The following is a 162,404-nucleotide window of genomic DNA, read 5'->3' as shown; positions in this document are numbered from 1 at the left end:
TTGCTGAGCAACGTTATACTTTTTGTGAACATTTGATAATTTAAGCATTCAGCAACCGCTTACGCAGCTGCTGGCACCTCATCAAACGCCCACACTTATCGACTGTTGATTGTTAAAGATCGTATTCGGTACTGCCTTGCTGCATTCTGCGAATCGTTGTGTTCGTCAGCAGCAGAGAAGTGAGATTATGCAGTGTTTCGCTTAACTCGTCAACTTCCTTTTTTGTGTCGTATCGTTCAGACACAGCCCGATGAAACTGCCGTAACTTCCTGAATCGGCAATCGTTTTCAACGAGGGAGCGAATGATATCAAAGCTGCCAGCACCCCGCAAGGCCTGCACGCGCAAATGAAACCCAACGCGTACAATGCACCCTTTGCCGTTCAGCCTATCCGTCCGCCATGACCATCCTGCTCTCCACCCTCAACGCCCGCTATGCCCACGCTTCGCTCGGCCTGCGCTACCTGCTGGCCAATATGGGCGAGCTGCAGGAACAGACGGCGCTGATGGAGTTCGTCATCGGCGCCAAGACGACCGAGGTCGTGGAACGCCTGCTGGCAAAACAACCGCGCATCGTCGGTTTCGGCGTCTATATATGGAACGTCGAGGAAACGACCCGGGTCGTCGCCATGCTCAAGCGCGTCGCGCCCGAGGTGACGGTCGTGCTGGGCGGGCCGGAAGTCTCGTACGAGACCGACAAACAGGAGATCGTCCGCCTGGCCGACTACACCGTCACCGGCTGGGGCGACGTTTCTTTCCCCAAGCTGTGCGGCGAAATCCTGCACGGTCCCAAGCCGCTGATGAAGGTCCACGCCGGCGTCCAGCCGCCCATGGCCGACATCGCCCTGCCCTACTCTCTATATAGTGACGAGGACATCGCCCACCGCACGCTCTACGTGGAAGCCTCGCGCGGCTGCCCCTTCAAGTGCGAGTTCTGCCTGTCCTCGCTGGATAAAACTGCCTGGCCCTTCAATCTCGATACCTTCCTGGCGGAGATGGAAGGCCTGTACCGGCGCGGCGCCCGCCTGTTCAAGTTCGTCGACCGCACCTTCAACCTGAACGTCAAGACCAGCCAGCGCATCATGCAGTTCTTCCTCGATAAGCTGGCGGCGAATCCCGACGATCCGGTCTACGCCCACTTCGAACTGGTCCCCGACCACCTGCCGGAAGGGCTGAAGGCCACCATCGCCCAGTTCCCGCCGGGCGCGCTGCAGTTCGAGATCGGCATTCAGAGCTTCAATCCCGAGGTGCAGACCCTGGTGAGCCGGCGCCAGGACAATGCCAAGGCGGCGGACAACATCCGCTGGCTGCACGAGTACTCGCACGCCCACCTGCACGTCGACCTGATCGCCGGTCTGCCGGGCGAGGACGTCGCCAGCTTCGCGCGCGGCTTCGACCAGCTTGTATCCCTCGGGCCGCACGAGATCCAGTTCGGCATCCTGAAACGCCTGCGGGGCACGCCCATCATCCGCCACACCGAGCCTTTCGGCATGGTGTTCGATCCCTACCCGCCTTATACCGTGCTGGCCACCGACCGCATCGACTTCGCCACCATGCAGCGCCTGGTGCGCTTTGCCCGCTACTGGGACCTGGTCGCCAACTCGGGCCGTTTCGCGCACACCGTCAATACGCTGCTGGGCGACGCGCCGTTCGCGAACTTCATGGCCTTCAGCGACTGGATGTACACCCGCACCGACGCTACCCACCGCATCGCCCTCGACCGCTTGGCCAAGCTGGTACAGGAATGGCTGCAGCTGCGGGGCATGAGCGAGGAAGGGGCAAAGGCGCTGCTGGCCAGCGACTATGCCGGCAACGTCGACAAGCCGGCCAGCAAAGCCAGAAGCGAACAAAAGCAGGCCGCTCCCGAGCGCCAGGTCCGCCACCTGGCAGCATAAAAGGGCGCGCAAGCGGCACGCCACCGCCGCGCGTGTGGCAGCCGCTGCGAATCTCTTTTACACTGCCGTAATGCGGATTGAAAATGCGCCAACATTAACTATCGAACATCCCAACGCCGGTGCAGAGTCGGTGGTGGCGCGCGGCGTATGGCAGGTGCATGCACTGGGCAAGCGCGGGGCGCTCAAGAGCATCAACAAGACCCTGGCCGGTCTGGCCGACAAAGCTTCCCTGTCCTGGGACCTGTCGGCGGTGGAAAGCCTGGACCACATCGGCGCCCAGATATTCTGGAGCGCCTGGGGAAAAAAGCGTCCCGGCCAGCTGACCCTCGATCCGAAGCAGGAAGAACTCTTCGCGCGCCTCGAACAGGCCAGCGACATCGAACTGCCGCGCGTGCGCACCAGCCCCTTCAACTGGATCATCAGGCTCGGCGCGGGCGTGCTGTCCTTCTTCGAGCACATGAAAGCGGTGGTGATCCTGATCGGCCAGGTGGTGCAGGACGTCGGCCGCTTCATCCGCCATCCGATGGCGGGTCCGTGGCGCGAGATCTCCGCCAACATCTACCATTCCGGCTTCCAGGCGCTGGGCATCACGGCCCTGGTGGGCTTCCTGATCGGGATCGTGCTCTCCTACCTGTCGGCGCAGCAGCTGCGCATGTTCGGCGGCGACATCTACCTGGTCAACATCCTTGGCATGGCCATCATCCGCGAACTCGGGCCGCTGCTGGCGGCGATCCTGGTGGCCGGCCGCTCCGGCTCCTCGATCACCGCGCAGCTGGGGGTGATGCGGGTGACCGAGGAACTCGATGCGATGCTGGTGATGGGCATCTCGCACGGCTTCCGCCTGATCATGCCGAAGGTGATCGCGCTGGCGATCGCGATGCCGTTGCTGGTGATCTGGACCGACGCCATGGCCCTGCTGGGCGGGATGATCGCGGCCAAGGTCGAACTGCATCTGGCGATGCGCTACTTCATCCAGAAGCTGCCGTCGGCGGTGCCGATCGTGAACTACATGATCGGCCTCGGTAAAGGCGTGGTGTTCGGCATGCTGATCGCCATGACCGCCTGCCACTTCGGCCTGCGCATCAAGCCCAACACCGAAAGCCTGGGCCGCCTGACCACGACCTCGGTGGTCAGCGCGATCACCGTCGTCATCATGGCCAACGCCGTGTTTGCGATCGTCTTTTCCAGCGTGGGGTTCGACTGATGGCCAACACGATCACCCAGCCCCTGAACCTCAAGCCGGACGAAAAAGTCGGACCGCCGGTGGTCCAGATCCGCAATTTGTGGACCCGCTTCGGCCGCACCGTGGTGCACCAGGACCTGAACCTCGACATCTACGCCGGCGAGATCCTGTCCATCGTCGGCGGTTCCGGCACCGGCAAGACCGTGCTGCTGCGCCAGATGCTGGGCCTCGAGCACCCGGCCAGCGGCTCGGTGACGGTGTTCGGCGAAGACATCAGCAGCGCCAGCCCCGAACAGCTGCAGCGCATGCGCAACCACTGGGGCATGCTGTTCCAGCAGGGCGCCCTGTATTCCGCGCTGACGGTGTTCGACAACATCGCCCTGCCGCTGCGCGAGCTGCGCGCCCTGCCCGAGGACGTGATCCGCGACGCCGTGCTGCTGAAGATGAACATGGTGGGCCTGGGCCCGGGCGACGCCAACAAGATGCCGTCCGACCTGTCGGGCGGGATGATCAAGCGCGCCGCGCTGGCGCGCGCCCTTGCGCTCGAACCCCAGCTATTGTTCCTGGACGAGCCCACCGCCGGCCTGGACCCCGATTTGTCGGACACCTTCGTGGAGCTGATCCAGACCCTGCACAACGAGCTGCACCTGACCGTGGTAATGGTCACGCACGACCTCGACACGCTGTTCGCGCTGTCCTCGCGCATCGCGGTGCTGGCCGAGAAGCATGTGCTGGCGGTCGGTCCCGCGTGCGACGTGCTGCGCGTGGAGCATCCATTCATCAAACAATTTTTCCTCGGCCCGCGCGGCCAGCGCGCGCTGGAAGTGCTGGAAGAACGCTACGCAGGAAAGGAAGCGGAAGACTGACATGGAAAACAGATCGTATGCCCTGATGACGGGTTTCTTCACGGTCGCGCTGCTGGTGGCGGCCGTCCTGATCGGCCTCTGGCTGAACCGCGACAGCACCAAGATGCGACCGTACGAGATCGTCACCACCCAGACCATCCCCGGCCTGAACCCGCAAGCCGCGGTGCGCTACCGCGGCCTGGAAGTCGGGCGCGTCGACGACATCGTGTTCGATCCGCGCGTGACCGGCCAGATCCTGATCAAGCTGTCGATCGCGGAAGGCGCCCCGGTCACCACCACCACCTTCGCTTCGCTCGGCTACCAGGGCGTGACCGGCATCGCCTTCATCCAGCTCGATGACGACCGCACCGGCTCGCCGCTGCTGGCCAGCGACAAGGGCCACGTGGCGCGCATCCCGCTGCGTCCCGGCCTGCTGGACCAGCTGGAAAAGCGCGGCCTGGCCATCCTCGAGAAGACCGAGCAGATCACGAACAGCCTGAATACGATCTTGAGCAAGGAGAACGCCGACAAGATCACCGGCGCGGTCGACAACATCAGCAAGGCGGCCCAGTCCTTCGGCGAGATCCCGAAACAGCTGGAGCCGACCCTGGCGCGCATGCCGGCGCTGACCGACAAGCTGGATCGCACCATGAGCTCCGTGAACGAGCTGTCGACCAGCGCCACCAGCGCGGTGCGTAATTACGACCGCCTGGCCACCAACCTGCAGGCGCCGGGCGGGCCGATCGACCGCGCCGCCGGCGCCATCGCCTCGCTCGAAGGCGTCACCTCCGACCTCGAGATGCGCACCCTGCCGCACCTGACCGAGATGACCGACGAGGCCCGCATTTCGCTGCGCGCCGTGCGCCGCACCGTGACCAATATCGGCGACCGCCCGCAGAGCATCCTGTTCGGCGCGGCCAAGACCCAACCCGGCCCCGGCGAGCCCGGCTTCGTCCCTCCGACCAAATGAATGAGGAAACCGTGACCCTGCTCAGTGCAAACCTACTCAGGTACCGTTCCATCGCCGTGCTGGCCGCCGCCGGCCTGCTGCTGGCAGGCTGCGCCTCGCAGAAGGGCGAGCCCACCACCCAGTTCGACTTCGGCCCGGCCATGCCGGCGGCCAGCGCCCAGGCACCGCAAGCTATGCCACCGGCGATCGGCGCGATCGTCGTCACCGACGTCACCGGCTCGAGCGCCCTCGAGAACGAGCGCATGTTCTACCGCCTGAGCTATGCCGACGCCCTGCAGGCGCGCAGCTATGCCAACAGCCGCTGGACTGCGAACCCGCTGCAGATGATGACCCAGCGCCTCAAAACCCGGATCTCCCAGTCCGGCACCAAGGTGCTGTCGGACACCGACGCCTCGAACGGCATTCCGATCCTGCGCGTCGACGTCGACGAATTCGTCCACAACTTCAGCGGCGTGGCGCAGAGCGAAGGCCAGGTGGCGCTGCGTGCCTCGGTGTTCCAGGGCCACGTGCTGATCGACCAGCGCAGCTTTGCCCGCACCACCGCGGCCAGCAGCGCCGACGCGGCCGGCGGCGCCCGCGCGCTGGCGGCCAGCACCGACGCCATCGCCGCCGACATCGTGGCCTGGCTGGGCACCCTGAACGTCAATCGCCGATGACCCTGACGGAAGACGAGGCGAGGCCGCGCGCATCTCCGGTTGCGCGCGCCGCCCTGCTGGCCTACCTGCTGCTGATCGTGTATGCGAGCTGGTTCCCGTTTTCGGGCTGGCGCAGCAGCGGGCTGTCGCCCTTCGCCTTCCTGAACCTGCAGCCGCAGCGCTACTGGACCGGCTTCGACGTGATGGTCAACATCGTCGGCTACATGCCGCTCGGCGTGCTGTTCGTGCTGGCCCTGCACCCGCTGGTGCGCGGCGTGTGGGCGGTGCTGGTGGCCGCGGTGTGCGGCGTGCTGGTGTCGGGCATCATGGAAGTGGTGCAGAACTACCTGCCCAGCCGCGTGCCTTCGAACCTCGACCTGCTGACGAATGCCGGCGGCTGCCTGGCCGGTGCGGTGCTCGGGCTGCTCTTCGCCCCGCTGCTGCTCAACCAGAGCCGCCTGCAGCGCCTGCGCCAGCGCTGGTTTGCGGCGCATGCCAGCCAGGGCCTGGTGCTGGTGGCGCTTTGGCCGCTGGCCCAGGTCTATCCGCAGGGTTACCTGTTCGGCAATGGCCAGATCCTGCCGCTGCTGTCGGAATGGCTGTCCGAATGGCTGGACACCGATATCGACCTCGTCACCCTGATCCGCGGCAGCGCCGGCATGACGGTCGAACAGTACTGGCTGTCCGAGATCGTGATCACGGCCTGCGGCATGACCGGCGCTGCCCTGACCTTGCTGTGCCTGGCCCGCCGCACCGCGCCGCGCCTGGGGCTGATGCTGTCCCTGGTGTTTACGGGCGTGCTGGTGAAGACCCTCGCCAGCTCGCTGTTCTTCTCCCCGGATAACGCCCTCACCTGGATCACGCCGGGCGCCCAGGGCGGCTTCCTGATCGGCCTGATCATGCTGGCCGGCCTGGCCTTCGCGCCCCAGGTCGCGCAGCGCCGCCTGGCCGTGGTGACCCTGGTGCTGGCCCTGATCGTCGTGAACACGATTCCGGCGAATCCCTATTTCGTCGCCACCCTGCAGTCCTGGCAGCAGGGTAAATTCCTGAACTTCAATGGCGCGGCCCAGTTCATCGGCATGGCCTGGCCCTTCTTTGCCCTCTGGTTCCTGCTGCTGCCCTCGCACCGCCTGAACCGCCAGTGATAAGGGCGTATCATAGCGGGCAGGTGACTACACTATCGAGATCGACATGAGCGACAAACCCTTTTACGAACACCACGTGTTCTTCTGCATGAACGTGCGCGAAGGCGAAGGCTGCCGCCCCAGCTGCGGCAAGCACGGCGCCGAGACCGCCCAGAAGCACGCCAAGAAGCGCATCAAGGAACTCGGCCTGAACGGCGAGGGCAAGGTGCGCATCAACCAGTCCGGCTGCCTGGACCGCTGCGAGGAGGGCCCGGTGGTCGTGGTCTACCCGCAGGGCACCTGGTACACCTATGTGGACACCTCGGACATCGACGAGATCATCGACCGTCACCTGCTCAAGGGCGAAGTGGTCGAGCGTTTGAAAATCTGAACGACGCTGTAATCAATGAACAAGCAATCGAAAAAGTTTTACCTGACCGGCCATGCCGGCAAGATGGAGTGCATGCTGGACGAGCCGGAAGACGGTGCACCGCGCGGCATCGCCCTGGTCGCCCACCCGCACCCGCTGTACGGCGGCACCATGGAGAACAAGGTCGCGCAGACGCTGGCGCGCGCCTTCGTCGGCCTGGGCTACGTGACGGCCCGCTTCAACTTCCGCGGCGTCGGCGAGTCCGAGGGCACCTATGATGACGGCCATGGCGAAGTCGACGACATGCAGGTGATGTATGACCATATGGTCGAACAGTATCCCGGCCTGCCGGTCGCGCTGACCGGCTTCTCCTTCGGCACCTTCGTACAAGCCCAGCTGCAGCAGCGCCTCGAAGCGCAAGGCCGCCCGGCCGAGCGGCTGGTGCTGGTCGGGACCGCCGCCGGCAAATGGCCGATGCCGACCGTGCCGGCCGACACCATCCTCATCCACGGCGAGCTTGACGATACGATCACGCTGCAACAGGTGTTCGACTGGGCGCGCCCGCTCGACATCCCTGTGACGGTGATCCCGGGCGCCGACCATTTCTTCCACCGCAAGCTCGTCCACATTAAAAATCTTGTCGCGCAAATGTGGCGGCGTGACATTTGAGGCGATCACTGGCCTATAATGGTCCGTCTTTGTTTTAGGCAATGCTAACCGGCATTGTCTATGCGTCATCGTCCCTCTGATTTCCTCTTGCCTCCCATGAAAAAGTTAATCGCCGCCCTGGCCGCCAGCGCCCTCCTGATGTCGGCTGCCCAAGCGCAACAAGTGCCGCCCCCGCAAATCGCCGCCCGTTCGTGGACCCTGCTGGATGCCACCAGCGGCCAGATCATCGCGTCCCAGGATGCGGACACCCGCATCGAGCCGGCCTCGCTCACCAAGGTCATGACCGCCTACGTGGTGTTCGGCGCGCTGCGCGACAAGAAGATCTCGCTGGACCAGAAGGTCAACGTGTCTGTGCGCGCCTGGAAGGTCGACGGCAGCAGTTCGAAGATGTTCATCGACCCGGCCACCCCGGTCTCGATCAACGACCTGCTGTACGGCCTGATGGTCCAGTCGGGCAATGACGCCGCAGTGGCGCTGGCCGAAGCGGTCGCCGGCGACGAAGGCACCTTCGCTCACCTGATGAACGAACAGGCCCAGCGCATGGGCATGAAGAACACCAAGTTCGCCAATCCGCACGGCCTGCCCAGCCCGGACAATTATTCGACCGCGCGCGACCTGTCGATCCTGGCCTCGCACGTGATCAAGGACTTCCCCGAGTTCTACAAGATCGACTCGGTCAAGGAATTCACCTATAACAAGATCAAGCAGCAGAACCGCAACCGCCTGCTGTGGCTCGACCCGACCGTCGACGGCATGAAGACCGGCCACACCGAAAGCTCGGGCTACTCGATGATCGCCTCGGCCCACCGCCCGAACGGCACGGCCGGCGAACGCCGCCTGATCTCGGTGCTGTCCGGCGCGAATTCGGACGGCACCCGCACCGCCGAAAGCCAGAAGCTGCTGAACTGGGGCTTCCAGAACTTCGACACCGTCAAGCTGTACTCGAAGGGCCAGGCGATCGCCACCCCGGAAGTGTGGAAGGGCTCGAAGTCGACCGTGAAGATCGGCTTCCCGAACGACGTGCTGGTGACCGTGCCGAAGGGCGTGGCGCAGAAGATGAAGCCTGTCCTCGAGCGCAAGGACCCGCTGGTCGCGCCGCTGGCCCTGAACGGCCGCGTCGGCACCCTGAAGATGATGGTCGACGGGAAGCCGCTGCTGGCGCTGCCGGTGGTGTCGCTGGAAGAAGTGTCGGAAGCGTCGATCGTCGGCCGCGCCTGGGACTCGATGCGTTTGTGGATGAAGTAATCTAAAGGACCGTCATGACCCACGCACTCCCCCGCGACCTGCACTGCCCCCGCATCGCCACCCGCGCGAACGGCCCCGAACTGTCCCGCATCGTCGCCGGCATGTGGCGCATGGTCGAGTGGAACATGACGGTCGCGCAGCGCGTCGCCCTGATCGAGCAGTGCATCGCGATGGGCGTGACGTCCTTCGACCATGCCGACATCTACGGCAACTACGGCGTCGAAGGCCAGTTCGGCGAAGCCCTGCGCGCCCAGCCTTCGCTGCGCGACCGGATCCAGTTGATCAGCAAGTGCGGCATCAAGCTGCTGTCCAACAAGCGCCCCGAGAACACGATCCAGCACTACGACACCACGGCGGCGCACATCGTCGCCTCGGCCGAGGAGTCGCTGCGCCAGCTGCATACCGACCGCCTCGACCTGCTGCTGATCCACCGTCCCGATCCGCTGATGGACTTCGACGAGATCGCCGACGCCTTCACGCGCCTGAAACAGGCCGGCAAGGTGCTGCACGTGGGCGTGTCGAACTTCAGCCGCCATCAGTTCGAGGCGCTAAACCGCCGCGTCGAGCTGGCGACGAATCAGGTCGAGTTCTCGCCGCTGCACGTGGCGCCGATGTTCGACGAGACCTTCGACGGCCTGCAGGATCTGAAGGTGGCGCCGATGATCTGGTCGCCGCTGGCCGGCGGCCGCCTGTTCACCTCGAACGACGCCAACGCCGAGAACCTGCGCCTGGTGGTCAAGGAAATCGCCGACCGCCTGCACCAGCCCTTCGCGAGCGTGATCTTCGCCTGGATCATGCAGCTGCCATCGAACCCGATCCCGCTGACCGGCAGCGGCCGCGTCGAAGCCATCGCGGTGGCGGTGGCCGGCACCGGCTTCAAGCTGTCGCGCACCGACTGGTTCGCGATCCTGCGCGCGGCGCGCGGTCACGAAGTCGCGTAAGCGCAGGCGTCTCCATGGCCGAGCCGCTGAAGATCGTCGAAGGCCGCGCCCTCAGTGCGCAGCAGAAGAAAGACTTGCTGAACCGCCTGGCGCGGGTCGAGGGCCAGCTGCGCGGCGTCCAGAAGCTGATTGCGCTGGCCGATGCGCCGGCCGACTGCGACGCCGTGGCCCAGCAGATGGCGGCGGCGCGCAAGGCGCTGGACCGCTCCTTCGTGCAGCTGCTGACGGCCAGCATTGTCAACCTGACCGACAATGCGGCCAGCATCGACGAAGCAAAACAAAGCGCCGCGCACTTGGCGGCCTTATTCGATAAATTCGCGTAGAACGCGTGGGCTCGGGGAGCCCACCCTACCGGCTGCTCACGTAGGGTGGGCTCCCCGAGCCCACGCGAGCATCAATCTTCATAGACCTTCGGCGGCGCCACGCCCCGCCACCCGCTCTGCCACGCGATATTCAGCAGCAGCGTCGCACTGATATACAGCACGAAGAACAGCACAAAGAAGCGCGTCTGCAGCAGCACCAGCAGCAGCACGCACACGCCCAGCGCCACGAAGACCGCTTTCGACTTCGGCTGCTTCGAGCTGGGGAAGCGGATCGTCGACACCATCAGCGCGCCCACCGCCACCATCAGCAGCATCACCAGGAAAGCACGGGCCATGTCGGTGGCGGCCACCGGGTCGGGCCAGGCCACCACCACCGAGGCCACGCAGGCCGCACCGGCGGTGATCGGCATGCCGACGAAGTAGCGCGGGTCGGTCCGGCCCACCATCACGTTGAAGCGCGCCAGGCGGAGCGCGCCGCAGGCCACGAACACGAAGCAGGCAAGGCCGCCCATGCGCACCAGGGTCGGGTGATCGGCGCCCATCTGCGCGAAGCCGTAGCAGTACAGCAGCAGGCCGGGGGCGCAGCCGAAATTCATGACGTCGGCGATCGAGTCGAGCTGCACGCCGAAGTCCGACTGGGTGTTGGTGGCGCGCGCCACAAAACCGTCGAGCGCGTCGAAGACGCCGGCCAGCACCAGCAGGATGGCCGCCAGGCGGTAATCGTCCGGGTTGCCCACCGGGGCGTTGTCGACCGAGATGACGATGCTGCCGAAGCCGCAGGCGATCGACAGCAGGGTCACGAAACTGGGCAGGGCGAACTTGGCGCGCGCGAGGCGCTGCTGGCGGCTAGGCTTCAAATTGACGGCTCGACAAAAGGAAAGAATGGCTTATTTTACATGGACTTACGTGTGAAACGGATTTATCGCGCGGCATGGTCATGATTCGGCGAATTAGCCTAGAATGGGAGCTCTTTGACCGCGGTATTGACGCAAGTTGGGAGTATTACATGATGAGCAAAACGCATCCTGCGAAGAGCATCGTCGCTGCCTTCATCGCCGCCCTGGCGCTGGCGGCCTGCGGCGGCGGCTCGAACAACGGCAGCGCGAGCGGCGCTAACGGCGCCACCGGCTCGACCGGCTCGACCGGGTTCTCGGGGCAGGACGCCTCGGCGCCGGTCCTGACCAACAACGTCGCCACCGACGGTTTCAACTGGATCAACTACCGCCGCGGCCAGGTCGGCGCCGGTGCGCTGACGCGCAACAGCCAGCTCGACCGCGCTGCGCAGGCGCACTCCGATTATCAGCGCCTGAACGGCTATGTGACACACGTCGAGAAATCGTCCGAATCCGGCTTCACGGGAGCCACGTCCAAGGACCGTATCCAGGCAGCCGGCTATACCCTGGTGCCCGGCTATGCGGAAGGCGAGATCATTGCCGCGACCACCAACAACAACGGCTTCTACATGGCCGAACAGCTGGTGTCGGCGATCTACCACCGCTTCGTGATGTTCGAGCCCCTGTTCAGGGACATGGGCACCGGCTCGGCCGCGACCCCGGCCAACTACATCTATTTCACCACCAATCTCGCGACCACGCGAGGCTACAGCCCGGGCCTGCCCAGCCATGCCATCATCACCTGGCCCTTCAATGGCCAGACCGGGGTGGAGCCGAACTTCTTCAGCGACTACGAGGAACCGGATCCCGTGCCGGACAAGGGTGTCAACGAAGTCGGCTACCCGATCAGCGTCCACGCCAACCTGACCGAGCCCGTCACCGTACAGAGCTTCACGGTACGGTCGCGCGGCGGCAGCGCCGACCTGAAAACACGCCTGCTGGTACAAGGCCAGGACGTCAACACGACCATGGCCTCGGTGGCCGCGATCGTCCCGCTGGCGCCGCTGGCGGCCAGGACGACCTACGACGTGAGCTTCAACGGCACCGTGGGAGGTGCGGCGGTCACCAAGACCTGGTCGTTCACGACCAAATGAGCCTCTCCGCCGACCAGCAAGCGCAGTCCGCCCACGATTCTTCCGCTCCCGCCATCAACCGCGCGGACGGCGTCGCCCGCCTGATGGGCGACGCCGTCCTGTTCGCGCGCGTGCTGGCGCGCTTCCGCAAGGATTACCGGCAGGCGGCCGTGCGCATCCGCGAGGCGCTGGCCGCCGGCGACACCGAACTGGCGCAGCGCCAGGCGCATACGCTCAAGGGCGCGGCCGGGATGATCGAGGCGGTGCCGCTGCGCGAAGCGGCGCAGGCGCTGGAACAGGCGCTGCGCCGCCGCGACGGCCATCTGGCGCCGCGCCTCGCGCGCCTGGAGCACGCGCTCGAGCGGGTGCTGCTCGAACTGGATGCGGCGGACGACATCCCGCCGGCTGCGGCGCCCGTGCAGCAGATCGACGGCCGCGGCGTGGTCACGGCGCAGCTGCGCGCCCTGCTCGAGGACGGCAACGGCGACGCGGTCGACCTGGTGCAGGAAGCCGCGGCTAGCTTGACGAGGGAATTGGGAGAAGAACGCTACCGCAGGATCGCGGCAGCGATCGAGGTCTTCGACTTCGAAGGCGCGCTGGTCAGACTCAGCGCGTGAATTCGGCTTCTTCGTCGAAGGCGTCGGAACAGGATTTGCCGCAGAACCGGCGCACGCTGTCCAAAGGTTTGTCGCAGTACCAGCACGCGCCTTTTGGCGGCAGGCTGAGACGCGATGGCACCGGCGTGGCGCCGGTATTGATCGTCGCGGCGACGAGCGGCTCGACGGCCAGGCCCTTCTCCGGAAAACTTTCCTGTATCGTTTCCAAGATCACCCCCTTACCGGCAGCACTTCAGTAACGCAAAGATTACTTTAGTGGAACACCGTGTGCATGAGAAAGCGCAAGCGCGGCTTGTCCATTGCATGCTGATGCGCACCGAAGTCGACTCAAGTTTGCGCCGTTTGCGTTACCTCCGCAATGGCGAGCTCACGACAGTCTTGGTGACGCAACAGTTACGGCGCTCTACGATTCATCGAAGCGAACGGTGCCGGACTTCTAGCTGCGAGAAATAATAGCAGTATTGGCAACAGCCGCTCGGGGCCGTTCAATCGTGCGCGCGCTGCGTGTCCGATTTGCGACTGAATGTGAAAAGGATGCCGTCAGCGCTGGGGTTCCACCGTCACGACCAGCGCGCCGGGAACGGTATCGAGGCGGGTGGGCACGAACTGCGTGCCGGCGTAGTGCAGGTCTTCCGAACGGAAGCTGTAGATGGGGACGTCGCGCACCAGCTGGTTCATGAGGACGTCCGCCGCGCGTCCGAGGTCCCTGGCGCGGGCGCCGTCCATGCCCTGGATGTCGAAGCGGTCGACATGGGCGTCGGCCATGAATACGCCGCTGCGTGCGGCGTCCACATACAGGTGGCCGGACAGGGTCAAGGTGCCGGCCCAGGACTGGCGCAGGAAAGGCGGCAACACCGACACGTCCATCGTCAGCGCCACGCGGTCGCTGTCCGGCAGGATCGCCAGCTGCGGGCGGGTGAGCTGGACGTCGAACAGTTCGAGCAGGCGGTTCCGCAGCGGGAAGCGGCGCTCCAGGCCCGCCTGCAATTTGGCCTGCGAGATCTCGACGCGGCGTGGGCCGGTCAGGCTCGCGCAGGAAGCCAGCATGGCGCCAGTGGCCAGAGCTACCGCCGTCAAACCGAAACGCCGCCGCGTGATCCCCTTTTCCATGCCCGCCTCGCCCGTGAACTGTTCAGATGGGCGAAGCGTAGCATATCTGCTTATAAACCCATTCCACCGGAGGCTTCGATGCGCTGCCCGGTGATCCATCCGCTGCCTTCGGCCAGCAGGCTGGCGGCGGCGCCGCCGATATCGTCCGGCAAGCCGGCCCGTCCCAGCGCCGTCTGCGAGGCGACCCAGCCGTTCAGCGCATCGTCGTCGCGCACGCGGCCGCCGTTGAAATCGGTGGCGATGGCGCCCGGCGCCAGCGTGTTCACCGAGATCCGGCGCGCCGCCAGTTCGCGCGCCAGGTAGCGCGTCAGCACCTCGACGCCGCCCTTGGCCGCGGCATAGGCGCCGGCGCCGGCCACCGTGAAGCGGGTCAGGCCGCTGGAGATGTTCAGGATGCGGCCGCCGTCATTCAGGCGCGGCGCCAGCGCCTGGGTCAGGAACAGGGCGGATTTCAGGTGGATCGCGATCATGCCGTCGAACTGCTCTTCGGTCAGTTCCATCAGCGGCACGTGCAGGCCGCTGCCGGCATTGTTCACGAGGATGTCGAAGCGCTCGCGGCCCCAGTCGGCCAGGGTGGCATCGACCTGCCCTGCGAAGCCGGCGAAGGCGCCGCTATCGGCCACGTCCAGCCGGAAAGCGGCGGCCCTGCGGCCCAGCGCCTGGATCGCCGCCACGGTTTCGTGCGCCGCCGCTTCGTTCTGCTGGTAAGTCAGGATGATGTCGGCGCCGTCGCGCGCCAGGTGCAGGGCCATGCTGCGGCCCAGGCCGCGGCTGCCGCCGGTGATGATGGCAATGCGCGAGTTCGTGTTCGAGGTGTTCATGTCGGACTCCTTTCGTAAGAGGATTCCAGTGTATTCTTCGATTCTGCTGCAATAAACCCGCCGAATTCGAATTGACTTTGCAGGAATTACGAAGAATCATGGTGGCATGAACGAACTCGATACGATCCAGGTCTTCCTGAAAGTAGCGGAACTCGAGAGCTTCAGCGGCGCCGCCCGCCAGCTCGGCCTGCCGAATGCGACGGTGTCCGCCGCCGTGCGCCAGCTCGAGCAGCAGCTCGGCACGCGCCTGCTGCAGCGGACCACGCGCCGGGTGCAGATGACGCAGGAGGGCGAAGCCTTCCACGCGCGCAGCCGCGAGGTGCTGGACGAAGTGGAGGCGCTGCGCGGCATGTTCCGCGCCGGGCAGGATGTGCTGACCGGGCGGCTGCGTGTGGACATGTCGGTGGCGCTAGCCAGTGAGCTGGTGCTGCCGCGCCTGGGCGAATTCATGGCGCAGCACCCGCAACTGGCGATCGACCTCGGCACCGCCGACCGCCGCGTCGATCTGATCCGCGAGGGTTATGACTGCGTGCTGCGCGCCGGCGTGCTGCTTGACTCGTCCCTGGTCGCGCGGCCGCTGGGCAGCTACCGCTTGGTCAACTGCGCCAGCCCGGCCTACCTGCAGCAGTACGGCACGCCTTTGACGCTCGAGGATCTCGCACATCACCGCCTGATTCACTACGACGCCCAGCTGGGCGGCAGCGCCGCAGCCTGGGAATGGTTCGATGGCGAGCAGACCCGCTACGCGCCGGTGGGCAGCATGCTGACGGTGAACGGCACCGCGTCCTATAAAGCCGCCTGCCTGGCCGGCCTCGGCATCATCCAGGTGCCGGGGGCCGGCTTGCGCGAGCTGATCGAGGCCGGCAAGTTGGTCGAGGTGCTGCCGGATTACCGGCCGGCGCCGATGCCGGTGGCTTTCGTTTATCCCACGCGGCGCCATGTGCCGGCGCGCGCGGTGGCGTTCATGGACTGGGTGGCGGGGTTGCTGAAGCCCTATTTGGGTGAATAGAAATAAGGCGTTTGCGCCGCCCAGTCCGAGTCCGGATAGCGCTTGTGGAGCAGGGTAAAGGCCTTCTTCGACAGGCTTGCGGCGTCCGGATCGAGGCAGCCGCCGCGCGTGGATTGCACCACCACGTACAGCAGCCAGGGGAGCTCGGTATCCTTCGGATGGCTGCTCATCCATTGCAGGACGTCGTCGCCGACCACACCGGTAGCGGTCTTCATCGTCGCCAGGCGCGCCAGTTCTGCGCGGGCGTCGGCATCGCCGGTGGCGGGCATGGTAGGGAAGCGCCAGGCAAAGCGCTCGTCCGCGGCCTGCTGAAATTCCTTGCCGTCGAATTTGCACCAGCCGGAAGCCGTGACCTCATCGTCGCCGCGGCGTGCCACCGGTTGCGGTGACATATCCAGTTGCGCGGACAAACCGAAGCGCAGCGCCGCCACCAGCGCGATGTGGCGGCGTTCCGCGCCCGTCCCGGCGCGGCGGTAGCGCTGCGCCGGCTCCGCCAGTTCCGGCGCCAATTGCGCCAGCACCCCGGCGGCCGCGTTTCCCTGCTCCGGCATGTCGAGCAGGGACGCACGGATCCACGCGGCGCCGGCGGCACGGGTACGGAGCGGCTTGGGCAGCGCCTCGACGCGCGCCAGCTCGATCATGCCGGCCACCGGCAGGCCGACCTTGAACCACAGCAGGCCGTCGTCGTTGATCATGTCTTCCTTCTGTTCCGGGTCGTTCTTCGCGAAGTCGACATTGGTGCGCAGCAGCCAGGCCGCGGCATCCTTCACCGACGACGCCACCGCGAAGCGCTCCTCGCGGAACAGGTTGCGCGTGCCCGGCGACAGCTTGCGCTTCAAGGCCGCCTCGCCGATGGCGCGCGCTTCCTCCTGCCGGCCTGCCAGGCGGTACAGGCGCGCCAGGTGGAAGTGGACGGTGGTCCACGCCGGATCGTCGGCGCCGACCGCCAGCGCCGCACGCTCCAGTTCCGGCGGCATGGATTGTGCCAGCATCATCGCCGCGGTCAGCCAGGTGCGCGTTCTGGTCTTTTGCCAGCGTTCGAGCGCATGCACGGCCTGGGCGGCGCAGGTCGGGTTGTCGCGCAGGTCGCAGGCACGGAGGGTGTCGATCCAGTCAATGAAATCGTACTGCTTGCCCGCCTGCAGTCTGGCGTCATCGATCACGATAGCCCAATCGCCCAGCCGGTCCTGTGCGAACGGGTCGGCGGTGGGATTGTCCAGGTAGCGGCTCAGCTCTTCCAGGCGGATTTCGGGCGTCAGGTTCGCACGCATCGAGCGCAGCAGCGCCCGGGTCGGCTCGTGCATGGGCGCCAGCGCAGCGTCGGCCAGGATGGCGGCGCCGCGCTGCTCGAGCCAGCGGGCCTCCTTGTCGCGCGCGGCGAGCCCGGTCTCCTTCACGGCCAGCGCACGCCGGATGTCCGAGCGCAGCGCCAGGTAGTGGCCCAGGCCCTGCATCGGGTGTCCCTGGGTGGCGCCGATGCGCTCGAACTGCGCCGTACTCTCCGCATAATGCTGCAGGTAGAAGTGCCAGGCGGCGCGCTGGTAATCGCGCAGCTGGCGCCAGAACAGCGGCTCCGAATCGGGCAGTGGCGCGGGTTGAGCGAGCTGCGGCGCCTTCTCCTTCTCGCCCCCGTAGCGGTAGCGCGCGGCTTCCGCTTCCGCGCAGGCCAGGCCGACCTGGTATTGGGCGCGCACCCAGGCGGCCGTGCGCTCCTTGCCGGCGTCGCGCCGTGCTGCCAGCATGCGCCAGGTGCGTCCCGCCTGCTCGTTGGCGGCTTCGGGGCAGGCGTAATAGGCGTTGAGGGCCGGGTCGTCCTCGCGCAGCTGCAGCAGCGCCGCGATATTCAGCCGTTGCGGCGCCGCCTGGTCCGGCGGCGTGACGGCAGCCTGCTGCCAGCCGTTGCCGAAGGCCGAACCGTCGGCGCGCGCCAGCCCGCCCGCGGTCCCCGGCATGGCCGCCACCCTGGGTCCGAGCGAAATCGCGCGCCAGGCCGTGTACAGATAGACGCGCCGCATGCCCGGCTGCAGGATGCCGAGCTCGCCGGCCTGGAAGCGATCGAGCGGGATGTCCGGCGCGCGGTAGGCCTTGAACATGGTGTAGCTGGGACCATAGTCGCCACTGGCGCCGGCGTCCATCGCCACCGAAACCGCGGCGGCAAGCATGGCAACTGCGAGAATGCGCTTCATTCGGGGTTTCTCCATCCTTTTTCATCGAACCAGTAGGTGTTCCGGTAGCGCGCCGCCACCTCGGGCGCGAACGGCTCCTGCCGCGAAAAGCCGGCGCTGCCGGCGCGGCACAGGGGATGCAGCAGCTGCGGCCGGGACGCGACGATATCGCGCAGCGCCGCATTGTCGCGGCCCATCCGGAAGAACATCGGCACCACCTCGTCGGCGGCCAGTCCATCCAGCCAGCTCGGTGAGCGGCACCACCAGCCGAGCGCCGTGACGCTCAGGCGTATGTCGCGCGGCAGCGCGGCGCGGATGTCCCGCACCAGGGCGCGGTAGTCGGCGCGCTGCGAAGGCCGCGCTTCCAGGTCCAGCTGGACCCAGCCGGAGGTGGTCGCATGCGCCGCCTTGCCCATGGCCTCGAGCACGGTGGCGTGCGCCGGCTGCAGGCTCCCGGGCGGGCGCAGCGCATCGATTTCCACGTGCACGACCGGAATGACGCGGGTGGCGGCCGGCAGCCGGCGCGGACGGGCGCCGGGACGCACCAGTATCTTGTCGCCAGCCAGCCAGATGTGGCGATCGACCACCGCCACCGCCGGCTGCGACCAGGCCGGCACGGGCGCATCGCGCCACAGCCAGGCCACGGCATTCGTACCGGGTGCGGGCGGCAGGTCGGCGGGCATCGGCTTATTCCGCGCTCACTTACCGATACAGAAGCGGCTGAAAATCACCCCCAGCAAATCATCCGGCGTGAACTGCCCGGTAATGCTGGACAGCTGATCCTGCGCCAGCCGCAGCTCTTCCGCGAACAGGTCGAGCGACTGATCGTCCTGCGCCGCATGCAGCCCCGCCATATCCAGATGCTCGCGCGCCGCACGCAGGGCGATCAGGTGGCGTTCGCGCGCCAAGTACAGCGACTCGCCGGTCTGCTGCCAGCCGGCGATGCGCAGCAGTTCCGCGCGCAGCAGCTCCATGCCGATCTTCTCGTGCGCCGACAGGTAGATGTGGGTCACGTCCGCGCTCATGTCCACCGAGGGTTTGTGGCCCGACAGGTCGATCTTGTTCCAGATGCGGACCACCGGCACGCCGGCCGGGAAGGCGGCGACGATGTCCTCGTCGGCCCTGGCCGGGCCCAGGTTCGCGTCCAGCAGGTGCAGGATCACGTCGGCCTTGCCGACCTCGCCCCAGGTGCGCTCGATGCCGATGCGCTCGACCACGTCGACGCCCTCGTCCAGCGCGCGGATGCCGGCGGTGTCGATGATGTTCAGCGGGATGCCCTCGACCTGGATGGTCTCGCTGACCTTGTCGCGCGTGGTGCCGGCGATCGGGGTGACGATGGCGACCTCCGATCCGGCCAGCGCGTTCAGCAGCGAGGATTTGCCGACGTTCGGCTGGCCGACCAGCACCACGTTCAGGCCCTCGCGCAGCAGCGCGCCTTGCGCCGCCTGGCGGAACACGTGGTCCAGCGCCTCGACGATGCCAGCCAGCTGGCCGCGCGCATTCGATTTTTCGAGGAAGTCGATCTCCTCTTCCGGGAAGTCGAGCGTGGCCTCGACCAGCATGCGCAGGTTGATGGTCTTGTCGACCAGCTCATGCACCACCTTAGAGAAGGCGCCAGACAGCGAAGCTGATGCCGACTTGGCGGCGGCTTCGGTCGAGGCGTCGATCAGGTCGGCCACGGCCTCGGCCTGGGCCAGGTCCAGCTTGTCGTTCAGGAAGGCGCGGCGGGTGAATTCGCCCGGCTCGGCCAGGCGCAGGCCGAGGCCGGCGCCCGCTTCCAGCACGCGCGCCAGCAGCATGCGCAGCACCACCGGGCCGCCGTGGCCCTGCAGTTCCAGCACGTCTTCGCCGGTGTAGGAGTGAGGCCCCTTGAAGTACAGGGCCAGGCCTTCGTCGATGACAGTGCCGGCGGCATCCTTGAACGGGATGTAGGTGGCGTGGCGCGGGGCCAGCTTCTGGCCGGGGAACAGGGCGTCGATCAGCGGCGCCAGCGCTTTGCCGGACGCGCGCACGACGCCGATGCCGCCGCGGCCGGGGGCGGTGGCGATGGCGGCGATGGGAGAGGTATCTAGTTTCATAAGGTAGATTCTACCAACGTCGTCCCCGCGAAGGCGGGGAGCCAAGTTTGTTGCGCAGTCGAGATGCAGGCAGAACTTGGATCCCCGCCTTCGCGGGGACGACGGTTTTGGGGCTATCTAAAATAAAAAAAAGCCCGCGCAACGCACGGGCTTTCCGATCAAACCATCGCAGGCTTACTTCGCCGGCGCGTACTTCTTGGTGATCACATACTGCTGCGCCATCGAGATCAGGTTGTTCACCACCCAGTACAGCACCAGGCCGGACGGGAAGAACACGAAGATGACCGAGAATGCCAGCGGCATGAACATCATCATCTTGGCCTGCATCGGATCGGCCGGCTGCGGGTTCAGGCGGGTGGTCACGAACATCGAGATCGCGTAGATGATCGGCAGGACGAAGTACGGGTCCGGCGCGGTCAGGTCGTGAATCCACAGGATCCACGGCGCGCCGCGCATCTCGACCGCGGCCTGCAGGGTCCAGTACAGCGCCAGGAACACCGGCATCTGGATCAGGATCGGCAGGCAGCCGCCCAGCGGATTGATCTTCTCGCTCTTGTACAGCTCCATGGTGGCCTGCTGCATCTTGACCGGATCGGCCTTGTAGCGCTCGCGGATCGCCTGCATCTTCGGCGTCACGGTCTTCATCTTGGCCATGCTGCGGTAGCCGGCTGCGGACAGCGGGAAGAACAGCAGCTTGATCAGGATGGTGAAGGCGACGATGGTCCAGCCCCAGTTACCGATCATCTGGTGCAGCTGGTCCATGGTCCAGAAAATCGGCTTGGCGATGATGGTCGCCCAGCCATAGTCGCGCACCAGTTCCAGGCCAGGGGTGACCTTCTCCAGCATCTTCTCTTCCTGCGGACCCGAATACAGGCGGGTCTCGTTCGACACGGTGGCGCCCGGCGCCACGGTCCCCAGCGGCATCACGGTGCCGATGGCGAACAGGTTGTTGCCCAGGCTCTTGGTGTAGATGTCGCGCTGCTGCTTCTCCGGCGGGATGAAGGCCGAGACGAAGAAGTGCTGCGAGATCGCGATCCAGCCGTCGGTGGCCTTGGTCGTGTGCTCGGCGCTGCCCTTGGCGATCTTCTCGAAGGTCAGCTTCTGGTACTTGTCCTGCGAGGTGTACAGGGTCGGACCGGTGTAGCTGCTGTTGAAGTAGGTGTCGCCTTCCGGCTTGCTGCCGTCGTGCTGCAGCTGCAGGTACAGCGACGGCGCTACCGGCACGGTGCCGATGTTGGTCACGTCGTGACGCACGCCGATCACGTAGTCGCCCTGGTGGAAGGTGAAGGTCTTGGTCAGGCGCACGCCGCCCTGCTCCGCTTCGAGCACGAGCTGGGTCTGGTTACCGTTGGTGACCAAGGGCTTCGCCACGAACGGGGTGTTGTGGTTCGGCAGGGCGCCGGTCGCGGCCGGGGTCAGGCCGGTCTGCGCCAGGTAGAGGCGGCCCTTGGCGGCATCGGTGTGGAACAGCAGCTGGTTCTTGGTGTTGTCGACCTTGTCGCGGTACTTCAGCAGCTCCAGGCGGCGGATCACGCCGCCGGCGGTGTCGATGTCGGCCTTGTAGACGTCGGTCGTGATGGTGATGATCTTGGTCTGGATCGGCGCCGGCGCTGCGGCAGCGCCATCGGCCGGGGCGGCGCCGGGCACGGATGCCGGGGTCGCGGCGGGGGCCGGCAGGTCGTTCACCTTCGGCTGGGCCGGGGTCTGCGCGGTGGCGACCTTGCTAGGTGCCTGCGGCGAGAACATCGACTGCCTGCCATTCGCCATGTTCCAATCGTTCCACAGGACGACCAGCGAGACGGCGAACACGATCCACAGGATGGTACGTTTATTGATTTCCATTGGGTCTTATTCAGGAATGGTTGCAACCGCAAGCGGTTGTTGGGGGTGGCACAGGGTCGTTGCCGCCGGCGTTCCACGGATGGCAGCGGCAGATGCGGCGCAGGGCCAGCCAGCCGCCGCGCGCGCCGCCATGCAGGCGCACCGCTTCGATCGCGTAGTTGGAACAGCTCGGATAGAAACGGCAGCTCGGCCCGAACATCGGGGACACCAGCAACTGGTAAGCGCGCAGCAGCCAGACGAGCAGCCTGTTCATGATGGCTGCTGTCCTGGACTGTCCGGCACAGCGGGCGCCGGCTCTGCGGCCGGAGGCGCCGGCTTGCGCGGCCTTGGCGCCTGCGACGCGAACAGGCGCGCCAGCTCGGCATGCAGCAGCGTCTTCAGGGCCCTGTTCGTGGCCGGACCGCTCTTGGTATTGACCGGCCGCGCAAGGCGCACGATGCAGTCGATGCCGGGGAGCGGCGTGGTGCGGAACAGTTCGCGCGTGACGCGCTTGATGGTATTGCGCGTGACCGCGCGCGGTGCGAACCGTTTGGCCGCAACGACGCCCAGCCGCGCATGCGGCAGGGTATTCGGTCGGGTATAGAGCACGAAATGCGCGCTTTTTTGTGCAGGGCGCAAACGAAAAACGGATGAAAACTCATCCGTTTTTACGATGCGCCGAACGCGCGCGAAGTCGTGCGAACCTTCGCCTGACATTGCTTAGGCGCGGTCGACAGGAGCCTGTCTGGGCTTAGACAGCCAGACGCTTGCGGCCCTTGGCGCGGCGTGCGTTCAGGACTTGACGGCCACCACGGGTAGCCATACGTGCGCGGAAGCCGTGCGTGCGCTTGCGACGGACGACGGAAGGTTGGTAAGTACGTTTCATGGTGGTCTCGCTTAAAGCAAAAAGAATGCAAAAAATTGGAGCCGGCGCCTCGTGAGCCGGCCATACGCCAATGACATTTCGCAGTTGTTAAGCCAGCGTCACGCCTCAGCAAAGCTTGTTCGCCCATGTGCTGAGTGCCTGAGTTGGCAATGCGTGTGGGCGGGGAACCCTGAATTAGACAGCATTTTCGGTCGAGCTGTCAAGAAAGCTGTTGCGCTGCAGCGCCGCCGCGGTAGCAAGTCGCCATGGTTGCCCTTGTGCATCACGCTGTTGAGGTTCGGTGGAAAAAACCCGCTTCGCCTGTGGATAACTTCCGAGAAGACAGTTAAAATAGAGTGTTACGCTTTAACTTGGTCGATGTATGGAAAACTTTTGGCAAGCCTGTTCCACGCAGCTGGAACTCGAGCTGACGCCGCAGCAATATACCGCGTGGATCAAACCACTGGTCGCCCTCGACTATGAGGACGGTAAGCTGCGCATCGCGGCGCCCAACCGCTTCAAGCTCGACTGGGTAAAGTCGCAGTTCGCGAATCGCATCACCGCCCTCGCCTCCGATTTCTGGGAGCGCCCGGTGGAAGTGCAGTTCGTGCTCGACTCGAGGAACCTGCCGAAGAAACCGGACGCGGTAAGCAATCGCCAGCCGACCACCTCGACCGCCGAGATGGCTGCAGGCGCCATGGGCATCAATGCCGCCGCCGACAATACCGTTCCGGCCACGCCTGTCGTCACCCCGGACAACGTGATCGCGAACAACCCGCGCCGCGAACAGAGCCGCGTGAATTCCGAACTCACCTTCGAGAACTTCGTGACCGGTAAGGCCAACCAGCTGGCGCGCGCCGCCGCAATCCAGGTGGCCAACAACCCGGGCGTCTCGTACAACCCGCTGTTCTTCTACGGCGGCGTCGGCCTCGGTAAGACCCACTTGATCCACGCCATCGGCAACCAGGTAATGAAGGACCAGCCGGGCGCGCGCATCCGCTACATCCACGCCGAACAGTACGTGCGCGACGTGGTGACTGCGTATCAGCGCAAGGGTTTCGACGACTTCAAGCATTACTACCACTCGCTGGACATGCTGCTGATCGACGATATTCAATTCTTCGGCGGCAAGAGCCGCACGCAGGAAGAGTTCTTCTATGCCTTCGAAGCCCTGATCGCTGCGAAGAAACAGATCATCATTACCTCGGATACCTATCCGAAAGAGATCACCGGCATGGACGACCGCCTGATCTCGCGCTTCGACTCCGGCCTGACGGTGGCGATCGAGCCACCGGAGCTGGAAATGCGCGTGGCGATCCTGATGAAGAAAGCGGAATCGGAAGGCGTGGTGCTGAACGACGACGTCGCCTTCTTCGTGGCCAAGCACCTGCGCTCCAACGTGCGCGAGCTGGAAGGCGCGCTGCGCAAGATCCTGGCCTATTCCCGCTTCCATGGCAAAGAAATCACCATCGATGTGGTGAAGGAAGCGCTGAAGGATCTGCTGTCGGTGCAGAATCGCCAGATCTCGGTGGAAAACATCCAGAAGACGGTGGCCGACTTCTTCAACATCAAGGTCGCGGACATGTATTCGAAGCGCCGCCCGGCCAACATCGCACGTCCGCGCCAGATCGCGATGTACCTGGCGAAAGAGCTGACGCAGAAGAGTCTGCCGGAAATCGGCGAACTGTTCGGCGGCCGCGACCACACGACGGTGCTGCACGCCGTGCGCAAGATCGCACAGGACCGCCAGAAGAACGCCGAGTGCAATCACGAGCTGCACGTTTTAGAGCAAACGTTGAAAGGCTAAGTTCGCTTAGTGATTTCTGGCAAAATATTGCGCAGACAACATTTTTCACCTTATAAAAAACCTGAGGGATATTTATGCAACTGGTCAAAACCACCCGAGACACGCTTCTCCGGCCACTGCAGATCGTGAGTGGTATTGTCGAGCGTCGGCACACCATGCCGATTCTGGCCAATATCCTCATCCGCAAGAATGGCGAGAGCGTCTCTTTCCTGTCGACCGACACCGAGGTGCAGATCACGACCCTGGCCAATATCGGTTCGGGTCCTGAAGAAACCGGCACCACCGTGGCGGCGCGCAAGCTGCTCGACATCCTGCGCGCCCTGCCGGAATCGGGCGACGTCACCATGACCCTGCTGAACAAGCGCCTGACCGTCCAAAGCGGCAAGTCGCGCTTCGCCCTGCAGACCCTGGCGGCCGAGGAATTCCCGACCGTCTCGGTGGCCGACAGCTACAACGCCTCCGTCACCCTGCCGCAAAAGACGCTGAAGCACCTGTTCAACATGGTGCACTTCGCGATGGCCCAGCAGGACATCCGTTATTACCTGAACGGCCTGCTGCTGGTGCTGGACGGTAACAACGTGATCGCGGTCGCCACCGACGGCCACCGTCTGGCCTTCGCCCAGGTGGAAGCCGAGCAGTCCTTCGAGCGCCAGGAAGTCATCATTCCGCGCAAGACCATCATCGAACTGCAGCGCCTGCTGGAAGAAAGCGACGAGACCGTCCGCCTGGACATCGCCGCCTCGCAGGTGAAACTGACCTTCGCCGACATCGAACTGGTGTCGAAGCTGGTCGAGGGCAAGTTCCCGGATTACACCCGCGTGATTCCGAAGGGCTATAAGAACGACTTCACGATCGGCCGCGACGAACTGCTGCGCTCGCTGCAGCGCGCTGCGATCATGACCAGCGACAAGTTCAAGGGCGTGCGCTGCCTGATCGCCCCGGGTTCGATGAAAATCAGCTCGACCAACGCCGATCAGGAAGAGGCGGTGGAAGAACTCGAAATCGACTACGGCGGCGATGCAATCGACATCGGTTTCAACGTCACCTACCTGCTGGACGTACTGAATAACCTGAAGTGCGACCAGGTGAACATCTCGCTGGGCGATTCGAATTCGTCGGCGCTGATTTCGATTCCGGAAAATGGCGACTTCAAGTACGTCGTCATGCCGATGCGTATTTAAAAAGCGCTGAATCGCCCATATATGGTCTTGTTGGGCGACACCGCGGATCACAAAGTCCGCGGTCTGATTTACCCGTTATTTGAGAAAGCAGTCATGTCCGAGAACACTCAAGAAGTTTTGGAATCCGCGCCGAACAAGGCCGATGAGTACGGCGCCTCGTCGATTCAGATCCTCGAAGGCCTGGAAGCCGTGCGCAAGCGTCCGGGCATGTATATCGGCGACACGTCGGACGGTACCGGCCTGCACCACCTGGTGTTCGAGGTGCTCGACAACTCGATCGACGAAGCCCTGGCCGGCTACTGCACCGAGATCCACGTCACGATCCACTCCGACAACTCGATCTCGATCACCGACAACGGCCGCGGCATCCCGACCGGCGTCAAGATGGACGACAAGCACGAGCCGAAGCGCTCGGCGACCGAGATCGCCCTGACGGAACTGCACGCCGGCGGCAAGTTCAACCAGAACTCGTACAAGGTTTCCGGCGGCCTGCACGGCGTGGGCGTGTCCTGCGTGAATGCACTGTCGAAGCTGCTGCGCGTGACCGTGCGCCAAAAAGGCAAGATTCACCAGCTGGAATTCTCGCGCGGCGTGCCGATGGACCGCATCATCGAAGTCGTTGACGGCGTCGAAGTCTCCCCGATGAAGATCATTGGCGACACCGACAAGCGCGGCACCGAAGTGCACTTCTGGGCCGACGAAGAAATCTTTACGCACGTCGAGTTCCACTACGAGATCCTGAGCAAGCGTATCCGCGAACTCTCCTTCCTGAACAACGGCGTCAACATCAAGCTGAGCGACCAGCGCAACGGCAAGGAAGAAGTGTTCGCCTTCGAAGGCGGCACCCGTGGCTTCGTGGAGTACATCAACAAGGCCAAGGCCGTCCTGCACCCGACCGTGTTCCAGGCAACCGGCGACCGCCAGTCCGACCAGGGCACGAATATCTCGGTGGACGTGTCGATGCAGTGGAACGACTCGTACAACGAGCAGGTGCTGTGCTTCACCAATAACATCCCGCAGCGCGACGGCGGCACCCACCTGACCGGCCTGCGTGCGGCGATGACGCGAGTGATCAACAAGTACATCGACGAGAACGAATTCGCCAAGAAGGCCAAGGTCGAAATCTCGGGCGACGACATGCGCGAAGGCCTGACCTGCGTGCTGTCCGTCAAGGTGCCTGAGCCGAAGTTCTCGTCGCAGACCAAGGACAAGCTCGTGTCGTCGGAAGTGCGCGGCCCGGTCGAAGAGATCGTGGCAAAAACGCTCACCGACTTCCTGAACGAAAAGCCGAACGACGCCAAGATCATCTGCGGCAAGATCGTCGAAGCAGCGCGCGCCCGTGAAGCGGCACGCAAAGCCCGCGACCTGACCCGCCGCAAGGGCGTGATGGACGGCCTGGGCCTGTCCTCGAAGCTGGCCGACTGCCAGGAACGCGACCCGGCGCTGGCCGAGCTGTACATCGTCGAGGGTGACTCCGCAGGCGGTTCCGCCAAGCAGGGCCGCGACCGTAAGTTCCAGGCCATCCTGCCGCTGCGCGGCAAGGTGCTGAACGTGGAAAAGGCGCGCTTCGAGAAGATGCTGTCGTCGGAGCAGATCACCACCCTGATCGCGACCCTCGGCACCTCGATCGGCCCGGACGAGTTCAACGTCGACAAGCTGCGCTACCACCGCATCATCATCATGACCGACGCGGACGTCGACGGCGCCCACATCCGTACCCTGCTGCTGACGCTGTTCTACCGCCAGATGCCGCAGCTGGTCGAGCGCGGCCACATCTACATCGCCCAGCCGCCGCTGTACAAGGTGAAAGCCGGCCGCGACGAGCGCTACCTGAAGGACGACGTCGAGGAAGCCAGCTACATGATGCGCGTGGCCCTGAACACCGCCGCCCTGATCCCGCAGGACGGCGCCGCGCCGATCACTGACGGCGACCTGGGCGACCTGGTCGAGAAGTACAACAAGGCCAACGCCATCATGATGCGCCTGACGCGCGTGATCGATCGCGCAGCCCTGTCCGCCATCATGACCGGCGTGACGCTGGACCTGACGAGCCAGGAAGCCGCCGAGAAATCGGCCCAGGCCCTGGCCGACGCGATCCACGATCCGAGCGTGAAAGTGGGCGTGCGCTCCGACGAACTGTCGGAAAAGCACGCACTGCGCATCGAGCGCATCCACCACGGCAACGTGCAGGTGACCTCGATCGACGCCGACTTCGTGGCCGGCGCCGACTACGCGACCCTGGCCAACTCGGCCGCTACCTTTAAGGGCCTGATGGGCGCCGGCGCCATCATCCGCCGCGGTGAAGGCGACAAGATGAAGGAATTCGCCGTGCGCGACTTCCAGCAGGCCATGGAATGGCTGCGCGAGGAAGCGGAGCGTGGCGTGTCCAAGCAGCGTTATAAGGGTCTGGGTGAGATGAATCCCGAGCAGCTTTGGGAAACCACGATGGATCCGACCGTTCGTCGTTTGCTGAAGGTGCAGATCGAGGATGCGATTGCTGCGGACCAGATCTTTACCACCTTGATGGGTGATGAGGTTGAGCCGCGTAGGAACTTCATTGAGACTAATGCGCTGCAGGCCGGGAATATTGACGTTTAACGTGAAATTTTTATCCGTTAGTCAAAATAAAGCCGGCGTTCAACCGGCTTTATTTTTATTTTTATTCTTCGCTAAGATCTTTCTGCGTAACGCTGCAGCTCATCCGCCGTAATATCAGAAGCACCAACAAGCTGATAATGCTTCTCATCAACAACTTTAACGCATTCATCTTCTACGGCGAGCTCAAACATAGCAATTCGGTTATTGCTCATAAACTGAGCGGACACGGCACGACATATCAACTTTGGAAATTTTTCACTACAACAGACGATGTCTTGTTGAGTTTGAACAACCCCATGCTTATCGTTTCCACCCTTTGCTTGAACAGGCACGACGAATTGAGACCCATGACGATTTATACCTACGTAAATCTCATCAATTTCAATTTGACCAACATCTTTCACTGTTGTTCGAAGATGGTTTTGCAACGAAAAGGCCGTAACGCCTAAAAATATATCTATAAGACGATTGTATCGAACCTTCGCTAACAAAGCCTGCTCATCGGTTAAAGCATAAGCGCCAATAATTTCCGGCGTCGAGTCAGGTATTTTTATAGAAAGCAGATCTTCTCTAGGAATAATTCGACTCAACCGGACTTGCTTAAATCTATATTTAGCCCTTCCGGTCCCCTCAATGATCCACTCCCTCCCGTCATCAGCCGTGGTTAATATACTTTTTGGCAGCTCATTCCGATATCGAAACGAGTAAATTACATCCCCAATATTTTTTGGAAGCGAAATTTTAAGTGACGAAGCGATATCAACAAACTCATCTCGAGTGAATTCAAATTCCGTAATACCGTCGGTATAATGATCAAAAAAAACATGAGATATAATCGCTTGGTAACGATTCGGTTTTTTATTTTCTTCAGCCATAGACGTCAAAAATCATAGAAATTCCTGCTATCAATCGTTGCTTATATTATAAAATTATCCCTATTTTCCAGACTCTAGCGAAAACGACAACAAATCATTTCCCCCTCCCCCCTCCTTTTCTTTTGAAGAGTAGCTGCTGGATCTCCGGGCACGTTGAGCAATAACTGTCCGCGGAACGGAAAAATAAGAAGCTGCTTGTCCCATATTCATCGCTAGCAGAGATTCATCGCCAAGCTCTAATATATCTTTCGGCTTTACAGGCTGCAACCCCAGACCTTCAATTACAGATGAACCAACTGCACGAGCCAGTAAAGGTGGAACACTATTACCAATTTGCCTAAATCCGTGCCATTTTGTAGCATGAAGTCGGAACCAATCGGGATACGAATGTAATCTCGCAGCTTCGCGCACAGTTAACACTCGGGCATAGCTGGGATGTATAGGTCGTGGCGACGTATGGGCACCTCTCGCACTATCTGTACCTGCTCGCAAAGTGTTGCAAACCCCGTTTGGATCCAATTTCAGAAATCGGCTGATCGATTCTGTTTTCCCAGGCAAAGTAGCACGGAATCGCTCCTTCGAAACGTCAGTATGTTGCGTGGTCAAGCTACTACTAAGCACTTGGGGGTCAAATTTTCTCGTGTAGCTGAAATTACCGAGGTCTTCCAGCATTCCCCTCAAACGCAACGCATAAGAAGAATGAGTCTCCCATACTGCCTTTACGGCATCATATTTCTCTAGCTCACTAAACTTATCAGCGTCAGGTAAATCTGAAATTGCATCTCCAACAGTTACACGTACTTCATTTTCCTTAGGATAGACAGGCAGTTTTTGATCATCACGTGCAGCCATTAAAAACAAACGTTCACGCGACTGCGGAACTCCAAAATCAACAGCGTTCAATACCTTGTAGGGCAGCTGGACCTTATATCCGCTTTTCTCGAGTTCTTCTATTAATTCCTTAAGAAATTGCGAATGCTTTCCAAGTGTAAGACCTTTGACATTCTCAAAAACGCAATATTTAGGCTTTAACTCCCTAACCAATCTCACATAGTGAAACACGAGTTGGTTACGACTGTCATCTAACGCGCGTTTACCAATCATTGAAAAACCTTGGCAAGGCGCGCCTCCGAAAACTACATCAATATCACGTTCACCGATATTTGCAATCCCACGAATCGCATTTCCTGAGAGATCTACAACACTCGCGCAAATCGTTTTACAATTAGGGAAATTGTATTCATGAGTTGCGCAATGAATTGGATCAATTTCGACCGCTGCGACCACATCAAAACCGGCCTGCTCGAAACCTAAAGACATCCCGCCCGCCCCTGCGAAAAGATCAATACCTATCGGACGTGCCATCAAAAGCTCCTATAAAAAAGCAAAAACTAACCTAGTATTTTATCGCGTTAGCAAAGAAAAGGTGTTGTCATACAATATATTTCAATTAAATCAATGAAATATATACAATATTTATATTTCCTCGGCGCGCTTAAATGGTGTCAATATGGAAACTATGCTGTACAAACATACAGTATAAGAGCTCTGAAGGGAGGTTGGAAGGGAAACTTGCGTTGTCGCGAACAACGTCAATGGTTGTGCTTTCGCGACAGTATCTTGGTCGGACACGACTCTAGCAGCTCTTGAAGTCGTTGTGACAACATCTCAGGATTCGAAAGCTCGCATTGCCATACTACGGCCGCATCCCACCCTACAGACCGTAGAGCCGCTACGTTACGCTGATCGCGGCTTCTGTTTGCGGATAGTTTAGGCTCCCAGTAGTCAAGACGAGATTTCGGCAGACGTCCTTTGTTACAGCCATGCATGTGCCAGAAGCATCCATGAACAAATAATGCGAGGCGTCGACTGGGAAAGACGATATCTGGTGTTCCTGGCAAGTCTTTGCGATGAAGTCGAAATCGGTACCCGAGTTTATGTAAGAGAGAACGTACAGCTATCTCTGGCCCAGTATCTTTAGTTCCGACCTTTTGCATCAACCGGCTGCGGCGTTCCTTATCAAGACGATCTATCATGTTATGAGCCAAACAGTTAGATATGCCTCAAATTCCTGCATACTTAACCGCAGTTTAGAGGATTGGTCCTCTCTGGCGCACACGTTTGATTGGTCTTGCATTAAGTCAATACAAAATGCGTGCCTGTGCTGGTTACAGCTCGACTCTGCTTAGACGAAAATGAATTGTTATCAAAAGAAAAGTCGATGCAATAGTCTTCTTAAGCTTATGCACAGTATGTTTTTTGGAATATTTTCCAACTAATAAACGGTCTTTTCCTCTGCCACTGGCACCTCTGCGGTTTATCTAATTGCTTCGAATTGATTCAGGATCTGCAGAATCGTCGAGTTTAGCGCGTACCTCTGCTTCAGCTGCACAACCTCCTTGTCTGTACCCATGCAAAGCTTGAGCAGCTTTTCTTTGGCATCAGGAAATGTCGTGCGCATTTGACCGCAGTCCTCCCGACGCGTCAGGAGCCTTTGCACATGCGTGGCAGGTAGTCCTGGGGCAGCACGGAGAACGGCAACAGCAGTAATGCGACGCAGATGAGGAATTGTTTCACGGTGCATGCTCCGTTTAGCTGGCGAAGCAATTATTGAAAGACGAGATGGACCTGACGATATTGAATTGATCGGAGAAACAGTACAAAAAACCACGTCTTCTTTGTTTTATATCAACAGCCGCTCCCTGCTGTGATAGTCTATTTTCATGTTTCCGACAGCCAGCAGCGGCCGCCTTCACGGCCTTTTCATACAAAGCGATCAACGGCGGATGAGCACGGCCTTGCTGGTCGCCGTGCTGCTTCACGCCTTATTGCTCAGCGTTACATTGGGGGGCCAGAGCTTCGGCTTACCCGGCTTCAAACTGCCGTGGAAACAAAGGCGGCTCGGTGCCGATGAGCTCCAGATCATGCTCCGCTCTTTGCCGACGCCGCCGGCCAAGGAAGCCAATCCCGTGCTCGCCCCGGAGGACGTCTCCACGATTGGCAGCATGGCATCGTCCGTGTCGATTTCCCCCGTTGCGACGCCATCGCCCATGCCCAAGCCGGCAGCGGCCACGGCGCCGGCATCTGCCGTCGAGCCAGTCGTGACCGCGGTTAAGCAAGCCGTCGCATCGCTACCGATCGCCCCTGTGGCGCAACGCTCACCGACCCACCTCAACGACACGCCCAGCCAAAGCACGACCCGCGATGTCGACCAGCCCGTGCTCAACCAGGCGACCCATGACCGCGCGACACTGGACCAGGCGGGCGTCGAACGCGAAACGCAGCTCGCAGAAAATCTGAAGCGGGTCGAGTTGATGGCCGCCGCACAACGTGAAGCAACGCGCCAGGAGCTGCTCCGCGCGGAGACCGCCCGAGCCGAGCAAGCCGCAAGGGACGAGGCTGCCCGACTGGCCGCCGCCCGGCAGGAACAGGAAAAAGCCGAGGCCCTTCGGCAGGAAGCTGCACGCAACGAGGCCATCCAGCGAGAACAGGCCAGGCAGGCGCAGTTGGAACTGCAGCGCCAGGAACGCGTCCGCCAGGAGGCAGTGCGGGAAGAACAGGCAAAACAGGCGCAGCTGGAAGCGCAGCGCCAGGAAGCAGTGCGTCAAGAGCAGGCCAGGCAGGCCGACAAGGCACGTCAGGCTGCGGAAAAGCAGGAACAGGAACGCGCCGCCGACGCCGCACGGCAGGAAGCAGCAAAGCAGGAGCAGGCAAAGCGCGAGCTGGCCCTGCGCGAGAAGGCCAGGTATGAGGCCGAACGCGAGGAGCGCCTCAAAGCGATCGGCAGACAGCTGAATCAGGAAGCGGCCCAGCGCGATGCGGCAGCCCGCGCTCCGCTACCCTCGGCAAGCGCCCTGCGCCGCGGCTGGCTCTTCGGCCGCGCCGATCAAAATGCCGATCTGGTTTTGTATGCGGAGACGATCAGCCGGAAGATCGAAAAGAACATGACCTTCGAGATGATCCGCGATGTCATCAAGCAGCCGCACAATCGCCCGACGGTGACGATCGCCGTGCGGTCGGACGGCACCGTTGAAAAAGTGAGCTTCGTGACCTCGAGCGGCGTCGCCGCCATCGATGATGCGATACGAAAAATCATCGCCAGCCAGGCGCCCTATGGCGCATTCCCGCCTGCCTTGGCGCGTCAGTACGATGTGATCGAAATCCGCCGCACCTGGATATTCGACGTCGCCGTCCGCCTGGAATAAAGCATCCGCAAGGATTATCGATATGCCCGCAGCTTGGCGATTGCCCGGCTTTGCATGTGCGCTTGGCCGACCATGAATGGACGAGGCGTCGAAGGGCGCTTCGCACCCGCCAGCGTCCGGCCCAGCGGCGCTTCCACCCAGCGATAAAAAGCGGCGCCGGCAGCCAGGCTGGCAAGCCACGCAACCAGCATCCCGAATGCCTGCTCGTGCGGCTGGTCCGATACGAAGCGGGTAAAGCCGGCATTCACCACCAGGCACACCGGGAAGTGCACGAGAAAGACCGAAAACGACATCGTCGCCATCCGGTTCACCAACGCCCAGCCCTGGCTGCGGACATCGGCCAGCTTGACGCGGCCGAACAGGAACAGCAGGCAGGCGACCACCAGCGCCACCGCGATCCGGCTGCGGAATTCGAGATTCAGCGCCACCAGGGTCGGCAGCACCGTCATCGCCAGCAGCAGCGCCACCTCGCCCGGTTTGCGCGCCGGATCGCCGGCCCACCAGGCCAGCATGCCAAGTCCGTAGCTGCCGAAGAAATACGGCGCCCACACGTCCCAGCCGGCATCGCGATTAAAGTACAACAGGGAGATGCTGACGCCCAGCGCGACCACCGCCGGCACGATCCAGGCGCGGGCGCGCGCCCCAGCGATCCGGCCCACGCCCCACAGCAGCAGGGTCACCAGCGCATACAGCTGGAAATCGATCGCCACATACCAGGCGCCGGCCGACAGGGCTTCATAACCCAGCACGTCATGCATCAGCAGCAGGTGTGCGCTCAGCTGCGACAGCGTGGGCGGCGCCGAGATCGAATCGTGATCCATCCAGTGGCTCGCTACGGCGGAAGCGCCGATCGCCAGCAGCATCGCGGCCATGAAGGGCAGCGCCAGCCGGATATAGCGGCGCCAGATCGTGGCGCCGGGATGGGCGATATCTGGACGCGCTTGCGGAGAAAGAGACTTTGCGGCCAGGAAGCCGCCGACGACGAGGAATACCTGCACCGCGATGCGCCCGTATTCGTCGAGCCAGGCTATCAGCGCCGGCATCAGCGGCCGCGCCTGGTCTGCCATCGGTCCATAGAAGGCCAGATGATGCAGGACGATCAGCTGCGCGGCGCCCGCCTTGAGCAGATTAATCAGGCCAAATTGTGTGCTTCCCTTATTTACCGACATCAGCAATATCCTCAACAATGCATTGCCCGACTCTCATCGAGCAACGCACTGCCGTCGATATTGCCGAACGCGCGCATCATAACGGACGCTCAGCCTTTATGCCCACCCGTTACATTCAGTAACTTCCATCAATACACATCCATTGCCTGGCAATTTCGGCGTTTTGCGATATCCCGCTCAGGAACAGGTGCCGTAGGCGTAATACCCCGCCGAGGTACGCCGCACATCCGTATAAGCCGTGGTCAGGTAATAGCCGAGATACTGGTTCGAATTCACGGCATACACCTGGCCGTCCGAACCGATATAGGCGCGGCCATTGGCGACGTGCGAATAATTGCTGGCATACCAGCTGGTACAGGTGAAAGGCGCGGCCGTATTACCGCTGACGATCTTGTCGATCATGGTCTTGATGGCGACCATCTGCCCGCCGCTCTTGGCCGGGAAATTCACGTCCTCGTAACCCCACCAGTCCCAGCATCCACCCGGATTGTTCGAGGTGACGATGGTCTGCGGGTACAGCACGATCATATTGTTGGTATCGGCCCAGCGGTTATAGCCGGCATTCTGGTAATAGGCCGTGCCGACCACGGAGGCGCTCTGCAGGCAGCCGTGGAAAGCCACGTGCAGCTTGCAAGCCTGGCCCGAAGAACAGGCCGCCGGCACATAGGCATAGCCGCTGCTGGCCATGCTGTAGAAATTCGGATTGTGATTGCCCCAGAACGCGGCCTGGTCGAAATTGATGAAGCTGCCCGTCAGGGTGCCGGCGTTCTTCGCGTTCAGCGGGCCATACAGCTGTTTCAGGATTTCGCCGGCGGTATCGAAATTGCAGTTGTTGACGTAGGGGCTGCCATTGATGGCGCAGCCATTGCCGAAGAAATCGGTCGGCATCGAGTGTTCGGCCGCCAGATTATTCTTGTAGACGATATTCGCGGCCGGCAGGTAATTCGCGTACATCGTCTTCAGGTCATCCATGACCGGCTGGCGCACGGTGGAATCGATGGTCCCGGAAAACAGGTAGACCTTGGACGCGGCCATATTGCTGGTCGGGTCGATATAGCCGTTGCCCGACCAGGTATTCACCACCGACATCAGGTAAGGCAGATTGCGTGAGCCGGTATTCGCCATGCACGGCCCCACCGATATAGCGGCATTCCCCTGCGAGCAGTACATCGGGCCGCCGGCAACGATGCCCGCGCCCTTTTTCACCGTCTTCGAATAGGCGAAATGCATCTGCACCGCCATGTGGGCGCCGGACGAGAATCCGGAGACGGATACGTCGTTCACGCTGACGTTGTATTTGGGGAGGGCGATGACCGCCCCGAAGGCGCTTGCGCTGAGCAAGCCTATGCAGGCCGCGGCGAATGCTTTCGCCATGGCTCCGGTTCGAGCTTTCATATATTCAGTCTCCGATCGTTGTTTTATGTTCGCGTCAATCTCTGCGGACTGACCGGATCAGAATAGTTGAGCTTGCTAGGTATTCAAGTGGAAAGGGGTGTGCGTGCGTGATGAACAGACTGTGCAAAAAGGAGCAGCCAGGAATCCTGGCTGCCGCTTCAACAAATACCGCCGGCGATGCTTTTACCAGTTTTTAAATCGAAGCCGAAATAACACGTGTACCCTGCCCCGGGGTTGAACGTACACCAGACGTTTTCCTTGCTGCGGCTGCGTGCGCCCTTCTCTCCGCTGCAAGTCTGCTTGTCGTCGGGCGGCATCGCATTGAAGATGTCTTTTGCGGCTTGTCCCTCGATGATGAAGGAAAGCTTGCGGTCGTTTCCGGTAGGTGCCTGCTGATCGTCCAGATCGCCAGAATATATGGTGTAGTCGCCCTTGAACTGCCGATATGGTGCTGGCCGCCGAACCTGTTCCGATGCGTATGCCGATAGCATTACAGTTGCGCCGATGATTGCCAGAGTCTTCTTCATGTCACGCTCGCTCGGATTGCTACGTGAAAGTGATTATCGTGGTCCTTCAAAGCTTGCACTCCGGGAATGCTCAGATCATTGAAATACACTTTCGTGACTGCCGGATGAGCACGGAAAAGACCAATAAGCCGCGCCGTGGCTTCCTTGTCATAGCCCGCCTGAAAATAATCGACCCGAACATGTGCGCCGTCCTTCCGCAACGGACGCACATCGACCTGAAGACCATTCTTGTGAGTATCGTGAGGCTTGAACTTCCCGCCTCCTGACAGACTAATATTCCCTATACCAAACTTCCGCCGGTCAATCGCCTGCCACTCGCGCTCTACGAAAAAAATAACCGTCATGAGTGCAGGGTGGACGTATTGTCCAGCTCCCTGCTCTGGCGTTCCGTACACGTAGTAGCCGGCATCTTCGGGTGCTTGCGGCAGCATGAAGTAGCCGCGGGAATCCTTCGGTTGAACTTCGAGCATGACCGGCCCCCTGTTCACGCAATGCGGTTGGTCGCCAGGTCCCAGCCACCGGTCGTATTTCCGCCAGCGCCGCCACCAATCTTCTGTTGGGTGTATTTCCATTTGACCTTCGAGAACTTAAGAGAAACGGAGTCCTGAAGAATGCTCCCGTCATGCACAGCCTGGTGAATCCCGCCGATCAGCACGTTTTCAAGTTCGACCTCGTAATACTTGATCGGTTTGCCGTCGGCGTCGGCACGCATTAACTCGAGCTTGGCCTTCGGAATCGTTTTACCAGACGAACAAAGCTGCATCAAAAGTGGCGAGGACAGGTCTGCCAGCTTGGATATCGAAATGCTGCGGTGTTCGCAGCGCTCGGCAGTATGGCCGCCAGCGGTCGACGCTGTTGCCGATTTGGGCTGCAGCACGCCCCACTCTGCCGAAATCAGTTCAATCCAGCCTTGGTGAGCCGAGTCCTGTGATTCGCCTTTGATACCGTCGATTTGCAGGTAAGCGTCGATTGCCATGAACGTGTCTCCGAAACGAGGGAAAGCTGAAGTATTCCCCCGAACGCATCAGGCAAGTCATGCGCTTCATCAATGGCTATGTTCGCTTCAAGGACAGCGTCATCCCCTGCTTGCTCAACAACTGCACCACCAGCGCCGCCCCAGCCGCAACGCAGAACGCCAGCGCAATCGGCTGCCCGCGCAGCATCAGCGACAGCACCACGCAAAAAGTCGCGAACGCGTAATACCCACGCGCCATGCCGAGCAGGATGTTCACCGCATATTCGCGTCCCGATGCCGCGTGCGAGAAGCCGACCAGGATCGTGCCCATCACCGGGAACATCGCGAAGAAGCCGCTCAGGCGCGGGCCGATGCCGGCGGCGGCCCAGGTCACCGTAAAACTCAGAAGCGCGCCGGCCAGCATCCGCAGCGGCAGGTCATTGGCTTGCGCCGCGCTGCGCGCTCCCGAACCGGACATGCGCGGGAACAGCCGCGGCGCCAGCGCCAGCACAGCGAGCACCAGTGCGAAGCCAGGCAGCAGCGGCAGCTCGATCAGCTGCAGGCCGGCCACCGCCGCGGCATACGCAAGCAGCGATGCGCACAGAGATCCAGCCACGCCACAGCGTCCCGACGCCCACGCATACGCAATGCAGAACACCAGCACCGCGATCACGGCAATCAGGGTATGCGCGGCGGCCGTCGCCACGAAGCTGGTGCCCTGTTCGATCGCCATCGTCAGCAGGATCGGCCCGGCGACGATGGGCAGCGCGGAAAACCAGCCGGCCGCATTCGGGCCCCAGCGGCGGCCGATCAGGGTCACGAGGTAGATCAGGGAAGGAACGAGGCACAGCTTCAACAGGAGGACGGTGGTCACGGCGGGCTTTGCGATGGGACGAGAGCCGCCATGGTAATCGAATCGTCATGTAATGGTAATCAGGCAGTCATGTTGAAAAGCTAATCTGCGGACCATTTTGAACCTTCCGGACCTTAGCCCAACGATGAACCCGACCACCGTATTGCGTCCCACCCTGATCGCTCTTGCCGTCGCCGCGATCTGCACCTCGCTCGCCCACGCCGCCCCGGCCGAAGACACGCCAGCCGCCGCTACCGCAGCCGATGCGCCGGCCGCTCCCGTCATCCAGGACACCACGCCGGCCGGCGTCGTCCCCACCGTGCAGATTTCGACCCGCAAGACCCGCTCCTCGGTAGCGATGTCGGGCATCGAGATCCAGAAGGTCCTGCCGGGCATGAACCCGCTGAAGGCGCTGCAGGCGCTGCCGGGCGTGAGCTTCCAGACCGCGGACCCGTGGGGGAACAACGAGCAGAATCTGTCGCTGTTCGTCCATGGCTTCAACGCCCAGCAGATGGGCTTCACGATGGATGGCGTGCCGCTCGGCGACCAGAGCTACGGCAACTACAACGGCCTGGCGCCGCAGCGCGCGCTCACCAGCGAGAACGTCAGAAGCGTGGTGCTGGCCACCGGCGCGGGCGACCTCGGCACGCCGTCGACGAATAACCTGGGCGGCACCATCGAGACCTATTCGAGCGATCCGCTCGCTCAGCGCAACATCAACCTGCAAGAGACCCTGGGCAGCTACAAGGCTACCCGAACCTTCCTGCGCTTCGACACCGGCGATATCGGCGGCGGCAACAGCTTCTACATCTCCGGCCTGCACCACGAAGCCAAGGCCTGGGACTTCAACGGCCGCCAGTCCAACGACCAGGTCAACGCCAAGTTCGTCCATCAAGGCGATGCCGGCAAGCTGACCCTGTTTGCCGACTGGTCCGACAAGACCGAGCCGAACGAAGACTCGAGCCTGCACCAGGCCGGCCTGAATTCGCCCTACACGCGGCCTTTCCTGTACCCGGACTTCGCCGCGGCCCTGGCCTACCTGGACAAGAATGGTGCGCCGCCCGCGTCCGTGGGTGCGAACTTCCGCAACTACTACAGCGACGCCCAGCGCACCGACAAGCTGGCCTACGCCAAGTACGAGGCCTACCTCACCGACAGCCTTACCTGGACTAACCAGTACTACTTCCACCACAACGACGGCGTCGGCGTGGTGGCCGGCCCGATCAACCAGGCCGGCCTGCCCAACCTGTTCAAGGTCTACTTCCCGAACCAGGACCTGAAGGCGGTGTTCGGCGGCTCGGGCTATGCGACCCGCACCACCGAATACAAGATCAACCGCCAGGGCTGGCTGTCGAACCTGCGCTGGGAGCTGGACGGACACCGCATCCAGGCCGGCCTCTGGTTCGAGCACAACAACTCGGGCGCCTACCGCCGCTGGTACGCGCTGGACGTGAACAACCCGAGCAGCCCCTACACGCGCCCCAGCAATCCGCTGATCACGCAGTACGGCAGCGACATCGACAACAAGGTCGTGCAGCTGCATTTGCAGGACGAATGGCAGCTCATGCCCAGCTTCGTGCTGCAGGGCGGCTTCAAGTCCAGCCTGCAGTTTGCCAAGGGCCGCTTCCCGGTGAATACCCTGCCGGCCGCGATCAGCGCCACCGCTACCGGCGGCCTGCCGCAAGGCGATATCGATACCAAAAAATGGTTCCTGCCGCAGCTGGGCGCGCGCTGGGACGTCAGCAAGTCCGACCAGGTGTTCGCCAACATCCAGAAGAACCTGCGCCAGTTCATGACCTACGGCGGCGGCGGCAATTCGCCGTGGAGCCTGTCCTCGCAGGCGGCCTTCGACTACTTCAAGGCCACCGCCAAGCCCGAGACCTCGGTCACCTATGAGCTGGGCCTGCGCGATTCGCGCAACCTGGACCTGGGTCCGCTCACCGCCTTCGACGGCCAGGTCGCGCTGTACCACGTGACCTTCCGCGACCGCCAGCTGGCGATCAGCTCGAACCCCATCATCACTTCCTTCGCCGGCGGCACCACCATCCTGTCGAACGTCGGCAGCGTCAAAACCGACGGTGTCGACCTGGCGGGCACCTTCCACTTCGGCCGCGCATTCTCGTTCTACGATGCGCTGTCGTACAACCGCTCCAAATACCAGGACAGCTATTTTTCGGGCACGACCCTGATCCCGACCGCCGGCAAGATCGTGCCGAACACACCGGAGTGGATGAACAAGTTCGTCGCGACCCTGAAACCGGGCGGCGATCTCGAAGTGCAGCTGAGCGGCGATTACGTCGGCAAGCGCTTCGCGACCTATACCAATGACCTCGGCATCCCGGTCTACTTCCTGCTCGGCCTGAACGTCTCGGGTAAAGTACCGCTGTCGACCGGCTTCCTCAAGAACGTGCGCTGGACCGTCAGCGCCACCAACCTGCTGAACCGCGAAGGCCCGCTGCAGCCGGTGGTCGGCCAGCCGAGCGGCAGCTACGCCACTTACCCGATCCCGCCGCGCATGGGCTTCGTCACCTTGAAGGCAGATATATGATGCGTCGCCAGTTCTTGAAAGGCAGCGCCGCGGCGCTGGCACTGGCCGGCCTGCCCAGCCTCGCGCTGGCGCAAACGCAGCGCCTCGATCCCAAGGCCAGGGCGACGCTGTACGCCCACCGCGGCGCCAGCGCCCTGCGCCCCGAGCACACGCTGGCCTCCTATGCGAAGGCGATCCAGGACGGCGCCGACTTCGTCGAGCCGGACCTGGTGGCTACACGCGACGGCATCCTGATCGCGCGCCACGAGAACGCGATCACGGACACCACCGACATCGCTACCCGCGCAGAGTTCGCGTCCCGCAAGACCCGCAAGGTGATCGACGGCGAAGCGCACGAGGGCTGGTTCGTCTCCGACTTCACGCTGGCCGAGCTGAAGACCCTGCGTGCGGTCGAGCGCCTGCCGAAGATGCGCGGCACCAGCCACGACGGCCAGTTCCAGGTGGTCAGCTTCGAAGAGATCATCGACTTCGTCGCGGCGGAATCGGCGGCGCGCGGCCGTATCATCGGCCTGATCCCGGAACTGAAGCACTCGACCTGGTTCCGCGCCGCCGGCCTGCCGCTGGAAGAGCGTTTCGTGGCGACCCTGCAGGCGCACGCGTACACGCGGCGCGCGCCGGTGACCGTGCAATCCTTCGAGACCGCCAACCTGAAGCAGCTGCGCAAAACGCTGGGCAAGCCGGCCAATGTGCAGCTGGCGCAGCTGGTGGTCGCGGGCGGCAAGTACGATGCGGTGCGCCCGGCCGACGTGGCCATCGCCGGCGGCTCGCTCACCTATGGCGAGATGGTGTCGAAGCGCGGCCTGCGCGAGATGGCGCAGTATGCCGACGTGGTGGCGCCTATCACGCGCGCCGTGATCCCGCTCGGCGCGGACGAGCGCCTGCTGAAGCCGACCGACCTGGTGGCGGACGCCCACGCTGCCGGGCTGCAGGTGGTGGTCTGGACCTTCCGGCCCGAGAATGCCTTCCTGGCCGCCGACTTCCGCAACGCCGACGGCCCGAACGCGCGCAACGAGGAAGGATCGATCGCCGAGATGTGGCGCTATCTGGAGACCGGCATCGACGGGCTGTTTTCCGACGATCCGGCGCTGGCGCGGGCTGCGATCAACGCCTGAGGGCGCGTACTGTGCGAAGATGGCGCCCATGCGCTACCGACTCGCCATCTTCGACTTCGACGGCACCCTGGCCGACTCCTTCCCCTTCTTCCTCAGCGTCTTCAATACCATCGCCGACCGCCATGGTTTCAGGCGCATCGACACGGCCAGGGCCGGCGAGCTGCGCCACTACGGCGTGCGGCAGATGATGGAGCACGTCGGCATGCCGGCCTGGAAGCTGCCGGCGGCGTCCCATACCTTCATGGCGATGATGAAGGAGAATGCCGGCGCCATCGCGCTCTTCGACGGCATCGCCGAGGCCTTGCGCTTCCTGCATGCGCAGGGCGTGCTGCTCACGGTGGTGTCCTCGAACTCCGAGCACAACGTGCGCACGGTGCTGGGGCCGGAGCTCGCGGCGCTGGTGGCGCAGTTCGACTGCGGCATGTCGGTCTTCGGCAAGGCCAGCCGCATCCGGGCGGTGCTGAAGCGCTGCGGCGTCGCAGCGGGCGATGCCATCTACATCGGCGACCAGGGGACGGATGCGGACGCCTCGCGCAAGGCAGGCGTCGCATTCGGCGCCGTGCACTGGGGCTATGCCACCATCGAAGCGCTGCGCAAGCACGGCTGCGCCGACGAATTCACCACTCCGCAGGATCTGCACCGAATAGCGTAGGGTGGGCACCACGTGCCCACGTGTGTATCCGCGTGGGCTCGGAGAGCCCACCCTACTTGCCGCAAAATACTTCGCATGCTAAACTTTAGCATTCAAAAGGTATTTACGCGAACTAAAACATGCGCCTATCGGACCAGACCCTGAGCAGTCTCACCGCCGCCCTCACCCTCTCTTCGCGCGTCTACCGTGCCGCCGCCGACAAGGTCGCGGCCGATTACGGCCTGTCGCAGGCAACCGGCCTGCCGGTGCTGGTCATCAGCCGCTTCGGCGAAAACGGCGTGCGCCCGGGCGTGCTGGCCGAGACGCTCAGCATGGAACCCTCGTCGCTGGTGCGCGTGGTCGACCATCTGCTCGAATCCGGCCTGCTGGAGCGCCACGAAGACCCGAACGACCGCCGCGCCAAGATCCTGCGCCTGACCGAGGAGGGCCAGAAAACCGCCGACCTGATGGACTCGGCGCTGCGCCCCTTCCGCCGCAAATTGTTCGGCGCCTTCGACCCAAGCGACGTCGAAGCCTGCTTGCGCGTGCTGGCCGGCCTGCCCGACGTGATCGCGAGCATGGCCAACGAATGAAGTTGGCCAGCAAGGCGGAGATCCTGTTCTCCGTGAAGTCTTTCGCGGCAGCGATGCTTGCGGTGTACATCTCGATGCGCATCGGACTGCTGCGACCTTTCTGGGCGATGATGACCGCCTATATCGTCAGCGCGCCCTTCGCCGGTCCGACCCGCTCCAAGGGTTTCTACCGCGCGGGCGGCACGCTGCTGGGCGCCATCGCCGTCACCTTCGTGGTGCCGCGGCTGGCCAATTCGCCCGAGCTGCTGTCGCTCGCGCTGGCGCTGTGGATCGGCGGCTGCCTGTACTTCTCGCTGCTCGACCGCACCCCGCGCTCCTACCTGCTGATGCTGGCCGGGTACACGGCCGGCCTGATCGCCTTTCCTGCGGTCGGCGAGCCCGGCGCCATCTTCGACATCGCCCTCGCGCGCGTCGAGGAGATCACGCTCGGCATGACCTGCGCCACCGTGATCCACAGCCTGGTGCTGCCGCAGCCTTTCGGCCCGGTGCTGCTGGCGCGCCTCGACGGTGCAGTGCAGGACGCCCAGCACTGGATCCGCGACGCCTTGAATCCGGCCGGCGATACCCGCTCGGCGCTTGAGCGCCGCAAGCTGGCCGGCGACATCACCGAGCTGCGCGTGATGAGCACCCACCTGCCCTTCGACACCTCGCACCTGCGCTGGACCGAGAAGGCCGTCAACGCCCTGCAGGAACGCCTGGCGCAGTTCGTGCCGGTGGTCTCGGGCATCGAAGACCGCCTGACGGCACTGCGCGAGATGGGCGCGACCGAATCCTCGAGCCGCTGGAGCGTCCTGCTGCATGACGTCACCGCGCTGGTCGATACGCCGAAGGACACCGCGCTGGATGCGTCCGGCCGCGCACTGCATGCGCGTATCGACGAGCTGGCGCCCGTGGCCAGCCGCGCACTGGGCTGGAGCGGCCTGATCGAACTGAACCTGGCGGCGCGCCTGCACCGGCTGGTCGAGCTCTGCGTCGAGACCCGCACGCTGCGCCAGCACATCGACGCCGGCGTGCACGGCAAGCTGCCGGAGGCGGTGCGCCGCCTGCCGGGCGTGCCGCCCAGCGCGCTGCACCAGGACCGCGGCATGGCGCTGCTGTCGGCGTTCGCCGCCGTCGTCGCCACGCTGGCCTGCTGCGCGTTCTGGATCCTGACCGGCTGGCCGTCCGGCGCCGCGGCGCCGATGATGGCGGCGGTGCTGTGCTGCTTCTTCTCGACCCAGGACGACCCGGTCCCCTTCATCAAGGGCTTCCTGGTGTATACGGTTTATTCGATTCCGGTCTCGGCCCTGTATATCCTCGGCATCCTGCCGGCCATCCACAGCTTCGAGATGCTGGCGCTGGTGTGCGCGCCGACCTTCCTGCTGGTGGGCGTCTGGATCGCGCGGCCGTCCACCTTCGGGCGCGCCATGCCCTGGCTGTTCGGCCTGTGCGGCACCCTGGCCCTGCTCGACACCAACAACGGCGACATCGTGTCCTTCACCAACGGCACGCTGGCCCAGGTGCTTGGGCTGGTCGCCGCGGCCGTGACCACCGGCGTGCTGCGCCGCGTGGGCGCCGGCTGGACTGCGCGCCGCCTGCTGAAGGCCGGCTGGAGCGAGCTGGCGCGCCTGGGCAGCGGCGAACGCGTGACCTCGCTGGCCGAATTCTCGGCGCGCATGGTCGACCGCGTCGGCTTGCTGACGCCGCGCCTGGCCTTGGCCGGCGCGAAGCAGGACCTGCAGGCGGTCGACGCATTGCGCGACCTGCGCATCGGCCTGAACATGACCATCCTGCAGGACGTGCGCAGCCAGTTGGGCCGCGGCGAGGCGGCGGTCAAGCCTCTGATGGCGCAGCTGTCGCGCCATTTCGCGCTGCGCCCGGGCGTCGACCAGGATTGCGAATCGCGCCTGCTCGGCACCCTCGACAACGCCCTGCGCGCGATTTGCGCCGGCGCCCGCGACGCATCGCAAACCGAGGCGCTGGCCGCGCTCACCGGCATGCGCCGCGACCTGTTCCCGCAGGCCGCCCCCTTTACTATGGAGATCCGATGATCGGCGAAGTCAGCATCTACGGCCTCTACGTTCCTCCGCTCCTGCTGCTCACGCTGGCGGCGCTGGTGGTATCGAAGCTGCTCAACCTGGTCCTGGCACGGACCAGTTTCTACCGCCTGGTGTGGCACCCGGCGCTGTTCGATTTTTCCCTGTTCGTCATCGTGCTCGGCGCGCTGACTTATTTCACACGCAACTGGTCCTGAGATGGCTATGAAAATTTCGTTACCGGCGATTGGCCGGATGGGTATCACCCTGGCGTTCGCCGCCGGCGCAGTCTATGCGGGCTGGCAGATGTGGCGCCACTACGAGGTCGAGCCCTGGACCCGCGACGGCCGCGTGAAGGCCTACGTGGTGCAGGTGGCGCCGGACGTCACCGGCCAGGTCACCAAGGTCTATGTGCACGACAACCAGCACGTGGCCGCCGGCGCGCCGCTGTTCGAGATCGACCGCGCGCGCTTCGAACTTGCCCTGCGCCAGGCCGAAGCGCAGGTGATCGCCGCCCAGGCCGCACTGGCCCAGGCGCAGCGCGAGAACAAGCGTAACACCCAGCTCGACGACCTGGTCTCGCAAGAGACCCGCGAGCAGGGCCAGACCCGCACCGACCAGGCGCGCGCCGCCCTGGCCCAGGCCGAAGTCAACCGCGACACCGCGAAGCTGAACCTGGAACGCTCGCACGTGGTGTCGGCGGTGGACGGCATCGTCACCAACCTCGACCTGCGCGAAGGCGCCTACGCGACCGCGGCCCACCCGGTGATGGCCCTGGTCGACCGCAACACCTTCTATGTCGAAGGCTATTTCGAAGAGACCAAGCTGCCCGGCATCCAGGTCGGCGACAAGGTCGAAGTGACCCTGATGGGCACGCGCCAGGCGCTCGCCGGCCGCGTCGAGAGTTTTGCGGAAGGCATCGCCGACCGCGACCGCAGTACCGGCGCCAACATGCTGCCGAACGTGAACCCGACCTTCAACTGGGTCCGCCTGGCGCAGCGCATCCCGGTGCGCATCGCCCTCGACCCGCTGCCGGCCAGCGTGCGCCTGGTGGCCGGCCAGACCGCGACCGTGAAAGTCCTGCCTGCGGCGGCGCAGCCTGCTCCCGCCGCTCCTGCTGCCGCTCCTGCCGCTCCTGCCGCCCCCGTCGCTCCTGCCGCCAAGGCGGTCGCCGGCGTGCCGGCAAACGGAAAACGATCATGAAGCCTGCCTATAAAACCCTGACGCTGACGGTGCTGGCAAGCGCGCTGGCCGCCTGCACGACCGTCGGTCCCGACTACCACGTGCCGAAAGAGGCCGTGGTCAAGCGCGAGGCCGCCAACGCTCCCTTCATGGGCGCGGCCGAGCAGCCTTACAAATCGGAGCCGCTGCCCGCCGACTGGTGGCGCCTGTACCAGGACCCGGTGCTCGACAAACTGGTGACGAAAGCCTTTGCCGCCAACGCCGACCTGCGAATCGCCGCCGCCAACCTGGAGCGCACGCACGCGGTACTGGAAGAAGTCGAAGAGAAGAAGCGTCCGGAAGTCGAGATGGCCGCCGCGCCACTATACGGCCGCATCGCCGGCGCCTCGATCGGCCTGCCCGAGCAGCTGCCGCGCACCGGCATCTACGACGGCGACATCAAGGTGGCCTACCAGCTCGACATGTTCGGCCGCATCCGCCGCGCCATCGAAGCCGCCGAGGCCGACCAGGAAGCCGCACAGGCGGCGGCCGACCTGGCCCACGTGATGGTCGCCGCCGACACCACCCGCGCCTATGCGGAAGCCTGCTCGGCCGGCTACCAGCTGAAGGTCGCGCAGCAGTCGGTGGACCTGCAGCAGAAGTTCGTCAAATTGACTGCGGAGCGCATGCAGCGCGGCCGCGGCATCGCCATCGACAACAGCCGCGCCAACGCTCAGCTCGACCAGCTGCGCGCCAACCTGCCGCCGCTGATGGCGCGCCAGCGCACCGCCCTGTACCACCTGGCGGTGCTGACCGGCGAGGTCCCGAGCGCCTTCCCGGCCGAGGTGGCAAAGTGCACGACCCCGCCGCGCATCGCCAGCGCGATTCCGGTCGGCGACGGCGCCGCGCTGCTGCGCCGCCGCCCGGACGTGCGCCAGGCCGAGCGTCTGCTGGCCGGCGCCACCGCGCGCATCGGCGTTGCCACCGCCGAGCTGTACCCGAACATCACGCTGGGCGCGTCCTTCGGCGGCGTCGGCTTCACGGACCACTTTGGCGAGGCGAACACCTGGAAGTTCACGCTCGGCCCGCTGATCTCCTGGAACCTGCCGTCGACCAGCTCGGCGCGCGTGCACATCGCCCAGGCCAATGCTTCCACTTCCGGTGCCCTGGCACGCTTCGACTCGGTGGTGCTGAATGCGCTGCGCGAGACGGAATCGGCACTGACGGTATATGCGCGTGAACTCGACCGCAACGCGATGCTGCGCGCGGCGCGCGACCAGAGCGCGCTGGCGGCCCGGCAGACCGGCAAGCTGTACCAGTTCGGGCGTACCGACTTCCTGGCCGCGCTGGATGCGGATCGTACGCTGGCGACGGCGGAGAATCTGCTGGCGGCCTCGGATGCGCAGCTGGCGGCGGATCAGGTGCAGCTGTTCCTGGCGCTAGGCGGGGGTTGGGAGAATACCCACGCCAGGCATGGCGAGGGGGCGCAGAAAGCCGTTGCGCACCAGGCGGCCACCACTCACCACTAACGCTCGCCCGTCGTTCCCGCCAAAGCGGGAACCCATGCTGAATATGAGCAGTGGAAGCATGGCGCCGCAGGCCTGCTAACTCAGCATGGATTCCCGCCTGCGCGGGAATGACGTTTTGGAGATGCGGGCCTACATCACTTTATCCAGGGTCACCGGCAAATCCCGCACCCGCTTGCCCGTGGCGTGAAACACGGCATTCGCGATCGCCGCCCCCACGCCGGTGATCCCGATCTCGCCTATCCCCTTCGCTCCCAGCGGGTTCACATGCGGATCGTCCTCATCGACGATCTGCACGTCGATCCCCTGGATATCCGCATTCACCGGCACGTGGTACTCGGCCAGGTTGCCGTTCACCGCGCGGCCGTTGCGCTTGTCGATGACGGTTTCCTCGAACATCGCCAGACCGATGCCCCAGACGATGCCGCCCATCAGCTGGCTGTAGCCGGTCTTCGCGTTCATCAGCTTGCCGACGCCGTAGACGCCGACCACGCGCGGCACGCGGATCTCGCCCAGGTCTTCGTCGACGCTCACCTCGACGAACACGGCGCCGAAGGCATGCATCGAGTATTTTTTCTTTTCATCGCCCGGTTCGGCCTTGGCCTTCACCTCGACCGGCGCACCGTGGCGCGCGACGATCGCCGCCATGGTTTCGCGCCGCGCCGGCTGGTCCAGCAGATACAACTCGCCGTTCTCGACGCCGACCTGCTCCGCCGTGGCGCCGAACAGGGGCGAGCCCTCGGCGGCTGCGGCAATCCCGATCAGCTTCAGGCGCAGCGCATGGCCGGCCGCCTCCACCGCCGGGCCGACGCTGGCCACCGTGGTCGAGCCGCCGGACACCGGCGCTTCCGGCATCGTCGAATCGCCCAGCTCGAAGCGCACCTGCTCGACCTTCAGGCCGATCGCATGCGCGGCAATCTGCGTCATCACGGTATAGGTGCCGGTGCCGAGGTCCTGGGTGGCGGAGCGGAACAGCGCCGTCCCGTCCGGGTTCAGGCTGGCCGAGCACTCGCTCGCCGAGCGGTTGGTCGGGTAGGCGGCGGTGGCCATGCCCCAGCCAATCAGCTTGTCCCCCTGCTTCATGGAGCGCGGCTGCAGCTTGCGGTCCTTCCATCCAAAACGCTCGGCGCCGATCTCGTAGCACTGGCGCAGCGACTTGCTCGACCACGGCAGGTCCTTGCCCGGATCCTTCTCGGTGTAGTTCTTCAGGCGCAGCGCCAGCGGGTCCATGTTCAATTCATACGCCAGTTCGTCCATCGCCGATTCGAGCGCGAAGGAGCCGCTGGCTTCGCCGGGCGCGCGCATGAAGGTCGGCGTGCCCAGGTTCATGCTCGCCAGCCGGTGCGTGGTCTCCTGGTTCGGGCTCTCGTACATCATGCGCGAGATGATGCCGCAGGGTTCGATCCAGTCCTCGATGGTCGAGGTGTAGGCGATGGTGTCGTGGCTGGACGCCAGCAGGCGACCGTCATCCATCGCGCCCAGGCGGTAGCGCTGCTCGGTGTTGGGGCGCTGGCCCACCGGGCCGAACATCTGGTTGCGGTCCAGTGACAGCTTGACCGGCCGACCCAGCATCTTCGCCGCCATCGCCGTCAGCGGGCCGTGCGACCAGATCGAACCCTTCGAGCCGAAGCCGCCGCCGGTGTAGGGGCAGATCGCGGTCACGTTCTCGGGCGGGATGCCGAAGATGGCGGCGACAATGCGCTGCACACCCTTCATGTACTGGGTCGATTCGTGGAGGGTCAGCCTGTCGCCATCCCACTCTGCAATCGTCGCGTGGGTCTCGAGCGGGTTGTGGTTCTCGATCGGCGTGGTGTAGGTTTCGTCGATGCGCACGCTGGAAGACAGCAGGCCGTCTGCCAGGTCGCCGCGTTTCGTGTCCGTCTCTTCGGCCAGCACCTTTTCGGGCGCATGCAGCTTTTGCTTGGCCTGCTCGAAGTCGAGCACCGCGTCCTTGCGCTCGTACTCGATGTGCAAACGGGCCGCGGCCTCGCGCGCGTGCTCGTAGGTGTCGGCCACGACCACCGCGATCGGCTGGTTGTTGTAGTAGACCTCATCTTCCTGCAGCAGCGTGAGGCGGCGGCCGATGGGCGGCTGCAGCTTGCCGTCCTTGTTCTCCTTCGGCAGGCGCATGGCGTTTTGCGGGGTCATCACCAGCAGCAGGCCGGGGACCTCGCGCGCCACGCTGTCGTCGATGCGGACCACGCGGCCGCTGGGGATGGTGCTGGTGACCAGCACGGCATGGGTCAAGCCCTCGATCTGGTGCTCGGCCGTGTAGTGGGCCGCGCCGCTGACCTTGGCCCAGGCGTCGGTTCGGTTGATGGATGCGCCGATGCCGTTCATACCTGGCCTCCCGATTTGCGAATCACCGTTTGCAGCGCACGCACGACCGCACGCTGCGCCAGTTGGACCTTGAAGGCATTTCCCGGGTAAGGCCGGGCGCCGCTCACCACCGCCGTACCGGCCAGCGCCAGCAGCTCGGCGCTGGGCGTCTGGCCGCGCAGCAGCGCTTCCGCCTCCGGTGCGCGCCAGGGTTTGTGGGCCACGCCGCCCAGCGCAATGCGCACGTCGCGGATGCTGCCGCCGTCCAGGTCGACGGCCACCGCCACCGATACCAGCGCGAACGCATAGCTCGCGCGGTCGCGCACTTTCAAATAGTGCGAGTTGCGAGCGAAGGCCATAGCCGGGAGCTCCACCGCGGTGATCAGCTCGCCGGGCCGGATCACGCTGTCGATTTGCGGATGGTCGTCCGGCAGGCGGTGGAAATCGACGAGCGGCACCTGGCGCTCGCCGTCCGGCCCCTGCAGGTGCACGACCGCGTCGAGCGCCGCCAGCGCCACCGCCATGTCCGACGGGTGGGTGGCGATGCAATGCGGGCTGGCGCCGAGGATGGCGTGGATGCGCTGGTGGCCTTCAAGGGCGTCGCAGCCGGAGCCCGGATCGCGCTTGTTACAGTGGCTGAAAGCGGGGTCGGTGAAGTAATAGCAGCGGGTGCGCTGCAGCAGGTTGCCGCCCACGGTCGCCATGTTGCGCAGCTGAGTGGTCGCGCCATTCAACAAGGCTTCGGACAGCGCGCGGTAGCGCTGGCGCACCAGCGGGTCGGTGCCGACCGCGGTATTGGTCGCCATCGCGCCGATGCGCAGGCCGCCATTCGGCAGCTCGTCGATGTCAGCGAGGGAAAGGCGGCTGACGTCGACCAGGCGTACCGGCTTCTCGATACCGCTTTTATACAGGTCGAGCAGATTGGTGCCGCCGCCGATGAATTTTGCACCGGGTTCGCGCGCCAGCTCGATCGCATGGCTCACGTCGCGGGCACGGTCGTAGAAGATCGATTGCATAGGCTTCTTCCCTTTGTTGTCAGGCCTGGCGCAGCACGACGCTGTGGATCGCCTTGACGATGTTCGGATAGGCGCCGCAGCGGCACAGGTTGCCGCTCATGCGCTCGCGGATCTCGTCTTCGCTCAGGGAGGCAGGCTCCAGCTGCTCGCCCTCGGTGACGGCGCTGGCCTGGCGCTGCTTGATCTCGTCGAGCAGCGCCACCGCCGAACACACCTGGCCCGGCGTGCAGTAGCCGCACTGGAAGCCGTCGCAGTCCATGAAGGCCTGCTGCATCGGGTGCGGCTGGTCCTGCCGGCCGAGGCCTTCCACGGTCGTGATCTCGCGGCCGTCGTGCATCACCGCCAGGGTCAGGCAGGAATTGATGCGCTGGCCGTCCACCAGCACCGTGCAGGCGCCGCACTGGCCGCGGTCGCAGCCCTTCTTGGTGCCGGTCAGGTGCAGCACTTCGCGCAGGGCGTCGAGCAGGGTGACGCGCGGCTCGATATGCAGCTGGTGCTCGGCGCCGTTGATGCGCAAGGTGAGCGCCTGCGGCGGCGCATACGATGAAGGGGCCGCGGCATGCGCGCCCTGCTCCACCAGTCTGTGTTCGTCTTGTGGCATGGTTTCGCTCGCTTTCTGAAAAATTCGTTCTCAGCCTTTCACGCAGACCACCTGCTTGAGCGTGTGCACGACCTCCACCAGGTCGCTCTGCGCCCGCATGACGGCATCGATATCCTTGTAGGCCATCGGGATCTCGTCGATCACGCCTTCGTCCTTGCGGCACTCGACGCCGACGGTGGCTTCGCGCGCGTCCTGCACCGTGAAGCGGCGCTTGGCCTCGGTGCGGCTCATGGTGCGGCCGGCGCCGTGACTGCAGCTGTTGAAGCTGTCGGGATTGCCCTTGCCGCGCACGATGAAGCTGCGCGCGCCCATCGATCCTGGAATGATGCCCAGCTCGCCCTCGCGCGCCGACACCGCGCCCTTGCGCGTGACCAGCACGTCCTTGCCGAAGTGGCGCTCCTGCTGCACGTAGTTGTGGTGGCAGTTGACGGCTTCGACGTGGGTCTCGAAGGGTTTCGGAATCACGCTGCGCACGGCGCGCACCAGGTTCTGCATCATGACTTCGCGGTTCACGCGCGCGAACTTCTGGGCCCAGCCGACCGCTTCCACGTAGTCGTCGTAGTGCTGGGTGCCTTCTTCCAGATAGGCCAGGTCCTGGTCGGGCAGGTTGACCATGTGCTTGCGCATGTCCTGTTTGGCCAGTTCGATGAAGTGGGTGCCGATCGCATTGCCGACCCCACGCGAACCGGAATGCAGCATCAGCCACACGAAGCCCTCTTCGTCCAGGCAGATCTCGACGAAGTGGTTGCCGCTGCCGAGGGTGCCGAGGTGCTTGTAGTTGTTGGTGTTGCGCAGCTTCGGCCACTTGCGGCACAGCTGCTCGAATTCGTCCCTGAGTGTCGCCCAGCCGGCTTCGACGGGCGGGGGCGGGTTGTTCCAGGAACCGGTGTCGCGTCCCTTGTGCCCGCGGGTCTTGGGCGACATCCCGTGCGGGATCGCCTCCTCGATGGCGCTGCGCAGCTTGCTCAAATTGTCCGGCAGGTCGTTGGCGCGCAGGGTGGTCTTGGCAGCCATCATGCCGCAGCCGATATCGACGCCGACCGCCGCCGGAATGACGGCGCCGAGTGTGGGAATGACGCTGCCGATGGTCGAGCCCTTGCCGAGGTGGACGTCGGGCATCACCGCCACGTGGCGATAAATGAAGGGCATGCGCGCCAGCCTGGCCAGCTGCTCCTTCGCTTCCGGCTCGACGGGCACGCCCCTGGTCCACATCTTGACCGGGTGGCCGCCCGGCGGATTCATCTGCTCGTAGTCTCGGTTTTCCATTGGCTGCATGATGGCCGAAATCGGAAAATCACGGAGCGCGAGACGATATTATTCCGTCAAGAAATCAATCACTTAGGAACTATCTGTTTTATACTTCGGGACATGACCCCACGCGCCCTTTCGCTCCTGCTTCCGCTGCTGCTGGCCGGCTGCGTCAACGAAACCGCCAGCTATGCCATTGACGGCAGCGATCACGCCCTGACCGTGATCGTCACGCAGGATTATTTCTGGAGCAAGCAGGCCGGCCTGCGCCTGATCGCCTCGCGGCTGCCGGATTGCCAGCGCCAGTTCGACCTCGGCAAGACCCCGATGGCCGACCTGAACGTGGAGCTGTTTTCGACCGGCGACAACAGCTTCCTGCTGCGCTCCGGCGACGACATGTGGCAGGTCGAGACCCAGAACTGCACCAAGCTGCCCTCGGTGTCCGAGAACGTGCAGGCCCAGCCGATCGGCGTGTTCCACCTGGACGGCTCGAAGAAGCTGGTGTTCGAACGTGCGGAAGGCGCGGTCGCGGCCTCGCAATAGCGTTTTACGCGCGGCTTGGGGCTTAGGGCCGCAGCCAGCCCCACGCGATCGGCCGCGCCAGCAGGCGCCGGTACAGCGTACCCAGCGATACGGTGAGCACCGCGCACAGCGCATCCAGCAGGCGCGCATGGAACAGCCACGTGACGCCCAGCGCCACGGCCAGCGCACCCAGCATGTCCATCGGCCAATGCACCCCAAGGAAGACGCGCGCCCAGGCCACCACGAAGGCCAGCGGCAGCAACGAGCGGCCGAAACGCTTGGCCGCCGGCACATTCGACACCGCCAGGACTAGCGCCACGGTGAACATGATGGTCCCGTGATCGCTCGGGAAGGAACTGTCCGCTGCGTGGTGCAGGAAGTTGTGGCCGACGCCGGCGGCGAAGGGCCGCGCGTGATACCACAGCAGGCCGATGACGGCATTGATGCCCAGCGCGCAGCCGGTCGCGGCCAGGGCTTTCACGCCCGCCTCGCGCTGCGCAGCGTCCCCGCTCATCCACAGGCCCAGCAAGCCGACCGGCACCAGGACAATCAGCCATTCGGCGCAGAACAGGGCCAGTTCCAGGCGCCAGCCATGCAGGCCGGCGTCGGAATTGACCATGGAAAACCACAGCAAATTGATGTTCTCTAGCATGATAAAGTGACAAGTTGATGACTTGCCTCGACTCTATCAGCTCAGCAGTAGGAACTTAAACACTTCTTCTCAACTTAAGGCTCGGTTAACCCATCTCGCTGTCGAGGTGGGCCATCTGCGCCGGGTTGTAGCGCTGGCCGGCCGCCGCATCCGGCGGCACAATGGCTTCCAGGCGCGCCAGGTCTTCCGGCCTGAGCTGCAGCTCGAGCGCCCCCAGCGCTTCCTGCAAACGGTCGCGGCGGCGCGCACCGACCAGCGGCACGATGTCGGCGCCCTGCGCGGCCACCCAGGCGATCGCCAGCTGGGCCACGCTCGCACCGCGCTCCTGTGCCAGCGCGCGCAGGCGTTCGACCAGGGCCAGGTTGGCGTCCAGGTTCTCGCCCTGGAAGCGCGGACTGGCCATGCCCCGGAAATCCTTTTCGCCCTGCCGGTCCTTCGACCAATGTCCGCTGATCAGGCCGCGCGACAGCACGCCATAAGCCGTGATGCCGATGCCGAGCTCGCGCGCCACCGGCAGGATCGCGCGTTCGATGCCGCGCGAGATCATCGAGTACTCGACCTGCAGGTCGCTGATCGGGTGCACGCTGCTGGCGCGGCGCAGGGTGTCGGCGCCGACTTCGGACAGGCCGATGTGGCGCACGTAGCCGGCCTTGACCAGGTCGGCGATGGCGCCCACCGTGTCTTCGATCGGCACGGCCGGGTCCAGGCGCGCGGGGCGGTAGATGTCGATGTAGTCGGTGCCCAGGCGTTTCAGGCTGTAGGCGACGAAATTGCGCACCGCCTGCGGCCGGCAGTCGTAGCCGCTCCAGGAACCGTCCGGGCCGCGCAGGGCGCCGAACTTGACGCTGATCTGCACGCTTTCGCGCGGCCGGCCATTCAAGGCTTCGCGGATCAGCATCTCGTTGTGGCCCATGCCGTAGAAGTCGCCGGTATCCAGCAAGGTGATGCCGGCGTCCAGGGCCGCGTGGATGGTGGCGATGGATTCAAGACGGTCGGCCGGTCCGTACAGGTCCGACATGCCCATGCAGCCGAGGCCGACGCGCGAGGTCCTCGGGCCGGCCCGGCCTAGTTGCGTACTTTCCATATGGTTCTTTCAGCGTTGTCCGGTCAGCTGGCGCAGCCGCGCGATCTCGGCGCTGCGGCCGAGGCGTTCGAGAGCGCTCTCGAGCAGGGTGCGGTCGCCATCGCGCAGCATAGTCCACTGGGTGAAATATTCGTGCACGGTACGCCAGGGAGGGAACTCGGGCGGCATGCTGCGCCATGCGCTGCCGGAATGGAGGAAGTACAGGACCGCACAGAAGACATCGTACAGGTCGTGCTTGCGCGGTCTCGTCTTGCGGCGCGCCGCTTCCAGCATCTCGCGGACGGAATCGAACTGCTCGCGCGTTACATCGCTCGGGAAAGTTGGCCTGTTCATGTCGTTCGCCTCAAAGTCAATTGGAGACGCGTGATCCGGAACGGTTCCCGACCAGGACATGATGGCTTCGTGGTTCCGACCTTTTTTTGGCCGGGTAGAGAGCTCCGTAAATACAGTGTAGCAGTGATTCAGAACACTGCTCGGTTTTTACACGCTCAGCAAGAATGGAGCGTCTAACAAAGCCCTCAGGGCAAGGGATGCGGCCCACCGACGCATCGTCGAAGACAGTACGCTAGTACGGCGAGACGATGCAACGCCGCCATGAGGGCTTTTGTTAGATGCGATCAGTCGCGGGCCAGGGACAGGAACTCAGTACGCAGCCCCAGGTTCGGCTGCAGTTCGCCCAGCATGGCCGAGGTGATGGTTTCCTCGCCGGGCGTGCGGATGCCGCGGCTTTCCATGCACATGTGGCGGCACTTGATGACCACGCCGACCGCCTTCGGTTCCAGCACTTCCATCAGCGTGTTGGCGATCTGGACCGTCAGACGCTCCTGCACCTGCAGGCGCTTGGCAAACACGTCGACCAGGCGGGTCAGCTTCGACAGGCCGACAATTTTGCCATTTGGCAAATATCCAACGGTGGCCTTGCCGAAGAACGGCGCCAGATGGTGTTCGCAATGGCTGTAGACCGGGATGCCGCGCACCACGATCAGCTCGTTGTACTCCTCGGCGCCATCCTCGAAGGCCTTGAGGATCTCGACCGGGTCCTGCTCGTAGCCAGAAGTCCAGTGCTTCCAGGCTTTGGCGACGCGCGCCGGGGTCTCGTGCAGGCCGGGACGGTTGGGATCTTCGCCGAGGCTGGCCAGCAGGCGGCGCCAGTCGTTTTCGGTGAAGACTTCTTTGTCAGACATGGTTAACCCTAAAATTGAAGACTGCCGAGAGTATATAGAAAATGCTGAAGATCTACAGGTCGCAGGCTATTTCTTTGCGCGAAATGGAGGCAGCCGTGGCGCCGATGCGCTAGCGTGGTCGAGGTCCTTTTCACTGCTAGGAGAACCGCCATGCTCGGCAGCACTGTCCTGGAAGTCGCCATCGGCCTGACCTTTTGCTACGGCACGGTGGCCCTGATCGTCACTACCCTGCAGGAAGCGCTGGCGTCGCTGTTCCGCCTGCGCGCCAATACCCTGCTGGCCGGCATCAAGAGCATGCTCAACGACCCGCGCTTCGACGGCCTGGCGCGCGCCGTGTATGCCCATCCGCTGGTCAATCCGCACACCGACGGCACCGCGATGGACGAGCGCACGCTTGCTTCCCGACCATCCTACATCGAACCGGCGCATTTTGCGATTGCCCTGGTGGACAGCCTGTGGAAGGTGCCGGGCGACCTCATCCAGTTGCGCAGCGCCATCGAGGCGATTCCCGACCCGCAGGTGCGGGCGGCGATGCTGAGCATGCTCAGCCGCGCGCGCGACCTGCAGCAGTTCCAGGACATGCTGGCGGGTTGGTTCGACAATGCGATGGCGCGCATGTCCGGCGCCTATAAACGCAATCAGCTGCTGATCTCGCTGCTGATCGCGCTGCTGCTGGCGATCCTGTTCAATATCGACAGCATCCACCTGTTCCGCACCCTGTGGCAGCAGCCGGCCCTGGCCGCCCATATCAAAGAGGTGCCGGCCGCGCTCGACCCGGCCGTGATCGACGCCATGATGGCCCTGCCCATCGGCTGGAGCAAGTTCCCGCCGGTCCTGAACGCCGACTTCGCGCTGCAGGTGGCGGGCTGGTTCATCACCGCCATCACGGCACTGTTCGGCGCGCCGTTCTGGTTCGACCTGATGCAGCGGGTGGTGCGCATGCGCGCGACCGGCGCCAAGCCGGAAGAGGTGCCGGTTGCGGTGCGGATCGAGGGCAAGGTTGCGGCGACGCCGGTGCCGCTGCCCTGATTACTCAGCGCCCGGCCGGCCGGTGCGCGTCTACCAGCACACTTGAGACAGAGATGTGCGGGACGCGCTCCGGCCATTCGTCATCCGGGCCGAACCAGCGCGCCTCGAGGATTTCGTTGGGATCGGTACGGATCTCGCCTTCCAGATAATCCGCCGTGAAGGCGATCATCAGCGAGTGCGGGAAGGGCCAGGACTGGCTGCCGAAATAGCGCAGGTTGTGCACGCGCAGGCCGACTTCCTCGAACACCTCGCGGTGCACCGCTTCCTCGATCGACTCGCCCGCCTCCAGGAATCCCGCCAGCGGCACGAAGCGCTTCACGGCGCCCAGCGTATGCATGGCCAGCAGCACGGAATCCCCCTTGCGGATCAACACCATCATCGCCGGCGAGATGCGCGGATAGGCCATATGGCCGCAATTCGTGCACTTGAAGCAGCGTTCCCCGCTCATGCGCGCAGTGCCGCTGCCGCAGGCGCCGCAGAAGCGGTGCGTGCGCGCCCATTCGGCCACCTGGGCCGCGCGCGCGGCCACGCCCATCACCGCCTCGTCGAACTCCGCGAACAGCGAACGCAGGCCGCGCCAGGCATAACCCGCAGGCAGCCGCGCTTCATCCTCGACCCAGCCGGCCTGGCAATAGCGGCCATCCAGCAGGCCGACCGGCTGCAGCGCCTGCGGATCGAGTTCGAGGCCGGCCAGCGCCGCATGGTCGGGCAGGGCCAGGTCGGCTTCGCGCACCATCAGGCGGCCGCCATGGAAGATGAAGGACAGTGCGTCATTTGCTTGCTGCGGGTCCTGCGGGGGCGCCATCAGGGGCGTGAACGAGGCGGGCGTCTGGAGCATGGCGGTATCCGTGAACGAGATATCACGATGATACCGCGACACGCACAGCTGCGATGACCGCACCCTGATTTCCCTCGCCCGCAGGCGCAGAACTAATCGCAAGCCATCGTGCTCCAAGCCTTCGCTGGACCGTTCATCGAACCCGCAAAGGCAATATTGACTGGCCTTACCCTCGGCTGGGGCGTCCCGCCGCCGTTTGTCCCGGCGCTTATGCCAGCGTCTGCTAGAGGAGAAAATCATGATCCGCCGTCCACTCCTGCAACGCCTCGACGTCTCCTCGATCGTGGTCTTTCGCGCGCTCCAGCTGGGCGACATGCTGTGCGCCGTGCCGGCCTTGCGGGCGCTGCGGTCCGCCGCGCCGCGCGCCCACATCGCCCTGGTCGGCCTGCCCTGGGCGCAGCAGTTTGCCAACCGTTTCAACGCTTACATCGACGAATTCATTCCCTTCCCCGGCCATCCCCTGCTGCCCGAGCAGGCGGTGCAGAAGGAAGGGCTGGCGCGCTTCTACAACAGCCTGAGCGCACGCGAGTTCGGGCTGGCGATCCAGATGCATGGCAGCGGCGATGTCAGCAACGACATCGTCAGCGGCTTCGGCGCCAAGGCGATGGCGGGCTACTGCCGCGGCGAGCCGGTCACGCGCGACCGCATCGTCCTGCTTCCCTATCCGGAAACGGGGGCCGAGCCGGAGCGCCTGCTGCGCCTGGTGGAGACGCTGGGCGCCGAGCCGGCCGGGGTCCACCTGGAATTTCCCCTGTCGCCGGAAGACGAGCAGGAACTCGACGCCAGCGGCCTCGCCGGCGATCTGAAGGATGCGGCCTATTTCTGCATTCATCCCGGGGCGCGCCAACGCGACAAATGCTGGCCGCCGCAGAAGTTCGCCGAGGTCGGCGACCGCCTGGCGGCGGAATTCGGCTTGAAACCCGTGCTCACCGGCTCGGCGAACGAAGCCGACCTCACGGCCGAGGTGGCCGCCCACATGCACCACAAGCCGATCGACGCCGCCGCCCCGATCTCGATCGGCGCCATGGCCGCACTGATGCGCAAGGCCAGGCTGCTGCTGTGCAACGACACCGGGGTTTCCCATATCGCCGCCGGCCTGCAACTCAAAAGCGTGGTGGTGTTCAGCAAGGCGGACATTGCACGCTGGGCGCCGCTCGACCGCCACAGCCACCGCTGCATCTGGGACCCGGACGCCCAGCGCGCCGCAGTGGTGCTGCAGCATGCGCGCGCGCTGCTGACTGACACGGCGCCGAGCAGGCAGCGTAGCGTCGGCATGTGGCCCTATTGGTAGCGCGCTCCCGCGGCTAACGCAGCAGAGATAAGGCCAGGTGTTCGACCTGTTCCATGCTCACGTCGGCCACGAAGCTCTCGTCGTGCGGGCAGCGCGTGGCGATGTTGTCCTGCCCGCACACCGGGCAGCGCGTCTGCAGCGACAACGCCACCCGCAATCCGGACTGGCGCAGCGGCATGCCTTCGACCAGGTTCGTGAGCCAAAAGATGCCGACACTGGGCACGCCCAGCGCCAGCGCCAGGTGCAGCGGACCGGTGTCGTTCGACACCACCAGGGACGCGCGCTCCAGCAGCCCGCACAAGCCGCCCAGACCCAGCGCACCAGCCAAGGCGATGGCGGGATGGCGCATGTGTCCCACCACGGCGTCGATCAGCGCCGCTTCGCCGGCAGAGCCGTTGACGGCGACCCGCATTCCCATCTCCGCCAGCCGGTCGCCCAACGCCGCGAAGCGTGGTGCCGGCCAGCAGCGGCGCGGATCGGTGGAGCCGGGCTGCAGCACGGCCAGGCGTTCGCCGGCAATGCAGGGCACGGCGCCGGCGGCTTCAAGGCGGTCCGCATCCGTCACCGCGAGTTCGGGCGATGGCAAGGGCCCAGGCCAGGCCCCCACCAGACCCGCGATTTCCAGCAGCCCCAGCCTGCGGTTATTCGGTTCGCAAAACGGCGCCCAGCGGTCCAGCATCGGGGCGCCCTCCGCGCAGGCGCCGGCCGTCAGGCGCGCGCCCAGGCGCAGCAGGAAGGGATTCGAATAATGTCCCGCGCCGAACATCTGCAAGGCGATGTCGAAGCGCTCCGCGCGCATGGCGTCGACGAAGCCTTCGATCGCGCGGCCGTCACAGGCCGCAAGGACGGGGGCACCCACACCCGGCACCGGCGGCAGCACGGCCACGCGGTCTACCGGCCCGGGCCGGCCGCGGAGAAAAGCGGCGTGCCACTCCCTGCCCAGCAGGACGATCTCGGCATCCGGATAGCGGTGCTTCAGCGCATGCAGTGCCGGCAGGGCGAACACGAAGTCGCCGACGGCGTTAGGCCGCAGCACCGCGATCTTGCGCACCTCGTTGCGCACTTCACTTGATGGGCAGGACATAGGGCGCATCGATGGCACGCGCCGTGACGGTGGTCGGCAGCTCCATGTGGTAAGCGCCCGAAGGCAGGATGGCGCAGCCGCCGTAGCGGGCCATCACGCGCTGCTGGGCCAGCACGTCCTCCCCGCAATGCTGTTCGGGCAGCTCGCGCCAGAAATCGTAGCCGCCGGCGGCGCGCAGGCAGGCCGTGTCGAACAGCACGCAGCCGCCGACCCAGGCGACTTTGTAGGTGCGCGTATCCTCCGCGCCCACGCCAAGCCGCGACTGCACGTGGAACAGGTTGGCGGCGCTGTGCAGGTGATGCCGCGCCCAGGACCTGGCGCCGGGACGCACGGTTTCGGGCGTCACCGGCCCATCCCAGAACTCGATGCTTTCCTGGGCCGGCCGCTCCTGCCCCAGGTAACTGAGGCCGTGCAGGGCGCTGCCGACAAAGCCGCAGCCTTCGGCCTCGATCACGGCATGCAGGCGCGTTATCAGGTCGGGTTCGAGGATGACGTCGTCGTCGACGAACAGGCAATAGTGCGCCTGAACCTGTTCGAGCAGGAAGGCGCGCTGCTGGGCCATGCCGCGGCGCGGCAGGTTGCGCCAGGTCTCCACCTGCCGCCCGGTCGCGCGCAGGTAGCGCAGCACGGCCTGCACCTCGCCACGCGCATAGGCGCCTTCGCCGTCCGACTGGTCGGCAATGACGATGCGCAGCAAGGGCCAGCTCTGGAAGCCCAGCGCTGCCAGCGTCACCGCCAGCGCCGCCGGCCGGTTACGGGTGGGAACCAGTACGTCGATACACTGATGCGCGGCTTCGCTCACGGCGCTGCCTCCCCCTGCCCATGACCTGGCAACTGGGCCTGCGCTTGCCCGTACAGCCAGGGATTCAGGCTGGGATCGTTGTACATCTTGAACTGGCGGTAGACCTTGAAGTAGGCCAGTCCGGCGCGTGCTTCGGCCAGCAGCTTGTCGAGGCAGGACGTCAGGTCCTGGCGCTGGGCCACCAGGCGCTCGAGCTTGCAGGCGCAGGCGTGCATGTGGTCGGCGCCCGCTTCGTGGCGCTGGGCTTGCGCGCGCATGTGGTGGATCTTCAGCGCCAGGATCGACAGGCGGTCGATCATCGCGCCCGCGGTTTCGCTCGACAGGCGCGCGCCGGGCTGGGGGCTCACGCGGCCGAGTTCGCCCAGCAGGCGCTCGTCGAGGGCTTCGACGGCGTCGTTGCGCTTCTGGTTGTAGCGGTCGATCAGGCGCTTGCTGGCCGCAATTTCCGTCGGCGGCACGTCGAGGCGGCGCGCGCGGTCTTCCTCGCGCCACAGCAGGCCGTTGTAGCGATGGTTGGCGGCGACCCAGGTCCAGGTGCCGGACTGCGGCTCGTCGAAGATCGGCCAGTCCGGATTGCGCACCGCCCGGTCGTGAAAGGCCACGACCGCTGCCGCGTCGATTTTGCTGTGCATGAAAACTCCAGCGATGTGGTGACAGCGTTTGGAGTGCTCAGGCGTAGGGGAGTTCGTGCGCTTGCAGCCGGCCTTGGCGCGGCGCAAAAAAAAGGGGCGGCGCCTTGCGGCAACCACCCCCGACAAAGGAAAGCGTAAAACGGGGATTACTTCAGCATGCGTGCGCGGCTGGCCACGAAGGCGATCAGCGCAGCCAGGCCGCCGACGTAGGCGATGGCGATCTGCATGCCGCAACCCTGGGCGATGGCGCCGATCACCGGCGGACCCATCAGGCTGCCGCTGTAGGCCATGCTGGCCACGCCGGCCAATGCTGCCGGGCCCTGGCCGCCGGCGGCGCTGAACACGAAAGGAAACACCAACGACATGCCGAGGCCGGCGACGGCAAAGCCGAACAGGGCGAAGTAGGCGTCCGGCGACAGCACCGCGAAGAACAGGCCGGCGGCGCCCAGCATCGAACCGCTGGTGACCAGGGGACGGGCGCCGTAGCGTGCCTTCAGCTTGTCGCCGACCAGGCGTGACAGCAGCATCATGACCGAGAAGCAGGACAGGGCCAGCGGCGCCAGGCCGTCCGACGCACCGAAGTGCTCTTTCAGGAACACGCCGCTCCAGTCGGCAATGCTGCCTTCGGCCATCGAGCCCAGGAAGCCCAGGGCGCCCAGCACCAGCAGCTGGCCGCGCGGCAGCGTGAACTTCTTCTTCTCGACGGTGGCGGCGGTATCGCCGGCATCGAGCATGGTGTAGGCGTAGTACAGGACGAAGGCCAGCGGACCGGCCAGCATCAGGAAATGGGTGACCGGCATGATGTGCAGGCTGGCCATCAGGCTGCCCAGGGTCGCGCCCGCCAGGCCGCCGGCGCAGCCGAGGCCGTGCAGCTTCGACAGTTCCGACTTGCCGGTCGCCTTTTCACGGGCGGTCGCGGCCGAATTGATGGCGACGTCGAAGGTGCTGGCAGTGATGCCCAGGCTCAGCACGGCCATCATCAGCAGCGGCACGGTCGGGGCGGCGCCGATGGCGACCAGCACGCACAGCAGGGCCATGCCCGAGAACAGCAGGGTCTTGCGCGCACCGAGATTAGCCATCATGCGCGAGGAGATCGGGTAGGACAGGACGGCGCCCAGGCCGCCCATCAGCAGCACCATCGACAGCGCCGAGTGCGACACGTGCACGCGTTCGGCCATCGCCGGGATGCGGCCCGCCCACGAACCCATGATCACGCCGAACAGCGCGAACAGGACAGGCAATGCGTATTGCTGTGCCTGCGCGATCGACAGGGTGCGTGCAATGGTGCGGGCAGTGCTGGTGGTACGAGAAGGAGTTGGCATGTGCGGTTTGTATTCTTGGGATTCAAAGCAAAACGCCAACCATAAGTAGTTGGCGTGCGGAAACTGATGGAATCGAATTCTACGCGGATCGCCGCCACTTCGCTTTGCCGTCCGGAAAAAAATATCTTTCAGTTTGTAAGCGTCTATCGAAGCGTTGCGCAATATAGACAGAATGAAGAAATTGATAAGCTAAATTTCTTCTATTTCGGAGAAATAATGTGTTTTTAACGTAGAGATACGTGAAAAAGATGCGTGATGACGCCTATATCCGAAACTCATAACTGAGCAAATTTTGAATAAAACGGAAGGTTTGTGACTGCCGAGCACAAATGCCGACCACTGTTCCAGACGAAACAATGCTTCAAAAGCCATCGGCACTACGCTGTGCGCAGTGACTCGGGCGAAAGCAAAGGTTTGTAACCGATTGAGACTTGCCAAGTCGCGCCGTGTCACAAAAGGCAGTCCTTCGCAGTCTCAGGTATGCCTTACAGGCGAGCCGCAGCCTGGCGCAGCAGGCTGTCGACGCTGTCGAAGTCGGCAGGCTTGGTCAGATGGGCGTCGAACCCGGCGTTATTCGAACGCTGCCGGTCCTGTTCCGCTCCCCAGCCAGTCAGGGCAACCAGCATTGCAGCTCCCATCCCGGCGATTTTGCGCATGGCTAGCGCGACCTCGAAGCCACTCAGATCAGGCAGGCCGATGTCGAGGAATACCACTTGCGGCAGGAATAGGCCGGCTTGGGCCAGCGCCGCAGCACCGTTGTGCGCCAGCACAACCTCATGGCCGCACATACCGAGCAAGGCGCCCATGGTTTCGGCCGCATCGATATTGTCGTCGACGACCAGTACGCGCAGCCTGTCCGTCTGTCCTGCACCGGCAGTGCCGTTCCGGGCCATTGGACCGGCATCGGTCACGGACTCGTCTGGCGCTTGACGCGGCAGGCGCACGGTAAAGCGGCTGCCCTGCCCGGCGCCGGCACTTTCTGCCGCTACCGCACCACCATGCAGCTCGACCAGACGTTTAACGAGATTCAAACCGACACCCAGTCCGCCCTGCCCCATGCCCTCGCCCTCGTGCACTTGGGTGTACATGTCGAAAATACTGGACAGCTTGCATAGATCGATGCCGATGCCATTGTCGGTCACGGAAATCACGGCATCATGGCGGTCAAGCCGGAGTTCGACGGCAATCCGTCCGCCCCGTGGCGTGTACTTGGCCGCATTGTTGAGCAGATTGCTTAGTACCTGGGCGATGCGGTGGCGGTCGATGAGCATGAGGACACCGGCGTCCAACATGTGCATCTCGAGATGGTGGTCACCGGCGCGGATCAGCGGCATGCTCATTTCTACGGCATCCTGCACCACTGCATCCAGCATTACTTGGACGGGTTTCAGCTCGACTTTTCCTTCTGACAAACGTGCCATGTCGAGCAAGTCGTCGACGAGGTGCACCATATGATCGACTTGGCGCTGCATCATGCCCTGCACCTTGGTAGCGTTCTCCGCCGTAGGACTGACGCGTATGAGTTCCAGGCCCGTACGGATCGGAGCCAGGGGATTGCGCAGTTCGTGCGCCAGGGTGAACAGGAACTCGCTCTGCATGCGGTTCCTTTCCGTCATTTCCTGCTGCAGCATGGTGCGGTCATGCACGTCGATCACGGTGCCGACGTAGCCATCGTAGTTGCCGTCCGCATCGATGCGCGGGGTACCGGCGTCGATACACCAGCGATAAGCACCATCGTCGCGGCGCAGGCGGTAATCGATCGCGAATGGCTTGCGCTCTCGACTCGCACTCATAAAGATGTCCGTGGTGCGAGGCAGGTCGTCCGGATGGACACTGTCCAGCCAGCCCAGGCCGAGGTCCCGTTCCGGTGTGCCGCCGGTGTAGTCGTACCATTGCTGGCTCAGGTAGGTGCAACTGTCGCTCTCGTCGGTGGTCCACAGCATGACCGGCGCACGGTCGATCAAAGAACGGAAATACGACTCGCGCAGCGCCATTTCCTGCTGGCGGTGGCGACGTTCGCGCGCCTGCGCGACTTGGCGTTGTATGCGCGCCAGCAATTCGTTGGCGGCGAAAGGCTTGACCAGATAGTCATCGGCACCCGCCTGCAAGCCTTCGATCTTGGCTTCTTCGCCGGCACGCGCCGAGAGCAGGATTACCGCCAGGTGACGCAAGGATTCGGTGGCGCGAATCCTTGCTATCAGACCGAAACCGTCCAACTTTGGCATCATCACGTCGCTCAGCAGCAAGTCGGGCGTGTCGCGCAGCAGTATCTCGAAGGCCGCCTCGCCGTCTGCGCATACGCTGACTTCGGCATATGGCTCTAGCAGCGACTTCAAGTAGGTGCGCATGTCGTTGTTGTCATCGGCAATCAGGATGCGCGGCTGCTGCGTTCGCGGCTGCGCCATGCCGGCATCCGGCTCCCGGCGCGCTGCAGGCGCCTCTTCGTCGGGCAGCCAGCGCAGGGCTTCTTCCACGAAGGCCGCGCCCATGCGCCGGACATCATCGCCCTGCATGGCAGCATCCGGCGCGGCGACCCTGTCCTCAGGCAGGTGGGCCCGACCGAAAGGAAGGTCGACGTCGAAGCGAGTGCCCTCACCCTGCACGCTGTATACACTGATTACACCGCCGTGCAGGCGCACCAGCTCCTGGATCAGCGCCAGGCCGATACCTGTGCCTTCGTAGGTACGGCCCGGCGTCCCCTCAATGCGGTGGAAGCGTTCGAACACGCGCGGCAACTCGTGCGCCGGGATGCCGCTACCGGTGTCAAGTACCGATAGCCGCGCCACGTCGCCGTGCCGCTTCAGGCTTACGGTGATGCCGCCTTGCAGTGTGAACTTGAAAGCGTTCGACAACAGATTGAAGACGATCTTTTCCCACATGTCGCGGTCGACATAGACCGGCTCGCCGAGGTCCTGCACATCGAGCGTGTACCTCAAGCCGCCTTTCGCCATGGCCGATTCAAATACGCTGGCCAGGTCGGCGGTCAGCTGTGGCAAATCGAGCGGCACATAATGGGCTTGCACGCGTCCCGCTTCGATGCGCGAGAAATCCAGCAGTGAGTTCACCAGCTTCAGCAAACGCAAGGCGTTGCCATGGGTCAGGCCAATGCGCTTGCGCTGTGCCGGACTCAGCGGCTCGGACTGGTCGGCCAGGGCATCGTCCAGCGGCCCGAGAATCAGGGTCAGCGGCGTGCGGAATTCATGCGAGACATTGGAAAAGAAGGCGGTTTTGGCGCGATCGATCTGGGATAGTTCCTCGGATCGACGCTGTTCTTTTTCGTACGCGACCACGTTGCCGACCGCAGTGCTTACAGCTGCACCCAGCCTTTCATAGAAATTCAGATAGGCCGCATCGAGCGCCCGCGCGGCACTGACGCCGGCCACCACGAAGCCGAATAGTTCCTGCTGGCCCGGCAACGTGATCGGCAACACCAGCGCCGAATCCGGCGCGGCCTCATAAGGGCCGCAAGGCGTGCTGCCAAAGCGGGCGCGCAAGCCGTCTACGCGTCGCACTTCACGCGCCTGCGCAGTACTCGCAAACGGCCAGAAGGTATCGCCGAGTTCCGTGACGACTGGTGCCAGCTCCGAATGACTGTCCAGGCCGGCGCCGCCGCGCAGCAGCAGACTATTGCTATCAGTATCGATCTGATAGACCAGCACAAAGGGCAAATCCAAGGAGAATTGTGGGTATTGCGCCGCGATGTCATACGCGATGTCACCGATCGTGCGGGCGTCGCCAATCGCCGCACTAAGGTCGCGAAGTATTTGCGTGCGACGCGCGTTCAGCACGGTTTCAGTCGCTTCCGTAATCGGGTGGAAGATGCCGCCGACCTCGCCCGATTCATCGCGGATCGGCGAAAACGAGAAGGTCATGAAAGCTTCTTCCAGATAGCCATGGCGATCGAGGAACATGCGCTGATCACGGATATAGGCGCCTTCCCCCTTGTGAGCGCGGTCGAAGGCGTTGCCGACTACGGGCAGGGCACTGGCCCAGATTTCCTTGAACGGCCCACCCATTGAACGCGGATGCAAGCCGCCGCAGATAGGGCGATAAGCATCGTTATAGATCTGAATATCGTGCGGCCCCCAGGCCACCAGGATCGGAAAGGTCGAGGACAGGCACAGGCTCACGGACGTGCGCAGGCTCTGCGGCCAGAGCTCCAGCGGACCGAGCGGAGAGGCCGACCAGTCCATGCTACGGATCAAGGCGCCCATCTCGCCGCCGCCTTTTAGCCAACTTAGGTCGTCATTTTTGACAGAATCATCGCTGTCCGCGGGCGATACGTTAGAGATTTGCATGGGAGACAGCATTTGATGACGAATATCATCACATTTTACTGAGTAAAGTAATTAAGCGTGTCGTAAATCTACCGTTCCTACCATCTGCAAGCGAAGTCGTCCGGAAATCCAGCATCAACGTGTTGAGCTGCCTGGCGCGGGGCTCGGCAAAACCGAGCGGTACGACCTGGTCGGCATCGCCATGCGCGACCATGGTTGGAACATCGAATTTTTTGAGGTCGGCGCGGAAGTAATACTGATCAGGCGCACAAGGCGACCGGCAACAAGCCCTGAGCTTTGTTAGCAGTAAATAGAAAAGCCCGCCGGCTTTTGCAGGTGGCGGGTTTTCATCCATGTGCTGCCGTTCCGATATAGTGGCGGTTACCGGACAGGAGCACCATCATGATCACGCCAACCCGCCTTTTCCTTCATTACCTCGGCAGATTGAAAGAGCTTCTGAACAGGATCGAAGCTTTTGACAGCGGCATTGCGGGTGAACATCTGCACCCGGATATGTCTCCGTTACTGCAGCAGGCAAAGACGGCGATCGGCTTTACCCTGCGCACCAGCTGCCCGCTGGCTGGGCGGGACATCGTCTCGTTCGGCAACGACGAGACCACCTTGCAGGGCGTATTGCTGGAGCTCGATTCGACGGCGGCGTATCTGGCGACGATTCCCGATGCGGACTTCCGCGACATCGATAGCCTGCGAGTGAACACGGCCGCAGGCTTTGCCAACCTGAGCATGCCGGCCTGGGACTACTACCTGATGTATGCCGTTCCTAACTTCTTTTTTCACTACACCATGGTGTACGCGATTGCCCGCCAAGCCGGTGTTCCTATCGGAAAAGCGGATTTCGACGGCTACCACCAATACCCGCCAGGATTCAGCTTTCAGAAATAAAAAAGCGGAGCTAGACCAGTAGCTCCGCCTTACTTACATCTTCCTGCTTACACGAACTTAGAACGGGATGTCGTCATCCATGTCCGAGAAGTTCGGGGCCGGTTTCGGCTGCGGACGGGCGGCCGGTGCCGGCGGGGCCTGGCGCGGAGCCGGGCGGCTCGGCGGGGCGTCGTAGCTGTCGCCGCCGCCACCGTAGCTGTCACCGCCGCTATAGCCGCCGGCGTCGCCGCCCATACCCTGGCGGCCGCCCAGCATCTGCATGTTCTCGGCGATGATGTCGGTTGCGTAACGCTCGATGCCGTCCTTGTCGGTGTACTTGCGGGTCTGCAGGCGGCCTTCGACGTAGACCGACGAGCCCTTCTTCAGGTACTGGCCGACGATTTCGGCGAGGCGGCCGAAGAACGAGATGCGGTGCCACTCGGTCAGCTCTTTCTGTTCGCCGCTGTTGCGGTCCTTCGACTTGTACGAGGTCGCCACCGCGATGTTGGCGATAGCGTCGCCGCTCGGCATGTAGCGGATTTCCGGATCGCGGCCGAGGTTGCCGACGATGATGACCTTGTTAACTGATGCCATGGTAAAGCTCCTTCAGATGTTGTGAGCCCTGACTCTGCACAAAGACTAAGCGTCAGGGAAATTAAGGTACTGCGTCCATTATTATGCCTGCTTGCACAGCTTTTCAGGCAACTTTTTGAGCGCCGCCGAGACCGTCGGACACTGAAGCGCCCGACCTGTTCTCAGACAGCGAAGATGGGGCCGAAGTGCCTGATTTGGAAGAGATTTCCATCAATATTTGTCGAGCCCACCTGACGTAGTAAAGCCTCCCGCGCCAAAAAAATTTTCGCTTTCTGGTGAGTCTGCCATTGAATTCCCCCGGCCCTCGACCAAATACGGAACTTAGCGTCGTATCGGCCCACCATGCCAGCTAGATAACGCAGCCACAGTTAATTCACGGTGCGTATACTACTGTGAATAAAAACAGGTAAACTAGTGAGTTCTCCTCGTCCGGCCCACAACCTTCGAAAGCCAGCAAAAACCTGATGGAAGAAATCCGAATCCGCGGCGCCCGCACGCACAACCTCAAGAACATCAATCTCGACCTGCCGCGCAACAAGCTGATCGTGATCACCGGCCTGTCGGGCTCCGGCAAGTCCTCGCTCGCCTTCGATACCCTGTATGCCGAGGGCCAGCGCCGCTACGTCGAATCGCTGTCGGCCTACGCGCGCCAGTTCCTGCAGCTGATGGAAAAGCCGGACGTCGACCTGATCGAGGGCCTGTCGCCGGCCATCTCGATCGAGCAGAAAGCGACCTCGCACAATCCGCGTTCGACCGTCGGCACCGTCACCGAGATCCACGATTACCTGCGCCTGCTGTACGCGCGCGTCGGCACGCCCTACTGCCCGGACCACTCGCACGAGCCGCTGACCGCGCAGACCGTCTCGCAGATGGTCGATGCCGTGCTGGCCATGCCGGAAGGGACCAAGCTGATGATCCTGGCGCCCGTGGTCGCGAACCGCAAGGGCGAGCACGGCGACCTGTTCGCCTCGATGCAGGCCCAGGGCTTCGTGCGCTTCCGCGTCCAGAGCGGCACCGGCGATGCCAGGATCTATGACGTCGACGACCTGCCGAAGCTGAAGAAGACGGAAAAGCACACGATCGACGTCGTGATCGACCGTATCAAGGTCACGCCCGAGATCAAGCAGCGCCTGGCCGAGAGCTTCGAGACCGCGCTGCGCATCGCCGATGGCCGCGCCGTGGCCTACGAGATGGACACCGCGAAGGAGCACATCTACTCGAACAAGTTCGCCTGCAACGTCTGCGGCTATTCGCTGCAGGAGCTGGAGCCGCGCCTGTTCTCCTTCAATAACCCGATGGGCGCCTGCCAGGAATGCGATGGCCTGGGCCACATCGAGTTCTTCGATCCGAAGCGCATCGTCGCCTTCCCGAACCTGTCGCTGGCCTCCGGCGCCGTGAAGGGCTGGGACCGCCGCAACCAGTTCTACTTCCAGATGCTGACCAGCCTGGCGCAGCACTACGAGTTCGACCTCGACAAGCCCTTCGAGCAGCTGCCGAAGACCGCCCAGGACGCCGTCCTGTTCGGCTCCGGCAAGAACACCGTGCCCTTCGCCTACGTGAACGAGCGTGGCCGCACCGTGATCCGCGAGCACACCTTCGAAGGTGTGGTGAACAACCTGCAGCGCCGCTACCGCGAGACCGATTCGATGGCGGTGAAGGAGGAGCTGGCCAAGTTCATCAACGAGAAGGAATGCCCGACCTGCGGCGGCGCGCGCCTGCGCACCGAAGCGCGCTACGTCAAGATCGGCAATGGCGAGCAGCAGCGCGCCATCTACGAGGTCGCCAGGACCCCGCTGCGCGACTGCCTGAGCTACTTCGACAGCCTGCAGCTGACCGGCGCCAAGAAGGACATCGCCGAGCGCGTGATCAAGGAAATCGTCGCGCGCCTGAAATTCCTGAACGACGTCGGCCTCGACTACCTGTCGCTGGACCGCAGCGCCGATACCCTGTCGGGCGGCGAAGCGCAGCGCATCCGCCTGGCCTCGCAGATCGGTTCCGGCCTGACCGGCGTGATGTACGTGCTGGACGAGCCCTCGATCGGCCTGCACCAGCGCGACAACGACCGCCTGATCGCGACCCTGAAGCACCTGCGCGACATCGGCAACAGCGTGCTGGTGGTCGAGCACGACGAGGATGCGATCCGCACCGCCGATTACATCGTCGACATGGGTCCGGGCGCCGGCGTGCATGGCGGCGCCGTGATCGCCGAGGGGTCGATCAAGGACATCATGAAGAACAAGGAGTCCTTGACCGCCGCTTACCTGAGCGGCCGGAAGAAGATCGAGGTGCCGAAGAAGCGCACCAAGGCCGATCCCGAGCGCATGCTGCATATCAGCGGCGCGACCGGCAACAACCTCAAGAACGTCACGCTGGAACTGCCGGTGGGCCTGCTGACCTGCGTGACCGGCGTGTCCGGCTCCGGTAAATCGACGCTGGTGAACGACACCCTGTTCCCGGCCCTGTCGCGCCACCTGTACGGCTCGCAGACCGAACCTGCGCCGCACACCGCGATCCACGGCTTGGAGCACTTCGACAAGGTGATCTCGGTCGACCAGGCGCCGATCGGCCGTACCCCGCGTTCGAACCCGGCCACCTATACCGGCGTGTTCACCCCGATCCGCGACCTGTTCGCGACGGTGCCGACCGCGAAGGAACGCGGCTATAGCGCCGGCCGTTTCTCGTTCAACGTCAAGGGCGGCCGCTGCGAAGCCTGCCAGGGCGACGGCGTGATCAAGGTCGAGATGCACTTCCTGCCGGACGTCTACGTGCCTTGCGACGTCTGCCACGGCAAGCGCTACAACCGCGAGACGCTGGAAGTCCAGTACAAGGGCAAGAACATCACCGAAGTGCTGGACATGACGGTCGAGGACGCGCACGAGTTCTTCAAGCCGGTGCCGGTGATCGCCCGCAAGCTGCACACGCTGCTGGACGTCGGCCTCGGCTACATCAAACTGGGCCAGAGCGCGACCACGCTGTCGGGCGGCGAGGCGCAGCGTGTGAAACTGTCGCTGGAGCTGTCCAAGCGCGACACGGGCCGCACGCTGTACATCCTCGACGAGCCGACCACCGGCCTGCACTTCGCCGACATCGACCTGCTGCTGAAGGTGATCCACCGTCTGCGCGACCAGGGCAACACGCTGGTGATCATCGAGCACAACCTGGACGTGGTCAAGACGGCGGACTGGATCGTCGACCTCGGTCCGGAAGGCGGCGCCGGCGGCGGCACCATCGTCGCCACCGGTACGCCGGAAGACGTGGCGAAGAACAAGGCCAGCGTGACCGGCAAGTACCTGAAGCCGCTGCTGAAGCAATAAGGTATAAGCGGTAACAGGAAGGAGCGCTGCGGCGCTCCTTTTTTTATTCTCCCGTCGCTAGCTGAAAACCCTCGTCCAGCCAGCCTGTCACCCCGCCGATCATCAACTTGACCGGCCGCCCCAGCCTGGCCAGCTGCAAGGCGCCGCGGTGCGCGCCATTGCAGTGCGGTCCGGCGCAGTACACCACGAACAGGGTCTCCATCGGGTACTCCTTCAATTTCGCCTCGACGATCTTCCCATGCGGCAGATTCAGGGCGCCCGGCACGTGGCCCTTTCCGTACAAAGCCGGCCCGCGCACGTCGAGCAGCACGAAGTCCTGCTGGCCGCTGGTCATCGCCTCGTGCACGTCGGCGCAGTCGGTCTCGTATTCGAAGGCCGCGCCGAAGTGAAGCGCCGCCTTGTCGCTGGGCGCCGCCGGTATGCTTGAAACTCCTGAAGCCATCGCAATCTCCTTTATATAAAGAGCTTGCAGTGTGCCTGTGAGGTGCAAAACCCGGCAGTGGCCGCGGCGACAGAAGCTGGTAACATCCGGACATCATGTCCCACCATGTCGCCATCCTCGCCTACGACAGGCTGTGCACCTTCGAATTCGGCTGCGCGGTCGAGCTGTTCGCGCTCGAGCGTCCCGAGCTGGGCGTGGCCTGGTACAGCTACGCGGTGTGCGCCGCCGAAGCGGGGCCCTTGCGCGCCGCCGGCGGCCTGGCGCTGCAGGTGCCGCACGGACTGGAGGCGCTCGACGCCGCCGACACCATCGTCATCCCCGGCTGGCGCGATGCGAACGAGCCGCCGCCTCCGCAACTGATCGATGCCCTGCGCCGCGCCCATGCGCGCGGTGCGCGCCTGTGCTCGATCTGCTCGGGCGCCTTCGTGCTGGCGCACGCCGGCCTGCTCGACGGCCGCAGGGCGACCACGCACTGGCGCTATTTCGACCAGCTAGCGGCCAGCTTCCCCGCCATCGACATCGAGCCCGGCGCCCTGTACGTCGAGGATGCGAACATCGTCACCTCGGCCGGCTCGGCCGCCGGCCTGGACATGCTGCTGCACCTGGTGCGCAGCGACTTCGGCGCCGACATCGCGAACAAGGTCGCCCAGCGCCTGGTCATTCCCGCGCACCGCGACGGCGACCAGGCCCAGTTGGTGGCGCGTCCGCTGCCGCAATCGAACGCCGACCCGATCGCCCGCACCATGGACTGGGCACGCGAAAACCTGCGCGCCGCGCACACGCTGGCCTCGATGGCGGAGCAGGCGAAGATGGGCGTGCGCACCTTCCAGCGCCGCTTCAAGGACCGCACCGGCGCCAGCCCGCTGGACTGGCTGGTGCGCGAGCGCGTCATGCTGGCCGCGCAGCTGCTGGAGACCCGCCCAAGCCTCGGCATCGAGGCGGTCGCCGACCTGGCGGGACTCGGTTCGCCCGAATCCCTGCGGCGCCACTTCCGCAGCCACGGCCTGCCCTCGCCGGCGCGCTACCGCAAGCATCGTCAACTCAGCCAACAAGCCATGCCATGAGCGATTTCCTGCTAGCCGCAGTCCACCACCTGATCGTGTTCGGCATCGCCTCGGTACTGGCGGCGGAAATCGCACTGATGCGGCCCGCGGCCATGTCGCCGCATACGGTACGATTATTGGGACGCTTCGATGCCGTCTACGGCGGCCTGGCGATGGCGATCCTGGTCGTGGGTTTCGCGCGCGTGTGGTTCGGCGCCAAGGGACCGGATTTCTACCTGCACAATCCGGTGTTCTGGGCCAAGATAGTCGCCTTCCTGGTGGTCGGGCTGGTGTCGATCCGCCCCACCCTGCGCATGCTGGCGTGGCAAAAGCTGTTGAAGGCGGATGCCGGATTCATGCCGCCGGCGCAGGAGATCGCCTCGCTGCGCCGCCAGCTGCTGCTCGAGATCCACGTGTTCGCGCTGATCCCGGTGCTGGCGGCCGCGATGGCGCGCGGTATAGGCTACTAAGCGCGGCTACCAGGTTAATCGTCCGAATACAAGGGCTGGTGCATCTTCACCGGCCGCACGTCCATCCTGATCCGGTAGATCGAATAGGCATCCTCGCGGTTGGTGGCGTACTCCTTCGTATCGGGCACTTTGGTGAAGGTGAATTCGAAGCCGCGTTCCGGCGTCTTGCTGCCGGGTCCTTCGAAGGCGATGCCGACCGCACGCTGCTGGTCGCTGTCCACCAGCTTTTCCAGCAGGTTGACCACCGAGGTATTCCCCAGGATGTCGGTGGTGAAAACCGATTCGCGGTGCTCGCGGTCGATGTTCTTCAGCGGCTCCTTGTCCGGGCCCGGCGAATAGGCGCGGTTGACGAGGTTGAAACGGTCGCCGCTGTCCAGGTAGCTGATGCGCGCGTTCGACAGGTTGAAGTTCGGCCGCGTCTTGTCCGTGGTGGCGCCGGCCAGGTCGAGCACCAGCGCGCCGCGATAGCCGATGATGGTCACGTCGCGCGAGGGCCCCACCACGGCGGCCGTGTTCTCGTCGATGCCCAGTCCCAGCGTGTAGCCCTTGGCCAGCATCACCGGCAGCATGCGCGCGAAGCGGCCGCGGATCAGGAAGTGCTGGTCGATGAAGACGTCCTCGCCGACGAAGCCGAGTCCGGGCGCGACGTCCTTGCCGTCCGTGATGCCGTGCTTCAGCATCGGCAGCACTTCCAGCGGCGGATCGTAGAACATGGTGCTGCTCATGATGGCGGCGCCGGCGCTGGTGCCGGCGACGACGCCGCCTCGCCGGTACATCGCCCACAGCGCGTCCAGCACCGCCGTGTTGCTGCCGTCAGCACGGCGCAGCGAACCGGTGATGCGGGCCTGGTCGCCGCCGGTGAAGAAGGCGCCGCCGGCTTCGCGCACTGCTCTTGCTGTCGCCGGATCGTCGGCGGCCTTGCGCGCATCGGTATTGGCCAGGCGCGGCGCGACCGGCACCACGAAGGGCTGGGCGCCGTAGCGTTTCAGCGCCTCCACGGTAAGCTTCCCTTCGCGGTCCGGCGTGCCAGCGGCGGTCGGGAACACGGCAATGCGCGCGCCCTTGCCACCGGCCAGATCGACGATCTTCTGGTACACCTCGGCATTGTTGGCGCGCAGGCCGCCGCCGATGATGACCAGCGAACCCTTGGGAGCCTCCGCCGCGCCGGCGCTGGAAACCACCAGCGCCAGCACAAAACACCATCTCTTCAGCATACGACACCCATCACTTGAACGAGTAGTTCGCACTCACGAAAGCGTTGCGGCCGCGTGGGTCCGTGTAGCTCGGATCATACCCGGCCAGGAAGAACCAGGCCTGGTTCGAGAACGGCGGATCCTTGTCGAGCAGGTTCAGGATGCCGGCGCGCAGCTTCAGGTTCTTGCCGATCGCCCAGCTGCCGGTCAGGTCCCACAGCGAATAATGCTTCACGTGGTTCGGCGCCAGCAGGGCGTCGGTGAACGGGTCGTAGGTCGTGTTCTGGTCGGTGTAGCTGGACGAGAACTGGTTCGCCAGCGTCAGCGAGACCGGGCCGTTTTCCCATTCGAAGTTGACGCGGTGGCGCCACTTCTGGATCACCTGATCGTTCAGGAACACGCCGAGGTTGCTGCGATAGGGCTCGTTCGGACCGAACTGGCGGTCGTACTTCAGGATCCAGGTGCCGGACAGGTTGATGCCGAATCGTCCCCAAGCCCCGCGATCGCTGCGCCAGTCGGCGCCAATGTCGATGCCCGAGGTCTTCAGGCGGCCCTGGTTTTCCTTCACCAGGAGGATGTTCTCGATGAAGCCGTCCTCGTCGCGCGTGATGTACTTGCCGTTATAGGCGGCCGGGTTCTCGATGATGACCTGTTCGCCCAGGGTGCTGATGACGTCCTTCTTCTCGATGTTCCAGTAATCGACCGAGAGGCTGGTCCGCTTGACCGGCTCGAACACCACGCCCAGCGTGAACTGGCGCGACTTCTCCGGCTTCAGGTTCGGGTTCGAGCGGCGCTCCACGCCCCACTGGTCGGTACAGGTGTCGATGCTGCCTTCCTGCTTCACGCACTGCGGATCGGTCAGGATGCCGGCGGTGGTGCCGAAGATGGTCGGGCGGTTCAGATCCGACAGCGAAGGCGCGCGGAAGCCGGTGCCGACCGAAGTGCGCAGCAGCAGCGCCGGGGACGGCTGCCAGCGCAGGCCGATCTTCGGATTGGTGGTGTTGCCGACTTCGCTGTAGTGGTCGAAGCGCACCGCAAACTGCATCTCCAGCTCTTTGGTGAAGGGCGCCACCACTTCGGCGAATACCGAGGCCACCTTGCGGGTGTCGTCGGCGGTTTCGACGTCGAGCAGCTGGCCGGCCGGGATGGTGCTGTCACGGTCGCCGGCGATGTTGTTCGAATTGAGCAGGTCCGAAGGCGTGAACAGCTGGTGCTCGTGGCGCAGTTCGCCGCCGATGGCGACGGCGAGATCGCCGCCGGCCAGCGCAGTCAGGGCGCGCGACATCTTGCCGTCCAGCGAAGTGGACACGCCCTTGGCCTTGCGCGCCTCGTCGCTGATCTTGATGCTGTTGATCAGGTCGATGCCGGCCTTGGTCGAGGGCGCGAAGGGATTCACGGTGCCGTTGCGCACCGCGGCGTCGAACTGGTCGAACAGGACGTAGCCGTTCACGTACTTGTCGACCGCGCGGTTCTCGGCACGCGACAGGGCCGCATCGTAGTCCCAGCCGGCCACGGTGCCGGTGGCGCCCAGCACCAGGCGCTGGCCGGTACTCTTCACTTCGTTGCTGCGGTTGCCGGCTTCGCTCATGCGGTAGCGGATGCCGCCGAAGGTCGTCGGCAGGTCGGCGCCGGAAAGCGCGTTGCGGTAGGCCGTCGGCAGGATGCTGACCGGCAGGTTGCGGATGCGGATCGGGTTCGGCGACAGCACATACTTGGTGTTCGTCTCGGTCTGCACCAGTTCCGCGAACAGCTGGTTCTCCGGGTTCAGCTGGAAGGTCGCGCGGCCGATGAAGCCGACCTTGCGCGAGTCCGGATAGATCTCGGTGTCTTCCATGTAGTCGTAGCTGCAGCCGGCCACGCCGCCCGGGCCCTTGGCCGCGTACACGGTGGCGGGCGGATTGCAGCCCGGCGCGCTCGGGTTGACGCGGCTGACCCGGCTGCCGGCCGGCAGCAGGCCGGCGGCGATCAGGGCGGCGCGCTGCGCTGCCGAGATGTCGACGTTGGCCGGGAAGGTGTTGCTGGACATCTGGGCCGGCAGGGTGGTCGCCAGCTCGCGCTCCTTGATGAAGCTGCGCTGGCCCGAGCGCAGGCGGTCCAGCTGCTGCACGTCCAGCACGCCGAACACGTTGAAGCGGTCGGACTCCAGGTTGCCGAAACCGGCGCTGATGCTGGCGGTCTTCTTGCCGGCGCCGCCGTGCTGGGTGCCGGCCAGCGAGCCGGCCAGGTCGATGCCGGTATAGTCCTTGCGGGTGATGAAGTTGATCACGCCGCCGATCGCGTCGGTGCCGTAGATGGCCGAGGCGCCGTCCTTCAGCACCTCGACGCGCTGGATGGCGCCGGCAGGGATGTTGTTCAGGTCGACGCTGGCGTTGTCGCCGGGCGAAGCGAAGTTGGCCAGGCGCCGGCCGTTCAGCAGCACCAGGGTCGACGAGGCGCCGATGCCGCGCAGGTTGGCCGCGTTCAGGCCGCGCTGGCCCGAGGTGCCGTCCGTGATGCTGGGGCCGTCCGTGATCGGCGCCGTGTTGGCGCTGATGTTCTTGACCAGTTCCGCGGCGGTGGTGGCGCCCATCTTCTCGATGTCCTCGCGGGTGATCGTCTGCACCGGCAGGGCCGTCTCGCTGTCGATGCGCTTGATCGAGGAACCGGTGATCTCCACGCGCTGCATCTTCGGCTCCTGTACCGCCTGCGCGTGCGCCTGCTGTGCAATCAGGCCGAGTGCCGCGGCCACGCTCGACGCCAACATCCTTTTTTTCATGCTTTGCTCCCTCTCGGTATCTGGGTGATGACTCAGGACTTCTTCACACTGCTGCGCCTGCGGGCGCCTTCCTTTTTCTGCGTGCTGCCGGTACGAACCTGGTGTTCGCCGTAGAGGTAGGCGGCAATGGCCTCGGTATGGCGGGCCGCCTTGGCCACATTGGCCTTGTTGGAGGTCATCAGCGACACCGCCAGCGCTTCGATCACGGCCAGCGTGCTGCTGCCGCTGCTGGGCAGCACCGGGTGCGCACTGTGCGCATACAGCACGTGATGCCCCAGTTCGGCGAGCGGGGACGCGGGCGAATCGGTGATGGAGACGACGGTTGCGCCGCTGTCGCGTGCAAACCGGGTGAGCGGCACCACGGCCAGCGTATAGCGCGGGAGGGAGATCACGACCAGCACGTCCTTGCTGGTGATATTGGCCAGGTGGCTGGCCGCGACTTCGGTGCCGCCGCTGGCGGCCACTTCGACCACGTGCTGGCAGAAGGGCTGCAGATGCATGGCGAGTGTGCCGGCCAGGAAGGTCGATAACCCAAAGCCCATCACGTACACGGTGCGGGCCTTGGTGAACACGGCGCCGATGCGGTCGAGCTGGGCGCCGTCCAGCGCGCGGCTGGTGGCAGTGATGCCCGCCTCGGCGTAGCTCAGGCTTTCGAGTGCCGGCGATGCTGCCGCGGCCTTGCGGGCGATGGTGCTGCGCAGCTTTTCGACCGGCTGCAGCACCGATTGCAGGGTCTCCGCCACCGCGCCGCGCATCGCCGCATAGTTCTTGAAGCCGAGGTCACGGGCGAAGCGGCTGATGGTGGCGGTCGAGACTTCGCAGGCCTCGGCCAGTTCTTCGATGCCGAGCGCCGTCACGCGCACCTGGTTGCGCAGCAGGTAGTCGGCGATCGCGCGGTTCGAAGCCGATCCTTCCGCCAGTACCCGCAACAGGCTCCGGCCGAGCGAAGACTCGGCAAAACCGATGTCGGGCGAAGCGCTGGACGGAGCGGCAGGAGTCATCGTGAGCTGATATCAACGAATTAATATTTCCAAATTTAAACCACATGTCTTGACGAACTCAACATATTTTTGAAAAAAATCCATCATAGATTTACCTTGTGTAAAAATTCATACATAATCGGCCGGCACGCCGGAACCGGCCAGGAGACCCGTATATGCATGCATACGAACACGCACTCGCGACCGAGCCAGGCGTCGCTTCCTACCAGCTGACCTCCTTCCACTACGGCAGTCCCGGCAGCGGCAAGAAGGCGTATATTCAGGCTGCATTGCACGCGGACGAGGTACCGGCGATGCTGGTGGCGCACTTCCTGCGCCGCGAACTCGAACGGCTCGACCTTGAAGGCCGCGTGCACGGCGAGATCGTGCTGGTCCCGGCCGCGAATCCCATCGGCCTGTCGCAGGTCATGCAGGGCACGCCCTTCGGCCGCTTCGACTTCGGCACCGGCCTGAATTTCAACCGCGCCTTCCGCCACGTGGCCGAGGAACTGAAGGAGACGCTGGCCGGGCACCTGGGTGACGATGCGGCGGCCAACGTCGCCGCGATCCGCCGCGAGGCACGCGCCGCCATCGACCGCTGGGAACCGCTCGACCCGACCGCCCTGCTGAAAAAGACCCTGCTGGGCATGGCGATCGACGCCGACATCGTGCTCGACCTGCACTGCGATAACGAAGCCAAGCTGCACCTGTACACCGGCACGGCGCTGGCGGACCAGGTCAAGCCACTGGCGGCGCTGCTCGGCGCGCACGCCCTGCTGCTGTCGGATGCTTCCGGCGGGGAACCCTTCGACGAAGCCTGCAGCCGCCTGTGGTGGGAGCTCGCCGCCCACTTCGGCCCGCACACGCCGATTCCGCCGGCCTGCGCCGCGATCACGGTGGAACTGCGCGGCGAGATGGACGTGCGCTACGACTATGCTGAGCAGGATGCACAGGCGCTGCTGCAGTACCTGGCGCGCGAAGGCCTGCTCGACATCCCGCTTGCCGCCCTGCCGGCGCCGCTGTGCGAAGCCACGCCCCTGGAAGGCGTCGAGCCCCTGCATGCGCCGCAGTCGGGCGTATTGGTGTTTTTGAAGAAGCTTGGCGAGCAGGTTGCGGCCGGCGAGGCCGTCGCCGACATCGTCAATCCTGTTACCGGCGTCACGGCCACCGTGCGCGCCAGCCGCGGCGGGCTGCTGTTCGCCAGCACCGCGCATCGCCATCTGCTGCGCGGCATGCACATCTGTAAAATCGCGGGTGCCACGCCCTTCCGTTCCGGTTCCCTCTTGAGTCAATAAAGGAAGCAAAGAGCATGCGCCTGCGAATGCCCAATACCTTCGTGCTGTTGTTCTCGATCCTCGCGCTGATCGCGCTGGCGACCTGGTTCGTCCCCGGCGGGAAGTACGAGACCCACCTCGTGAACGGCAAGCAGCTGGTCGACCCGAACACCTTCCATTACGTGGCCAGTGCGCCGCAGGGACTGATCGCGCTGATGAAGGCGCCCATCAAGGGCTTCGTCGAGGCGGCACAGATCATCGCCTTCGTGCTGATCGTCGGCGGCGCCTTTTCAGTCGTGCAGAAGACCGAGGCGATCGATACCGCGATCCGATCGATCGCGCGGGCGCACGAGCACTCGGCGCTGGTGCGCGCAACCCTCATCCCGATCTTCGTGACCTTGTTTTCGCTGGGCGGCGCCACCTTCGGCATGAACGAGGAAGCGATTCCCTTCGTCCTGATCTTCGTGCCGCTGGCGCTGGCGCTCGGCTACGACACGATCACCGGCGTGGCCATCCCCTTCCTCGGCTCGCAGGCCGGTTTCGGCGCGGCCTTCCTGAATCCCTTCAACGTCGGCATCGCCCAGGGCATTGCCGGCGTGCCGGTGTTTTCGGGGATGGGTTACCGATTGATCGTGTGGGCCGCGGCGACCCTGGTCACGGTCCTCTTCCTGATGTGGTACGCGGCGCGCGTAAAGCGCAACCCGGCGCTGAGCCCGACCTTCGTGCTGGACCAGGCCCGGCGCCAGGAACATCCGGCGGCCATGTCCTCCACCGACCGCATGACGGGCCGCCACGCGGCGGTGCTGGCGATCTTCGCGCTCGCACTCGTCACGATGGTGATCGGCGTGGTGAAGTACGACTGGTTCATCGACGAAATCGCGGCCCTGTTCCTGACGATGGCGATCGTGGTCGGCATGGTCGGCCGCCTCGGCCCCGACAACTGGGTGGCCTCCTTCATGCAGGGCGCAAAAGACCTGGCGCCGACGGCGCTGGTGATTGCGATCGCGCGCGCGACCATGATCATCGCCCGCGACGCCCACATCATCGACACCATCCTGCACGGCCTGATGCCGCTGGTGCAGTCCAGCCACCCGGTGTTCGCGGCGCAGAAGATGTATCTGATCCAGTCGGTGATCAACTTCTTCATGCACTCGGGCACCGGCCAGGCCGCACTGACGATGCCGATCATGGCGCCGCTGGCCGACCTGGTGGGCGTGACGCGCCAGACCGCGATCCTGGCCTTCCAGCTGGGTGAACTCTCCACGCCGATGATCCCGACCTCGGGCATCACGGTGGGCGTGCTGGCGCTGGCGCGTGTGCCCTGGCTGACCTGGGCCAAGTGGATGATTCCGCTGCAGCTGATCTACCTGGTGCTGGCCTTGCTGCTGCTGGTGCCGCCCTGCCTCATGCAGTGGAGCTGAGCGGCCCGCGTATACGCCAGCGCCACCAGCCCAGGGTCAGCACGCCTGCCGCCAGCATGCCGAAGGGCGCAGGCTCGGGCACCGCACTCACGACCTGCAGGGAAAAGCTGTCGGCCTTGCCGTCCATGACCCAGTAACCGGGCGCATCCGGATTGCTCGGGCTGACGCCGATGTGGATGCTGCCCGAGAGTCCAGGCGCGCTCTCCAGATCGACAGGCGCCAGCGGCGTGGCACCGAAGCTGCCAGCCGGCCCGGTGATCGAGGCCGTGAAGGAGATATTGGCCGACGGCCCGAAATACACGTCCATCTGGTAGACGTCGATGCCGCTCGTGTCGTGATACAGGGTGGCGGAAGCGCCGCCCTGCGTGGTGGGGTGATAGGTCATGCCGCCGAGCTCGAAGTTCAGGTCGAAGTCGGTAAGCGGGTCCCACGCGCGGACGCTGCCGGGGCTGTAGGTTTCGCTGCCCGACTCGAATACCGCAGACATGGTCAGCGTGAAGGGCATCTGGTCCATGGCCTGGGCGTCGGGCCAGAAATCGTCGATGACCAGCGGGTTGGCATCGATGCGCCCGCTCGTCGACATGGTGACCGTGACCGGATCGGCCATCGCGGCGCATGGCAGGGCCAGCAGGAGCAGGCAAGGAAGTGAGCGCAGGCTGGGCATGGTGACCTCCGTATCCTCATGCGCCAAGTATAGGAACGGACGGGCGCAGTGGCGCACGTTAGGCCGGCGGAAATAAAAAGGGACAGGCGTATGAAGCCTGTCCCTTTCCGTATTGTGCGGCCGGTTTGCGTGAACCTGGCCGTCGTCTCCCCGCTTAAGCTCTCTTGGGCACGGGAGTGCCCACCCTACACTTACGCGCCCAGGCGCTGTTCCAGCTGCTGCTTGGTCGCCACCAGTTCCTGCGGCAGGCGATAAGCCAGCTTGTCGAACAGTTCGCTGTGCAGTTTCAGTTCTTCGCGCCAGGCGTCCTTGTCGATCGAGGTGATCTGCTGGAACTGGGCTTCGGTGAAGTCGATGCCGGTCCAGTTCAGGTCGCCATACGAAGGCGAGGTGCCGAACATGTGCTCGACGCCACCCTGGCTACCCTCGGTGCGGTCGAGGATCCACTTCAGGACGCGCATATTGTCGCCGTAGCCCGGCCACACGAAGTTGCCTTTCTCGTCGGTGCGGAACCAGTTGACGCAGAAGATCTTCGGCTGCGCAGCGACTTTCTTGCCCAGGTCCAGCCAGTGCTGGAAGTAGTCGCTCATGTTGTAGCCGATGAAGGGCAGCATCGCGTACGGGTCGCGGCGCACGATGCCCATCTGGCCGGCGGCGGCGGCGGTGGTTTCCGAACCCATGGTGGCGGCCATGTAGACGCCTTCGGTCCAGTTGCGGGCTTCGGTCACCAGCGGCACCGTGGTCGAGCGGCGGCCGCCGAAGATGAAGGCCGAGATCGGCACGCCGGCCGGATCGTCCCAGGCCGGGTCGATGACCGGGTTCTGGGTCGCGGCGACGGTGAAGCGCGCGTTCGGGTGCGCGGCCTTGGTGCCCGAGGCCGGGGTCCAGTCTTTACCTTGCCAGTCGATCAGGTGCGCCGGCGCTTCCTTGGTCATGCCTTCCCACCAGACGTCGCCGTCATCGGTCAGCGCGACGTTGGTGAAGATGACGTTCTCGCGCAGCGAGGCCATGCAGTTGGGGTTGGTCTTGTCGTTGGTGCCCGGGGCCACGCCGAAGTAGCCGGCTTCCGGGTTGATGGCGACCAGCTTGCCGTCCGCGCCCGGCTTGATCCAGGCGATGTCGTCGCCGATGGTGGTGACCTTCCAGCCTTCGAAGCCGCTAGGGGGGATCAGCATCGCGAAGTTGGTCTTGCCGCAGGCCGAGGGGAAGGCGGCGGCCACGTATTTCTTTTCACCTTGCGGCGATTCCACGCCCAGGATCAGCATGTGCTCGGCCAGCCAGCCGGTGCCGCCCTGCTGGGCTTCCTGGTAGCCCATGTTGGAAGCGATACGCAGCGCGAAGCATTTCTTGCCCAGCAGCGCGTTGCCGCCGTAGCCCGAGCCGAAGGACCAGATCTCGCGGGTTTCGGGATAGTGGACGATGTACTTGGTGGCGTTGCACGGCCAGCGCACGTCCTGCTGGCCTGCCTGCAGCGGCATGCCGACGCTGTGCACGCAGGGCACGAACTCGCCGGTCTCGCCCAGCACGTCGTACACGGCCTTGCCCATGCGGGTCATGATGCGCATGTTGACGGCCACGTAGGGCGAGTCGGACAGCTCGACGCCGATGTGGGCGATCGGCGAACCCAGCGGACCCATCGAGAACGGCACCACATACATGGTGCGGCCGGCCATGCAGCCGTCGAACAGGCCGTTCAGGGTCTGGCGCATCTCGTTCGGGTCGGTCCAGTTGTTGGTCGGACCGGCCTGTTCTTTCGTTGCCGAGCAGATGAAGGTGCGGTCTTCCACACGGGCCACGTCGCTCGGGTCCGAGCAGGCCAGATAGGAATTCGGGCGCTTCTCGGGATTCAGGCGCTTCATCGTGCCAGCCTCGACCATCAGGGCGCACAGGCGGTCATACTCTTCCTGGGAACCGTCGCACCAGTAGATGGCGTCGGGCTTGGTCAGGGCCGCGATATCGGCCACCCAATTGATGAGTTTGTTGTGCTTGATGTAAGCTGGGACGTTCAAAGCGGCGACGCCGCCCATGACGGGCTGGTTCATGAGTACCTCCAATGCCAATTAAGAATTCTTTGGGCCTCGAAAAGCCGGCTTCGCGTCACAGAGCCGCGGCTGGCAACGGTTTATCGAGGTTCCGTCTTGGTATTTCCCGCTCGGCAGATCGTCATCGTCATGGTCCCGGTACCGGGCCCGCGCTCAAGAATCCATTTGGCAATGGTTCGGCGCCGGGTAACGTGATGCGGCGGTCGTGTCGGCTGCTGGCCTCGATCAATGTCGCAAAAGTTAACAATGAGACATCGTCGGCCTTTATTTCTGGTCGATTCTACACCTGAAAAAATGCGTTTCAAATGCTTTCACAACAAAAATGTAGGAATTTTGGTTGACTAATCTAGTAGGTTATTCATCATCTTTTGAATCCGCGTTATTTCATTACTTACCCGTACGAAATTTACGAAAACTCTTATGAAAATAGCCATCCTTGACGATTACCAGGACGCCGTGCGCCAGCTGGATTGCTTTCAATTGTTGGACGGTCACGACGTTAAAGTGTTCACCAATTCGAGCCGCGGACTGGGCCAGCTGGCGATCCGCCTGGCCCCGTTCGACGCCCTGGTCCTGATCCGCGAGCGCACCGCCTTCCCGCGCGCCTTGCTGGCCAAGCTGCCGAACCTGAAACTGATCTCGCAGACCGGCAAGCTGGCCGGCCACGTCGACGTCGCAGCGGCCACCGAGCAAGGCGTCGCGATCGCGGAAGGCATCGGCTCGCCGGTCGCACCCGCCGAGCTGACCTGGGCGCTGATCATGGCCGCCAGCCGCAAGATCGTCCCCTACGCCAACAACCTGAAACAGGGCTTGTGGCAGACGGCGTCGATCAATCCGGAACTGAACGGCCTGGGCCGGACGCTGAAGGGACGTATTTTGGCGATCTGGGGCTACGGCAAGATCGGCCGCATGGTGGCCGGCTACGGCAAGGCCTTCGGCATGCAGGTCCTGGTGTGGGGCAGGGAGACCAGCCGCGCGGCGGCGGTGGCCGACGGCTACCAGGCGGCGCCAACGCGCGAGGCCTTTTTCGAACAGGCCGACGTGCTGAGCCTGCACCTGCGCCTGAACGATGCGACGCGCGGCATCGTCACGGCCGAGGACCTGTCGCGCATGAAGCGTGACGCGCTGTTCGTGAATACCAGCCGGGCCGAGCTGGTGGCGGAGAATGCGCTGGAGGAAGCCCTGCAGCGCGGGCGGCCGGGCTACGCGGCGCTGGACGTGTTCACCAGCGAGCCGCTGCCGGCGGAATCGCCGCTATTGAAGATTCCGACCGTGCTGGCGACGCCGCACCTGGGCTATGTGGAGAAGAACAGCTACGAGCTGTATTTCCGCGTCGCGTTCGAGAACGTGCTCAATTTCGCCAAGGGCCAGCCGACGAATATTTTGAATCCAGAGGCGTTGAAACGATGATCAACGCAACTCGGGCTCGCCCGTAAAATTGGGCTTACGCATCGGCATCTCATGCCGGCGCGTCCACAATCCAGCCCAGCCCGGCGGCCAGTCGATCGCGGGGCCGGCATACGCGGGCAGGCCGGCGCGCACCGGTACCACGGGCACCGGCGGCATCTCGACCAGGCCGCTGCCCTTGGGCTGCGGCGCCATGTCGAAACTGTACATGTAGCCCGGCAGCAAGGCATCGCAGACGCCGGCGAACCAGGCGGTGTGATCTTCGTCGCGGCCGAGCGCACGCGCCAGGCCTTCGGGGTCGAACTTCGCCAGCGCGTGGATCAGTTCGTCCGTGGTGGCGCCGGGCGCGTCTCCCCAGCCCATCACCGGATTGCCGTTGTAGTCGGCACCGGAGCCGTACCAGCCTTCGCGCCAGGGGCGCTGCATCCAGTCGCGCTGGCCGGTAAACAAATGCCAGCGCCAGTGCAGGCCGGAAGGCTTGGGCCAGGAGTGCAGGTAGAGCTTTTCGTAGCCGGCCTTGTGCAGCTCGCGCACCATGGCCATCAGGCGCGCGTGCGGCATGCGGTCCGGCGGCGAGCGGCGGAACAGGATGGCCTCGCCATCGGCGTGCTGCACTTCGTCGGTGGAAAGGTTGAGATCGAGCGTGCGCGGTTCGTTGCCGAAGCGCGCGGAGATCCATCCGGTCAAGAGATTGACGTGGACGATGACGCCATAACCGCGATGGCGATGAAAGATGACAGTGCCTGGAGCGACGGGTTTCATGTGATCAGTGTACTCATCCGATCCGAACGATTCTAGCGCACTCACATATGGATACACACCGGTTTGCGGCTATCATTACCCACCTTATTTTTCTGCGTTTCCAAACCATCATCATGACTTTGCGGATCATTGCCACCGGCGGCACCTTCGACAAACACTACAACGAACTCAACGGTGTCCTGGGCTTTGCGGACAGCCACTTGCCTGAGGTTATCAAACGTTCGCGCATCACCATCCCTGCCGCGCTCGAGGTCGTTTCCCTGCTCGACTCGCTCGACATGCAGGACGCCGACCGCCAGAAGGTCCTGGCCGCCTGCCAGGCCGCCAGCGAGAAGGCGATCGTGATCGTGCACGGCACCGACACCATGCGCGAAACCGCCGAGGTGCTGGGGCCGGCAGTGAAGGACAAGACCATCGTCTTCACCGGCGCCATGATCCCCTACGAGATCGCCAACTCGGATGCGCTGTTCAACTTCGGCTTCGCCTGCGGCGTGGCCCAGACCCTGCCGCCGGGTGTCTACGTGGCCATGAACGGCAGCATTTTTACCTGGGACAACGTCACCAAGAACCGCGCCGCCGGCGTCTTCCAGCAACGCTGACACAGCAGCATTTCTGGACGGCTAACGCGCGCTGCGCGTTGTTGGCAATTCCTACAATGCTTCCTCCATGACCGCAGGAGGAAGCACAATGAACGAGCAGCGCCCGACCCTGACCACCCGCCAGGGTCATCCCGTCCGCGACAACCAGTCCCTGCGCTCGGTTGGCGAGCGCGGTCCCGCCACACTGGAAAACTACCAGTTCATCGAAAAGATCACACACTTCGACCGCGAGCGCATCCCCGAACGCGTGGTGCACGCGCGCGGTACCGGCGCCCACGGTTATTTCGAAGCCTACGGCAAGATCGGCAACGAGCCCGCCAGCAAATTCACCCGCGCCCGCGTCCTCAACGAGGTCGGCGTGCAGACCCCTGTGTTCGTGCGCTTCTCGACCGTGATCGGCGCCAAGGAATCGCCGGAAACGGCACGCGACCCGCGCGGCTTCGCCGTCAAACTGAAAACCCTGGACGGCAACTGGGACCTGGTCGGCAACAACCTGAAGGTCTTCTTCATCCGCGACGCGATCAAGTTCCCGGACATGATCCACGCCTTCAAACCCGACCCCGTCACCAACCAGCAGGAACCGTGGCGCTTCTACGATTTCATCTCGAACCACCCGGAAGCGCTGCACATGGTTACCTGGGTCAAGAGCCCATGGGGCATTCCAGCCAATTACCGCGAGATGGAAGGTTCGGGCGTTAACACTTATAAACTGGTGAACGACCAGGGCATCGCCCACATCGTGAAATTCCACTGGCAGCCGAAACAGGGCGTGCGCAATCTGACCTCCAGCCAAGCCGCCGAGATCCAGGGCCACGACACCAGCCAGCCACGCCACCCGCGACCTGTATGAGGCGATCGAGCGCGGCGAGTTCCCGGAGTGGGAATTCTGCGTACAGATCATGTCCGACGGCGAGCATCCCGAACTCGACTTCGACCCGCTGGACGACACCAAGCGCTGGCCGGAAGACCAGTTCCCGCTGCTGCCGGTAGGCCGCATGGTGCTCAACAAGAACCCGGACAATGTGTTCGCCGAAACCGAGCAGTCGGCCTTCGGCACCGGCGTGCTGGTCGACGGCATCGACTTCTCGGACGACAAGATGCTGCAGGGCCGCACCCTGTCCTACTCCGACACCCAGCGCTACCGCGTCGGCCCCAACTACCTGCAGCTGCCGATCAACGCGCCGCAGGACGGCGCCCGCGCCCGCACCAACCAGCGCGACGGCCAGATGGCGTATTACGTCGACGGCGGCGGCGAAGACAAGCACATCAACTACGAGCCCAGCCTGCTGGGCGGCCTGCAGGAAGCGCCGCAGCCGGCCAAGGACTATCACCAGTACGTGCAGGGCCACGTCGGCCGCTACCAGACCACCTCGACCGCGGCCGACTACCAGCAGGCCGGCGACCGCTACCGGTCTTTCGAGGACTGGGAACGCGACGACCTGGTGAACAACGTCGGCGGCGACCTCAAGAAATGCCCGGAAGTCATCCAGCTGCGCATGGTCTGGCACCTGTGGCACTGCGACGAAGATTACGGCCGCCGCGTGGCGCAGGTGGCCGGCATCGATCTCGAGAAAGCCAAGGCCCTGCCGCCGCTGCCGGGCAAGCCGGCGCCGCACGAGGACCGGCAAGGGGCGACCTACACCAGCGGGCAGGCGGAAAGCTCGGGTGGGAAGAAGGAGCCGGCGACGACGGAGGAAGTGGCGGCTAAATGAACAACGGCCCGGGCGCAATGTCCGGGCCGTTGTTTTTGTCGTCATGCCTGGCATTGCCCGACCTGACTTCCCGCGAAAGCGGGAATCTATACGTCGCGTGCTGAGTGGCTCAGCATGGATTCCCGCCTTCGCGGGAATGACGATGCTTACGCCTTGGCCTCGCCACCCAGCGCCTCAACCAGATCCGCCAGCATCTTGGCCAGCTCGCCGGTCATCAGCATGATGTCGTTATCGAAGCGCTCGTCATCGCTGTAGGTGATGGTTTCGTTTTCCTTGATCACGTCCAGCGGCTTGACGCCCTTGACCGCCAGCGACTCGGTCAGCACGAAGGACACGCGGCTGTTCCAGGTCATGGCCAGGCGGGTGCACTGCTTGCCGGCGGCGATGTGGCGGCGGATGTCTTCCGGGTCCAGTGAGTGCTTCACGTAGCGCACCGCGGCCTTGCTCTCGCCGGTGGCGCGCAGCTCGGTGTCCTGGTCGATCGTGAAGTTGTACGGCGCCTCGTCCGATTCCAGCCAGCCGGTCATGACGGCCACCGGCGAGCTCTGCACGCGCAGCGATTCCAGCGGCATCTTGTCGACGGCCTTCAGCAGCAGCTTGATGACGTCGTCGGCTTTCGACGGGCTGGCGGCATCGATCACCAGCCAGCCGTTGACCGGGTCGATCCAGGTCCAGACGTTGCTGCGGATCGAGAAGGCGCGCGGCAGCAGTTCGTCGGCCACGCGTTCCTTCAGCTCTTTCATGGCCTTCTTGCCCGGCGGGAAGCCTTGCTGCTCTTCCAGCTCGGCCGCGCGGGCCTTGGCAACCTGGTTGATGACCGAGCCCGGCAGCAGTTTCTTTTCGGTGCCCAGCATCATCAGCATCTGCTTGTTGACTTCGTGGACCAGCTTGCCGTTGCCGCGCGGCGAATCCCAGCCCTGGCGCAGCAGTTCATTGCTGCTGGCCGGCGTGAACGCCTGCGACTGCAGCGCCTCTTCCATTTGTTCGGCGGTAAAAGCCCACGGTGCGGGCAGACGATAGATCTGAAGATTCTTGAACCACATACCTTGCTTTCTTTAACCTATAAATTTCAGGGGAACGACATTCTACACGCTGCCGGCCGGCAATTTTCAGCCAGCAGGGTAGGCTTTTTTAATGTGTTGCGCGTTCGTCAAACAAGCTGAGCTGCTCGACCTGTTCCGTGTCGCTCAGCCGCACGCCCACGCCCAGCAGGCGCACCGGGCGGCTGGCGCGCAGCCAGCCGGTTTCCATCAGGTGCGTGAAGATCGCCAGGTTGGGCGCGTAGCCGACGCACTCGACTGTGGTCTGCTGGAAGTCGTTGAATTTCAGTTTGACGAAGAGCTTGTTGATGAATTTTTCAGCATTGTTGCGCTTGATCCGGCCCTGCAGGTGCTCCATCAGCTCAGGCAGCAGGGCCAGGCAGGCTGGCAGGTCCGGCACGTCGGGCGTATAGGTTTCCTCGGTACTGATCGACTTGCGCTCGCGCACCGGGTTGACCTCGCGGTAGTCGATGCCGCGGCACAGGTCGTACAGGCGGGCGCCGAAGGAGCCGAAATGCTCCTGCAGCTTGGCCATGTTCCAGGTTCGCAGGTCGGCGCAGGTTTCCACGCCCAGGCTTTTCATCTTGGCCGCCGTGACCTTGCCGACGCCGTGCAGCTTCTTCACCGGCAGCGCGGCCACGAAGGCATCGACTTCCTCGGGGCGCACCAGGAACAGGCCGTCCGGCTTGTTCCAGTCGCTGGCGATCTTGGCCACGAACTTGCTCGGCGCCACGCCGGCAGACGCCGTGATCCCGACGGTCTCGAAAATGCGCCGCCGGATCTCCTGCGCGATCAGGGTCGCGCTGCCCTTGCAGTGCGGCGACTCCGTCACGTCCAGGTAAGCCTCGTCCAGTGAGAGCGGCTCGACCAGCTCCGTGTAGTCGCGGTAGATGTCCATGATCTGGGTTGATGCGATCCGGTACTTCTCCATGTTCGGCGGGATCAGGAGCAGGTTCGGACACAGTTTCATCGCCTGGGCGGTGGCCATCGCCGAATGGATGCCGAAGCGGCGCGCCTCGTAGTTGCAGGTGGCGATCACGCCACGCTGGTCCGGCCGTCCCCCGACCGCCAGCGGCCGGCCGCGCAGGGACGGATCATCCCGCATCTCGACGGAAGCGTAGAAACAGTCGCAGTCGCAGTGGATGATCTTGCGGGTCGGAGTATTCATACTGTAATTCCATACAGTATAAGTGCTAACAAAAAAGGCGCGCAACTTTCGTTACGCGCCCTGTCTTGCCGCTTGAAGGCTTACCAGGTGAACTTCAGCGTGTAATTGCCCAGGGGACCCGCGTGATAGCGCACGCGGACCAGGCGCGCCTGGGTGGTAGTCGCCGTGTTGGTCACCGACACCGCATCGTTCACGCCGGCGCCGTTGGTGCTCACGGCCAGCTGGGTGCCCGCGCTGGTGTAGGCGTACAGGTCATAGTCGATGGTGCTGCCGCTCATGCTCAGGGTCGCGGTCAGGGTCTTACCGGCCGGCACCTGGACGATGAAATAATCGTTGTCGTTGCTGGCGGACATGGTCCCGTTGACCACGGTGCCGGCCACGTTCACGGCGTTGGCGTTCGAGAGGAAATTGTTCGGTTCCACCTCGTTCTGGGTCGGCGGCTGCACCGCCACCGTGGCCGTCACCGCATTCACGGCCGCGGCCGCGTCGACAATGCCGGCGCCGCAGCCCGAGCAGGCCACCGGGAAGGCGCGCGCGGTGGCTTTCAGCTTGGCTTCGACTTCGTCCGGGGTCAGCGCCGGGTTCTTCGCCAGCATCAGCGCGGCCACGCCGGCCACGTGCGGGGTCGCCATCGAGGTGCCCATCATGTAGCCGTAGTTGTCGCCCGCCGGGGTGGTGGTGCCGGCGTTCCAGGTCGACAGGATGGCCGCGCCGCTGTCGCCGCCCGGGGCTGCGACGTCGACGTTCGCGCCGTAGTTCGAGTAGGACGCCTTGCCGCCGCTGCGGCCGACCGCCGCCACCGTGATCACGCCGGCGCAGTTGGCCGGGTTCGAGTTGGACGCATTCACGTTCGAGTTGCCGGCCGCGACCACGACCACGGCGCCGCGCGAACGGGCGCTGTTGATCGCATTCTGGGTCGTGGCGTCGCAGGCGCCGCTGCCGCCCAGCGACAGGTTCAGCACGCGCGCCTTGTTCGGGTTGGCCGGGACGCCGGTGACGGCGCCGCCGGACGCCCAGATCATGGCGTCGGCGATATCCGAGGTGTAGCCGCCGCACTTGCCCAGCACGCGCACCGGGACGACCTTGGCGCCGAAAGCGACGCCGGCCACGCCGACGCCGTTGTTGGTCTTCGCGGCGATGGTGCCGGCCACGTGGGTGCCGTGCCAGCTCGAGGCATCGTCCTGCGCCGGCAGGCCGCCGCCGCACTGGCCGGCGGTGGTGCTGTCGCCGACATCGCTGGCGTCGCTGTCGCGGCCGCCGCCGTCGGCAGCCATGGCCGCGTTGGCGATGAAGTCATAGCCCGGCAGGATCTGGCCCGACAGGTCGGCGTGCGGACGGTAGCCGGTATCGATCACGGCCACGTTGATGCCGGCGCCGGTCGACTTGTCCCAGGCGGCGGGCAGGTTCAGGCCGCCCTTGGCGTCGTAGTAGTGCCACTGCTGGGTGTACATCGGGTCATTCGGAGTGAACAGCGGGACCATGATGCGGTCTGGCTCGGCGTACTCGACGTCCGGGTCGCGCGCCATCAGCTCGGCGGCCAGGGCGCGGGCTTCGTCCAGCGACATGGTACGGCTGAGCTGCAAGACGTCGGCGCCGGTGGCGGTCGCGCGCAGTGCGCGCATGGTGGCGCCGAGCTGCTGGCCGGCGCGGGCGAGCAGGGCCTGGCGCGCAGCCGACATGGCGCGCGCGGGCACGGCGCCCTTGGAATTGTCGACGGCGTCCTTGTACTTGACGATCAGGCGGTCGGTCTGGGTAATGACTCTGGTTTGTGCCGCATCCGACGGCGCAGCGTGAGCAGCCAGCGAGCCGAAGGCGACGAGGGCTGCTGCGCAGATTTTCAACACGGGATACATCTTGTGGTGCGTCATGCTTGCTTCCTCTTTTGGAGTAACCGAACAGGGAAGCGTAACGAAAAGCGGCCCGCTTGGGGCCGCTTTAGGGGTTTTTACCACAGGAAAATTTTTGATAAGTAATTGATTGTTAAAGGAATTTAGTTCCTTGCGGCATTTCCTTTATAGATCAATCAGCTTTCTCGAACTTTCTGTTTGCAGATGATTACCAGCTCAGTTTCAGCGTGTAGGTGCCGCTGGTCGAACCGGTGCCGCCGCTGTAGTACACCACGCGCACGTAAGCAGTCACGGCAGTGGTGCCGGTATTCGACGCACTTGCCGAATCCACCGCGCCCGTACCGTTGGTGCTGGAAGTCACCTGGGTGCCTGCGCTGTTGTAGATGTACAGGTCGTAGTCGGAGCTTGCGTTCGGCGTCAGGGTCGCGCTCAGGGTCTTGCCGGCCGGGATCGTGACCTTGAAGTAGTCCGTGTCGCTGCTGCTCGACAGGTTGCCGTTGACCGTGGTGCCCGAGGTCGCGACCGTGTTACCGGTGGAGATCGTGTTGTTCGACTCGGTTTCCGACATCGTCGTGCCGGTGCTGGTGCCGGCAGCCGCATCGACAGCGGCCGAAGCGTCGACGATACCTGCGCCGCAACCCGAGCACGTTGCCGGGAAGGCGCGTGCGCTCGACTTCAGCTTCGCTTCGACCTCGTCCGGGGTCAGGTTCGGGTTCTTCGCCAGCATCAGCGCGACCACGCCTGCCACGTGCGGGGTGGCCATCGAGGTGCCCATGTAGCCGGCGTAGTTGTCGGCGCCCGGGGTGGTGGTGCCGGCGTTCAGGGTCGACAGGATCGCCGCGCCGGTATCGCCGCCAGGTGCGGCCACGTCGACGACGGTGCCGTAGTTCGAGTACGACGCACGGCCGCCCGACTTGTTGGTGGCCGCCACCGCGATCACGCCCGAGCAGTTGGCCGGGTTGCTGTTGCTGGCGTTCTGGTTTTCGTTACCGGCCGCAACCACGACCACGGTGCCGCGCGAGCGGGCGCTGTTGATCGCGCTTTGCGAGGTCGTGTCGCAGGCGCCGCCGCCGCCCAGCGACATGTTGATCACCTGTGCACGGGCCGCGATATTGGTCACGCCCGAGACGGTGCCGCCGGAAGCCCAGATGATGCCGTTGGCGATATCGGAGGTGTAGCCGCCGCACTGGCCCAGCACGCGCACCGGCACGACCTTGGCGCCGTAGGCGACGCCGGCCACGCCGATACCGTTGTTGGTGAGCGCAGCGATGGTGCCGGCCACGTGGGTGCCGTGCCAGCTCGAGTTCGAGGCCGGCTCGCCGGCGCCGCACTGGCCCGCGGTGGTCCAGTCGCCCGGATCGCTGGCGTCGCTGTCGCGGCCGTTGCCGTCGTTCGAAATCGCGGTGTCGGCGATGAAGTCATAGCCGGCCAGGATCTGGCCCTGCAGGTCGACGTGCGGACGGTAGCCGGTGTCGATCACGGCCACGCGGATGCCAGTGCCGGTCGACTTGTCCCAGGCCGCCGGCAGGCGCATGCCGCCGGTAACATCGGTGTAGTCCCACTGCTGGCTGAAGTACGGATCGTTCGGGGTGAACATCGGCTTCATGATGCGGTCCGGCTCGGCGTACTCCACCGAAGCGTCGCTGGCCATCAGGTCGGCGGCGACCTTGGCGGCGTCGGCCACCGACACCTTGCGGTTCAGCTGGATGACGCGGGCGCCGGTTCCGATGGTGTGCAGTTCCTTCATCGTCAGGCCGAGATTGCGGCCGGCCAGCTCGAGCTTGGCCATGCGCGATGCCGGAATCACGCCGGCAGCGGCCAGACGCGACTGGCCCTTGGCGCCGGGTGCGGCTTCATCCTTGTACTTGACGATCAGGCGGTCGGTCTGGTCGGTGATGCCTACACCCTGCGCGGCGGATGCGGTGACAGCCCCGGCGGGAACGCCAGCGTGGACGGCGCTTGCGCCGAGGCCGATCACGGCCGCTGCGCACAACTTCAAGACTGCCGGGTACATCGATTTCTGAGACTTCATGTTTCTTCCTTATTAGAAAAACACAAAAGTTTGATTTTCCGCAAGCACATCATGACTACTCAGTGCCTGAGATCTAGTTGTGTCGGCGCCAATTGCTCACCGATTGCCCGTCTGAAAGCGGACACGGAAGAGTAGCGCGAAGAAAGAAGACATGTAGAAATTTCACAATTGATTTCGGCATCTTTACAACGAAAAACCACACTTGGTAGTAAAAACCTACTTTATTTGGCCGAAATCGAGCTCTGCAAAATAAGATCTTGCTAAAAAACACCTGAAAATCACGAAATCGTCATTCTTGGTCAACCACATGATTTAACACATCGTTTTGACTTATATCAGATATAACCAAAAAATTTGATATATGTGCATACGCAGATAAATAAAAAAAGGCCGCGATCGCTCGCGGCCTTTTTGATGTCAGGGAGAACTAAGCTGATGCTTAGAAGTTGCCCTTGAACTGAACGCCCCAGGTACGCGGCTCGTTGGTGAAGCCGGTCAGGTTGTTGAAGTCGATGGCGCCGGTGATGCGGCGCTGGTCGAGGATGTTGCGGCCGAAGGCAGCCACTTCATACTTGCCGCCCGCCCAGTTGTAGCCGACGCGCAGGCCGCCTTCGGTCAGCGGCTTGCCGCTGAACTCGGTTGCTTCGTACAGGAAGAAGTTGATCTTCGTACGGTAGGACCAGTCGGTGTAAACGAAGAACTCGCCGTCGCCCATCGGCACGCCGTAGCGCGCGGTCGCGTTGAGGGTCCACTTCGGCGCCTGCGGCAGCGGGTTGCCGTTGATCTCGACGCGGCCGGCCGTGTTGATCGGGTCGGTGATGGTGCACTGGGCGCACTTGTTGACCGACAGGCTAGGATCGCGGATCTCGGTGAAGTTGTAGCTGGCGCCGGCGGTCACGCGCAGTTCCGGGCTGACGATGCCTTCGACGTCGAATTCGGCGCCGTGGGCCTTGGTCTTGGCCGCGTTGATCAGCTTGGTGACGTTCGAGTTGCCGCCGACCACGGTCAGCTGCTGGTTCTTCACTTCGAAGTCGTACAGCGAGAAGTTCAGGCGGGCGCGGCGCTCGAACAGGTCGGCCTTGATGCCGCCTTCGATCGAGGTGACGGTCTCGGCGTCGGCCACGGTCACCGGCACCGATGCCGAGGCGGCAGCGATACTCGGGGCGCGGAAGCCGGTCGCCGCACGGGCGTACAGGTTCACGTCACGGTTCAGCTTGTAGGTACCGGACAGGTCCCAGTTGACCTTGCTCTTGCTTTCGCTGATGCCGGCCGGGCCGATCAGGGTCACGTTGGTGTGTTCCAACGTGGCGAAGTCCTTCTTGTCGTCGGTGTAGCGCAGGCCGCCGCGCAGGGTGAAGGCGTCGTTGACGGCATAGGTCACGGAACCGAAGGCGGCCCAGGCCTTGTTCTTCTGGTTCGAGACCACGCGCGAGGTCTGCGCCTGGGTCACGCTGTCGAAGTTGTCGCTGCCGCCGGTCGCGTCTTCGTCGAAGTAATACAGGCCGGCCTGCCAGTTCAGCGGGCCGGTGTTCTTCGATTCGACACGGAATTCCTGCGACCACTGGCTCAGGTCGGTCAGGCGACTGGCGGTCTGCACCTGGAAGGGCACCACGCCCGGGCCGCCGATGATGCCGCCGTCGATGTCGCCGCGGCTGTTGTAGTGATCCACGCTTTCGTAGCCGGTGATCGAATACAGTTTCACAGGACCCAGGTCCCAGCTCAGGCGCAGGTTGGCGCCCTGGGTCTTGAGGTCCTGGAAGTTCTGGGCGTTGGTGACGATGCTGTTCAGGTCGTAACCGTCGGCGATGTCGTTCGTGCCCTTCTTGATCAGGTTGGCGCGGAACAGGCGGGCGCTGCCGTTGGTGGTGCGCTGGTGCACGTTGAACAGCGCGCTGAAGGTGCTGTCCGGGGTGTACAGGAACTGCACGCGCTCGGCGTGCTCGTTGTAGCCGTCCAGTTCGCCGGTCTTGTTGGTCTTGGCGAGGTCGCTGTAGTTGTTGACGAAATCGTCGCGGTGCTGGCGCAGGGTCGAGACGCGCATCGCCCACTTGTCCGACAGCGGCACGTTGACGGCGCCTTCCAGGTTCACGGTGTTGTGGCTGCCCCAGGAGGCGTTGTAGTAGCCCTCGACCTTTTTCAGGTTCGGCTTTTCGGATTCGAGCTTGACCACGCCGGCCGGGGTGTTGCGGCCGAACAGGGTGCCCTGCGGGCCGCGCAGCACTTCGACGCCGGCGACGTCGAAGATCGGGAAGCCTTTGAGGATCGGGTTTTCCTGGACGATGTCGTCATAGATCAGCGACACCGGCTGCGAGGCGAACAGCGAGAAGTCGGTGTTGCCGTAGCCGCGGATGTAGAAGCGCGGGAAGGTGCGGCCGTTCGACGATTCGATGTTCAGGCTCGGCACTTTGCCGGCCAGCACGCGGATGTCTTCACCGCCCGAGACGATGACGTCGAGCTTTTCACCCTTGACGGCGCTGACCGAGACCGGCACCTCCTTGATATTCTCGGTGCGGCGCTGCGCCGTCACGGTGACGGTCTGCAGCTCGTTGGTCGATGTAGCTTGGGCCATGGCCGCACCGGCGGACAGGGCTGACAGCGCCAGCATCGCGCCATGGGCGGCGATGACGCGCTTGTGCATCTTGGACATCTTGGTCATTGCGATTTCCTAGGAAGGGTAAAAAAACTGGTGTGTGTCTCCGCCATCCCCCCTCTTCCCCCCTGAACAATTCGCATCGTTATCGATGTCTTCACATTGCCAGGTTGGTAAAGGCGCAATTGTCGAACATGTGCATTAGCTTATGCAAGGAATAAGCGCGATCGTGGGCAGGCATACAACATTTTTTTTCCCTAAAGCCCTTGCGTGCTCCAGAAGGGATACGCTATGATTCGGGCCTCTTCGGACGTGGTGACAAACGTCGAAGACATCACCGAAGCGGTTTGCGGGCGCTTAGCTCAGTTGGTAGAGCGGATCCCTTACAAGGATTAGGTCGGGAGTTCGAGCCTCTCAGCGCCCACCAGATCTCCGGACGATGTCGACAGCGAAGAGAAGATCAGTAAAAACGGAGCGGTAGTTCAGTTGGTTAGAATACCGGCCTGTCACGCCGGGGGTCGCGGGTTCGAGCCCCGTCCGCTCCGCCAGATTCAAAGAAAAAAGGTCCGACTTGTCGGGCCTTTTTTCGTTTACCGCCGTAGAGCGCGCTCAAGCGCGTTTCAGCATCGGCTGGCCGACTTCGACCCGGTTGCGCCCACTGGTCTTGGCCGCATACAGCGCGTGATCGGCGCGGGCCAGCGCCGCTGTCAGCTCCTCGCCGGCCTCGATCGTCACCACGCCGATGCTGACCGTCATGCGGTAGCCCGGCGCGCCGCCAAACACCGGCGCATCGAGCACGGCAAGGCGCAGGCGTTCCGCCACCTCCAGCGCACCCTCGAGCCGGGTGGCGGGCAGGACCAGTGCAAATTCTTCGCCGCCGAGCCGGCCGATGAGGTCATGCTCGCGCAGCACGCCGCGCGTGGTGTCGGCGAAGACCTTCAGCGCCTCGTCGCCGCAGGCGTGGCCATGGCTGTCGTTGAGCTGCTTGAAGTGGTCGATGTCGAGCATCAGCAAGGCGATCGGCTTGCGCAGGCGCAGCGCCAGCTGGCGCGCACTGTCGGCCTGCTCGAAGAAGGCGCGGCGGTTCAGCATGCCGGTGAGGCCGTCGATGGTCGCCAGACGGCGCATCAGCGCGTCGTCCTTCTGCTTGCACAGCAACAGGAAACCGAAGCCGTTCACGATCATCAGGAGGTAGCTGGCCAGGTAGGCCAGGCCGATGACCGGCGTCATGCCGGTGCCGGGGCTGCCGCCTTCGAAGCCCAGCCAAGCCCAGATCGCCAGCGCGAACAGGATGTTGTTGACGCCAATGATACGCTGCAGCAGCGGCGCCTCGCGCGGACGCAGCAGCACCACCGCCGCGCCGAACACGGACAGGGCGATAATGAAGGAGATCAGTTCTGTCAGCTGCAGGCGCGAGGCCCCGGTCGCCACCGCGTAGCAGACCGCCACCCAGCCGGGAACGGTAAGCAGGTAGAGCGACCTGCGCCAGCGCGTAAAACCGAAGAACAGGCAGTTGGCGCCCACCTCCAGCGCGACGCCGCCCAGCCAGGCGCAGGCGGACAAGGCCTCGACCAGGCGCAGCTCGAACTGCGGCGCGATCCACCAGCACAATTGGGCAAGGCCGATCGACAGGCGGCCCCACATCCAGTAGCCGAGGGCCGGGCTGTTGTCGGCGCCGCGCATATATCCCGCCATCAGCAGGGCAAAGGCGATATTGCCGACGCCGAGCGCCAGCATGAAAGTTTGAATGTCGATCACTCGGGTTCTCTCTGGGACAGCCGCAGCTTGTTCGTGTATTTATAGCAACAGATGTTTCCTAAGGGAATTATCTTACACGGTTTCAACATTTGTGCACGTACGATTCGTGTTTGAACGGGGCTAGTGTCTGATAACGGCACAGCACTCGTGCTATTGCTGCGTGGCACAACCTAATCGTGCATAATTGACAAGCACCTAATTCCTGGAGTTCCCGTGATCTTTGGTTTTCTCAAGTCCCAGACCTTGTCCCCGCGCCAGCGCCGGCTGCAGAACACGTCCCTGTTCCGCACGCTCAAGCCGATCGAGGTCAAGTTCGTGGATGGCCTGATGCACGAGCGGCGCTACCAGCCCGAAGAGATCGTCTTCGACGAGAACGAGGAGGGCCAGGCGCTCTACCTGGTGATGGCGGGACGCGTCGAGATCAGCCGTATGCACGAAGGCCGCCGCCAGCTGGTGAGCGAGCTGGGACCGGGCAGCTTCTTCGGCGACCTCGCCCTGCTCGACAACTCGCCGCGCAGCGCCCGCGTACGCGCCATCGACCACTGCGAGCTGGCGGTGTTCTTCCGCGACGACTTCCTGGCGCTGATGGACACCGACGCCGTCATCGGCTACAAGATCTCGCTGGCGCTGGCGCGCCACATCGGCCAGCGCCTGCGCGAGCGCCTCGACGGCCGCCCGCAGCTGGAAGCGCTGTGATCGCCGCGCCCGTGGTCCGCGAAGAGCGCGCCGGGCCGGTGGTCTGGACCGGGATCATCGCCGTCACCTGCCTGCTGCTGGTGCTGCTCGAGCACATGCTGTGGCTGGTGCTGCCCTTTATCTTCGGCACCGTGATGTACTACACGCTGCTGGGCCCGATGCGGCGCCTGCTGCGCCTGGGCTTTTCGCGCAGCGTCTCGTCGATGCTGGTATGCGGCGTGTTCTTCGGCGTGTCCGCGCTGGTGCTGGTGGCGGCGCTGACCTGGAACGCCGGGCCGGACGATGCCGGCTCCTGGAGCGATACGCTGGCGCTGTACGCGAACGGCGGCGTGGCCTTTGTGCGCAACACGATGGCGCTGCTGGAAGCGAAATTCCCGATCCTGGCGGAGATGCATCTGAGTTCGCTGGCCAACAAGCGCTTCAAGGTCTTCACCGATACCTTCGCCCAGCGCTACCTGGCCACCATCCTGGTCACCGCGGCCGGCTGGCTGCCCTCGCTGCTGCTGGCGCCCTTCCTCGCCTTCTTCTTCCTGCGCGACGGCCTGCGCTTCAAGAAATTCCTGGCGCGCGCGGTGCCGAACGCCTACTTCGAGCGCACCCTGTTCCTGCTGCACCAGGTCGACCAGACCGCGCGCCGCTACTTCGAAGGCCTGCTCAAGCTGACCGTGCTCGACACCATCGTGCTGGGCTTCGGCCTGTGGGTGATCGGCGTCTCCTCGCCGCTGCTGCTGGGTTTTATCTCGGCGCTGCTGGCCTGGGTGCCCTTCATCGGCTCGGTGGTCGGTTGCGTGATGGTGGTGATCGTGGCCGCCACCGACGCGCCCAGCAATCCGCTGGTGGCCTACGGCGCCATCGTCGTCTTCATCCTCGCGCGCCTGCTGGACGATTTCGTGTTCATGCCGATGACGCTCGGGCGCAGCCTCAAGATCCATCCCTTGATCACGGTGCTGATGATCTTCATCGGCGGCGCGCTGTCCGGCGTGGCCGGCCTGATGCTGGTGCTGCCGCTGCTGGGCGTGGTGATGGTGATCGGCGAAACGCTGGGACGCTTGATGACCAATCCGCGGCTGCGGGCGCGGCACCGGTACGCCAAGCAGTTGCGCGAGAAGCAGGCGAGTGGCGACCTGAAAGTCTAAAACAATTCGGGGTCAGAGCACTTTTTTGGGCAAGATCTCACTGGCATTAAACCTGCGCTGGCGCACGGGCAGCGCCTGACTTTCACTGCTATTTTTAGTCGCAAGTAATTGATCAAAAAAGTGCTCTGACCCCGAATTTTGGGCGTAAAAAAACCGGGGTCGTGCCCCGGTTTGCTTTTACTTCCGCCCCGCCGTCTTCGGCTTGGCCGTATTTGGCTTGGCCTTGATGGTCGACAGGATGCCCGGCTTGGTTTTCGACGGCGGCGCCATGAAGGGCGCCGGCTCGTTGCGGCCCTTGCCGCCACCGCCGTTCGCTCCTCGGGCATTGCGGCGCGTCGCCACTTCGATCACGCGGCCCTTCGGCGCCGCGCTGCGTGCCTCGGCCACCAGCGGCATGTTCTTGCGCTCGCTGCGCGGCGTGGCTTCCAGCTCGCTGCCGGGCGGCGGCACCAGGTGGCGTTCGCCATTGCCGATCAGGTCACCGCGGCCCATGCGCTTGAGGCCCTCGCGCAGCACCGGCCAGTTTTCCGGATCGTAGTAGCGCAGGAAGGCTTTGTGCAGCTTGCGCTGCTTGCCGCTCTTGGCGGTCAGGACCTCTTCCGACTCGTCCGTCACCTTGGCCAGCGGGTTCTTGGCCGTGTGGTACATGGTGGTGGCCATCGCCATCGGCGTCGGCGTGAAGGTCTGCACCTGGTCGAGGTGGAAGTTGTTCTTCTTCAGCCACAAGGCCAGGTTCAGCATGTCCTCGTCGGTCGACCCCGGGTGGGCTGCGATGAAGTAGGGGATCAGGTACTGCTTCTTGCCCGCCTCCTTCGAGTACTTGTCGAACAGCGCCTTGAACTCGTCGTAGGCGCCGATACCCGGCTTCATCATCTTCGACAGCGTGCCCTCTTCCGTGTGCTCCGGCGCGATTTTGAGCAGGCCGCCCACGTGGTGGGTGACGAGTTCCTTCACGTACTCGGGCGAGCGCACGGCCAGGTCGTAGCGCAGGCCGGAACCGATCAGGATCTTCTTGATGCCCGGGATCGCGCGCGCCTTGCGGTACAGCGAAATCAGCTTGCTGTGGTCGGTGCCAAGGTTGGAGCAGATGGTCGGGTAGACGCAGGACAGACGGCGGCAGGTTTCCTCGACCTTCTTGTCCTTGCAAGCCAGGCGGTACATGTTCGCCGTCGGGCCGCCCAGGTCGGTAATGGTGCCGGCGAAGTTCTTGGTCGTGTCGCGAATCAGCTCGATCTCGCGCAGGATCGACGGCTCCGAACGGCTCTGGATGATGCGGCCTTCGTGCTCGGTGATCGAGCAGAAGGTGCAGCCGCCGAAGCAGCCGCGCATGATGTTCACCGAGTAGCGGATCATCTCCCAGGCCGGAATGTGCGCCTTGCCGTAGCTCGGGTGCGGCGCACGCGCGTAGGCCAGGTCGTAGACGCCATCCATCTCGTCCATCGCCAGCGGCAGCGGCGGCGGGTTCAGCCAGACGTCGCGGTCGCCGTGCTGCTGCACCAGCGCGCGCGCATTGCCCGGGTTCGACTCCAGGTGGAACACGCGCGAGGCGTGCGCGTACATCACCGGGTCTTCGCTGACGGTTTCAAAAGAAGGCAGGCGCACCACGGTTTTCCGCGCTTTTTCGCGGGCGGCGGCTTGTCTCTGCTCGCGCGTCATGATGACGATCGGTTTGACTTCCGGCTCCGGCTGCGCGTTCTCGGTGGCGCAGGCTTTCGTGTCCTCCTGCGCCATCGCGTAGGGGTTCGGGTGCGGATCGACGCGGCCCGGCACGTCGACGCGGGTCGAGTTGTGCACTGACCACTCTTCGTCCGGCAGCCAGCCGTGCGGCACCAGGAAGGCAGTGCCGCGCAGGTCGCGGATGCTCTTGATGTTCTCCCCGGCCGCGATGCGGCGCGTCACATCCACCAGCGCCCGCTCGGCGTTGCCGAAGATGACCAGGTCCGCCTTCGATTCGAACAGCACCGAGCGGCGCACCTTGTCCGACCAGTAATCGTAGTGCGCGATGCGGCGCAGCGAGGCCTCGATCGAGCCGGCGATGACCGGCACGCCCGGGAAAGCTTCGCGGGCGCGCTGGCAATACACCGTCACGGCGCGGTCCGGGCGCTTGTTCGGCTCGGCATTCGGCGTATAGGCGTCATCCGAGCGGATCTTGCGGTCGGCCGTGTAGCGGTTGACCATCGAGTCCATGTTGCCGGCGGTAATGCCCCAGTACAGGTTGGGCTTGCCGAGCGCGCGGAAGGGTTCCACGGAGGTCCAGTCCGGCTGGCTGATGATGCCGACGCGATAACCCTGCGCTTCTAGCAGGCGGCCGACCAGCGCCATCCCGAAGCTCGGGTGGTCGATGTAGGCGTCACCCGTGATCAGGATGATGTCGCACGAATCCCAGCCCAGCTTGTCCATCTCGGCGCGGGACATGGGCAGGAAGGGAGCGGCGGGAGCGCGGCTGGAACGTTTGGCAACGTTCGCGAAAAGATTGGCGGGGGAGTTCATTGGCCGGCATTTTACAGGAAAAGCGTTCGGCCAGCTCCATCCCCTTCCAAAATTGGCTTAATTTTCAACAACTTGGCTCATCCATTGCGGATGAAATGTTGTTTTAGAGCGCCTAACAAAGCCCGCAGGGCAAGGCGCATCGTCGAAGACAGTACGCTAGTACGGCGAGACGATGCAACGCCGCCATGGGGGCTTTGTTCGGCGCTCTTAGATGCCCATGTTGTTGAGGATGTTTCCAAGCTGGCGCAGCGCCGGCTCCAGGGTCGGGTGGCGGGCCGCGAAACGGGCCGTGATTTCCTGGCTGCGCGAGGCCAGGCCGTAGGTATTGGCGTCCGGGTCGTCGGCGCGCTTCTCGAGCACGTGCTTGATGTCGCCGTCGAGCTGGCGCAGCAGCATTTCCAGCTCATCGTCGACCTCGCCCGCATCCTCGAGGTGGCGATGCAGGGTCTTGAGGTGCGCTTTCAGGGTGTCTTCGTTATCGTTCAACATGTCTTCCCTCATGTGGTGAACTTGGTCTCCAGGTACAGCTTCTCGACCTGTTCGCGGGCCCAGGGCATCTTGCGTAGGAACTTCAGGCTCGACTTGATGCTGGGGTCCTTGATGAAACAGTTGATCTCGATGCGGCGGCCGAGCCCGTCCCAGCCGTAATGCTCGACCAGGCGGGTTAGGACCGATTCTAAAGTAATACCGTGTAATGCTTGAACACTCATTGCAGAGGGGGATGCCGTATAGGGGATGTTGAATGGAAGTTTATATCTGAAGGGGAAGGATGGGCGCGCGGCCCATCCCCCTATTGAACGCTTACTCGCCGGTCAGGCCACGGCGCTCCAGCAGCGGCTCGATCTTCGCATCGCGGCCGCGGAAGTTGCGGTACATGTCCATCGCATCCATGGTGCCGCCGCGCGACAGCAGCATCTGGCGGAAGCGGTCGCCGTTCTTGCGCGACAGGCCGCCGTTTTCCTTGAACCACTCGACGGTGTCGGCGTCCAGCTTCTCGGCCCACAGGTAGCCGTAATAGCCGGCCGAGTAGCCGCCCGAGAACACGTGCGAGAAATAGGTCGTGCGGTAGCGCGGCGGCACCAGCGGGAAGTCGACGCCGGCGTCATGCAGGGCCTTGGCTTCGAAGCCCAGCACGTCGGCCGGGATCTGGTCCGGGCCCAGCTGGTGCCAGCTCTGGTCCAGCATCGAGGCCGCTAAGTACTCGGTGGTGCGGTAGCCCTCGTTGAACTTGCTCGATGCCTGCACCTTGTCCAGCAGCTCTTTCGGCATCGGCGCGCCGGTCTGGTAGTGCTTCGCATAATTGGCCAGCACTTCCGGCCAGTCCATCCACATCTCGTTGACCTGCGACGGGAACTCGACGTAGTCGCGCGGCACGCGGGTGCCCGAGAAGCGCGGGTACTTCACGTTCGAGAACATGCCGTGCAGCGCATGGCCGAACTCGTGGAACATGGTGCGCACTTCGTCGTAGGTCAGCAGGGTCGGCTCGCCGGCCGCCGGCTTCGGGATGTTCAGGTGGTTGGCGATCACCGGGTGGGTGCCGAGCAGGGTGTTCTGGCCCACGTAGGCGTTCATCCAGGCGCCGCCGCGCTTGTTGGCACGCGCATACGGGTCGTGCAGGAAGATCGCCAGCTGCTTGCCGTCGGTGTCGAAGACGTCGAACACGCGCACGTCCGGGTCGTACACCGGCAGGTCCTTGCGCTCCTTGAAGGTGATGCCGAACTCCTTGGTGGCGGCGAAGAACACACCGTCGATCAGGACCCTGTTGTACTCGAAGTAGGGACGCAGCTGATTCTGGTCGAAGGCATAGCGCTGGGCGCGCACTTTATCCGTGTAGTAGTTCCAGTCGTAGGCGGTCGCCTGGAACGGTGTGCCAGACTTCGCGTCCTCGGCGTCGATCACCTTCTGCAGGTCGGCCGCTTCCTTCTTCGCGTTGTTCACAGCCGGTTTGGCAAATTCGGCCAGCAGCTTGTTGACGGCGCCGGTTGTCTTCGCGGTCTGGTCCTCCAGCATGTAGGCCGCGTGGTTCGGATAACCCAGCAGCGCTGCGCGCTCGGCGCGCGCCCTGGTCAGCTCCAGCACCAGGTTGCGGTTGTCGAAGTCGCCGCCATGGCTGCCGCGCGCCAGCGAGGTCGCCAGCAGCTTTTCGCGGGTCGCGCGATTGGTCAGCACGGACAGCGGCGCCTGCTGGGTGGTGTTCACGACCGGGATCACGAACTTGCCGTCCAGGCCGCGCTTCTTCGCTTCCGCCGCGGCGACGTCGATCGCCTTGTCCGACATGCCGGCCAGCTCCTCGCGGCTGTCGACCACCAGGGCCGAGGCATTCGCTTCCTTCAGCACGTTCTGGCTGAACTGGGTCTGCAGCGCGGCGATCTTGCCGTTGTAGGCTTTCAGCTTGATCTTGTCGCTGGCGGACAGCTGGGCGCCGGCGCGCACGAAGTCGGTGTGGTAGCGCTGCAGCAGGTAGGCCGACTCGGCGTCCAGGTGCAGCTTGTCGCGCTTGTCGTACAGGGTCCGGATCCGTTTATACAGTTTTTCGTTCAGGCGGATCTTGTCGCTGTGCGCGGCCAGCTTCGGCGCCAGTTCCTTGTCCAACGCGTTCAGGGTGTCGTTGGTGTTGGCGCCGACCAGGCTGGAGAAAGCGGTCGAGACACGGTTCAGCAGCTGGCCGGAACGCTCCATCGCGACGACGGTGTTTTCAAAAGTAGGCGCGGCCTTGCTGTTGGCGATGGCGTCGATTTCAAGCGACTGCTGGCGCATGCCTTCCTCGAAGGCCGGCGCGAAGTCCTCGTTCTTGATCTTGTCGAAGGCCGGGTACTGGAACGGCAGGGTGCTCGGCTTGGCGAAGGGATTCGATGCCGGCAGCCTGGATGGTGCGGCATGCGCGAAGCCGGCGACGGCCGCGGCAACCGCGACAGCCAGGATGTGGGAACGCTTCATGTTCTCTCTCTGTATGATGATTATTGTTGGGCGCCGGTCAGGCCGCGGCGTTCCAGCAGCGGCTCGATCTTCGCATCGCGGCCGCGGAAGTTGCGGAACAGGTCCATCGCATCGGCCGAACCGCCACGCGACAACAGGGTCTGGCGGAAGTGGTCGCCGTTCTTGCGCAGCAGGCCGCCGTTCTCCTTGAACCACTCGACCGTGTCGGCATCCAGCTTTTCGCTCCACAGGTAGGCGTAGTAACCGGCCGAATAGCCGAGCGAGAAGCTGTGCGAGAAATAGGTCGTGCGGTAGCGCAGCGGCACCGGCGCGAAGTCCACGCCCGCATCCTTCAGGGCCTTGGCTTCGAAGCCCAGCACGTCGGTCGGGATCTGGCCCGGCGCCAGCTGGTGCCAGCGCTGGTCGAGCAGCGAGGCCGCCAGGTATTCGGTCGTGACGTAGCCCATGTTGAACTTCTTGGACGCCTGCACTTTATCGAGCAGCGCCTGCGGCATCGGTTCGCCGGTCTGGTAGTGCTTTGCGTAGTTGGCGAGGACTTCGGGCCAGGTCGCCCACATCTCGTTGACCTGGGACGGATACTCGACGAAGTCGCGCGGCGTGTTGGCGCCGCCAAAGGTCGGGTACTTCACGTTCGAAAACATGCCGTGCAGCGCGTGGCCGAATTCGTGGAAGGCGGTGCGCACCTCGTCATAGGTCAGCAGGGTCGGCTGGCCGGCGGGCGGCTTGGGGATGTTCAGGTGGTTCGCCACCACCGGGTGATTCCCCAGCAGCGAAGACTGCGTCACGTATTCGTTCATCCAGGCGCCGCCCTGCTTGTTCGGGCGCGCGTAGTAATCCATGATGAAGATCGCGAGCTGCTTGCCGTCGGCGTCGAAGACGTCGAACACGCGCACGTCCGGATCGTACACCGGCAGGTCCTTGCGCTCCTTGAAGCTGAGGCCGAACTCCTTGTTCGCGGCGAAGAACACGCCGTTCAGCACCACGTTGTTCAGCTCAAAATAGGGCTTCAGCTGGCTCTCGTCGAAGGCGTACTTCTGCTGGCGCACCTTGTCGGTGTAGAAGGCCCAGTCCTGCGCCGCGACCTGGAAGCCGCCCTTCTCCGCATCGATCACCTTCTGGATCTCGGCTGCTTCGAGCCTGGCGTTGTTCACGGCCGGCAGCGCCAGCTCGCCCAGCAGCTTGTTGACGGCTTCCGGCGTCTTCGCGGTTTCGACTTCCAGCGAGTAGGCGGCAAAGTTCGGGTAGCCCAGCAGGGTCGCCTTCTCGGCGCGCAGCTTGGCCAGGCGCTGCACCAGCTCGCGGCTGTCGAATTCGCCGCCACGGCTGCCGCGCGCCATCGATGCCGCCATCAGGCGCTCGCGCGTCGTGCGATTGGTCAGCGAGGACAGCGGCGCCTGGCCGGTGGTGTTGCCCAGCACGAGGACGAACTTGCCCTCCAGGCCGCGCTTCTTCGCTTCCGCGGCGGCGGCATCGATTTCGGCATCCGACAGGCCGGCCAGTTCCGCGCGGGTGTCGACCACCAGCGCCGAGGCATTCGCTTCCTTCAGCACGTTCTGGGCGAAGGTCGACTGCAGGCTGGCGATTTCGCCGTTATACGCCTTCAGCTTGTCCTTGTTGGCGCTCGACAGCTTGGCGCCGGCGCGCACGAAGTCGCGGTGGTAGCGTTCCAGCAGGTGCCTGGCCTCGGCGTCGAGTTTCAGGCTGTCGCGCTTATCGTACAGCGACTTCACGCGCTTCCACAGCTTGTCGTTCAGGTAGATCGCGTCGGCATGGGCGGCCAGCTTGGGCGACATCTCGCGGTCGATCGCGTCCAGGTTGTCGTTGGTGTTCGCACCCTGCAGATTCGAGAAGGTGGTCGACACGCGCGCCAGCAGCTGGCCCGCGCGCTCCATCGCGACGATGGTGTTCTCGAAGGTCGGCGCGTTGCGGTTGCTGGCGATCGCCTCGACTTCCAGCAGGTGCACGCGCATGCCGACTTCGAAGGCCGGCTTGAAGTGCTCGTCCTTGATCTTGTCGAAGGCCGGGTAGTGGAAGGGCAGCGTGCTGACCCTGGCGAAAGGATTCGAGGTGTCGAGGACAGTAGCGGAAGCGGCGGCGGCGGGAGTGGCAACGGCGGCGGTGGCGGTCGCTGCATAGGCAAGCGCGATGCTTGCCGCAACGATGAGGCGGAGTGGCTGTTTCATGCGATCTTTCACGGACACTGTAGGGACACTGCCGGAGCGAGCCCGGCAGCAAGGGCGCGGAAGATCATAGCAGGCTTGGGGCCGCGTCGTCACATCGGAAACATGGCTGATACATCGTATGTATAAGAACGCAGGACCTCATTGCTGATCGCGCTCGGCGGCCGCCTCTTCCTCTTCGATTTCCTCGACCACCTTCTCTTCGATGCGACGGTCCGGGATCAGCCACATCACGGCCACCGCCGCGTAGACCAGGAAGCCCAGCCAGGCGGCGAACCAGGCCAGCCCCACGCCAACCAGGTAGAGCACGATCGAGATCTTGCCCTTGCGGTCGTCGCCGACGGCTTCCGCCAGGGTCGTGTTCTTGTCATGGTTGCGCACCAGGCCGCGCACCAGCAGCGAATACGCCACCGCGCACATGAACAGCACGAAGCCGTAGGCAGCGGTCGGTCCGGTCTCGAAATGGTTCTCGCCCATCCAGGCCGTCACGAAGGGAATCAGCGACAGCCAGAACAGCAGGTGCAGGTTGGCCCACAGGACGCCGCCGCTGACTTCCTTCACGGCGTGCAGCATGTGGTGGTGGTTGTTCCAGTAGATGCCGACGTAGATGAAGCTGAGCACGTAGCTCATGAAGACGGGCCACAGCGGGATCAGCACGCGGAAATCAGCGCCGTGCGGGACTTTGAGTTCCAGCACCATGATGGTGATGATGATGGCGATGACGCCGTCGCTGAAGGCTTCTAGGCGGTTTTTTCCCATTACCATCGTCCGAACAGTTGGGTAAACAAACTAGCTTGGTTATCGCTCACCGATGTCTTTCCTGTTGGATCCAAAGTAATCACGACTTCCCAGTCATCGTATTCAAAATAAACATCCTCGAGATAGGAAAACCTCTTTCTCCCAGACTGAACGCTATTGGAACGCCAGTCAATGGCCCTCTCGGATGAACAGAAAAAGTGGTGGTCTTTCCAGCAGGGATCGAAGCAATACTTTGCTGGAAGTTGGGCCCGGATATCGTGACATTTCGGAGTACCTGACCAGATTGATTGGTGATGGAGAATGTAGTGTCAGCCGAGCATCCAACCAAGGAGACGATCGCAAAGGCTGAAACACTGCTTTTAAAATTCATTAGTGCTCCCAGACATTCGCTTGCGCTGATGCGTAACTTGCATACTGGCGCTTGTTCCAGTAGATGCCGACGTAGATGAAGCTGAGCACGTAGCTCATGAAGACGGGCCACAGCGGCAGGAGGGCGCGGACGTCAGGACTGTGCGAGACTTTGAGTTCCAGCACCACGATGGTGATGGTGATGGCGATGACGCCGTCGCTGAGGCTTCTAGCCGGTTTTTGCCCACTGATTGCCCCTATTACGTGCTCGAAAAAGCTTGCTTAACTTGATAGGTCGTTTTAGCAGCGTGTTTCGAAATGTCCACCGCCAAACTGCGGGCCCTGCATGGTAGCGGAAAGTGTAGATACGACCTCTGCAGTCGCTTCAGCGTCATTGACTATACTCCAGTCCGAACTATACCCGTGACCACCTACCATGCGCTGCACACGCCCGGCCGCTTTCACCAGAATTAAGCCTCCTTCGGAATCTTTCCTTCTGTGGTCGTTCACAAAAAGCGTTACCCCTTGATCAAGGGACCCAACTAGTGCTTCTGCTACTTTCGTGAGGTCGCTATTGTCTACAACGAAGTCATATCGGACGGTCAGCCCATCACTTCGAGACGATATAACACGAATAAATTGAGGTGGAGTGAACATGTGCTTCACTTCTTTTAAAATTGAGCCGGGAGCGCCTACCCATCCGTACGTTTTCCTTGCGCTTATTTCTGGTTGATCGATGCCACTAGCATTCGCAAACGAGCAAGCGCTTCAACAGATCCGAATCTACCAGCTTGCTGATAAACATCGCGCTTTGCGTCATCGTCGCTACAGACTTTGCCTAAGATGTCCCATGCGATAACACGATGAAGTTCGATGCGATCAGCATACTTCTCCAATAACGCGATCTCTTCTTCATCGGACTCATGTCCGTCGAGTGCGTAGTAAGCATAAAAATCGTTGTACTGTTCGCAAAAATCCCAGAAGCCCAGCTCACCATGAACGCACTTTTCAACGAGATCGTCATGCTTACTCAGTACTCGCAACAGTTCATCTTCGGATTCGAATATGACCATTTAACGTGTCTCCTCAGTTAGCGCAGCCTTGAATTTCATGCTTATTGATGAGTAACTTCCATGCTGAAGCTTGTTCCAGTAGATGCCGACGTAGATGAAGCTGAGCACGTAGCTCATGAAGACCGGCCAGAGCGCCAGCAAGTCAGGAGTATTTCTCAGCGAGCGCCTGCTTCCAATCCTGAAGTATCGCTACGATTTCAAGCGCATGCGCTTTTGTCTCCTGCAACCCCATCCGCTCCGTGGCGACATGGACCGAGTAGTCAGCAATTTCATCGTCGACATCACCGTCTTGGGAAAGCAGCGAGAACACTTTTGGCAAATAAGCGTAATACTCGTCCCTTGCCATTGGTGAACCTGCTACGCCGATTGGGTCCCATAAGTAATGCAGGACCTCGTCAACTCGCTGATACAGTTCGGCATCGCGCGGGGATGACTTGGTGCCCATGAGTTATTTAGTATGCAAGTAGCTGAAGGGACATCCTAACACCTACCCGAGCCCTCGAACCATTGATGAGGCGGCGCTCCCGCAACCACTTGCAATGTGTTGGACGATATCCAACACACTCGACATCAGTGCCGCAGCAAAACCAACACCTGGCGCTCTACAACTCTTCTTCTATCGCTAACAGGCGCGATTCGCGCACTGGCATGCTTCCTGCAATCGCAGCTTCGTGCCGGCACGATGCCTGGCATCGCCAACCACTTGAGGAGACTGACATGAACAAGCTGACGATCAAAGACCTGGCCATCACCAAGGAACTCGACAAGCGCCAGATGACTGGCGTGCTGGGTGGAATGGGGCGTACGCCACAGCAGATTCTGGCGTGGGAAATAACGGGCCAGCCGGCTACCTGGCAGGGACTGGTCCTGGGGGACGACAACCAGTTGCATGTGCCGGTAATCTGAACACGACATGACGCTGCAACGGCAATCGCTTGCAGCGGTTTATCCAGGTTCGCGCAGAAGCCCGTCGTGGTTCGATCCTTTATTCGTTCCACTGCTGCGTCGCCAGGATCCGCTCGAATCGCTGCGCCGCTTCCTCGGCATTGCCATAGCCCTCAACGGTCATGTACACCATCGATCGGTTGGAGCCGAGAAGATATTGCAGGAAGTAGTAATCCTTGAACATCTTCTTGCCCTTTGAGACCGTCGAGAATTGCACACGCCCATCCGGAAGCGCTGTTTCGGTCAGCGGACGAAGTACTTCCTGCTTGTGAGAAGTCGCGATACCCGGCATTTTTTCGGTGGCGAATCCCTTCAGGGTCTGCCAATGCTTCGCGACCGCGTCTGCCGGCGCACCCGGTGACAGGGTGCGATAGTTCATGATGACGAATTCCCCCTGGGGACCATGCCCTTCCGCACGCTGCTGCCCCGGAGTAAATTTCCATTCGGGCGTGAATTCGAGCGTCAGGGTGTCGGTGCGCAGAACGGGATTGTCGGCTGCACTGGCACAGCCGGCGCAGACGGCAAGAAAGACGGCGAGCAGGAATCTCATCTGCATCCTCTCCTTTCGATATCGATGAGCCGACTATATGACCAATCGATCTGGAGGCGCGCCGTATTCCAACCGCATAAAACCCGGTTTATTTACTGGCCGTCCGGCGGAATGTATTTCCCAAGGTTCGCGATGAAATCGTCGAGATTTTCCGCCATCATGGCGCGGAACTGGTCGGTGAAATATTCCAGCGCCCGCTCTTTTTCCGCCGCCATGTTCTCCGCAGTTCCGGTGCTCCTGGCGACGATAAAGGCATTGAAGCGCGCAGCGGCGTACATGGTGGACGCGCAGACTTCGTTTGGGTCGGCTGCTTCGGACTGGTCGTTCGCGGCGTTGATGAGAGCGTTGACACGGTTCCAGAATTCCGGGCCGGGAGTTTGATTACTCATGATGTTCTATGGTGGAGGCAAGAAACCCACTTTATAGCATATGCATTGCGCCCATCCGAAAGCGCTGTTCCGGGTTGTAACTAGACGGCTGCGCGCTTGCGTTCCTTCAAGCGCCTGCGGAAGGCCTTGACGCGGCCGATCAGGGCTTCGTTCAGCCTGTCCTGGGCGCCGTGCAGGCCGAGCAGCAGGTCGGCCATGCCATGCCGCCGGCACAGCAGCAGTTTGCCGCGACGCCGCAATACATGGGTGGAGCGGAATTCCTGGTTCGGGGTGCCGTAGCCGAAATCGGCATGAATGAAACTGGCGTTTGCGATCGTATCCTGCAAGGCCAGGTGGACGATGCTGGTGCCGACCGACAGACTCATGTACTCCTGCTTGCAGGAGATATTGTGTACGTGCCAGACCTCGTTCGAGCGGGTGCCCATGACCAGCGCCACCGCCTGCTCGCCGCAGCGGAGCACATAGGAGTGCAGCAGGCCGTGGCTGGCCAGGCTTTCGAGCTTTGCCTGTGTGGCCTGGGCGGCAAGCTCGGTGTCGCTCATCAGGCTGCGCATGGCGTCCATCAGGGCCGGGACCTGGTCTGCCTGCTCGATCCGCATCAGCTTGACTTCGCCGGCTTCCTTGGCCAGCAGACGCACCTGGCGCGACAGGTTGTAGCGCTTCTTGGCGCTGAGCTTTTGCAGATAGGTGTCGACGTCCGCGGGCAGCGGCACGGTATGGCAATCGCGCCAGCCATGCATGATGTGGCTGGACAGCCCTTTACTGCCGATGGCGCCGGCCAGCTCTTCGGGCAGGGCCTGCATCAGCAGCGCACGGCAGTCGGGATGGCGCTGCAGCAGGTTTTTCAGGACGAATCCGGACAGGCCGTCTTCGCCGCCGTCGAGCAGCAGCACGCTGCCGAGCACCTGATAGACGGGGATGGTGCGCTCGAACAGGGTCAAGGGGCCGAGCCGGACGCTGATCGTCTGCGTCGTTCTGCGTCCGGGGACCACGCCCACGATTTTGGCATCGCTGCGGCGACGCACGAGGTGAAGCTCGCAAGCCGCCTCGCCGGGCTTTGCGGTTTCCATCAGGTACTTGAAGAATTCCGGCAGCTGGTACAGCTTTTCTGGACTCTGGCCCGCTTTCAGCAGCTGGCGCCAGGCCCCTTGTACGTCGGAGCGGTCATGATCCTGCGTGGCCTCAAAAAACTCGAAGCGTTGCGCTACCTCCGTGCGCCGCTGTGCAGGCAAAGTCGCCGGCATTGTCCACGCGGAGGTGTCCGATATTTTTTTAGTAGTTTGAACCGATGCTTTCACGTCGACCTCGCCGGACCAGTTGACCGCCAAAATTGACGGATCTGAGTGTATTTACAACGTCAGGCGATCATAGCGTGAGGTAACTCGGCAGTACAGTAATTTTATTCCATGCCCTTGATAGGTTTATTAAATCGCGAAATCTATAAACATTTAGGACATATATACTTAACTCAACGAAAACAAAAAGTGAATAATTTGCCTAAATCGATGCGCAACGCATAATTTGACCGAACGATATGTTGCGCGATAGCTACAAAAATTGCTCAGTAATGCGGCGGCCTCTCGTTCACCGGTCCCTGCCCGGCATCGCGCATGACGCGGATGTGTTCGGCCAGCTTGGCCACCATGGCTTCGAGCTGGTCGATGCGGCGGCCCTGCTCATAAATGGTCTGGTTCAGCGACTCGACCAGGTTTTCCTGGTGCGCCACCTTGATTTCGATATCGATGAAACGGTCTTCGTCGCTCACGGCAGCTCCTCAAATGAAAAGAGCCGCATTATGCCAGCGGCTCGTGAACGACGCCGGCGCACCGGCGCCGGCATTGCCTCGGACAGGCGATCAGGCGTGAATCCAGGGTTTGTAGTCGATGCCCACTTTGAAGTCGTCGATCACGTTCGCCTGGTTTTCAAGGCTGTCCGCAAACTCGATCAGCACCTGCGCACGCACCTCGACCTTGTTGGGGTTGCCGGCCAGGGCGTTCATCCAGTACTGGAAGCCTTCCGAATCGGGGTCGCGGTGCAGCACGTTGTTATACAGATTCGTGACGAAAGTCGCGTCGGTCGGGTTGACGCCGTACTTCGTATCGAATTCCGGCTGGCCGGTCATGAATTCGCGCGCCACCGTATTCAGGCTGCTGCCGGTTTCCATGCGCCAGATCCAGAAGCCCATGCCGACTTCATCCGATGGACGACCGAAGGCGGCGGAGTACAGGCGGAACAGCTGGCCGGCGGTGCCGTCGATGTCCAGGGCCACCCAGGCGTCGTCACCTTCGAAATGCACGCGCTCGACATTGATCAGGGAATCGTGGCCGTTGGTGCCGACCTTGTCGGTCACGCCGTAGCCCCAGGCTTCCTGGGCGAGCGTGAAACTGCTGCGCGATCCGGCGTAGACGGCGGTATCGAGTCCGTCGCCGCCATCGACCGCATTGTTGCCTGCGCCAGGCTTGAGCGTGTCATTGGCAGCGGTGCCGGTGATGTTCAACGCGCTGCTGACCGTCAGGTTCGCACGGCTCGATGCGCTGGCGCCGTTGTCGGCCTGGTCGATCGAGATCACGCTGACTGTATAGCTGCCGTTCGGCAGAGGCGAGGTCTCGAGCGACCACTTGCCGTCGCTGCCGACCGTCGTGCGGGCGATGGTCTGCAGGTCGCCGCTGCGCACGAGCTCGATGGTACTGCCGGCTTCGCCGGCGCCGGCGAACGTGGCCTGGTTGCTGCCTACCGAATAGCTCAAGTTGTAGGTCGGGGTCGCCGGCGCAGTGGCGTCGACCTTGAAGCTGACCGAATCGCTAGCCACAGATACATTGCCTGCCGCATCGGTCGCGGTAGCGTAGACCGCGTAGTTCGTGCCGTTGGAGAAGGTATTCAGCTTCAGGGTATAGAGCCCGTTGGCGTCGGCCGTGACCGTTCCCACCTGCTGGTTCGCTCCCGTCGTGAAGATTTTGACGGTGGCGCCGGCTTCGGCCTTGCCGGTCACGAGCGGCGTACTGCCGGTCGCGTAACCGTTGACGTTCTTGGTCACCACCATGCTTGGCTTATCTGGCGCGGTCGTGTCCGACGTGATATCGGCACGGCTCACGCTCATGTCCGTGAATTGCAGAAGCTCGACCGAACGCAGGGTGTCGGTGCCGTCGATGCCGTCGAGGCTGGTCACCGTCAGGTCGCCGTTCGCGAGTGCGCTGAATGCGTAGTTGCTGCGGACACCGCGGAACACGGCGGTATCGAATCCATTTCCTCCATCAATCATGTCATTGCCTCCATCGCCTTCAAGCTTGTCATTGGCGGCGGTACCCGTCAGGGTATCCGCGCCGGTGGTGCCCGTGATATACCGGGCGCCGTTTGTTGAATTGATACCCAATGCGCCACCGAGGCCATCGCCGCCGTAGAGCCAGTTGAGAGCGGCGATGTCGTACTGGCTGTACGCGGCATGGGCGCCGCCCATGTTGGTGTACGACATCAGGGTATTGCTGGTGTTGTCCTGCGACGCCGGCAGGTGGATGCTGTCGTCGAAGGGATGCTTCAGGCCGAGCGCGTGGCCCAGCTCGTGCAGCAGGGTTTCGTAGCCGTAACCACCAGGGTCCAGGTTGTGGTTCTGCGAGAACCACTCCACATTGTCGAGATAGACGTAGGCATCGGCGTCATAGCTGACCAGCTGCGTTCCCGAATAGCTGTAGCTGCTGTGCCAGCTGCACAGGCCGGTGACGTTGGAACCTTGCAAGTCCACGTTACACAGGTGGATCTGCGCATCGGCGCCGTTGACCGTTTCGGTGAACTGGATACCGGTCAGTTTCGAAATGTAGGCGAGCGCGCTGCGCGTTGCCGCCTGCTGGGCAAGCGTGAACGCCACCTGGCCGCTTTGCCCCGCTTCATTACCGGACGTAATGGAGAAGGTGTAGGTGAGTGTGTTCCCCGCCGGTGTCAGGAAATTCCAGTCCGGACCACTATCGAGCAGTGCGTCGATATGGTTCAGCCCGGAAGTCGGGGTAACGGTGATGTCGGATACGGTTGCCATGCGATTAACTTCTATGTTGATTGTGACAAAATCACTGTAGGAAAGTATTTCCTGCTCAACAGTTGAAGTCAAATAAGATTTCAATTGTGCGCACCCCTTGCCAGTTCTCCAAGGCTTCTACGCAACGAAAGATATTGAACATTTACTGACGTTAAAGTGACGTCAACGTTCGGTAAATGTTCCTATCTTTAAATCACGGCTTTGGTGTTGCCAGCAATGCCTTGAGATTCGCCAGGCGGGCTTTGGGGCTCAGCACTTCATCTTCTTTGGGCGGCGCATCGCCGACATCGAGCGCCATTTCCTTGATGAAGCGGGATGGATCGCAGTGCATCAGCTCGCCTGCGCGCTTGCGCTTCTTGCACCAGGTGATATGCAAGGTACGCTGGGCGCGCGTGATGCCGACGTACATCAGGCGCCGCTCTTCCTGGATACGGGCAGCGATCTTTTCCACTGGGTCATCGACGTCGCCCTTGTGCGGCAGGATGCCTTCCTCGACGCCGACCAGGTAGACGTGCGGGTACTCCAGGCCCTTGGAGGCGTGCAGGGTCGACATGCGCACCGCATCCTGCTCCTCGTCCTGGCCCTCCAGCATGGACATCAGCGCCACCATCTGAGTCAGCTCGAGCAGATTCTTTTCTTCGCCGTCGCGATCGCGCCCGCCGCGGCCGCGCTCCTTCAGCCAGTTGGTGAACTCGAGCACGTTATTCCACTTGCCCTGGGCGGCCTTGTCGTCGAAGTTCTCGTACAGGTAGTGCTCGTAGTTGATCTCTTTCATCATGTCGTCGAGCAGCTCGGCGGCATTGTCGCCACTGCCCGACGGACCCGGACGCGTGGCGCGGTCTTCCAGCTCGTTGATCCAGTGGCAGAATTCGCGCAGCGGGATCAGCTGGCGGTCCTGCAGCCGGGCTTCGAGACCGCCCTTGAACGCGGCCGCGAACAGCGAGCAGTTCCACTGCTTCGACACTTCACCCAGCACCTCGATGGTCGTCATGCCGACGCCGCGCTTGGGCGTCGTGATGGCGCGGATGAAGGCCGGATCGTCGTCCTGGTTCGCGATCAGGCGCAGGTAGGCGATGACGTCCTTGATCTCGGCCTTGTCGAAGAAGCTCTGGCCGCCCGAGATCGTGTACGGAATGCGCTCCTTGCGCAGCGCCTGCTCGATGATGCGGGCCTGGTGGTTGCCGCGGTACAGGATCGCGTAGTCGGTCCACTTGTTCTTGCGCTGGAAGCGCTCGGACGAGATCATGATCGCCACCTGGTCGGCCTCGGTCTCCTCGTTCGGCATGCCCAGCACATTGATCGGCTCGCCCAGGCCGTGCTCGGACCACAGCGCCTTTTCGAACAGCTTCGGGTTGTTGCCGATGACCGCGTTGGCGGCCTGCAGGATGCGGGTGGTCGAGCGGTAGTTCTGCTCGAGCTTGATGACCCGCAGGTCCGGGAAATCGGTCTGCAGCGTTTTCAGGTTTTCGACCGAGGCGCCGCGCCAGGCATAAATCGCCTGGTCGTCGTCGCCCACCGCCGTGAACATCGGCTTTTTGCCGAGACCCGTCACCAGCAGCTTCACCAGCTCGTACTGGCAGGTATTGGTGTCCTGGTACTCGTCCATCAGGAGGTAGCGCAGGCGGCGCTGCCAGCGGTCGCGGATCGGCTCGTTGTTGCGGAACAGTTCCACCGGCAGACGGATCAGGTCGTCGAAGTCGACCGCCTGGTAGGCCTGCAAGGTCGCCACGTAGTTGCGGTAGACGCGCCCGGCCTGGGCTTCATCCTCGTCCTTTGCGTTGCGGATCGCATCCTCGGGGTCGACCAGGCCGTTCTTCCACAGCGAAATCGCGTTCTGGATGCGGCGGATCTCCTGCTTGTCGGTGGTCACCGCCAGATCGGACACGACGGTGTAGCAGTCGTCGCTGTCCATGATCGAGAACTTGTCCTTCAGGCCGACCCCGGCCGCCTCCTGGCGCAGGATCTTGACGCCCAGCGAGTGGAAGGTCGACACGGTCAGCTGCTTGGCCTGCTTGGGCTGCTTGAGCAGCTTGCCGATCCGCTCCTGCATCTCCAGCGCGGCCTTATTGGTGAAGGTGAGCGCCGCGATCGTGCGCGGATCGTAGCCGCGATGCTCGATCATGTAGGCGATCTTCTGGGTGATCACGCGGGTCTTGCCCGAGCCGGCGCCAGCCAGCACCAGGCAGGGGCCGTCGAGGTAGAGCACGGCTTCGCTCTGCGGACCGTTGAGGCCGAAATTCGGTGTCGACATGGGGATGTTTCCTGCAGGACTGCTTTAGGGTGAGCTCAGCATTTTAACGAAGCTGGGCCCTGCACGCTAAAATCAATTAAGAAAAAACACTGTGTGTTGCGGCTTGTCAGCACGCTATCCGCCACCATATAACCGCTTTAGTGCGCCCCGAGCGAGAGATTGAACATGAAATTTGAACACCTGATCGAGATTAACGACCCGCTCAACCCGCTGGCCGATACCATGACCCGTGAGCAACTGTGGCGCGGCCTGGTGCTGCGCGCGGAAGACCCGAAGCTGTTCGTGCCCCACCTGGACGAATGCACGATCGGCGAGCGCGAGAGCGGCAGCTTCGCGCGCCGCCTGCGCTACGGCGAGCTGGTGATCGACGACGTCGTGTACCTGACGCCGCTGCAGGAAGTGCGTTTCGAAGTCCCGGCCCAGGGCGACATCGCGGCGTCGCGGCTCACCATGACGATCGAGGCGCCGAGCGAAGGCGTGATGTGGGTGCGCTTCCTGTACGACGACGGCAATCCTTCGGCCAGCGACGAGATGGGCAAGATGTACGAGGATTTCAAGAAATCGGCCTACCAGGAGGCCGATATCGATACGGTCAAGATCGTGCGGCAGATGGCGGCCGAGGGCAAGCTGGACGCCAGCTTTTTGAATTAAGCAAGCGCGTGGGCACGGGGGTGCCCACGTTTACGTGCCGGGCTCGACTTCGTCCGGATCGATGTCGCTGCAGCCCTTGACGATATTCGCGGCGAGGTCGCGCAGCGCGGTGCGCACGCCCTCCTCCACCACCGGGTGGTAGAAGGGCATCTCCAGCATCTGCTCGACCGTCATGCGGCCCTGCACGGCCCAGGACAGCAGGTGACCGATGTGCTCGGTGCGCGGGCCGATCATCTCGGCGCCCAGGAAGCGGCCGGTGCCGTACTCGCCGTACACCCTCAGCATCCCCTTGTTCTGCAACATGACGCGGCTGCGGCCCTGGTTCTCGAACGAAACCTGGCCGATCGCGAACTTCGGCTTGCCCGGCGCGCACAGCTGCTTGTAGCCGGCGCCCAGGCTGACGATGTTCGGTTCCGTGAACGCGATCGTCAGCGGCGCGCGCCGAAGGCCCGGGCGGATGTCGGGGTAGCGGCCGGCGTTATCGCCCGCGATCTTGCCGTGGTCGGCCGCTTCCGGCAGCACCGGACGCTCGTTGTTGGCGTCGCCGGCAATGAAAACGTGACTGGTCCCGCATTGCATGGTGCGGCTGTCGAACAGGGGCACGCCATTGGCGCCCAGCTCCAGGCCCAGCTGCTCGATGCCGATCCCGGCCACGTTGGGCGTGCGCCCGGCCGCCTGCAGCACGCACTGGAAGCGCATGGCGCGTTCCTCGCCGTTCTGGCGGACGGTCAGGGCCACCTCGTCCCCGTCCTGGACCGCGCTGACGATCTCCGACTGGAAGTACAGGTCCAGTTCTTCAGCCATCACGCGCGACGCATTGCGCAGCACCACCGGATCGGTCAGCTGGGCCACGCTGCCGCCGCGCGCGAACACGCTCACGCGCACGCCCAGGCGGGTCAGCGCCTGGCCCAGCTCCAGCCCGATCACGCCGGTGCCGATCACGGCCACCGAACGCGGCAGGTCCTGCCAATCGAACACCTCGTCGCTGGTGATCACGCCGGGACCGACGTTCGCCAGCTTCGGCAGCTGCGTCGGGGTCGAGCCGGTAGCGATCACGATGCGCGCGGCCTCGACTTCGGTGTGCTCGTCCACCATCAGGGTGTGCGGCCCCGTGAAGCGCGCATAGCCGCGCAGCTTGTCCTCGTCCGGGATGCTGTCCACGCCTTCCAGCACGAAACCGACGAAGCGGTCGCGCTCGCGGCGCACGCGCTCCATCACGGCCACGCCGTCGATGCGCTTTTCGCCTGCATGGACGCCGAAGCGGGGGGCAAGATCGATCATGTGCGCGGCCTCGGCGGCCGCGATCAGGAGTTTGCTGGGCATGCAGCCCACCCGTGCGCAGGTGGTGCCGTAAGGGCCGCCCTCGATCATGACGGCGCGCGCGCCCTGGGCTCTGGCGGAACGGTAGGCCACCAGCCCGGCGGTGCCGGCGCCGATGATGGCGACATCGACCTTCAGTTTCTGCATCTTCATCTCCGGTAGTTCGCGGACAAGACGATACGCTATTTTTGCGAAACGCTCAGGGCATCACTCAAGTTGGAATACGTAGCGGACATTCTGCGTTCTCCAGACTGGCGTTTCAGATCGTGTGCGTCACCACCAGCGGCCCTTGTCCGTGTCGACCTCGTAGACGAAGGCGATTCTCCACGCTGGCGACATGAGCGACATGAGTGCCGGCCAACAAGGCGACTTCCTTGGCCTAATACCAGCCTGCACACCGTTTTTTTCATCGTCTTATTCTCGTTGTCGGAAAAGCGGTTCAAATAAGCGGTTCAGATGTCCAGCGGGTCGACCTCCAGCGACCAGCGCACCCGCGACTTCATCGCCCGCAGCGCATCCACCCACACGGTCAGGAAGGCCTGCAGCGCCGGGCGCGAATTCGACTCGACCAGCAGCTGGGCGCGGTCGACATTATGCACCCGCGTCATGGTCATCGGGATCGGATCGTTGAGCACCACCGCATCGTTCGGCACCGCGTCGCGCGCCTGCTCCAGGAAGGCGATGGCGGTGGCCAGCTCCGGCGCTTCGGCGCGCAACAAGGCTTGGTACATGTAGGGCGGCAGCGCGGCCTGGTGGCGCTCCTCCAGCAGGCTGCCGGCAAAGCGGTCGTAGTCGTGCCGCATCACCGCGCCGTACAGCGGGTGCTGGCAGTAGCGCGACTGGATCAGCACCTCGGACGCCAGCCCGGCGCGGCCGGCGCGGCCCGCCACCTGCATCAGCTGGGCGAACAGGCGCTCGCTTGCCCGGTAGTCCTGCGAGAACAGGGCGGTATCGGGATTCAGCACGCCCACCAGGGTCAGATTTTTAAAATCGTGGCCCTTGGCGACCATCTGCGTGCCGATCAGGATGTCGACGTCGCCGCGGTGCACGGTGTCGAACGCGGCCTGGGCGCTGCCCTTGCGGCGCGTCGAGTCGGCGTCGATGCGCAGCACGCGCGCCTCGGGGAACAGCAACTGCAGGCCCTCCTCGACGCGCTGGGTGCCGCGCCCCAGCGGCTGCAGATCGATGTTGCCGCAGGTTGGGCAGGAATGCGGGATGCGCAGCTCCAGCGAGCAGTGGTGGCAGCGCAGCCGGTGCTCGGGCCGGTGCAGGACCATGAAGGCTGTGCAGCGGGTGCAGTTGCTGATCCAGCCGCAGGCATCGCAGGAGAGCACAGGCGCATACCCGCGACGGTTCAGGAACAGCAGCGACTGTTCGCCGCGCTCCATCCGGTCACGCAAGGCCGCGATCAGGTGCGAGGTCAGGCCCTCCTTCGGCTTGTCCTTCTCCATATCGACCAGTTTTACGCGCGGCAGCACGGCGTCGCGCACGGCGCGCTCGCGCAGCTCGAGCTTGCGGTAGCGGCCCGTTTGCGCGTGGTGCCAGCTCTCCAGCGAGGGCGTGGCCGAGCCGAGCACGATGGGAATCTGGAGCTGGTGCGCGCGCCACACGGCCAGGTCGCGCGCCGAATAGCGCAGGCCTTCCTGCTGCTTGTACGAGGGGTCGTGCTCCTCGTCGATCACGATCAGTTTCAGGTGCGGCAGCGAGGACAGGATCGCCAGCCGGGTACCGAGCACGATGCGCGCGCGACCCTGGTGCGCCGCCAGCCAGTGCAGCATGCGCTCGCCCTCGGACAGGCTGCTGTGCAGGGTCGCCAGCATCACGCCCGGGAAGCGCGCACGAATATTCGCCTCTAACTGCGGCGTCAGGTTGATTTCCGGGACCAGGATCAGGATCTGGGCATCGTCGTCACGCGCCAGTACCTGCGCGCAGGCCTGCAGGTAGACCTCGGTCTTGCCGCTGCCGGTCACGCCGTACAGCAGCAGCGGCGTGAAGCCCCGGGCCTGGCCGATGGCGTCGGCGGCCTGCTGCTGGGCGGGATTCAGCACCGGCATCGCGGCCGGGGACGGGTCGTGCGCATCTTCGAGCTTGGCCAGCTTCTTGAGCGCGCGGTCCAGCGCTACCGTGGTCGACAGGCGCAGATTCTTGGGCAGGCCCGGCATCGCCACCTCGCCGAGCGGACGGTGGTAATAGTCGGCGGCGAAGCGCGCCAGCGCCAGCCATTTGGGCGACAGCGGCGGCAGCTGGCTGCGCACGGCCAGCGCATCCTTGAGCTTGTCCAGCGGGACATCGGTCTCCTGCTTGACGGCGACGATCACGCCGACAGCTTCGCGCCGTCCGAAGTTCACCAACGCCAGCTGCCCGACCGCGGGTTCGCTGCCGGGCTCACATGCCCAGCGATAGTCGAACACGCTGTCGAGCGGGGTGTCGAGCGCGATTTGTAAGATGCAATAACCCAAGACTGTGGAAAACTTTGTGGAAAATGGAAAACTTGACCGGGACAAAGGTTTACGTTAGCTCAAAGCACTTAGCAATTCCGTAAGTTCACAAAAGATTTTTTCTTTTAAATTCAGGCACTTGCCTGCGCAACCTTGCCGCGCTAGAAATTCGGCATCGCTCGGCCACTTCTGTGCATAACTGGGCGTTTCCGGTGAAGAACTTAAGCGCAGTGCAGCAAAAACTTGATGCAACACTTGAAGAAATCTCGTAAACCCCGGTAAACCAAGCACTTTTCCGGATTATGCACAGAAGCTGTGCATAACTTTGTGAACAATGCGCTGTCAACTTGGGCACTCACCAGTTTGGTAAGCTTCCCATGCCAGAGGCGCCCTCTAGGAGCCCTGCAATAAAACCATATAAATCAACTACTTACACAACCCCATCCAGTACTGTACATTTCCACAGGCTGGACGGAAATCCTTCACGCTTTTGTGAATAAGTGTGATTTTGGTGCGGCGCAGGCAGCGGTCCTGGATCAGACGCGCTGGCGGCGGGAGAAGGTGTGAACAGTCTCCACCATGGCCGTCACCGACTCCGGCGGCGTGAACTGCGAGATGCCGTGACCCAGGTTGAATACATGGCCGTGGCCGTTCGACGGCGTGCCGTAGCTGCTCAGCGCCTTCTCGACTTCCGCAGCCACCTGCTCCGGGCCGGCCATCAGCACGGCCGGATCCAGGTTGCCCTGCAGGGCCACGCGGTCGCCGACCAGGGCGCGGGCGCGGCCCAAGTTGACGGTCCAGTCCAGGCCCAGTGCATCGGCGCCGATGTCCGCCATCTCGTCCAGCCACAGGCCGCCGCCCTTGGTGAAGACGATCGCCGGAATGCGCACGCCATCCTTCTCGCGCTGGAGGCCGGCCAGGATCTTGCGCATATAGGCCAGCGAGAAGGCCTGGTAAGCGCCATCGGCCAGCGCGCCGCCCCAGGAATCGAAAATCATCACGGCCTGGGCGCCGGCGTCGATCTGGGCGTTCAGGTATTGCGTCACGGCCTGGGCGGTCACGTCCAGGATGCGGTGCATCAGGTCCGGGCGTGCGTACAGCATCTTTTTGATCGTGTGGAACTCGCGCGAGCCGCCGCCTTCGACCATGTAGCAGGCCAGGGTCCATGGACTGCCGGAAAAGCCGATCAGCGGCACGCGGCCGTTCAGCGCGGTGCGAATCTGGGTCACGGCGTCGAACACGTACTGCAGCGAGGCCATGTCCGGCACCTGCAGCTTGGCCACGTCTTCCTCGGTGCGCACGGTGCGCTCGAATTTCGGGCCTTCGCCATCCTCGAAATACAGGCCCAGGCCCATGGCGTCCGGCACCGTCAGGATGTCCGAGAACAGGATCGAGGCGTCCAGCGGATAGCGGTCGATCGGCTGCAGGGTCACTTCGGTGGCGAAATCCGGGTTCTTGGCCAGGCCCAGGAAGGAGCCGGCGCGCGCGCGGGTGGCGCGGTATTCCGGCAGGTAGCGCCCCGCCTGGCGCATCAGCCACACCGGGGTGTAGTCGGTCGGCTGGCGCAGCAGCGCACGCAGGAAGGTGTCGTTCTGAAGCGGGGCGAATTGTGGCATGGCTGGCAACCTGACAATGAACGTGAAATCGAGGGCAAACGAGTATTATCGCATCCTTCGTGCGCGCTGGACGCGACTTATAATGCATCTCTCGTCTTCGCGAATACCGATCATGACCCACTCTTCCCGCAAGCAGGCCGCCCCGTGCGGCGCCTGGGCTTCCCCGATCACTGCCGCCGTCGTCGCGGCCGGCTCGACCCCGCTGTCCGGCGTGCTGCTGGACGGCGCCGACCTGTTCTGGCTGGCCGGCCGCGCCAGCGAAGGCGGCCGCACGACGCTGCTGCGCCAGCGCGATGGCCGCATCGACGAACTCACGCCGGCGCCCTTCAATGTCCGCACCCGCGTGCACGAATACGGCGGCGGCGCGGTGCTGGCGGCGGACAAGCGGGTCTGGTTCTCGAATTTTGCGGACAACCGTATTTACCGCATCGACCCCGATGGCAGCGAGCCGGTGCCGGTAAGTGAAGGCGGCGCCCTGCGCTGGGCCGATTTCGTGCTGGACCGCGCTCACGTGCGCCTGGTCGGCGTGCGCGAAGACCATAGCGCCGGCGAGACCTATCCGGTGAATACCCTGTGCGCCCTCGGCGCCGACGGCACGCAGATGGTGCTCGACGACGGCTACGATTTTTACGCGTCCCCGCGCATCTCGCCGGACGGGAAGCAGATCGCCTGGCTGTGCTGGAACCACCCGCGCATGCCCTGGGAAGGCACGGAGCTGTGGCTGGCCGATATCGCCGCGGACGGCAGCCTGGCCAACGGCCGCCTGATCGCCGGCGGCCTTGACGAAGCCATCGTGCAGCCGGAATGGTCGCCGGGCGGCCTGCTGTATTTCGTGTCGGACCGCAGCGGCTGGTGGAATTTGCATCGCTTCGATCACGGCGTCGTGCACCCGGTGTGCCCGCGCGAGGCGGAATTCGGCTTGCCGCACTGGGTGTTTGGCCAACCGATGTACGGTTTCCGCTCGGACGCGGAGATCGTGTGCGCCTATATCGAGAGCGGTGTCAGCAAGCTGGCACGCCTGGATACGCGCAGCGGCGCCCTGACCCCGATCGACACGCCCTACCAGGAGATCCGCGATCTGCGCGTCAGCGGCGGCACGGTTGCCCTGCTGGGCGGCGCTCCGACCATTGCCGCGGAAGTCGTGCGCATCGACCTGGCGAGCGGCGAACGTGAAGTATTGGCGCGTTCGATCGAGCAGCTGCCGGACGTCGGGTTCCTAGCGGTGCCGCAGACGGTCAGCTACCCGAGCGCCAAGGGCCGTACTTCGCACGCCTTCTACTACCCGCCGACGAATGCGGACTACGAGCCGCTGCCCGGCGAGCTGCCGCCGCTGATGGTGATCGGCCACGGCGGCCCGACCGGCATGGCCAGCAGCACCCTGAAGCTGGCGACCCAGTTCTGGACCAGCCGCGGCATCGCCGTGCTGGATGTGAACTACGGCGGCAGCACCGGCTTCGGCCGCGCCTACCGCGACCTGCTGAAAGAACAGTGGGGCGTGGTCGACGTCGAGGATTGCGTGGCCGGCGCCAAGTACCTGGCCGACCAGGGCCTGGTCGACCGCGAGCGCCTGCTGATCCGCGGCGGCAGCGCCGGTGGATTGACCACCCTGTGCGCCCTCGCCTTCCATGACGTCTTCAAGGCCGGCGCCAGCTACTACGGGGTGTCCGATCTCAAAGGCCTGGACGCCGATTCGCACAAGTTCGAATCGCACTACAACGAATACCTGATCGCGCCGAAGGCCAGAGCCGACGCCGTGTACGCGGAGCGCTCGCCGATCAACCACACGGATAAACTGCGCCGCCCGATGATCTTCTTCCAGGGCCTGGACGACAAGGTGGTGCCGCCGCCGCAATCCGAAGTGATGGTCGAGGCCCTGCGCCGGCGTAAGGTGCCGGTGGCTTACCTGACGCTCGAAGGCGAGGGACATGGCTTCCGCAAGGCGGACAGCATCGTGCGCACCCTGGAAGCGGAGTTGGTTTTTTATCTGCGCGTGTTCGGCATTCCGGTTCCTTCCGATCTGCCTGAAGTCGAGATCGAGAACCTGGCCTGATGAGCGTGGAAGTACTCGGCGCGATCTTCGAGGCCTGCAGTGAAAAGCGCAAGCTGATCCTGGCCCTGCTGGCCCTGGCCGGCGAGCCGATGGGCCGGCGGCGCATCCACGAGCATCTGCAGCCGCTGGGCGAAAGCGCGCTTGAAGACGATATCGCCGACGATCTCGAAGCTCTGCGCGCGGACGGCCTGATCGGCGAGCTTCCCTCGCGCGGCTATGTGATCACGCCGGACCTGGCCTGGCCGGCGACGGCCTGGGCCATCCGCAGCCGGCGCCTGAACGAGCTGCGCGAGGTCTACCAGACCGTGACCCCGCTGCGCCTCGACTGGCAAGGCACCCCCATGCTGCGCAGCTACCGCCAGGGCGTGGCCCTGCTGCGCATGGCCCTGCTGGCCGGCGAAGGCCCGAAGACCATTGCACCGCTGCTGGCGGCCTGCCTGCGCTGCCACGAGGCGGCCTATCTGCATCCACTGGTCGACATCTGCGCCCGCCCCTTCGAGCCTGAGCTCATCGAACGCATCAACGGCGCCGTGCGCGACGAGGTGCTGGCGGTGCTGGTCAATCACGTCCAGCGCGAGCCGGCCAGCGCGCCGGCAATACGCGCCTATGCCGAAGAGCTGGTGGCGCAAGGCGGCGCCTCGATGGCGCTGCGCATTGCGCTGGCCGAGCACCTGATCCTGTGCGGCCGGCTGGACGCCGCCGCCGCGCTGCTGCACGACCTGGACGAATCCGCGACCCTGTACTACCGCAGCGTCATCCAGCTGCTGCGCGGCGATCTAGAGGAAGCCCTGGCCGGTTTCGACAAGGCCCTGAAGGCGCTGCGCAAGGAAACCGGCAAGCGCAAAGCCATCTTCGAGGGCATCGGCGGCCATCTGTACATCACCGCCCTGCTGAAAAGCAGCGATGCCAGGCACACCAAGGCGCTTGACGCCTACCTGGAATCGGCCACCCGCGCCGTGCAAAGCCACGACACCGCCGTCTACCAGCAGCTGTCGATGCTGCGCCAGATCCGCGGCGGCACCGTCGACGCCGAGGTCCTCCCCTCGCGCAACTGGGAGACCTCGCTGCAGCCGGTGATGTTCCGCGCCCTGCTGCACTGGTGGCTGGGCATGCCGCAGCTGGCCGACCGTAAAACCTTCCTCGAACAGCAGATGGACGTGGCGGAAGCGGCCGGCTTCGACTTCATCGCCGCGCAGATCGGTTCCGTGCTGGGCCAGCTGGGCATGGTCGGCATCGACAAGCGCGCGATCGCCCTGCGCCAGCGCCACCGCTTCACGGACATGGCGCTGTGGTTCGAGCGCGAGCAGCCCTGGGAGCGCCAGCTCAACGCCCTGATCAACCTGCAGCCGGCCGTCAACGTCGAGGTGGTGAAGGAATCGCGCCTGGCCTGGTTATTAAGCTGGGACGAGCACATGGGCGTGCGCGCGCTGGAACCGCGCGAGCAGAAGCGCGACGTGCAGGGCGGCTGGACCCGCGGCCGGCCACTGGGCTTGAAGCGCCTGGCCGAGGAAGCGGCGGAACTCGACTTTCTCACCGCCCAGGACGTGCAGGTGGCCAGCACCATCGGCGCCTACCGCTACTACAGCGGCACCGGCATGCGCCATGAATTCGATCTCGACAAGGCGGTGGCGCTGCTCGCCGGCCACCCGCTGCTGTTCTGGATGGATTCGCCGGGCACGCGCATCGAACTGCTGCCGGGCGAACCGCAGCTGATGGTGCGCGCCGGCGGCGGCAAGGTGACGATCTCCCTGAACCCGCCCATGCGCGAGCAGCAGGGCGAGGTCGTGGTGACCAAGGAAACGCCGACCCGGCTGCGCATCGTGCGCATCAAGGAAGAGCACAAGCGCATCGGCGCCATCGTTGGCGAGGGACTCGAAGTGCCGCTCGAAGCGGAGAAGCGCGTGCTGCAGGCGATCAGCGCGATCTCGTCCATCGTCACGGTGCAGTCGGACATCGGCGGCAGCCCCGCCGACATCGAGCAGGTCAGCGCCGACATGCGCCTGCACGTGCACCTGCTGCCCTACCAGCAAGGCTTGCGCGTGCGCGTGCTGGTGCGCCCGCTGCCGGACGCCGGTCCATACCTGCAACCGGGCGACGGCGCCGAGAGCATCATCGCGGACGTTGCCGGCGTGCGCACGGAAGCCAGGCGCGGCCTGAACGCCGAGCGCGAAGCCGAGCGCCAGCTGCTGGCCGATTGCAAGGCGCTGGAAAACGCCGAGCACGAACATGGCGAATGGCTGCTGGGCCAGCCCTTCCACTGCCTGGAGCTGCTCACCGAGCTGCAGGAGCTGGACGCGTCGCGCGTGGTGATTGCCTGGCCGGACGGCGAATCCTTCCGCATCACGAAGAAGGTGTCGTCGAAGTCCGTGCGCCTGAACATCCGCCGCGACAAGGACTGGTTCGCGGCCAACGGCGAAGTGCAGATCGACGAGAACAAGGTGATGAACCTGCGCGAGCTGCTCGGGCGCCTGCGCGAAGACCGCTTCGTGGCGCTCGGCGACAACCAGTTCCTGGCCCTCACCGACGAACTGCACCGCCGCTTGACGGACCTGTCGGCCTATACCGATGCGGACGAAGAGGCGCTGCGCTTCCACCCGCTGGCCAGCTTCGCGCTGGAAGAGATGGCATTGGAGGCCGGGGAAGTCGACGCCGACGTCGCCTGGCGCAAGCACCTGCAGCACATGCAGGCGAATGCCGACTACCAGCCGCAGCTGCCGACCACGTTGCAGGCCGAGCTGCGCGACTACCAGGTCGAGGGCTTCGAATGGCTGTCCCGTCTGGCGCACTGGGGCGTGGGCGCCTGCCTGGCCGACGACATGGGCCTCGGTAAAACCCTGCAGGCGCTGGCGTTGATTTTGTCGCGCGCGCCCGGCGGCCCGACCCTGGTGGTGGCGCCGACCTCGGTCGCCACCAACTGGATGGCGGAAGCGGAGCGCTTCGCGCCGACCCTGAACATGAAGCTGTTCGGCGCCGGCAAACGCGAGGCGATGCTGGAGGAGGCCGGCGCTTTCGACGTCATCGTCGTCAGCTACGGCCTGTTGCAACTGGAAGCGGAGCTGTTCAAGGACGTGCGCTGGCATACCATCGTGCTGGACGAGGCGCAGGCGATCAAGAATGCGCACACGCGCCGCTCGCAGGCGGTGATGTCGCTGCGCGGCGACTTCCGGATGGCGGCCACCGGTACACCGCTGGAAAACCACCTGGGCGAGTTGTGGAACCTGTTCAGGTTCATCAACCCGGGCCTGCTGGGCACCAGCGACCAGTTCAACCTCCGCTTTGCTGGCCCGATCGAAAAGGCCAGCGACAAACGCGCCGAGCTGGCCGCGCGCACGCGCCTGCGCCGCCTGACGCAGCCTTTCATCCTGCGCCGCACGAAAGCGCAAGTGCTGTCCGAGCTGCCGCCGCGCACCGAGATCGTGCTGCCGGTGGAGCTCAGCGCCGAGGAAACCGCGCTCTACGAATCGCTGCGCCGCGACGCCCTGGAGCGCATCGCCACGCTGGAAGCGCAGGTAAAGGGAAATGCGGCGCAAAAACAGATCCAGATCCTGGCGGAGATGATGAAGCTGCGCCGCGCCGTCTGCAATCCGGTGCTGGTGGCGCCCGACAGCGGCATCCGCAGCAGCAAGCTGGACGCGTTCGCGCGCCTGGTCGAGGAGCTGCTCGAGAACCGCCACAAGGCGCTGGTGTTCAGCCAGTTCGTCGACCACCTGACGCTGCTGCGCAAGCACCTGGACGAGCGCGGCATCCGCTACCAGTACCTGGACGGCTCGACGGCCATGCAGGAGCGCAAGCGCCGCGTGGACGCCTTCCAGGCCGGCGACGGCGACCTGTTTTTGATTAGCCTGAAGGCCGGCGGGGTCGGCATCAACCTCACCGCCGCCGACTACGTGATCCACATGGACCCGTGGTGGAACCCGGCAGTGGAAGACCAGGCCTCGGACCGCGCCCACCGCATGGGCCAGCAGCGCCCGGTGACCATCTACCGCCTGGTGGCGCGGCATACGATCGAGGAAGGCATCGTCGACCTGCACCGCCACAAGCGCGACCTGGCCGACAGCCTGCTGGAGGGCAGCGACGTGTCGGCGCGGATGTCCCCGGATGACATGCTGGCCATGCTGCAAGCGGGGCTGACGGGCGTGCGGGCGCCGGCGCTGGATACGTGACGTATTGTTTCAAGGTCCCGCAAAGGCGGGGAATGGTGCTAATCTGGCGCCCGCCATTTTTAATCAGGCAGACAGATCACGATGATGAAAACGAAATTCGCGCCGAAGCTTGCTCTTGCGGTCCTGCTCACCAGCTTCGCGCTGGCGCCGGCAGGCGCGCGCACAGGCAAGGCGGCCAAGCCGAAGCAGACCAGCAGCGCCAAGGCGAAGCCGTCGGCCAAGGCCAAGGCGTCCGGCAAATCCGCGTCCAGGTCTTCGGCGAAGGCCGAGGGCAAATCGGGCAAGGGCAAGGCAGCCGCCCTTGCCGCCCCGGTCGCCGCAGCCGCGGCAGCACCGGCTCAGGCGAGCACCCCGGCGCCGACCTCGCAGAACCGCAACGACCGCTTCATGGACTCGCAGTCCATGCAGTTCCTGACCGCGCTCTGGCGCATCGATCCGGAAGGCGCCATCTACGTCGGCAAGTTCGACGCCGCCGCCAAGCTGACCATTCCGGACGCGCCCACCCGCGCCAAGCAGCTGGCCTTCACCGACGAGTGGCTGGAAAAATTCCGCAAGCTGAATGCGGATAAACTCTCGCCCAACCAGCGCACCGACCTGGCGGTCCTGGTCAACAAGCTGCAGTACGATCGCTGGAAGCTGGCGGTGCTGCGCGACTTCGAGTGGAACCCGGCCCAGTACAACGTGGCCCAGCCGCTCGACCTGATCCTGAATACCGAGTACGCGGCGAAACCGCAGCGCCTGCGCACCATCCTCAAGCGCCTGGCCGACGTGCCGGCCTACTACCAGGCGGCGCAGGCCTCGATCCTGAATCCGACCCGCGAGCATACCCAGCTGGCGATCTCGCAGGCGCCTGGCACCCTGGTGGTGCTGGCGGAAGTCGGCAAGGCAGCCCAGGACTCGGCCCAGCTGACGCCGCAGGAAAAGGCGATCTTCGCGCAGCGCGTGGCGAACGCCGGCAGCGCGGTGCTGGCCTGGGTCGACTTTTTGAGCGACCTCGATAAATCCCAGGAGCAGATGCAGCGCGCCCGCTCGTTCCGCCTCGGGAAGGAACTGTACGAACAGAAGTTCGCCCTCGAGATCCAGTCCGCCAATACGGCCGAGCAGACCTATCGTAAGGCCCTGGCCGCGCGCGACGAACTCCTGACCCGCATGGATGGCCTGGCCGACCAGCTGTGGTCGCAGACCATGGGCAATGCCGCCAAGCCCAACGACCGCTTCCAGAAGATCGGCATGGTCATCGACAAGCTCTCGCTGCAGCACGTCGCACCGGCCGACTTCCTGCCCGAGATCCGCCGCCAGATTCCTCAGCTGCAGGACTACGTCATCAAGAACAAGCTGGTGAGCATCGATCCGAGCAAGCCGCTGGTGGTGCGCGAGACCCCGCTATACCAGCGCGGCGTGGCCGGCGCCAGCATCGACGCGCCGGGACCGTATCGTCCGAAAGACAAGACCTATTACAACGTCACGCCGCTGGATGGCCTCACGCCGCAACAGGCCGAAAGCAGCCTGCGCGAGTACAACAACTGGATGCTGCAAATCCTGAACATCCACGAGGCGATCCCCGGTCACTACACCCAGCTGATGAACGCCAACCGTTCACCTTCGCTGGTGAAGGCCCTGTTCGGGAATGGCGCGATGGTCGAAGGCTGGGCCGTGTACGGCGAGCGCATGATGCTCGAATCCGGCTACGGCAACAACGCGCCGGAACTGTGGCTGATGTGGTGCAAGTGGAACCTGCGCAGCGTGTCGAACACCATCCTCGACTACAGCGTGCATGTGCTCGGCATGACGCGCGAACAGGCCCTCGACTTGCTGGTGCGCCAGGCCTTCCAGACGCCGCAGGAAGCCGTCGAAAAATGGCGCCGCGTGCAGCTGTCCTCGGTGCAGCTGACCAGCTACTTCAGCGGCTACAGCGACATCGTGGAACTGCGCGAGCGCCGCAAGCAGCAGCTGGGCGAACGCTTCAACCTGAAGGAGTTCCACGACCAGTTCCTCGGCTACGGCAACGCGCCGGTGCGGATCATCGGGCAGCTGATGCAGTAAGCAGGGCGCATGCGGCGGCATGAGGCAGATCGATAGCCCTTCCGCCGCTTGATTGCCCACAAGCAAGTGCATGCGGTAAGACCTTACGATGGCGCGATTTCCCCGCCACTCGCAAAGGATTCCCATGAACCTGCCATGCCGTTCCGCCTGCCTGTTCCTTCCCCTTCTGCTGTCCCTGTCCGCCTGCGGCACCGCCCCCACCCTCGGCGCGTCCGGCGCCAAGACCGTCGCCACCGGATCGGCCGGCGGCGCCACTGCGACCGGCGCCAACAGCCAACTCGAACGCTGCGACCGCTCGCTGGGTACGCTGGCCATCGTCGAGGAATCCAACCAGCCCTGGGTCAGCCAGCTCACCGCAACCTATCGCACGCAGAGCACGGTGCCGCTGCTGCGCATGATCGTCCAGCAGTCGAACTGCTTCGTGATCGTCGAACGCGGCCAAGGGATGCGCCAGATGCAGGGCGAGCGCGAGCTGATGCAGTCGGGCGAACTGCGCAAGACCAGCAACTTCAGCAAGGGCCAGATGGTGGCCGCCGACTACACGATGACGCCCTCGATCACCTTCAGCCAGAAGGGCACCAGCGGCGTCAATGGCCTGCTGGGCGGCCGCATCGGCGCGGTGGCCTCGCTGATCGGCGGCTCGGCGAAGTCGAACGAGGCCTCGACCATGCTGCTGCTGACCGATAACCGCTCCGGCATCCAACTGGCGGCGGCCGAAGGCAGCGCCCAGAACTGGGACATGGGCTTCATGGCCGGCTTCTTCCAGCACGGCCTGGCCGGCGCCAGCGGCTTCAGCAACACCCCGGAAGGCAAGGTGCTGGCGGCGTCCTTCATGGATTCGTACAACCAGATGGTCAAGGCCGTCCGCGCCTACAAGGCGCAGTCCGTGGAAGGCGGCCTGGGTAATGGCGGCGTGTTGAAGACCAACTGACAAGCCACGCCTGGCGGTGTTGGTCCGGACCCGACACCGCCTGCGCAAGCTGTTGTTCCCGGGCCGACTTTCCGCGCCCGATCGGCGCCGGAAATGGCGAAAATCCCCGTTTCAGTGGCTGGCACGCCTCGTGCTGTATGGAGATCCGTGGACGAAAAAAACGTCCCGCACTTTCCGAAACCAGCTACTGAAGGGGAACATCATGAACGTCCACAAGCACATGGAAGTCATCTTCATCGTCGCCCTGGCCACCGTCGGCGTTGGCAGCTTCGCCATCGACAGCGTGCCGGGCGCCCAGGCCCGCGCCTCTACGCCGGTCATGCGCGAAGTAGCGGCAGCGACTGCTGCTGCACAGGGCGCGGCGCCGATGGCCCTTCTATGTACGCCCAAAAGCGTGCGCCGGACTTGAGGCGCACAGACTGCTTTACTTCTCAACCAAGCCCTGGCTCTTCAGCCAGGGCTTTTTTTTATGAAAATTTGATGAAAGATCGGGCAGAGTTCTTCTGCTGTGTTGTTCTTTTCTCACCTTTATCACTAATTTCCACAACTTAACTTGATAAATACCGAACAAAGTGAGATTATTCCTACAGTAAAATTATCAAAAAGAAATATTCGTTAATTTTATTGCATAAAACAACGCCGAACTGATCCTTAAAATCGGCAAATCTAAACCATTGGGGATTCGTTCATGAAAACGTTTATCAAGAATTTTGCTGGCTCCGCCTTCCTGCTCGCAGTCGTCTGCAGCGATGCATTGGCTCGTCCTTGCGGCGCCTCGCCGTTGCCGGCTTGTGAAGTGCCCGAACCGACCAGCCCCTTGCTGTTCATCGTCGCGGCCGCCGCAGCTGTTGCGGTGTACCGCTTCCGCAAGTAAGTAGCGGCTTGAAGCCGGGTTGGTTCGCCAACCCGGCGCTTTCCGTTCTCTATCGTTAGCGCTGGCCCAGCAGGTCGGCGACGGCCTCCTTTTGCCCAATTTTCCGAACTGCTCATGTCCGCCACGCCTAACTTCACCAGCTACATCACCTATCCCGGCTCGTCCCTGCAGCCCAGCCTGCTCGACCTGACGATCAAGTCGACGTCGATCCTGAATCCGCAGGCGGCCAGCGGCGGCACGCTCTATGACGCCTGGTGCATGGTCGAGAATATCGATCTGCCGGTGCCTGCGACCTACACCAGCTATCTGTATTCGAGCTACGAAATCGGTACGCTTGTGGCCTCGGTGCCGAGCTTGGCCAATAACAAGTTCCTTGCCAACCTCGATAACATCAACTGGCTGCTCAACTGGTACAACGGCAGCAATGCCACGTATGGCGACGTACAGGGCGCGATCTGGAAAATGCTCGGCAGCACGTCCATCGTCAACTATGTCGGCCCGCAAAATGCCGCAACCATCGATTCCCTGGTTGCCGAAGCACTGAAGCACGACGGTTATGTTCCCGGCATCGGCGGCACGATCGCGGCGATCGTCGACCCGCTGCAAGGCAGCACCCACCGCCAGCCCTTGCTCGTCACGATGCAAGCGGCATCGATCGGCGACAAGGTCTGGCACGATGCCAACGCCAATGGCATACAGGATGCCGGCGAAACCGGAATTGCCAACGCGACCGTGCAACTGGTCCGCGACCAGAACCAGGACGGCGATTTCAACGACGCCAATGAGGTACTTGCCACCACGACCACCGACAGCCAGGGCAACTACGTCTTCAAGGGCCTGACGCCGGGCCTGAACTACCAGGTCGTATTCTCGCTGCCCAGCAGCTACGATTTTGTCAGCCCGCGCCAAGCGGACGGCAAGGCGGCTGCCGATGGCAACAGCGATGCCCTGGTATCGAATGTCGTGGTGCTGGCGCCCGGCGAAAACAACAGTGGCATCGACGCCGGTTTCTACAACAAAGCCAGCCTGGGCGACCGCCTGTGGCTCGACGCCAACGGCAACGGCCAGCAGGACGCGGCCGAGACTGGCATCGCCGGCCAGACAGTCACCTTGACCGGTGGCGGCAAGGATGGCCTGATCGCGACGGCAGCCGACAACACGACGCTGAGCACGACTACCGATGCCAACGGCAATTACAAATTCACCGGCCTGACGCCGGGCGTCGAATACCAGGTCCAGTTCGCTGCGCCAGCCGGTAGCGTATTCACCCCGCAGGACAAGGGTAACGACGCCAGCGATTCGGATGTGGGTGCAAACGGCCTTTCGCAGATCGTCAAGCTGAGCTCCGGCGAGAACAACACCACCATCGATGCCGGCGTCTACACGCCAGCGAGCCTGGGAGATCATGTCTGGTTCGATGCCAACGCCAATGGCCAGCAGGATGCGGGCGAAGCCGGTATCGCCGGCGTGAACGTCACGCTGACGGGCGGCGGCGTGGATGGCCTGATCTCGACCGCGGCAGACAACACCACTGTCACCGCGACCACTGATGCCAACGGCAACTACAAATTCACCGGCCTGACGCCGGGCGTCGAATACCAGGTGCAGTTCGCAGCGCCGGCCGGCAGTGTGTTCACGGCGCAGGACAAGGGCAGCGATACCAGCGATTCGGACGTCAACAGCAATGGTCTGTCGCAGATCGTCAAACTGGCTTCCGGCGAAAACAACACCACGATCGATGCCGGCGTCTATGCACCGGCCAGCCTGGGTGACCGCGTCTGGGTCGACGCCAACGGCAACGGCCAGCAGGACGGCGACGAAACGGGTGTCGCGGGTGCGAAAGTGACGCTGATCGGCGGTGGCGCCGATGGCCTGATCTCGACCGCGGCTGACAACACCACCGTCACCACGACCACCGACGCGAACGGCAACTACAAATTCACTGGCCTGACTCCAGGCATCGAATACCAGGTGCAGTTTGCAGCAGGGACTGGTTCCGTGTTCACGGCCCAGGACAAGGGCAGCGACGCCAGCGATTCCGACGCCGACAGCAGCGGTCTGTCGCAGATCGTCAAGCTGGTCTCGGGCGAAAACAACACCACGATCGATGCCGGCGTCTACGTGCCGGCAAGCCTGGGTGACCGCGTCTGGGTCGACGCCAACGGCAACGGCCAGCAGGACGGCGATGAAACCGGTGTCGCGGGTGCGAAGGTGACGCTGATCGGCGGCGGCGCCGATGGCCTGATCTCGACCACGGCCGACAACACCAGCGTCACCACAACCACCGACGCGAACGGCAACTACAAGTTCACCGGCCTGACCCCGGGCGTCGAATATCAGGTGCAGTTCGCAGCAAACGCCGGCGCCGTCTTCACGGCGCAGGACAAGGGCAACGACGCTACCGACTCCGATGTCGATGCAGCTGGCAAGAGCCAGATCGTCAAGTTGGCTTCGGGCGAAAATAACACCAGCATCGATGCGGGCGTCTATACGCCGGCCAGCCTGGGCGATCGCGTTTGGGTTGACGCCAACGCCAACGGCCAGCAAGACAGCAATGAAATCGGTGTCGCCAATGCCACCGTCACCCTGATCGGCGGCGGCGCCGATGGCCTGATCTCGACCACGGCCGACAACACCACGGCTAGCACGACCACCGACGCAAACGGCAACTACAAATTCACCGGCCTGACTCCAGGCGTCGAATATCAGGTGCAGTTCGCAGCTGGCGCCGGCTCCGTGTTCACGGCTCAAGACAAGGGCAACGACGCCAGCGATTCCGACGCCGACAGCAGCGGTCTGTCGCAGATCGTGAAGCTGGGTTCGGGCGAAAACAACACCACGATCGACGCCGGCATCTATACCCCGGCCAGCCTGGGTGACCGCGTCTGGGTTGACGCCAACGCCAATGGCCAGCAAGACAACAATGAAACCGGTGTTGCGAATGCCACCGTCACCCTGATCGGCGGCGGCGCCGATGGCCTGATCTCGACCACGGCTGACAACACCAGCGTCACGACGACAACCGATGCGAACGGCAACTACAAGTTCACCGGCCTCACCCCGGGCGTCGAATATCAGGTGCAGTTCGCAGCAGGCGCCGGCGCCGTCTTCACGGCACAGGACAAGGGCAACGACGCTACCGACTCCGATGCCGATGCATCTGGCAAGAGCCAGATCATCAAGTTGGTCTCGGGCGAAAATAACACCAGCATCGATGCGGGCGTCTATACGCCGGCCAGCCTGGGCGACCGCATGTGGGTCGATACCAACGCCAACGGCCAGCAAGACAGCAATGAAACCGGTGTCGCTAATGCCACCGTCACCCTGATCGGCGGCGGCGCCGATGGCCTGATCTCGACCACTGCCGACAACACCACGGCTAGCACGACCACCGACGCAAACGGCAACTACAAATTCACCGGCCTGACTCCAGGCGTCGAATACCAGGTGCAGTTTGCAGCAGGCACCGGCGCCGTGTTCACGGCGCAGGACAAGGGCAACGACGCCAGCGATTCCGATGCCGACAGCAGCGGTCTGTCGCAGATCGTCAAACTGGCTTCGGGCGAAAACAACACCAGCATCGATGCGGGCATTTACACCCCGGCCAGCCTGGGTGATCGCGTCTGGGTCGACGCTAATGCTAATGGCCAGCAGGATGGCGACGAAACCGGTGTCGCCGGTGCGAAAGTGACGCTGATCGGCGGCGGCGCCGACGGTCTGATCTCGACCACGGCCGACAACACCACGGCTAGCACGACCACCGACGCGAACGGCAACTACAAATTCACCGGCCTGACCCCGGGCGTCGAATATCAGGTGCAGTTCGCAGCAAACGCCGGCGCCGTGTTCACGGCACAAGATAAAGGCAACGACGCCAGCGATTCCGACGCCGACAGCAGCGGTCTGTCGCAGATCGTGAAGCTGGGTTCGGGCGAACACAACACCAGCATCGATGCGGGCGTCTATACACCGGCCAGCCTGGGCGATCGCGTCTGGGTTGATGCCAATGCTAATGGCCAGCAGGACGGCGACGAAATCGGTGTCGCCGGTGCAAAGGTAACGCTGATCGGCGGCGGCGCCGATGGCCTGATCTCGACCGCGGCTGACAACACCACCGTCACCACGACCACCGACGCGAACGGCAACTACAAGTTCACCGGCCTCACCCCGGGCGTCGAATACCAAGTACAGTTTGCAGCAGGCGCCAGCGCGATCTTCACGGCCCAGGACAAAGGCAACGACGCCAGCGATTCCGATGCCGACAGCAGCGGTCTGTCGCAGATCGTGAAGCTGGGTTCGGGCGAAAACAACACGAGCATCGATGCGGGCGTCTATACACCGGCCAGCCTGGGCGATCGCGTCTGGGTCGACACCAACGCCAACGGCCAGCAAGACAGCAATGAAACCGGTGTCGCCAATGCCACCGTCACCCTGATCGGTGGCGGTGCCGATGGCCTGATCTCGACCAAGGCTGACAACACGACTGTCACGACGACCACCGATGGCAATGGCAACTACAAATTCACCGGCCTGACCCCGGGCGTCGAATACCAGGTGCAGTTCGCAGCAAACGCCGGCGCCGTGTTCACGGCACAAGACAAAGGCAACGACGTCAGCGATTCCGATGCCGACAGCAGCGGTCTGTCGCAGATCGTCAAACTGGCTTCGGGCGAAAACAACACCAGCATCGACGCCGGCATCTATACTCCGGCCAGCTTGGGTGACCGCGTCTGGGTTGACGCCAACGCCAATGGCCAGCAAGACAGCAATGAAACCGGTGTCGCCAATGCCACCGTCATCCTGATCGGCGGCGGCGCCGATGGCCTGATCTCGACCACTGCCGACAACACCACGGCTAGCACGACCACCGACGCAAACGGCAACTACAAATTCACCGGCCTGACTCCAGGCGTCGAATATCAGGTGCAGTTCGCAGCTGGCGCCGGCTCCGTGTTCACGGCTCAAGACAAGGGCAACGACGCCAGCGATTCCGATGCCGACAGCAGCGGTCTGTCGCAGATCGTCAAACTGGTTTCGGGCGAAAACAACACCAGCATCGATGCGGGCATTTACACCCCGGCCAGTCTGGGTGACCGCGTCTGGGTTGACGCCAATGCCAACGGCCAGCAAGACAGCAATGAAACCGGTGTCGCTAATGCCACCGTCACCCTGATCGGCGGCGGCGCCGATGGCCTGATCTCGACCACTGCCGACAACACCACGGCTAGCACGACCACCGACGCGAACGGCAACTACAAATTCACCGGCCTGACTCCAGGCGTCGAATACCAGGTGCAGTTTGCAGCAGGCACCGGCGCCGTGTTCACGGCGCAGGACAAGGGTAACGACGCCAGCGACTCCGATGCCGATGCATCTGGCAAGAGCCAGATCGTAAAGCTGGGCTCCGGTGAAAGCAACACCAGCATCGATGCCGGCGTCTACACCCCGGCCAGCCTTGGCGACCGCATGTGGGTCGATGCTAACGCCAACGGCCAGCAGGATCCAGGCGAAGCCGGTGTTGCCGGCGCCACCGTCACGCTCATTGGCGGCGGCGCCGATGGCCTGGTCTCGACCACGGCTGACAACACCAGCGTCACCATGACCACCGATGCGAACGGCAACTACAAGTTCACCAACCTGACCCCAGGCATGGAATACCAGGTGCAATTTGCAGCAGCAGCCGGCAATGTCTTCACGGCCCAGGACAAAGGCAATGACGCCAGCGACTCCGACGCCAACGCAACGGGCCTGTCGCAGATCGTCAAACTCGGCTCAGGCGAGAACAACAACACTATCGACGCTGGCGTCTATGCACAGGCAAGCCTCGGTGATCGTGTCTGGGTAGACGCCAACGGCAACGGACAGCAAGATACAGGCGAAACCGGCGTCGCCGGCGCCACCGTCACCCTGATCAGCGGTGGCGCCGATGGCCTGATCTCGACCACTGGCGATAACACCAGCGTTACCACCACCACCGACGCCAACGGCAACTACAAGTTCACCGGTCTGACCCCAGGCATGGAATACCAGGTGCAATTTACAGCAGCAGCCGGCAATGTCTTCACGGCGCAGGACAAGGGCAACGACGCCAGTGACTCCGACGCCAATAGTGCGGGTCTGTCGCAGATCGTCAAACTGGGCTCAGGCGAAAACAACACCAGCATCGATGCGGGCATTTATACCCCTGCTAGCCTGGGTGATCGCGTCTGGGTTGACACCAACGGCAACGGCCAGCAAGACAGCAATGAAACCGGTGTCGCCAATGCCACCGTCACCCTGATCGGTGGCGGCGCCGACGGCCTGATCTCGACTACGGCCGACAACACAAGCGTCACCACGACCACCGACGCCAACGGCAGCTACAAGTTCACCAACCTGACCCCGGGCATGGAATACCAGGTCAAATTTGCAGCACCTGCCGGCAGTATCTTCACTACCCAGGACAAAGGCAATGATGCTAGCGACTCCGACGCCAGCGCTAGCGGCCTGTCGCAAATCGTCACGCTGACTTCCGGCCAAAACAACACGACCGTCGATGCCGGCATCTACGCACCGGCCAGCCTGGGCGACCGTGTCTGGATCGACAACAACGCCAACGGCCAGCAGGATGCGAACGAAATCGGTGTCGCCAGCGCCATCGTCACCTTGACCGGGGGCGGCGCCGATGGCCTGATTTCGACCGCAGCGGATAACACCACGTCGACCACAACCACCGACGCCAACGGCAACTACAAGTTCACCGGTCTGACCCCTGGCATGGAATACCAGGTGCAGGTCACCGCCCCAAGCGGCAGCGTGTTCACCGCCCAGGACAAAGGCAACGACGCCAGCGATTCCGATGTGGACACGACGAGCGGCAAGAGCCAGATCGTAAAGCTGGCAGCTGGCGAAAACAACACCAGCATCGACGCCGGTGTCTACACGCCAGCCAGTATCGGCGACCGCTTCTGGGTCGATGCCAATGGCAACGGCCAACAGGATGCAACCGAAACCGGCGTTGCCGGCGCCACCGTGACCCTGATCGGCGGCGGCGCCGATGGCCTGATTTCGACCGCAGCCGACAACACGACCGTCACCACCACCACCGACGCCAATGGCGCCTACCTGTTCGCCAACCTGAAACCCGGCACGGAATACCAAGTGCAGTTCAGCGCCCCCGCCGGCATGGTCTTCACCAAGCGCGACATCGGCAGCGATACCAGCGATTCGGACGCGGACACCACCACCGGCAAAACCCAGATCGTAACCCTGGCGTCCGGCGAAAAGAACATGACGCTGGACGCCGGTGTGTACAAGCCGGCCAGCATCACCGACCGCGTGTGGAACGATGCAAACAATAACGGTGTGCAAGACGCTGGTGAAGCGGGTATCGCCGGCGTCACCATCACACTGATCGGAGGCGGAACCGATGGCAAGATCTCGACCACCGGCGACAATACCTCCGTCACCACGACCTCCGATGCCAACGGCTACTTCCAGTTCACCAACTTAAACCCGGGCACTGAGTACCAGGTCCAGTACACCAAGCCGACGGGCTATGTATCGACTGGTTCCAATTCTGGCGGCGGCGCGAATACCTCGACCGGCCAGACCGGCACCGTGGTGCTGGAGTCGGGCGAGAGCAATAAGAGCTTCGACATCGGCCTGACCAAGCCGACCGGCGACCTGTCGATCACCAAGACTGACGGCCTGACCAGCGTGCTGCCGGGACAGACGGTCACCTACACGATCGTTGCCAAGAACACCGGTACCACGACTGCTACCAATGCCGTGGTGACGGACACGCTGCCGAGCTACCTCACCAACGTGAACTGGACCAGCACTGCATCCAGCGGCGCCAGCGGCAACCAGGCATCCGGCACCGGCAACATCAACAGCACGCTCACACTGGCAGGCGGCGCCAGCGTCACCTACACGGTGAAGGCGACCGTCGCCAGCATGGCGTCTCTGGAAAAGGTCGCGGATTTCGGTTCGATGGCCAACAACACCAACCTGGGCCAGAACACCACGATCAACGGTGTGCACGTCGACGCTGCCTACATCACCTCGACTGGCCAGATCGGCAATGCGGTGCTGTGGGCGCGCAACAGCGGCACCGACAAGGGCCTGGGCGTGTGGTCGACCAACGAAGCCAGCCCGTCGACCAGCGGGAGCATCACCGGTGAGCTGAGCAACCAGACCAACAGCGAAGTAATCCGCCTGACCCTGGCGGACGGCCAGCAATGGAGTTCGCTATGGGTATCCTCGCTGGACAAGAACAGTGCCGGCGGCGCCGAAATGGGCACCCTGTACTGGTCCGACAGCGCCACCCCGGACTTGTCAACCCTGAGCACCAAATTCGTCTTCAAAAACGGCGATTTCGGCCTGGGTGCGGAAGAGGGCGACCTGCTGTCGCTGCGTCCAAGCGGCTTCGATGCCGATGCCAAGTACCTGTTCTTCGTCGCCGGCGGCAACGGCAGCACGGCCAAGAACGATTACCTGGTATGGAAGGCAGGCACGATCCCGACCCAGATCGCGAACACCGCCACTGTCACGGCGCCGAGTGGTTTCACCGACACCAATACCACCAACAACAGCGCCACCGACACCGACAATCTGGCCGTGCCGACCCCGGCCACCATCGTGCGTGGCTCGATCGGTGACCTGGTGTGGGAAGACCTGAACTACAACGGTCTGCGCGACAGCGGCGAAGCCGGCATCGCCAACGTCACCGTGCGCCTGCTCGACGGCAGCAACAATGTGCTGGCCACGACCACGACGAACAGCAGCGGCAACTACCTGTTCAGCAACCTGAACGCGGGCAGCTACAAGATCGAAGTCGTAAAACCGGCCGACTACTACGCCACCAAGGCCAATATCGGCACGAACAACGCCATCGATTCCGATATCGACACAAGCACGTCGCGCAGCGCTACCATCACGCTGACCCAGGGCCAGAACGACCTGAGCTGGGACGCCGGCCTGTACCGCAAGGCCTCGATCGGCGACAAGGTATGGCGCGATGCTGACCACGACGACATCCAGGATGCCGGCGAAGAAGGCATCATGGGCGTAAAGGTCATGCTGTACAGCGCTAGCGGCACACTGATGGGCACCACAACCACCAATAGCACTGGCAACTACAAGTTCGCCAACCTGGATCCGGGCAGTTACTATCTGGTGTTCGACAAGACCAATGTCATGTTCCAAGGCGCAAATATGAACGCCGCCGTCAACATGAACACTTGGAAGTGGGCCAGCAAGGACATCGGTACCAACGATGCGATCGATTCGGACGTCGTCGGCGACGGTGTCGCCACTACCAACGTGACCAGGACTGATGTCACCACGCTGAAGTCCGGCGAGAACGACATGAGCTGGGACGCCGCCATCACCCCAATAGTGATCGATCTGAACGGCGACGGCGTGCACACGGTGGCGCGCAGCACCTCGACTGCGACCTTCGACCTGCTCGGCAACGGTAAGCCGATCCAATCCGGCTGGCTGTCCTCGAGCGACGGCTTCCTGGCGGTCGACCTGAACGGTAACGGCAAGATCGACGGCATCGGCGAACTGTTCGGCGGCAGCGCCAAGGGCGAGGGTTTCGCCAAGCTGGCCACCTACGACAGCAATGGCGACGGCGTGGTCGATGTCCACGACGCCGCGTTCGCAGCACTGCGTGTCTGGGTCGATGCCAACGGCAACCACGCCACCGACAGCGGCGAGCTCATGACGCTGGCCCAGGCAGGCGTGACTTCGCTGACGGTCGCGCATACCGACCTGCCATTCGTCGATGCGCAGGGTAACCTGCACCTCGAGCGCAGCAGCGCCACGCTGGCGAACGGCACGGTGGCCGACATGACCGACGTGTATTTCGCTGTCGACGCCAAGGATGCGCCGCATGCCGCAACCCTCGCCGAGCTGGCAAGCGGCAGCGAGCCGGTCGCCCATGTCCAGGTTGGGCTGGTGGGACAGCCGTCCATGCTGGCGGTCTGACCCGCATCGCGCTGTAAGCCAAGCCGCTGTCCTGTCCGGGACAGCGGCTTTTTTTCATTGGCCTTCAGCACAATGTGCAAATCCGCACACCCACCGTGCTCGCGCGCGCCTTGTATGCATGGGCCCGCCTCCTACACTGATTCCTGCACCACCCGGGCGGCACCCGCCCGACCGGCGCACGACCATCGATAAAACAAACGGAGACTCCAAGCATGGCATTCACTTTCAAACGGACGGCCGCCCGGCTGGCCGCAGCCTCATTCGCCCTCCTCGCCTGCGCCAGTACGGCACAAGCCCAGGTCACCGCCGGTCCCGGCGCCTGGAGCAGCAATCAGACCTGGGCCGCGGATGCGGTCAACGGCGGCAACCTGACCGGCTATTTCTACTGGCCGTCGACGCAACCGACTTTGGCCGGCAAGCGCGCCCTGGTGCTGGTGCTGCATGGCTGCGCCCAGACCGCCAGCGGCGACGTCATCGACGGCACCAGTGACGCGGGTTTCAACTGGAAGACGGTAGCCGACCAATACGGCGCCGTGATCCTGGCGCCCAACGCTACCGGCAACGTCTCCGGCAGCCACTGCTGGGACTACAGCCGCACCAATCACAGCCGCACCACCGGCCACGAGGGCGTGCTGCTCGACCTGATCCAGCGCTTTGTCGGCAACGCCCAGTACGCGATCGATCCCAAGCAGGTCTACGTGGCCGGCCTGTCCTCGGGCGGCGGCGAGACCATGGTCCTGGCCTGCCTGGCGCCGGACATCTTCGCCGGCGCCGGCATCAACGCCGGGCCGCCGCCGGGCACCACGACCCTGCAGATCAGCTCCGTCCCGTCCGGCTACACGGCCACCACGGCGGCCAACAACTGCAAGGCCCTGGCCGGCAGCAATGCGTCGTCCTTCTCGACCCAGATCGCCGGCGTGATCTGGGGCACCAGCGACTACACCGTGTCCCAGCAATACGGGCCGCTGGATGCACAGGCGATGCGCCTGGCCTACGGCGGCACCTACACCAAGGGCACGACCATGACCGTCGCCACCGGCGGCAGCAACGTCCCCTACACGGATGCCAACGGCAAGCTGCGCACCAGCGAGATCACGGTGACGGGCATGGGCCATGCCTGGCCGGCCGGCACGGGCGGCCAGAACAGCAATTACGTCGACGCCACCCACGTCAACTATCCGGCCTTCGTGATGGATTTCTGGTTCAAGAACAATCTGCGCGTGGCGCGCGTGGCGCCGCCGACCGTGAACAGCTGCAGCGCCAGCGTATCCGGCAGCACCGCCACCATCTCCGGCACCGGGTCCGATACGGCCGGCACCATCTCCAGCTACCGCGTGACCTTGAACGGCCCGACCGCCGTCAACGATGCCGCCGCCGGCAGCGGCGCCAGCTTCAGCAAGGCCTACGCCAACCTGGCCAATGGCTACTACACGGGCAGCGTGACGGCTACCGACAGTGGCACCGGCCTGACGTCCAGCGCCTGCAGCATCGCCCAGTTCCTGGTCGGCAGCGCACCCGCCTTGCAGCCGCCGGCCGGCCTGGCAGTCGGCAGCACCACCTCGAACAGCGTGACCCTGAACTGGAGCGCGGCCAGCGGCGCCACCGGCTACAACGTCTACCGCAACGGCACGCGCGTCAACGCCAGCGCGGTCACCGCCACTAGCTACACGGACGGCAGCCTGGCGGCCAGCACCACCTACAGCTACCAGGTCTCGTCGACGGGCAGCAGCGGCGAGTCGGCCCTGTCGTCTGCGGTGAATGCGACCACCAAGTCGAGCTGGACCTGCACGGCAACCAGCGCCAGCAACTACGCCCACGTGCAGGCCGGGCGTGCGCACGACAGCGGCGGCTACGCGCTGGCGAATGGCTCGAACCAGAACATGGGACTGGACAATACCTTTTATACGAGCACGCTGGCCCAGACCTCGCCGGGCTATTACGTGATCGGCAGCTGCCCCTGAAATGACAAGCGGCGCTCGAGGGCGCCGCTTTTTACCGGATCAGGGAAAGGACCGAATCAGGCGTGTTCTTCCGGCGCGCGCGTCACGCGCACGAACACCGGCGCCAGCAGCAGGCCCAGTTCGAACAGCAGCCACATCGGCACTGCCAGGGCCAGCTGGCTGACCACGTCCGGCGGCGTGACGACGGCGGCGATCACGAAGGCGCCGACGATGATGTAGGGACGGAAGGATTTCAGTTTTTCGACGCTGACGATGCCCATCCGGACCAGGATCACGACCACCACCGGCACCTCGAAGGTGGCGCCGAAGGCCAGGCACATCGAGATCACGAAGTCGAGATAGTTCTCGATGTCGGGCATGACCGCGATCGAAGTCGGGGCGAAGTTGGCGATGAAGTGGAACACCCGCCCGAACACGAAGAAGTAGCAGAACGCGACACCGGCGATGAACAGCAGCGAAGACGAGATCACCAGCGGCAGCACCAGGCGCTTTTCGTGCGTGTACAGGCCGGGAGCGACGAAGGCCCAGGCCTGGTAGAAGACCCAGGGCAGCGACAGGATCAGCGCCAGCACCAGGGTTACCTTCATCGGCACCAGGAAGGGCGCGCTGACGCCGGTGGCGATCATCTTGGCGCCCACCGGCAGCGAAGCCAGCATGGGCGCGGCCAGGTAATCGTAGATCTGCGCCGGGCCCGGCCACGCCAGCAGGGCAATGCAGACGATGGCGACCCCGATCACGGCCTTGACCAGGCGGTCGCGCAATTCGACCAGGTGCGAAATGAAAGTTTCGCCTGCAGCTTCGTCGGTCATCTAGACTCTAGAAAAAGGAAGTGTTGGACTTGGCGCCGGGGCGGAACTTGCGCACGCGCGCCGCGCCCGACAGCACGTGCTGGCGGCCGCCGTGGCGGTTCTTGTACCAGGATGGAATGCTGGAGGTCTTGACCAGCTTCTTGCGGCGGAATTCGCGCGCCTTGCGATCGATGTCGTCCGGCGAGACCGAGGGCGCATACGAGGAGGCGCTATCCCCGCGCCAGGCCGATTCGACCTCGCCCAGGTGCGACGAGACCGTGTTCTCGACCTCCGAGCCGAAGCTTTCGACCTCGGTCTTGAAGCTGTGCGCGGTTTCCTGCACTTCCTTGTGCAGGTTGCGCAGCTCTTCCATTTCGATCTCGCGCGAGACTTCCGACTTCACCTCGTGCAGGTAGCGCTGGGCGCGGCCGTACAGGGTGCCGGCCATGCGCGCCACCTTGGGCAGACGCTCGGGGCCGATCACGATCAGCGCGACCACCCCGATGACGGCAAGTTTGGAAAGCCCGAGATCGATCATGGAAGGCGATTACGAGCGGTTCTTTTCGCGCGTTTCGACGTCGATCGTGGTCTGCGACTTGTCGGCGACCTGCTGCGGCGGCACCGGCGGCACGTTGGCATTCGCCTGGCGCTCGTCTTCGCTGCCCTTCACGCCGTCCTTGAAGCCCTTGACGGCCTTGCCCAGGTCGGAACCTGCGTTCTTCAGCTTGCCGGTACCGAACACCAGGACCACCACCACCAGCACGATCAGCCAGTGCCAAATACTAAACGAACCCATTGTTTTCTCCTTGCGGGCCTACGCCCGAATTCGCATGAAGCCTATGCGCAGTATAAGCGATGATTACCCGGCATGGCTTCTTTCCAGTAGTTAAGTCCCGCGCATCAAGTCCCGAGCCCACGCCAGGGGCGCTTTCCACCATACACGTGCAGGTGCAGGTGGTAAACCTCCTGGCCGCCGTCCGGACCACTGTTGATCAGGGTCTTGAAGCCGCCGCTGCGCTGGCCGTCGGGACCTTGCTTGACGGAGATACCATGCTCGGCAGCCAGTTTCGGCGCCAGGGCCAGCATCTTCCCGAGAACCGCCGCGTGCGCATCCGTGCAGTCGGACAGCGTGGCCACGTGCTGTTTCGGAATGATCAGCAGGTGAACCGGCGCGGCCGGGTTGATGTCCTTGAACGCCAGCAGTTCCTCGTCCTCGTACACCACGCCCGCCGGAATCTGCTTGGCAGCGATCTTGCAGAAGATGCAGTTGTCCATGTTCTCTCCAGTCAGCACAATATGTTATTCGGATCGGATGACAGTGCCGTGACGGTCATTCTTTGCGGGAAGCTTTTTCCTCGATGCCGGAAAGGCCTTCGCGGCGCGCCAGTTCGTCCAGCACCTGCTCCGGCGTCAGGCCGAAGCGCGCCAGCAACACGGCAGAATGGAACCACAGGTCGGCCACTTCGTACAGCAGCTTGGAGGCGTCGGCGCCGGCGCGCACGTCCTTGGCCGCCATCACGGTCTCGGTCGCTTCTTCACCGATCTTCTTGAGGATCGCGTCGTCGCCTTTGGCGAACAGGCGGGCGACATAGGATTTGTCCGGATCGCCGCCGTTTTCCGGCTTGCGCGATTCGATCACCGCCGCCAGGCGGTTCAGGGTGGTGCTCATAGGTCTGTCTTTTAAAGCGTTTTCTTCGGTTTTGGCGTGGTGTAGATCGCGTCCGGGTCCTTCAGCACGGGCTCGGCGTCATGCCAGTCAGCGCCGTCGAACTTCTGGAAGAAGCAGGAGTGGCGGCCTGTATGGCAGGCGATGCCGCCGGCCTGCTCGACCTTCAGCAACACCACGTCTTCATCGCAGTCGAGGCGGATTTCCAGCACCTTCTGCACATGGCCGGATTCCTCGCCCTTGTGCCACAGCTTCTTGCGCGAGCGGCTCCAGTACACCGCTTCGCCCAGCTCCACGGTCTTGGCCAGGGCTTCGCGGTTCATCCAGGCGAACATCAGGATGTCGCCGCTGCCCGCTTCCTGGGCGATCACCGGCACCAGGCCGTGTTCGTCCCACTGGATTTTCTTCAGCCAGGGCTGGGCCGGGATCGATGGGGTCGTCGTCGGGGTAACCATCTGTGTCGTGTCCAGTTCAGTCCAGCTCAGTTCAATCTCATCGGGATGCCGCGCTCGCTCATGAAGCGCTTGGCTTCGCCGACCGTGTGCTGCCCGTAGTGGAAGATGCTGGCGGCCAGCACCGCATCGGCGTGGCCTTCCAGGATGCCGTCGGCCAGGTCCTGCAGGCCGCCGACGCCGCCGGAGGCGATCACGGAAATGCCGACCGCGTCCGAAACGGCGCGCGTCAGGCCCAGGTCGAAGCCGGACTTGGTGCCGTCGCGGTCCATGCTGGTCAGCAGCAGCTCGCCGGCGCCCAGGCTTTCCATCTTTTTCGCCCACTCGACGGCATCGAGGCCGGTCGCGTTGCGGCCGCCGTGGGTAAACACTTCCCACTTGCCGGGCGCAACCTGCTTGGCGTCGATCGCCACCACGATGCATTGCGAACCGTGCTTCTGCGAAGCCTCGTACACCAGCTGCGGATTGGTCACCGCCGAGGTGTTCATCGAGACCTTGTCGGCGCCGGCGTTCAGCAGGCGGCGCACGTCCTCGACCTTGCGCACGCCGCCGCCCACTGTCAGCGGGATGAAGACGGTGGAGGCGACCGCTTCGATGATCGGCAGGATCAGGTCGCGGCCGTCGCTCGAGGCGGTGATGTCGAGGAAGGTGATCTCGTCGGCGCCCTGGCCATCGTAGCGGCGTGCGATCTCGACCGGGTCGCCGGCGTCGCGCAGCTCGGTGAAATTGACGCCCTTGACCACGCGGCCGCCGGTGACGTCGAGACAGGGGATGATGCGTTTTGCGAGCATAGAATCTTCAGGTTAGGCTTGGGCGCCTTCGGTCAGCTCGTCGGCGCGCTCCTGCGCACTGGCCAGGTCGAGCGTTCCTTCATAAATCGAACGGCCGCAGATGACGCCTTCGATGCCTTCGTCCTGCACCGCGCACAGCGCTTCGACGTCGGCCAGGTTGTGCAGGCCGCCGGAAGCGATGATCGGGATCTTGACAGCTTGCGCCAGGCGCACGGTCGCTTCGATGTTCACGCCGCCCATCATGCCGTCGCGGCCGATGTCGGTGTAGACGATCGACTCGACGCCGTAGCCTTCGAATTTCTTGGCCAGGTCGATGACTTCGTGGCCGGACATCTTGCTCCAGCCGTCGGTGGCCACTTTACCGTCCTTGGCATCCAGGCCGACGATGATCGAGCCCGGGAAGGCGCCGCAGGCGTCGTGCAGGAAACCCGGGTTCTTCACGGCGGCTGTGCCGACGATGATGTAGGTGATGCCGTCGTCCAGGTAGCGCTCGATAGTGTCGAGGTCGCGGATGCCCCCGCCCAGCTGGACCGGGATCTCGTCCAGGTCATTCTCGGTAGCGTATTCCTGCACCACCTGCAGGATGGATTTGATGGCGTCCTCGTTCTTCGGCTTGCCCGCGAACGCACCGTTCAGGTCGACCAGGTGGAGGCGGCGCGCGCCCTTCTTGAGCCAGTGCAGCGCCATCTCGGCGGGATCTTCGGAGAACACGGTGGCGAGGTCCATATCGCCTTGTTTCAGGCGAACGCAGTGACCGTCTTTCAGGTCGATGGCGGGGATCAGCAGCATGGTCGTAAAAGGTTAGGGTTTCCAGTGGATGAAATTGCGATACAGGCGCAAGCCGGCGGCCGCGCTTTTCTCGGGGTGAAACTGGGTGGCGACGATGTTATCGCGCGCGACTGCGCAGCAATAGGCGCCGCCGTAGTCGGCTTCGCCGATCGTGTCCGCCGGGTTGGCCGGCTGGGCGTAATAGCTGTGCACGAAATAGAAGTATGCGCCGTCCTCGACGCCATCCCACAGCGGGTGCGCGCGCACCTGGCGCACGCGGTTCCAGCCCATCTGCGGGACCTTGAAGCGCGAGCCGTCGGGCTGCAGCTTGCCGTCGAGCTGGAAGCGCACGACCTTACCGGGCAGCAGGCCCAGGCCGGGCGTGCCCTCGTTCTCTTCGCTCGCATCGAACAGCATCTGCTCGCCGACGCACACGCCCATCACCGGGCGCGTCTTCATGGCGCGCAGCACGGCATCTTCGGCGCCGGATTCGCGCAGGCTGCTCATGCAGTCGCGCATGGCGCCCTGCCCCGGCAGCACGACGCGGTCGGCCGCATCGATGTCGGCAGCCAGGCTCGAGACGATCACGTCCGCTTCAGGATCGGCGGCGCGCAGCGCCTGCGCCACCGAGCGCAGGTTGCCCAAGCCGTCGACCACAACAATTTTATTGGCCATGATCGGTCGCTTACAGGCTGCCCTTGGTCGATGGGATCGTGCCGAGCGCGCGCTCGTCGAGCTCGGAAGCCATGCGCAGGGCTCTACCAAATGCTTTGAACACGGTCTCGCACTGGTGGTGGGCGTTCACGCCACGCAGGTTGTCCACGTGCAGGGTCACGCCGGCGTGGTTGACGAAGCCGCGGAAGAATTCGATGGTCAGGTCGACGTCGAACTTGCCAATGGTGGCGCGGGTGAAGGGCACATGCCAGTCCAGGCCCGGGCGGCCGGAAAAGTCGATCACGACGCGCGACAGCGCCTCGTCCAGCGGCACGTAGGCATGGCCGTAGCGGCGGATGCCTTTCTTGTCGCCGATCGCCTTGGCGACCGCCATGCCCAGCGTGATGCCGGTGTCCTCGACGGTATGGTGATCGTCGATGTGCAGGTCGCCGACGGCCTCGACTTCGAGGTCGATCAGGCCATGGCGGGCGATCTGGTCCAGCATGTGGTCCAGGAAGGGCACGCCGGTGTTGAGTTTCTGGCGGCCGGTGCCGTCGAGATTCAGGGAAACGCGGATTTGCGTCTCGCTGGTATTGCGCGTGATTTCTGCGGTGCGGGTCATTACAGGGAAGCCTTCAGGGCATTCAGGAATACGGAATTTTCTTCCGGGGTGCTGACCGTCACGCGGATGCAGTTGGCCAGCAATTCATGCATTTTACTCAAATTTTTAATCAGTACCCGTTCGGCGAACAGTTTAGCGCAGGTCCGCTCGGCGTCCGCTACACGGAAGGTAATGAAATTTGCGCTCGACGGGAACACGGTCACGCCAGGCAGCGCTGCCAGCGCCGCCGCCAGCTCGCCGCGTGCTTCGTTCAGCTTGGCGGCCTGCTCGTTCAGCACGGCAATATGGTCCAGCGCGAACTCGGCCGCCACCTGGGTCAGCACATTGACGTTGTAGGGCGGGCGTACCTTGTCGAACTGCTCCAGGAGGGCCGGCGCGGCCGCCAGGTAGCCAAGGCGGATGCCGGCCAGGCCCAGCTTCGAGAGCGTGCGCATCACCATCAGGTTCGGGTACTGCGGCAGGCGGTCCATGAAGCTGGTGCGGGCGAAGGGCTGGTAGGCCTCGTCGACCACCGCGATGCCGGTGTCGCCCAGCGCCTCGATGATGGCGATCATGTCGGCTTCATCGTACAGATTGCCGGTCGGGTTGTTCGGGTAGGCCAGGAACACCACTGCCGGCTTGTGCTTGGCGATCGCCGCCAGCATCGCCTCGCGGTCGAGCGTGAAATCGGCTTTCAGGGGCACGCCCACGTAGTCCATGCCGGCGAACTCGGCCGAGCGCTTGAACATCACGAAGGCCGGGCTCGGCGCCATCAGCACGGCGCGCTTGTCCTGGCGCGCAGTGGCGGTGGCGATGATGCTGATGATCTCGTCCGAGCCGTTGCCGAGGATGACATCGTAGCCCTTGGGCACGCCCAGCTTGTCGCGAATCTTCTGCTTGAGCGTGCTGTAGGAGGCCACCGGATAGCGGTTCAGCACGGCATCGGCCAGGCGCGTGGCCAGCTCCTGGCGCAGGTGGTCCGGCAGCTGGTAGGGGTTTTCCATCGCGTCCAGCTTGATGTAGCCGCTAGCGTCCGGGACGTTGTAGATATGGCCGGCACGGACGTCTTCGCGGATCGTGTTGGCGATGAGGGTGTCGATGTCGGTCATGATGTTGCTCCTTCGGGAGTGGTAACGGAAATTTTGTCCTTCTTGCGGGCTACAGCTTTCTTCTTCGCCGGCGCTTCCGGCGCAGCCAGCCGCTGCTGAATGATCTCGCAATAATCCTGGTTCAGCTCGAAGCCGACGAAGTGCCTGCCCAGCCGCCGCGCCGCCAGCGCCGTGGTGCCGCTGCCCATGAAGGGGTCCAGCACCACCCCGCCCGGCGGGCACGAGGCCTTCAGCATGCGCTCGATGATCTCGAGCGGCTTCTGGGTGGGATGATCGACCCGCTCCGCATGTTCGCGGTGCAGGCGCGAGACGCTCCACAGGTCCTTCGGGTTATAGCCGACCTCCAGCCACTTGGCGCCGATGAAAATCGAACGCGAGCGGGCCTTCTTGGTTTCGGCGTCGTACGGGATGCGCACGGCGTCCAGGTCGAAATAATAGTCCTTGCGCTTCACGAAGAAGCCGATGGTGTCGTGCACCGAGCTGAAGCTGCGGGTGCTGCCGCCCATCGAGGGCACCCGGCGGTCCCAGATGATCTCGTTCATCATCGTCAGGCGCTTTTTCAGCATGACGAAGATCTCCGGCGCGAAGCGCCAGGTGAGGAAGATGTACAGGCTGCCGTTGGGCTTCAGCTTGGGCAGCGCGATGTCGATCCAGCGCTCGGTCCAGGCCAGGTAGTCGTCCACGCTCTGCTGGTCGGAGGCGTTGCCGTAGTCCTTGCCGAGGTTATAGGGCGGGTCGGTCAGGATCAGGTCGATGGAGCCATCGGGGATGCGCGCCATCCCTTCAAGCGCATCCTCGCAGAAGACCCGGTCGACCCACGCGGTCATGATTTGTCTTGTTTGATACGCAGCTCTGCGCTGCGGGCGTGCGCCTGCAGGCCTTCTCCATACGCCAGCTCGGCCGCCACCTTGCCCAGGGTCTGGGCGCCGGCTTCGGACACGAACAGCACCGACGAGCGCTTCTGGAAATCGTACACGCCCAGCGGCGACGAGAAGCGCGCCGTGCGCGAAGTCGGCAGCACGTGGTTCGGGCCGCAGCAGTAATCGCCCAGCGACTCCGACGAGAAGCGGCCCAGGAACATCGCGCCCGCGTGGCGGATCTGGTCGGCCCACTGCTGCGGCTCGGCAGCCGAAATCTCGAGGTGCTCGGCGGCGATGTCGTTGGCGATCGCGCAAGCCTCTTCCATGTCACGCACCTTGATCAGGGCGCCGCGGTCCGTCAGCGAGATCGTGATCGTGTCCTTGCGCGGCATGGTCGGCAGCAGTTTATGAATGCTGGCTTCGACCTGCGCGATGTAGTCCGCGTCCGGGCACAGCAGGATGGCCTGGGCCAGCTCGTCGTGCTCGGCCTGCGAGAACAGGTCCATCGCCACCCAGTCCGGATCGGTCGTGCCGTCGCACAGCACCAGGATTTCGGACGGACCGGCGATCATGTCGATGCCGACGGTGCCGAACACGCGGCGCTTGGCGGCGGCCACGTAGGCGTTGCCCGGGCCGACAATCTTGTCCACGGCAGGGATGGTCTCGGTGCCGTAGGCCAGCGCGGCCACGGCCTGGGCGCCGCCGATGGTGATCACGCGGGTCACGCCGGCGATCGCCGCGGCAGCCAGCACCATGCTGTTCTTGATGCCGTCCGGGGTCGGCACCACCATCACGATGTCCTTCACGCCGGCCACTTGCGCCGGGATCGCGTTCATCAGCACCGACGACGGATACGCCGCCTTGCCGCCCGGGACATAGATGCCGACGCGGTCCAGCGGGGTCACGCGCTGGCCGAGTACCGTGCCGTCCGGCTCGGTGTAAGTGAAACCGTTCAGCTCCTGCTTCTGGCGCTCATGGAACACGCGGATGCGGCTTGCTGCCGTCTGCAGCGCGGCGCGCTGGGCTTCCGGCAGCGAGGCCAGCGCGGCCTGCAGCTCGTCCTGGCCCAGGTCGAAGGCGGCCATGCTGCTGGCGCCACCGCCGGGGATGCGGTCAAATTTGTTGGTGTACTCCAGCACGGCCGCATCGCCGCGCGCCTTGACGTCGGCGAGGATCTTGCCGACGGCGGACTCGATGGCGTCGTCAGTCTCCGCTTCGAAAGCCAGCAGTTTCGTCAGCTGCTGCTTGAAATCGGAGGCGGTGGAATCGAGCTTATTGACCCTGACTTGGACCTGTACTGTCATTGCTTAACCTTGCTGCTTGGAGGCGCGTTCGAAGGCCTCAATGATGGGTTGCAGGCGCTCGCGCTTGAGCTTGAGCGCGGCCTGGTTGACCACCAGGCGCGACGAGATCTCCATGATCTTCTCGACTTCGACCAGGTTGTTGGCGCGCAGGGTGCCGCCGGTCGAGACCACGTCGACGATGGCGTCCGACAGGCCGACCAGCGGCGCCAGCTCCATCGAGCCATACAGTTTAATCAGATCGACGTGCACGCCCTTCTTGGCGAAGTGCTCGCGCGCGGTGTTCACGAACTTGGTGGCCACGCGCAGGCGCGCGCCCTGGCGCACCGCGTTCTCGTAGTCGAAGCCGGCATTCACCGCCACCGACATGCGGCAGCAGGCGATGCGCAGGTCGACCGGCTGGTACAGGCCCTCGCCGCCATGCTCGAGCAGCACGTCCTTGCCGGCCACGCCGAAGTCGGCGGCGCCGTACTGGACATAGGTCGGCACGTCGGTGGCGCGGACGATCAGCACGCGCACGCCGGGGTCGTTGGTCGCGAGGATCAGCTTGCGCGAGGTTTCCGGATTTTCCAGCACCTCGATGCCTGCCGCGGCCAGCAGCGGCAGGGTGTCTTCGAAGATGCGGCCCTTCGACAGGGCGAGGATCAGCTGGTTGCTGTCGGTCTTGGTCATATTATTTGATGCGGACGATATCGGCGCCCACCGCCGACAGCTTGGCTTCCATGCGATCGTAGCCACGATCCAGGTGATAGATACGGTCGACGATGGTCGTGCCTTCGGCGGCCAGGCCGGCGATCACCAGCGAGGCCGAGGCGCGCAGGTCGGTCGCCATTACCGGCGCGCCCACCAGGCGCTCGACACCGCGCATGAAGGCGGTGTTGCCCTCGGTCGAAATCTGCGCGCCCAGGCGATTCATCTCCTGCACGTGCATGAATCGGTTCTCGAAGATGGTCTCGGTCACGCGGCTCGGGCCGTCGGCGATGATGTTCACGGCCATGAACTGGGCCTGCATGTCGGTCGGGAAGCCAGGATACTCGGTGGTGCGGAAGGACACCGGATGCGGACGGCCGTCCATGCGCGCGCGAATGGCGTTGCTTTCGATATCCAGCTGCAGGCCCACCTGGCGCAGTTTATCCAGCGCGACGTCGAAGATGTCGGTGCGGGTGTTGGTGATGCGGATGTCGCCGCCGGTGGCCGCCACGGCGCACAGGAAGGTGGCGGCCTCGATGCGGTCCGAGATCACGGCGTGCCTGGTGCCATGCAGGGACTCGACGCCCTGGATCACCAGGCGGTCGGTGCCGATGCCTTCGATCTTGGCGCCCATCGCCACCAGCATGTTGGCCAGGTCGGTCACTTCCGGCTCGCGCGCGGCGTTTTCCAGCACGGTCTCGCCTTCGGCCAGGACCGCCGCCATCAGCAGGTTCTCGGTGCCGGTCACGGTGATCATGTCGGTGTGGATGCGCGCGCCCTTCAGCTTCGGGCACTTGGCGTGGATGTAACCGCCTTCGATCGTGATCTCGGCGCCCATCGCGCGCAGGCCCTTGATGTGCTGGTCGACCGGACGCGAACCGATCGCGCAGCCGCCCGGCAGCGAGACCTTGGCTTCGCCGAAGCGCGCCAGCATCGGACCCAGCACCAGGATCGAGGCGCGCATGGTCTTCACCAGCTCGTACGGCGCTTCCAGGCTGGTGATGTTGGCGCCGTTCAGGGTGACGTTCTCGTCGTCCTGGGTGACTTTCAGGCCGGTCTGCTCGAGCAGCTTGAGCATGGTGCGCACGTCGTGCAGGCGCGGCACGTTCGTCAGTTCGAGGTCGCCGCCCGTCAGCAGGCCGGCGCACAGGATGGGCAGCGCGGCGTTCTTGGCGCCCGAGATGCGGATGTCGCCGTTCAGGCGCTTGCCGCCGGTGATCTGGAGCTTGTCCATATGCTTATCCTTGGTACTCTTCAGGGGTCAGGGTCTTCATCGACAGCGCGTGGATCTCTTCGCGCATGCGGTCGCCGAGAGCGGCGTAGACGATCTGGTGGCGCTGGATGCGGCTCTTGCCGGCAAAGCTGGGCGACACGATGACGGCGCTGAAATGCTGGCCGTCGCCTTCCACTTCGAGGTGGGTGGTGTCCATGCCGGCCTTGATGTAGCCGTGGATGAGTTCAGGTGTGGTAGCCATGATGAATGTTGAATAAATCTTAGTGGCGCAGCTTGTAGCCGCGGCGGAGCATATTGATGGCGACGCCTGCCAGCACCACGAAGAACACGGCGACGATGGCCAGGCTGGTCCAGGGCGAGACGTCCGACTTGCCGAAGAAACCGTAACGGAACCCGTCAATCATATAAAAGAACGGGTTGAAATGCGAGACTGCCAGCCAGAACGGGGGCAGTTTCTTAATCGAATAGAACACGCCGGCCAAAAATGTTGCAGGCATGATCAAAAAGTTCTGGAACGCGGCCAGCTGGTCGAACTTCTCGGCCCAGATACCGGCAATCACGCCCATCGCGCCGAGAATGGCCGCGCCCAGCAGTGCGAACACGATGATCCACAGCGGGAAGGTGAAGGACAGGTGGGCGAACCAGGCGGTGATGACGAACACGCCCAGGCCGACCGACAGGCCGCGCACGATCGAGGCCGTCACGTAGGCCGACAGGATCTCCCAGTGCGACAGCGGCGGCAGCAGGATGAACACCAGGTTGCCGGTAATTTTCGACTGGATCAGCGAGGACGAGGAATTGGCGAAGGCGTTCTGCAGCACGCTCATCATCACCAGGCCCGGGATCAGGAAGGCGGTGTAGTCGACGCCTTCGAGCATCTGCACACGGCCTTCGAGCACGTGGCCGAAGATCAGCAGGTAGAGCATCGAGGTGACGATGGGCGCGGCGATGGTCTGGGTGGCGACCTTCCAGAAGCGCAGGATCTCTTTGTAGAACAGGGTGCGGAAACCCACGGAGAAGAAATTCATCGGATGGGTGCCCCTTCCATGATCTGGATAAAGATATCTTCAAGGTCGGCCTGCTGCAGTTGCATTTCGTCGATCTGGGCGCCGGATTCGCGCAGGCGCGCCAGGATGTGCTCCACTTCGCCGTATTCGTTGACGCGCAGCGTGTACTTGTTGCCCTGCCCGTTCGGCTTCGAGGCGTCGTCATGCTCGTCGTGCGCGACCAGGTGGCGCAGGCCTTCCGGCAGCCCGCCCTGCTTCAGGTGCACGATCAGCGAGGAGCCCGACACGCGGCGCAGCAGCTGCGACATGGTGTCCAGCGCCACCACGTTGCCGGTCTTGAGCATGGCCACGCGCTGGCACATGGCCTGGGCTTCTTCCAGGTAGTGGGTGGTGAGGACGACGGTGTGGCCTTCCTTGTTCAGGCGCGAGATGAACTTCCACAGGGTCTGTCGCAGTTCGACGTCGACGCCGGCGGTCGGTTCGTCCAGCACGATCACGGGCGGTTTGTGCACCAGGGCCTGGGCCACCAGCACGCGCCGCTTCATGCCGCCGGACAGGGCGCGCATGTTGACGTCGGCCTTGGCGGTGAGGTCGAGGTTTTCCATGACCTCGTCGATCCACTTGTCGTTGTTCTTCAGGCCGAAGTAGCCGGACTGCAGGCGCAGCGTCTCGCGCACCGTGAAGAAGGGATCGAACACCAGCTCCTGCGGCACCACGCCGAGCGCCATGCGCGCCGAACGGAAATCCTTGACGACGTCGTGGCCGTGAATGCGCACGCTGCCGACGTCCGGGCGGATCAGGCCCGCGATGCAGGAAATGAGGGTGGTCTTGCCGGCGCCGTTCGGGCCGAGCAGGCCAAAGAACTCGCCTTGTTCGATGGTGAGCGAGACGCCCTTGAGGGCTTTAAAACCCTTGTAGCTTTTCTCGACGCTGTCTATCTGGATGGCTGTCATGCGAAAGGGGCGCGCCGGGGTGGCGGACCGTGCAGGGGAAACGAGCCATTATAGAAGAAAACGTCATGACGGGTCGGCAAGCGCCCCGCCATGATGCCAGGCAGTAGGGTGGGCACCCCGTGCCCACGTAAGGCTGACGATTACGCCCGACCGATCAGGCCATCTACGCCGTACAGGCGCGCCAGCGCATCGACGTTGGCCGGCACATTGATGAAGGTGAGCCTGCGCCCGTGGGTCTGGGCGCGGCGCTGCCATGCCAGCATCAGCGCCAGGGCCGCGGAATCGGCGGCGCGGACGCCGCCGAGATCGAACACGGTCTCGCCGGCGCTCAAGGCGGCGCAGCCCTGCTCCAGCGCCGCCTGGGCGTTCTGGAAGGTCAGGGCATCCAGCGACAGCATGGGATTCGACTCGGCCATGCTTACTTCGACGGCGCCTTCAGCGGCTTGGTGGCCAGCTGCTGGTTACGGTCATGCAGCTTCTTGATCAGGCCATCGACGCCGCCCTTGCCGATTTCCGAGGCGAAGGTCGACTTGTAGGTCTCGACCAGCCAGGCGCCCATCACGTTCAGGTCGAAGATCTTCCAGCCCTGCGCGCCCTTGCTCAGGCGGTAGTTCAGGGTGATCGGCTCGCCGCGGGTCAGGTTGACCTGCGACTTCACCTCGACTTCGGTATCGGCCGGGTCGGCGCGGAAGGGCTTGAATTCGATGGTTTCGTTCTTGATCTGCGAGAGCGCGCCCGAATAGGTGTAGATCAGCAGCTGGCGGAATTCTTCCGACAGTTGCTTCTGCTGTTCCGGGGTCGCCTGACGCCAGAAGCGGCCGGCCGCCTGCGCGGTCATCTTGTCGGAATCGACATACGGCAGGATCTTGGTGTTGACCAGGTCGATGATCTTGCGGCTGTTACCGGCCTGGATCTCCTTGTCGGCCTTGACCGAGTCGATCACGTCGGTGCTGACGCGCTTGACCAGCACGTCCGGCGCTTCGTTGGTGGCCGCAGCCGGAGCAGCGATCACGCTGGTGGAAAAGGCCGCCACGGCGGCAGTCACGATCAGTTGTGCGATAGGCTTCATACGCTTCCTTTATCTTGGTTGAGGCTGTACCTCGTTAACTACTTTTGCACCGGTTCGGATGACACGGGCGCCGGCGTCGGCGGATTATTTGGCGCCGACTGCTGCTGCGCCGGGGCCTGGTCCTGCGCGGCCGGTGCTGCTTCGGGAGCGGCGTCGTCCGGGTTCTGCGTCTTCTTCACGCCCAGCTTCTGCTCGACCTTTTCCTGCACCTTGTCCAGCTTTTCCTGCACCTTCTCGGCACGGACCTGGGCTTTATCCGTGTCCAGCACCTTGCTGCTGCGGCGCTGCAGGTAACCGTCGCGAATGAATTCGTAGCGGTCGAGGGCAGCGTCTTCGAGCAGGTTCGAGGCGTCCAGCACGCTGGCGCGCTGGTCGACGGCGCGCAGCACGATGCCGCTGTTACGCCACGGGATGTCGTTCACGTGGGTCCAGGCGTCGCCCCACCAGTCGCCCGGCAGCACCGCGGTGTCGCGGATCGTAGATGGGCCCAACAGCGGCAACATCAAGTAGGGACCGCTTGGCACGCCCCAGTAACCCAGGGTCTGGCCCAGGTCTTCGTTATGCTTGCGCAGGCCGGCCGGGGTCGCGATGTCGAGCACGCCCGCCAGGCCCAGGGTCGAGTTCACGGCAAAACGGGTGAAATCGTTCAGGCCGTCCTGGCCCTTGAGCTGGGCGAAGTTGTTAACCGAGCTCCACAGGTCCGACAAGTTGCCAAAGAAATTGTTCACGCCAGTCTGGACGAAGTCCGGGGTGACGTTCTTGTAGGCGGTGGCGGCCGGCTTCAGGGCGGTGCGGTCGACCGCATCGTTGAAGTTGAAGACCGCGCGGTTGAATTTCTCGAACGGGTCGCGCGGATTGGCGGAGGTCGCGCAGCCGCTCAGCACGGCAGCTCCGACTGCCAGCGTCAGTGCGTTACGAATGCTCATTTCTCTCCATCCTTTCCATCTGCTGCTTTGCTATAGATAAATTG

140 protein-coding genes, 2 tRNA genes and 1 pseudogene (1 of these 143 only partly in view) are annotated in these 162,404 nt (G+C 63.7%); 53 read left to right on the top strand and 90 right to left on the bottom strand.

The annotated features are described in order from the left end of the window. Positions 1 to 399: 399 nt before the first annotated feature. The 11 genes from AC07PE_RS18595 to AC07PE_RS18545 all read left to right on the top strand — a co-directional run bounded on the left by AC07PE_RS18595 (position 400) and on the right by AC07PE_RS18545 (position 10,198). Positions 400 to 1,893 (top strand): B12-binding domain-containing radical SAM protein, encoded by a 1,494-nt coding sequence (locus tag AC07PE_RS18595; protein WP_498767116.1) that lies wholly within the window; start codon positions 400 to 402, stop codon positions 1,891 to 1,893. 70 nt (positions 1,894 to 1,963) lie between these two features. Then, a complete protein-coding gene (locus AC07PE_RS18590) occupies positions 1,964 to 3,097 on the top strand; it encodes an MlaE family ABC transporter permease (protein ID WP_498767113.1) in 1,134 nt (377 codons plus the stop codon). After that, positions 3,097 to 3,942 carry an ABC transporter ATP-binding protein gene (locus tag AC07PE_RS18585; protein WP_498767111.1) on the top strand — a complete coding sequence of 282 codons (846 nt, stop codon included), beginning with the start codon at positions 3,097 to 3,099 and terminating at the stop codon, positions 3,940 to 3,942. Before AC07PE_RS18590 ends, AC07PE_RS18585 begins: the two co-directional genes overlap by 1 nt. Before the next feature lies 1 nt (position 3,943). Continuing rightward, positions 3,944 to 4,891 (top strand): MlaD family protein, encoded by a 948-nt coding sequence (locus tag AC07PE_RS18580; RefSeq protein ID WP_498767110.1) that lies wholly within the window; start codon positions 3,944 to 3,946, stop codon positions 4,889 to 4,891. Further along, complete coding sequence (locus AC07PE_RS18575; protein WP_498767108.1) at positions 4,888 to 5,547, top strand: ABC-type transport auxiliary lipoprotein family protein; 660 nt, start codon at positions 4,888 to 4,890, stop codon at positions 5,545 to 5,547. The genes AC07PE_RS18580 and AC07PE_RS18575 overlap by 4 nt, the downstream gene beginning before the upstream one ends. Next, positions 5,544 to 6,671 carry a VanZ family protein gene (locus tag AC07PE_RS18570; RefSeq protein WP_498767106.1) on the top strand — a complete coding sequence of 376 codons (1,128 nt, stop codon included), beginning with the start codon at positions 5,544 to 5,546 and terminating at the stop codon, positions 6,669 to 6,671. The genes AC07PE_RS18575 and AC07PE_RS18570 overlap by 4 nt, the downstream gene beginning before the upstream one ends. Positions 6,672 to 6,717: 46 nt before the next feature. Continuing rightward, entirely contained in the window at positions 6,718 to 7,041 is a 324-nt protein-coding gene (locus AC07PE_RS18565; protein WP_498767104.1) for a (2Fe-2S) ferredoxin domain-containing protein, read from the top strand. Positions 7,042 to 7,056: 15 nt separating this feature from the next. Further along, on the top strand, positions 7,057 to 7,689 hold the full coding sequence (locus tag AC07PE_RS18560; protein WP_498767102.1) for an alpha/beta hydrolase: 633 nt from the start codon (positions 7,057 to 7,059) through the stop codon (positions 7,687 to 7,689). A gap of 96 nt (positions 7,690 to 7,785) precedes the next feature. Beyond that, the gene (locus tag AC07PE_RS18555) at positions 7,786 to 8,934 is read left to right on the top strand and encodes a D-alanyl-D-alanine carboxypeptidase family protein (RefSeq protein WP_498767100.1); all 1,149 of its coding nucleotides are present in this window, start codon (positions 7,786 to 7,788) and stop codon (positions 8,932 to 8,934) included. A gap of 14 nt (positions 8,935 to 8,948) precedes the next feature. Next, complete coding sequence (locus AC07PE_RS18550; protein ID WP_498767098.1) at positions 8,949 to 9,875, top strand: aldo/keto reductase; 927 nt, start codon at positions 8,949 to 8,951, stop codon at positions 9,873 to 9,875. Positions 9,876 to 9,889: 14 nt separating this feature from the next. Further along, positions 9,890 to 10,198 (top strand): metal-sensing transcriptional repressor, encoded by a 309-nt coding sequence (locus tag AC07PE_RS18545; RefSeq protein WP_498767096.1) that lies wholly within the window; start codon positions 9,890 to 9,892, stop codon positions 10,196 to 10,198. A gap of 71 nt (positions 10,199 to 10,269) precedes the next feature. On the opposite strand, the gene pssA is transcribed toward AC07PE_RS18545, so the two are convergent. After that, the gene (pssA, locus tag AC07PE_RS18540; protein ID WP_498767094.1) at positions 10,270 to 11,055 is read right to left on the bottom strand and encodes a CDP-diacylglycerol--serine O-phosphatidyltransferase; all 786 of its coding nucleotides are present in this window, start codon (positions 11,053 to 11,055) and stop codon (positions 10,270 to 10,272) included. 149 nt (positions 11,056 to 11,204) lie between these two features. Between pssA and AC07PE_RS18535 the strand changes: the two genes are divergently transcribed. Continuing rightward, on the top strand, positions 11,205 to 12,185 hold the full coding sequence (locus tag AC07PE_RS18535) for a CAP domain-containing protein (protein ID WP_498767092.1): 981 nt from the start codon (positions 11,205 to 11,207) through the stop codon (positions 12,183 to 12,185). Next, positions 12,182 to 12,781, top strand: a complete 600-nt coding sequence (locus AC07PE_RS18530; RefSeq protein ID WP_498767090.1) for an Hpt domain-containing protein — start codon at positions 12,182 to 12,184, stop codon at positions 12,779 to 12,781. Before AC07PE_RS18535 ends, AC07PE_RS18530 begins: the two co-directional genes overlap by 4 nt. Here AC07PE_RS18530 and AC07PE_RS18525 read toward each other — a convergent pair. From AC07PE_RS18525 to AC07PE_RS18515, 3 genes are all read right to left on the bottom strand, one after another. After that, entirely contained in the window at positions 12,771 to 12,995 is a 225-nt protein-coding gene (locus tag AC07PE_RS18525) for a hypothetical protein (RefSeq protein ID WP_498767088.1), read from the bottom strand. The genes AC07PE_RS18530 and AC07PE_RS18525 overlap by 11 nt on opposite strands. A gap of 326 nt (positions 12,996 to 13,321) precedes the next feature. Further along, a complete protein-coding gene (locus AC07PE_RS18520; RefSeq protein ID WP_498767086.1) occupies positions 13,322 to 13,891 on the bottom strand; it encodes a DUF1439 domain-containing protein in 570 nt (189 codons plus the stop codon). Positions 13,892 to 13,941: 50 nt separating this feature from the next. Further along, complete coding sequence (locus tag AC07PE_RS18515; RefSeq protein ID WP_498767084.1) at positions 13,942 to 14,712, bottom strand: SDR family NAD(P)-dependent oxidoreductase; 771 nt, start codon at positions 14,710 to 14,712, stop codon at positions 13,942 to 13,944. Between the two features lie 106 nt (positions 14,713 to 14,818). Between AC07PE_RS18515 and AC07PE_RS18510 the strand changes: the two genes are divergently transcribed. Then, a complete protein-coding gene (locus AC07PE_RS18510; RefSeq protein WP_498767082.1) occupies positions 14,819 to 15,721 on the top strand; it encodes a LysR family transcriptional regulator in 903 nt (300 codons plus the stop codon). On the opposite strand, the gene AC07PE_RS18505 is transcribed toward AC07PE_RS18510, so the two are convergent. The 7 genes from AC07PE_RS18505 to rpmH form a co-directional block, all read right to left on the bottom strand. Next, positions 15,706 to 17,907, bottom strand: a complete 2,202-nt coding sequence (locus tag AC07PE_RS18505; protein ID WP_498767081.1) for a hypothetical protein — start codon at positions 17,905 to 17,907, stop codon at positions 15,706 to 15,708. The genes AC07PE_RS18510 and AC07PE_RS18505 overlap by 16 nt on opposite strands. Then, on the bottom strand, positions 17,904 to 18,569 hold the full coding sequence (locus tag AC07PE_RS18500) for a hypothetical protein (protein WP_498767079.1): 666 nt from the start codon (positions 18,567 to 18,569) through the stop codon (positions 17,904 to 17,906). Before AC07PE_RS18500 ends, AC07PE_RS18505 begins: the two co-directional genes overlap by 4 nt. 15 nt (positions 18,570 to 18,584) lie before the next feature. Next, on the bottom strand, positions 18,585 to 19,964 hold the full coding sequence (gene mnmE, locus AC07PE_RS18495; protein WP_498767077.1) for a tRNA uridine-5-carboxymethylaminomethyl(34) synthesis GTPase MnmE: 1,380 nt from the start codon (positions 19,962 to 19,964) through the stop codon (positions 18,585 to 18,587). 174 nt (positions 19,965 to 20,138) lie between these two features. After that, positions 20,139 to 21,806 carry a membrane protein insertase YidC gene (gene yidC, locus AC07PE_RS18490; RefSeq protein ID WP_498767075.1) on the bottom strand — a complete coding sequence of 556 codons (1,668 nt, stop codon included), beginning with the start codon at positions 21,804 to 21,806 and terminating at the stop codon, positions 20,139 to 20,141. A 10-nt stretch (positions 21,807 to 21,816) separates the two neighbouring features. Further along, on the bottom strand, positions 21,817 to 22,059 hold the full coding sequence (yidD, locus tag AC07PE_RS18485) for a membrane protein insertion efficiency factor YidD (RefSeq protein WP_498767073.1): 243 nt from the start codon (positions 22,057 to 22,059) through the stop codon (positions 21,817 to 21,819). Then, a complete protein-coding gene (rnpA, locus tag AC07PE_RS18480) occupies positions 22,056 to 22,502 on the bottom strand; it encodes a ribonuclease P protein component (protein ID WP_498767071.1) in 447 nt (148 codons plus the stop codon). Before rnpA ends, yidD begins: the two co-directional genes overlap by 4 nt. A 34-nt stretch (positions 22,503 to 22,536) precedes the next feature. Next, positions 22,537 to 22,671, bottom strand: a complete 135-nt coding sequence (gene rpmH, locus AC07PE_RS18475; RefSeq protein WP_040378179.1) for a 50S ribosomal protein L34 — start codon at positions 22,669 to 22,671, stop codon at positions 22,537 to 22,539. 361 nt (positions 22,672 to 23,032) lie between these two features. Between rpmH and dnaA the strand changes: the two genes are divergently transcribed. The 3 genes from dnaA (at position 23,033) to gyrB (ending at position 28,236) form a co-directional block, all read left to right on the top strand. After that, entirely contained in the window at positions 23,033 to 24,457 is a 1,425-nt protein-coding gene (gene dnaA / locus AC07PE_RS18470; RefSeq protein WP_498767068.1) for a chromosomal replication initiator protein DnaA, read from the top strand. Positions 24,458 to 24,531: 74 nt separating this feature from the next. Next, a complete protein-coding gene (dnaN, locus tag AC07PE_RS18465) occupies positions 24,532 to 25,638 on the top strand; it encodes a DNA polymerase III subunit beta (protein ID WP_498767066.1) in 1,107 nt (368 codons plus the stop codon). Between the two features lie 93 nt (positions 25,639 to 25,731). Further along, positions 25,732 to 28,236: a DNA topoisomerase (ATP-hydrolyzing) subunit B gene (gyrB, locus tag AC07PE_RS18460; RefSeq protein ID WP_498767064.1), complete on the top strand. Its 2,505-nt coding sequence runs from the start codon at positions 25,732 to 25,734 to the stop codon at positions 28,234 to 28,236. A 71-nt stretch (positions 28,237 to 28,307) separates the two neighbouring features. On the opposite strand, the gene AC07PE_RS18455 is transcribed toward gyrB, so the two are convergent. From AC07PE_RS18455 to AC07PE_RS18445, 3 genes are all read right to left on the bottom strand, one after another. Next, entirely contained in the window at positions 28,308 to 29,111 is an 804-nt protein-coding gene (locus AC07PE_RS18455) for a hypothetical protein (RefSeq protein ID WP_498767062.1), read from the bottom strand. A 60-nt stretch (positions 29,112 to 29,171) separates the two neighbouring features. Beyond that, complete coding sequence (locus AC07PE_RS18450) at positions 29,172 to 30,476, bottom strand: DNA cytosine methyltransferase (protein ID WP_498767060.1); 1,305 nt, start codon at positions 30,474 to 30,476, stop codon at positions 29,172 to 29,174. A gap of 227 nt (positions 30,477 to 30,703) precedes the next feature. Further along, a complete protein-coding gene (locus AC07PE_RS18445) occupies positions 30,704 to 31,108 on the bottom strand; it encodes a very short patch repair endonuclease (RefSeq protein ID WP_498767142.1) in 405 nt (134 codons plus the stop codon). 789 nt (positions 31,109 to 31,897) lie between these two features. Here AC07PE_RS18445 and AC07PE_RS18440 point away from each other — a divergent pair. After that, entirely contained in the window at positions 31,898 to 33,316 is a 1,419-nt protein-coding gene (locus AC07PE_RS18440) for a TonB C-terminal domain-containing protein (RefSeq protein WP_498767058.1), read from the top strand. A 14-nt stretch (positions 33,317 to 33,330) separates the two neighbouring features. Here AC07PE_RS18440 and AC07PE_RS18435 read toward each other — a convergent pair whose 3' ends face one another. The 6 genes from AC07PE_RS18435 to AC07PE_RS18410 form a co-directional block, all read right to left on the bottom strand. After that, on the bottom strand, positions 33,331 to 34,485 hold the full coding sequence (locus tag AC07PE_RS18435) for an acyltransferase family protein (RefSeq protein WP_498767056.1): 1,155 nt from the start codon (positions 34,483 to 34,485) through the stop codon (positions 33,331 to 33,333). A 177-nt stretch (positions 34,486 to 34,662) separates the two neighbouring features. Next, the gene (locus AC07PE_RS18430) at positions 34,663 to 35,859 is read right to left on the bottom strand and encodes an extracellular catalytic domain type 2 short-chain-length polyhydroxyalkanoate depolymerase (RefSeq protein ID WP_498767054.1); all 1,197 of its coding nucleotides are present in this window, start codon (positions 35,857 to 35,859) and stop codon (positions 34,663 to 34,665) included. A 179-nt stretch (positions 35,860 to 36,038) separates the two neighbouring features. Continuing rightward, a complete protein-coding gene (locus AC07PE_RS18425; protein WP_498767052.1) occupies positions 36,039 to 36,407 on the bottom strand; it encodes a hypothetical protein in 369 nt (122 codons plus the stop codon). Continuing rightward, entirely contained in the window at positions 36,404 to 36,877 is a 474-nt protein-coding gene (locus tag AC07PE_RS18420; RefSeq protein ID WP_498767050.1) for a hypothetical protein, read from the bottom strand. The genes AC07PE_RS18425 and AC07PE_RS18420 overlap by 4 nt, the downstream gene beginning before the upstream one ends. A gap of 14 nt (positions 36,878 to 36,891) precedes the next feature. Next, positions 36,892 to 37,383: an Hcp family type VI secretion system effector gene (locus AC07PE_RS18415; RefSeq protein WP_498767048.1), complete on the bottom strand. Its 492-nt coding sequence runs from the start codon at positions 37,381 to 37,383 to the stop codon at positions 36,892 to 36,894. Positions 37,384 to 37,459: 76 nt separating this feature from the next. Further along, a complete protein-coding gene (locus AC07PE_RS18410; protein WP_498767046.1) occupies positions 37,460 to 38,236 on the bottom strand; it encodes a hypothetical protein in 777 nt (258 codons plus the stop codon). Positions 38,237 to 38,360: 124 nt separating this feature from the next. On the opposite strand from AC07PE_RS18410, the gene AC07PE_RS18405 reads away from it, so the two are divergent. The 8 genes from AC07PE_RS18405 to AC07PE_RS18370 all read left to right on the top strand — a co-directional run bounded on the left by AC07PE_RS18405 (position 38,361) and on the right by AC07PE_RS18370 (position 47,804). After that, positions 38,361 to 40,763 (top strand): TonB-dependent receptor, encoded by a 2,403-nt coding sequence (locus tag AC07PE_RS18405; protein WP_498767044.1) that lies wholly within the window; start codon positions 38,361 to 38,363, stop codon positions 40,761 to 40,763. Then, positions 40,760 to 41,875 (top strand): glycerophosphodiester phosphodiesterase, encoded by a 1,116-nt coding sequence (locus tag AC07PE_RS18400; RefSeq protein ID WP_498767042.1) that lies wholly within the window; start codon positions 40,760 to 40,762, stop codon positions 41,873 to 41,875. The genes AC07PE_RS18405 and AC07PE_RS18400 overlap by 4 nt, the downstream gene beginning before the upstream one ends. A 28-nt stretch (positions 41,876 to 41,903) precedes the next feature. Then, positions 41,904 to 42,527, top strand: a complete 624-nt coding sequence (locus AC07PE_RS18395; RefSeq protein ID WP_498767040.1) for an HAD hydrolase-like protein — start codon at positions 41,904 to 41,906, stop codon at positions 42,525 to 42,527. A gap of 119 nt (positions 42,528 to 42,646) precedes the next feature. Beyond that, positions 42,647 to 43,099: a MarR family winged helix-turn-helix transcriptional regulator gene (locus AC07PE_RS18390; protein ID WP_498767038.1), complete on the top strand. Its 453-nt coding sequence runs from the start codon at positions 42,647 to 42,649 to the stop codon at positions 43,097 to 43,099. Continuing rightward, positions 43,096 to 45,129: an FUSC family protein gene (locus AC07PE_RS18385; protein ID WP_498767036.1), complete on the top strand. Its 2,034-nt coding sequence runs from the start codon at positions 43,096 to 43,098 to the stop codon at positions 45,127 to 45,129. The genes AC07PE_RS18390 and AC07PE_RS18385 overlap by 4 nt, the downstream gene beginning before the upstream one ends. After that, positions 45,126 to 45,332: a DUF1656 domain-containing protein gene (locus AC07PE_RS18380; protein ID WP_498767034.1), complete on the top strand. Its 207-nt coding sequence runs from the start codon at positions 45,126 to 45,128 to the stop codon at positions 45,330 to 45,332. Before AC07PE_RS18385 ends, AC07PE_RS18380 begins: the two co-directional genes overlap by 4 nt. Before the next feature lie 7 nt (positions 45,333 to 45,339). Further along, positions 45,340 to 46,317, top strand: a complete 978-nt coding sequence (locus tag AC07PE_RS18375; RefSeq protein ID WP_498767032.1) for an efflux RND transporter periplasmic adaptor subunit — start codon at positions 45,340 to 45,342, stop codon at positions 46,315 to 46,317. Further along, complete coding sequence (locus AC07PE_RS18370) at positions 46,314 to 47,804, top strand: efflux transporter outer membrane subunit (RefSeq protein ID WP_498767029.1); 1,491 nt, start codon at positions 46,314 to 46,316, stop codon at positions 47,802 to 47,804. The genes AC07PE_RS18375 and AC07PE_RS18370 overlap by 4 nt, the downstream gene beginning before the upstream one ends. A gap of 129 nt (positions 47,805 to 47,933) precedes the next feature. On the opposite strand, the gene AC07PE_RS18365 is transcribed toward AC07PE_RS18370, so the two are convergent. Genes AC07PE_RS18365 through AC07PE_RS18350 form a run of 4 tightly spaced genes read right to left on the bottom strand, consistent with a single transcriptional unit; the run spans position 47,934 to position 53,003 of the window. Further along, positions 47,934 to 50,141: a xanthine dehydrogenase family protein molybdopterin-binding subunit gene (locus AC07PE_RS18365; protein WP_498767027.1), complete on the bottom strand. Its 2,208-nt coding sequence runs from the start codon at positions 50,139 to 50,141 to the stop codon at positions 47,934 to 47,936. Next, a complete protein-coding gene (locus tag AC07PE_RS18360) occupies positions 50,138 to 51,136 on the bottom strand; it encodes an FAD binding domain-containing protein (RefSeq protein WP_498767025.1) in 999 nt (332 codons plus the stop codon). The genes AC07PE_RS18365 and AC07PE_RS18360 overlap by 4 nt, the downstream gene beginning before the upstream one ends. A gap of 19 nt (positions 51,137 to 51,155) precedes the next feature. Then, on the bottom strand, positions 51,156 to 51,737 hold the full coding sequence (locus AC07PE_RS18355; protein ID WP_498767023.1) for a 2Fe-2S iron-sulfur cluster-binding protein: 582 nt from the start codon (positions 51,735 to 51,737) through the stop codon (positions 51,156 to 51,158). Between the two features lie 30 nt (positions 51,738 to 51,767). Continuing rightward, positions 51,768 to 53,003, bottom strand: a complete 1,236-nt coding sequence (locus AC07PE_RS18350; protein WP_498767021.1) for an RtcB family protein — start codon at positions 53,001 to 53,003, stop codon at positions 51,768 to 51,770. Positions 53,004 to 53,105: 102 nt separating this feature from the next. Between AC07PE_RS18350 and AC07PE_RS18345 the strand changes: the two genes are divergently transcribed. Further along, complete coding sequence (locus AC07PE_RS18345) at positions 53,106 to 53,528, top strand: hypothetical protein (protein ID WP_498767019.1); 423 nt, start codon at positions 53,106 to 53,108, stop codon at positions 53,526 to 53,528. A 22-nt stretch (positions 53,529 to 53,550) separates the two neighbouring features. On the opposite strand, the gene AC07PE_RS18340 is transcribed toward AC07PE_RS18345, so the two are convergent. The 4 genes from AC07PE_RS18340 to folE form a co-directional block, all read right to left on the bottom strand. Next, positions 53,551 to 54,159 (bottom strand): phosphatase PAP2 family protein, encoded by a 609-nt coding sequence (locus AC07PE_RS18340; protein ID WP_498767017.1) that lies wholly within the window; start codon positions 54,157 to 54,159, stop codon positions 53,551 to 53,553. A gap of 85 nt (positions 54,160 to 54,244) precedes the next feature. After that, positions 54,245 to 55,243, bottom strand: a complete 999-nt coding sequence (locus AC07PE_RS18335; RefSeq protein WP_498767015.1) for an aldo/keto reductase — start codon at positions 55,241 to 55,243, stop codon at positions 54,245 to 54,247. Positions 55,244 to 55,252: 9 nt separating this feature from the next. Next, complete coding sequence (locus AC07PE_RS18330) at positions 55,253 to 55,576, bottom strand: transposase (RefSeq protein ID WP_498767013.1); 324 nt, start codon at positions 55,574 to 55,576, stop codon at positions 55,253 to 55,255. A 284-nt stretch (positions 55,577 to 55,860) separates the two neighbouring features. Then, on the bottom strand, positions 55,861 to 56,427 hold the full coding sequence (folE, locus tag AC07PE_RS18325; RefSeq protein ID WP_230027028.1) for a GTP cyclohydrolase I FolE: 567 nt from the start codon (positions 56,425 to 56,427) through the stop codon (positions 55,861 to 55,863). Positions 56,428 to 56,577: 150 nt separating this feature from the next. Here folE and AC07PE_RS18320 point away from each other — a divergent pair, with 150 nt between their 5' ends. Further along, a complete protein-coding gene (locus AC07PE_RS18320; RefSeq protein WP_498767011.1) occupies positions 56,578 to 57,456 on the top strand; it encodes a hypothetical protein in 879 nt (292 codons plus the stop codon). A gap of 4 nt (positions 57,457 to 57,460) precedes the next feature. Here the strand turns inward: AC07PE_RS18320 and nudC are convergent, their stop codons facing one another. Next, entirely contained in the window at positions 57,461 to 58,294 is an 834-nt protein-coding gene (gene nudC / locus AC07PE_RS18315) for an NAD(+) diphosphatase (RefSeq protein ID WP_498767009.1), read from the bottom strand. Positions 58,295 to 58,532: 238 nt separating this feature from the next. On the opposite strand from nudC, the gene AC07PE_RS18310 reads away from it, so the two are divergent. After that, on the top strand, positions 58,533 to 59,585 hold the full coding sequence (locus tag AC07PE_RS18310) for a glycosyltransferase family 9 protein (RefSeq protein WP_498767007.1): 1,053 nt from the start codon (positions 58,533 to 58,535) through the stop codon (positions 59,583 to 59,585). Positions 59,586 to 59,598: 13 nt separating this feature from the next. Here AC07PE_RS18310 and AC07PE_RS18305 read toward each other — a convergent pair whose 3' ends face one another. From AC07PE_RS18305 to AC07PE_RS18280, 6 genes are all read right to left on the bottom strand, one after another. After that, complete coding sequence (locus AC07PE_RS18305) at positions 59,599 to 60,669, bottom strand: glycosyltransferase family 9 protein (RefSeq protein ID WP_498767005.1); 1,071 nt, start codon at positions 60,667 to 60,669, stop codon at positions 59,599 to 59,601. Continuing rightward, a complete protein-coding gene (locus AC07PE_RS18300) occupies positions 60,650 to 61,471 on the bottom strand; it encodes a glycosyltransferase family 2 protein (RefSeq protein ID WP_498767003.1) in 822 nt (273 codons plus the stop codon). The genes AC07PE_RS18305 and AC07PE_RS18300 overlap by 20 nt, the downstream gene beginning before the upstream one ends. Beyond that, on the bottom strand, positions 61,468 to 62,103 hold the full coding sequence (locus tag AC07PE_RS18295; RefSeq protein ID WP_498767001.1) for a DUF4254 domain-containing protein: 636 nt from the start codon (positions 62,101 to 62,103) through the stop codon (positions 61,468 to 61,470). The genes AC07PE_RS18300 and AC07PE_RS18295 overlap by 4 nt, the downstream gene beginning before the upstream one ends. Positions 62,104 to 62,249: 146 nt before the next feature. Further along, positions 62,250 to 63,425, bottom strand: coding sequence for an MFS transporter (locus AC07PE_RS18290; protein WP_498766999.1), 1,176 nt, complete (start codon positions 63,423 to 63,425; stop codon positions 62,250 to 62,252). A 485-nt stretch (positions 63,426 to 63,910) separates the two neighbouring features. Beyond that, entirely contained in the window at positions 63,911 to 67,723 is a 3,813-nt protein-coding gene (locus AC07PE_RS18285) for an ATP-binding protein (RefSeq protein WP_498766997.1), read from the bottom strand. 28 nt (positions 67,724 to 67,751) lie between these two features. After that, the gene (locus AC07PE_RS18280; RefSeq protein WP_498766995.1) at positions 67,752 to 68,057 is read right to left on the bottom strand and encodes an alpha/beta fold hydrolase; all 306 of its coding nucleotides are present in this window, start codon (positions 68,055 to 68,057) and stop codon (positions 67,752 to 67,754) included. Between the two features lie 47 nt (positions 68,058 to 68,104). Between AC07PE_RS18280 and AC07PE_RS18275 the strand changes: the two genes are divergently transcribed. Beyond that, the gene (locus AC07PE_RS18275; RefSeq protein ID WP_498766993.1) at positions 68,105 to 68,605 is read left to right on the top strand and encodes a DUF1993 family protein; all 501 of its coding nucleotides are present in this window, start codon (positions 68,105 to 68,107) and stop codon (positions 68,603 to 68,605) included. A gap of 57 nt (positions 68,606 to 68,662) precedes the next feature. Here AC07PE_RS18275 and ssb read toward each other — a convergent pair whose 3' ends face one another. After that, positions 68,663 to 69,178 carry a single-stranded DNA-binding protein gene (gene ssb / locus AC07PE_RS18270; RefSeq protein WP_230027018.1) on the bottom strand — a complete coding sequence of 172 codons (516 nt, stop codon included), beginning with the start codon at positions 69,176 to 69,178 and terminating at the stop codon, positions 68,663 to 68,665. A 464-nt stretch (positions 69,179 to 69,642) separates the two neighbouring features. On the opposite strand from ssb, the gene uvrA reads away from it, so the two are divergent. Continuing rightward, positions 69,643 to 72,492 carry an excinuclease ABC subunit UvrA gene (uvrA, locus tag AC07PE_RS18265; protein ID WP_498766991.1) on the top strand — a complete coding sequence of 950 codons (2,850 nt, stop codon included), beginning with the start codon at positions 69,643 to 69,645 and terminating at the stop codon, positions 72,490 to 72,492. 43 nt (positions 72,493 to 72,535) lie between these two features. Here the strand turns inward: uvrA and AC07PE_RS18260 are convergent, their stop codons facing one another. Beyond that, on the bottom strand, positions 72,536 to 72,934 hold the full coding sequence (locus AC07PE_RS18260; protein ID WP_498766989.1) for a rhodanese-like domain-containing protein: 399 nt from the start codon (positions 72,932 to 72,934) through the stop codon (positions 72,536 to 72,538). Positions 72,935 to 73,026: 92 nt separating this feature from the next. Between AC07PE_RS18260 and ftrA the strand changes: the two genes are divergently transcribed. Together ftrA and AC07PE_RS18250 are read left to right on the top strand one after the other, a co-directional pair. Continuing rightward, the gene (ftrA, locus tag AC07PE_RS18255; protein WP_498767140.1) at positions 73,027 to 73,998 is read left to right on the top strand and encodes a transcriptional regulator FtrA; all 972 of its coding nucleotides are present in this window, start codon (positions 73,027 to 73,029) and stop codon (positions 73,996 to 73,998) included. Then, positions 73,995 to 74,447 (top strand): DUF2214 family protein, encoded by a 453-nt coding sequence (locus AC07PE_RS18250; protein WP_498766987.1) that lies wholly within the window; start codon positions 73,995 to 73,997, stop codon positions 74,445 to 74,447. Before ftrA ends, AC07PE_RS18250 begins: the two co-directional genes overlap by 4 nt. Before the next feature lie 14 nt (positions 74,448 to 74,461). Here AC07PE_RS18250 and AC07PE_RS18245 read toward each other — a convergent pair whose 3' ends face one another. Genes AC07PE_RS18245 through AC07PE_RS18235 form a run of 3 tightly spaced genes read right to left on the bottom strand, consistent with a single transcriptional unit; the run spans position 74,462 to position 79,396 of the window. Continuing rightward, on the bottom strand, positions 74,462 to 75,661 hold the full coding sequence (locus AC07PE_RS18245; protein ID WP_498766985.1) for a cyanophycinase: 1,200 nt from the start codon (positions 75,659 to 75,661) through the stop codon (positions 74,462 to 74,464). Positions 75,662 to 75,671: 10 nt separating this feature from the next. Beyond that, complete coding sequence (locus tag AC07PE_RS18240; RefSeq protein WP_498766983.1) at positions 75,672 to 78,395, bottom strand: TonB-dependent receptor; 2,724 nt, start codon at positions 78,393 to 78,395, stop codon at positions 75,672 to 75,674. A 32-nt stretch (positions 78,396 to 78,427) separates the two neighbouring features. Beyond that, positions 78,428 to 79,396, bottom strand: coding sequence for a MurR/RpiR family transcriptional regulator (locus AC07PE_RS18235; protein WP_498766981.1), 969 nt, complete (start codon positions 79,394 to 79,396; stop codon positions 78,428 to 78,430). Positions 79,397 to 79,551: 155 nt separating this feature from the next. Here AC07PE_RS18235 and AC07PE_RS18230 point away from each other — a divergent pair, with 155 nt between their 5' ends. Continuing rightward, positions 79,552 to 80,670: a succinylglutamate desuccinylase/aspartoacylase family protein gene (locus AC07PE_RS18230; protein ID WP_498766979.1), complete on the top strand. Its 1,119-nt coding sequence runs from the start codon at positions 79,552 to 79,554 to the stop codon at positions 80,668 to 80,670. 14 nt (positions 80,671 to 80,684) lie between these two features. Continuing rightward, positions 80,685 to 82,070, top strand: a complete 1,386-nt coding sequence (locus AC07PE_RS18225; RefSeq protein WP_498766977.1) for a YfcC family protein — start codon at positions 80,685 to 80,687, stop codon at positions 82,068 to 82,070. On the opposite strand, the gene AC07PE_RS18220 is transcribed toward AC07PE_RS18225, so the two are convergent. Continuing rightward, positions 82,054 to 82,734 carry a hypothetical protein gene (locus AC07PE_RS18220; RefSeq protein ID WP_498766975.1) on the bottom strand — a complete coding sequence of 227 codons (681 nt, stop codon included), beginning with the start codon at positions 82,732 to 82,734 and terminating at the stop codon, positions 82,054 to 82,056. The two genes, AC07PE_RS18225 and AC07PE_RS18220, sit on opposite strands and share 17 nt — an antisense overlap. Positions 82,735 to 82,925: 191 nt before the next feature. After that, positions 82,926 to 84,776, bottom strand: a complete 1,851-nt coding sequence (locus AC07PE_RS18215) for a phosphoenolpyruvate carboxykinase (GTP) (protein ID WP_498766973.1) — start codon at positions 84,774 to 84,776, stop codon at positions 82,926 to 82,928. Between the two features lie 420 nt (positions 84,777 to 85,196). Here AC07PE_RS18215 and AC07PE_RS18210 point away from each other — a divergent pair, with 420 nt between their 5' ends. Next, complete coding sequence (locus AC07PE_RS18210) at positions 85,197 to 86,186, top strand: D-2-hydroxyacid dehydrogenase family protein (RefSeq protein WP_498766971.1); 990 nt, start codon at positions 85,197 to 85,199, stop codon at positions 86,184 to 86,186. Here AC07PE_RS18210 and AC07PE_RS18205 read toward each other — a convergent pair whose 3' ends face one another. Next, complete coding sequence (locus tag AC07PE_RS18205; protein ID WP_498766969.1) at positions 86,187 to 86,945, bottom strand: L-asparaginase; 759 nt, start codon at positions 86,943 to 86,945, stop codon at positions 86,187 to 86,189. A 113-nt stretch (positions 86,946 to 87,058) separates the two neighbouring features. On the opposite strand from AC07PE_RS18205, the gene AC07PE_RS18200 reads away from it, so the two are divergent. The 3 genes from AC07PE_RS18200 to AC07PE_RS18190 all read left to right on the top strand — a co-directional run bounded on the left by AC07PE_RS18200 (position 87,059) and on the right by AC07PE_RS18190 (position 89,256). Next, positions 87,059 to 87,544 carry an asparaginase domain-containing protein gene (locus AC07PE_RS18200; protein ID WP_498766967.1) on the top strand — a complete coding sequence of 162 codons (486 nt, stop codon included), beginning with the start codon at positions 87,059 to 87,061 and terminating at the stop codon, positions 87,542 to 87,544. 88 nt (positions 87,545 to 87,632) lie between these two features. Continuing rightward, on the top strand, positions 87,633 to 88,394 hold the full coding sequence (locus AC07PE_RS18195; protein ID WP_498766965.1) for a catalase: 762 nt from the start codon (positions 87,633 to 87,635) through the stop codon (positions 88,392 to 88,394). Further along, positions 88,387 to 89,256, top strand: a complete 870-nt coding sequence (locus AC07PE_RS18190; protein ID WP_498767138.1) for a catalase — start codon at positions 88,387 to 88,389, stop codon at positions 89,254 to 89,256. Before AC07PE_RS18195 ends, AC07PE_RS18190 begins: the two co-directional genes overlap by 8 nt. A 146-nt stretch (positions 89,257 to 89,402) precedes the next feature. On the opposite strand, the gene AC07PE_RS18185 is transcribed toward AC07PE_RS18190, so the two are convergent. The 5 genes from AC07PE_RS18185 to AC07PE_RS18165 form a co-directional block, all read right to left on the bottom strand. Then, on the bottom strand, positions 89,403 to 90,299 hold the full coding sequence (locus AC07PE_RS18185) for a recombination-associated protein RdgC (RefSeq protein ID WP_498766963.1): 897 nt from the start codon (positions 90,297 to 90,299) through the stop codon (positions 89,403 to 89,405). Between the two features lie 88 nt (positions 90,300 to 90,387). After that, the gene (dinB, locus tag AC07PE_RS18180) at positions 90,388 to 91,464 is read right to left on the bottom strand and encodes a DNA polymerase IV (RefSeq protein ID WP_498766961.1); all 1,077 of its coding nucleotides are present in this window, start codon (positions 91,462 to 91,464) and stop codon (positions 90,388 to 90,390) included. Positions 91,465 to 91,544: 80 nt separating this feature from the next. Further along, complete coding sequence (locus AC07PE_RS18175; RefSeq protein ID WP_498766959.1) at positions 91,545 to 93,332, bottom strand: S8 family peptidase; 1,788 nt, start codon at positions 93,330 to 93,332, stop codon at positions 91,545 to 91,547. Positions 93,333 to 93,519: 187 nt separating this feature from the next. Beyond that, positions 93,520 to 95,343 carry a S8 family peptidase gene (locus tag AC07PE_RS18170; protein WP_498766957.1) on the bottom strand — a complete coding sequence of 608 codons (1,824 nt, stop codon included), beginning with the start codon at positions 95,341 to 95,343 and terminating at the stop codon, positions 93,520 to 93,522. A 439-nt stretch (positions 95,344 to 95,782) separates the two neighbouring features. After that, positions 95,783 to 97,999: a TonB-dependent receptor gene (locus AC07PE_RS18165; RefSeq protein ID WP_498766955.1), complete on the bottom strand. Its 2,217-nt coding sequence runs from the start codon at positions 97,997 to 97,999 to the stop codon at positions 95,783 to 95,785. 285 nt (positions 98,000 to 98,284) lie between these two features. On the opposite strand from AC07PE_RS18165, the gene AC07PE_RS18160 reads away from it, so the two are divergent. Further along, positions 98,285 to 98,360: transfer RNA gene (locus AC07PE_RS18160), tRNA-Val, on the top strand. A gap of 44 nt (positions 98,361 to 98,404) precedes the next feature. Then, positions 98,405 to 98,481: transfer RNA gene (locus AC07PE_RS18155), tRNA-Asp, on the top strand. Between the two features lie 61 nt (positions 98,482 to 98,542). On the opposite strand, the gene AC07PE_RS18150 is transcribed toward AC07PE_RS18155, so the two are convergent. Next, positions 98,543 to 99,691, bottom strand: coding sequence for a GGDEF domain-containing protein (locus AC07PE_RS18150; protein ID WP_498766952.1), 1,149 nt, complete (start codon positions 99,689 to 99,691; stop codon positions 98,543 to 98,545). 213 nt (positions 99,692 to 99,904) lie between these two features. Between AC07PE_RS18150 and AC07PE_RS18145 the strand changes: the two genes are divergently transcribed. Continuing rightward, positions 99,905 to 100,387 (top strand): cyclic nucleotide-binding domain-containing protein, encoded by a 483-nt coding sequence (locus tag AC07PE_RS18145; RefSeq protein ID WP_230026994.1) that lies wholly within the window; start codon positions 99,905 to 99,907, stop codon positions 100,385 to 100,387. Further along, on the top strand, positions 100,384 to 101,523 hold the full coding sequence (locus tag AC07PE_RS18140) for an AI-2E family transporter (RefSeq protein ID WP_498766950.1): 1,140 nt from the start codon (positions 100,384 to 100,386) through the stop codon (positions 101,521 to 101,523). Before AC07PE_RS18145 ends, AC07PE_RS18140 begins: the two co-directional genes overlap by 4 nt. Positions 101,524 to 101,700: 177 nt before the next feature. On the opposite strand, the gene AC07PE_RS18135 is transcribed toward AC07PE_RS18140, so the two are convergent. From AC07PE_RS18135 to AC07PE_RS18090, 10 genes and pseudogenes are all read right to left on the bottom strand, one after another. Beyond that, complete coding sequence (locus AC07PE_RS18135; protein WP_498766948.1) at positions 101,701 to 104,013, bottom strand: YgiQ family radical SAM protein; 2,313 nt, start codon at positions 104,011 to 104,013, stop codon at positions 101,701 to 101,703. 207 nt (positions 104,014 to 104,220) lie between these two features. Then, positions 104,221 to 104,502, bottom strand: a complete 282-nt coding sequence (locus tag AC07PE_RS18130; protein ID WP_498766946.1) for a DUF4404 family protein — start codon at positions 104,500 to 104,502, stop codon at positions 104,221 to 104,223. A gap of 8 nt (positions 104,503 to 104,510) precedes the next feature. Then, complete coding sequence (locus AC07PE_RS18125; protein ID WP_498766944.1) at positions 104,511 to 104,723, bottom strand: VF530 family protein; 213 nt, start codon at positions 104,721 to 104,723, stop codon at positions 104,511 to 104,513. Positions 104,724 to 104,814: 91 nt separating this feature from the next. Next, complete coding sequence (locus AC07PE_RS18120; RefSeq protein WP_498766942.1) at positions 104,815 to 106,950, bottom strand: M3 family metallopeptidase; 2,136 nt, start codon at positions 106,948 to 106,950, stop codon at positions 104,815 to 104,817. Between the two features lie 20 nt (positions 106,951 to 106,970). Then, complete coding sequence (locus AC07PE_RS18115) at positions 106,971 to 109,133, bottom strand: M3 family metallopeptidase (RefSeq protein WP_498766940.1); 2,163 nt, start codon at positions 109,131 to 109,133, stop codon at positions 106,971 to 106,973. 138 nt (positions 109,134 to 109,271) lie between these two features. Further along, positions 109,272 to 109,889 carry a TMEM175 family protein gene (locus AC07PE_RS18110; protein ID WP_498766938.1) on the bottom strand — a complete coding sequence of 206 codons (618 nt, stop codon included), beginning with the start codon at positions 109,887 to 109,889 and terminating at the stop codon, positions 109,272 to 109,274. A 384-nt stretch (positions 109,890 to 110,273) separates the two neighbouring features. After that, positions 110,274 to 110,485 (bottom strand): annotated as a pseudogene (locus tag AC07PE_RS18105) (TMEM175 family protein); the annotation flags it as partial. A 471-nt stretch (positions 110,486 to 110,956) separates the two neighbouring features. After that, on the bottom strand, positions 110,957 to 111,310 hold the full coding sequence (locus AC07PE_RS18100; protein WP_498766936.1) for a hypothetical protein: 354 nt from the start codon (positions 111,308 to 111,310) through the stop codon (positions 110,957 to 110,959). Next, positions 111,311 to 111,427 carry a hypothetical protein gene (locus tag AC07PE_RS18095; protein WP_498767136.1) on the bottom strand — a complete coding sequence of 39 codons (117 nt, stop codon included), beginning with the start codon at positions 111,425 to 111,427 and terminating at the stop codon, positions 111,311 to 111,313. 25 nt (positions 111,428 to 111,452) lie between these two features. Then, positions 111,453 to 111,755, bottom strand: a complete 303-nt coding sequence (locus tag AC07PE_RS18090) for a hypothetical protein (RefSeq protein WP_498766934.1) — start codon at positions 111,753 to 111,755, stop codon at positions 111,453 to 111,455. Positions 111,756 to 112,027: 272 nt separating this feature from the next. On the opposite strand from AC07PE_RS18090, the gene AC07PE_RS18085 reads away from it, so the two are divergent. After that, positions 112,028 to 112,216, top strand: a complete 189-nt coding sequence (locus tag AC07PE_RS18085; protein ID WP_498766932.1) for a hypothetical protein — start codon at positions 112,028 to 112,030, stop codon at positions 112,214 to 112,216. Positions 112,217 to 112,295: 79 nt separating this feature from the next. Here the strand turns inward: AC07PE_RS18085 and AC07PE_RS18080 are convergent, their stop codons facing one another. The 6 genes from AC07PE_RS18080 to AC07PE_RS18055 form a co-directional block, all read right to left on the bottom strand. Then, a complete protein-coding gene (locus AC07PE_RS18080; protein ID WP_498766930.1) occupies positions 112,296 to 112,805 on the bottom strand; it encodes a hypothetical protein in 510 nt (169 codons plus the stop codon). A gap of 92 nt (positions 112,806 to 112,897) precedes the next feature. Then, positions 112,898 to 113,194, bottom strand: a complete 297-nt coding sequence (locus tag AC07PE_RS18075; protein ID WP_498766928.1) for a DUF3144 domain-containing protein — start codon at positions 113,192 to 113,194, stop codon at positions 112,898 to 112,900. Between the two features lie 80 nt (positions 113,195 to 113,274). Beyond that, positions 113,275 to 114,438: a GNAT family N-acetyltransferase gene (locus AC07PE_RS18070; protein ID WP_498766926.1), complete on the bottom strand. Its 1,164-nt coding sequence runs from the start codon at positions 114,436 to 114,438 to the stop codon at positions 113,275 to 113,277. A 317-nt stretch (positions 114,439 to 114,755) separates the two neighbouring features. Continuing rightward, positions 114,756 to 114,959 carry a SlyX family protein gene (locus AC07PE_RS18065; RefSeq protein WP_498766924.1) on the bottom strand — a complete coding sequence of 68 codons (204 nt, stop codon included), beginning with the start codon at positions 114,957 to 114,959 and terminating at the stop codon, positions 114,756 to 114,758. 90 nt (positions 114,960 to 115,049) lie between these two features. Further along, entirely contained in the window at positions 115,050 to 117,218 is a 2,169-nt protein-coding gene (locus tag AC07PE_RS18060) for a DUF4214 domain-containing protein (protein WP_498766923.1), read from the bottom strand. A 193-nt stretch (positions 117,219 to 117,411) separates the two neighbouring features. Beyond that, positions 117,412 to 119,469: a UvrD-helicase domain-containing protein gene (locus AC07PE_RS18055; protein WP_498766921.1), complete on the bottom strand. Its 2,058-nt coding sequence runs from the start codon at positions 119,467 to 119,469 to the stop codon at positions 117,412 to 117,414. Between the two features lie 165 nt (positions 119,470 to 119,634). Here AC07PE_RS18055 and AC07PE_RS18050 point away from each other — a divergent pair, with 165 nt between their 5' ends. Then, the gene (locus AC07PE_RS18050; protein ID WP_498766919.1) at positions 119,635 to 120,120 is read left to right on the top strand and encodes an SRPBCC family protein; all 486 of its coding nucleotides are present in this window, start codon (positions 119,635 to 119,637) and stop codon (positions 120,118 to 120,120) included. 30 nt (positions 120,121 to 120,150) lie between these two features. Here AC07PE_RS18050 and AC07PE_RS18045 read toward each other — a convergent pair whose 3' ends face one another. From AC07PE_RS18045 to hemE, 3 genes are all read right to left on the bottom strand, one after another. Beyond that, positions 120,151 to 121,587, bottom strand: a complete 1,437-nt coding sequence (locus AC07PE_RS18045; protein ID WP_498766917.1) for a dihydrolipoyl dehydrogenase — start codon at positions 121,585 to 121,587, stop codon at positions 120,151 to 120,153. Between the two features lie 305 nt (positions 121,588 to 121,892). After that, on the bottom strand, positions 121,893 to 123,899 hold the full coding sequence (locus AC07PE_RS18040; RefSeq protein WP_498766915.1) for a primosomal protein N': 2,007 nt from the start codon (positions 123,897 to 123,899) through the stop codon (positions 121,893 to 121,895). Between the two features lie 515 nt (positions 123,900 to 124,414). Further along, the gene (gene hemE / locus AC07PE_RS18035) at positions 124,415 to 125,494 is read right to left on the bottom strand and encodes a uroporphyrinogen decarboxylase (RefSeq protein ID WP_498766913.1); all 1,080 of its coding nucleotides are present in this window, start codon (positions 125,492 to 125,494) and stop codon (positions 124,415 to 124,417) included. A 112-nt stretch (positions 125,495 to 125,606) separates the two neighbouring features. Between hemE and AC07PE_RS18030 the strand changes: the two genes are divergently transcribed. The 8 genes from AC07PE_RS18030 (at position 125,607) to AC07PE_RS17995 (ending at position 147,491) form a co-directional block, all read left to right on the top strand. Beyond that, positions 125,607 to 127,544: a dipeptidyl-peptidase 5 gene (locus AC07PE_RS18030; protein ID WP_498766911.1), complete on the top strand. Its 1,938-nt coding sequence runs from the start codon at positions 125,607 to 125,609 to the stop codon at positions 127,542 to 127,544. Continuing rightward, positions 127,544 to 131,707, top strand: a complete 4,164-nt coding sequence (locus AC07PE_RS18025) for a DEAD/DEAH box helicase (protein ID WP_498766909.1) — start codon at positions 127,544 to 127,546, stop codon at positions 131,705 to 131,707. Before AC07PE_RS18030 ends, AC07PE_RS18025 begins: the two co-directional genes overlap by 1 nt. A gap of 81 nt (positions 131,708 to 131,788) precedes the next feature. Continuing rightward, the gene (locus AC07PE_RS18020; protein WP_498766907.1) at positions 131,789 to 133,750 is read left to right on the top strand and encodes a DUF885 domain-containing protein; all 1,962 of its coding nucleotides are present in this window, start codon (positions 131,789 to 131,791) and stop codon (positions 133,748 to 133,750) included. 124 nt (positions 133,751 to 133,874) lie between these two features. Continuing rightward, positions 133,875 to 134,681, top strand: coding sequence for a CsgG/HfaB family protein (locus AC07PE_RS18015; protein WP_498766905.1), 807 nt, complete (start codon positions 133,875 to 133,877; stop codon positions 134,679 to 134,681). 202 nt (positions 134,682 to 134,883) lie between these two features. Continuing rightward, positions 134,884 to 135,090: a hypothetical protein gene (locus tag AC07PE_RS18010; RefSeq protein ID WP_498766903.1), complete on the top strand. Its 207-nt coding sequence runs from the start codon at positions 134,884 to 134,886 to the stop codon at positions 135,088 to 135,090. 279 nt (positions 135,091 to 135,369) lie between these two features. After that, positions 135,370 to 135,555 carry a PEP-CTERM sorting domain-containing protein gene (locus tag AC07PE_RS18005; protein WP_498766901.1) on the top strand — a complete coding sequence of 62 codons (186 nt, stop codon included), beginning with the start codon at positions 135,370 to 135,372 and terminating at the stop codon, positions 135,553 to 135,555. Between the two features lie 114 nt (positions 135,556 to 135,669). Beyond that, complete coding sequence (locus tag AC07PE_RS18000) at positions 135,670 to 145,530, top strand: SdrD B-like domain-containing protein (protein WP_498766899.1); 9,861 nt, start codon at positions 135,670 to 135,672, stop codon at positions 145,528 to 145,530. A 212-nt stretch (positions 145,531 to 145,742) separates the two neighbouring features. Then, positions 145,743 to 147,491 (top strand): extracellular catalytic domain type 1 short-chain-length polyhydroxyalkanoate depolymerase, encoded by a 1,749-nt coding sequence (locus AC07PE_RS17995; RefSeq protein WP_498766897.1) that lies wholly within the window; start codon positions 145,743 to 145,745, stop codon positions 147,489 to 147,491. A 56-nt stretch (positions 147,492 to 147,547) separates the two neighbouring features. Here the strand turns inward: AC07PE_RS17995 and tatC are convergent, their stop codons facing one another. The 22 genes from tatC to mlaD all read right to left on the bottom strand — a co-directional run. Further along, positions 147,548 to 148,300 carry a twin-arginine translocase subunit TatC gene (tatC, locus tag AC07PE_RS17990; protein WP_498766895.1) on the bottom strand — a complete coding sequence of 251 codons (753 nt, stop codon included), beginning with the start codon at positions 148,298 to 148,300 and terminating at the stop codon, positions 147,548 to 147,550. 7 nt (positions 148,301 to 148,307) lie between these two features. Continuing rightward, the gene (tatB, locus tag AC07PE_RS17985; RefSeq protein WP_498766893.1) at positions 148,308 to 148,817 is read right to left on the bottom strand and encodes a Sec-independent protein translocase protein TatB; all 510 of its coding nucleotides are present in this window, start codon (positions 148,815 to 148,817) and stop codon (positions 148,308 to 148,310) included. A 9-nt stretch (positions 148,818 to 148,826) separates the two neighbouring features. Further along, positions 148,827 to 149,075 carry a Sec-independent protein translocase subunit TatA gene (gene tatA / locus AC07PE_RS17980; protein WP_498766891.1) on the bottom strand — a complete coding sequence of 83 codons (249 nt, stop codon included), beginning with the start codon at positions 149,073 to 149,075 and terminating at the stop codon, positions 148,827 to 148,829. A 104-nt stretch (positions 149,076 to 149,179) separates the two neighbouring features. After that, positions 149,180 to 149,554: a histidine triad nucleotide-binding protein gene (locus tag AC07PE_RS17975; RefSeq protein WP_498766889.1), complete on the bottom strand. Its 375-nt coding sequence runs from the start codon at positions 149,552 to 149,554 to the stop codon at positions 149,180 to 149,182. 55 nt (positions 149,555 to 149,609) lie between these two features. After that, on the bottom strand, positions 149,610 to 149,948 hold the full coding sequence (locus AC07PE_RS17970) for a phosphoribosyl-ATP diphosphatase (protein ID WP_498766887.1): 339 nt from the start codon (positions 149,946 to 149,948) through the stop codon (positions 149,610 to 149,612). Positions 149,949 to 149,959: 11 nt separating this feature from the next. Beyond that, entirely contained in the window at positions 149,960 to 150,400 is a 441-nt protein-coding gene (gene hisI, locus AC07PE_RS17965; RefSeq protein ID WP_498766885.1) for a phosphoribosyl-AMP cyclohydrolase, read from the bottom strand. A gap of 26 nt (positions 150,401 to 150,426) precedes the next feature. Continuing rightward, positions 150,427 to 151,188, bottom strand: coding sequence for an imidazole glycerol phosphate synthase subunit HisF (hisF, locus tag AC07PE_RS17960; protein WP_498766883.1), 762 nt, complete (start codon positions 151,186 to 151,188; stop codon positions 150,427 to 150,429). Between the two features lie 12 nt (positions 151,189 to 151,200). After that, positions 151,201 to 151,977: a 1-(5-phosphoribosyl)-5-[(5-phosphoribosylamino)methylideneamino]imidazole-4-carboxamide isomerase gene (gene hisA / locus AC07PE_RS17955; RefSeq protein ID WP_441935262.1), complete on the bottom strand. Its 777-nt coding sequence runs from the start codon at positions 151,975 to 151,977 to the stop codon at positions 151,201 to 151,203. 12 nt (positions 151,978 to 151,989) lie between these two features. Beyond that, on the bottom strand, positions 151,990 to 152,631 hold the full coding sequence (hisH, locus tag AC07PE_RS17950) for an imidazole glycerol phosphate synthase subunit HisH (RefSeq protein ID WP_498766881.1): 642 nt from the start codon (positions 152,629 to 152,631) through the stop codon (positions 151,990 to 151,992). Between the two features lie 10 nt (positions 152,632 to 152,641). Continuing rightward, positions 152,642 to 153,232: an imidazoleglycerol-phosphate dehydratase HisB gene (gene hisB, locus AC07PE_RS17945; protein WP_498766880.1), complete on the bottom strand. Its 591-nt coding sequence runs from the start codon at positions 153,230 to 153,232 to the stop codon at positions 152,642 to 152,644. Further along, positions 153,232 to 154,320, bottom strand: a complete 1,089-nt coding sequence (gene hisC, locus AC07PE_RS17940; protein WP_498766878.1) for a histidinol-phosphate transaminase — start codon at positions 154,318 to 154,320, stop codon at positions 153,232 to 153,234. The genes hisB and hisC overlap by 1 nt, the downstream gene beginning before the upstream one ends. Further along, the gene (locus tag AC07PE_RS17935; RefSeq protein ID WP_498766876.1) at positions 154,317 to 155,147 is read right to left on the bottom strand and encodes a DNA-methyltransferase; all 831 of its coding nucleotides are present in this window, start codon (positions 155,145 to 155,147) and stop codon (positions 154,317 to 154,319) included. The genes hisC and AC07PE_RS17935 overlap by 4 nt, the downstream gene beginning before the upstream one ends. Continuing rightward, positions 155,144 to 156,484 carry a histidinol dehydrogenase gene (gene hisD, locus AC07PE_RS17930; protein ID WP_498766874.1) on the bottom strand — a complete coding sequence of 447 codons (1,341 nt, stop codon included), beginning with the start codon at positions 156,482 to 156,484 and terminating at the stop codon, positions 155,144 to 155,146. The genes AC07PE_RS17935 and hisD overlap by 4 nt, the downstream gene beginning before the upstream one ends. A 3-nt stretch (positions 156,485 to 156,487) precedes the next feature. Beyond that, positions 156,488 to 157,153: an ATP phosphoribosyltransferase gene (gene hisG, locus AC07PE_RS17925; protein WP_498766872.1), complete on the bottom strand. Its 666-nt coding sequence runs from the start codon at positions 157,151 to 157,153 to the stop codon at positions 156,488 to 156,490. 1 nt (position 157,154) lies between these two features. Continuing rightward, complete coding sequence (gene murA / locus AC07PE_RS17920) at positions 157,155 to 158,405, bottom strand: UDP-N-acetylglucosamine 1-carboxyvinyltransferase (protein WP_498766870.1); 1,251 nt, start codon at positions 158,403 to 158,405, stop codon at positions 157,155 to 157,157. A gap of 4 nt (positions 158,406 to 158,409) precedes the next feature. Next, positions 158,410 to 158,646 (bottom strand): BolA family protein, encoded by a 237-nt coding sequence (locus AC07PE_RS17915; RefSeq protein WP_498766868.1) that lies wholly within the window; start codon positions 158,644 to 158,646, stop codon positions 158,410 to 158,412. Positions 158,647 to 158,665: 19 nt separating this feature from the next. Continuing rightward, a complete protein-coding gene (locus AC07PE_RS17910) occupies positions 158,666 to 159,433 on the bottom strand; it encodes an ABC transporter permease (protein ID WP_498766866.1) in 768 nt (255 codons plus the stop codon). Then, complete coding sequence (locus tag AC07PE_RS17905) at positions 159,430 to 160,365, bottom strand: ABC transporter ATP-binding protein (RefSeq protein ID WP_498766864.1); 936 nt, start codon at positions 160,363 to 160,365, stop codon at positions 159,430 to 159,432. Before AC07PE_RS17905 ends, AC07PE_RS17910 begins: the two co-directional genes overlap by 4 nt. A gap of 140 nt (positions 160,366 to 160,505) precedes the next feature. Continuing rightward, on the bottom strand, positions 160,506 to 160,781 hold the full coding sequence (locus tag AC07PE_RS17900; RefSeq protein ID WP_498766862.1) for an STAS domain-containing protein: 276 nt from the start codon (positions 160,779 to 160,781) through the stop codon (positions 160,506 to 160,508). A 2-nt stretch (positions 160,782 to 160,783) separates the two neighbouring features. After that, positions 160,784 to 161,434 (bottom strand): MlaC/ttg2D family ABC transporter substrate-binding protein, encoded by a 651-nt coding sequence (locus AC07PE_RS17895; RefSeq protein WP_498766860.1) that lies wholly within the window; start codon positions 161,432 to 161,434, stop codon positions 160,784 to 160,786. A gap of 38 nt (positions 161,435 to 161,472) precedes the next feature. Beyond that, on the bottom strand, positions 161,473 to 162,360 hold the full coding sequence (locus AC07PE_RS17890) for an MlaA family lipoprotein (protein ID WP_498766858.1): 888 nt from the start codon (positions 162,358 to 162,360) through the stop codon (positions 161,473 to 161,475). Continuing rightward, positions 162,357 to 162,404, bottom strand: partial view of an outer membrane lipid asymmetry maintenance protein MlaD gene (gene mlaD / locus AC07PE_RS17885; RefSeq protein ID WP_498766856.1) — the 3' end only. Its footprint extends 426 nt past the window's final position; only the last 48 of its 474 coding nucleotides appear in the window; its start codon lies off the right edge, out of view; it ends in the stop codon at positions 162,357 to 162,359. Before mlaD ends, AC07PE_RS17890 begins: the two co-directional genes overlap by 4 nt.

The sequence above is a fragment of the Telluria sp. GW821-FHT07G12 genome (assembly GCF_059418525.1).
The sequence above is the reverse complement of the archived record's forward strand: the minus strand, read 5'-3'. Positions and strand labels throughout refer to the sequence as shown.

Coding starts and splice junctions, on each gene's coding strand:
- AC07PE_RS18220 (WP_498766975.1), bottom strand. CDS start 82,734: ATGCCCAGCCTGCGCTCACTTCCTTGCCTGCTCCTGCTGGCCCTGCCA.
- AC07PE_RS18350 (WP_498767021.1), bottom strand. CDS start 53,003: ATGGAAAACCGAGACTACGAGCAGATGAATCCGCCGGGCGGCCACCCG.
- AC07PE_RS18060 (WP_498766923.1), bottom strand. CDS start 117,218: ATGGCAACCGTATCCGACATCACCGTTACCCCGACTTCCGGGCTGAAC.
- AC07PE_RS18550 (WP_498767098.1), top strand. CDS start 8,949: ATGACCCACGCACTCCCCCGCGACCTGCACTGCCCCCGCATCGCCACC.
- AC07PE_RS18430 (WP_498767054.1), bottom strand. CDS start 35,859: ATGGCGAAAGCATTCGCCGCGGCCTGCATAGGCTTGCTCAGCGCAAGC.
- AC07PE_RS18120 (WP_498766942.1), bottom strand. CDS start 106,950: ATGAAGCGTTCCCACATCCTGGCTGTCGCGGTTGCCGCGGCCGTCGCC.
- AC07PE_RS18165 (WP_498766955.1), bottom strand. CDS start 97,999: ATGACCAAGATGTCCAAGATGCACAAGCGCGTCATCGCCGCCCATGGC.
- dnaA (WP_498767068.1), top strand. CDS start 23,033: ATGGAAAACTTTTGGCAAGCCTGTTCCACGCAGCTGGAACTCGAGCTG.
- hisD (WP_498766874.1), bottom strand. CDS start 156,484: ATGACAGTACAGGTCCAAGTCAGGGTCAATAAGCTCGATTCCACCGCC.
- hisI (WP_498766885.1), bottom strand. CDS start 150,400: ATGGTTACCCCGACGACGACCCCATCGATCCCGGCCCAGCCCTGGCTG.
- AC07PE_RS18020 (WP_498766907.1), top strand. CDS start 131,789: ATGATGAAAACGAAATTCGCGCCGAAGCTTGCTCTTGCGGTCCTGCTC.
- AC07PE_RS17910 (WP_498766866.1), bottom strand. CDS start 159,433: ATGAATTTCTTCTCCGTGGGTTTCCGCACCCTGTTCTACAAAGAGATC.
- AC07PE_RS18170 (WP_498766957.1), bottom strand. CDS start 95,343: ATGAAGTCTCAGAAATCGATGTACCCGGCAGTCTTGAAGTTGTGCGCA.
- AC07PE_RS18340 (WP_498767017.1), bottom strand. CDS start 54,159: ATGCTAGAGAACATCAATTTGCTGTGGTTTTCCATGGTCAATTCCGAC.
- AC07PE_RS18135 (WP_498766948.1), bottom strand. CDS start 104,013: ATGAACTCCCCCGCCAATCTTTTCGCGAACGTTGCCAAACGTTCCAGC.
- AC07PE_RS18225 (WP_498766977.1), top strand. CDS start 80,685: ATGCGCCTGCGAATGCCCAATACCTTCGTGCTGTTGTTCTCGATCCTC.
- AC07PE_RS18070 (WP_498766926.1), bottom strand. CDS start 114,438: ATGCCGGCGACTTTGCCTGCACAGCGGCGCACGGAGGTAGCGCAACGC.
- AC07PE_RS18080 (WP_498766930.1), bottom strand. CDS start 112,805: ATGAGATTCCTGCTCGCCGTCTTTCTTGCCGTCTGCGCCGGCTGTGCC.
- murA (WP_498766870.1), bottom strand. CDS start 158,405: ATGGACAAGCTCCAGATCACCGGCGGCAAGCGCCTGAACGGCGACATC.
- AC07PE_RS18320 (WP_498767011.1), top strand. CDS start 56,578: ATGCTCGGCAGCACTGTCCTGGAAGTCGCCATCGGCCTGACCTTTTGC.
- AC07PE_RS18425 (WP_498767052.1), bottom strand. CDS start 36,407: ATGAAGAAGACTCTGGCAATCATCGGCGCAACTGTAATGCTATCGGCA.
- AC07PE_RS18045 (WP_498766917.1), bottom strand. CDS start 121,587: ATGCAGAAACTGAAGGTCGATGTCGCCATCATCGGCGCCGGCACCGCC.
- AC07PE_RS18405 (WP_498767044.1), top strand. CDS start 38,361: ATGAACCCGACCACCGTATTGCGTCCCACCCTGATCGCTCTTGCCGTC.
- AC07PE_RS18215 (WP_498766973.1), bottom strand. CDS start 84,776: ATGAACCAGCCCGTCATGGGCGGCGTCGCCGCTTTGAACGTCCCAGCT.
- AC07PE_RS18345 (WP_498767019.1), top strand. CDS start 53,106: ATGACCCCACGCGCCCTTTCGCTCCTGCTTCCGCTGCTGCTGGCCGGC.
- AC07PE_RS18385 (WP_498767036.1), top strand. CDS start 43,096: ATGAAGTTGGCCAGCAAGGCGGAGATCCTGTTCTCCGTGAAGTCTTTC.
- AC07PE_RS18545 (WP_498767096.1), top strand. CDS start 9,890: ATGGCCGAGCCGCTGAAGATCGTCGAAGGCCGCGCCCTCAGTGCGCAG.
- AC07PE_RS18590 (WP_498767113.1), top strand. CDS start 1,964: ATGCGGATTGAAAATGCGCCAACATTAACTATCGAACATCCCAACGCC.
- AC07PE_RS18240 (WP_498766983.1), bottom strand. CDS start 78,395: ATGAAAAAAAGGATGTTGGCGTCGAGCGTGGCCGCGGCACTCGGCCTG.
- AC07PE_RS18575 (WP_498767108.1), top strand. CDS start 4,888: ATGAATGAGGAAACCGTGACCCTGCTCAGTGCAAACCTACTCAGGTAC.
- AC07PE_RS18510 (WP_498767082.1), top strand. CDS start 14,819: ATGAACGAACTCGATACGATCCAGGTCTTCCTGAAAGTAGCGGAACTC.
- AC07PE_RS18205 (WP_498766969.1), bottom strand. CDS start 86,945: ATGAAACCCGTCGCTCCAGGCACTGTCATCTTTCATCGCCATCGCGGT.
- AC07PE_RS18505 (WP_498767081.1), bottom strand. CDS start 17,907: ATGAAGCGCATTCTCGCAGTTGCCATGCTTGCCGCCGCGGTTTCGGTG.
- AC07PE_RS18570 (WP_498767106.1), top strand. CDS start 5,544: ATGACCCTGACGGAAGACGAGGCGAGGCCGCGCGCATCTCCGGTTGCG.
- AC07PE_RS18095 (WP_498767136.1), bottom strand. CDS start 111,427: ATGAGCTACGTGCTCAGCTTCATCTACGTCGGCATCTACTGGAACAAG.
- AC07PE_RS18305 (WP_498767005.1), bottom strand. CDS start 60,669: ATGTCCTGCCCATCAAGTGAAGTGCGCAACGAGGTGCGCAAGATCGCG.
- AC07PE_RS18130 (WP_498766946.1), bottom strand. CDS start 104,502: ATGTTGAACGATAACGAAGACACCCTGAAAGCGCACCTCAAGACCCTG.
- AC07PE_RS18450 (WP_498767060.1), bottom strand. CDS start 30,476: ATGGCACGTCCGATAGGTATTGATCTTTTCGCAGGGGCGGGCGGGATG.
- mnmE (WP_498767077.1), bottom strand. CDS start 19,964: ATGAAACTAGATACCTCTCCCATCGCCGCCATCGCCACCGCCCCCGGC.
- AC07PE_RS17900 (WP_498766862.1), bottom strand. CDS start 160,781: ATGGCCGAGTCGAATCCCATGCTGTCGCTGGATGCCCTGACCTTCCAG.
- AC07PE_RS18400 (WP_498767042.1), top strand. CDS start 40,760: ATGATGCGTCGCCAGTTCTTGAAAGGCAGCGCCGCGGCGCTGGCACTG.
- AC07PE_RS17995 (WP_498766897.1), top strand. CDS start 145,743: ATGGCATTCACTTTCAAACGGACGGCCGCCCGGCTGGCCGCAGCCTCA.
- AC07PE_RS18515 (WP_498767084.1), bottom strand. CDS start 14,712: ATGAACACCTCGAACACGAACTCGCGCATTGCCATCATCACCGGCGGC.
- rnpA (WP_498767071.1), bottom strand. CDS start 22,502: ATGTCAGGCGAAGGTTCGCACGACTTCGCGCGCGTTCGGCGCATCGTA.
- AC07PE_RS18365 (WP_498767027.1), bottom strand. CDS start 50,141: ATGAACGGCATCGGCGCATCCATCAACCGAACCGACGCCTGGGCCAAG.
- AC07PE_RS18445 (WP_498767142.1), bottom strand. CDS start 31,108: ATGCAAAAGGTCGGAACTAAAGATACTGGGCCAGAGATAGCTGTACGT.
- dnaN (WP_498767066.1), top strand. CDS start 24,532: ATGCAACTGGTCAAAACCACCCGAGACACGCTTCTCCGGCCACTGCAG.
- AC07PE_RS18520 (WP_498767086.1), bottom strand. CDS start 13,891: ATGGAAAAGGGGATCACGCGGCGGCGTTTCGGTTTGACGGCGGTAGCT.
- AC07PE_RS18280 (WP_498766995.1), bottom strand. CDS start 68,057: ATGGATGAAAACCCGCCACCTGCAAAAGCCGGCGGGCTTTTCTATTTA.
- AC07PE_RS18360 (WP_498767025.1), bottom strand. CDS start 51,136: ATGCAATCGATCTTCTACGACCGTGCCCGCGACGTGAGCCATGCGATC.
- AC07PE_RS17915 (WP_498766868.1), bottom strand. CDS start 158,646: ATGGCTACCACACCTGAACTCATCCACGGCTACATCAAGGCCGGCATG.
- AC07PE_RS18565 (WP_498767104.1), top strand. CDS start 6,718: ATGAGCGACAAACCCTTTTACGAACACCACGTGTTCTTCTGCATGAAC.
- hisC (WP_498766878.1), bottom strand. CDS start 154,320: ATGACCGACATCGACACCCTCATCGCCAACACGATCCGCGAAGACGTC.
- rpmH (WP_040378179.1), bottom strand. CDS start 22,671: ATGAAACGTACTTACCAACCTTCCGTCGTCCGTCGCAAGCGCACGCAC.
- AC07PE_RS18435 (WP_498767056.1), bottom strand. CDS start 34,485: ATGTCGGTAAATAAGGGAAGCACACAATTTGGCCTGATTAATCTGCTC.
- AC07PE_RS18560 (WP_498767102.1), top strand. CDS start 7,057: ATGAACAAGCAATCGAAAAAGTTTTACCTGACCGGCCATGCCGGCAAG.
- AC07PE_RS18260 (WP_498766989.1), bottom strand. CDS start 72,934: ATGGCTTCAGGAGTTTCAAGCATACCGGCGGCGCCCAGCGACAAGGCG.
- AC07PE_RS18375 (WP_498767032.1), top strand. CDS start 45,340: ATGAAAATTTCGTTACCGGCGATTGGCCGGATGGGTATCACCCTGGCG.
- AC07PE_RS17970 (WP_498766887.1), bottom strand. CDS start 149,948: ATGAGCACCACCCTGAACCGCCTGGCGGCGGTGATCGAATCGCGCAAG.
- AC07PE_RS18395 (WP_498767040.1), top strand. CDS start 41,904: ATGCGCTACCGACTCGCCATCTTCGACTTCGACGGCACCCTGGCCGAC.
- tatC (WP_498766895.1), bottom strand. CDS start 148,300: ATGACCGACGAAGCTGCAGGCGAAACTTTCATTTCGCACCTGGTCGAA.
- AC07PE_RS18330 (WP_498767013.1), bottom strand. CDS start 55,576: ATGAACAGGCCAACTTTCCCGAGCGATGTAACGCGCGAGCAGTTCGAT.
- AC07PE_RS18030 (WP_498766911.1), top strand. CDS start 125,607: ATGACCCACTCTTCCCGCAAGCAGGCCGCCCCGTGCGGCGCCTGGGCT.
- AC07PE_RS18580 (WP_498767110.1), top strand. CDS start 3,944: ATGGAAAACAGATCGTATGCCCTGATGACGGGTTTCTTCACGGTCGCG.
- uvrA (WP_498766991.1), top strand. CDS start 69,643: ATGGAAGAAATCCGAATCCGCGGCGCCCGCACGCACAACCTCAAGAAC.
- hisG (WP_498766872.1), bottom strand. CDS start 157,153: ATGACCAAGACCGACAGCAACCAGCTGATCCTCGCCCTGTCGAAGGGC.
- AC07PE_RS18295 (WP_498767001.1), bottom strand. CDS start 62,103: ATGCACAGCAAAATCGACGCGGCAGCGGTCGTGGCCTTTCACGACCGG.
- tatA (WP_498766891.1), bottom strand. CDS start 149,075: ATGGGTTCGTTTAGTATTTGGCACTGGCTGATCGTGCTGGTGGTGGTG.
- AC07PE_RS18100 (WP_498766936.1), bottom strand. CDS start 111,310: ATGGTCATATTCGAATCCGAAGATGAACTGTTGCGAGTACTGAGTAAG.
- AC07PE_RS18210 (WP_498766971.1), top strand. CDS start 85,197: ATGAAAATAGCCATCCTTGACGATTACCAGGACGCCGTGCGCCAGCTG.
- nudC (WP_498767009.1), bottom strand. CDS start 58,294: ATGCTCCAGACGCCCGCCTCGTTCACGCCCCTGATGGCGCCCCCGCAG.
- hisH (WP_498766881.1), bottom strand. CDS start 152,631: ATGGCCAATAAAATTGTTGTGGTCGACGGCTTGGGCAACCTGCGCTCG.
- AC07PE_RS18175 (WP_498766959.1), bottom strand. CDS start 93,332: ATGACGCACCACAAGATGTATCCCGTGTTGAAAATCTGCGCAGCAGCC.
- AC07PE_RS18275 (WP_498766993.1), top strand. CDS start 68,105: ATGATCACGCCAACCCGCCTTTTCCTTCATTACCTCGGCAGATTGAAA.
- AC07PE_RS17935 (WP_498766876.1), bottom strand. CDS start 155,147: ATGACCGCGTGGGTCGACCGGGTCTTCTGCGAGGATGCGCTTGAAGGG.
- AC07PE_RS18585 (WP_498767111.1), top strand. CDS start 3,097: ATGGCCAACACGATCACCCAGCCCCTGAACCTCAAGCCGGACGAAAAA.
- AC07PE_RS18455 (WP_498767062.1), bottom strand. CDS start 29,111: ATGGCTGAAGAAAATAAAAAACCGAATCGTTACCAAGCGATTATATCT.
- tatB (WP_498766893.1), bottom strand. CDS start 148,817: ATGATCGATCTCGGGCTTTCCAAACTTGCCGTCATCGGGGTGGTCGCG.
- AC07PE_RS18500 (WP_498767079.1), bottom strand. CDS start 18,569: ATGCCCGCCGACCTGCCGCCCGCACCCGGTACGAATGCCGTGGCCTGG.
- AC07PE_RS18085 (WP_498766932.1), top strand. CDS start 112,028: ATGAACAAGCTGACGATCAAAGACCTGGCCATCACCAAGGAACTCGAC.
- AC07PE_RS18010 (WP_498766903.1), top strand. CDS start 134,884: ATGAACGTCCACAAGCACATGGAAGTCATCTTCATCGTCGCCCTGGCC.
- AC07PE_RS18125 (WP_498766944.1), bottom strand. CDS start 104,723: ATGAGTGTTCAAGCATTACACGGTATTACTTTAGAATCGGTCCTAACC.
- AC07PE_RS18355 (WP_498767023.1), bottom strand. CDS start 51,737: ATGCCACAAGACGAACACAGACTGGTGGAGCAGGGCGCGCATGCCGCG.
- AC07PE_RS18245 (WP_498766985.1), bottom strand. CDS start 75,661: ATGCTGAAGAGATGGTGTTTTGTGCTGGCGCTGGTGGTTTCCAGCGCC.
- AC07PE_RS18595 (WP_498767116.1), top strand. CDS start 400: ATGACCATCCTGCTCTCCACCCTCAACGCCCGCTATGCCCACGCTTCG.
- AC07PE_RS18000 (WP_498766899.1), top strand. CDS start 135,670: ATGTCCGCCACGCCTAACTTCACCAGCTACATCACCTATCCCGGCTCG.
- AC07PE_RS18440 (WP_498767058.1), top strand. CDS start 31,898: ATGAGCACGGCCTTGCTGGTCGCCGTGCTGCTTCACGCCTTATTGCTC.
- AC07PE_RS18055 (WP_498766921.1), bottom strand. CDS start 119,469: ATGTCGACACCGAATTTCGGCCTCAACGGTCCGCAGAGCGAAGCCGTG.
- AC07PE_RS18335 (WP_498767015.1), bottom strand. CDS start 55,243: ATGGAAAGTACGCAACTAGGCCGGGCCGGCCCGAGGACCTCGCGCGTC.
- hisA (WP_441935262.1), bottom strand. CDS start 151,977: ATGCTGCTGATCCCCGCCATCGACCTGAAAGACGGTCACTGCGTTCGC.
- AC07PE_RS18075 (WP_498766928.1), bottom strand. CDS start 113,194: ATGAGTAATCAAACTCCCGGCCCGGAATTCTGGAACCGTGTCAACGCT.
- AC07PE_RS18195 (WP_498766965.1), top strand. CDS start 87,633: ATGAACGAGCAGCGCCCGACCCTGACCACCCGCCAGGGTCATCCCGTC.
- yidC (WP_498767075.1), bottom strand. CDS start 21,806: ATGGAAATCAATAAACGTACCATCCTGTGGATCGTGTTCGCCGTCTCG.
- AC07PE_RS18555 (WP_498767100.1), top strand. CDS start 7,786: ATGAAAAAGTTAATCGCCGCCCTGGCCGCCAGCGCCCTCCTGATGTCG.
- AC07PE_RS18290 (WP_498766999.1), bottom strand. CDS start 63,425: ATGCCAACTCCTTCTCGTACCACCAGCACTGCCCGCACCATTGCACGC.
- hisF (WP_498766883.1), bottom strand. CDS start 151,188: ATGCTCGCAAAACGCATCATCCCCTGTCTCGACGTCACCGGCGGCCGC.
- AC07PE_RS18235 (WP_498766981.1), bottom strand. CDS start 79,396: ATGACTCCTGCCGCTCCGTCCAGCGCTTCGCCCGACATCGGTTTTGCC.
- AC07PE_RS17895 (WP_498766860.1), bottom strand. CDS start 161,434: ATGAAGCCTATCGCACAACTGATCGTGACTGCCGCCGTGGCGGCCTTT.
- AC07PE_RS18025 (WP_498766909.1), top strand. CDS start 127,544: ATGAGCGTGGAAGTACTCGGCGCGATCTTCGAGGCCTGCAGTGAAAAG.
- hemE (WP_498766913.1), bottom strand. CDS start 125,494: ATGCCACAATTCGCCCCGCTTCAGAACGACACCTTCCTGCGTGCGCTG.
- hisB (WP_498766880.1), bottom strand. CDS start 153,232: ATGACCCGCACCGCAGAAATCACGCGCAATACCAGCGAGACGCAAATC.
- AC07PE_RS18310 (WP_498767007.1), top strand. CDS start 58,533: ATGATCCGCCGTCCACTCCTGCAACGCCTCGACGTCTCCTCGATCGTG.
- AC07PE_RS18090 (WP_498766934.1), bottom strand. CDS start 111,755: ATGGGCACCAAGTCATCCCCGCGCGATGCCGAACTGTATCAGCGAGTT.
- AC07PE_RS18230 (WP_498766979.1), top strand. CDS start 79,552: ATGCATGCATACGAACACGCACTCGCGACCGAGCCAGGCGTCGCTTCC.
- AC07PE_RS17890 (WP_498766858.1), bottom strand. CDS start 162,360: ATGAGCATTCGTAACGCACTGACGCTGGCAGTCGGAGCTGCCGTGCTG.
- AC07PE_RS18015 (WP_498766905.1), top strand. CDS start 133,875: ATGAACCTGCCATGCCGTTCCGCCTGCCTGTTCCTTCCCCTTCTGCTG.
- ssb (WP_230027018.1), bottom strand. CDS start 69,178: ATGGCATCAGTTAACAAGGTCATCATCGTCGGCAACCTCGGCCGCGAT.
- dinB (WP_498766961.1), bottom strand. CDS start 91,464: ATGAATACTCCGACCCGCAAGATCATCCACTGCGACTGCGACTGTTTC.
- AC07PE_RS18370 (WP_498767029.1), top strand. CDS start 46,314: ATGAAGCCTGCCTATAAAACCCTGACGCTGACGGTGCTGGCAAGCGCG.
- AC07PE_RS18415 (WP_498767048.1), bottom strand. CDS start 37,383: ATGGCAATCGACGCTTACCTGCAAATCGACGGTATCAAAGGCGAATCA.
- AC07PE_RS18110 (WP_498766938.1), bottom strand. CDS start 109,889: ATGGGAAAAAACCGCCTAGAAGCCTTCAGCGACGGCGTCATCGCCATC.
- AC07PE_RS18390 (WP_498767038.1), top strand. CDS start 42,647: ATGCGCCTATCGGACCAGACCCTGAGCAGTCTCACCGCCGCCCTCACC.
- AC07PE_RS18535 (WP_498767092.1), top strand. CDS start 11,205: ATGATGAGCAAAACGCATCCTGCGAAGAGCATCGTCGCTGCCTTCATC.
- gyrB (WP_498767064.1), top strand. CDS start 25,732: ATGTCCGAGAACACTCAAGAAGTTTTGGAATCCGCGCCGAACAAGGCC.
- AC07PE_RS17975 (WP_498766889.1), bottom strand. CDS start 149,554: ATGGACAACTGCATCTTCTGCAAGATCGCTGCCAAGCAGATTCCGGCG.
- AC07PE_RS18005 (WP_498766901.1), top strand. CDS start 135,370: ATGAAAACGTTTATCAAGAATTTTGCTGGCTCCGCCTTCCTGCTCGCA.
- AC07PE_RS18420 (WP_498767050.1), bottom strand. CDS start 36,877: ATGCTCGAAGTTCAACCGAAGGATTCCCGCGGCTACTTCATGCTGCCG.
- AC07PE_RS18250 (WP_498766987.1), top strand. CDS start 73,995: ATGAGCGATTTCCTGCTAGCCGCAGTCCACCACCTGATCGTGTTCGGC.
- AC07PE_RS18050 (WP_498766919.1), top strand. CDS start 119,635: ATGAAATTTGAACACCTGATCGAGATTAACGACCCGCTCAACCCGCTG.
- folE (WP_230027028.1), bottom strand. CDS start 56,427: ATGTCTGACAAAGAAGTCTTCACCGAAAACGACTGGCGCCGCCTGCTG.
- yidD (WP_498767073.1), bottom strand. CDS start 22,059: ATGAACAGGCTGCTCGTCTGGCTGCTGCGCGCTTACCAGTTGCTGGTG.
- AC07PE_RS18530 (WP_498767090.1), top strand. CDS start 12,182: ATGAGCCTCTCCGCCGACCAGCAAGCGCAGTCCGCCCACGATTCTTCC.
- AC07PE_RS18185 (WP_498766963.1), bottom strand. CDS start 90,299: ATGTGGTTCAAGAATCTTCAGATCTATCGTCTGCCCGCACCGTGGGCT.
- AC07PE_RS18200 (WP_498766967.1), top strand. CDS start 87,059: ATGACTTTGCGGATCATTGCCACCGGCGGCACCTTCGACAAACACTAC.
- AC07PE_RS18285 (WP_498766997.1), bottom strand. CDS start 67,723: ATGCAAATCTCTAACGTATCGCCCGCGGACAGCGATGATTCTGTCAAA.
- AC07PE_RS18380 (WP_498767034.1), top strand. CDS start 45,126: ATGATCGGCGAAGTCAGCATCTACGGCCTCTACGTTCCTCCGCTCCTG.
- AC07PE_RS17905 (WP_498766864.1), bottom strand. CDS start 160,365: ATGACAGCCATCCAGATAGACAGCGTCGAGAAAAGCTACAAGGGTTTT.
- AC07PE_RS18115 (WP_498766940.1), bottom strand. CDS start 109,133: ATGAAACAGCCACTCCGCCTCATCGTTGCGGCAAGCATCGCGCTTGCC.